The sequence below is a fragment of the Methylophaga sulfidovorans genome (assembly GCF_900114205.1).
GTDB classification, from domain to species: domain Bacteria; phylum Pseudomonadota; class Gammaproteobacteria; order Nitrosococcales; family Methylophagaceae; genus Methylophaga; species Methylophaga sulfidovorans.
Genome location: NZ_FOSH01000007.1, coordinates 1 through 196,021, shown reverse-complemented (window position 1 = coordinate 196,021; position 196,021 = coordinate 1). Strand labels below are relative to the sequence as shown.

Here is a 196,021-nt window from a genome sequence, read left to right as displayed (position 1 = left end):
GCCTTTTCAGGCTCTCTCATCAGCAAGAGGGGCGCATATTACGCGAGGAGATTCATGAAAGCAACACAAAACCGTAATATTTTTGTCATTTTCTTTTCACCTTAAAATCACAAGCATCTGTGGCCATCCATAACCATCTAATAAATAAGAAGGTAATTACTGATACGCATGAAACTAACGCTGTGTTTATTTTTGCTTAGGTCGGCACTATCACTGTGTATAGAACCACTCAGCAAACAAAAATAGGCGCTGCCAAGTCGACAAATAAGTTCATTCAAACTTTTTAAAATCTATTTAGAGCATATTGATCAGGCGCATCTGTGTTCTTTGTCTAAACAAACTATATGTCTAATAAAGTCTGAACTTAAAGGAACCCTGATATGAGACTAGGCAGATAAATATATTAAGAAACACTGCTTGGACTTTTTTGGAAAGGAATCGGAGTGGGTATTAAAAGTTCAACGTGGAACTGAATAATTCATGAGCCAGTATCTGCAAGTTATTGCTTATACCTAAAACGAATCCCCCCTATCACTGGTAGACTTAATTTTTCGTAAAAGCGACCACAAGCGATCAAGCATCACAGAATTGTGCCGTTTTGTGATATGGCTCAAGCAAACCATAAACTACAGGCAATAAAAAAGGGTTATGCTAAAAGCATAACCCTTTAAATTTGTGGTGGGCCGTCTGCGACTCGAACGCAGGACCATCGGATTAAAAGTCCGGTGCTCTACCAACTGAGCTAACGGCCCAAACCAAGCGGCATATAATACCGTTTTCTAAATAAATGACAACCCTTTTGACCTATTTTTTTTAAATTAATTGTGAGGTGTCTATGATCAGTATTGCTAAACCTGACGAAGCGACACTAAAAACCGCTTTAAACAACGCCGAATTAATGACCGAAACAGGGCATGATCATCAACATGTTGCTCAGGCATTATTGTATATGGATGAGAGAAACCATCTGATGAGCAATATTGTGAGCGCCATCGAGAATTATCTTTTATTAGAAAATAGTGAACAGGCCAAAAACGATTTACTAGTAGCACTCAAACGTTTCAAAACATTTGAGAATGAATCCACCGCTCAAGTAGAAGCTGAATTAACGTTAGATCAAACTTGATAAGGTGTTGGATCTGTTATGCCCGCTTGCCTGAAACCTTCTTTGCGGAACCGGCAAGAATCACACTCACCACATGCCCGGCCTTCATTATCTGCTTGATAGCATGACACCGTTAGACTGTAATCCACTCCTAACGACATACCTTTTTCAATAATGGCCTGTTTACTTAAATCAATAAGTGGCGTTTCAATCGTTAATGTATGACCTTCGACACCTGTTTTTGTCGCTAAATTGGCCATCTTTTCAAAAGCAGCGATGTATTCTGGACGACAATCCGGATAGCCAGAATAATCTACCGCATTGACACCCACAAAAATGGCATCAGCTTTCAAAACTTCTGCCCAGCCTAGTGCAATTGATAAAAAGACTGTATTTCTTGCGGGCACATACGTAATGGGTATGCCTTCTTCATGCTGGTGCGGAACGGCGATGGATGAATCGGTCAGTGCAGATCCACCAATACCAGTAAGATCAATATTGATAACTTTATGCTCAGCGACACCCATAGCCTCAGCCAATTTAGCTGAAGCGTGTAATTCAGCTCGATGTCGCTGGCCATAATCAAAGCTCATCGTAAAACATTCATATCCCTGTTGCTTAGCAATCGCCAGCACAGTGGCAGAATCAAGGCCGCCAGATAAAAGAATGACTGCTTTTTTCATCGTCCTTTTTCCTCACCCCACAGATATTTATGCATCTGTATTTGCATTCTCACGGGTAAATTATCTTCAACAACCCACTCAGCAAGCTCCGCTGGTTGTAACTGCCCGTGAATGGGGGAAAATAACACTTCACATCGTTCATTTAACTGATGTTGATGTAGTTTCTCTTTTGCCCAGTCATAATCATCACGGTGACAAACAACAAATTTAAGCTGATCATGAGCATTTAATAATTCGATATTTTCATATCGATTTTTACTTTCTTCCCCTGAGCCAGGTGTTTTCAGATCCATGACTCTGCTGACGCGTTTATCGACCTGACTGATGTCCATCGCACCACTCGTTTCTAATGACACCTCATAGCCACGATCACACAGAGTTGTTAATAGCGGTATGCAATTCGGCTGAGCGAGAGGTTCACCACCTGTCACACACACATATCGAGGATTAAACGCAGCGACTTTGGCCACAATCTCTTCAATATCCATTTTTTGCCCACCATGAAATGCATACTCAGTATCACAGTAACCACAGCGAAGAGGACAGCCTGTCAGCCTGACAAACACAGTCGGCAATCCCACTGTTCGGGATTCGCCTTGTAAAGAATAAAAAATTTCCGTTATGCGACACTGCGCCATAAAATTACCGGCCCAATATCTTAGTTAGATTGTTGATTGATACGTTCTAATCTGGCTTTTGCAAGTCTGGCAGCTGAACTATTTGGATACTTTTCTACCACTTGATTCAACGTTGCTTCAGCTCGTTGGCTATCACCCATTTCCTGTTCGCTAAACCCTCTTTTCAAAAGTGCATCTGCAACTTTTGAGCTAGAAGGATATTCATCAATAACGATTTGGAAAAGCGCAGCCGCGTCAGCAAATTGTCTTAACACATATTTTGCTTCACCTTGCCAATAATAAGCATTAGGTAAATAGACACTGCCTGGGTATTGTTCAGGAAATTTCGCTAAAGCATCAATAGCCTGTTGGTATTGACCACTACGTAATGTTTGCAGTGCGGCTTGATAAGCTGCTTCACCATTTTCAACAGCAACAGGAGCCGTATCGGTAGATGACTGTTCTGCTGTCTCATTGATGCCAGCATTTGCCATAGATGTATCTGTGGTTCCATCCGTACTTGGTGGAGTAGTAGCATTTGCCGTAGTGTTGTTTTCTAATTTTTGCACGCGCTCATCTAAGTCGATGTACATTTCTTTTTGACGTTTTTGCGCTTGCTCTAACTCATGTCTTAATGTTTCGTTATCACCATTAAGACGTTGAATCTCATTTTGTAACTGATCAACACGAGTAATCAGGTTCATCAGCCCCTGGCCTTGAATGATTCGCTCCAGCCTTTCTACTCTCTGCTGAAGTGGCTCTGTCTCTGCCCAACTAATATTGGGCAGAGTAACAGCCAGAATCACGGCACAAATGAATTTTCTTTTGCCGTTAATCTGCATTTTTCTATCGACCTAAATAAACAATTTCTACACGACGGTTTTGCGCCCATGCAGCTTCATCAGAACCTTCGACTGCTGGTCGTTCTTCACCAAAACTTGTTACCTGGAATTGACTGATATCAGCCCCTTGCAACATTAAAATCTGACGAATTGACAAAGCACGACGCTCACCTAATGCAAGGTTATATTCACGTGAACCACGTTCGTCAGTATGACCTTCCAATCTGACAGTCACATTTGGATGTTTCGCTAAATACGCAGCGTGAGCTTGTAAAGTCGCCTGATCTTCCGGACGTACATTAGCACTGTCATATTCGAAATAAACCACACGATTAGATAATGGGTTTGAAGGATCATTCAACTCGTTACCCTGGTAATCATCTTCACCGACGACGACCTGAGTTTCAGAACCATACTCACTACCGTCAGCATTACCCTGTCCATTAACACCTGTTGTTTGTGCGCTTAAATCCTCTACAGCAACATCACCTTCATTCATGCCTTTATTTGGTGTTGAGCTACAAGCGGCTAACCATAATAATGGAACTAAGACCGCAAACAATTTTAATTTTTTCATCTACTTGACTCCTATCACTTTTACTTTTTAAAAGGCGACCATGCCGGTTCACGTACCGCACTACCTGACTCTCCCAGGCGTTGTTTAATTTGGCCATCAACGGACACCGCCGCCAATATACCTCTGCCTTTTTGCTCGGTTGCATATAAAATCATGCGACCGTTTGGCGCAAAGCTCGGGGACTCATCAGCTCGCGTTTCAGTTAACACCTGAACCGCGCCTGTTTCTAAATCCTGCACGGCAATATGAAACCCGCCGTTAACGCCATGCACCATTGTCATCATGCGCCCATCAGGAGAAATATCTGCAGAGGCATTATAGTTACCTTCAAAGGTAACGCGTTCAGCACGTCCACCATCTGCATTTACTTTATATATTTGCGGTCTGCCACCGCGGTCAGAGGTAAATAAAATCTCACGACCATTGGGCATCCATACCGCTTCCGTATCAATCGCTTGTGAGTTGTGAGTCACTCGCGACAATTTTCCAGTACTTAATTCTAAGATATAAATCTCTGGGTTACCGTTTTTTGATAAGGTAACTGCTAATTTTTTGCCATCAGGTGACCAGGCAGGCGCACTGTTTAAACCACGGAACGAAGCCACTGATTGTCTTTTACCGGTGCTAAGTTCTTGCACATAAATCTCAGACTTTGCGTTTTCAAATGTCACATAAGCCAGACGATCACCATCAGGTGACCAGCTTGGCGACATGATTGGCTGTCTTGATTGCAGTACGGTTCTTGGGTTTGCACCATCTGCATCAGAAATTTGTAAGGCATAACGCTTACTACCATCAACATTTTTGATTTCTGTCACGAATGCTAGACGGGTTGAAAAGACGCCTTTTTCACCGGTCAGTGTTTCATAGACAACATCGGCGATTTGATGCGCTAATGTCCGCATACCAGAAGCAGGCACATTATATCGTTTACCTACCAATTGCTGTGATTTGTATACATCATACAGTTGGAACTGTACTTGATAGTTTTCCCCATCCTGACTGCTCACTTTACCAATCAATAAGCCTTCAGAACGTAATAGCCGCCAATCTGCAAAGTTAACCTGTTGACCTTCATGTGGCTGTGAAATCAACTCACTTTGTTTCAATGGTGCAAAGCGACCGCTACTTTTTAAATCATTACTGATAATACTGGAGATATCTTCAGGCGGTGCAAATCCTTCATTGCCAAAAGGCACTATGGCTATAGGCAGTGCAGCTTCCGAACCACCTGTAATTTCGATTGTTAATAACGCATGCGCCGGCCATGGCACAAAAAACATTAATAGCGCGACTATCTTTAACCAACGTGTGAACATCGCATCCATCCTCTATTCGGGTTTAAAAATAAATTGAAAATCACGTAACGCTGCTGCAGCTTTTGGATCTGAAGGCTGCGGTAGCGGTGCCGCTTTATATACAGCTGACTCAGCAGATCGATCAAAGACTGCATTGCCACTACTTTTAACAATTTTCACATTCTTAACATCGCCACCAGGTAACAGTGACACTTGTACTGTACATTGAAGCCCAGACTGAACGTTTGCCGGCCTCAACCAATAACGTTTCACACGTTGTTGAATCATCAGACTGTATTGATCGACAACGCCTTTGACACGGCGTGTTTCACGTTCCTGCTGTTCTTGCTCAAGCTGGCGTTGAAGATCAGACTCGGCTGCTTTTCTGCGAGCTTCCTCTTCAGCCTTACGTTTCGCTTCTTCTGCTTTACGCTTGGCTTCAGCTTCAGCTTTACGTTTTTCTTCTTCTAAACGCTTCTTCTCGGCTTCAGCCTTTTTCTTAGCCTCTTCCGCTTTACGCTTCTCTTCTGCTGCTTTTTGTTTTTCTTCTTCTAGTCGTTTTTTCTCAGCTTCGGCTTTACGCTTTTCTTCCTCTAAGCGTTTCTTCTCGGCTTCGACCTTCTGCTTTTCTAGCTCAGCCTGTTTACGCTCGGCTTCAGCTTTTTGCTTCAGTTCTTCTTCCTGCTTTCTTTGTTTCTCAGCTTCCAGGCGTTTTTGTTCTTCGGCTTCTCTTTGTTTGGCTAGGTCAGCAATACGTTGTTGCTCTTCCTCAGCCGCTTTAGCACGTTGCTCAGCTTCAATACGAGCACGCTCTTCCATATCTTGGTATTCCTGCTCTTTACGAGCCAGTTCTTTTTGTGTCTCTTCCAACTGATCCTGTACTTTTTGCTGACGTTCCTGTTCAGCATTTTTCTTGTCTTGCTCAAGTTTCTCCAAACGAGCAACTTCCTGTTCAACAAGATTTTCATCTAGCACTGTAGCCTGAACAATCTCTTTTTGCGGTTCCTGAGCTAATGGTTTTGGTGTGGACGTCATATCCATACCAATGATGAACATGGCTAATAGGACGACATGTAACACCAGAGATGATGCGCCAGCAAAAAGATTGTCGACGATGTTGTGTTTCATAATATTACTGAGCGTTCTCGGTTGATTCTGGCTGCTTAGTAATCAGGCCGACACTAGGAGCCCCTGCTTTTTGCAATAGTGCCATCGCGGAGACTACTTGCCCATAACTCGCTGCACTATCGCCTTTCACCATCACAGGTGTTTTAGGATTACGGCTCAATACTGCACTGGTTATTGCCATCAATCTTTCTGGCCCAACAGCTTCATCTTGCTTGTCTCCTACAGCAGCATAAAAGTTGCCTTCTGCATCAACAGAAACAACAAAAGGTTCAGTGTTTTCTGGTGGCTCAACCGGATTGGCATCTGCCTGTGGCAACTCAACCTGAACACCCTGAGTCAACATGGGTGCGGTGATCATAAAGATGATTAATAACACCAGCATGACATCAATATAAGGCACGACATTAATGTCGCTCATCGCCTTCCGTCGTTGTCGTCTGTTTGAATGTACAGCCATGACCTAACCTCGGGGCTAACTATGTTGACGCTGTAAAATAGAAGAAAACTCTTCCAGGAAAGTATCGTAGCGATTGATTAAACGCTCAACTTCGTTGGAGTAGCGGTTATATGCAATAACAGCTGGAATAGCAGCAAACAGACCCATTGCGGTAGCGATCAAAGCCTCTGAAATACCGGGCGCGACCATTGATAACGTTGCTTGCTGGACATTCCCCAGTGCACGGAAAGAATTCATAATCCCCCAAACGGTACCAAACAGGCCGATGTATGGACTAGTTGAACCAGCCGTGGCCAGAAATGGCAGTGAGGTTTCTAATTGATCAATTTCCCTGGCCAGCGAAATTCTCATCACACGCTGCGCCCCTTCCAATACATAGTTACTGTCTGTAGAGGATTTCTTAAGACGGACAAATTCTTTAAAACCGACTTCAAAGATACCTTCCATACCTCGGCTGGTATGAGGTCGTGAGGAGATGTCTTCATAGAGTCTATTCAGCTCGTTGCCAGACCAGAATTTATCTTCAAAATTATCCGCATCGCGTTTGGCTTTCGCTAATTCTCCCCGCTTACGAAAGATAATCAGCCACGAATAAAATGAAATCATTAATAACACCAGCATTACCAGTTTAACAATCAAACTAGCTTCAGCTATTAAGGTGATAATCGATAGATCAGCAGTCACTATGCAACTCCGTCAAAATAAAATTAGGTATGGGTTTCGGGCGAAATGTCTCTGCATCAAGACTCGCAACTCTGACCAAAGCATCACACAACAGTTCCTCACCGCGATAGATTCCCTGCTCAAAGACAATACTGGCACCGGCGCTTTTTTGTATGCGGGAAGAGATATGAAGAGCATCATTAAATATCGCAGGACGACGGTAATTTATTTGTATTGAATGTACAGCAAACAACAGACCTTTCTCTTGTCGAAGTACACGTTGATCAATGCCTAACGCTCTAAGCCACTCAGTTCTTGCCCGTTCCATAAAGTTCAAGTACTGCGAATGATACACGACTCCGCCGCTATCGGTATCTTCATAATAAACTTGGACTGGCCAGACGAATTCTTGCATAAATTTACTGACCATCCAACGTCAGATCAGGACTTAATCCCAGGTGTAACCAGGCACGTTTTGTGGCTACCCGTCCTCGTGGTGTTCGCATAATAAAGCCTTCCTGAATCAAATAAGGCTCTATGACATCTTCAATTGTGCCACGCTCTTCACCAATCGCCGCAGCCAGGTTATCCAGACCAACAGGACCACCTTCAAACTTTTCAATAATCGCCAGCAACAATTTCCGGTCTAACATATCGAAACCGTAATTATCGACATCAAGTAAGTCTAGCGCCTGTCTGGCAATTTCTGCAGTGACCTCACCGTTAAAGCGAACCTCAGCATAATCTCTGACACGTCGCAGCAGACGATTGGCTATACGTGGTGTGCCACGTGAGCGTCGGGCCACTTCATTAGCGCCACTGGCATCTAACTTAACATTTAATATACGAGCACTTCGCTCGACAATCGTGCTTAAATCCTGCGTATTGTAGAACTCAAGCCGTTGAACAATGCCAAACCGGTCACGTAAAGGAGAGGTCAGCGAACCTGCTCGCGTTGTCGCACCGACTAAAGTGAAGGGTTCTAAATCCAGTTTAATAGAGCGAGCTGCCGGTCCTTCGCCAATCATAATATCAATTTGATAATCTTCCATCGCCGGATAAAGCACTTCTTCGACGATAGGACTCAGACGATGAATCTCATCAACAAACAGCACATCATTTGGCTCAAGATTAGTCAGTAAGGCAGCGAGATCACCGGGTCTTTCCAACACCGGCCCAGATGTTTGCCGAAGATTAACGCCCATTTCATTGGCAATGATATTCGCTAGTGTTGTTTTACCCAGTCCAGGCGGACCAAATATCAGGGTGTGATCAAGGGCTTCTTTTCGTTGTCTTGCAGCTGAAATGAACAGATCCATTTGCTCACGAACAACAGGTTGACCAATGTAGTCTTCGAGAGTGATGGGTCGTATTGCACGATCGACGCGTTCCTCGTCATTATTGCTCTGTGGCGAAATAAAGCGTTCTTCCATATCAGTTTCTCTGCAAAGCCTGGCGGATGATTTGCTCGGTGGTCATGCCTTCACTGTCAAAGCTACGCAACATTTTATCTGCTTCATTCGCTTTGTAGCCCAAAGCTACCAAGGCTTCAACTGCTTCACTTTTGGCCCTAGCCGCAGTCATCGGCATTTCAGAAACGATAGTATCAATCCCCATAGCAGAACTGACCTCTTTGAGACGGTCACGCATTTCAACAATCAGTCTTTCTGCAGTTTTTTTACCCACACCGGGCAATCTCGTCAGACTAGCGGTATCGCCTTCCTGCACACTGCGGGCAAAGGTATCAACATCACTACCAGACAAAATGGTTAATGCGAGTTTTGCACCGACGCCATTGACTTTTAACAGGCTTCTGAAAAGTAAACGCTCACGTTCGGTAGCAAATGCATATAGAAGCTGGGCATCTTCTCTCACTACCATATGAGTGAAAAGCATTACTTCTTCATTTACAGCAGGTAAATTAAAGAACGTCGACATAGGTGCTGATAACTCATAACCAACACCATGCACATCCAGAACAAGCTCTGGTGGCTGCTTTTCTATAATAATGCCCCGCAAACGTCCGATCATCGACTATATCTTCCTCCGCGCCGAGTGGTGCGCATACCTGCTGGTAATTTACTCTGACTACCACCAATAGCAGAGTGATGTGCATGTGTGAGGGCACAGGCCAGAGCATCGGCCGCATCCTCTTCGGGTGATTCAGATAAATTTAAAATCACCGACATCATATATTGAATTTGTGCTTTATTCGCATGGCCATTGCCGACCACGGCTTTTTTTATTTGTGTCGCCGTATATTCTGACACGGTTAATTGCTGACTGACGGCGGCGCAAATAGCGGCACCTCTAGCCTGTCCAAGCTTTAATGCAGAATCAGCGTTTTTATGTAAAAACACTTTTTCGATGGCCATCATATCCGGTTGATAGCGTTCGATGAGATCAGTCAGACCTTCAAAAATCTGTCTTAATCTATCAGCAAACTCGCCATCACCGACCATTAAACGACCGTTGATGACGTGTTTTATTTTTTTTCCTTCAATTTCGATAATGCCAAAACCGGTTTTTCTTGAACCAGGATCAATCCCCAGGATACGCGGCATACCTTATGACATCAGCTATTTAGCTGAGCCATGACCTCATCGGAAAAATCAGCGTTTGAATACACTTCCTGCACATCATCCAGATCTTCAAATGCTTCGATCATATTGATGGCTTTTTGAGCATCATCCACATCTAAACTAACAGTAGTGTCTGGATGCATGGTGACTTGTGCAGACTCAGCCTCTAAACCGGCAGCATCTAAAGCATCTTTGACTACTGAGTAGTCCTCAGGCGTTGTGAAGACATCAATAGAACCATCGTCATTAGTCACAATATCTTCAGCGCCAGCTTCAAGTGCTACTTCCATTACCGCATCTTCGTCAGTGCCACTGGCCAGCGAAATAATGCCTTTTTTATTAAATAGAAAAGCGACGCAGCCATCTGTTCCCATGTTTCCACCACGCTTGGTGAACACATTACGCACAGCGGCAACCGTACGGTTACGATTATCGGTCATACAGTCGACCATAATCGCTGTACCATTTGGACCATAACCTTCATAGCGTATTTCTTCATAGTTAACGCCTTCCAGCTCACCAGCACCACGTTTGGTTGCACGCTCGATGACATCTTTTGTCATGTTCGCGCCTAATGCTTTATCTATCGCAGCACGTAACCGTGGGTTAGAAGCTGGATCACTGCCGCCCATTTTGGCTGCAACAGTAATTTCACGAATCAGCTTAGTGAAGAGTTTGCCGCGCTTGGCATCCTGCGCACCTTTTCTATGCTGAATATTTGCCCACTTACTATGACCTGCCATGTACTTATTTACCTCTTTTGTTGCCAGCCTGAACGTCACTGCTCAGGCGAATAGTCCTAAATTATCGAACTAATGTGTTCCAGTTTTTGTAAACATCACTGCGACCATAAACCTGATCGAAATACATTGCCTGAAGTTTTTCAGTGATAGGACCACGTGTACCTTCACCAATCGGACGGTTATCCAATTCTCTGATAGGTGTTACTTCAGCTGCTGTACCGGTGAAAAAGGCTTCGTCAGCGATATATACTTCGTCACGGGTGATACGTTTCTCAACCACTTTCAAGCCAATATCACGTGCCAGCGTCATAACTGTTTCACGGGTGATACCTTCCAACGCAGATGTCAGCTCAGGGGTGTACAACACACCATCACGCACCATAAAGAAGTTTTCACCACTACCTTCACAAACAAAGCCTTGTGTATCCAATAACAAAGCTTCGTCATAACCACAGCTGACCGCTTCTTGCAAAGCCATCATCGAATTCATGTAGTTACCATTAGCTTTGGCTTTACACATGGTGATATTGACATGGTGACGTGTGAACGATGATGTTCTGATACGAATACCTTTTGTCATGTTTTCTTCGCCCAGATAAGCACCCCAGTGCCATGCTGCAACCATAACGTGTGTGTTCAGATTATCAGCACGGATACCCATACCTTCTGAACCATAGAAACACATCGGTCTGATATAAGCAGAATCCAGATTGTTTTCACGAACCACTGTACGTTGAGCTTCGTTGATCGTTTCCTTATCAAAAGGCATTCCCATGCCTAAAATTTTGGCGCTGCGGAAAAGACGATCAGTATGCTCCTGCAAACGGAAGATAGCCGTGCCTTGTTCTGATTTATAAGCACGCACCCCTTCGAATACGCCCATGCCGTAATGAAGAGTATGAGTCAGGACGTGGACTTTGGCCTCACGCCACGGTACTAATTCACCGTCGAGCCAGATAACGCCGTCACGATCTGCCATTGTTGCTACTGCCATATGCTTTATTCCAAGTTCATTGATTAATCTGAGTCTGATTCTAGGCGTTTTCACCTAACCAGCACTGCCAAATCTGCACAACCTGCTGCGGAAAGTCTTGTAACTGAGTCACCGACATTAATGTGGGTCTATCCTGTAAAACACAGTGGTTGGCCTCGTTCCGATAATAACGATAGGCGTCTGCCAACATTTGCCCTTCAGCGGGTTTAAGCTTTCCGGAAACTACCAGCGCTTCCAAAATCCTAATATTATCGGTGTAAATGAGTAATTCAGGCAAGTCTCTTGACCATGCAAGTACTGCATATTGCACCATAAATTCGATATCAGTGATACCACCTTTACCCTGTTTCAGATCAAATAGTTGGCTATCACTCTTATCCAGTTGCTGACGCATTTTCGCACGCATATCCCTGACTTGCTCGGCAAGCATAGCTTCGTCTCGTGCTCTAGCCAAGATACCTTGGCGGACATCAGTAACTTTTTGCGCAAGCTGATGGTCTCCAATCACATTGCGCGCACGTACTAGCGCCTGATGCTCCCATGTCCATGCTTCTTTTTGTTGATAATCAGCAAACCCAGAAAAGGGGCTGACTAATAATCCTGATCCGCCGCTGGGCCGCAAACGCATATCCACTTCATAGAGTATGCCGCCGGGAGTCACCGTATTCAGCAGATGGATCATGCGTTGAGCCAAGCGGGTATAAAACACCATCAAATCAACTGGACGTTCACCATTGGTCATGCCTTCCTGTGCATCGTCAAAGATGAAAACCAGATCCAGATCAGAACCATAACCTAATTCCAGTCCACCTAATTTACCGTAGGCCAGAATAGTAAAACCACATTGCTGAGGATCATCATTGTCTGTAATCGGAGGATAACCATGCTTGGCCACCAAGTGTTCCCAGGCGATTCGCCAAACTTGCTCCAGAAGGAGTTCCGCGAGTTCTGATAATTGATCACCCACGCCCATCAGTGGCAATACGCCAGTCACATCAGCGGCAGCAACATGTAACGTCGCAATCTGACGAAATTCACGCAGACGATTCATTAATTGTTCCAGGTCATCAGCATCAACAGATGATAAAAACTGCAGTAACTGTATTTTTAACTCTTGTTTTTCGGGGACTTCGTAGAGTGAGCGAGGATCAAGCAGCTCATCTAATAACACAGGATATTTGGCTAACTGTGTACTAATTAATGGACTAGCTGAACAGAGTTTGACCAGTTGTGATAATGCCATCGGGTTTTCTACCAGCAGTGCCATATAAGCGCTGCGGCGCATAATAGATTCCATCAATGGCATTAAGCGCGGCAAACACGCATCTGCATTATCGACATTGCCAGTCGCTTGTAATAACAAAGGCAATAACTTCTCAAGCCGCTGTCTGCCGGTTTGACTCAGATTTCGGCAGATATGTAAGTCGAGTAGTTTATCGACGACTGCCACTATCTCTGCTGGATCGTCGTAACCACATTGCTCGATAAATGATAACTTTTCTTCATGCTGTGCATTCAGTAAAGAAATCTTCATTCCTGCGCCTTCGTCACCGGCCTGTGGCGCTGTCAGCAGCTGATCAAAGTGCTCTTGTACTTGTTGCCTGTAATCCCTCAGAACGACAAAAAAAGAAGACCAGTCATCAAAGCCCATACTTTGAGCAAGTCTTAATCTTGATTCGTCATCACCAGGCAAAATATGTGTTTGTTGATCAGCCCAGGCCTGAATCCGATGCTCTGTTCTTCGCAGAAAATCGTATGCACGTTTTAACTGGTCCACCGCATAAGCTGACAATAATTTTCTATCGGCTAATAAATCGAGAATGGTCAGAATAGGTCGTTGTTGCAAAGGCCGATCACGCCCACCATAAATCAGCTGAAAAACCTGCCCTATAAACTCAATTTCCCGAATACCGCCGGCTCCAAGCTTAATATTGTCGTCCATGCCTCTATGGTGCATTTGCCCGGCAATCATTGATTTCATTTCACGTAATGAATCAAACATGCCGTAATCTAGATAACGTCGATAAACAAAGGGACGCAACATATCTGACAAGGCTTTTTTATCCGCCTCATTGCCTGTAATAGCACGCGCTTTAATCATCGCGTAGCGTTCCCATTCACGACCTTGGGTCTGGTAATACTCTTCCATGGCATCAAAGCTGGAGACTAAAGCGCCACTTTCGCCGAAGGGTCGCAAACGCATATCTACCCGAAACACAAAACCATCAACCGTTTGGTTATCCAGAGCCTGGACTAACTTTCGTCCTAAACGAATAAAAAACTCACTATTCGTTAATGGTTTTCTGCCTCCTTCGGTCTCCCCTTCCTCTGGATAAGTGAAGATAAGATCGATATCGGATGACAGATTTAATTCGCCTGCACCTAGTTTTCCCATCCCTAAAACGATCATTTTTTGTTCACGACCATCATCGTCACGAGGGATGCCATTTAGCTCAATCTGCCAGTCATAGAGAATGTTTAAGGTCTGCTGAATACAGACATCTGCCATAGCCGATAGATCAGCCATGGTTTCGGCCAAATCAGACCAATTAGCTAAATCCCGCCAGATAATACGCACCATCATCCACTGACGAAAATGGCGTAATTTCTGATGTAATTGTTCCTCGGTAGTGACACCATCGAGCATGGATTTCAACTGCTGACGAATATCATCCAGTGAAAGCTTTTTCTGCAGTTGTTGTGATTCAAGCAACTGCCCCAACATCGATTCCTGTCTTTGCCCCCACTGACTCACGTAATCACTGGCTGATAATACATTTGGTGCAGCTTTCAAAAGATCGGGATAGGTCTTTAAGGCATTTTGCCAAGGCTCTGGCAATACAAATGCTGAGGACATAAACACTCCGGATAACGATGGAAAAGCTATTACTTTACATTAAGCTTGGGTAATACCAAATGTGTAAACGATTAAGCGGTAAGATTTAAAAATAATGAGTGACACATTTAATAGTGTGTAGATCTGGAAGCATTATCAGACTAGGTCGTTACAGCCTTAAATATGAGTAAGGGACAAACAAATCACGCATCGCCTAATAAAGCGTCTTAGGTCATAATTGATACTTCCGCTAAGTTTGGAGTAATAAGTCATGGCGTTGAACCGCATTATCATCCTATTAGGCTTACTCTTTTGTTTCCCTGTTTTTGCTCATACAGAAACAGACTGTGCTTCAGCCTTTACCACTCTGGAAATTAACGATTGTCTCAATGATCAACTGCAGGGCAAAAGAGACATCATGCAGCAATACTTAGTCGCAGCTAAAAAACGCTACAGCGATGAAACAAAGGTGATAAGTGCGATAGATGCCGGGCAATCGGCCTGGGAAGCCTATAAAACATCACACTGTGACAGTATTTACACCCTTTGGATGGGTGGGACTATTCGTGTTGCCATGACGCTGAGTTGTCAGATAAACCTGACCGAAGCCAGAACGCATGAAATCTGGTCGAGCTATCTGACCTATATGGATGATTCTCCAGCAATACTCCCAGAACCTGAAAAACCGGCCGATTAAATTTACTGCCCAATCATGATTAACTTGCCGGTTTTTGGATCACGATAAACTTGACCGACAGATTCATACCCCTCAGCACCACCTTGCATACCTTCCGGTAACTGGGGTAATTCTTTCATCGACTGCAATTCTGTCAAAGCATGATCCGCCTGTTTTGCTTCTGCCTGAAAATGCTCTTGGAGCTGACTACTCATAGAAATTAAAGCTGCAATCAAACCACAAGCAAACACCAGCATTAAGTCTAATAAGTTAGCCATAGGGCCCAGTGGCTCATCGTCATTGCCATCAAATCGACTATGTCGCCAGCGTCTAGCCATGAGCTTGCTCCATAGTCGTTAAAATCTCGTCATACCAACGGCGTCTTAATCGCCCCAGAACAAAACCGATAATGCCAACAAACAGACCCAGGACCGTGGTATCAAAGGCCACACTCATGGCTGTCGTTAAGATACTTAACTCACCATTACCTAGAGCAGATAACCCGGGCCCAAGCGGTATCAATGTACCCATCAAACCGAGCATAGGAGCAATTCTGGCTAAAAAGTCACTACGCTCAATACGTTTAAATGCTAATTTTTCAAAGGCCTCAACCTGACCTGATGCTTGCCACTTTTTCAAACCTGAAAAGCGTTCGGCCAGTGCAATACCAATATCAATAATACTCAAGGCGGCAAATAACATCAGTGCCCATATCACCGGTTCTAATAAAAATCCGACTAAGTGATGCATTACACCGATTGACTGTGAACTCAACATAACTTACTCCTTCACCTTGGCAACTGGTGCCCGCATACCTTTTGCGATACCGGCCAGTACTAATAAAGCCACCAGACCTAATATCAAATATAGCCAGAAGCGTTGCTGCTGCGATTGATCTTGGTGTTGTTCTTCGGATGAATTTGTCTCTTGCTCAGGCTGAGTCGCTGTTTGCTCGGTGATTTCAGCAATATGACTTGGCGCATCAGCGATATCGGTTTCCGGCATTCTTGCCGCATTCAATACCTCAGCTAATTGCTGTTGATGAGATTCATCCAGGTAATCGTTCAACCAGATATACATGGGATGCGATGGTGAGGTATGACCACTTCCCGGCAAACCATTTGCTGAGACTAAATCGGTGAACTGCTGTGCCAGTTGTTGCAAGGTAGCCTCATCGCTCTGCCAAAAACCCTTATGAGCCGCAACCAGCATAATCGCCAGCATATTACTTTTCACATGGACATTATGATCTAGCTCAAGAAAGTCATCTAAGCCCAAGTCTAGGCCATCATCGACATACACGCGTTTGACTTCATCCCATACCCAGCTTTTCACAATGCCGGGATTAGTCACCTGCCAGCCCCATAAATATTCTAAGAACTCACTGCCCATCGTACGTGCACCGGCATAACCTTCAGCCATCAGAGGTTTAAGCCATTGTGGATTGAGATAGCGACCACGCAGCTCACCCAATAATACGGTCTGTAAAGGATCAACCCGTAAATCTGTGGTATCACTGTGCGCCAGAATATAACTATCCGGTGCTTGCCCCCTTGTGGTTTCAATAGCCAGACTTAAACCGCCCAGATAGTCAAAAGCATCATTGTTATCCATCACGCCATACAGATTGCTGGCTCGTCCCAGATAAGTCTGACCAACATGTTGCAGCCGCTGTTGAAATAATGCCTGCTGCGCCTGACCGTCCAGTTCTGCACCATAAGCATGGCCCATACGATGAATATAGGTTTGCGCCACTTCTTCACGATTTTCCCAGGCACCAGAGCGCTCGACCAGGCGATTCACACCGGCACCATAAGCACCGGGAGGTGCACCAAAAATACGGTAACTTGCCATGAGGCCAGCTTGTTTTCCTGATACTCCTGCACGTAATGCCGCACTGGCATCAGCCACCCAACGGGCAGCGACCTGATTCTGTTCCAATAATTCAAATCCAGGTTTTTCATTGACCTGTAAACGGTCTAGAGCTGCATTTAAAGATAAGGTTAATGCCGGATAGTCACGACGTATCAAACCAGAAGAGGCATCCAGTGCCATTAATACAGCTTGCTCTAACCAAATAAGCTGTGAGCCGTACAAATCACGGAATAGACCAGAGGTGGTCAACAACATATCTCGGCGAATTCGGGGATGAGGTGACGCTGATGAAGAAAGATCCAAACGTTCCAATCCGCTAAAAATCCCACGACTATTCCAGGTCGGTTTCACCCCCAGCATATCGTAGGCAAACGCAATCATCGCGCCCTCATCACGCACCACATCGGATGCCCATAACACTAAGGCATCACTGTCCTGAACATTTTTTGCTGAAGTTTCTGCACGGGCTTTTTCTGCTAATGCGATACCGACTTTGTAACCTAAACGTGATGGAATCAAGCTATCATCTAAGGCATAGAAATTACGCCCCGTAGGTAAAGCCGATGGCGTACGAATCGGATCATTACCTTTACCCGGCTCAACAAATTGACCATCCAAAGCTGCCAGTAATGACGACATTTCTGCCGCAGGTGACTCGCGTAGAAGAGGCTCCCAGTCCTCAGTATTTTGTTTACCGTTGTTCATTGAGGTAAGCATGGTTTGAATCGCTTGTTCAGACCAATCGCGACCGAAAACATGTAACCCCAAGGGCATAAAATCTTCCTGTAACGTGGTCAGGTAATGGCCGATTTCATGCACTAATAAATCATCATCTACCTGTTCAAATGAACTCAGGCCACGCACTTCCAGCTCAGCCGCCATATTCGCCGTAAGTTCGTCTTCCAGATTGAGTTTAGCGATTAACCGCTTCATTTCATCAATAGCCCGATCACGCATGGCGCCGGCATTAACAGGTGCAGCTTCATAACTTTCAACGACCTGCCGTAATTCCAGTAATTGATCATACAACTCAGTGCTGGCCAGAGGTGGGGTGAGGTGATCAATCATCACTGCGAGGCCGCGACGTTTCGCTTGAATACCTTCACCCACACCATCAACGATATAAGGGTAGATACTCGGCAAGTCACCTAAAATCGCCTGAGGATAATCATTATCAGCCATACCCACACGATGGCGAGGTAAAAACTCATAGGTTGAATGACGTCCCAGATGCACTAAGGCATCGGCATGGAAGGTATTTCGCAGCCACTGATAAAACGCCAGATATTGGTGTGGCGGCGGGAAGGATAAATTAGCATGTAATAACTCTTCATTTAGCTCCCAGCCTCTTGGAGGCTGTGGACCGACAAAGATATTGCCAAACTGAATACCAGGAATCAGGATTTTATCGTCATAAACCATCACATTTCCCGGCGCTTCGCCCCAGCCTCTGACGCCTTCTATCCATTGCTGGCTGATGGCGGTAATTAATTGCTCAGCCTGTTGCCAATCAATAGTTGCTAAAGGTTGCTGGTAGAGGGTTTGTAGCTGACTGAGTAATTGCAACACACGGTCACGACCAGCATGATCGGCACCATCGACAACATGGCGGATATCTTCCATTACTCGAGCTAATAAATGAGTCGCAATGGTTGGGTCATTCAACGCTTTAGCTTGTTTCAGATTGGCATGTAATAAACCCAGCGGCCCATTGACCATTTCTTGTTGTAATGATTCCGGTAATGTTTGAAACCAGCTTTGATAGGTTTTGCTATCAACAGTATTCACTAGTGATGACATGGCAGCTAAAGCAGCCTGGTCTTCAGGTAGATTCACACCTCGTTGCTGTAATAAGTCAAGTAACTCAGCTGAGGTCGCTGGTAATTCACCGGTGTTATACCCTTGGTTTTTGAGAGAATTCAGAATATCGAACAAGGACTCTACGACGTTTAAATTATCAGCACCGATATTGTGGCGACCAGGTGGATGGTTGTAATAGATAATCGCGACTTTTTTATCCTGATTCGCTTTATTTTGTAATTGTTGCCAGCGTTTTAGTCGCTGAGCTAATAATGTGACTTGTGACTCTACAGGCTCTGAAAAAGCGAGTCTGGCACCAGTGAGTTTATCCACCTCAGCAGGAGTCATCGTAGCAACCACCATTGGCTGAGACAGCCCTTGTAACTCAGGCATGGCGACGCGATAGTGAACAGAATCCCAACTGATACCTGCTTCTGACAGCTCCCATTCAGCCCGGGTACTGTCACTTAAACGCATCGCTTTTATCACCGGTACATTCAGTTTTTTTAATTCGTCGGTTACCATCTGCCGATGCTCCGATCCGCCAATAACAAAGTCTTGCAGAGACACAACTGAACTAATGTGTGATTTATTCTCAGCTAATAACTTGATGGCTGATAAACTAGCATCACCCCAGGCAGTAAGTACTGACACACAGCCGGTATTTTTATCAACGACTTGTTGGCAAACAGCATCCAGTAATGCCTTTTCTCCTGGACGTTCCCCTGTTTCATAGTCCAGTAACACAACCCATGAAGGTTTTGCTGAAAACGCAAACTGATCTGGCAAGATGATTTTGTCTTGATAATAAAGCCTGAGCTGTGCTGCCAACTGAGGACGCTCAGTTGTAGTTTCATTCTGAACAAGATGATGCAGGTGGTTGATCAGACCTTGCATATTCTCACTATTTCTTCCCAGCCAAAAAAATCGCGAAATTAACCAGGATTTCTGTGCAGGATATTGTTCTAATAGCAACGCCATCCATTGTTCTGTCGATAGCGTGGGATCTGGATGCTGCATTAGTTTGTCAGGAGGCCCATTTAAGATGGGATGACTGTTCAAACTAGACGCGCCCATAAGACGCTGATCGCTATGCAATGCGATAAGATTTTTTAGCAGACCTTTTTTGCTATGCTCCACCAGTTGATTGGCTGTTTCGCCAAACACCCCACCAGCAAAAACCAGAGCTGACTGCTTCAATAAGGCTACTTGTTGATTTGAGTTTAAGTCTTGCCACTGCTCAGTAGTGCGTATTTGTACAGAGGTTGATGAGATAGACGGTTGTTTCAAAAACTCATGGGCACCTGATACCACTTCCGGTACATTTCGAGGTGTAACAATAAGCAATAACTGCTCAGCCATAGCTGAGGAAGTAAAGAAAAATAAGAGAAAACTAAGAAAAATTCGGGTTAACACAGCGCTTTCCATCAATAAATAAACACACTGAGTTATCAAACATCGTCACGACAGACTGACCTCATTTAACAACTCAAAGAGGATTCGCCGTTAAACGGTTTCCCGCTCCAATCGCACACCCCGGCCATCGGAAAACAACGTTTTTATGGCAGATATCCTGGCTCACGCTTCAACATTTCCGACTCACCTTCCCAAAATCAGAATAATTTCAGTGGCTTCACATACTCGTTGTCGGAAACTTCACGTATACAGTTGCGGGGACAGCTTCAATTAAGAATTCCCTTTTAACTCTATTGAGAGACCATAAAGCGGCTAATTATACGTATATAGAGCAATGGCCACCAAGACCTTTTACATAAATTCTCGCGTCGTTCAAGAGGTATGCCTCCATATGAATAACATGGATGCTAGACAAAGAATTCATCCTGTGACTACTATCAAACTGAGTCTCACCTATAAACAGAGATTCTTTTCAGTGATAAAACTAAAATAACAAAGAGGAATAGAGGGATGTTAAAAGAATTTAAAGTGTTTGCCATGCGGGGCAATGTCATTGACATGGCTGTAGGGATTATCATTGGTGGTGCTTTTGGCACGATCGTAAAAAGTCTTGTCACAGATGTCATCATGCCCCCTGTTGGTCTATTACTGGGCGGCGTTGATTTTACCGATTTATTTGTGACACTTAAAGAAGGCGCTACGGCGGGTCCATACACCACATTAGCAACAGCACAAGAGGCTGGCGCGGTTGTGATTAGTTACGGCATATTCATCAATGCCGTGATTAGCTTCCTCATCGTTGCTTTTGCCGTGTTCTTACTGATTCGTTCTATTAATAAACTACAACGAGAGCAAGAAGCTGAACCGACTCCCATCACAGAAAAAGAATGTCCAAAATGTTTTTCCTCAATTCCAATTAAAGCAACGCGTTGCCCATGCTGCACATCTGAAATCGCATAAAAAAAGCCCCGGCATTGGCCGGGGCTTTTTTAGCATACAAGGCTATCTGATGGTTACATCATACCGCCCATGCCACCCATTCCACCCATATCAGGCATTGCAGGTGCATCATCTTTTGGCAACTCAGCGATCATCGCTTCTGTTGTCAACATCAGACCAGCAACAGAGCCTGCGTTTTGCAAGGCAGTACGCGTGACTTTAGTGGGGTCAAGAATACCCATGTCGATCATATCGCCATATTCACCTGATGCAGCGTTGTAACCATAGTTACCAGTACCTGCAACCACGTCATTCAAAATAACTGATGCTTCAGCACCGGCGTTTGTAGCGATTTGACGTAAAGGCTCTTCCATTGCACGACGGGCGATTTTGATACCCATATCTTGGTCATGGTTGTCACCACGTAGTTCACCCAGAGAGCTTTCTGCACGAACCAGCGCCACACCACCACCAGCAACAACGCCTTCTTCAACCGCCGCACGAGTCGCATGCAACGCATCTTCAACACGAGCTTTCTTCTCTTTCATTTCCATTTCGGTAGCGGCACCGACACGGATAACAGCAACGCCACCAGCTAACTTAGCTACACGTTCTTGCAATTTTTCTTTGTCGTAGTCAGAAGAAGATTCAGCGATTTGTGTACGAATTTGTTCAACACGTGCCTGGATTTCGTCTGCACGGCCAGCACCATCAACAATAGTGGTGTTTTCTTTGCTAACAGTGATTTTCTTCGCTTGACCTAAGTGATCTAAAGTCACTTTTTCCAGGCTCAGACCGACTTCTTCAGAAATCACAGTACCACCAGTCAGAACAGCGATATCTTCTAACATCGCCTTACGACGGTCACCAAAGCCAGGTGCTTTAACTGCACAGACTTTCACGATGCCGCGCATGTTATTGACAACTAATGTCGCTAATGCTTCACCTTCCACATCTTCAGAAACGATCAATAGCGGACGGCTAGATTTCGCTACTGCTTCTAATGTTGGCAGTAAGTCACGGATGTTTGAGATTTTTTTGTCGAATAACAGCACATAGGGATCTTCCAGTTCTGCTGTCATTGTTTGTTGGTCATTGACGAAATATGGAGATTGGTAACCACGGTCAAACTGCATACCTTCAACAACGTCTAATTCGTTTTCAAAGCCGCTACCGTCTTCAACAGTGATAACGCCTTCTTTACCGACTTTTTGCATCGCTTCAGCAATGATTTTACCGACAGAAACGTCAGAGTTTGCTGAGATAGTACCTACTTGAGCAATCGCTTTATCATCATCACATGGAGATGACATAGTGCGTAATTGTTCAACTGCCGCTTGAACAGCTTTGTCGATACCACGTTTCAGATCCATTGGGTTCATACCGGCAGTAACGGCTTTCATACCTTCACGCAGAATAGCTTGTGCCAACACTGTCGCCGTTGTTGTACCGTCACCTGCAGCATCAGAAGTGTGCGAAGCCACTTCTTTCACCATTTGTGCACCCATGTTTTCGTATTTATTTTCCAGTTCGATTTCTTTTGCGACTGAAACACCGTCTTTAGTGACGGTTGGTGCGCCGAAGCTTTTATCTAAAACAACGTTACGACCTTTAGGGCCCAGTGTCACTTTAACTGCGTTGGCTAGAGTGTTAACACCTTTAACCATTAACTGACGTGCGTCTGCACCAAATTTGACTTCTTTAGCAGCCATTGTAGTTATTCCTCTTATTCTTTAATCAAAGCAAATGAATCCAGGGATTAGGCTTCGATGACAGCAACAATGTCATCTTCACGCATGACTAACAGTTCTTCACCGTCAACCTTAACTTCAGTACCGGCATATTTGCCAAACAGTACTTTGTCACCCACTTTTACCGCCAAAGGGCGAACTTCGCCTGAATCTGTAATTTTGCCATCACCAGCAGCCAGGATTTCACCGCGAGATGGTTTTTCTGCGGCGTTATCAGGGATAACGATACCGCCAGCGCTCATTGTTTCTTCTTCCATGCGACGAACAATCACACGATCATGAAGGGGACGAAGATTCATCTGTATTTCCTCCGAAAAATGTCTATTTAATGACTAACTTAAATTGTAGGGAACTCATACAATGGGGTTGCAAAACCTGCTTTCAAGGGGACTAAGCAAAAAAATTTAAAAAATTTTTATCGAAGATGGTGTTTATCATCCTCATCGACCACTTCGCCATCAATCACCTCACCGTCACGATAATCTGAGCGATAGCGTTGTTGTGAAAAAGCACCACTCTGCCTTTGTGTGTAAAAAACGCGACTGTTCTTCGCCATCTGTTTGATGACCGATCTTCTAATGCCAGGAACTAATAATAAAAAGCCCAACGTATCTGTCACAAAACCCGGCGTTAACAACATCGCACCGGCGATGACCAGACACACACCTTCTAACATCTCAGTAGCAGGGATTTGACCACTAGCCAATGATTGCTGTGCCCTTTGTAGTGTTTGAAAGCCTTGAAGTCGTAGAAGGAATACCCCCAGCACAGCTGTCGCAACCACCAGCAAAACTGTTGGCAATGCACCAATTACATCGCCAACCTGAATCAAAACATAGATTTCAACGATGGGAACAATTAAAAACAGGAGAAATAAAAATCGAAACATAAGACGTCCACCGGAATAGTTATAACTATGGATATTGGTGCGACTTTCCTGATTTCAAGCCCTGATCGCAAATGTCGCTTAAATACAACAAAAATCACGATTTGTATCACTGTCACAAAACTGTAACGTTTTCTTCATCATGCTGAAACATTACGAGCATAAGGTGTGCGGGACTTCGGCTCTTACCGAATTGATAAACCAACCAGAGGATAGTCCCTTGAAATTGAAAACTACATCTTTATTAATTGCCGGTACCTTGTTTGGTGCAGCAATGTTGCCTGCACAGGCAAATAACGAAGCGATGGCTGACTTGTTAAAAGTTCTTCGTGACAAAGGCACCATTAGTGCTGAAGACTACAACATGCTCAAAAATGCTGCAGCTGCCGATAAAGAAAAAACAGATGCCGCTCAAGCTGAAGTAAAAAAACAAGTAGCCGAAGCGACTGCTGATATGCCAAAAATTACCACTGATGGCAAAATCAAAATTGAAAGCCGTGATGGTGCGTGGTCTTTCCAACCAATCGGTCGTGTTATGTGGGACGCAATGTCTACAGATGGTGACGGTGGTGATGAATACCACGGTTCTGAATTACGCCGCGCTCGTTTAGGTTTTGAAGGCAGCATTTACGATTGGGATTATAAATTTGAAGGTGACTTCGCTGAAGGTGATACTTCAATCAAAGACGCGTTTGTTGCATACAACACCAAATTAGGTGGTAACAAAGCCAACCTGAAAATGGGGCAATCACAAATCGCATTTGGTTTTAACACTGCTGCGAGCAGTAAATATATGACGTTCATCGATCGTCCTTTCTATGCTGACAAAATCACTTCACCAGCTCGTCAAAGTGGTTTAGTAGGTAAAATTGATGGTGGTATGTGGTCTTTAGCAACCTCTGTGACTCAAGGCTCAATAGGTGGTGGTGAAGCAGAAGAATCTGCAAACGGTACTACAGTCGCCGTTCGCGGTACAGTTTTGCCATATATGGCTGACAGTGCTCATTTAGTTCAGTTAGGCGCCGGCTACATGACTACTAGCTCGAATGCTGATAAGTTTGATTTCAACAATCACTTAACTGCCCATACTGATCCTCAGAAAATTCAAGCAAGAACACTTAATGCTTCACAGTTCGATGGCAGTGATGCTTATGGTGTAGATGCTGTTGGTATCTTTGGTTCATTCCACGTATTAGCTGAGTATAACGGTTTCACTGCCGACAGCAATGATGCGTTAGGTGACATTGATATTGACTCATATTCAGTTGAAGCTGGTTATTACTTAACTGGCGAATCAATGAAGATGAAACACGGTTTATGGGATGGTGTATCACCTAAGAATTCATATGGTGCATGGCAGATTGCTACACGTTTTGAAACGACTGAGATCGATGACAATGCTGATAATCAGCAAGCAGATATGTGGACTGTTGGTTTGAACTATATCCCAGTTAAAAACATTCGTCTGATGCTGGATTACAGCACAGTAACGAACTTCGAGTCTGACAATGCAGCAAGAGATGGTGTTGAACCATCAGCTATCAAATTCCGCGCTCAAGCGAAATGGTAGTTTAACTACGCATTTATGTTAGTTAGAGATAAGCCCTGCCCTTTGGTGGGGCTTTTTTCTGATTAGGAGATATTAGCAAGACAAGAGAAGACGATGACACAAGAAGAATTACACCACTACCACTCATTGCAGGAAATTCTCAGTCATGGACGTCTGACAGCACTGTTTCAACCTATTGTCTCACTGCATAACCAACAAATTTTTGGTTATGAAGCTTTGATAAGAGGCCCTTCTGATGGACCTCTTCATTCTCCGCTTACATTATTTGATACTGCCGTGAAACATGATTGTCTGGCAGAGCTGGATTTACTGTGTCGGGAAACAGCCATCAAACGTTATGGCCAACTCGGTCTCAAAGAAAAGCTCTTCATCAACACGACACCAGTCGCCATTTTAAACAGTGATTACCCACACGGTTTAACACTGCAATATGTTGAAGAAGCCGGGCTATCAGCCCAGCAGGTCATTATCGAATTAACCGAACAATATCCGATTGATGATTATGAATTGATGCGCACAGCCACCGAACATTACCGGGATATGGGCTTTTCCATTGCTATCGATGATTTGGGTGCAGGTTATTCTGGTTTACGTACATGGTCAGAACTTAAGCCTGACTTTGTCAAACTTGACCGTCATTTTATGCAAAACATTCATGAAGATCGGCAAAAACGTCAGTTCGTGCAATCCATGATTGATATTGCACAAAGTATTGGCTGTCAGGTCATTGGTGAAGGCATTGAAGTTCGTCAGGAATATATCACGGCTCAAAGTCTGGACATGCGCTTTGTACAAGGTTATTACTTTGGCAGACCCAATCGTAATCCACAAAAAGAACTCGACGCCAGCCTGTTTGCACAACGTAAAGAAACAACCCTGCAACGAACTGGCCGCCCCAGGGCCAATACATTAGTCAGTAGTCTGCTTACAGATTTAGACCCTGTCAGACATAACGATACGATTGATCGAATCTCAGATCGCTTCCAAAAGGCGCTCAAACTCAACGCTCTTCCGGTAGTTGATGATAATAATCGGGTTGTTGGCATCGTCTGGCGGGATGATTTTATGACCATGTACGCGAGCCGCTTTGGTCGCGAACTGTATGGCAGAAAACCCATTAAAGATTTTATGGATAAAAATCCCATCGTTGTTGAGACTGAGTTGCCACTGAAAAAGCTCAGTTACCAAATTACCAGTCAGGAAGCACACCACCAGCACAGCGTATTTGTGATTACTGAACAAGGCCGCTATCGCGGTGTCGGCAGCTTAATGGACTTGCTGCGTCAGATTACCGATATGCAAATCACCATGGCTCGTCATGCCAACCCACTAAGTGGCCTGCCAGGTAATGTGCCATTAAGTGAACATACCCGTGAAATTATCGAACAAAATCGTAACGTCACCGTCTGTTATTTCGACCTGGATAATTTCAAGCCATACAATGATATTTATGGTTATGGCAAAGGCGATAAAGTCATTAGTCTGACTGCTAAAACACTAACGGAATTTGTCGATCAGGACATCGATTTTGTCGGCCATGTCGGCGGTGATGATTTTATTATCTTGTTCGAAAGTAAAGACTGGCAGGAACGCTGTCAGCAGATTCTTCATGCGTTTGAAGCACTTTATCCGCAGTTATATAACTTAAGGCATCTTCAGCAACAGGGCATCAATGCGGTTGATCGGCATGGCAATGAAACTTTCTACCCGCTGCTTAGCTTATCCATCGGCGCAGTCAGAATTTTAGACTTTGCCAATATAAAAGCAGAAATTGATCTGACTGAATATGCCAGTAAAGCAAAATCAATGGCAAAACGGCTTACTGGTAACAGTCTGTATCAGCTTAAGCCAAGCAATGAAAATGACGTTGTCCAAAAACCACGTATACGTTTAGTGACTGAACAATAGTCGCTGACTAGACAGCCGTTTCGTAAGCGACCTGCTCCAGCACAAATTCGACACGTTGGCGAACCTTTTCACGTGTCTCGCGGAATAAGGCTATCACCTCTTCTTCTGTGCCTCGCATCTTTGCAGGATCAGGCAGGGGCAGGTGAACCTTTACCGTGTGTGGACTAAGTAATGGACACTGCTCCTCAGCGTTATCACATAATGTCACTAGCAAGTCCGCCCATTCCAACATTTCGCCATTCACACGGATGGATTCCTGCTGAGAAATATCAATCCCAACTTCAGACATGATTTTAATGGCGCGCTGGTTTTGTCCATGCGCCTCTATGCCAGCAGATTTAATCTCGACTTCTTCGCCGGCCAATGCTCTTGCCCAGCCTTCGGCCATTTGTGACCGGCATGAATTGCCTGTACACAAGAACATGACTCTTATCTTTTCCATTTCTAACCCTTTTTTTATAGCAGGCCGACCTTAACAAACCAATATGACAAAGCCGTTACGATGACATAACATTTTGATTTATTGTTAATTCCTAATTCAGACTTGAAGCTAACTGCATCGCTTCTGTTAAAATGCCTGTTTATCAAAGAATGAAGATCTCTATTGTGAAAAAACTCATTGGTCATATCCTTATCTCAGCAGCATTGCTGACGCCTATCTTCGCTCAAGCACAGACCACGCGTTATGTGTCGGATAAACTCGAAATTACCATGCGGAATGGGCAAGGGGTGAAATTCAACATCCGTAAAATGCTGGAGTCTGGTGCACGACTCGAAGTACTAGAAACCGATCCGGCAGGTTATTCAAAAGTCAGAACCACTGATGGTGTTGAAGGTTGGGTGCTAACCCGTTATCTAACCAATACCCCCAGCGCACGTGACCAACTTGAAGCCAGCCAAAAACGCGTTGCTAATCTGGAACTGGAAATTGCTAAATATAAAGAAGAGATATCATCTTTAAGTAACCAGAACTCTGACGTTGATACACAAAATATGTCGTTAAAAGAGAAGTCACAGCGTCTGAGCAAAGAACTTGATGATTTACGTCGAACAGCATCTAACGCTGTGGCGTTAGATAATGAAAACCGTCAGCTTAAAGAAAAGCTGCAGGAAATTGATCACGAAAATCAGTCACTCGTTATCGAAAACAATGCATTGAAAGATAACAGCACCCGTAGCTGGTTTCTAGTTGGCGCCGCAGTATTATTTGCCGGAATTCTATTAGGCATTATTCTGCCGCGCTTGAGAGTACGTAAAAAGGACAGTTGGGGTAGTCTCTAAGAGAGTTCAACTGTTTCATAAAAAAGGACGCTTTATGCGTCCTTTTTTTATTTATCAGCTCATATTCTATGCGCGTTTTTTGTGACCTTCTCTGAGGTGAGAAAGTCCCTCGCCTGCCAGAGAGCCACCGTCAATCTGATACGCCTTACCAAAACCTTTCACATAACGCCCCCCCATCGGCTTTAGTTTAAATAACTTAAAGTCGCTAAGTTGACTCAAACTCTTTATGCGATCGCCATGTCTGCTGCTTAAACAGGCAAGACCGCTATCCCAATCTGCAGAGTCAACAGCTAATAACTCAGCCGTGACACTGTATTGCACCCGTAGACGAGCAAATAGCTCGGCAGCAGAATCCTCATCCTCAATGATTAATACCGAGGCCCGGGCATGATGTTGTAAGTTTTTTGCATGCACAGCAATTTCACTAATCAACACATACAAACAGTCATCACCCACTGCAAATGGCGCATAGGAAGCGTAAGGTTCATTTTCCTCAGTTAAGGAAGACAGCAACAGACTCTTTCTACTGTTTACCATTGCCATAATTTCCTGACTGATTTTTTCTTCTAAGCCTTTATTATTCATAATTTCATTCTCACTGATATTGTTGTTGCATTGCCAGAAAACGTTGTTTTTGTTCTGCTAACAACTCACCTTTGTCATCTCGGCCAAGAAACACCTTAAAAATCACTTCACCCTCGGCATTTTCAAAGACAAAAGCATAGCTTTCCCGTCCACGATGTTGTTTATCCTGAAAACTGATCTGTTTCACTTGCTTAAGATTTAGATGACCGTGTAGCCCAGGAACAGGTCCATTCAAGTTATAGAAACCTTCGGCGACGCTGCCTTTAGGAAACGGCCCCTTAAATTCAAACACGCTGCCGCCATGAATAATGATGGTCACCATTGTGCCCCATTCGGAAAGCGTTTCCAGTAATTCCTGAGCCAGTTCTCCCGGCATTGCTGTGTCAGACATATATGCTCCTAAAAATCATATCGTACACCGAGTCTGATATCTTTACCCGGCATGTATAATTGTTGAAATGCGACGCGATAATATTGATCAGTCAAATTATTTACCGTCAAATCGACCGTGAAGTTTTTAAAGTCTCTTGGGGTCCACCTCGTATATAAATCAACCAATGTATAGTGTTCGTATTCTGTATTTACATCATTTGGTCGATGTTTTTGACTTTCAATACGTGATAATGTCACCCCAGCTTTAACACTATTTTGTAGCCACGAGTTACTCATATCCAATACCCATTTATCTGCTGGAATCGAAGAGATGGCTTCGCCTGTTTTTTTATCTTGACCTCTAGTTTGTCCATAACTCAACACTGCATTGAACGTATCAAACCGATAATTCATAGCCACTTCGAACCCTTGCAACTCCGCTTTATCAATATTTCTGTAATATGTGTTTCCCGGATTGGGTATTGGAGAAAAGATAGGATCATCGACTCTTTGTTCTATGAAATTATCCACATCATTGTGAAAAATATTGGCGTTAAATGTTAAAGCGTCAGATGAGCTCAACACATCAGACATGACATATTCAGTCATCAGCTCCCAATTTTGAGACTCCTCAGGCTTCAAATCAGAATTAGGCAGGAAGGTATTACAAAATCCAGGCCCCATACAAAAATGCGCCCCTGATGTGTACATCTCTTCTGAAGTAGGAGCTCGAAAAGCCTCATCATAACGTAGAGTAAAGTTCAGGTCAGGGCTTGCCTTCCAGATTAATGCTGCTGAAGGTGAAAACGCATTATCACTATGTTCTTCATCTAAATTATCAGCTTCAGTTTTGAAATAATCATAACGTGCACCCAGTTCCATATGCCATTTTTCGGCTATAGAAATATGAATTTCCGAAAAAGCACCTCATACATCTGTAGTTGCAGTTGGTGGTAATGGCCTGTTAGAACCACCGCGATCCGCATTTAATTTATCCTGATATCCATCCAAACCATAGATGAGAGCTATACCGCCAAACTCACTGCGATTATTAATATTCATGCCTAACGTACGAATTTCCGTCTTATCAAAACGTCCGTCAGAAGTCCGACTTTCATCCATTTTTGTTCGATCCCAATACAAGGTCAACTTCGTATTCACTAGAGAATTATCTGGATTAAAGTGATAATCAAATGAAGCTTGATCCGTTTGTGTTTCCCGATCGATCAAGAAATTTGATGTGGATACATCAGCAGCGCCATTGGATGGAATTCCACCGTTATTATAGGAGCGGCGAAAATCAAAAATTGCTACCTGATCATTATCAATAAACCAATCCAGTTTCGCCAATACACCTTTATCACGATCAGCTGAATTTTCGAGCTCATCACCGTTACCCAGTTCTAAATCATTACCATCACGGTAATACCCGGATAACAGTAAATCGACATTGCCAACTCGACTTGCAAGGGCAGCCGTTGTTGTCCAGTTATCACCATTTGATTGATAACCTTGCTTCACAAAACCGCCTAAATTATTGTCATGCAACAAGTCTGCTGCATGAATTGTATTTTGCGAAACCACCCCACCCAAAGCACCTGAGCCCCATAAAGAACTGCTCGGACCTTTAAGTACTTCCACATTTTTTAATAGTGATGGATCAAGAAAATAAGTGGGTCTGTGTCCAGAAACAAAATTTTGTCTGACACCATCGATTAACTGTAAGACACGGTTACCACCTAAGCCGCGTATATTTACCTCTTGTACCTGATTACGTGGTCCACCGGTCAGTGTGACATTAGGTAAATAGTTAACCAGCTGGGGAACAGAGGTGGCTTGCTGTTTTTCAATTTCTTCCTGACTGATCACACTGATATTACGACTACTGTTTTTACTATTCGTATCTCTTGTCGCCGTAATGGTGATTTCTTCAAGGTTACGATCTGCTGCGAAACTCAAACCTCCACTAATACTGAATAAAAATGGGGCCTGCATTAGCAGAACTAATTTTCGTAATTGCATAGTGTTATTTCCTGACATTCAAATATGATGCAGGAAAATTACCACTTAATACAAATGAGATCAATTATCATTTAGATGTAGATTAAAATATAATTCTTGCGTAGAATAAATATTTTCTGTCTTAACATGCCCGTAACAAACGATAAAAACATGGCTTTTATAATGATTAATAAAAAAATAGCTTCTCTTTTGTGCTCATTTCTTGTTCTGTTATTGTCTTTTTCTATCTCATCACTCGCGCTTGCAGAACCAATAAATCATCGTTTAGTCAGCGTTGATGGTAATGCCACAGAGATTCTACTTAGGTTAGGGTTAGGGAAACAGATTGTAGCTGCCGATATAACCAGCCAAGCATTATTACCTGAACAAGTCGAAAATTTAGGATACCACCGAACGTTATCTGCCGAAGGGCTGCTTCAATTACATCCTGATTTAGTTATCGGTAGTAACCATATGGGGCCTGAACCTACAATTTCTGCCCTCAAAAAAGCGAACATTCCTATTCTGCAACTTCATAGCCCAACTTCACTGAAACAACTTGAGATAAACATAGTGAAATTGGCCTCCCGAGTTAATGCTGACTCATCAGCCCAAAAACTCATAAAACAAATTGATAAACGACAAAAGTCATTACTTAAAAAACTGCCAGAAAAAAAACCATCAATGGTATTTCTTCTGGATATTGGTGAGCGCGGCTTATCCCAGGCTGGCACGGATACCACTGGCGATTCCCTAATCCAATTGCTTGGCGGTAAAAATATCAGTCAATTTAGTGGCTACAAATCGATTTCTGTCGAAGCCTTATTGGCAGTAAACCCAGATATTATCCTGGTTGGCAGTCGCTCAGACAGTTTGGATAGCGCCAAAAAATTAGTAGAGCGCCAACCTTTACTTCAACATAGTAAAGCGGGTAAAAATAATAATATTGTCAGCGTGAATGCAGCTACCTTAATTGCCGGGCTCAGCCTTGGGGCTCTGGCTGAAGCTGAACGACTCGCTGATAGGCTGTATTAGCCATCGACTCGTGACAATGCCTTATCAAACGCTATTCCGAAAACTTGCTTGGCCTTTTCTAGGCACTCTGCTTGTTATCGGCATTATTTTGTCTCTAACATCTGGCCCCATGAAATTATCGGGATGGCAGAGTTTATTAACTGTCTGGGATGGTGTTTTTCATACCGAACTTAGTCGCCTGAGTGATTATGAGAAGGTTGTTATCTGGGATCTTCGATGGCCTCGCACGTTATTGGCATTATTTATTGGTGCCTTATTGGCTATATGTGGCGCTGTAACACAAGGCTTATTTCGAAATCCCTTAGCAGATCCAGGCATTATTGGTGTGTCCTCTGGTGCAGGACTCGGAGCGGCACTCGCTATCGTAATATTTCCGGTAAGTTTCTCGGTCTTTGCAACACCTGTAGCGGCCTTCGTCGGTGGCTTAGTCACTAGTTTATTAGTGTACCGACTTGCACAATCCAGCCAGGGAAACACATCGGTGCTTATCTTGTTATTAGCTGGTGTGGCAGTCGCTGCTTTTACCGGTGCCGTTATTGGGTTTATGACATTCATAGCCAATGATCAGGCATTACGTGATTTAACCTTATGGGGTATGGGTTCATTGAATGGCGCCACACCTTTTATGCTCTGGCTTTCCGCGCTTTGTTGCCTGTGTCTGCTGGTTTTTTATCAGTATTGTGCAAAAGCATTGAATGCTTTATTGCTAGGTGAAGCTGAAGCTGCACACTTGGGTATCGATACTGAGCGGCTAAAACGTCAATTAATTATTGCTACAGCGATTGGTATTGGCATTGCTGTCTCCGCCTCAGGCATTATCGGCTTTATCAGCCTTGTTGTACCTCACTTAATCCGTATGACATTAGGCCCTGATCACCAACGCTTATTGCCCTTATCTGCCATAACTGGTGCGGCACTATTATTACTAGCTGATGTAGCTGCCCGTGTCTGGCTTGCTCCAGCCGAACTTCCAGTTGGCTTAGTCACGGCATTGATTGGCGCACCATTTTTTGTTTTTCTTCTCTTACAGCAACGTCAGCGTTTAAGTACATTGTAGAACGATGATGACCAGTTTAACTTTGCAACACCTCAATATTGCTCATGACGGACGCTCTATCCTGAATATAGAGCATGCTGAAGTTGAGCCTGGAGAATTTATTGCTGTTCTGGGTCCCAACGGAGCGGGAAAAACCAGTTTATTTCGTGCGATTACCACAGAATGGAAGCCCAGCTCAGGAAGCATTTTTTTACATGATAAAAATGTCGATAACTGGTCTCGCCGGGAGCGAGCCAAACATCTCGGTATATTACCTCAAGCATCACAATTAACTTTTCCATTTAGTGCCAGTGAGGTCGTTGAAATAGGGGCTACACCGTTATCTTTACCTACAGACGAGCTTGTCAGCCAAACACGTTTTTGGATGGAAAAAACTGATACATGGCAATTTGCTGATCGACTCTTTACCAGTCTCTCAGGTGGTGAACGACAGCGTGTGCAACTAGCACGAATATTACTTCAGGTATCACAAGCCAAAAAACCACCTGTGGTCTTGCTTGATGAGCCGACATCAGCACAGGATTTAGGTCAACAGCATCACTTATTACAATTAGTTCGTCAGCTCAGTCATGAAGCGCATTTCTCAATTGTGGCTATTTTGCATGATCTTAACCAGGCAACACGTTATGCCGATAAGATCTGGTTGTTAAATCAGGGTAAAATGTATGCTCAAGGTTTACCGCAGGAGATATTAACACCTGATACCGTCAGCGCGGTCTGGGGTTATCTTCCTGAAAAACTGGTCACCCAAGCAGGAAATAACGTTCTAATTTAATGACTCTATATGACTGATAAAAGCAGCTATGAGCTGAGTGGCATCCTAAAACAAGCACTCTTGTACAAAAAGCATTTAGTCAAAGCCAATATCATAGCGATACTGGCTACACTTTGTGCCGTGCCTGTGCCGTTATTATTGCCGTTAATGGTCGACGAGGTACTACTCAACAAACCCGCATCAACAGTCGCCTTTATTCAACAATTAACCCCTGATAACTGGCATGGTCCGGTTTTGTATATTTTGGCGGTATTGCTGTTTACTTTGGTGTTACGTGTGGCCTCCGTTATTTTAAATGTCGCTCAATCGCGCTATTTCACGCTTATTGCCAAACGTATTACTTTCCGCATCAGACAAAAGCTCATTAAACGACTGGGCCGAATTGCCATCAGCGAATATGAGACCCGTGGTAGCGCTGGTATCGCATCACATTTTGTCACTGATATTGAAGTGATTGATAACTTTATTGGCAACACCATCAGTCGTTTTATTGTGGCGACACTAAGCATTATCGGCACGGCAGTTATATTGCTATTTTTACACTGGCAACTGGCTTTACTGATTTTATTTATGAATCCCCTGGTGATTTATTTCACCATGGTGGTCGGTAAACATGTCAAAGAACTCAAAAAGAAAGAAAACTCGGCCTTTGAAATTTTCCAGCAAAGCCTGACCGAAACCTTAGATGGAATCCAGCAGATACGCACTGCTAATCGGGAAAAGCATTATCTGCAACGCGTCATTGATAATGCTCGACAGGTCAGAAATCATGCCTCGGAATTTGCCTGGAAAAGTGATGCTGCAAACCGTTTTTCCTTTGTGATATTCCTGTTTGGTTTTGATGTATTTAGAGCTGTCAGCATGTTTATGGTGATTTTCTCTAATCTAAGTATTGGTGAGATGTTCGCGGTATTTGGTTACCTGTGGTTTATGATGGGGCCAGTGCAGGAAATACTGAATATTCAATATTCTTTTTACTCTGCCAGTGCAGCTGTCTCTCGTCTTAATAGTTTATTTAGCATGCACGAAGAAGTCCGTTACAAAAGAGAGATTAATCCTTTTGTAAATGGGCAACCAAGCAGCATCCGCATTGAAAACTTACACTTTAAATATGGGGATAATAATAAAGTCCTCAGTGGGGTATCACTCAATATCAAAGCGGGTGAAAAAGTGGCGCTGGTCGGAGCCAGTGGTGCAGGAAAATCAACCTTAGTGAATGTGTTATTAGGTTTATATCCAGCCGATGAAGGCATGGTATTTTTTAATGATGTACCGGTGAGTAAAATTGGTTTGGATACCGTTCGCGAGCATGTGTCCACTGTCTTGCAAAGCCCTGCTTTGTTTAATGATACGGTTCGTCAAAATATAACGATGGGTCGTGTTTATAAAGATGATGCTATCTGGGAGGCCATTCGAATTGCTCAGATAGAAACGGTCATTCAGGATTTGCCTCAGCGGCTGGATACTATTATTGGTCGTGATGGCGTGAAATTATCAGGTGGTCAGCGTCAACGTTTAGCCATTGCCCGCATGGCATTAGTCAATCCAAGCGTTGTCGTACTGGATGAAGCCACCTCTGCCTTAGATAGCGATACCGAATTTCAGTTACATAATGCTTTAGAACAGTATCTGGAAAATCGGACGACGATTATTATTGCCCACCGTCTGAGTGCCGTGAAACAAGCCGATCGTATTATCGTATTTGATGGTGGAGAAATTATTGCCGAAGGCGACCATGATTCATTGATTAATCAGGATGGTTTGTACCAAAAGCTTTACGCTCAGCAGATATAAAAAAGCCCGGTTAAACCGGGCTTTTTTTGATTTACTATCGACGCTTGAGTTGTTCAATATCCCGAACAGCCCCTTTCGCCGCCGAAGTGGTCAATGCCGCATAGGCTTGCAGCGCTAAACTCACTTCACGTTCGCGACCAACAGGTTTCCATGCATCATCCCCTTTCGCTTCCATGGCTGCACGACGATGAGCCAGCTCTTCATCGCTCAACGCAACATTGATCTTACGGTTAGGGATATCGATATGAATGATATCTCCTTCTTCAACCAGACCAATATTACCGCCTTCTGCCGCTTCAGGAGAGGCATGACCAATGGATAAACCGGATGTACCACCTGAGAAACGGCCATCAGTTAACAAAGCACAGGCTTTACCCAAGCCTTTTGATTTCAGGTAGCTGGTTGGATACAACATTTCCTGCATGCCTGGTCCGCCTTTTGGTCCTTCATAACGGATAAGGACAACATCACCTTCTTTGATGTCGCCTCTTAAGATAGCTGCCACAGAATCATCTTGTGATTCAAAAATACGGGCCGGGCCAGAGAAGGTCAGAATAGACTCATCAACACCCGCTGTTTTCACAATACAACCGTCTTCGGCCAAATTGCCATATAACACCGCGAGACCACCATCCTTACTATAAGCATGTTCAATATCACGAATACAGCCATTTTCACGGTCCAGATCCAACTCAGGCCAGCGACAATTCTGACTAAAGGCCTGTTGGGTTGGAATACCTGCAGGGCCTGCAAGATAACGTGTTAATGCTGGTTCATACTGGCTACGTTTCACATCCCATTGTTTTAAACCTTCACCCATAGTTTTGCTGTGAACGGTCGGTGTATCTGTATGTAACAAACCGCCAGCGGCTAATTCACCCAGAATAGAGATAACACCACCAGCACGGTGAACATCTTCCATATGGTATTTATTGGTAGCAGGCGCGACTTTACATAAGTTCGGAATTTTACGAGACATACGATCAATATCTGCCATCGTGAAATCCACTTTTGCTTCATTCGCTGCGGCTAATAAATGCAGCACGGTATTGGTCGAACCACCCATAGCAATATCTAAGGCAATGGCATTTTCAAATGCAGCTTTTGTCGCAATAGAACGTGGCAATACGTCAACTTCATCATTTTCGTAATAACGTTTTGCTAAATCAACAATGCGGCGGCCCGCTTCCAGAAACAGCTCTTCACGATCTGCATGGGTGGCTAATAAAGATCCATTGCCTGGTAAGGATAGACCTAAGGCTTCTGTCAGGCAGTTCATTGAGTTTGCAGTAAACATACCTGAACATGAACCACATGTCGGACAAGCACTACGCTCAACCTGCTCAACATCCGCATCGCTGACATGTTCATCAGCTGCCTGCACCATGGCATCAACCAGATCCAACTTGACATCTTTGCCAGCTAATTTTGTTTTACCGGCTTCCATCGGACCACCAGAAACAAAAATCACCGGAATATTCAGGCGCATTGCTGCCATTAACATCCCAGGCGTAATTTTGTCGCAGTTGGAGATACAAACGATGGCATCCGCACAATGCGCGTTAACCATATACTCAACAGAGTCAGCGATAATGTCGCGCGATGGCAAACTATAAAGCATACCGCCGTGCCCCATAGCGATACCATCATCAACAGCAATGGTGTTAAATTCTTTCGCAACACCGCCCGCTTTTTCAATTTCGCGCGCAACTAATTGACCCAGATCTTTTAAGTGAACATGTCCTGGCACAAACTGTGTAAACGAGTTAGCAACGGCAATGATAGGTTTATTGAAATCATCATCTTTCATTCCTGTAGCGCGCCATAAGGCGCGTGCGCCAGCCATATTTCTGCCAGCAGTAGATGTTCTTGAACGATATTGAGGCATGCGAAATCTCTCCAGAATCTATTTTTGCTCCATGTAACTCTTAGATCACACGGTTATAATCTGATAAATTTTACACGACACTTGGCAAGTGTGCTGAGTCTGAGATAAAAAGAACATAATGAACGACACTGTAAAGCCGATCACACCACAAAATTTAGCCACAACGACAAGCTGGTTTCGTACAGCCGCGCCTTATATTCATAGTCATCGTGGCGCTACGTTTGTGATTGCTTTTGATGGTGAAACTATTGATAGTCAAGAGTTTGAGCCGTTATTACATGACATCTCGATTCTGAATAGTTTAGGTATCAAACTTGTACTGGTGTATGGCGCCAGACCGCAAATTGAAGCCAGCTGCATTCAACAGAATATTCCTGTTCGTTACCATAGCGGTTTGCGGGTAACCGACGATGTCAGTCTCGTTATCGCCAAAGCCGCGATTGGTAAACTTCGCCTCGATATTGAATCGAAATTATCCTTTGGTTTACCTCACACCCCGATGGCCGATGCCCGCATTCGCTGCATCAGTGGCAATTTAGTTATAGCCAGACCAGCTGGCATTATTGATGGTGTCGATCTGGGTCATACTGGTGAAGTTCGTCGTATCGACAGTGAAGGCATTAATCAGCAGTTAGCTGCAGGAAATATCGTATTGCTACCGCCACTGGGTTACTCCTTAACTGGTGAAAGCTTCAATGTTTCAGCTGAATCTATCGCGACCGAAGTGGCTACCGCTTTGCACGCTGACAAATTGATTTTTATTGGCCATAGTAATAAAGCAATGCCCCGTGAGCTGACAGTCGATGAAGCACAAAAAACATTGTCGTCTCATCCTTCACTACCTGCAGCAGTCAAGGCATGTAAGGCAGGTGTGACTCGGGTTCATATTCTGGACAGAGCCATCAACGGCGTATTGCTACAAGAACTCTTTAGTCGTGATGGTGCTGGCACACTGGTTACAGCCACCTCGTTTGAAACAACAAGAAGCGCTGTGATCGATGATGTGGGTGGGATATTAGAATTACTGCAGCCATTAGAAGAAAAAGGCATTGTTGTAAAACGGTCCAGGGAATTACTCGAACGTGAAATTGATCATTTCACCGTTATGGAGCGTGATGGCAGTGTGGTCGCTTGTGCTGCGCTCTACCCTTATCCGGAAAATGATATGGCAGAACTCGCTTGTCTCGCTGTTTCCAATCATTATCAAAGCCATGGTCGTGGTAAACAGTTATTAGCGGTATTAGAACAATCCGCCCAGGCACAAGGCATTAATAATCTCTGTGTGCTGACCACCCAAACAGCGCATTGGTTTTTGGAACAAGGTTTCAAGCCGGCAGAAATTGCGGATCTCCCCGTAGCCAAGCAAGCACTGTATAACTATCACCGTAATTCACGTGTATTTAGAAAACAGCTGACTTAGCGAATTTTTTTATTACTCAGCTTGCGACGGTACTCAGGGAATAATAATGGCGCGAATTCGTGTAGTGCTTTTTCATAAACACGACGTTTGAAAAACACGATTTCATCGACAGGAGTCCAGTAGTCCACCCAACGCCAGTCATCGAATTCAGGTTTTTCATGTAAGTTAAGTTTGACGTCTTCTTCCTTGCCAGTAAATCGCATTAAAAACCAGCGTTGCTTCTGGCCAATGCAAAGCGGCTTATTACCATATCTCAGGTAGCGTTTTGGCAACCTATACCGCAACCACCCGCGAGTAGAAGCAATTAACTCAACATGTTGTGGCAGTAAACCTACCTCTTCCGTAAGCTCACGATAAGCCGCTTGCTCAGGAGTTTCATGGGATTTAATCCCCCCCTGAGGAAACTGCCACGAATCATGTTGCGCACGTTGCGCCCACAACACCTGATTCTCTTCGTTGCAGAGTATTATCCCTACATTAGGCCTGAAGCCATCTTTATCAATCACGACTTAAGTCTCTGGCTGGCTGAGCGCAATCGCCCCCAGCGGTTTATTCTCAATTAGTGATTAGATTATTAAAAGCACTGTCAGTATGCAATGCATTTTGACATACAATAGTCGTATTTTTTATTCAAACGGAGACTTTCCTTGCATCATGGCGTTGGCAATTTTTGATTTAGACAATACTTTATTGGCTGGTGATAGCGACTATTTATGGGGCCGATACCTGTGTGAAAATAACATTGTAGATGAAGCTTCTTATCGAGTAGCCAATGATCGTTTCTATCAGGAATACGTTAATGGCACACTGGATATCTATGCATTTCTAGAGTTTATATTTACGCCTTACGCAAATCACTCAATGCAGGAACTTGAAAGCTGGCGTGCGGCATATCTGGAAGAAAAAATTAAACCTATCATTCTGCCAGCAGGCATTGAGCTCATCGAAAAACATCGTGATCAGGGTGATACCTTACTGATCATTACTGCCACGAATAGCTTTCTGACCCAACCTATCGCTGAGCAGTTAGGTATTGAACATTTAATCGGGACAGATCCTGAAATGATTAATGGCGCATTTACTGGCAAAGTCTCTGGCACACCGTCGTTTCAGCATGGCAAGGTCGAGCGTTTAAAAATGTGGTTAAACCATCGGGATGAAACAATGGAAAATAGTACTTTCTATAGCGATTCTCACAACGACATTCCTTTATTAGAGCTAGTTGATACTGCTGTAGCTGTTGATCCAGATGACAAGCTTGAAGCTGTCGCCAAGGAAAAAGGCTGGAAAATTCTCAGTTTGCGTTAATAATTGTTACAATTCATCGTTTTTTATCATTCATAATCAGGCCGTCAATATGGAATGGGAAGTTGTTATTGGGTTAGAAATTCATACCCAACTCGCCACCAAGTCTAAAATTTTCTCTGGTGCTGCCACCGCATACGGTGCAGAACCCAACACACAAGCATGTGCTGTGGACTTAGGTTTACCGGGCGTATTACCTGTGCTCAACGCCGAAGCAGTCAGAATGGCTATTAAATTTGGCCTCGCCGTTGATGCTGAAATTTCTGATCGCTCAGTATTTGCACGCAAAAACTACTTCTACCCTGATTTACCAAAAGGCTATCAAATCAGCCAATATGAATTACCTGTTGTCGGTAAAGGCCATATCAATATTGAGTTGGAAGATGGTACAGAAAAAGTCATTGGCATTACCCGTGCTCACCTTGAAGAAGATGCTGGTAAATCGCTGCATGAAGATTTTGATGGCGAGACTGGTATTGATTTAAACCGTGCTGGCACACCTTTACTAGAGATTGTTTCTGAACCCGATATGCGTAGCGCTAAAGAAGCGGTTGCCTATATGAGAAAAATTCACTCTCTGGTTCGCTATCTCGAGATCTGTGATGGCAATATGCAGGAAGGTTCTTTCCGCTGCGATGCTAACGTTTCTATTCGCCCCAAAGGCCAGGAAAAATTTGGTACTCGTGCAGAGCTGAAAAATATCAACTCTTTCCGCAATGTTGAACGCGCAATCAATTATGAAATAGAACGTCAGATTGATGTGCTGGAATCGGGTGGTGAAGTAATTCAGGAAACCCGTCTGTACGATGCAGATAAAAATGAAACACGGGCAATGCGCAGTAAAGAAGAAGCCAATGACTACCGCTACTTCCCAGATCCTGATCTGCTGCCTCTTATCATTGAAGAAGAAACCATAGACGAAATCAGAGCCACATTACCTGAATTACCGAATGAAAAACGTGACCGTTTTGTTAATGAACTAGGCTTATCTTTATATGATGCATCGGTATTAACGAGCAGCCGTGAGTTAGCAACTTACTTTGAGTCATTGTTGAAAGCCACAGGCGGCAAAGATCCTAAACAGTGTGCTAACTGGGTCATTGGTGACGTATCGGGTGCATTAAACAAGGCTAATCTGGATATCTCAGAATCACCTGTCAGTGCAGAGCAGCTGGCTAGCGTATTAAACAGAATTAGTGACAACACTATTTCCGGCAAAATTGCTAAAACGGTATTTGAAGCATTATGGGCTGGCGAAGGCAAAGATGCGGATGAGATCATTGAAAGCAAAGGCCTGAAACAAGTCACAGATACCGGCGCTATTGAAGCGATGGTGGATGAGGTTCTGGCAAATAACCCAGATCAGGTTCAACAATACCGCGATGGCAAGGAACAGCTAATTGGCTTTTTTGTAGGTCAAATTATGAAAGCCTCAAAAGGTAAAGCTAATCCTGCCCAGGTCAATGAATTATTGAAGAAAAAACTCAACGGATAATCAATATCCTGAGCTAAGCGAAACCGAAAAAGCCGCATTGATGCGGCTTTTTTATTTTCAATTTTACGCTCTCATTGTGAGGCAGCTCACAAATTCCTACTCGCCTGATTCCCCTTAACCGCTAAACGATGTAGTATCACTCGATGGATTTGTTACGCTTTTTTGACTACGGCGATAAAAGCCAATGATGGAGCAAAGGTTCACCAACCAATGAAGTTTGTACAGGAGCACCTCCCCGCCAAGACGGGTTTGAATAAATTACCGTCGGCCTCTCCCTTACCTGAAGCCAATTGGGTTCTCGTTTTCGGTTCTGTGAGCCGATTTAATGATAAAGGTTTCGCTAAAACCTTAAAAAAACGCTATCCAAACGCAGAAATCATTGGCTGTACCACATCTGGTGAGATTACAGGTGATGGTGTTTATGACGACAGCATTCATATCACGGCGATGCAATGGGAACGAAGCACCTTAAGGTTTATCAGCAAGGCAGTTAATAGCATGGAACAGTCCCATGCTCTGGGCGCACAAATCGCTGCTGAATTAAAAATGGACGATCTGAAAGGCGTCTTTGTACTGAGTGATGGTTTAAATGTAAATGGCTCAGAATTGGTAGAAGGCCTGCAGGAAGTTTTACCAAACGTTCCTATCACAGGCGGCTTAGCAGGTGACTCTGCTGAATTTAAACAGACCCTATTAATCAATAATGACAAGATTCAGGATCGTGTTGTCATTGCCGTCGGTATTTATGGTGAGGATGCCATTGTTACCAGTGGCGCCTTAGGCGGCTGGCAACCATATGGCCCGCCTAGACAAATTACTCGTTCAAACAAAAATATTGTGTATGAACTGGATAATAAACCTGCATTACCCCTCTATAAGATGTATATCGGTTATTACGCCAATCAACTACCAGCATCAGGACTGAATTTCCCATTCGCGATCATGGATGAGAAAAATATCAATGTAATCAGAACCTTGCTTTCAATTAATGAAAAAGAAAACAGTCTGACCTTCGCCGGTAATATTAAAGAAGGTTCAACTGTACGTTTTCTAAAGTCAGATCATGACCGTTTAGTACTTGGTGCTAGTGAAGCAGCCAGACAAATTCTGCAAAAAGACGTGAATATAAATGATAAAGCGCTGGCTATTTGCGTAAGTTGCGTCGGACGTAAACTGGTAATGGAAACACAAGTCTCTGATGAAATCTTTGCTGTTCAAAGACTACTAGGTATGCAGACAGGTATTACCGGATTTTATTCAAACGGTGAAATCTGTTCTGGGGAAGATGACAGTCATAGTTTATTACATAACCAAACAATGACTATCGCCTATTTAAGTGAGCACATAGCCTGATTAAATCAGGCTATTTCTCTTGCTGCTGCTAACAATGCCAGTCTGGCAATAACGCCATACGCATAAAAACGATTAGGCTCAGCGTCTGGCAGATCGCTCTGATCTGGGTTACTGCAGGACTGAGCAAAAGCTAATGGCTCAAAGTGCATGCCAGGCGCATTTAAATTCTCATTCACGCCGCGTCCGGTGTGCACACGATAAAACCCACCTACCACATAGTGATCCATCATATAGATAACTGGTTCAGCCACCGCCTTTTCTGTCCCTAATGTTTCAAAGGTATATACCCCTTCCTGTACCAAGACATTATCAACAACCAAGCCTTCTTTTGCGGATGACATTTTATTTCGCTGTTTGCGATTGAGATTCTCAATTTCCTCAGCACTTTTAACCGTCATGATTCCCATGCCATAAGTCCCGGAATCAGCTTTTACAACAACAAACGGTTCTTTGTCGATATCGTATTCAGCATATTTGGCACGAATTGAGGCCAACAAATTATTTACATTTCTGGCCAGACAGTCTATTCCCGATTTTTCTTTGAAGTTCACCTCGCCACATTGAAGTGTGAGTGGTGAAACCAACCAAGGATCAATACCAATTTGTTCAGCAAATTCTTTTGCCACACCGTTATATTGCGTGAAATGATCAGATTTTTTTCTGGTAGACCAGCCCGCACGTAATGGTGGAATAACTTCTTGCTCAAGGTTTTCCAGAATTTCAGGACGCCCCGCTGATAAATCATTGTTCAATAAGACAAGGCAAGGTGAGAAATCACCGACAGCAACCCGGTTACCGATTCTAACTAACGGCTCCAGAGTAATTTTTTTACCTGATGGCAAATCAATACTCATAGGTTCTTTAATATCTTCCAACAAGCTACCGATTCGTGCTTCCATACCGGCTTTCTGAAAAATATCCCGTAATGTCTCCAGGCTTTCTAAATAGAATAGATTTCGGGTGTGGTTTTCAGCCACAATTAACACACGCTTGGCAGTAGGACAGGCACGTTCAACTGCCGCTTGGGCCGCATGAATGCACAAAGGGATAAATGAAGGGTTGAGGTTATTAAATCCCGCTGGGAAAAGATTGGTATCTACCGGAGCCAGTTTGAAACCCGCGTTGCGTAAGTCTACCGACGCATAAAAAGGCGCAGGTGTTTTCAACCACTGCTGCCTTAACCATGTTTCGACTTGCGTCTGCTTTTCTAACAATATTGCCTCTAATTTTAAAAGAGGCCCATTGAGTGCTGTAGTTAAATGTGGGACACCTGAAGTCATGGTTGGCTCGCTTGTGATTTTAAAGTGTAGAGATCAGTATAAATATCGATAAGAAGAGACATGGGACACAAATTTGATATTTCAAGTCATTCATACTTTACCATTGTGAAATTGGGGCTCGCTGATATCGTTATTCAACTCAAGTCATCACTAGCCTGTAAAACAAAAATGGGTTATCTTCGTCTGAACTACAATTATAAAATAATTCAGGTATAGCATTGTCGTGAACCAGAGTGATAACGAATTTAACGGCCTAAAGGTGATGGTGATTGATGACAGTAACACCATTCGCCGCACAGCTGAAACACTGTTAAAAAAAGCTGGTTGTGATGTACTGACGGCTGATAATGGATTTGAAGCTTTACCCGTTATCAGCGCTCATCACCCAGATATTTTGTTTATTGACATTATGATGCCACGACTGGATGGATATCAGACCTGTGCATTAGTTAAAAATAACCCTAAATTTAGGGACATACCCGTAGTAATGCTCTCCAGCAAGGATGGTTTATTTGATAGAGCAAAAGGGCGCGTTGTAGGGGCTGAACAATATTTAACCAAGCCTTTTACTCGTGAAGACTTACTCGGTGCCATCCGAACACATTTGCTGGAAAAAACTCAGGACGCAAATTAGCTTATGGCTCGAATTTTAATCGCTGACGACTCTCCTACTGAAGTTTATGTTCTACAAAAACTATTAGAAAAGCATGGTCATCAGATTTTAGTTGCCGAAGATGGTGAACAAGCAGTTAGTATCACACAGACAGAGCAACCCGACTTAGTATTGATGGATGTGGTGATGCCTAATCTAAATGGATTTCAGGCGACACGTATTCTAAGCAGAGATGATGACACGCGTCACATTCCCATCATTATCGTCTCCTCAAAAAATCAGGAAACCGATAAGATGTGGGGACTTCGCCAAGGGGCAAAAGGCTATCTTGGTAAACCCGTCTCAGAGGATGAGATCATTGAGCAGATTCAATCGTTGCTGGATAAATGACTATGATGCAACCACAATCACCTGAAGACATCATTGCCATACTGCAGGACATCGAACGGCGCAGTAGACAGAAAGCCGCAGGTTTAACGCAGCAGGAAACACTTGGGCAAAGTTGGTCGGCTATTGGATTCCGTGTTGCTAATCACCACTTTGTTATTCCGTTAAACGATTCAAGAGAAGTTTTTCCAGTACCAGAACATGTCACCGCTGTTCCTAAAGCTAAGTCATGGGTATTTGGTATTGTGAACCTGCGGGGTGAATTATTGCCGGTGCTGGATCTTAAGCATTATCTTCTCGACAAACCCAGCAGAGTCTCTAAGCGCAGCCGCATCATCGTAATTAATGACGCTGATATCAACAGCGGTTTATTAGTCGATGAAGTTTACGGGCTCAAACATTTTCAACGTGAACCGGATGAAATAAATACACCGTCTCATAAAGATATTTCGCCTTATCTAACCGGCACGGTTTATCAACAAGACACACAATGGGACGTTTTCAGTTTTTCAAAACTTATTGAAGATGAAAGGTTTATTAATGCTGCCGCATAATAATTTGATATCAGGACAAGATATATGAACTCAACCAGCAAGCTTTTATTTTCGTCGCTGAAAAACAGTAAGAACTGGCCAGGATTACTAGCCTTTATCGTGCTGTTTGCTCTGTCATTGGCAGGTTTAGCTCTTATTGCTACCGGGTTTTATACACTTATCTATCCCAACCTGCTCTTTGTTGTCATCGGGGTCGGTGTGTTATTTATTCTCAGTACCCTTGCAGCAATCAATCTCTGCTTCCCCACTATCCAGCAGTTAAAAGTCTCACTGGATAAAATGGAATTACAAAACCGCCATAATCAGGATGCCATTCTTCGTTTACTTGATGAAATGGGCGATCTGGCCGATGGTGATCTCACGGTTAGTGCAACCGTTACTGAAGATATCACCGGCGCTATCGCTGACTCAGTAAACTACACCATTGACGCATTAAGAAGCCTGGTTGAGCAAATTAACTCAACCACCATGCAAGTAGCTTCTGCCGCACAAGAAACTCAGGCAACAGCATTACACCTGACTGATGCCAGTGAGCATCAGGCCCAGCAAATTACCGAAGTAAGTTCATCTATTACTCAAATGGCAGGGTCTATCGAACAGGTATCCCGAAGTGCCAGCCAGTCATCTGACGTGGCAAAACAATCTGTATCTCTGGCAATACAGGGTAACGGTGCGGTGAAAAAAGCAATTCACGGTATGGATACTATCCGTGAACAAATTCAGGAAACATCAAAACGGATTAAACGGTTGGGTGAGAGCTCGCAACAAATCGGCGACATTGTTGAACTGATTAACGATATCGCTGAGCAAACCAATATCTTGTCATTAAACGCCGCTATTCAAGCTGCGATGGCAGGTGAAGCAGGTCGTGGGTTTGCGGTCGTTGCTGACGAGGTTCAGCGTCTGGCGGAACGTTCTAGTAATGCTACCCGACAGATTGATGCGCTGGTTAAGACAATTCAAAGTGACACCAACGAAGCGATCAGCTCTATGGAGCAAAGTACGACTGAAGTAGTTGCTGGAGCTAAGCTATCACAGGATGCCGGTACATCTCTTGAACAGATTGAAAGCGTTTCTCATCAATTGGCCGAGCTTATCAACAACATCTCTGATAATGCCAAACAACAGGCAACAGCCGCTGTGACAACGTCTGAAAACATGAATGTTATTCAGGAAATCACTATGCAGACATCAACTGGTACCAACGAAAGTGCAGCCTCAATTGGTCGACTACTCGAATTAACCAACGAACTGCGTAAGTCTGTTTCTGGCTTCAAACTGCCACGCTAAGCTTATCTGGAGAAAGTCATCTAATGGCACAACTCATCAAAGGCAATTACGATGCATTAGTCTGGCTGCAAGATGAATTGCAGCAGTCGCTTGCTCATGCCTTGGCGGCCATGAATAATTTTCTCGATGGTCAGGCTGACGATAAACTACTCACCGATACCATCGAATCGCTGTATCAGGTAAAAGGCACACTGGACATGATTAATATGTCTGGTGCAGCCATGCTGACAGAAGAAACCCAAAAAGCTGTCCGAGCATTACAGAATAATCAGGTAACAGATATATCTGCAGCACAAGATGCCATTGTAAAATCGCTATTGCTATTACCTAATTATTTAAAACTGCTGAATAACGACTTCCGGGATCACCCTCTGGCACTGCTGGAGTTAATCAATGAACTAAGAAAAGCGTATAAGGCAGAAACAAAAACCGAAATGGAGATGTTCAATCCGAGCTTCTCTGTGGTATTACCAGACAGTATCGCGCCCAACCCCACACGGAAAATTCCTGCCTTAAAAATTGAGCAGCATAAACTGGGTCATGTTTTTCAAGTATTGCTATTACAGTGGTTACGTAAGCAGGATGAGGATAGTTTGAGACAAATGCATGCGATTGTGCATTTCTTACGATTATCCAGCCACCAGGAAAAAGTCTGTTTATTCTGGTGGACGACTGAAGCTTTCATTGAAGCTATTGAACACCAAGGCCTGACCTCTGCCGGCCAGATAAAACCATTAATGGGCAAACTGGTTCAGCCGATCAAGCAACATAGTGAATCGGGTGAAGCGGCATTACAGTTAAATTTCCCTGAAGAACTGGAAAAGCAATTACTCCTCGCTATCGCCAGAGCCAGCAGCCGTGGCCCTAATGTCACACTGTTAAAAGCCACTTTACAGCTCTATTTCTTTGATCAACGCTCACGTATCTATGGCATGAGTGATAATGCATTAGGCGATGCACATCTGGCTTTACTCGAGCAGCTACAGGATATTAAAGATCAGCTTGATCAACATGTGCACGATAATGACATCACTGCTGAAACCATCGAATCGACGACAAAACAGCTACAAAGCATGTCCGACACATTGGCCTTACTTGCAGAGTACGAAGCCAGTAATTTATTACACCATCAGGTAGAACAGCTTAATGCCATTACAAACAGAGGTGATCTTCCTGAGGACGATGACTTAACCCTGCTTGCTGACAGCCTGTTGCAGGCCGAATCATTACTGCAGTCAACCACACAGGCTAACGTTAATGATCAATTACGTCAGTCAGTGATGTCTGAATGTTTACTCGAGTTAGCTAACATCAAAGAAACACTGACTTTGATGGAAAAGTCCGAGCGATATGTGGATGGACTGGGCGATACAGAACAACAGCTCATTCTGATAGCTGGCAGTCTAGATATGCTGAATCAGGGTACCGCAGCAGAAATCATCCAGCTGACATCGGATACGTTGTCTGAATATAACGTAGGTAACAAAGAATTTTCTGCTGCTAAATTACAAGAGCTTGCGGATATCATTGCCTGTTGTGAACTATACATGGAAGGCATTCGTCATCACGGCCATGCTGATGATGAGTATTTATTAACTGCAAAAACAAAGCTGCATGAATTTGATGATGTCAGCGAATCACCTGTTGAACCTGAATTCACAGTCGAAACAGAGATAACGCCGCAAGAGACTGCTGCAGATCCTACTGAAGAGGCTGTTGAGCTTATCATGTTAGATGCTGAGCCAGCCTTATCTTTCACTGATGATGAGACGCCACTCAGTTTACTCGAAGAAGAGCCAAGCAATCCGGTTTCAGATGAGACAACACACAGCAATTTACCTTCTGCTGATCTTTGGCAATTTGCTGGAGGGATAGACAGAGAAGTAGCTGAAATATTTATCGAAGAAGCTACAGAAGTTTTACAAGAGTTAGCACGACAGATCCCCGCCTGGATTAATGAAAACGATCAGATAGCGCTGGCAGAAACCCGCCGTCATTTTCATACGCTTAAAGGCAGTGGCCGAATGGCCAATGCCACCGTCATTGCAGAGCTCTGCTGGGCTGTTGAAGATGTATTAAATCATGTGATTGAAGGCAGTCGTGATGATAATCATCTGGTGAAAAAACTGGTGCAAGAGAGTTACCAGCTATTGCCCGAATTATTAGCACGTTTCACACAAGCTGATATCAGCACACCTGACAACATTAATGCGCTGTATGAATTAAAAGAAACCTGTCTCAACCCTTTATTGAAAGAAGCAAAAGCACAATCTGAACAGGATCGTCTTACTTCTGTTGAACGCTATATCCAAATTCGTAAAGCTAGAGATGACGCAAGACTGGACATTGTTCTAGCGGCTTATCAGACACAACAAGATGCTCAGAAATTCCCAGCAAAACCGCTCTTTGAAATAGATGCCAATATTCCGACTAGCGTTGAGCGTTATATTCGCAATAAATGGGGCACTGAGCAAAACCTAAGCAATACTGCGACAAGCGTTGAAAAATACATTCAGAGACTGGCGTCGAAACAACAATCACCTGAAAAACCTCAACAAACCGGTGTTGAACGTTATATTTCACAACAGAATAGACTGAAAGAAATCGACGCCTTCCGCTCCGAGCAGTCAACGCTGACAACACAAACATCATTAAGCTCTGTTGACCATTACATTATTGAACTTGGACAGAAAAATACCGGTGTTTCTGAATACATAAAAGCAAAAACATTATCAGAAGTAGAAGCCGATGAAATTGTTGACGAAGAAGATAACGAATTATTATCTATCTTTGTTGCTGAAGCTAAACAGCATATCGCCAACCTTAAACAAAGTCTCAACGATATTGCTTTCTCAAGACAAATTACCTCTCCGGTCTTACGTTCGGTTCATTCACTAAAAGGTTGTGCCAATATTGCTGGCATTAAAGCAATGGCGATGATCGCGACAGAAATGGATCAAGCCGTCAAACAGCTTCATATGAATGATGTGGTGTTAGACAATCATCAGATGAAATTAATGAATCATGTGGTAGAAGGCTTTGATCAAGTACTTCACCATATTACCGGAGAAGGTCAACAACCTGATCTTATTGAATTATCATCATACATTTCAGAGCTGATGCCATCAGGTGAAAGTGTGCATGCGCCTGTCATTGATCCTGAATTTTTAATGACCCTGTTAGAAGAAACAGACGAGCTTCTTGAAGATTACACAAAACAGTTAAAACAATGGCAACAGGTTCCATCGGATCAGGAAAATATTACAGCAATAACAGCAACACTCAGCCAGTTGGAACAAACGGCATCGGATGCACAACAAAGATTGATTGCCAATACCTATGCCAGTCTTAGTAAACTTATCAATCACTGCCATCCTCAGGATATGGGTTTAAATGCCTTACTTGAACAGGGATACGAACAGCTTAATCAGTTTATTGAAAGCTTGTTGCAAAATAAGCCGCTATCCACATCCTCCGATTTTCCTGCTCGTGTTGATAGTTATCTAACGCAAAAAGCGCAGCATCAAAATGGTATAGATATAGACGAAACGGACTATGCACTTCCTACCGATGTGGATGATGACTTGTTATCCGCCTTTGCTGCTGAAGCACAAGAGCTGCTTGACTCCAGTCGTCAAATCATCAAAGCCTGGGTAAGTAATACCCATACTGAACAGGACACATTACAGCTTCAACGTGATCTACATACACTAAAAGGTGGCGCCAGATTAACGGGCATTACGCCTATGGCCGATCTGACTCACCAGATCGAAACCTTAGTGCTGGCAGTCAGTGATGGTTTACAAGAAGCAGATGAAGACTTCTTTGATTTATTACAGCGCTGTCAGGATAAATTGGCTGAAATGCAGGAGCAGTTAGCTAATCAACAAGCAGTCAAAACAGCTTTATCACTGATTGCAGAAATCACTGCACGTACACAAGGTCAGGATTTACATATTGAAGACAGGCCGTTGCCTGCACCAGAAAAAGTTAAACAAGCAGATCATGCTGATAGCTCAGCCGATATTTTACCTGTCACGCCACCTCAGACAGATCACCCCGTCACTCCGCAACATGTAGAACAAGTCAGGGTGAGAGCAGATCTTCTGGATTATCTGACGAATTTTGCTGGTGAAGTGAGTATTTCTCGTGACCGTGTAACACAACAACATATTGCGCTTCGTCAGCAGCTTCATGAAATGGAAGAAACCGTTTCTCGCCTGCATGATCAGTTACGTAATTTAGAGATTGAAACTGAAACCCAGATTCTTTTCCGTTACGAAGATGAACGGATCAAAAACGAATCTGACTTTGATCCACTGGAATTAGATCGCTTTTCGATGATTCAACAACTGTCACGTGGTCTGACAGAAAGTGTTATCGACTTGCATGACATCAGTCACTCCATGGACACGCTGGTAAGAGAGACTGATGCCATCTTACTTCAACAGTCTCGCCTTAATACTGACTTACAGCAAGGCTTGATGACGACACGACTACTCCCTTTTAGCGGTATCGTTGGCAGGCTGGAGCGGATTGTCAGACAAACAGCATCAGAGCTGAGCAAAAAAGTGGAATTAAAAATTCGTGGATCAGAACTTGATATAGACAGAACCATTCTTGATCGGCTTGTCGCACCACTGGAGCATATTCTTCGTAACGCTATTGCTCATGGTATTGAGTACAGCGATGAGCGTACGAATAATGGCAAATCTGCCAATGGCCTGTTGTCCTTGGTGATCACACGTGAAGGTTCTGAGATTGTCATCAATATCAGCGATGACGGACAAGGCATCAATCTTGATAAGGTGCGTGAAAAAGCATTGTCGATGAACCTCATCAGCCATGATGATATGCCAACGGACGATGAGCTGACTCAGCTGATTCTCAGCTCTGGTTTCAGCACCGCAGACAATGTTTCTCAACTGGCTGGCCGTGGTGTGGGCATGGATGTCGTCAGTAATGAAATTCGAGGCATGAAAGGTCGTCTGAGCATCAAGTCTGAACAAGGCAAAGGCAGCACTTTTACCATTCGCCTGCCTCTGACTTTATCAGTCATTCAAGCCCTGCTCATTCGTGTTCAGGATGAGCAATATGCATTGCCGCTTAACACAATAAATGCTGGCGAGCGCATTAGCGTACGTGATATCAAACTGATGTTAGGTACACATAAACCGCACTATGATTTCCATGGAGAGAAATATCGGTTTATGCCTCTTAGTTCATTACTGGGCAAACCATTATCGTTATCAGATAACTTAAAGTATCAAATGCCGTTACTGTTGTTCCGTTCTGGTGATTTGCGCATTGCTCTGTTAGTTGATGATATTGTGAGTAACCGTGAGATTGTCATTAAGTCTGTCGGTACTCAGCTTGGTCATATTTCAGCGATTAATGGCGCCACCATTCTGGGTGATGGTCGTGTGGTATTTATTCTGGATATCCCAACATTAATGGATAGCAGTCAACATATCTCACTGGATACTGACGATGCGATTAATCTTGAGCGCGAGTTAGAACAATTACAGGATAGATTACCTACGGCAATGGTGGTTGACGACTCGATTACCATGAGAAAAGCCACAGGCAATTTATTACGTCGAATTGGTTTTGAGGTTATGACAGCCCGTGATGGCGTGGATGCTCTATCGCAATTACATGAACAAAAGCCAGACATTATTCTGTTAGACGTTGAAATGCCTCGTATGGATGGGTTTGAGTTCGCATCCATAGTTCGGAACGATAAAGAATTCAGACATCTTCCCATCATCATGATTACCTCCAGAACAGGCAATAAGCACCGTGAAAGAGCACTGGAAATAGGTGTAAATGCTTACCTGGGGAAACCATATCAAGAAGAAGAGCTGATATGGCAGATGCAAAAACTGCTCGGTAACACCAATTTTCAGGAACCTACACAGTAGATGTCAGATATGGAAAAAACAGCTCAAGCCCAATTTATTCATTGCATGCTGATTCCATTGCAAAAGCATTATCTGCTGCTGCCGAACAGTACGATTACTGAAGTCATTCCTAAAGCCACCATTAACCAATCATCAGCAAAAACAACACCATGGTTGGAATGGGTTGATTGGCAACAAAAATCGCTGGCTGTTGTCGATCTTGAAACTTTGTTAGCACAGGATGTGGAAATGGTTTATCCGGCCAATAAACTATGTATTATCGAAGGCATTAATGCTGAAGCAGATATTGGTTTTTACGCTATTCCATGTACAGGCTCACCACAACTCATCACATTAAATGCGTCAGCGTTAAAAATGACGCATGATCAGCATGCTTCAGAGTTTTTATATTGTCAGATTAAAATCGGTAATAAAGTCGCATTCATCCCCCATCTTGATAGCCTTGAAATGGCCATCAAGAACGTAAGTTAATTAGACTGAAACGATTAAAAACGGTCCTTCGATTAATACCGTCAATCGCACTTCTTTTTTTATTTATTGATGGGCTGATTTTGTTTGTATATATGGTTTAACATAGTAGGTATGAAACTACTCAAAACACTGCCGTTTTTTATTCTTTGTCTGCTGTTAAGTCCTCTGGCTTATAGCGATAATGCTGCACAACTCGCAAAGCAGCGCCAAGTATTCCAGCAGGCCAAAAAAGCATTACAGGATAATCAGCTCTCGCGTTACCAAGCGCTCTATAAACAACTGGATGGCTATCCATTACAAGGTTATCTACAGTACCTTTACCTCAATGGCCGACTCAATCAGGCGAGTAATGCCTCGGTACGTCAATTTCTGACAAAAGAAGATGGCAGCTTTTATGCAGAACGCTTACGTAACTTTTGGTTAAATAAATTAGCTCAGCAAAAAAGATGGACGGATTATCTGAGCTTTTATCAGGCACCGCAAACAGCAGCAAGACAATGTTATTACCTGCAAGCTTTACTGGCCACCGGCCAAAAACAAAAAGCATTCGAACAGACACCGGAGTTATGGCTTGTTCCTCGCTCTCAGGAAAAAGCCTGTGATCCAGTGTTTTCAGCCTGGGAAGCAGCGGGGTTATTAAATAGCGATCTACGTCATCAACGTATGATGCTAGCACTTCGAGATAATCAGTTTTCTATGGCCAGTTACTTAGCCAAATCAACTGCCAATCCCGCACAGAATCAGCTATTAGTAAAACAATGGCAGTCCATTCATGATAATCCTCTTCCTGTATTGAATGGCCTGACAAAAAACAATATGTTAAGCACAGATAATGCGCTTAACCGTGAAATCATTATTCATGGTATACAACGACTGGCCAGACGCTCGCCAGAACAAGCTTTCAACAGTTGGTTGAACATCAAACCTCGTTACCAATTTACCCAACAAGATATCATTGAAGCCAGAAAAGCCATTGGTAAATGGGCAGCACTTAACCGTGATAAAAATGCACTGACTTATTTCGGCAATATCCCTGGCGGTGAATGGCAGGCGCGCGCGGCCTTATGGCAAAAAGACTGGAAAGCTGTTGAGAAAGCCATCAAGCTAATGAATATTGATGAACTGGGCTCAACACGTTGGCAGTATTGGCTAGGTAGAAGTCAGGAAGCACTGGGACAAAAAGCAGCTGCTAATCAGACTTTTTCAGCCATTCTTGGCAAACGTGACTATTATTCGTTTCTTGCTTCTGACCACTTAACCCAGCCTTATAAAATGAATCATCGGCCAATACCGGTCAGTAAAGAAGAAATGGCAGCATTGAGAAAACAACCTGCTATTCAACGTTTACATGAGTTTTTTCTGCAAGATATGCACTTGGAAGCACGCCGGGAAGCCTATCATCTGAAACAAACACGACCAGATCGCGAGCTGCAGATGATCGCTATGATCACCCATGAATGGGGCTGGCACAATCAAACCATCGCCTTATTAGGCAAAGCCCAATATTGGGATGCATTGGACTTACGTTTCCCTGTTGTCTATGACGATGCCATGTTACAAGCTGGAAAAGCTCAGGGGCTGGACCCATCCTGGTTGTTAGCGATTGCCCGTCAGGAAAGTGCATTTAACCCTGAAGCCAGATCACATGCCGGTGCGATGGGACTTATGCAATTAATGCCCGATACCGGCCGATTAATCTCCAAAATTATTAATCGCCCACTTAAACAAATTAGTGAGTTATACCGTCCGGAACGTAATATCGAACTTGGCAGTGCCTATTTACGCCGTATGTATGACGAAAACCAGAAAAACCCGGTGCTGGCAACTGCAGCCTACAATGCCGGACCACATCGCGTGAACAACTGGTTGCCAGACAGTTCGCTTGATGCAGATATATGGGCTGAAAATATTCCCTTTAATGAAACGCGGCATTATGTTCAGACAGTGATGAGCTACGCTGCTATTTTTGATAGCCAGCGTAACCAATCTATTAAACCATTGTCAGAAAGAATGCCTAAAGTAAAATCGGAGTAAGGTCGTTATCGACACCATACAAACTTATCTTGTTGGCGGTTGTGTTCGGGACAAACTGCTGGGAAAACCAGTCAAAGATCGTGACTGGGTTGTGGTCGGCGCCACCACCGACTATATGTTAGAAAAGGGATACAAACCCGTCGGTAAAGATTTTCCTGTTTTCCTTCACCCGAAAACTCAGGAAGAGTATGCACTTGCCCGAACTGAGCGAAAGTCCGGCCACGGTTATCAGGGTTTTACTGTCTATGCATCACCAGAGGTCACGCTGGAAGAAGATCTTGCTCGCAGGGATCTCACTATTAATGCTATTGCGGAATCGGTTGATGGCAATATTATCGATCCCTTTAATGGTATAAAAGACCTAGAAAAGGGGATTCTCCGTCACGTCTCCCCTGCTTTTGTTGAAGATCCTGTCAGAGTTCTGCGTATCGCCCGCTTTGCTGCACGGTTTAATTTTGCCATTGCGGGAGAAACACAACAGCTCATCAGACAAATGGTGAGCAGTGGAGAATTAGAACACCTTGTTGCTGAGCGAGTCTGGCAAGAATTATCAAAAGCATTACAAACTGACCAGCCATCTGTCTTTTTCACCAGCCTGCGACAGGTAGATGCCCTTTCAAGTTTATTCCCTGAAGTGGATCGCCTCTTTGGTGTCCCGCAAATTCCAAAATGGCATCCTGAAGTCGATACCGGTATTCATGTGATGATGGTGATCGATCAGGCCGCAAAATTAACTGATGATCTCGCCGTCAGATTCTCAGCCTTATGTCATGACTTAGGCAAAGGTTTAACGCCAAAAGACATCCTCCCCAGTCATGCCGGTCATGAAGCGAGCAGCATAGCGCTTACTGAAAAGTTATGCCAACGTTTACGAGTACCCAAAGTTATCGCCACACTTGCCGCAAAAGTAGCGGAATACCACACGGATGTTCACTTATTATTTGAACTGGATGCGGCAAGAGTTTTAGATGTAATCGAAGGTCTGGACAGCTTTCGCCGTCCTCAACGCTTTGAACAGTTTTTACTTGCTGGTGAAGCAGATTTTCGTGGTCGCCCCGGTTATGAAACGGCCGATTATCCTGAAAAAAAGGCCTTTTCAGAATGCTTTCAACAAGCGGCACAGGTCGATGTCAAACCATTACTTGAAGAAGGTTTGGCTGGCGAACAAATCAAACAGGCCATACGTCAGCATCGATGTGATGCTATTGAAGGCGTGTTATCAACCTATCGTACAAGGTGATGGCCTTGCATAAGCGAACCATTCATCACGTATAATCTAAGCAACTTTTTTTCGACTCTACCTATAGGACGTTACAATGAGCACAGACATTTCAGCAAAATGGACCAGTGTAAACGCTGCCTGCCAACCTCTTGTGGATGCATTGATTAATAATGCTGAAGCCTTGCAACTTGAAATCAGCACATTAAGCAATGGCACCCGCGTCGTTGATGCCGGTATCAACTGTAAAGGCGGTCTGGAAGCTGGACGTCTTATTGGTGAAATTTGTATGGGTGGTCTTGGTACAGCCACACTTGGGACTAACAGTGGTTTTTCTAACTGGCCGTGGTCGGTTAATGTTCATGCCAAAACACCGGTATTAAGTTGCCTTGGTAGCCAATATGCAGGATGGAGCTTATCTCACAAAAGTGAAGACAGTAAGTTTTTTGCTTTAGGTTCAGGCCCTGGTCGTGCGCTGGCAGCAAGAGAAGAAATTTTCAAAGAATTTGCTTATAAAGACGAAGCAGAATCAACCGTCATCGTTCTCGAAGTGGATAGTTTCCCGCCTGTAGAAGTGGCTGAAAAAGTGGCTGATAATTGTGGTATCAAACCAGAAAATCTAACCTTTATCCTGACACCAACATCCAGTCTGGCAGGTGTAATGCAAATTGCCATTCGTGTACTGGAAGTGGCCATGCATAAAGCACACGAACTACATTTCCCATTAGAAAAAATTGTTGATGGTTATGGCTCAACACCTGTTGCACCACCAGGTGGCGACTTTATGACAGCCATGGGCCGCACAAATGACGCTATTCTGTTTGGTGGTCAGGTACATTTATTCGTTGATGCCAGCGATGAAGAAGCAAAAGATCTGGCTGAAAAAATGCCAAGCAATACATCTTCTGATTATGGTCGACCTTTTGCTGATATCTTTAAGTCATACGAATACGACTTCTTCAAAATTGATGGCATGCTATTCAGCCCCGGTAAAGTCATTGTGACCAGTACCCAAACAGGTAAAAGCTTCACTGCCGGTGAGCTGAATCAGGAATTACTTAACCTTTCTTTCGGACTTTAATTATCTATGGCGACAAATCGCCTTGTTATTTTTAACGACACACATGGCTGGCACAGTGAACAATTAACGCGTTCATTGAGCCAGCTTGGTGTTGATACCGTATTAACAGACCTAGCCGCCTGCCGTATTGATCTTGATTCCCCAACGGGCTTGTATATTCCAGGATTTGATAATGAGCTACCAGCTGCCGCGATGGTTCGTGGAATTGCACCAGGATTTCTGGAACAAATCACCCTTCGCATGGATGTTTTGCACACACTGGCTGAACTGGGTATTCCTGTATTTAATCCGGCAACAGCCATCGAATATACGGTAGATAAAGCCAGAACATCATTACGTTTATATCAGGCAGGACTGAGCACCCCTAGAACCTGGGCATGCGAAGACAGCAGTATGGCAAAGCAGATCATTACCCGCGAATTGAATATGGGTAATAAAATCGTGATGAAACCGCTGTTCGGTTGTCAGGGTAAAGGCATCACCTTAATCGAAGAGTTGGTCCAGTTTGAACAGCTCGCTCCTGTCGGAGACGCTTATTACCTTCAGGAATATATTGCACCAGAGCATGAAGGAATCTGGCAGGACTGGCGTTTATTGGTCATCGATAACGAAGTCTGTGCGGCAATGAGCCGACGTTCAAACAAATGGATCACCAATTTTGCTCAGGGTGCCAGCTGTTTTGCTACAACCGTTACTGACGAGATGAAACAGTTAGCTATAAAAGCCACAGCAGCAGTGAATGCAGATTACGCTGGCGTTGATCTTATTCGTGATAAAGACGGCCAATTTACTGTACTGGAAGTCAATAGTGTTCCAGCATGGAAAGGCCTCTATCAAGCCACTGGCGTTGATGTTGCTCTACACTTAGCACAAGCATTAATCAGACGGATAGAGCAGAAACAAGCAACTCATGCTCTCTGAATCAGATATCAAAGAAGCTGTCTTCTGGGCTTGTCAGCAAGAAGTATTAGCGCCCAAACCTGGTAACGTCAATGTCATCAGTGATGGTCATAATATGGTGGTGGAAGATTTTATTAAAAGTGCTCATGCAATTGCACCCATTATGGCGAAACCTGGCTTGACTGTAGGCGAGCGTATTTTGCAATCGGTGCAGGCAACGCGGCGGGTTGTTAACTGCAATACCAATTTAGGCATCGTTTTGCTCTTTGCGCCGCTTTGTCAGGCTGTTCAATCCTGTCAATCACTTGACGAACTTCCACAACAACTCCAAGTCGTACTCAGTAATCTGACAGTTAACGATGCAATTCATTGCTACGAAGCAATACGTTTGGCTGAAGCGGGAGGGCTAGGTAAAGAAGATGAGCATGATATCAGCGCAGTGCCAACCATTACCTTGCTTGAAGCAATGGATTTAGCAAAAAACCGTGATCAAATTGCCCAGCAATATGTCAATAATTTCAAGACGCTATGGGATCTGAGTTTGCCAGCATTGACAAAAGCGATAAATTCTGGGGAAAGTGTTGAATGGGCAACGGCTTTCGCGTATCTTAAGTTGTTATCGAAGGCGTTGGATAGCTTGATATCCCGTAAGCAATCCACTGCGCTGGCAACCAAAGTCAGTGAGAGAGCAAAGCAGTTTGTGATCCAAATAGAAGAAACGGGTAGATTAGACACCCATTTTGATGCACTCTCTCTCTGGGACAAAGAATTAAAAGAGAAAGCAATTAACCCGGGAACATCGGCAGACCTCATCGCAGCAACATTGTTACTGCACAGGTTTGGTCGACAGCTTTCTTTTAATGAATTTCAGTACCACGAAGCATTTAGCGGACGGCACTGAGCAGGTGATACGTTCCTTTATTACGTATAAACCCTTCCTTTCACAATAAGGAGGGAAAAAAATGAGCCTTTTTGACAATTTTTTTGGAACAGGAAAATATAACATGCCAGTTATCGATCGCGTACTTGTAGGTGAATCATTGGTCATCGAAGATGGTGACTTAGACAACGTAGCTCACATTGACTTAATCATGGGCCCACGTGGCTCAGCAGCAGAAGATGCTTTCTGCCGTACACTCACCGACCAGAAACAAGGGGTTAATGGCTTGTTGGCTGTTGTTGCACCTAACCTAATGGTTAAGCCAGCAACTGTAATGTTCAACAAAGTCACCATCAAAAACATGAAACAAGCCGTTCAAATGTTCGGCCCAGCACAGCGTGGTGTTTCACTTGCTGTTGCTGAATGTGTTGAAGATGGCACAATCCCAGCTGGTGAAGCTGATGATTGCTTCATTTGCGTTGGTGTATTCATCTCTCCAACTGCAGATAGCGATGAAAAAATCCAAGATTGGAACTATCGCGCTACTAAAGAAGCTATTAAACGTGCAATTGCTCGTGAGCCTAAAGCGGCTGACGTTGTTGCACAATACAAATCTAGCGAACACCCATTCGGTGCTAAGTAAGATTTAAGCAATTCATACATCACTCTTCTACGGAAGAGTGATGTCCCTGCTTAATGTCTTGATCGCTGATTTGCTAATTTTACCAGTGTGCAATGCACTGGCAATAAGTGTGCCTGCGACACCCATTTCTATTAGCTGCTCCAAATCATCTTCACCTCGTACACCACCTGCAGCATACCAATTCACTTTTTTATTATTTTGAATTAATGACTTAAGCCACTCAAAATCTGGCCCTTGATTCGCCCCGACATTATCTAGACTCATCGCGATGCATCTATCTGTCCAGTATTCTGATTCACAAATAGCCTTATGACCAAGAACCTGTCCTGACTTTTTATCCAGTGACAAAACGCACTGTTGTCGGATCGTTTTCTCTGTCAACAAATGAATATCCTTCAGAGTTTCACTGCCAAGAACAAGACACAATTGTGGTGATAGGGAATAACTCAAATACTCGGCCATTTCCGCAATACCAGCATCCAACCAGATAGTCAGCCGAGGAAATTTTTCTAGGATCTTTTTATATCGTTGTGGCTCATGCTTTCCCCGTTCAATAGCATCCAGATCAGCAATATAGAGCTGGGTAAACGGATACCAGTCTAATAAATCATGAATGACATCTTCCAAGGTAACGGATTCAGTCAATATAGATGTCAAAGGCTGATAATTAGCCCTGTTCCCCCCTTTGGCATGCACAACAATACCATCACGTATATCAATGACAGGTATAATATCCATAGTTCTCAATATGTCCGCGTAAATGACGATTTTTATATATGAACATCTTACCAGTGGTGCCTTATCAGAAGAGGTATTTTCCGCTGGTCTGATGCATGAAGGCGAGTTAATGCTTGAAAGCATCTGCCGTGATTTACTGGCGTATGGTCATAACATCGCGTTCATGCGCGATAAACGACTGCCAGCCCTGACTTTCCCGACAGATTATTTAACGATATACCCTATAGAGAATCAGGTTCAATTCACTGAAACCTGGCAACAATGCCAACGGCAATATGATTTCTTTCTCATCATTGCACCAGAAACCGATTTAATACTGTTCAATTATGTATCGTCACTGGAACAGCAACATAAACACGTATTTAACTGTAGCGCTGATGCGATTCTGCTTTGTAGTGATAAATATCTCAGTTATCAACACTTAAAAAAGCATCGTATAACGACACCAGAAACGTTTACAGTCGCAGAATGGTTGACCCAAGAACATCCCGTCCATGAGCAATGGATCATAAAACCGATTGATGGTGCAGGTTGTGAAAACACTTATTGCAGCGATAGTGATGGCACAAGGCAAAGGCTGTCTACATTGCCTAAAGATAAATTTATTATCCAGAACTATATTTCTGGTGAGAACCTCAGCCTGAGTTTATTTATCAGTGATGGGAAGCCTCAACTGCTTTCAGTTAATATTCAGCATATAAAACAACATCAGCAGCAGTTACACTTAAGTCACTGTGAAGCCAAGCGGTTTGATATGTTATCCCCTGAACTGGCACTGAGCATAGCCAATCAAGTTATCCATTGTATTGAAGGGCTAAAAGGATTTGTTGGTATCGACATAGTAAAAACACCCCATGCCATATACGTCATAGAGGTGAATCCACGGTTGACCAGTACCTATGCTGAACCAGCTATGCGAGAAAAAACAAATCCCGCCGCAACACTTAATGAACAAATACAAGCATTACTAGCAAAATGACAACAAAAACAAATATAACTTATTGTGGCTGGGATATTGGTGGCGCTCACCTTAAAGTCGCTTATGCTGACAGCACAGGAAAATTGCTCAACGTTTTTCAACTGCCCTGTGTGTTATGGAAAGGTATTGATGCATTAACAGCGACAATACAAACAGCACTGAAACAATTACCAGACACAGCAACATCACACTACATCACCATGACGGGGGAACTGGTTGACGCTTTTAACAATCGAGAAGAAGGTGTCAAAGCCATTGTTAACTGTGTTGATGCTTACCTAAAAGCTGATGACGTGCATTTTTTTGCAGGCCAATCTGGTTGGCTAAATAAAAAACAAGCTATCCTGCAATGGCAAGATGTTGCCTCGATGAACTGGCAAGCCAGTGTTGCTTTGGCAGCAAAAGATATTGAACAAGGTTTATTCATTGATATTGGTAGTACCACTTGCGACATCATTGCTATTGATAACTATAAAATCCAACCAGCTGCTACCACCGATTATGGCCGACAACGTTCAGGGGAACTAGTATATACCGGTGCCATAAGAACACCACTTATGGCCATTACTGATGAAGCGCCATTGCATGGAGACCGTATTTCACTTGCCGCAGAATGGTTTGCCAGTAGTGGTGATATCTGGCTGTTATTAAATCAACTTACTCTTACAGATATTCAGGATGAAAGTGCTGATGGCAAGCCATGGAATACGGCTTTTAGCCAACAGCGTTTAGCCAGAATGCTTGGCTGTGATGCCAGTGATGCTTCTGAATCACAATGGCAAAATGTCGCAGCCTGGTTTGCTGAAAAACAGCTAGAACAAATCATTAGGGGTTGTCATCAAGTATTAAGCCGATTTCCTGACTGGAAACAGTCCAGCCCTGTTATTGGCGCAGGAGTTGGTAAATTTATCGTTGAAAAATGTACAACGCGGCTGAACCGTCCATATATCGATTATGCTCAATTTTGCCAACATCATCCTGAAGCCTCTTCATTCGCCCCGGCGGCAGCTTTAGCACTTCTTGCCGCACATCAGTTGTCGTAGAATACATTGATGAATTCTGATTACCCTTCTTTAACTACTGAGTTGCCGTATATCGAAGACAGCGCTACTCTTTTTAGTCGAATCCGTGATTATCCCTGGCCTGTAATGCTAGATAGTGCCAATACGTCACCAGATATTGGACGTTACGACATCCTTGCAGCAGCGCCATTTATTACCTTAGAAACAACGGCCGGCACTACACAGATAACCCGTCATCACAGCAAGGAATGTGTGACCTCAGATCCTTTTCTACTGCTTAATGACATATTAAGTGACTATAAACAGCGGAAAACTGATTTACCTTTTGCAGGTGGCGCAATCGGTTATTTTGCCTATGACTTAGGCAGGTATTTGGAAGTATTACCTGAAATCGCTAAAGATGCTGAACAGATTCCAGATATGGCCATTGGAATCTATGATTGGGCAGTCATCGTGGATCACAAGTTAAAACGTTGCTGGTTAAGCAGTCATGGTCTGGATCCACAAACCCATAAAATATGGCCAGAGTTGCTTCAGAAATTAAATTTGCCTAAGACAGAACAAACAGCGGAAGCATTTACCATTACCAGTCCGCTCACCAGTAATTTTGATGAATCCACCTATAAAACAGCATTCAGGAAAATCAAAACGTATATTACAGAAGGTGACTGTTATCAGGTGAACCTGGCAAAACGTTTCGAAGTCACGGCTGAAGGCGCCCCCTGGTTTGCATATCAAGCCTTGAGAAAACAAAACTCGGCGCCGTTTTCAGCGTATTTTGATACGGGCAGTGTGACCATTATGAGTTCTTCACCAGAGCGATTATTACGCGTTGATGGTGACAAAGTTGAAACGAAACCCATTAAAGGCACCAGACCTCGAGATCTGAACAATCCTGAAAAAGACCGCCAGCTTGCTGAATCGTTACAAGCCAGTCTGAAAGACCGCGCCGAAAACTTAATGATCGTTGATTTACTCAGAAATGATATCGGTAAAGTGTGTGAGCCTGGAAGTATTCGGGTTCCGCACCCTTTTGCATTGGAAAGCTTTGCTACGGTTCATCATTTAGTCAGCACCATTACTGGCACGCTTGCTAACACAGAGTCTGCTGTTACCTTACTCAGAGCCTGCTTTCCTGGCGGCTCCATCACTGGCGCTCCCAAATTACGGGCAATGGAAATTATTGAAGAACTAGAGCCGCATCGCCGTGGTATCTATTGCGGAAGCATTGGTTATATTGGCTTTGATGGTAATATGGATACTAATATTACTATTCGCACTATGGTCTTCAGCGATAATCGCTTAAGATTCTGGGCTGGTGGTGGCATTGTGGCAGACTCAGATGCAGATGAGGAATATCAGGAAGTGCATGACAAAGCGGCAGCAATGATTAATTTAGTCAAATTTTTACAATAATATGCGAGTTATAAAGCTGGGCGGCAGCCTTTTTCATACTCCAGAGCTGAAACAGTGGCTGACATTGTTAAGCAGAGCCAGTGAATACGAAACGGTCATTATTGTACCGGGCGGTGGCCCTTTCGCCGATGAAGTACGACATGCTCAGCGTTTACATCGATTTAGTGACTCAACAGCTCATCATATGGCAATATTAGCGATGTCACAGTTCGGTTTACTGATACAAGATCTTGCCCCAAATTGTCGGCCTTTTTATTACCCTAGTGATCAGCAGGCCGCCCCCCTGAAAAATGGTCTCTACATCTGGTTACCAGATAAAAAAGTATTATCTGTTCCTGAATTAAGACACAGCTGGAATATCACCTCAGACAGTATGGCTCTGTGGTTAAGCCAATCCTTACAGGCTGACGAGCTGAGCATTATCAAACGTAGCACAGTCATCTCAAGCCAGATAAAATCCCTGATCAATCATAATGTACTGGATAGCGGCTTTCTGCCTTTATTCCATCAACAGCCTGTGATGACACGTTTATTTCATTTTCAACAACAAGCCTTATTCCCTGATAAAGGTCTTGTCCTGCAGTGACAGTCAATGAAAAACTCTGAACACCATATCGTTCATAATTCAGAAGACAATGAACATACCTTTGATAAGCAACAATTACTGACCGCAGACATTTCCTACCAGGACCTAGTTGATGAAGCCAGTTATCATCAGCGCGACGATTGGGCTGCTCATATGACACCGTCATTGGCACCTTATAGCCAATTAGGTATGCAGTTAGCATTACAGCACCATGGCAACCTGTTATCCCCAGATCTTTATCCTAAGCTGAAACAGGCTGAAACCGAGATTAGAGCAACGTTAGCTGACGAGTTTGGCTTTTCTCATGCACGGTTTACGCATGGCGGCTCGTACTCAAACTTAGACGCTTTATGGCAGGCCAGAAATCAGTCTAGTCATAATAAAAAGATGGTATACGCCAGTGAAGCTTCACATTACTCGATAATAAAAGCCTGTGACATTCTCGGCATCGCTTTTGAAGCTATTCCTTGCAATACAGATCAACAAATCGATCTCGCCGCATTAGAAAAGAAATGTGCTCAGGATGCACCTATAGCGATAATTGCTAATATGGGTACTTCTGCGACTGGCGCGATTGATCCCATAGAAGAAATAATGGCTATTTCAGCAAAATATGCTAGTTGGTTGCATATAGATGCAGCATGGGGCGGTGCTAATTTACTCATCGATGAAAACGGTCTGTTTAAAAAGTTTATGCCCAACGTGGATAGCCTCAGTTTTGACCCGCATAAGTCACTATTTCAGCCACGCCCCTGTAGTGTTTTATTTAGCCATTCACAAGCTGAACACACAAATGACATCAACTACCTCTCAGAACCGCCTGAGAAGACCATTAGCGGCTCTTATGGAGCAGAATTATTTCTACCTTTGTGGCTAAACTGGAATTTACTGGGGAAAAACTGGTTTATCGATAAAATCACATATCGACTGAAGCAGGCAGAATATTTTGCATGCAGACTTCGGCAACACACAAATTGGCCTGTCATTAATCATGGTACGGGTATTGTCTGTTTCAAACCGGACCATGACGATCTATTAGCGCCATTAATTAATAATGGTACCGTTTCTGTCATTAAGTTGAACCAGACACGCTATCACAGAGTTATTTTTGCTGGGTTGGATACCAGTGCAGAAAAACTACTTAAGGCTTTACGCCCTTTTCTTTAATTTGTTTCTGTACGCTATCAAAACGGCGTAACCAGGTTGGCAGTTTACTCATTGAACCAGACCAATGGTTACTGGCTTGTAGAGCCGCTTGTTTAGATGCATAAACCCCATAAATTAAAACATGCCAGGGATTGTTATCGCGCAAGCTGGTAAAACGAGCTACATCACCTGTCAGAGCATGTTCCTCAATAAATGCATCCACTTCTTTGTCATCCCAGGAGCCCATTAACTGGAATGTGTAGTGTTTTTCTGGACGTGAAAGAATCCACTTAGTATCGTGAACTTTGTCTAAGATACTTGGTTCAGGCTTTACCTCTTCTTTCGGAACGCTTACGTCACTTTCGTCTTTAACTGTTTGCTTTGCTGGTTTAATAACAGCCGGCTTTTCCGTTTCCACTTTCTCCACAGGTTCCGCTTCGGCAACTACCTGCTCAGAATCAGCTGGAGGCATAAGCTGTTGCTGCTCTTGAGGATTTGATTCTGACTCTGGCGTTGGGATTTCTGCGAGCAAAGCTTCTAGCTTTTCACGCTCAGAAAGCATTTTGGCTTCTTTTTCCTGCTCATCGCCCACGACCACTGTAGTCAGCTGATCATCCTCTGTGGAGATATCCTCAGGTAATTCCAGTGTGTTCTGTGGTGCTGTAGATGCTGATATCCAGTCATTGATTCGGTTCTGGAAAACCAGAATAAGCACAATAACAACAGCAAGTGATATGCCACCGCTCCATCGAAGCAAGTTAATCTGCCCCAAGGAGATTTTAGGCGTAGACTTCCAGGTTTTTGCCTTAATACCCAATAATTGTTGATGAGCCAAAGCATTTAACCGTGCAAGATTACCGGCAGATGCCTTGCTCAAATACTGAATCTCTTTTGGAGAAAAAGGGCTATCCCCCTGATACCCAGCACATTTCAAACGATGTAATAAGTACGCTTCTGTCTCAATAAACTCGAGCGGTGGCAAATCCAACCACTGCGTAGAGACAAGATTGAAACTCTTCTCTGCCGTCATAGCCAAGACAGCCTGCAAAAGGGGTTCCTGCTCATCATTCTGCCAGCTCAGACAGCTTTGTAATAGTTGCTGCTCAGGCTCAGATAAAAGCTGAACATCATCAACTAACAACACTGGTGTGATATTAAGTTTTTTTAGATTAAGCAACCGCTCTTTTAATATATTCGCTAATGATGTTTCATCACTAGTCGACGCTATTTCGGTCGCTAAGGCCTTTAGCATGCTCTGATATTGTTCAAGTGTGGAAACATTTTTACGCCAGCTATAAAAACGTATATCAGACGTCGTTTGGCGCTGTAATTGCTGCAATAACGTTGTTTTACCGGAACCAGAGTCTGCTTGTAATAATATCGGTGTGGAAGTGGACCTCAATAAATGCAGGACAAGTAAACGACGTTGCTTAATATATCTGCCATCAAAAAATTCTTCCGCAGATTTAACTTCGGAAAAAGGTAAGCGGTGCAACGCCAGCTTGGTGATATATGCAGGCTCAGGCGACGTTGCAGCAATATCACTCATCTATCACCTACTGATTTTCCTGAAATGCCATCAGCGTTTCATGCAGTTTTTCTATCGCATAATCATCACTGATGATGGCATTACCGATACCTTTTAATAGCACTAAACGGATAACCCCATCTTGCACTTTTTTATCCACAGACATCAGGGATAAAAATTTCTCAGTAGACATTTCCTGAGGACTTTTTACAGGCAGTCCAGCAGCGAGAAATAAATCAGCAATTCGAGTCACCTCTTCTGCAGACATCCAACCTTGCCGTGCAGACAAATCCGCCGCCATTAACATGCCAGTCGCAATCGCTTCGCCATGTAGCCAAGTACCATATCCCATACCGGTTTCGATGGCATGGCCAAACGTATGACCTAAATTTAATAGGGCACGAACATCCTGTTCTGTCTCATCTTTGGCAACAATATCAGCTTTATCCTGACATGAGCGTTCTATGGCATAGGCTAACGCTTTAGGATCACGTTGTTTTAATGCTGAGATATTTTTTTCTAGCCATTCAAAAAATGCCAGATCATTAATCAAGCCATATTTAATAACTTCTGCCAGGCCCGATGCCAGTTGTCGGTCATCCAGTGTATTGAGTGTATTGGTATCAGCGACCACACACTGAGGCTGATAAAATGCGCCAATCATATTTTTACCTAAAGCATGATTAACTGCGGTTTTCCCGCCCACGGAGGAATCCACTTGTGACAATAATGTAGTCGGTATTTGAATAAATGGTACGCCCCGCTGATAGCAAGCTGCTGCAAACCCTGTCATATCACCAATCACACCACCACCAAGTGCAATCAAGGTCACTTGCCTGGAAAATTGCTCAGACAGTAACTTATCAAAGATCTGATTCATGACTTCCAGGGTTTTGTACGCTTCACCATCCGGAAGCACCACCGAGTCACATTTAAACTCTGCTAATAAAGCACTTACTTTATCAAGATATAAAGGTGCGATTGTTTCATTGGTCACAATCAACACTTCTTGACGTTTAATATGTTTTGTAAGAAGTTCTTTCTGTGACAATAAGTCAGCACCGATGTATATCGGGTAGCTTCGCTCTGCTAATTCAACCTGTAACGTTTTCATGAGTTCTACTTTTCTTGTCTAATTCTTTCAGTCTGCGGATAACTTCATTTACGGTGTGCTGAACGGATTGTTCACCGGTTTTTATTATAATATCAGCCACTTCACGATAAAGTGGGTCACGGATAGTGAGCAGATTTTCGATTTGTTTACGTCTATCCGTATTTTGTAATAATGGCCGCTTTTTGTCTCTGGCCGTGCGCCGATATAATTGTTCAGCTGAGGCAGATAAATAAATAACCTGACCACGAGATTTCAAACATTGTCGATTCTGCTCGGATAAAACAGCACCGCCACCTGTAGCCACTACCACATTTTTTAGTTCTGTCAGTTCATCAATCGCTTTAGATTCACGCTCTCTAAAACCCGACTCCCCTTCCATTTCAAAAATCCAGGAAATAGAGACACCTGTGCGCTTTTCGATGACTTTATCGCTATCATAAAACTTTCTATGCAGAGCTTTAGCAAGTTGTCTACCAATCGTAGATTTACCTGATCCCATCGGCCCAACAAGAAATATATTACCTAAACTCAATGTGGTTTAATCCAAATGCTGATGACAAAAAAGCCGGATCATACAAGACCCGGCTTTTTGATTTTAACTGAAAATGACTGATTTCAGTATTGAAATCCTTCTTTTACAATTTTTGGTGTGACGAAAATTAACAATTCAGACTTTTTATCCGTCTTGGAAGTATTTTTAAAGAGAAAACCAACATAGGGTAAATCCCCAAAAAATGGCACCCTTTCTACCCCTTCCGTTTTTTGTTGTTCATACACACCACCAAGTACAACTGTTTCGCCGTTATCCACTAATACTTGCGTTTTAACATTACGAGTATTAATGCTCGGCACGGAAAACTGTGGATTAAGAATAGGCTCATCTTTACTGACATCCAGATCCATAATGATACGATCATCAGGTGTAATTTGTGGTGTCACCTCAAGCTTCAAAACAGCCTCTTTAAAGGACACATTAGTCGCGCCACTTGAAGTCGCTTCTTGATATGGAATTTCCTGACCTTGTTCAATGGTTGCCGTTTTTTGGTTGGCGGTAATAACTCTAGGGGAAGAAATTACTTCACCCTTACCTTCGGTTTCCATTGCTGATAATTCAAGTTCTAAAATCATGCCTAACGGTAATTTTGTTAAGGCTAGTCCGATCGTTCCTGAGGGGTTATCTACGGGTAAGTTAACATTTAAATCCTGCCCCAATGTTCGTGTACCTGTTGCTGGCGAAACTAAATTAGGGTTACTTTCCCCCCCACTCACTGTTAAACCTCCAAGAGAGCCAGAAGTACCTGCTCCTAGAGTGCGACTACGACCAGAGGCACCAAAACGCACACCCAGTTCATTTTCAAAATCATTATTGGCAATAACGATTCGCGATTCAATCAGTACTTGTCTAACAGGTTTATCCAACTGTTCAATTACTTGCCCAATTTCGGTCAGACTCTTCGCTGTATCACGAATTAACAAAGAGTTTGTTCTGGCATCGATCGTAATATTACCTCTTGTCGATAAGAAACCCGACTTTTTACCATCACCTTGTAATAAGGTCGCCAGCTCATCTGCTTTGGCAAATTTAATTTCTTTGATTTCAGTATAAAGAGGCTCAAGCTCAACTAGTTGTTTTTGTGCTTCCAGCTCTTGTTTTTCTCTTGCCGCAATTTCTGCTGCCGGCGCCACTAACATCACATTGCCATTCTGTCTCATGGCAAGACCTTTTGTTTTTAAGATGATATCTAAGGCCTGATCCCAAGGGACATTTTTCAGACGCAGGGTAAGGTTGCCTGTCACTGTGTCACTGGTGACCAGATTCATCCCAGTAAAGTCAGCTAATAGCTGAAGTACAGCTCTCACCTCAATGTTCTGGAAGTTTAATGAGAGTTTTTCACCGGTATAACCAAACTCATTACGACCACCTTTTTTCTGCTCATCTTCTGCTACTGGTTTAACCTCTACCACCAGTGTATTTTCAGATTGATAAGCAAGATGCTCATATTTGCCTTTAGTTGTCAGCGTTAGCTCAGTCCCGCCATTTTTACTTTCGGTATCTACAAACTGTACTGGCGTGGCAAAATCCATCACATCCAGGCGGCGGCGAAGTTTTTCCGGCAAGGAGACATTATTCAGATCAACAACAATAATATTTCCCCGCTCTTGTTTAACATCCATAGAGGCATTGTCATTAGCGAGTTTTAATATCAAACGGGCCTGCCCCTCATCACCTCTGCGGAAATCAATATCAGTCACACTATTTGCTGCCGATGTTGTTTTTGTTTTATTTTTCGCTACATTGGCGCTATCAATGGTAACTGTCATCTGATGATTATCACGGCTTATCGTGTAGGGCACTTTTTGTAATAAATTAATGACCATTCTGGTGCGGTCTCCTGCTTCCACAGCCGCGATACTTTTAGTCACTCCAACATTTACCTGCTTAACTCTCTGAGGCAAAGCATTTTTCACTCCAGCAAAATCAATGACAATTCTGGCGGGGTCATCCGTCGAAAAACTATGTGGTTCGGGAAAATCACCAGAGAACTGCACCTGTATTTTGGCTTTATCACCAGGCATTGCAGTAAAATCTACAGCTGTCATTTCTGCTGCGTTGACAGTATTTGATGCCAATAGAAAAGCGGTTACCCAGAATAAATGCTGTTTCAATCTAACGCTCCAACTCGGCTTGGTTTGTAATGATTGCTGTATATCCATGACTTTTTCATCTCTAATCATTTTCATTGACTAATTTACCTCTACCGCCGGAACGGAAGTCTCACGTTCGATATAACCACCGCCGCCCTGAGGAACGATTTCCTTGAGAACCAATTTGGAATCACTGATTTCCATGATTTTTCCATTATTCTGGCCCATATAGCTGCCTGTCTGTACACGGTGTATAACTCCATCTGGTGCTCTTACCAAAGCCCACACTTGGTCTTGCTCTAATGTACCGACATACTGTAATTGAGATAAATCAAAGAACTCTAATACTTCTTTCCGTCGATTTTCATCAGGACGAATACCATTATCAATAACTGGCTCAGGGGCAGGCAAGGGAACATCTATCACTGTTGGAACAAATGGATCCCGTAAATTGGATGCTGCATAAGTGAATTTTTCATACGGCTTCATCACCGGTATCGGTTCGATATCAGCTTTCTGTTGGCTTTTCACCTGAGCAATATACGCATTCAAATCGGTTTTATCCTGATCACATGCAGCCAGTAAGCATACAAGAATCAGCGATAAAGCCAATTTAAGTAGTGTGTTTGATGATGGGTGAATTGTCTTCATATCATTGTCACTCTATTTATCATCATCAAAATAACGATAGGTTTTCGCTGTGATATTCATGGTCATCTTGCCTGTCGCTGGATTCATTGGCCCCATACTTATGTCATGCAATGTCACGATTCTGGGCAAGGCTGCCACGCCACTGACAAACTCACCGAACTGATGATAAGTCCCTGTTACTGTCATCTGTATCGGCAATTCAGCATAAAAATCCACTGGCCTTTCACCTTCGGGTTTGAAGAGCTCAAACTCCAGACCATTTATCAAGCCTGTGCGGGTGATATCGACAAGTAAATCCGGCACTTCACTTTTCTTAGGTAACTGCTCAAGCATAGAGGAGAACATCACGCGCATTTCAGCTAGTTGCTCTTTGTATGCTTCAAGATTGACGGCTTTAGCTTGCTTGATTTCAAAAACCTGCTTCAGCTCAACTTCTTTTTGCTCCAGCTTTGTCAGCTCAGCCTGCTTATCTTTAAGAAGAAAATAATAACCACCAGCCCAAACCACAATACAAATCAAAACAGCAGCAATAATTTTTATCGGTGTGGGCCATTCACCACTTTCATTAAAGTCCAATTCATTAATAGAGGAAATATCCATTATTTATCCTCCTTTTTGCTTGGCTCAGACTCATTTACTTCAACAGTAAATTGTCTGATCGCATTGTTGCTGGTCGATGTACGTTTGATGACTTGTAAGCGTGACTCGCCATATTCAGGATTTTCATCTAGTTGGCGCATAAAGACAGATACTCTGGCATTGGATTCTGCCGTTCCACTGAAGGTAATGGTATTACCTGTACGTACCACTTTTTCTAAATGAATTCCTTCAGGGACTATCCGTGCTATAGAGTCAAATACTTTCACTACTTTAGGACGACTTTCCTGTAAATCCTGAATAACTTGCATTCTTGCTAGGAGGCGTTTCTTTTGTGTTTCGAGGTCTTGAATTTCTTTAATTTTGACATCTAATTTAGTGATTTCAGTCTGTAATAAGGTATTGCGCTGATTTTGATCACTAATCAAGCTATTGGCATAACCCATTACAAGATAAAAAATAAGGGCAGCAAACAAAAATGTTGCGCCCATTGCTAAATAAAACTGTTTCTGCCGTTCTTCTCTTCGTTCTTCACGCCATGGCAGTAGATTGATATGTGCCATCAGTCAAAACTCCTCATTGCCAAGCCGCAAGCAATCATCATTGAAGGAGCATCATTACTTAATGCCTGTATTTTCACTCGAGATCCAAGAATCATTTCAGCAAAAGGGTTAGCAATCGATGTCGATGTACCGGTTTCTTCTTCTATCATCGTATCGATACCTTCAATAGAAGCACATCCCCCGGCCAGAATAATATGGTCGATAGACTGATATTGTGTCGACGCGGAAAAGAAAAACTGTAATGCTCTTGTGACTGTCATTGCCATTGAGCGTTTAAAGGGTTCGAGCACTTTCGGGCCATAATCATCTGGTAAGCTGCCATCTTTCTTAGCTCGTCCTGCCTCCTGATATGACATGCCATAGTGGCGTTCGATATCTTCGGTTAACATCCTGCCACCAAACGTTTGTTCTCGGGTAAACACGATTTTGCCATCAACCAGTACATGTAAGGTTGTCAGCGTTGCACCGACATCGGCAACGGCAACGGTTAATCCCTGGCCGTGATGTGGTAATTGCCTGGCGATTAATTCAAAGGCATTTTCCATAGTGTAGGCTTCGACATCCACCAGCCGCGGTTTTAATCCAGCTTTCTCGACTACTTCAGTACGCACATCTACATTTTCACGACGTGAGGCTGCCAGCAGAACATCAACAGCCTCAACATCCGCGGCTGATGAACCTAATATTTCAAAATCCAGCCGTACTTCATCGAGTGGGTATGGGATATAGTTTTCCGCTTCCATTAATACATTCTCTTCAAGCTCACGCTCTGATAAAGAAGCAGGAAAGGAAACAATTTTACTGATGGCAGAACTTGCAGAAACCGCGACAGCAGCTTCTTTGGCTTTTGTGCCTGAACGTTTGACTGCGCGTCTTATTGCACCAGCCACTTCATCTCTATTTTCAATGCGGCTTTCAATGACAGCGTTTACAGGTAAAGGCTCGACGGAATATGACTCGACCGTATATTTCTCACCTTTTTTACTCAGTTCTAATACCTTTACTACCGAAGAACTGATATCTATACCTAGCAAAGGGGATTTTTTCCGTCCGAACATTTATCGCCTCAATTCCCGTTGATTCATTGAATAAGCCCACTTAGCACTATTACTTAAAGTAGTTTATTAAGAATATTGAGCTTGTCAACCTAAATATATCAATAAAACTAGTGATTTGAACCCTCTCACTGTTATTATTTGTGACTCAATATATACTTTCACATCATTTATTACATAGCAGCCAAGTCTACATGTATCGATTTATTCGCTTGACCACAAAGCTTATTTTAATTTTAGCGTTGTTGACCCTTATCGCCGCCGGCGTGGTTTATTTTTTTCTTGCTCCCAAACTGCCTGACACTAACACCCTAAAAGAAACCCAGCTGCAAATACCCTTGCGGATTTTCAGCTCTGAAGGTCTATTAATGGCTGAGTTTGGTGAGAAAAGACGTATTCCAGTGGAATATAACGACATCCCCAAACCATTGGTAGATGCCTTTCTGGCTGCAGAGGATGATCGTTTCTACCAGCACCCGGGCGTGGATTATCAGGGCATTATTCGTGCCGTCTACTCTCTTGTGACTACAGGTGAAAAATCACAGGGTGGTAGTACCATTACCATGCAAGTTGCGCGCAATTTCTTCTTGTCTAATGAAAAAACCTATTTAAGAAAATTGAATGAAATTATTCTCGCCCTTGAAATTGAGAAGGTTTTATCAAAAGAAGAAATCTTATCGCTTTACTTAAATAAAATATATTTAGGTAACCGTGCTTATGGCGTGGGCGCAGCAGCTAACGTCTATTACGGTAAACCACTGGATCAGTTATCACTCTCAGAGATGGCGATGATTGCAGGCTTACCAAAAGCCCCGTCCGCTTATAACCCTATAGCCAATCCTGAACGCGCGACAGTCAGACGTAACTATGTTTTACGCCGTATGTGTGAAGTCGGGTTTATCACAAAAGCAGACTACGATGAGGCTATAAAAGCGCCGGTTACAGCCAGTTACCATGGCCCGGAAATCAAAGTATACGCACCATACGTGTCTGAAATGGTACGAACAGAATTAATTAATAAGTTTGGTGAAGAGGCTTACACCAATGGCTTTAACGTCTACACAACAATTCGGGCAAAGCATCAACAAACAGCTAATAAAGCATTACAGTCTGCTTTATTAGATTACGATCGCAGACATGGCTATCGTGGTCCAATTACCAATATTGCCCTGCCTGAAGATGTCTCTGATCGAGCAGCGCTGGATAGTATCCTTAAAGACTATGACAATATTGGCCCTTTAAAAACCGCTATTGTTATCCAGACAAGCGATGACGATGCTGAGCTCTATATTAGAAACTGGGGCTACGCGCATTTACCAATCAATGCCGTTAAGTGGGCCCAGAAAAAACTCAGCACTAATAGCCGTGGCCCGGTCCCTAAAAAAATCACCGATGTACTTAAAGCAGGTGACATTATCCGCGTAGAGCAACTTACCAGCCCCAACTGGGAACTGGCTGAATTGCCTGAAGCGCAGGGAGCATTAGTGGCTGTAGCACCATATGACGGCGCAGTGACAGCATTAACTGGCGGTTTTGACTTCTTCAATAACAAATTTAACCGTGTAACTCAGTCACGTCGCCAACCTGGCTCTGGCTTTAAGCCCTTTATCTATTCTGCTGCCCTGGAAAAAGGCTACACCGCGGCGACGATTATTAATGATGCTCCGGTTGTGTTTGATGATCCCGGTTTAGAGAATGTCTGGCGTCCACAAAATTACAGCGGTAAGTTCTTTGGCCCGACACGTTTACGCGAAGCTCTCATTCATTCCCGTAATTTGGTATCAATCCGACTTCTGCGTGATATTGGTGCTGATTATGCCGTTGAATATGCAGAGCGTTTTGGATTTAAACCTGGAATGATGCACAAAAATCTCTCATTAGCTTTAGGTAGTGGTAGCGCTGCCCCATGGGATATGGCACGCGCCTATTCATCGCTGGCTAATGGTGGTTATAAAGTGGAACCTTACATCATTCAGCGGGTAGAAGATCCTTCAGGGAAAATCGTGATGCAGGCAAGCCCTGATACCGTTTGTGAAACCTGTCTGATGGATGAATCGCATCTTGATGACAGTGATTTCCATGTAGCTAAACGTATCATGACACCACAAAATAACTACATCATGAATAGCCTGTTACGTGATGTTGTTAAACATGGCACTGGTCGTAAAGCCATGAGTCTTGGTCGTGATGATTTAGCAGGGAAAACAGGGACAACCAATGATCAGGTTGATGCCTGGTTTAATGGTTTTCATCCGGAGTTAGTGGCTATCGCCTGGGTTGGATTTGATAATCCACACTCATTAGGCCGTTATGAAACGGGAGGCCGTGCGGCTTTGCCAATGTGGATAGACTTTATGAAGGTTGCACTGGAAGGCATGCCTGAAGCACCACTGCAGCCGCCTGTTGGCATGGTAACAGTCAGAATCGATCCTGCGACAGGATTACTGGCCAGACCTGAAGCCACAGATGCCATATCCGAAACCTTCAGAGAAGAATATGTACCAAAACAGATGGCACCGCTATCTGGGCAAGGTGATAGCGGCACATCACCAGTCATTGATTTATTCTGATTTAGCGAACCTGTTTGGCGAGCTGCCCGGGCTTTAATTCACCGTTCGGGTAGTCGCCATTGAGTAATCGTAATTGCTCAATCGGACTATTACTAATTCTGCTTTGCTTCGCCCATGAAGCATAATTATCGTTTTTACCCACTCTGAGAATTTGAATTTTTAACTCTTGAGCCAGTTTTATTTCATCTTCTCGTAAGCTATGCAAACTTTTTATCGTATTGAGAAAAGCCTGATCATACTGGCTAAATAATGCGTTGGTCTCAGCGCCGCCAAAGAAGATATAGGCTTTATCTTTTAAGTAGACAACAGCAATCCTGACAGTTTTATCCTGACTAAGCGCGATACCAGTATAGCCATCCAGTCCATGACTTTTAAAGCTTTGGCCAGAGCGAATTGTGGTGATTTTCAAACGCTGCTTGATAAACTGTTCCGGCGTTAACTTACGATTCAGATCAGCAGCCCCCATTTCGACAACCGCTTTGCCATCAGGAGCTACAGCCTGCAGACTATCTGGATTATTGTTAATCTGCCATTTTTCAGGAAAATCAACAGCAAACCCCATGGCAAGGTGATAAAAATGATTACCGGATCGAATACCTTGTTCTTCACTATCACCAAAGGTCATGCCGGCGATATGGTCCAAATATGCCGTTCTATCAATTTTGCCGTCCGTCACTTTATATTTATCAGCAGCCGTAACAACACCTTGCAGGCGTGTATCGTTATCAGGATGACTGGCAAATAAACCATGGTAGCCCTGATAGTCACGACCTTGTTTCTTCGCTTCAGCTGCGGCAAAAATTTCCTGATTTTTCAGCACAGTGATGACATCAATCATGGCATGAGGATCATAACCTGCTCTGGCTAAATACTCGGCACCTAAACGATCCGACTCAAGCTCATGTTCACGACCATAGCCACTCAATAACGCCCCACCAAGCATATTGAAGATATTCTGAGATCCCGCATTACGTAACTCAGGTATTAATATTGAACCTAGGGTATAACCAATATTGGCAGCTTGAGCAGCACTTTGTTGTCTGACACCGTGTCTGGCAGTGACATGACCAATTTCATGCCCTAATACCGCGGCAAGTTCAGCTTCAGAGTTCAAATAAGCCATCAGACCACGGGTGATATAAACATAACCACCGGGCAAAGCGAAGGCATTGATGACTGGAGAGTCCAATACCGTAAACCGATACACTAAGTCTTTACGATGACTGACTGATGCCAGTTTTTCGCCTACTGACTGCACATAACGTTGTAGCTGTTCATCATTATAGCGACCATATTCTGAAATGATTTTGGGGTGATTAGTTCTCCCCATCTCCAGCTCGGTATCTTCACCAAACATAACGAAGTTTTGATCACCGGTTACCGGGTTCGTTGCACATCCACCAAGCCCCAGAAACAACAAAGCCCCTGCGATTAAGCAGAGGCTTCGTATTCTGTCGTGACTTGTACTACCTTGTACTAACACGTCAATCATAGTTCAAACCATTTTTTTTCGACAGCTTATTTACCGTATTTCTGACGGAATTTATCAACACGACCCGCTGTGTCTAACATTTTTTGTTTGCCAGTGTAGAACGGGTGGCATTCTGAACACACATCCAGAGTCAAGTCTGAAGTGCGTGTAGAGCGAGTTTTAAAGGTGTTACCGCAGCTACAGGTAACATTGATCTCGGTGTAATCTGGATGGATATCCGCTTTCATATCTGTACTCGTTATGTGTGTTTGCAAAAATCTTGCTGTAACCATAAGGTTACGAGCTTTAGAACCGCGTTATTTTATAGATCAACATTGAATCAAGCAAGTTTATTTCAAACAAAAACGCCTTAGACTTTCTCAGCCACCAGCATGGCTTGATTTCGCCAACCGGACTCAAGCTGCCCCAAGACTGATTCTTCACGGTAAACCCGAACCTTAAGACAGCTAAACATACGCAGCAACTCATTATCATCTAATAAAAAATCAGGATTGCTTGGCCCAATCTCATGAACTTTATTCCGACAAAAAGTCTGGTAAAACAATACACCTCCAGGCTTTAATGCTTCTGTAATCACATCAGCCATATCTCGTACTAAAAAGTGCGAGACGACAATAACATCATAAGTGTGAGCTTCAGGTGGATTAGCGATGACATCACGCTGTTGTGTCCGAATATTAACAAGCGCTTTTTTATCTAATTGGCTAATAGCGACCGATGAAATATCCCAACTCTCGACATTTAATCCTTTATCAGCCAGAAAAAGACTATTACCACCAAGACCACAAGCCAGATCTAATGCCAAGCCAGTCTTAGGTAATAAATGCTGGTTTTGCTCTAACACTAATGAAACAGTGGGCACCTCGTCATGGCGCTTCGTGTAAATCGCATCCCACTTTTGTTGAGCATCCATCATTAACGGCGCCAAAAAGCCGGCGTCAACAACACCAGTAAGGTAAATATTTCTAAGCGTCCCAATAGCATAGCCATCGCTAACACCCATTTCGATGGGGAATTAATATCGCCGAAATTAGCCCCGACTTCGCCCAGACCAGGTCCTAAATTATTCAAGCACGCCGTTACTGCCGAGAATGAAGTCACCACATCAAGACCGGTCGACATCAAAAATAAGTGCATGATGCTGAAACAGAAAACATACATGGCAAAAAAGCCCCAGACCGCACCAACGACCTTCGCAGGCAAAGCCTTACCATTCACTTTAATGGCAAAGACTGCATTAGGATGAATCAGACGTAGCACTTCACGATAGCCCTGTTTAAACAACAGCATGATACGAATAACTTTAATTCCGCCACCTGTCGAGAAAGCACAGCCACCGATATAACTTACCATCAATAATAAGATAGGTAAGAAACCTGGCCAGAGGTAATAGTCTGTGGTGGTGTAGCCAGCAGTTGTACCAATCGACACTGTCTGGAAAATTCCTTGATGCACAGCGGTCCATACATTATCGAAGGTACCACTGAAATACAGATAACTTGAAGTCACTACCGATATAACACCGAGAATGGCTAGATAGGTACGTAATTCAGAGTCTTTCCAGTAATGTTTAATACTGCGGTGACGCCAGGCAAGAAAATGTAATGAGAAGTTCATCCCGGATATCAGCATGAAGACTACGGTGATCATTTCTATGGTGGCACTGTCGAAAAAACCAATGCTGGCATCGTGTGTAGAGAAACCACCAATGGCCACCGTTGAGAAACTATGACAAATGGCATCAAACCAGGTCATGCCCGCAACGCGAAAAGCGATAGCACAAGCCACCGTTAATGATAAATAAATATACCAGAGCGCTTTGGCTGTTTCGGTAATGCGAGGGGTCAGCTTGGCATCTTTCATCGGTCCTGGCGTTTCTGCACGATAGAGCTGCATGCCCCCCACTCCCAGTAATGGCAGGATGGCTACAGCTAATACGACAATCCCCATACCGCCTAACCATTGCAAAAACTGGCGATAAAACAATACCGCTTTAGGCAGCGTATCTAAGCCTGTGAGAACGGTTGCCCCTGTTGTCGTTAATCCCGACATTGATTCAAATACAGCATCGGTGAAGGACATTTTGGGGACTTCAGTCAAAAAGAAAGGTAATGCCCCCGATAAACCCAACGCAATCCAGAACATCACTACCACGATGAAACCATCGCGTATTTTTAACTCTTTACGGTGATGTCTGACAGGCAACCAAAACAATAAACCAATGATGACCAGTAAGACGAATGCCATTAAAAACGCACTGCTCGCCCCATCTTTGTAATACCATGACACTAAAACAGGTGGCAGCATGGTAATGCTGAACAGCGTCAGTAAAATCCCCAGAATGCGTTGAATCGTTAGTAATTGCATGATGTTTAGCTTAAATCCGTATGTCGACGGAAATAAAACCACGCCCCCAACATAAGTAATATAAGAATAAACACCGGCCAGCGTTTAGCCATCACATACGGTGTTGTACCTTGCCTGGGTTGAACTTCGGCCGTTAGAGTGGCTTGCTCGAACTGAGGCGTTTGTGACTGAATACGCCCTTTATAATCTACAAATGCTGAAATACCATTGGTTGTAGCCCTGACTAGAGGCCTCTCTGTTTCGAGAGCCCGGCTTCGTGAAATTTGTAAATGTTGGTGCGGCGCAAATGAATCCCCATACCAGGCGTTATTGGTAGCGTTAACCAGGATAGAGGCTTGAGGCAAAGCATCTAGCACCTCAAGTGAAAACACATCTTCGTAACAAATAGAAATACCGACTTGTTGTCCCGAGGCTGTCAACAGACTTTGTTTCTCTGGCCCCGGAATAAACCCTGACATGGGCAAGTCAAAAAAAGCAATCAGCCCCCTCAGCCAGGCAAAAGGTACATAGTCACCAAATGGCACCAAATGACGTTTATGATAAAAACCGGCATCAGCGCCGGCGACCATCATACTGTTGTAATAGTCTTGGCCATTTTTATCTTCTACCGGCAACCCCAACAAAATATCCGTACCATGTTGTTGGGCTTCTTTTATTAATGGATCAATATAAAAGTCTTTTAACTGATGATAAAAAGCAGGAATTGCATTCTCAGGCCAAACGACCAACTGACTATCCCAATGCTGCTCAGTTAATGTTTGATATAACCTCAGCGTGCTGACTAGCTGTTCAGAACTCCACTTCACATCCTGTGGTACATTTCCCTGCACAATGGTGGTTTTAATTGCTTCGCCTTCCGTCTGAGTCCAGTCGACAGATTGCAGTCCTTGTCCCCCAACCCAGATGACCATAACAGGAAGTATGAATAACGGTTTTTTGTATTTAAACAAAATAAACAAACAGCTTGCTGTCAGAGCGACCAGGAAAGAGACAGCATTCACCCCCACCACTGGCACCCAACCAGCTAACGGACCTTCGATCTGGCTCACGCCCAGTTCTAACCAGGGAAACCCACTCAAAAACCAGGCTTTGAATAATTCAAAGCCAAACCAGGCAATGGGTAGTAACAGTGCGATATCAAATAAGGTAAACGTGTAGGAAGAGAATTTCTTGACCAGCCAGCCAAATAAGGCCAGGTAGGAAGCCAGGATGGCGACAAACAAAAAGGTCAGCATGCCCGCCAGGAACCAGCCAGAATGCCCAAAGACATGAATCGCTACATAGACCCAGGACACGCCAACACCAAACATGCCGAGTCCAAATAACCATCCGCGCCAAGCGGCTTGATTTGGTGTGGTGTTATTCCAACTGGCAAAGAGCAGAATCAGGCTGATAACAGCAATCGGGTAAAAATTAAAAGGTGAAAATGCCAGCGGTAACAGTGCTCCGCCAAATAATGCAACGATATGTCCTTTCCAGCCCTGCATTGTCAGCCCATTACTTTTTTGCATTATTCGGTATCAGCTTCTGGCTCTTCTTCAGGTGGTAAAATCACCATTTTCATCAGATATAAACGACGATTGTCCGCACGTAGAATAGTGAACTGGAAACGATCAATCGTAATTTCCTCACCACGCTCAGGCAAATGACCAAACTGATTGACCACATAGCCACCGACGGTATCAAAATCCTCATCACTCCAATCCGTTTCAAAAAACTCATTGAAGTCTTCAACCATGGTTAAGGCTTTGATGGTGTATGTATTTTCATTTCTTTGCAGAATCGGTGCATCATCGTCAATATCATGCTCATCTTCAATTTCACCGACGATTTGTTCCAATACATTCTCAATGGTCACAATACCGGCAACACCACCATATTCATCCACCACGATGGCCATATGATTACGACGGGCACGAAATTCGCGTAACAACACATTCAAACGTTTGCTTTCAGGGATGAACACGGCTGGGCGTAATATTTCACGCAGGTCAAAATTAAAGTCACCACTATTTACAACAGCGGTTAGTAAGTCTTTGGCAAGCAGGATACCGATCACATCATCCCGGTCATCATCCATCACCGGAAAGCGAGAATGGGCCGTTTCAGTGACCAGCTTTAAGGTTTCTTCAGGGGCAGCATCACGTGACACCATGACCACTTGCGAGCGTGGAATCATAATATCGCGGGCTTGCATTTGTGACACACTCAACGCACCTTCAACAATGGAAAGTGCCTCTGAATCCAGAATATGACGCTCAGAAGCTGAACGAATTAATTCGATCAGTTGTTCCTGATCCTGAGGTTCCAAAAACAAATTACTCAGTTTTCGTACCCAGGATTGATTTGCTAAGCGACTCGGTCGTCCTTCACTCATGATTCCACTCCCTGCCATTCATAGGGATTAGCTATATCTAATTGATGCAGAATATTTATTTCCAACGTTTCCATCTGTTCCGCTTCATCCGATTCAATATGATCATAACCTAGTAAATGTAAACAGCCATGAATCACCATATGTGCCCAATGATGTAGCTCAGCCTTACCTTGCTCTTGTGCTTCTTTTCTTACCACAGGAACGCAAATCACTAAGTCGCCCAATAAACGTGGCTCTAACTTAATGGGTGCATCAAAAGGAAAAGACAAGACGTTGGTTGGCTTATTTTTGCCACGGTACTGACCATTGAGTTCAGCACTTTCTGATTCATCGACTAAACGAATACTGAGCTCACAGTCTTCATTGACTTCAAATAGTGCAGCTTCAGCCCACTGAGTAAACAGTGCCTCATCCGGTATATCACCGTCATAAGCACACTGAAAATCCACTATCACGCTCATGCTTTTCGGTCAGCCTTATCGTATGCCAAGATGACTTTTTGTACCAGCGAATGTCGAACAACATCTTTTGCCTGGAAGAAAGTAAAGCCGATGCCATCCACATCCTTCAACACTTCAATGGCGTGACGCAAGCCAGAACGTGTTGATCCGGGCAGATCCACCTGGGTGATATCACCGGTAATAACTGCGGTGGAGTTATAGCCCATACGGGTGAGGAACATCTTCATTTGTTCGACAGTGGTATTTTGCGCTTCATCAAGAATAATGAATGATTCATTTAGCGTTCTACCACGCATATAAGCAAGTGGCGCTACTTCAATGACATTACGTTCCATTAATTTAGCAACCCGCTCAAAACCCAGCATTTCATATAAAGCATCAAACAGTGGTCTAAGATAAGGATCGACTTTCTGCGCTAAATCACCTGGCAAGAAACCAAGGCGCTCGCCAGCTTCTACTGCGGGTCTGACCAGTACAATTCGACGGCAAAAATCACGCTCCAAAGCTTCCACGGCGCAAGCCACAGCAAGATAGGTTTTACCGGTACCAGCAGGCCCCACACCAAAGTTAATATCGTGGGTCATTACCCGGCGTAAATACGCTTGCTGATTTTCACCACGGGCTTTAATCAAACCACGCTTGGTTTTAATCACCACTTCTTTATCTGGCTCTGCCGCCGCTGACACAGCTTCACCACCACTTTTGCGGATGGCCATATGAATCTGTTCAGGCGCTAATACCGTTTGTGCTGTCTCAGCATACAAGTCATGAATGACTTCCTGAATTAAAGTCAGTGTGTCTGCCGGACCGATAATCTGGAAATTAACACCTCGGTTATTGATTTCCACACCAAAGCCACGTTCCATCATACGAAGGTGTTCATCCATATGACCACATAGATTAGCAAGACGAGGATTATCGGCTGGGCTTAGCTCGAAGTTAATGCTATCGAGCGCTTGAGAAGTTTGAGTCACTATAAAATTCCGATGAGCTTAAAGTGCAACGCTATCAGCGAGTAATTCGCCGCGCAAGGAGTTTGAGAAGGCCTCTTCAATGCGCACATCCACAAACTGACCGATAAGACTACTGTCACCGGGGAAATTCACTACCCGGTTATTCTCTGTACGACCGGCCATATCACCGCCACCACGATGTGCTTCGCGCTCAACTAAAATACGTTGTGTGGTGCCGATCATGGCTTTGGCATGCTCGTCTTCCAACTCACGCAAACGATCCTGCATGATTTGCAGACGGCGTTTCTTTTCTTCTTCGGAGACTGAGTCCACAAATGCCGCAGCGGGTGTACCAGGGCGAGCGCTATAAACGAAGCTGAATGAATGATCGAATTTAATCTCATTGATCAAATCCATAGTCGCCTGAAAGTCTTCTTCTGTTTCATTGGGGAAACCGACAATAAAATCACTCGACATACTTAAATTCGGTCTGACTTCCAGTAGGCGGCGGATCTTACTTTTATATTCTAAAGTGGTATGACCACGCTTCATCATAGTCAGAATACGATCAGAACCAGACTGAACCGGTAAATGCAGATGATTCACTAACTCCGGCACTTCGGCAAATGCCTCAATCAGGCTGTCAGAAAACTCAACAGGGTGAGAGGTAGTAAAACGAATACGTTCAATACCATCAATTGCTGCCACATAATGAATCAGTAACGCTAAATCGGCCGTTTCATCATCTTCAATCACGCCTTGATAAGCGTTTACATTCTGACCTAACAAGTTAACTTCACGTACGCCTTGTGCGGCCAGCTGACGAATTTCACGCAAAATCGGGCCAACTGGTCGACTGACTTCTTCACCACGGGTGTAAGGCACCACACAGAATGTGCAGTATTTACTGCAACCTTCCATCACCGAAACAAAAGCGGTTGGGCCATCTGCTTTCGGTGCCGGTAGATTATCGAACTTCTCAATCTCAGGGAAAGAAATATCAATGCTGGGTTTGCGGCTGATTTTGACTTCTTCCAACATCGCCGGAAGACGATGTAATGTTTGCGGCCCAAAAATCAGGTCCACATAAGGCGCACGTTTACGAATCGCTTCCCCTTCCTGACTGGCCACACAGCCGCCGACACCAATCACTAAATCGGGACGCGAGTCTTTCCAGCGTTTCCAGCGACCAAGTTGATGAAACACTTTTTCCTGCGCTTTTTCGCGGATAGAACAGGTATTAAGCAGTAATACATCTGCTTCTTCTGGAATATCTGTGGGTTCTAATTGATGAGATGCCGCCAGGACTTCTGCCATTTTTGATGAATCATACTCATTCATCTGACAGCCGAATGTTCTGATATAAAGTTTGCCAGCCATAGTTTCTGCTAAAGTCAAAGGGCGCACAGGATACTATTTTTTAGCTGATTAGTACATACAAGTGATTGTTTTTACTAATAACTGCAAATATAGTGTGGGAAGGAATAACAACAAGGAAGTGAATCATGGCAATCAAGGATTGGCCTGCCGATGATCGCCCTCGAGAAAAGCTTTTATTATCAGGTGCTAAGGCACTTTCTGATGCAGAGCTTCTGGCGATTTTTCTGCGCACGGGTGTAAAAGGATTTTCTGCTGTCGACTTGGCACGCAAACTCATTGATGAATTTGGCTCTTTACGACAATTATTAGAGGCGGACCAACAACAGTTTTGTAAAGGCCATGGATTAGGCCAGGCAAAATACGTTCAGCTTCAGGCGGTTCTGGAAATGGGTCGTCGTCACTTAGAATCCAGTTTAAAACATGGCGATGCATTTACAGATGCCGACAATACCATGCGTTATATCAAGCAACGTTTACGAGCCTATCCTCATGAAGTATTTGCCTGTCTATATCTGGATAACCAGCACCGTTTTTTGCAATTTGATGAATTATTTCGCGGCACGATTGATGGTGCCAGCGTGTATCCGCGTGAGGTAGTCAAAGCAGCACTAAAACATAATGCCGCTGCGGTTATCCTTGCCCATAATCATCCCTCTGGTGTTGCTGAGCCCAGTCAAGCTGATATCCATATAACCAAACGTATCAAGTCTGCGCTCGATCTGGTCGATATCAGAGTACTCGACCATATAATCGTTGGGGATGCAGAGGTCACTTCATTGGCACAGCGAGGTTGTCTTTAACTGAATCAATTGCCATAAACATGAGTGAAATCACCCATTTTTCTGCTGTTTGATATCTCTACTATTGTCCAATTTTATAATTAAAATGATAAGAGAGAGAATCCTATGAAGTCACTGAAGGTATTCAGTCTGGGCTTTTTGCTAACGCAAAGTATGAGTGGCTATGCAGCTGATAATGCGCTGATAGATGATGCCAGCTTAAGCCTGGGTAGTTTAGTTGTATCATCCGATAGCACGGGGCCGCTGACCTCACGTAACCTATCGACATCGGTTGATGTACTTAACCAAGATCGTATTGAAGATCAGAATGTCAGTTATACATGGCAGCTTTTTGACCAAATGCCAGGCGTGATGTTGACCCAGTTCGGTATGGGAAATGAGTCCGGCAAAATTTCCTTTCGTGGTTTTAATGGCGAAGGTGAAGTCAATGCAGTGAAATTGCTGATTGATGGCATTCCGAGCAACCAGAATTCGGGCAATATGCCGTACCTGGAATTGCTCACCCCATTAGAAATTGAGAGTATTGAAGTGGTGCGCGGCACCAATGATCCACGTTACGGCTTGCATAATATAGCGGGTAATGTAGACATTTTTACTCGACAAGGCGGCAACTATAATAAAGCCCGTGTCACTTACGGCAGCTACGCAACACGAAACGTGCAGTTTATCAGTGGCATTGAAAGCAATGGTTTTTCCCAGAACTACGCAATCAGTTATCTCAACTCAAACCGCTATCGTCACCACAGTGATATTGAAAAAAGCACATTCTCTGGTAAGTGGTTTTATACACCCAATGACGGTCGCGCCCAAATCGGCTTTATTGCCAGACACGGTAAGGCAGAAGCACAAGAAGCCGGTTATCTGACACGAGCTGAAGCTCATCATGATCCTGAACAATCACGGCCGCATAATGAGGCTGATGGTGGTGACCGTATGATGAATCAATTCAGTGCTCACCTGGATATAGATATCACCGATAATCTGTTCTGGAGCAGCAAGGCTTATTTAAATGAGTTGGATGAAGACCGTTATGTTACCTATGCTGCTGGGGGCAACCATAATGAACGACTCACAGAAGAAGAACATAAAGGGGTTTTAAGTACCTTAACCTGGCGGCCAGATGTCAGTTGGGCTCATGAATTCAGCCTGATGGGCGGAGTAAGTGCTGAATTTCAGAACAATGAAAGCCGTCGTTATCTGGTGGATATGGATAGAAACAGAACAGTACAAAAACGTAATCAAAAATTCGACTTTGATATTTATGGTGGATTTATTCAGGCCATTTATAAACCTACTGAGAAACTGAAAATTGTTCCCGCTTTCCGTGTAGATACGGTGCGTGGCAGCTTAAATGATAATGGCACCCATCGTGGAATTAACGATTACGGTAATATCAGTCAGCCTAAACTCAGTGCGGTTTATTCTTTTAATAATCAATATGCTTTGTATACCAATTGGGGGAAAACCTTTCAGGTCGCAGATGGCGCATCTAGCTATAAAAAAGTCGGTGTCCCAGAGCTGAGCCCTTCTATTAATGAAGGCTGGGAAGTAGGACTGAAATTTACACCCACAGACTGGTTAAATGGTCGGATCGCTGTATGGCAACAAGTAGCATCAGATGAATATAAAAAACGTTTAGGCGATCCTGATGGCAATAGTGAAAATATAGGAAAGACCCAGCGTCGAGGCATTGATTTCCAATTCAATGCACAAGCCTCTGATAAACTTGGTCTTTGGTTTGCTGCATCCTACCAGGATTCAGAAATACTCAAAGCCGGTGCAGAAACACCTCTTAATAAAGGCAATGAGATCGATCATGTACCACATTATTTAATTGATGCTGGCGCAGACTATCAGGCTACACCAAAGCTTAAGCTATCCTCTTGGATCAGCGCCCAAGATGATGCATATTTAAATCAGGAAAATGATACCAATAAATATGGCCAATACGTTTTAGTGAATGCCTCAGCTAGCTATGCACTGACTCAAAAAGTGACTTTAGATCTTGAACTTAAAAATATATTTGATCGCTATTATGAATATGTCTGGTGGAGTAAAGACTTTAATGAAACGTTACACTCTCCTGGTGATGGTCGCTCAATATACGGCTCTATTCAATATGACTTTTAATCATTCATGAAAAAAGCCCGACAGCTTTGGCTGAAGATTCATACCTATCTTGGACTTAGCATTGGTTTATTGCTGGTCTTATTAGGTCTGACAGGCAGTATTTTAGTGTTTTATCTACAGTTCGATATCTGGTTAAATCCAGATATCGAAGCTGTTTCAACGGCACCTGTCAGTCAACAACAAGCTGTTTTTGATCAATTACATCAACAATTCCCTACCCGAACTGATTCCTGGCGTATTGAACAACCGCTTCATCCGGGCTGGCCAATTATGGCGCGTTATTACACGCCAGTTGAAACTCGCGGCTTAACGTTTGCTCCTTTAATGGTCACCATTGATCCGGTCACCTTAAAGATCACCAGTAAACGTTTCTGGGGTGAGTTTACGATGACCTGGATCTACAACCTTCATTACGTTCTATTGCTGGATAAAACTGGCAAAACCTTTATTGGCATAATTGGCCTTATTAGCCTGATATCACTGATTTCTGGAATGGTTTTATGGTGGCCAGGTTGGCATAAGCTAGGTCGAGCGCTGGCTTGGCGTTTACGTTCCAGCTACGCAAAAAAAGTGTTTGATCTGCATATTCTTTCTGGCAGTTATGGCTTTATTGTGTTGTTAATGCTGAGCTTAACTGGCGCCGCACTGGATTTACCCACGCAAACACATCAGATTATTAATGCTTTTTCACCATTAGCCACCAGCCCTAATCTGGCACGTTCGCAACAGCAGCAAGGTAAACAGCCTGTAATCTCAGCCGATACGGCGGTAAAGTCTGCTTTTAAGTTATTCCCTGATGCTGAGTTACGCTGGGTAGAATCACCGGGTAGCGAAAAAAATAGCTGGCGAGTAGTTTTCTACCAAGAGGGTGAACCGAGCCGTCGCTTTCCTAGAACACAGGTGTGGGTGAATGCTTTTAATGGCAATATTGTCGCTAGTCGGGATGGATTGGCTGATAAAGCCGGAGATAAAGTCATCAACTGGCTACACCCCTTACATAATGGCGAAGCCTTTGGTCTGACAGGCAGGGTTATTGTATTTATCTGTGGTTTTATACCGCTAATTTTGTTTGTTACCGGCTTATTACGCTGGCAACAAAAGCGGCACGCTAAAGTGCGTACCGCTTATCGTCATCATTAATCTTCGTCCCAGTCTACAGGCGTATCTTTAAAGACTTTTTTACCGGTAAACATCGCTGATACAAGACCATTACGTTCCCGAAGCTCGCTATATACGACACCCAGAATATGTAAGATGATAGTCAGGCTCAGTATCCAAAATACGATTTCATGTATTTCTTTAAAGGGTGAACGAAAATCTCGCATTTGCTTGTAGCTGGCTTCATCGACACCTTCTTTGGAATAAGGCTGAATCAATGCTTCTGTTTGTGGACTTTCGGCAATCCAGGCTTTAAAACTATCGCCAAACGGTGGCATATAAACATCGGTGCCACCAATCACCAAGCCAGTCACCGCTTGTGTAGTTAATAAAATAAATAACAAGGTCACCATCAAGCGAGCCAGAGGATTATGCCCGGCAAATCCAACAGGTTTACCCTGCTTTAGACTCTCCAGATAGACCTGACGCTGCTGTTTATACTTTTGCCCCAAAGGCAAAATAGCTGCCCAACGACTAAAACGATTACCAATAAACGTCCAAAACAGTCGGATGGCTAGATTAATTGCAAACACATATCCCACGTAGACATGCCATGTTTTTAGCAGAATCTTGCCTTCTGTCGTTACGCCCAAGGCTTTGCTGTTCATAATAGCCACACCAATTGCAATCAATGCAATAATGGACAATACGTTTATCCAGTGAAACCAGCGAACCGTACGGTCCCATACAGGATATTCAGTTAATGTTCTCGCCATTTGTTTTTTCACTTCTCTCTCCTTATTTATCTACTTATCAGTAGCCATTACCCATTCATAGAAAACCAAGAATTTGGGTGAGCTAATCCTGATATTAAACTTGCTCATATAAAACATTGAGTGACATTGTCTGGCTTATTCTTTTCTCTCTCAGGGTAGTATGTTGAATTCAATATGCCTTCTTCTGTTTTGTAATGAAACACGATGTAACTTATCAAAAGCTTAACCGTGGGTAATAAAGACTCAAATTCCAGTCCCTGCTGGAGAAAATAATGCAGTGAATTTATGGTGGCGAGGATGGCTCTATGCTGTTCATCAATAATAGGGACCTGCTGACTGAACTCATCTTGCCATACTACTAATAATGGTCTATCCATATCACTCACTCCTGCAAGCTATCTCATCAGACTGAAAATGGATATTTAATGGCTTCGTGATAGTGATAATCTTTCACCTCAAAATCATCCAGTGTGACCCAGGTTTCCAGATCCTTTAATGATTTAATCTCCGGGTTAATGTGTAAGCTAGGTGAAGGATAAGGATCACGTTTCAACTGTACATCACGCATTAACTGCAGCTGATCTTCGTAGATATGGGCATTCACAATCTTATGGTAGGCCTTACCCGGCTTCAGTCCAGAAATTTGCGCCATCATTTTGAGTAAAAAGAACACCTGCACCTGATTGAAATTTAAACCTAGTGGCACATCACAAGAACGTTGATAGGAGGTTAAATACAAGGTATCGCCTAATACTGAAAAAGTGTGAGTATGCATGCAGGGTCTCAGACAGCCCATATCAAACTCGCCGGGGTTGTAAAAGGTCAGAATTTCGCCACGATCATCAATGCCGCGTTTCAAATCATCGGCGATTTTTTGTAACTGATCCAATGTTGAACCATCAGGCTTTTGCCAGCGACGGCCCTGAACACCATAAACCCGTCCCATATCATCTTCACCTTTGCGGTGAGGATTATTAAGCCAGTCTTTATTATCATTGGCATTGGCATCCCAGGTACGGCAACCAATGGTGCGGAAATCTGCTGCGTTGTCATACCCTCGCATGTATCCCAGCATTTCGGCAATTGCCGCCTTCCAGTAACTTTTCCGGGTGGTGATAAGTGGAAATTGATTATTAGCAACGTCATATTCCAAATCGGCATTAATAACCGTCAGGCAACGTTTTCCTGTACGTTCATTTTCAACCCATTCACCTTCGTCAATAATACGTTGGCATAAATCCAGATACTGTCTCACTCAGAAGGCTCCAATTCTCACTGCAAAATTGCTGATGATTTTGGCATTGCTAGGTCAGACAGACAAGTTCATTAAGGTGACAGATTATACTTCTGCATACGATATAACAGCGTATCTCGACTAATACCTAACAAACGGGCCGCTTTAGAACGATTTCCAGCCGCCATATCCAGCGCTTGTTCAATCAAGTCCAGTTCCACATTTGCGAGCTCTATACCACTGGGCGGCAGCACAAACTGATGTTGTTCTATGGCAACTTCCGGACGCATCTCTCTCGGTAAATCACCCGGCTGTAATAATTCACCAGCATGTAACAAAGCAAGACGCTGACATAAGTTTTGTAACTCTCTGACATTGCCTGGCCAACGGTAATGTAAAAGACTCTGCTCAGCTTCTTTGGATAACCGCACAACGGCATTATTACCTGCATACTCTTTTAAGTAATGCTTCATCAGTAAAGGAATGTCTTCGACACGATCGCGCAGGGCTGGTAATTCAATTGGTACCACCTGTAAACGATAAAACAAATCTGCTCGGAATCTTCCCGCCTTCACTTCAGCAGGCAAATCAGCACTTGTCGCTGCCAGAATACGAACATCTGCGACGTGCAAACGGTGACTTCCTTGTAACTGACACTCACCCGCTTCTAAAAAGCGTAATACTTTTGCCTGTACAGATAGGGGTAAAGCATCGACTTCATCCAGAAAGACCGTGCCGCCTTCAGCCGCTAATAAACGTCCACGAAACGTTACTTCCCCTTGTTCATTACTTCGACCAAATAAATCCAACTCAACATCTTCTGTTGGTAACGCAGCACAATTAATAGTAACAAGCGTGTTATCACGACGACGACTTTGTCCATGCAGACTTAAAGCGATTAATTCTTTACCTGTACCCGTTTCACCACTGATAAGCACACTGGCATCACTCAAAGCAATCATCGGTAAGGTTCGCAGAATATGGGTTAAATCAGGCGACTGACCTAAGATCCTACTCATGTTACTTACCCCTGCATCGGATGTTGGTGGTCAGGCATGGCATGGTGTTCATGCATACTTTCCATTGGCCAGAATAAGGTTGCCAATGCCATCAGAATAATCAACAAACCAGCCGCTTTACGTAAGCGTGGAGAGCGCCCTAAGGCAGCTAACATACCAGTAAACAATCCTGCCCCCATTACCGCAGGTAATGTGCCGGCACCGAATGACAGCATAACCAAGCCGCCTTTCACCGGATCACCTGCGGTTGCCGCCACAGCTAACGCTGCATAGACAAGTCCACATGGTAACCATCCCCAAACCATGCCAAGAAAAAAGGCCTGACTCACTTTTCTCACTGGTAAAAGCTTTTGTCCAAGGGGTTGTAACCAACGCCACAAAGGGGCGCCCATACGCTCAGCACGGGCAAACTTTGGAAACCAGCCTGCCAGATATAAACCCATGGCAATCATCACAATGACTGACAATATCCTAAGTATCCAATGTGCATTCAGTTGTGTCAGTGGCGTGCTCAACAGACCAACAATAATGCCAGCAAAACTATAGCTCAGAATACGGCCAATATTGTAGTTAAAAACAAATGGCAGCATACGCCGCTGACTCTCCCTCACCTCTTTAGGCAAACTCAGCGTCAATGCGCCGATCACCGAACCACACATAGCAATACAATGCACTGTACTAAATAAACCGAGTAAAAATGCTGTGATATAGGAACTGGTGATAGCCGCCATGCTTAAAGTTTTCTCTTAGGTTTTAATTTAATGAATCAGATTATCACGCCATTTCAGCATGAATTTGTGTCATTTCACACACTAATTTTTGAAAAAACACACTTTTTAACCATAGTAACTTCTTATTATCACTTATTAGATTGCCTGAGAGAGAATGTATAATGAAAAGAACAAGTTTATCACTTAGCATCATGCTAAGTTTATTCCTACCATCGCTTGCGCATGCCGAGCACGATCATGATGTTAAAGAATTAGAAAAGGTTACGGTCTCTGGAGAAGCTATTCAGCCTTTACCCCAGGATGATGCCGATCTTAACCTGCAAGCACTTAAATCAAAACGAGCTGCATCAAGTGATACAGCATCCTTACTGGATGGTATTCCCGGCGTATCACTCTATGGTGCTGGTGGTGTATCCAGTCTTCCAGTTATTAGTGGCTTGGCAGATGACAGGCTGCGTATCAAAGTTGATGGTATGGACTTAATTTCAGCCTGTGCCAATCATATGAATCCACCACTGTCTTATATTTCGCCCACTAATGTGTCTGAATTAAAAGTCTATTCAGGTATCACACCCGTCAGTAGCGGTGGTGACAGTATTGGCGGCACCATCATTGTTAAAAGCAAACAACCAGAGTTTGCCAAAGATGCAAACAGTGTCTTGAAAAAAGGAGAAATCGGCGCATTCTACCGCAGTAACGGTGATGCCCGTGGTGCTAACTTATCAGCCACTCTGGCGACTGAAAATTTCAGTTTGAACTATACCGGTTCAACCAGCAAAGCCAATAATTACGATGCGGCGGATAATTTCAAACCTGCTGGACCAGCAGCTTCTGATCGAGGTTGGTTAGATGGTGATGAAGTCGGCTCAACTGCATATGAAACACGCAACCACGCTCTTAACCTTGGCTTTAAGCTCGATAATCACGTATTGCAATTAAAACTGGCACATCAGGATATTCCTTATCAAGGTTTCCCCAACCAACGTATGGATATGACCGAGAACCGCAGTAATAGTATAAATCTTATCTATAATGGGCTTTTTGATTGGGGCACGGTAGAAGCTTCTGCTTATCATGAAAAAACACATCACAAAATGCAGTTTGGTGATGATAAAAAATTCTTATACGGCGTTGATGCGCTCGGTATGCCAATGGAAACCGAAGGCAGTAATACAGGACTCTCACTAAAAACAGAAGTCATGCTCAACCAACGTGATTTATTACGAGTTGGAACAGAGTTACAAAAATACCGTCTTGACGATTATTGGGAAGCCTCAGGTTCAACCGGGATGATGGCACCCAATACCTTTGAAAATATCAATAACGGTCAACGTGATCGTTATGCTATCTATACAGAATGGGAAGCTGATTGGACCTCAAAATGGACGACATTAGCTGGCATTCGTCATGAAACAGTGAAAATGGATGCTGACAACGTTCAGGGGTATAACACAACCAATTACAATCCTACGGCTTTTAATAACGCAGATAAAAGCAAAACCGATAACAATCTTGATCTAAGCTTATTGGGACGTTTTACCCCATCTGAAAATGCCAGCTATGAATTTGGTTATGCCCAAAAAACACGTTCACCTAATCTTTATGAACGTTATGCCTGGTCAACCAATGGTATGGCCATGCGTATGGTTAATCTGGCCGGTGATGGTAATGGTTATGTCGGTAATGTAGATCTGGATCCTGAAGTTGCACACACCATCAGCTTTACAGCCGACTGGCATGATGCTGATAAGCAGGACTGGAATATCACTTTCACTCCATACATTAGTTATGTGAATGACTTTATCGATGCCAAACGCTGCAGCGGTCAAGCAGGTATGATGGCTGTTTGTACAGCGGCTAATTTAACCACAACCGATAACTTTGTGTATCTGCAATACGATAATGTCTCAGCGAAGTTATACGGGGCTGATTTGTCTGTAGCAAAACATCTCTATCATGATGACAAGATTGGCCATATTAGTGGGCAAGCAGTATTCAATTATGTACGAGGCAAAAATCGGGATACCGGTGACAACCTCTACAATATTATGCCTCTGAATGCGACATTCACACTGCAACATGAAAAAGGTGCTTGGCATAACACTGCCGAATGGCAAGTGGTTGAAGCGAAAGACCGTGTTAATCATGAGCGTAATGAACAGGAAACTGCCGGTTATGGCTTATTAAATCTACGTACCAGCTACGAGTGGAAACAGGCACGTGTTGATTTTGGTATCGACAATGTATTGGATAAAGCATACAGCCAACCATTGTCAGGTGCGTACACTGGTCAAGGAGCGACAATGGGCACATCGGTACCTTGGGGCATCACCGTTCCAGGTATGGGCCGTTCATTCTACACGGCGCTTAGTTACTCTTTTTAATTGATACAAGGCGTCTCTGAACTTATTCAGAGACGCCTTTCTTCATTTAACTTAGGCTACCACGCTCAGCTTTAAATCCACTTTTTTCAATTGCTCAACTTCGTGAGCTAGATCAGCTTCCGTCAGCGGATGCTCTTTCAACCAGCCATCAGGCAAAACCAACATCATCTTTTTACCATCCAGTTTCAGCTTGATATAGGTATCAGCGCGTTCAGAGCGACCACGATTAAAGACCATGGCCAACCTGAGAAGCACTGTTAACCGTTGTGTGGTTAACTGCATTTCGTCTGATAATTTATTGATATGTTTTTTCGGGAATGAGCGACGTTGTCCTCGTACCATCACTGATAAGGCATGCTGTTCTTCACGTGAAAAACCGGGTAAATCTGAATGTTCAACCAGATAAGCCGAATGTTTATGGAATTGGTTATGGGAAATAGATAACCCCACTTCATGTAGTTTGCACGCCCATTGTAGACGATGCAGTAGCTCATCGTGGTCCAACTCCCAGTCATGCGCCACTTGCTCATATAACTGTGTCGCCATCACGGCAACTCGCTCAGCATGCGCCTCATCGACATGGTAGCGACGCATCAGTGCCAACACGGTTCTATCACGCTCATCATCATGCTGAATACGGCCAAGCAGGTCATACAATAAACCTTCTCTTAACGCACCATCAGCGACAATCATCCGCTCTATGCCTAATCGCTCAAACGACGCAGCCAGTACACACAATCCCCCGGCTAAGACATTATTCCGCTCTTCGGACAGCCCTTCGAACTTTGCCTCTTCCACACTGCCAGCTTCGATAAGATGGTTGACCATCTTTTCCAGTGCCTTGGCGGTGATCACGCCATCATCTGCCCAGCCGTGCTCTTTGCAAACATTGGCTACCGTACGAATCGTGCCTGATGCACCAACAGCTTCCTGCCAACCAGCCTGACGATAAGGTCGCTGAATATAACGAATACGTCTTGCCGCAGCCAACATCGCATGTTGCATCTGTGTCGCCGTGGTTTTGCCATCGGCAAAAAACTTTTGTGAAAAACTGACACAGCCCATTTCCAGACTTTCACGCATCAAGCCTTTAAAGCCATCACCAATAATATATTCGGTACTACCGCCACCGATATCCATAACTAAACGACGGCTATCATCAAATCCCAGTGAGTGAGCCACACCCAGATAAATCAGGCGAGCTTCTTCTTCACCAGTGATAATTTCAATCGGATGACCTAAGGCGAGACGCGCCTGACGTAAAAAACGGCGTGAATTATGCGCGATACGTAAGGTATTAGTACCAACCACCCGAACACTGCCGTATGGTAAATCTTTGATACGCTCACCAAAGCGTTCCAAACAGGCTATTGCGCGTTCCTGAGCTTCCAAGGAAAGGTAGTGATGTCTGTCCAGTCCCGCCCGCAGCTGAACCATCTCACGAAGTCGGTCGACCACCTGAAAGTGACCATCACGCATCCGGGCGATGATCATATGAAAGCTATTAGAGCCGAGATCCACCGCCGCTAGCACATCATGATTTGTATCTTGCATAACACCTATCGATTCGTTTTTCGGTTTATTCTGCACTAGCTGATTGCTTGTGGACAATGTTAAATCGTCTTTTCCATAAAAAAAGCCCGGTCTCAAACGTAACCAGGCCCTTTTTACTTGTGACGAAAATCCTCTTTTTTTATTCAATAAGCTGACCTTTAATCACTTGTTCGGCTTTCTCAATACTTAAATGGCGCACATCTTTACCTTCCACCAGATAAATGATGTGTTCACAAATATTATTCGCATGATCACCGATACGTTCCAATGAGCGCGCAGACCACATCATATCAATCACACGAGTGACGGCTCTGGTATCTTCCATCATATAAGTCATTAACTGACGCAGAATCGCTTCATATTCAGCATCGACTTCACGGTCTTCTTTGGCCACACGTAAGGCCATATCCACATCAAAGCGCGCAAAAGCGTCTAATGCATCACGTAACATGCCACGTACATGATTACCCATGGCTTGCAACTCACGGTAATTATGCTTGGGACGATCTTTTTCAGACAAGTTCAGTGCCATACGAGCAATACGCACAGACTCATCACCAATACGTTCCAAATCGGTAATGGTTTTCAATATGCCGGAGACCAGGCGTAAATCCCCTGCCGTTGGCTGACGAAGCGCAATAATTTGAATACATTCTTCATCAATACTGACTTCTAATGAATTCACCTCATCGTCATAAGCAATGACTTCACGGGCGATATCGGGCTCACCTTTAATCAGGGCTTCCATCGCGTTATGAACTTGCTGCTCGACTAAACCGCCCATCGCTAAGACACGAGAACGAACATCCTGTAATTCATTCTCAAATTGTTGCGAAATATGTTGGGAAGTAGTTGTAACCATATGCGTCTCTCCTCAGCCCGGATTAACCGTAACGGCCGGTAATATAATCTTCTGTTTGTTTTTTATTTGGATTGGTAAAGAGTTCATCCGTGGCGCCAAACTCTATTAATTCACCCATATACATAAACGCTGTGTAATCTGAAACCCGCGCCGCTTGTTGCATATTATGGGTCACAATCACAATCGTATACTTTTCTTTCAGTTCGTAAATCAACTCTTCAATTTTTAAGGTCGAGAGAGGATCCAGAGCTGAGGCCGGTTCATCAAGTAGCAAGACTTCCGGTTCGATAGCAATAGCACGAGCGATCACTAAACGTTGCTGCTGACCGCCAGACATCCCCATCGCTGACTCATGCAGACGGTCTTTGACTTCATCCCACAGCGCCGCACCTTTTAATGATTTTTCTACCACTTTATCCAGTGTAGAACGATCATTGACTCCCTGCAGACGCAGACCATACGCCACATTTTCATAGATAGATTTAGGAAATGGATTAGGCTTTTGAAATACCATGCCTACCTGACGGCGTAAATCCGCCACATTCACTGACGGCGAATTAATATCCATATCATCCAGCAATAACTGACCTTCCATCCTGACAGAATCAATCAGATCGTTCATACGGTTAAAACAGCGTAATAAGGTAGATTTACCACAACCACTTGGGCCGATAAACGCCGTTACGCGATTTTTTGGGATCTGCATATTGATATTGTGTAAGGCCTGTTTATCACCATAAAACAGGTTAAAGTCTTTAACTTCCAGGCACAGCGTTTCATTATCCAGGTTCACGCGAGGCCCTCTTTGCATCGATTCAATATCAATACCTCGCGATACATTTTTCTGTTCTTTCACTGCTTCCATCGTTTAACTCTCACTTGCTTTATAAGTTTCTCGCAGGCGGTTGCGAATACCAATCGCTGCCAGGTTCAGCACAACAATAATCAATACCAATAAAAATGCGGTGGCATAGACCAGCGGTCTAGCGGCTTCAACATTAGGGCTTTGGAAACCTACATCATAGATATGGAAGCCCAAATGCATAAACTGACGGTCCAAATGCAGATAAGGGGCAATATTATCAATCGCCAGTGACGGCGCCAGTTTCACCACCCCGACCATCATCAAAGGTGCCACCTCACCCGCCGCTCGCGCTACGGCCAGAATCAATCCTGTCATCATCGCTGGTGCAGCCATAGGCAATACTGTACGCCATAAGGTTTCCGCTTTTGTCGCCCCAAGCGCAAGACTACCTTCACGAATTGCTCTCGGAATACGTGATAAACCTTCTTCGGTGGCGACAATCACCACTGGTACGGTCAAAATCGCTAAGGTCAGCGATGCCCAGAGCAGTCCAGGTGAACCAAAGGTGGGGGATGGTAGTTTGGCCTGAAAGAAAATCTCATCGACACTGCCACCGATAAAATACACAAAGAAACCCAAGCCAAATACACCGTAAACAATCGATGGCACGCCGGCCAGATTATTAACTGCAATTCGAATCAATCTGACCACTGCACCTTGCTTGGCATATTCTTTCAGGTAGACCGCTGCAATTACACCAAACGGTGTGACCAGCACAGACATAATCATCACCATCATGACTGTGCCGAATATAGCCGGGAAAATACCGCCTTCGGTATTCGCTTCACGTGGTTCACCAGACACAAATTCCCAGGCATTATGGAAATATTGTCCCAGCTTCTGCATGGTACTCATCGCATTTGGCTTATACGCCTGTACGATTTTTGCCATGGGGATTTCAGCTTCACGGCCATCAGAAATCTTGACGGTTATCTGATCACGATTCAATTCTGAATATAATTCATCTAACTCTTCACGTAGTTTTGCATAGCGTGTATTGAGTTGCTTACGCTCTTCTTCGATTTCCAGGTACGGTGCCGTGCCTTTTTCAACATTATCGAGCTCTAAACGACGTTCATCAATCCGTAGATCTTCAAGACCATGATTGATTTTACCGATATCCGACTTTTCAATATCTTTTATCTTGTTATACAAGGCATTACTACGGGCGAGGCGCTGCTGAAACGCATCCCAGGCCTGTTCGCCTTGTGCGACAACTTCGCCTTGTTGTTTAACATTGACCAGATAACCATAAAAATTGCCCCACTCGCGCCGCTCTATCGACACCAGCCCAGCTGGCTTTTGCGTGTCTGCAATCCATGGGTCATTTATCCAGCGAAAATCAAGGCCAAAAAAATCACGATTACCAATCTTTAATAAGGTTCGGTTTGCTGTTTCCTGTCCTTCGGGTAAATGCACACCCGAAAGCGCTAACCGAGCAGCAGGCACCGTTTCATGATCAACACGTTCGCCCACCAACATGACTTTTTCTTCGCCAGGCTCAGCATAAGTCAGCTCAACGATATCGGCAGGCCAGAAATGACTTAACCCACGTACAGCGATTAGACCAATCAAGCCGACTACCATCACCAGACTGATACTAACGGCACCGGCATTTAACCAAACCCAGGGCTTACCGCTATCAAACCAGATTTTCATTGAAGAACGTTGTTTCATTCTGTTTCCTAACTACAGCGAGCTGTATTTATTACGTAAGCGCTGGCGCACAATTTCAGCGACGGTATTCAAGATAAAAGTAGCTAAAAACAAGACCAGTGCGGCCAGGAATAATACCCGATAGTGAGAGCTGGCAACTTCAGCCTCTGGCATCTCTACAGCAATATTGGCGGATAAAGCTCTGAAGCCCTCAAAGATGTTGAAGTCCATAATTGGTGTATTGCCCGTGGCCATCAATACAATCATCGTTTCACCGACAGCACGGCCTAAACCAATCATTACTGCCGAGAAAATACCGGGACTCGCCGTCAGCAGTACCACTCGCGTCATGGTTTGCCATGGTGTTGCCCCTAAGGCTAATGAGCCAATCGTCAGATGTTTTGGCACACCAAAAATCGCATCTTCAGTAATAGAGAAAATGGTCGGAATCACTGCAAAGCCCATGACCAGTCCTACCACCAGCGAATTACGTTGGTCATAATTGATACCAACATCATTCAAAAATTGCGGCATATTGCCATCAAATAACCACAGTTCAATCGCTCCACTGCTCGCCATAGAGACATAACCGACTAACAAGACAATCGGAATCAACACTGCTGGCTCCCAACCATCAGGAATACGTTCTCGCCAGGCTTTAGGCAGTTTTGTCCAGCCCCAGGCTGTCAAAATAATCATCACTGGCAGCATAAACAGCAATGTAAAAACACCCGGCAAGTGATCTTCCACTAATGGTGCTAACCATAAACCAGCCAGAAAACCCAAAATAACTGTCGGCAAAGCCTCCATGATTTCAATGGTCGGTTTTACAAAACTACGCATTCTGGGCGACATAAAATAGGCGGTAAAAATCGCGCCCATAATCGCCAAGGGTACGGCAACCAACATCGCGTAGAAGGCCGCTTTAATGGTGCCGAAAGTCAGTGGCGTTAAACTAAACTTGGGTTCAAAGTCATTACTGGCTGATGATGACTGCCAGATATATTCAGGTTTATCACGACTTTCATACCAAACCTTTTCCCATAATGAATGCCAGGAAATGTCTGGATGTTCATTATGAATATCAAGTAACTTCACATCACCTTTATCTGTCATGCTGATAAAACCATTTGCCCTTGGTGACAGGCCAATAACCGCGCTACTGTTCACATAAGGTTCAACCAATAATGTACGGTGGGCTGTGGTGTGATAAATCCCCAAATGGCCGGTTTTATCCAGCGTTAAAAAGCCTTTACGGGCTTGCTCGGGGGCAATGGCAATAATCGGGCTGCTCTGTGCATCGAAACTACGCACATTGTGTAAGGTGTAGTTATTGTCTTTATCTCTGACCGGAAACCATTGATCGATATGACCATCACTACGCCCCACCAGAATAGAAATACCACCTGTCAAAAATTCAAAGCTCGTGATATCCACACCCGTCGGTACCGCTTTAATTTTCTGGATTAAACGTGGTTTATCCAACTGCTGAACATCGTAGTAATAGATAAAGCCTTTATCATCGACCAGATAGAGTTCACGTTGATCAATATCCAGTTTGACCTGCGTCAGAGAGCTGACGTCAGTTAATGAAATCTCGTGTTTTTCTTCTTTAATGGTAAATTGGGTGTCATCAAGGAAATCGACTTCTTTCTCAAAACGTTTGAGTATCAGACGTTTATCTTCGGTATAAGCAACAAACGTCGTTTTATCTTCATAACTTTGTACAGAAAGTAAGCTGATTGACTTGCCCTGGTCATCAATCGCAACATGCTTTTCACCTAATGGATAAGTGACTTCAGGCACAATCACACGTTGTGTTCCGGTTGGATAAGTCACTTTGTATTTTTCTTTAATGACTAAAGCGCTGCCATCATTAAAACCATAACTAAATACACCAGTGGTAGCGGCACCAGCACTCACCGTGCTGATGGTTTTACCATCCAGTGGTAGTGTTGTTTCAGACATGGTTTTGCCGGTTTTGGCATCAAAAAAACGTACTACACCACTGGCTTCTAATGCCATAGCGACTGTGTTGTATTCATTCAAAGATAAAAAGACAGGCTGTTTAAAATCACTGTGATATGTCGCTTCTGTCTTCAGACTTGCTCCTTGAAATAGAGGCATCACCACATAGAGTAAATAAAAGAAAATCAGCACGATAGCCAGGATCACGGAAATACCACCCACCGCCACACCATATTTGGCAATACGGTCTTTCACCTCACGCCATGCACGTCTGCGATTTGCTACCTTGGAGCCTGGTGCAGGTAATACACTATTCTCGACTGTTTGTTCTTGCATCTAGCAATACCACTCACGTTATTTTTAGCTTTATTTATTGCTAAACATACTGGCTTACAGTGTTTTTAGCGATAAATTTAGAAAAAACGCCCCGTAAAAACGAGGCGTCTTCCAGATCATGACAAATGCTGTTTTATTGCAGCTTTTGCAGTTCTTTTTCTACAACTGAATCAGGTAGTGGAATATAGCCATCTTTGACAACCACTTTCTGACCCACTTTAGACAGAATCATTTTAATGAATTCACGGTCAATCGGCGCTAATGGTTTGTTAGGCGCTTTGTTGATGTAAACGTACAGGTAACGTGAAAGCGGGTAAGTACCATTCGCTGCATTTTCTAATGTTGCAGGAATCATTTTACTGCCTTCTTTTTTCGCTAAAGCCAATGCTTTAACACCTGATGTTTTATAACCAATACCTGAGTAGCCGATACCGTTAAGCGATTTTGTCACACCTTGAACTACAGATGCTGAACCAGGTTGCTCATTCACGCTGTTTTTGTAATCACCTTTACATAAAGCGTGATCTTTAAAGTAACCATAGGTACCAGAAACTGAGTTACGTCCGTAGATTTGGATATTACCTAAATCCTGGCCTAACTGTTTCCAGTTAGTAATGTCTTCTGGATAACCACAGGTACGTGTTGCAGAGAAAATCGCATCCACTTGAGGAATGGTCAGACCATCGATTGGGTTATCTTTGTGCACATAAACAGCCAGCGCATCAATGGCAACACGAATCGGTGTTGCTTTGTAACCATATTTCGCTTCAAAAGCCGCGTCTTCTTTATCTTTCATTTTGCGGCTCATTGGACCAAAGTTAGAAGTACCTTCAGTCAATGCAGGAGGTGCAGTTGAAGAACCAGCAGCCTGAATTTGAATACTGACATTTGGGTATTCACGTTTGAACTCTTCAGCCCACATGGTCATCAAGTTAGCTAATGTGTCTGAACCAACACTCGACAAGCTACCTGAGATACCACTCACTTTTTCATAGTCAGGTAATGCAGGATCGATATCGCCAGCGAATGTCAACGGCGAGAAAGCCATTGTCATTGCAGTACCTAGCAGAGCAAGGTTTTTCTTGAACATAGTGTTCAACTCCCAAAAATTAAAAGAAAAAAGCAACGTTATTAACGTAAGCGCTAGGTAGTATGGGTTTAGCGTGTGACAAGGGTATGAAAAATATATGACAAACAGATGACAACGGCGTTATTTCTTTGTTTGGTAGGCATTTATACCGGGATTTTCTCGACAGCAGCGGTCTCAGGGAAGCAACATTTAAAGCTGCTACCTTTGCCTAACTCACTGCTGATAATCAGTCTTGCGCCATGTCTTTGCAAAACATGTTTGACGATTGCTAAACCTAGTCCTGTACCACCCGCATCACTACTTCGTCCTTTATCCACACGGTAGAAACGTTCTGTCAGCCTGTCTAAATGATGAGCGGCAATGCCTTCTCCTTCATCAGTGACTTCAATACAAACGCCGTCTTCCATTTCGCGCCAGTTAAGGGTGACCTTGCAGCCCGCAGGTGTATATTTCACTGCATTAAATACCAGGTTAGAGACTGCACTGCGTACTTCACCCAAATCACAAATCAACCATTTCTCAGTTTCAATATTCAGGTCGAACTGATGTTCATGATAATGCTCCAATGCCTTGGCATCTTCGATAATAGATCGCAACAGCTTATCTACATCGGTTGGTATGCGGCGTAATGATTTTTCCCCGGTCTCCAGCTGGGATAAGACTAATAAGTCTTTAATCATCAAATGCATACGTTCACTTTGCTGACGCATCGCCGGCAGAGCCATCTTCCACTGCTCCGGATCAGTATCTTCAGTAAAGGCTTCCAGATAACCACGCAAAACTGTCAAGGGCGTTTTTAGCTCATGTGAAACATTAGCTACAAAGTCACGACGCATTCGTTGCAGTTTGATCGTCTGCGTAATATCACGGGCAATGAGTAACCTACCTGATCCCATATAATTGACTAACTTTACTTCTAACTGAACCTCTTCATTCATCGGCGATTTGACTGTTGTCGTACCACCCAGATGAACATGATTTTCCAGAAGATGCTGAAATGCGGGTTCACGGATTAAATTATTAATCCTGACATGACTGTCGCGAGGCCAACGTACCCCTAATAGTTCTCTGGCCGCTTGATTTGCCCAGTCCACTTCACCAAATTCACCTAGGACAACAATGCCATCCGGTAATGCGGCAGTGGCCGATTGAAAGCGTTTCAGATAGCCCGTAAGCTTTCTTTTACGATTACTGTTTTGCTGACGCATCTGCTCAATCTGACGACAGACATCATCAATCACCCCTTCCGCACTGGGGGAGCGACGTTTTTTGGGTTTCTGTAACCAATACCAGAGCTTGTACCAGTTGTGCTGAAGCCACAGAGCATAAGCCAATGTAGCAACAAACATAAATGTCATCATTTGGCCAAATAACAAGCCAGCAAAGCCTGCCAGACTGACCAGTGTCAGTAGCCGCCAATTATCCCATTGCATATTTCAGATCGCTTAATCGACTGAAAAACGGTATCCAACACCCCGAACGGTCTGGATAAATTGATCGTGGCCGGTTGGTTCCAGTGCTTTACGTAAACGGCGTATATGAACATCCACCGTGCGCTCTTCGATATACACCGTATCGCCCCATACATAGTCGAGTAATTGTGAGCGACCATAAGCACGTTCAGGATTTTTCATGAAAAAGTGCAGTAAGCGAAACTCCGTAGGCCCTAACTCAACACGCACATCATCAACCGTGACACGGTGACTTTTTGTATCAAGCACTAAATTGGCAAACTGCAGTTTCTGAGCATCTTCATTTTCGGGAGGCTGACAACGACGCAATACAGCTTTGATTCGAGCGATAAGCTCAGGTGGTGAAAAAGGTTTGTTGACATAATCATCGGCGCCCACAGCCAGGCCCTTAACCATATCTTCACTCTCACCTTTGGCGGTGAGCATAATGACTGGGATATTAGCCAGAAACTCATTAGCACGCAGACGGCGAATAAACTCAATGCCATCAATGCCAGGTAACATCCAATCCAGCAAAATCATATCCGGTTGGTTATTTTTTAATACTTCCAAACCCGATTCTGCATCACCAACCGCCTCACAGCTCAGGCCAGCTTGTTTCAGGGTAAACGTCAACATATCCCTGATGGCAACATCATCTTCAACCACTAATACACTTGTAGCCATACATTCATCCCAGTATTTCTTCAGTCATAATGTCAGTATCTTACATCTGAATTATGACAATTTAGTAACAACAGTGATTTTATTGCTATTACAAGGTACTTAAAGGCACTTTGAAACATAAAAGCCACAAATTCCCTCTGGAAGATGTGGCTATATGACAGTTTTATGTCAAAACACAAGCCATTGTTTTAACTCATAATACCTTTAATCATATAAAACAGTGAGGCTGATAATACCGCAGCAGCTGGTACAGTGATTAACCAAGCGGTAATAATCTTTCGAACGATGTCACGTTTGACGTATAAACTCTTCTTTTCTTTCTTCAACACTTTTTTGGCTTTCTTGAGCGTGTCTTTTTCACGATCAATAGAGCTGTATAACTGGGTGATACGCTGGTAATCTGCCGCCGACTTTTGTTTCTTATCGAGTAACATATTCAGTTCACTGCGTAATGCACTCAGTAATCGCTTTTCTTCCTGAATTTCGTGCTTATCACGTTCAATTTCTTGTTTCAGGCTACTGGATTTATCCATCCACTCACGTAAGAAACCCACACCAAAAACACCACCAATTGCAATATGTGTCGAGCTGACCGGCAAACCTAACTGGCTGGCAATAATGACGGTGATCGCGGCTGCCATAGCAATAGAAAATGCACGCATTTGATCCAGTTCGGTGATTTCACCACCCACGGTGCGAATTAAACGGGGACCATAGAGCCCAAGCCCAAGTGCAATACCAAAAGCACCGACAGCCATCACCCAGAAAGGTATGCCCGCTTTAGCATTAATACCGCCCGTCATCACTGCATCATGAATAGCTGCCAGCGGCCCAATCGCATTAGCAACGTCATTTGCCCCATGAGCAAAGCTCAACAAAGCCGCAGCAAAAATTAAGGGGATAGTAAACAGAATATTGATGCTTTCGCGGTCGTTTTTCAGCTTAGGCAAACGACGGCGCAATGAGGATTTTACTAAAACAAATGAAATAACAGCGACAATCAAACCAATAGTCGATGCTTGTAACATGGTGGGTTTATCGACGATATCAACCGAAAACAACCAATCATTGACTAAGGTTAAGAACTTCGGCCAGATATGTTTCAGCCCCTTTAAGACCAGATAAGTCACAAAAGCCCATGCCATAATCGACACATAGACTGGCACCCATTTAAGTGATGCGGCTATTTTGTTTTCCTGAAAGATGATGGTTTTTTTGATGGCAAACAAGAAAGCGGCTGCTACCACACCACCAATCACTGGTGAGATAACCCATGAACTGACAATGGCCCCCATCGTGCTCCAGTTCACTATTTCAAATCCAGCAGCAGCAATACCTGCCCCCATCACACCACCGACAATAGAATGTGTGGTTGATACCGGTGCTCTGGCAAAGGTCGCCATATTTAACCAAAGTGCTGCAGCTAATAATGCAGCCATCATCGCCCAGATGAAAGTATCACTCTCCTGACCAAAGGCATTAATATCAATGATGCCATTTTTAATCGTGGAAACCACATCGCCACCGGCAATGATTGCACCACTGGCCTCAAAAACCATCGCAATGATAATGGCGCCAGTCATTGTCAGCGCTTTAGAGCCAACCGCAGGCCCGACATTATTGGCAACGTCATTGGCACCGATATTCATCGCCATATAGGCGCCAAAAACAGTGGCTATCGCCAGAAAGAGATTATTGGGAACACCACCACTGGTGACGAAGCTATAGCCGAGTACTGCAACCATAAAAAAAAGGGCCATGCCGATTCTGGTTAATTCAGCGTGACTCTTCTTATAGGCTTGCTTTTCAATTTTATGGATGTCTTTTATTTCCACAATGATTCCGTTAATAACTACCCAAAACGGCGCAATTATTACAGCAATGTGACATGAGGCATACCCCAGACAAGACCGATGTAACTATTGCCTGATATGATTGTCTAGTTATACAACCTTCTGACAAGCATTTGAGACTGATGAAAAAATTTTTATTTTTTATATTACTGCTAACCGTTTTTAATGCACATGCGCGCGACAGCCTGTTTGCTGGTTTAGGTCTGGGCAATGATGACGAGGCCCCTCCGCTTGTTGAAGAAGCGTTCCAGTTCAGTGCAGAAGTGAATGATGCCAACAGTATTCTGGCACATTGGAAAATACTCGAGGGTAACTACCTCTACAAAAATGAAATTCAGTTTGAAGTCATCGGTAATGACAAGGTCAAATTAGGTCAGATAACGCTCCCGGCTGGCGAAAATAAGCAGGATGAAAACTTTGGTTTAGTTCAGGTCTATCATCATGATTTTTCTTTGGTTATTCCCTTAGATCGTCCTGATGGTGCAACCACATTTACTCTTAAAGCACGCTTTCAGGGATGTTCAGAAAAATTTGGTATCTGTTATCCGCCATCAGCACAGCAAGTTGATCTGGCTTTACCCGCCATAAGTCAGGCTCCACAACAAAAAGCCGAGAACGCTACCCAGCCTAATACTCAACAACTCACGGAACAAGACCGTATTGCCCAGAAACTTGAGCAGGAAAACCTGGGGCAAATCATTCTTGGTTTTATCGGACTAGGCCTGCTGCTGGCGTTTACTCCCTGTATTTTTCCGATGATTCCAATTTTATCCAGCATCATCGTCGGTGAAGGAGAACATATCACCACCCGTCGAGCCTTTGTCCTTTCACTAGTCTATGTTTTAGCGATGTCAGTGACCTATACCATTGCCGGGGTAATTACAGGTTTACTGGGTGAAAATTTACAGGCCATGTTTCAAAACCCATGGATAATCAGCGCCTTCAGTGCCTTATTCGTCATTCTCGCTTTATCCATGTTCGGATTATACGAACTGCAACTTCCCCAGTCAGTTCAGCACCGCCTTCATCAATTAAGTCACAAACAACGAGGCGGTAAATTGATGGGCGTAGCGATGATGGGCTTGCTGTCTGGCTTGATTGTCGGCCCTTGTCTGGCTCCACCGCTGGCTGGAACCTTAATTTTTATCGGACAACATGCGGATCCGGTGTTAGGTGGACTCGCTTTATTTGCTCTGAGTATCGGCATGGGTATTCCCCTGCTTATCATTGGCACCTCGGCTGGCAAACTGCTCCCTAAAGCCGGGAACTGGATGATGTTTATTAAATCAGTGTTTGGCGTCCTGCTGTTAGGTCTTGCTATCTGGATGTTAGAGCGCATCATTCCCGGTTGGCTGACCTTGATTCTATGGGGCGGCTTATTAATTGTTTCCGCTGTCTACCTTGGTGCATTTAATCATCTTGATATTGATGCAACGGATCTCAATAAACTTAGCAAAGGTACAGGTTTAATACTCTTTATATATGGCGCACTGTTGATGATAGGTGGCGCCAGTGGCAGCAACAATGTATGGCAACCGCTTAAGGCGATGACGATAACATCTGATAAATCATCCGTGTCACAACATCTAGAATTTAGCCGTATAAGTGATCTCGATGAACTTAATAGTCGACTGGCTTCCACCACGCAACCAGTTATGCTCGATTTTTACGCCGACTGGTGTACAGAATGTAAAATCATGGAAAAAACGACGTTTCAGGATCCTGAAGTCATTGCTGCAATGAAAAATTACACCTTGCTGCAACTAGATATGACGGACAATACACAAGTCCATCAGGATATGCTGAAATCACTACGAGTCTTTGGCCCTCCGACCATGCTATTTTTCGATAAGACAGGCAAAGAGCTGCAGCAATATAGGCTGGTCGGTTTAGTAAAAACCGACGCCTTTTTAGATCATCTTAAGCTGCTCCAGAGTCAATAACAGAAAAGTCCAGAAACAAGACTTTTCGGCGAAAATAGCAACAAAAAGCCGCTTTTTATTTCGATAAACTGGACATCATCAGTTTGCTGGTGCACAATTCCGCCTATTATCTCTGACCCGTAATTGAAGGATCGCAATGGCGAATATTGTTGTGCTTAACGGCCCCAATCTCAATCTGCTTGGGACACGCGAGCCTGAACATTATGGTGCTGACACCCTGGCCGATGTTCAACAACGCCTGGATGCCATCGCAAAAAATGCCTCACACCAACTCGATTTTTTCCAAACGAATGCAGAACATGAATTAATCGAAAAAATTCATGCTGCCAGAGATAAGGCTGATTTTATTATTATTAATCCGGCCGCATTCACACATACCAGCGTGGCATTACGAGATGCCTTATCCGCGGTCAAGATTCCATTTATAGAAGTACATATTTCTAATATTCACGCACGCGAGACATTCCGCCATCACTCCTATCTATCAGATATTGCAGTAGGTGTGATTTGCGGACTTGGCACACAAGGCTATGAATTAGCTTTGGCATCTGCCATCAGACAACTCAACCCATAACAACTAAATATAAGGTTTTAGCATGGACATTCGTAAAATTAAAAAACTGATTGATTTGATCCAAGAATCTGACGTATCTGAAATTGAAATTTCAGAAGGTGAAGAGTCAGTACGTATCAGTCGTAATCAGCATTCTGCAGCTGTTTCATACAACGCTCCAGCACCTGCTCACTATGCTGCTCCAGCGCCCGCTCCGGCACCAGCAGCAGCGCCAGTAGCAGAAACAAGCAATACGGTTAATGAAGCCAATGCTGTGCGCTCTCCAATGGTAGGAACGTTTTATCGTTCATCATCGCCTGAAGCTGCACCATTTGTTGAAGTTGGCCAATCGGTGTCTGCTGGTGATGTCATTTGCATCATCGAAGCAATGAAAATGTTCAACCAAATCGAAGCTGATCGTAGTGGTACTGTTAAAGCTATTCTGGTTGAAAACGGTGATCCTGTTGAATTTGACGAGCCACTAGTCATTATCGAATAACAGTCATGCTGGCTATCATCACATAGCCATCGCTCACCCTGAATTGTGGATTAAAACCAAATTATGATCGATAAAATTGTTATTGCTAACCGAGGCGAGATTGCCTTGCGTATCTTGCGGGCTTGTTGGGAACTGGGCATCAAAACGGTTGCTGTCCACTCAACAGTAGACCGTGACTTAAAACACGTTTTGCTTGCTGATGAAACAGTCTGTATCGGCCCTGCGCCATCCAATGAGAGCTATCTGAATATTCCGGCTTTGATCAGTGCCGCCGAAATCACAGATGCCACAGCCATTCACCCGGGCTATGGCTTTTTATCTGAAAATGCTGACTTTGCAGAGCGTGTCGAAGAAAGTGGCTTTATTTTTATCGGCCCACGCGCTGATACCATTCGTCTGATGGGCGATAAAGTGTCAGCTATCAAAGCGATGAAAGAAGCTGGCGTTCCTTGTGTACCGGGCTCTGATGGTCCACTGGGCAATGATGACGAAACCAATTTACGTCTGGCACGTGAGATTGGCTACCCGATTATTATTAAGGCGGCTGGCGGTGGCGGTGGTCGTGGTATGCGTGAAGTTCACAGTGAAGCTCACTTACTGAACGCCATTGCATTAACCCGTAGTGAAGCGAAAGCAGCCTTTGGTAACGGCATGGTTTATATGGAGAAATTCCTCGAAAATCCACGCCATATCGAGTTCCAGGTACTCGCCGATCAGCATGGTAATGCTATTCACTTAGGTGAACGCGACTGCTCAATGCAACGTCGCCACCAAAAAGTGGTCGAGGAAGCGCCTGCACCTGGTATCACTCCAGAAATGCGCGACCGTATGGGTAAAATCTGTGCTGAAGCTTGTGTACGTATTGGTTACCGTGGTGCCGGTACATTTGAGTTTCTCTATCAGGATGGTGAATTCTATTTCATCGAGATGAATACCCGTATTCAGGTAGAACATCCGGTCACTGAACGTGTGACAGATGTTGATCTTCTGGTACAGCAGATTCGTATTGCAGCAGGTGAGCCACTGTCAATCAAGCAAGAAGATATTGTCATGCGTGGCCATGCCATTGAATGTCGTATCAATGCTGAAGATTCCCGTACTTTCATGCCAAGTCCAGGGCAAATCACTTCGTATCATGCACCAGGCGGTGCCGGTATCCGTATGGATTCCCATATTTATAGTGGCTACCGCGTGCCACCAAATTATGATTCTTTGATCGGAAAGCTGATTGCCTATGGTAAAACGCGTGATATCGCGATTGCCCGTATGCAAACAGCGTTAAAAGAAATTGGTATTGAAGGTATTAAAACCAACGTTGAATTACAACGTGACATTATGGATGACACTCACTTTCAAACGGGTGGCACCAATATTCATTATCTTGAAAAGAAACTGGGCATGTAATCAGCGATGGCCTGGATTCAATTTATTTGTAACACCACATCAGACAAGGCAGATGCCTTGTCTGATGCGTTTTCTGAGTGTGGTGCAGCAGCTGTCACCTTTGAAGATGATGCCGATCAGCCTATTTACGAACCTGATCTTGGGACCACACCGCTGTGGACGGCAACTCGGGTTGTCGCCTTATTTGATGCGGAAACCAATCCTGATGACGTCGGCAATATGTTATCAACGCTAGTAGCGGATATACCGCCATATCGCGTTGAAGCAGTTGAAGACAAGGACTGGGAAAGAGAATGGATGGATAATTTTCATCCTATTCAATTTGGCGAACGTTTATGGATATGCCCTAGCTGGCATACACCACCAGCGCCAGATGCAGTCAACATTATGCTGGATCCCGGTTTAGCATTTGGTACCGGTACACATCCCACTACCGCTTTATGCTTGAACTGGTTAGATCAGGCCGATCTTAAAGGTAAATACGTTATTGATTATGGCTGTGGCAGTGGCATTTTAGCGATTGCGGCTGCTCTGCTTGGTGCTGAACGAGTTATTGGTGTCGATACCGATCCACAGGCACTTGAAGCGACACGTGCCAATGCTGAACGTAATGGTGTCGAGATCGAAGCTTATTTACCTGGTGATTGCCCGGATGAGCCTTGTGATTTATTACTAGCGAATATTCTCGCAGGCCCATTACAAACGCTGGCACCACTATTCGCTACTTTGACAAAACCCAATGCTGGGCTCGTGTTATCTGGCATATTACAAGTACAAGCACAGGAAGTATCCGATAGCTATCAATCATGGTTTGATATGCAAGCTCCTGCCGTCAAGGAAGACTGGATTAGATTAAATGGCAGCCGACATGCAAGGTAAAACCATCAGCATCGGGCCCTACCATTTGCCTAATAATTTATTTCTGGCACCGATGGCAGGTGTAACAGATCGTCCATTCCGTCAGTTATGTCGTCGCTTAGGTGCGGGAATGGCTGTATCAGAGATGATCACAGCAAATAAAACCTTGTGGGCCAGTAAAAAGTCGTTATTACGAGCTAATCATACTGGTGAGCCAGAGCCACGTAGTGTACAGATTGCTGGTGCCGATCCCAAAATGATGGCTGAAGCAGCAAAACATAATGTCGATCAAGGTGCCCATATCATTGATATCAATATGGGCTGTCCTGCTAAAAAAGTCTGTAATGTGATGGCTGGCTCTGCCCTGTTGCAAGATGAGTCACTGGTAGCCAGTATTCTTGAATCTGTGGTGAATGCCGTCGATGTGCCTGTGACCCTGAAAATACGTACCGGCTGGGATAGAGATAATCGTAATGGATTAACGATTGCCCGAATTGCCGAACAATCAGGCATACAAGCCTTGGCCATTCATGGCAGAACACGAGCTGATGCCTATAAAGGTGAAGCCGAATACGACACAATTGCAGAAATAAAAGCCTCTATTTCGTCCATGCCAATTATTGCTAATGGTGATATAGATTCCCCTTTAAAAGCTGCTGAAATACTCAATAAAACCGGTGTTGACGGTTTAATGATTGGACGTGCTGCCCAGGGTAACCCATGGATTTTTAGACAAATTATCCATTACCTTGAGCATAACAAACTGTTATCATCTCCTTCTGTTGTTGAAATTCGTCAGATCTTGATTGAACACCTGGAAAACCTGTACGATTTTTATGGTGATTATTCCGGTGTGCGAATGGCAAGAAAACACATTGCCTGGTATAGCAAAGGTCTACGTAATGGTAATGCCTTCCGTCAGGAAATGAATTTGCTCGAATCACCGCAACAGCAGGTAGACTTTACACGTCAGTTTTTTGATCAATTACAAGAACAACAGGATATACAAGCCGCATGACTCAACCGCTAGCCAAAGATTCAACTACTTGCGCAGAGCTAGCTGTCGTGGCTGAGCAAACAGCGGAACCACTCAATGTGTGCGTCACACGTGCATTGGCCGATTATTTCGAACAACTTGAAGGCCATCCTGCTGCCAACCTGTATGAAATGTTAATGACGGAAGTCGAAGTTCCTTTACTCAAAGCAACCCTTGAACATACCAACGGCAACCAAAGCCGTGCAGCTGAAATTCTCGGCATTAACCGTGGAACATTACGTAAAAAACTCAAGCAATACGGCTTATAAATCGAATTTTTTATCTCCTGGAAGTGTTTTTCAATGAATCAAATCAAACGTGCTCTATTGAGCGTATCAGACAAAACTGGTGTGCTTGAATTAGCCCAGCAATTAAACAAGCTAGGTGTAGAACTGTTATCTACTGGCGGTACAGCAAAATTATTAGCTGAAGCCGGCTTACCAGTAAAAGAAGTCTCCTCACATACCGGCTTCCCTGAAATGATGGATGGTCGTATTAAAACATTGCATCCGAAAATTCATGGTGGCTTATTAGGTCGCCGAGGCACGGATGACACCATTATGGCCGAGCACGACATTGCTCCTATTGATCTGGTTGTTGTTAACCTTTATCCGTTTGAAGCCACCATTGCGCGTGATGACTGCACCTTGCCTATGGCCATCGAAAATATCGATATTGGTGGTCCAACCATGTTACGTGCAGCAGCGAAAAACCATGCTGATGTTACCGTATTGATTGATCCTGCTGACTATGCAAACGTTGTGGCACAAATCGAAGCTAACGGCGGTGTGGATGATGCAACCCGTTTTGATTTAGCCGTTAAGACATTTGAACACACAGCACATTATGATGGTGCTATTGCCAACTATCTGGGTAAATTAACAGGTGAAGAGAAAACCACTTTCTCACGTACCTTTAATAGCCAGTTCGTGAAGAAACAAGATATGCGTTACGGTGAAAACCCTCACCAAAATGCCGCTTTCTATACGGAAGCGAATCCTGCCTCAGGCACTATCAGCGCCGCCACGCAATTACAGGGTAAAGAACTGTCATACAACAATATTGCTGATACTGATGCCGCTCTGGAATGTGTCAAAGCCTTCCCCGAAGCACCAGCTTGCGTCATCGTAAAACATGCCAATCCCTGTGGTGTAGCTGTTTCTGATAGCTTACTTAACGCTTATGACTTAGCTTACCAAACTGATCCAACCTCTGCCTTTGGTGGCATCATTGCATTCAATCGTCCATTGGATGCCGATACAGCAAAAGCTATTATTGACCGTCAATTTGTAGAAGTCATTATTGCCCCTTCAATCAGTGATGAAGCTCAGGCGACTGTGGCTAAAAAAGCCAATGTGCGTTTATTAGCTTGTGGTGATTTTGAAAACACTACTGAAACTGGTCTGGATTACAAACGTGTTAACGGTGGTTTATTAGTTCAGGACCGTGATGAAGCGTTGGTACAAAAAGCTGACCTGAAAGTAGTCACAGAACAAGCGCCGACTGAAGAACAAATGGCCGACTTATTATTTGCCTGGCGTGTGGCTAAGTTTGTGAAATCAAATGCGATTGTTTATGTTAAGAACCAACAAACAGTTGGGATTGGCGCCGGTCAGATGAGCCGTGTTGTCAGTAGCCGCATTGCTGGCATTAAAGCAGAAGATGCTGGCCTGACTGTACCTGGTGCGGTGATGGCCTCTGATGCATTTTTCCCGTTCAGAGATGGTCTGGATGCGGCCGCGGCCGCAGGTATTAAAGCAGTTATTCAACCGGGTGGCTCTATGCGTGATGATGAAGTTATTGCTGCAGCAAACGAACATGGTATTGCCATGGTCTTTACTGGCATACGTCATTTTAGACACTAAACAACCGTGGAATTTTTGTGGATCGCGTTGAGGCTTATCGTTTATTCCAATCGCTAAATTATCAGCGCTTTCAGCATCTCATTGAAATGGCGCCTGCTCGGCAGGCGTTAATTTTTCAACTATTACCGCTTTTCTTTCATATCAATGCCAAGCTGTTACCGGGTTATATCAGTGATGATGTCCCGGCAGGCTTGCTTGATTACCGTCCGTCTCAGGACACAGTAAACAAAGCACAACAACTAAACCGCAGCTTTAATCACCGTGTGCGGGCTCTACGCCGATATCCCCTTCGCGGCCTTTATCTTATTAACCCTCACCATCATTACAGCTACACCGATAAAACTGAATTTGAGTTATGGTTGCTGTGCTCTGATTTGCTGGATATCGAACAACGGCATCAGCTGCAATTAAAATTAGATGCCATCACTGAATGGTGTGCTGAAAATGGGCTATTACTGAAAACACAATTAATAGCCGAAAAAGCATTGGTAGAAAATAATGCCTTATCTGAATGGCAAAAAGAACAGTTCTACACACAAGGTATTGTTCTGGCAGGCTGTGAACCCTATTGGTGGTTGTTAACTGACGAAGAAGACAGCGATCATCAATCAATAGTTGATGAATTCAAAACACAGGCTAAATTCAAACAATACAATCTAATTGATTTTGGCCCGGTCAAATCTATTGACCAAAATGCCTTGTTTGAAACGACGTATGCTGAATGCAAAGCTGTCCTGTTAGATGGGCATGTATCACTCGATCTGCTTTACTTACCACTGCTCTTAGAAACAGTCACGTCTGTTCCATTACTGTCAGTTGTTTTAAAACGAGCTATTTATCAAGGTGAGTCACGCTTTCCAGCTCTGGAAAACCAGGCACTAAAACTCTCCCTTATTGAATCACACTCAGAAGAATCATTAATCAATATCGCCAGAGAAGTATTTTATGAGGAAAGTCAGGAAACACTTTCCGTTGAGCTAAAACAAGCGCAGTATCCATGGCGTAGAGAATTTGTAAAACAGCTGATAACACAATGGGCATGGTCAGAAACCCAGCTGCAAACCATGGATAATCGTCACTCACATATCAAACAAAACCAGGCTTGGTTTAGCAGATTAGCCCCGGTTATTCAGTCTTCGTTAGAAAAGCTGCAGGATTATTGCAAACGTCATCAACTGGATACCAGCAATGAGATAACTTATCTCAAGCAGTTATACCGTTTACGCTTTCAACCGCAGGGAAATCAGATTCCCTCTCTACCACGGTCATTACGCCCCGAACATAATGAAAGCCGTTTGTATTTATACCGATTCAAGGATCAACAAGACTGGCTTGTCAGTCAGGTGCCGCTTGCAGACAATGCAAAATCAGGTTTATACCAGCATTCGCAACTTATCGATGTCTTAAGCTGGGTGATAAATCATCAGCTGTTAGCAAAAACGAATTGGCTTAGTGTGACGGATCAGCACCAGAAGTACACGACTTCATCTGTCATAGAACTCAGTAATTACATTATCAACCAGGGGCTTGCCCGGCTTGATATTCCCAAACAGCGTTCAGACATCATAACAACGGAAACCGTCATTCAGGTTATGGTCTTCCCGAATCTGGAGGAGCAGCCCAGCAATAAGCTCTCTCAACAGGGTTTACAGCTCTCCAGCAAACAAAATGATCCGCTCAATTACAGCTCCTTTAAAGAAAGTCTGGTATTAACCATCGATTGCTTGTTTATTTCCAGTCATGGTCAGATTTATAGTACGTTTTATCAGGGGCAGACTGCTGTTCTGGATATGCTCACCAGCCTGTTGCTCTGGCAACCCATTGGTCAACCTAAAGTGAATAGCTGGTGTACTACGCCAGGATTTGAAAAATCAATAAACCAGCGGTTTGAGACGTTAATACCTCAGGTTTGCCAACATTATCAAACTCATCCACAACAAGGAAAGTTTTTGATCAATCTGGCGGATCGTCCATATCAACTTCAATGGCACGATGGGCAAGTTGAATATGTCAGACGCCCAATGTCACAAACTTTCTGGCAACACCTGGCTGACAATACAAAAACGTTTACAGCCCAGGCTCTGGATAGCTACCTTGATAAAGACCAACTTCTGAATACCTTATTGAGTTATCAGGCAGCTGAGCAAGTCAGCATTTTTCTTTATCTCGAGAAAAATACCGTGGTCTATTATCTTGTTGATGAGTACGCCAATATCGTCCGTCATCAGGTTCAGCATCTCAGTGAGTCAACCCTGATGGGACACCTTCAGCTGTTCCTGTCACACATTAAGGCAGACAATCAATTGAGACATATTCGCTTTTATTTGCTCAACCATCACCAGCAAGGCTGGAAAATCAATGCTATTGCCCCACAGAACACAACACAGACTTTTCTTCCAGTTCAGGTAACCATGGAAAGTCCGGCGCTGGATGCAGCCTGCACTATTATGTGTGGAAAAAAATGGTTTGAAGGCCGTGCTGATGATATGGCCTTATTTGCCCAAGTTCACCAGCTTATTAATACCTTGCGACAAAATAACCAGACATATCCGCTTTATATCAATCAACTGCAATTTACTGATCATCAGCGTTATCCAACCGCTATATATATTCAGCAAAAGAACCGTCTGGAACAACTTTTTAACCAACAATAATCGATACAGGCTTTCTCTTTGGCCTGTGCTCTTTTATTATGTTGGTCTTTATTATCAGACGACAGAGTAACTTATGATCAAAGTCGGCATTGTTGGCGGCACTGGATACACCGGTGTCGAACTACTGAGATTACTTGCTAATCACCCTGAGGTCTCACTGGAAGTGATCACTTCCCGAAGTGAAGCAGGTATGCCTGTCAGCGATCTTTTTCCAAACTTACGTGGTCATGTAGATATCGCTTTTTCAGAGCCCGATCCCGACATTCTTGCACAATGTGATGTGGTCTTTTTCGCCACCCCACATACCGTTGCGATGGCGTTAGTACCAGAGCTGATTAAACGTAATACACGAGTTATCGATCTCTCTGCGGACTTCAGGTTAAAAGACCTTGCTGTCTGGGAACAGTGGTACAACACCAAACACACGTGTCCTGAGTTATTTGAACTTGCCGTTTATGGTTTACCAGAACTGAATCGTGACAAGATCAAAGATGCGCAGTTAGTCGCCGTCCCTGGCTGTTATCCAACAGCTACTGAACTGGGCTTTTTGCCATTACTTGAAGCGGGATTAATTGACCCACTGCGCTTAATCGCAGATGCCAAAACAGGCGTCAGCGGTGCTGGCAGAAAAGCCGCCATCCCTATGCTGATGGCAGAAACCAGTGGTAGTTTCAAAGCCTATGGCGTCAATGGTCATCGTCACCTGCCAGAAATCCGTGAAGTCTTATCCCAGCATTGCCAACAAAAAGTGGATTTAACCTTCATTCCACATCTGGCTCCGATGGTGAGGGGCATTCATGCCACTTTATATGGCCAACTAACGTCACAAAATGTGAATCTACAAAAGGTTTTTGAAGACCGTTACGCAAACGAGCCTTTTGTTGATGTGATGCCAGGCGGATCAATGCCGGAAACTAGAAGTGTTCAAGGTAGTAATGTTTGCCGTATTGCAGTACACCAACCACAAAACAGTGATACGGTAGTTGTTCTTTCGGTTATCGATAATTTGGTTAAAGGGGCTTCCGGCCAGGCTATCCATAATATGAATATCATGTTTGGACTCGATGAAAAAACAGGGATTAATGTAATTGCGATGATGCCCTGATGATTGATAAACCGTATGTAATTCAAACCAGACGACCATTTAGAACCTTTTTGATACTGCTGATAACACTGGCAGTTTCAACCTCGGTCGTCTGGTATTGGACAACTCAATGGCAATCTGAACAAAACAAACATCTTGCTGAAGTACAAAAGCAGAACCAAATTCTTCAGGAAGAAAATCAAAAACTCCTCGAACAAAATACACTTCTTAGCTCGCAAGTGAATGATATTTCGCGACTGCAAGCAGTCCAGGATGCCACTGATTCTCAGTTACAATCGAACTTACAAAAACTGCAGGATCAAGTCATTGAATTAAACAAAGAATTATTGTTCTATCAGAATATTACCCAGGGCAATGCCAGTAGCGAACTTCAGGTGCGAGAACTTCATCTCAGAGCCAATCCAGATAACCCTTCTCAGTATTTCTACCGTATTGTTATTACTCAGGGTAAAAAAATCACCAAAGCGATCAAAGGTGATGTACTGGTAACATTGAATTTTGCTGGTGATAAAACCAAACCACGACTCGCTAATAAACATGGTTTGAAATTAAAACACGTACAAGTGCTTGAAGGTGTATTCAGCTTAGAAGAGAATGAACAGCCAAAAAGCATTGAAATCGAATTAAAACAAGACAAGAAAGTCTTAACTAAACGCACTTTTCAATGGGAAGTTTCAACTACCCTGCCATAACGAGGTTCATCATGTTCAAAAAAGATAAACCAAGAAAGAAAAAAACAACGACACGGATAGATACATTAATTGGTCGTGATACTCACTTAAAAGGTGATATCAATTTCAGCGGTGGTTTACGAATCGATGGCAGTATTCAAGGCACCATTATCGCTAATGAGGATGGTTCCTTATTAACCCTGAGTGATCAGGGAAAAATTGATGGCGAAGTTCGAGTACCTAATCTCATCATCAATGGAGAAATAAATGGTAATGTTTTTGCCTCAGAACATGTTGAGCTTGCGCCCAAAGCACGCATCAATGGCAACCTTTATTACCGCATGATAGAGATGGCAATGGGAAGTGAAGTGAACGGTCACTTAATTCGCTCTCAGGATGAAGACGAAGATGTACTGCATGTCGAGCACGAAGTCTTTGACGAAAAAGAATCTTTTCATCTTGAACAAAAAAGCTAAATCTTGACTATTTTAGTCAGAATTGCATAATGGCTATTAATTAACCATTTATTCGGAGTAATGACATGACAAGCGAAATGCCCAGCCCAATTATTTTCACTGAGGCAGCGGCAGCAAAAGTCAGCGATCTTATTGCTGAGGAAGGTAATGATCAGCTCAAGCTACGAGTCTTCATTACCGGCGGCGGTTGCTCAGGTTTCCAATATGGCTTTACCTTCGAAGAAGACGTCAGCGATGGTGATACACAAGTAGAAAAAGCTGGTGTCACTTTACTGATTGATCCAGCAAGTTATCAATACTTGGTTGGTGCAGAGATTGATTACACCGATGGCATTGAAGGTTCCCAATTTGTCATTCGTAACCCAAATGCCACAACAACATGTGGATGTGGTTCATCTTTCTCGCCATAATCAAAAACACATCACCTCAAAAAAACCGGTGTCTCGACATCGGTTTTTTTTTGCCATCATGTATTGTCATTGTTGCCTATTCACAATGGCTTCATTATTCTGAAACGACGCTGATATAGGGGTATAGAATGATCTCAAAATGGCAATGGTTATTAACACAGCTGACTCGTACCTTGTGGTTAAGAGCCTCATTATTCGCTGTATTGGCCATTGTTACAGCATTGATTGCTATACCCGCACAAACATTAATAGAGAGCCCTTTTCCTTTTAAGATTGGTGCAGAGGCAGTTCGGGGGATCCTTAATATCCTTGCCTCAAGCATGCTTGCCGTCACGACTTTTTCTCTCAGTGTCATGGTTTCCGCATATGCAGCAGCAAGCTCAAGTGCAACCCCAAGAGCAACTCAATTAGTCAGACAAGACAGTACAACCCAGAATGTCCTTGCGACTTTCATTGGGTCTTTTTTGTTCAGTCTGGTCGGTATTATCGCCCTGAGCACTGATATCTATGGTGAAAATGGCCGTTTAATCCTCTTTACTGTGACTATCGGCGTCATCATTCTTATTGTTGTCACAATCTTACGTTGGATAGAGCATTTATCATTATTAGGTCGATTGAGTGAGACCACCAATCGTGTGGAAGAAGCCCTCACAGAAGCCATAAAACAACGTGTTGACTACCCTTGCCTTGGGGCGAAACGCTTAGATAAAGAAAATCCACCAAAGAAAGGCAAAAACGCAGTCTATGTCGACCAGATTGGTTACATCAAGCATATTGATTTAGGTGGGCTTAACCGCTGTGCAGAATCGAATGAAACTGAAATCTGTTTGTATATAGAGCCAGGTCATTTCGTTCACCCCGGCGAGGCCATTGCTTATTATGATGGTGATCAATCTGACACAATTGACGACACTATCAATAAAGCACTTACCATCAGTGACCTAAGATCATTTGATCAGGATCCGCGCTTTGGTTTCACTGTACTAGCAGAGATTGCTTCCCGCGCGCTCTCTCCTGCTGTAAATGATCCGGGTACCGCCATTGATATTTTAAGTCGGGCAGTCAGAGTTCTGTCATGCTGGCAAGATCATAAAAGTCTTGATGATACTGACGACAGCATAGCCTACCCAAATGTACGTATGCCTGAAATTAAGCTTGATAACCTTTTTGATGATATTTTTCTGCCTATCAGTCGGGATGGGGCTAGCATGCTTGAGATTCATATAAGACTGCAAAAATCATTATTAGCATTAAAGCAAATTTCTCCTGAATGCTTTTCTGATTGTGTAGAAAAACATTCAGAACTTGCTTATCAACGTGCTTTATTAGCCTTAGATCTGGATGCAGATAAAGAACGCTTGCAGGAATTACGAGACATAATCAAATCTTCATAATGTGATACATCTGTCATAAAAGGTGCTTTACTAAATTTTGTTTTACCCATAAAATGAATGAACGTTCATTCATTTTATGGGTAAAACTCATGTGTGCATCCTCATGTAAGGATAAGCATCAAGCTATTTTAGCTGCGACATTGAAACTACTGGCAGCGAAAGGGTTTCATGGCTTTTCCATCAAACAGCTTGCCGCTGAAGCAGGCGTTGCTGCTGGCACCATATATCTTTACTTCAAAGACAAAGATGAACTCATCATGCATTTACATAGCGACATCATTAAAACAGTCGCCGCAGCCATGTTTGAAAATCACGACACATCCTTACCGATAAAAGCACAGCATCGACAGATGAGTATTAATTTATGGAATTTCTGTCTGGATAATCAATGTATAACCTTGTGTAAGCCACAGTTTGATCACCTACCTCAGAATGTGCTGCGTGATTTACATGCCGACACCTGGTCGCAATTGAAACCAATAAAAGACTTATATGAAAAAGGTCGTCAGCAAGGTATTTTAAAACCCTTACCAAATGATGTTTTAATCAGCTTCAGTTTCGAACCACTTGTTAACCTTGCCGGCCAGCTACTGCTAGAGACCATCGACATTAGTGCTGATGAACTGAACCTTATGCTAGAAGCGTCATGGGATGCTATATCTATATCAACAATTGAGACTCAATAATGGAGTTATTCATGAAAACCTCGCCCTCAATCTCACGTGTTATAGCGCTATCTGCTTTATTGATATTAACCGCATGTCAATCTGATGAGCCTCAACAACAAGGCGGTCAGAAGCCAGAAAAACATGTTGATGTTGTTACTCTTGCCCCACAAAAAGTCACATTACGTAGCTCATTACCGGCTCGTACCACTGCCTTCCGGCAAGCTGAAGTTCGTCCTCAGGTGAATGGCATTATTGAGAAACGTCTTTTTGAAGAAGGCGCTCAAGTAAAAGAAGGCCAACAGTTATATCAGATTGATGCTGCTTTATATCAAGCACAAGTAGCCAATGCCAAAGCACAGCTGATGAGAGCTAAAGCGGCTTTGCAAACAGCTAAAGCCAAAGAAGCCCGCTATAAAAACTTGCTTGCTGATAATGCAATCAGCAAACAGGATTATGATGATGCCCTATCGACTTATGAGCAAACTGAAGCAGATATTAAAGTTCAGGAAGCGACATTAAAAACGGCAGAAACCAACTTAAATTACACACATGTTTATGCGCCCATTTCCGGACAAATAGGTAAATCCAATTTTACCGAAGGCGCACTGGTGACTGCACAGCAAAGCGCTGTCCTGACAACCATCACTCAGCTTGAACCGATCTATGTCGATATATCACAACCATCTAAACGTCTACTTGATTTACGTAAGCGTATTATTGCTCGTCAAATCAACCAGGAAAAAGCGCCAAAAGTGACACTAACACTAGAGGACGGGAGTGCTTATTCTGAAGCAGGCACCTTGCAATTTGCTGAGGTAAATGTGGATCCAACGACGGGTGATGTTGTACTAAGAGCCATCATGCCTAATCCAGAACACCTGTTATTACCCGGCATGTACGTTAAAGCAACTATTGAGGAAGGTGAGCTGGAAAACATTATTCTGGCACCACAAAAAGGGATTACTTTTGATCGTGAAGGAAATGCCACTGCTTTGATCGTAGGTAAAGACAATAAAGTTGAACTTCGTCAACTTAAATTGGATCGCTCGGTAGGGGATAACTGGATTGTGAAATCAGGGCTGAGTGCCGGTGAACAAGTTATTGTTGAAGGCTTACAAAAAGTGGCTCCGGAAGACTCGGTCAAAATTGATAACAATACAATTCAGACAGCAGGTAACGGAGCATAATCATGGCCAGATTTTTTATTGATCGCCCTGTCTTTGCCTGGGTCATCGCCATTATCATCATGATGGCGGGGATAATATCGATTTATCAATTACCTATATCGCAATATCCAACTGTCGCACCACCGTCAGTTGAGATAAGTACTGTCTACCCCGGCGCATCAGCTAAAACAGTGGAAGACACGGTTATTCAGGTTATCGAACAAAATCTAACGGGTATTGATAATGTTCTTTACATGTCGGGTACCAGTGATTCTTCGGGGTCCGGTTCATTAACAGTGACCTTTAACCCCGGTACTGATGCTGATATCGCTCAAGTACAAGTCCAAAATAAACTACAGTCGGCCATGCCTCTGCTTCCCCAAGCCGTTCAGGAGCAAGGTATAGAAGTCACTAAGTCCAGTGCCGCTTTTTTGATGGTGCTTGGCTTTTATTCTGATGATGGCAGCCTCGATAAATATGATATTGCTGACTATGTCTCTGCCAATATTAAAGAACCACTAAGTCGTATCAATGGTGTAGGCCAGATCCAGGTATTTGGTTCGCAATATGCCATGCGTATCTGGCTTAACCCAGATAAATTAGCTCACTACAAACTAACCACAAGTGATGTCACCAATGCCATTCGTGCCCAAAACGTGCAGATTGCAGCTGGTGAGCTCGGTGGTGCGCCAGCAGTCAAAGGGCAGGAGTTTAATGCCAGCATTATCGTACAAACTCAATTGGAAACCCCGGAAGAGTTTGGACAAATAATCTTACGCGTAAATGAAGATGGCTCACGCATCAAACTGTCTGATGTCGCTCGTATTGGATTAGGTGGTGAAAACTACCAATTTGAAACGGAATACAATAAACAACCGGCTGCTGGTATTGGTATTAATCTGGCTTCAGGTGCCAACGCCCTGGAAACAGCCAAAAAAATTCGTGAGCGTATCGATGAATTATCCCCCTATTTTCCAAATAGCCTGAAAGTCGTTTATCCGTACGATACAACACCTTCAGTCAAAATCTCTATTGAAAATGTTGTTCACACATTAATCGAAGCGATCGTTTTAGTCTTCCTGGTTATGTATTTATTCTTACAGAATATCCGGGCGACATTGATTCCAACAATTGCTGTGCCGATTGTTTTGTTAGGGACCTTCGGTGTCCTGTTCGCTTTCGGTTTCAGCATCAATACACTGACAATGTTTGCCATGGTTCTGGCTATTGGTTTGCTGGTTGATGACGCTATCGTAGTGGTTGAAAACGTTGAGCGTGTAATGCATGAAGATGGTCTCTCACCTAAAGAAGCCACCCGAAAATCAATGGACCAGATCACCAGTGCTTTAGTGGGTATTGTTCTGGTACTGTCCGCCGTATTTATTCCGATGGCTTTCTTTGGCGGTTCCACCGGCGTTATTTATCGGCAATTCTCCGTAGCTATAGTCTCTGCCATGGCCTTATCGGTACTGGTAGCTCTGACACTGACACCTGCACTCTGTGCCACGCTACTCAGAGCGGGTGACGATGAACACAATGATAAAAAAGGGTTCTTCGGCTGGTTTAACCGTAACTTCAATCGGGCGACGAATAAATACCAAAGCTCCGTCGGTCATATGATTCACCGTACGGGCAGATACATGATCATTTATGTGCTCATCGTGGGAGTATTAGCTGTTCTATTCACCCGGCTTCCGACATCGTTCTTACCGAATGAAGATCAAGGCATGATGTTTACCTTAATGACATTGCCAGCCAATGCCTCAAAACAACGCTCGTCTGAGGTGATGAATAAAATCGAAGACTATTATCTTGATAAAGAAAAAGACAGTGTTAAATCAGTATTCTCGATTATTGGATTCAGCTTTGCTGGGCGTGGTCAGAATAATGGTATGGCCTTTACAAATATGAAACCCTGGGATGAAAGACCAGGTGAGGAATTGAGTGTGCAAGGCGTTGCCGGGAGAGCATTTCAATATTTTTCATCTATCAAAAATGCAATGATATTCCCGATTGTACCGCCACCAATCACTGAACTAGGTAATGCCAGTGGTTTTGATTTACAGCTGAAGGATGTGGGTGGTCAAGGGCATGCGGCCTTAATGAATGCCAGAAATCAACTATTAGGTATGGCAGCTCAGGATCCACGTTTAACAGGTGTTCGGCCAAATGGTCAGGAAGATACACCTCAGTTTAAAATCGATGTGGATCATACAAAAGCAGCGGCATTTGGTGTCGACCTGACCCAAATAAACCAGACATTTAATACCGCTTGGGCATCTACCTATGTTAATGATTTCATTGATAATGGTCGTGTTAAAAAGGTATATGTACAAGGTGACGCACCTTACAGAATGATGCCCGATGATGTATCAAAATGGTATGTCCGTAACAATAATAACGAGATGGTGTCTTTAGGCTCTCTCTCAGAAGGACGTTGGATTTACGGCTCGCCAAGGCTTGAACGCTATAACGGCGTCTCGTCAGTCAATATTCAAGGTGAAGGAGCACCGGGTGTCAGTTCAGGTGAAGCTATGAAAGCAATGGAAGAGTTAGTAGGAAAGCTTCCTTCCGGCTTTGGTTATGAATGGACAGGGCAATCCTATCAGGAACGCGAGTCTGGGGATCAAGCACCATTACTCTATGCTCTTTCCATTATGGTGGTGTTCTTATGTCTGGCAGCACTTTATGAAAGCTGGTCAGTACCGTTCTCAGTATTAATGGTTATACCACTGGGCATTATCGGTGCTGTACTGTTTACCATGGCACGTGGATTATCCAATGACGTCTATTTCCAGGTAGGTCTGTTAACAACCATCGGGCTGGCTTCCAAAAATGCCATCCTGATTGTTGAGTTTGCAAAATCACTACATGAAGATGGTATGTCACTTATTGATGCCACCATGGAGGCTGTCAGAATGCGTCTTCGCCCTATCATCATGACATCACTTGCCTTTATGTTAGGTGTATTACCGCTGATGATTGCTACGGGTGCTGGTTCTGGCAGTCAGAATGCCATTGGGACTGGCGTTTTTGGTGGTGTCTTCACTGCTACTCTATTAGCGATATTCTTTATACCTGTCTTCTTTGTTGTGGTATTTAGTCTGCGAGAAAGACTTACTAAAAAATCATCACATGATGAAGTTAAAAAGGCCTGATTATGATGAAACCTATTAAATTATCTGTTGCTATCACGGCGCTATTAACGATATCAGCATGTTCGTTGATGCCGGACTATCAAAGACCTGATCCAAGTATTGCCATCGCTAATCAATCAGCCGAAGACTCAATCAATGTGGCTGAACTCGGCTGGAAAGATTTTTATCTTGATCCAAAACTAGAACAATTGATCAGCATCGCTTTAGCCAATAATCAGAACCTCAAAATCTCATCACTGACTGTTGAACAGCTGCGTGAACAATTTCGTATTCAAAAAGCGGCAAAATTACCAACAGTCAATGCAGAAGGTTCGGTTACACGTCAGCGAACACCAGGCTCTTTAAACGCTAGAAGACAAAGTGAAATAACCGATACTTATAGTGTTGGACTTGGTATATCCGCTTGGGAGCTGGATTTTTTTGGCCGCATAGATAGCCTGTCTGAATCAGCGTTACAACAGTTCCTCGCTTCTAAATCGGCAAGGGACAGCATGCAATTAACGTTAATTGCGCAAGTGGCTGATGCCTGGTTTAGCTGGCTGGCAAGTAATGAACAGCAACAATTATCTTCAGAAACCCGCAAAGCACGTGATGAAAGTTATCAACTGATTGAGAAACGTTTTAAAAGCGGCTTAGCTTCTGAACTGGATGTAAGACAAGCCGAAACAGCTCTGCATGAAGCGCGTGTTCTGGAAGTACAATACCAGCAGCAGGCAAATCAGAACTTCACAAACTTACAGCTCCTGGTAGGCCAGACATTAGATAAAGATGAATGGAAAAAAAGCTGGTATGAAATGAAAACACTGCGCGATATTCCTGCCAATCTGACATCTGATGTATTGTTAAAACGTCCTGATGTGATGCAGGCCGAGTACACAATTAAATCAGCTAATGCTGATATTGGTGCGGCCAGAGCAGCGTTCTTTCCACGTATCAGTCTCACAACCTCACTTGGTTTTGGCGGTACAAGCTTTGGCCAATTAGGCGAAGCCTCAAGCCGTCAGTGGGCTATCGCACCGCAGTTCACCCTGCCGTTGCTGGATTGGGGTGTAAATAAGGCCAACCTGAATGTGGCTGAGCTACAAAAAGACATTAACATTGCTAAGTATCAACAAGTCATTCAGGAAGCATTTAAAGAAGTTCGTGACGAAATGGAAGCGCGTTATACGCTGGATGCTCAGTTGGAAGCGCAGAATGATCTAACAGCCTCCACCAAACGTAGTCTGCAGTTAGCCCAATATCGATTTGATGCCGGTATAGATAGTTACCTAGATGTGCTGGATGCACAGCGTAGTTCTATCAATAGTGAATTAAGTCAGATTGATACCCGCTTGCTCAGACTACGCAATCAATTGACTTTGTACAAAGCATTGGGTGGTGGCTTATATGAAGAAACACCCTAAGCTACGCCATCACAGAAATAATTTTGTATCAGCCATCAGCTTAATTTAAGCTACTTATATTTCATAAAATAAGGAGAGGATAATGGATTTACAAGTAGGCGGCATATTAGGTCTGATTTGGCTAATCATTGTTATCTGGGCCATTATTCAGGTAGCCAATAGTCCTGCTGGCGGTGGCGCGAAGATTTTATGGATTCTTATCCTTCTGCTGTTCCCGGTATTGGGTCTGCTTATTTGGTTCTTACTTGGGCCTAAAAGCTAGACTTAGCAACAGCTAAATAAAAAAGGGGCTTAACGCCCCTTTTTTAATGCTTTCAATTAGCCTAAATGATCTTTAAGTAATTCTGGCTGACGCTCAGGTGTAAAGATCTCAATCCAGTAACCATCCGGATCCTGAATAAAGGCAATGCCTTTCATCTTGCCATCATTCGGTTTCTTCACAAACGGCACCCCAAATGATTCAAATCGCTCACATGCGGCATCAATATCCGGTACAGCAAACCCAATATGGCCAAATCCACGAGGATCGCTATTACCATTGTGGTAACTGACCTCATCATTATCCTCATCACCCCAGTTATGAGTCAGTTCCAACATCGCAGGCATGGCAAAGGTTTGCTTAATACGCTCATCATTATCTGTTGAAATAGTTTTGAGTTGCTCTGGTGACATAGCGGCCATGAAGTAAAGCGTGAATTTCATTTCCGGAAAATCAAACCGTTTAACCAAGGTCATCCCCATCACTTCAGTGTAAAACGCCAGAGTACGTTTCGGGTCTTTAATGCGAAACATGGTTTGATTAAATACAAAATCATGAGTGGCGGGATCGTGTATCCCGCTCAGCCCTTCAGCATTGTCAAAATGACGACTCATTGTTCTCTCCTTAATTTAAAACAGATAAGCTTATGACCATTCTTATGATGATGGTTCACTTAGTGTTGAAATAACGCTGGCTTTCTTCTTTCACGACTTTCGACAGCAGTAAGATACCGATAAGGTTTGGAATAGCCATCAAACCATTCATCAAATCGGAAAAGTCCCAGACAAATTTTAACTCACGGGTAGCACCAACGATTACCGCCGCCACAAACACGATACGAAAAACGATGATGGCTTTCTCACCCAGTAGATATTCCAGTGCTTTTTCACCGTAATAGCTCCAGCCAATTAAGGTGGAAAAGGCAAATAGAGCCGTAGCTATCGCGACAATATAAGTCCCGGTTATTCCTAATGTTTCGGCAAAACTGACACTGGTTAAGATATTGGCTTTCACTCCGTCCTGCCAGGCTGTAGCTGTTAAGATTACCAGCGCTGTTGCCGTACACACCACCAGGGTATCAATAAAGGTCTGAGTCATAGAAACCAGCGCCTGTTTCACCGGATCATTAGTCCGTGCCGCTGCTGCAGCAATGGGGGCTGAACCTAAACCTGACTCATTAGAAAAGACACCACGTGCCACACCATAACGAATCGCAGCCGCTACCGCTGCACCGGCAAAACCACCACCAGCCGCAATCGGATTAAAGGCATGCCAGAAAATTAAATGAAAGGCTGCTGGCACTTCATCAATATTGATTCCAATGACAATCAGCGCTGCACCTAAATAGGCCACGATCATAAAAGGCACTAACATCGAAGTGAAGCGTCCAATAGATCGAATTCCACCGATTAATACCAGTCCGGTTAAGATCATCAGCACAAAACCTGTGGTACTGGTTTCAATACCAAACACCTGCTGTACTGCTGCTGCGGCGGAATTTGCCTGGGTCATATTACCAATACCAAACGCAGCACCAATAGTGAAAATAGCAAACAAACTACCTAACCAAGGTAAACCTACGCCTTTTGATATGTAATACATCGGGCCACCGCGCATACCGTTCTCGCCCTCTTCGCGGTATTTTACCGCCAGCATAGCTTCAGCATATTTAGTTGCCATGCCCACCAGACCCGTTATCCACATCCAGAATACGGCTCCAGGCCCGCCTAAAGAAATCGCTGTCGCCACCCCAACAATATTGCCGATACCCACCGTTGCAGCGAGTGCTGTGGTTAAAGCGGCAAAATGACTGATATCACCATCAGCTTTATCTTCTTTATGAAATACAAGCCTGAGTGCATGGCCTAATGCCCGAAATTGAAGTCCCTTTAAAATGATGGTCAGATAAAGTCCAGTACCAACCAGCAAAATGAGCATCGGTGGTCCCCAAACCCAACCTGATAAAACCGACACCCAGTGTGAAAGAAATTCCATATTTAATCCGGCCTGTTATGAATCATGAATGCATTTGAAGTTAAGTGAGAATAAGACCACTGTCAAACACGGTTTTCTAATGAAGTGCAAAAGCACCTTATCAGTTTCTAAGTCACTGCTAACAAAATCTGTTTTCTTAACCATTGATGAGCTGGATCTCGATGAACACGCTCGTGCCAGAGCATCGATATCGTGAAGTCAGGCACTTGAATTGGCACCGATACGATTTGTATTAAATCACTCATCATCGCTATACGTGAGGGAAGCATTGCAACCAGATCGGTTGTTTCCAGAATCGCTTTTAAAAATAAAAAGTGAGGCACTGACAACACCACATTACGCTTAAGCCCCAGTGCTTTTAATACCTCATCGGTCTCTCCCCAAAAGCCGTCACCATCAGGGGAAACCATCACATGCTCTAGCTGACAAAAAATGTCCAGAGACACCGGCCCGTTTAATAAACGATGTCCTTTGCGTGCTGCTAAAACATATTGGTCTGAAAATAATGTTCTGTGATGAAGGTTTAGATGACTATTACTCACCACATTTATAGCTAAATCTATTTCCCCACGCTCGGCTTTTTCATAAATTTGTGTCGGTGGCAGTTGCACGATGGATAGCTCACTAAGTGGAGCCTGGGCACGAAGTGCAGGCAGCAATGGCAGCATGACCGTCGCTTCACCATAGTCATACGCGGCTATTCGCCAACGTTGCTTGGCCCGCTCGGGATCAAATTCAGCAGTCGGCAACACGACTTCATGCAAATGAGCAATAGCCTCCTTCATTGGCTGCCTAAGCTGTTCAGCCTTGAGTGTTGGCGTCATACCACGGGAGTTGGAAACCAGCAATGGGTCATTAAAATAGTCCCGAAGCTTGGCTAGCTGAACACTGACAGAGGGCTGAGACAGGTTTAAGCGTTTTGCTGCTTTGGTCACATTCAGCTCATCTAGCAACACATCTAATGTCACTAATAAATTCAGATCCAGCCTACTGATATTATCCAAAACTATACCTATCATTAAATTAATTCATTTTAACTATACCTGAGAGATGACTATTCTGTACTCATCAACTAAAGGATAAATAAAATGAATGTATTAATTGTTTTTGCCCACCCAGAACCCAAATCATTAAATGGCTCAATCAATAAATTTATTGTTGAATATTTAGAAACATCCGGACATCAGGTCAAGGTTTCTGACTTATACGCCATGAACTGGAAGGCCAGCATAGATTCAAACGATAATGTGGCTGCTTATCAGAACAAGGTATTTCAGCCCACTCATGATTCCCTAGAAGCCTTCAAAAACCATACTCAGTCTGAAGATATCGTTGCTGAACAAGAAAAAATTATTTGGGCAGATATCGTCATTTTTCAGTTTCCGCTTTGGTGGTTTTCTATGCCTGCCATATTAAAAGGCTGGGTAGACCGTGTGTATGCTGCCGGTTTTGCTTATGCTGTGGGTGAACACTCTGAAAACCATTGGGGCAATCGCTATGGGGAAGGCACATTAGCAGGCAAACGCGCCATGTTGGTAGTCACAATGGGTGGCTGGGAGTCGCACTTCAGTGCCCGAGGTGTAAATGGACCCATTGACGATATCCTCTTTCCGATTCAGCACGGTATATTGTTTTATCCAGGATTCGATGTGTTACCACCCTACCTCATTCACAAAACCAACAGCATCGATGAAGAAAGGTTTAGTCAAATTCAGGCAGAGTTAGCGACAAGGCTGGATCAACTTGCATCACAGCCTCCCATTGCTTTTCGTAAACAAAATGCCGGGCAATACGATATCCCAGCTCTAACCTTGAAAGCCGAGATTGCACCAGGTAAAACAGGCTTTTCTGCTCACCTCGAAGATGAATAAATAACTATGCTGCGGGTTTTGACTTCAAAATGGTTGAACCCGCATCTTTAGCTAAAGTGAGTGTATCTGCAATGGAAAACAAGGCTAATGTGGCAATAATCCAAAAGGCTAAATGAAAATCTTCAACACCTGTATCGACCATTGTCGTTCCATGTAAAAACCACATGGCGAATGCCAATACCAGAGCGGCAAAAGCAATACCGATACCGCGGCTCATTTGTTGTAAAACAGAGAATAAGGTACTGGCATCACGCATTTTCTGCTCACCAACATCAGCAAAACCAATGGTATTAAGGGCTGTAAAATGCATTGAACGGTTCAGGCCACTGATAAATAACACCAGCACCATTACCCAATAAGGTGTGTTGACAGTGAACATTGCCATGGCGGCAAACCCTGCCGAGACCATTATTCCATTGGTAATCAACACCCGGCGAAAACCAAAGGTATTCATAATCCAGGTGGTAGCAGGTTTCATACAAAGATTACCGACAAATAACCACAACAACAGCACACCGGCATCCACCGCTGACATGCCAAAACCCAATTGAAACATCAGAGGTAATAAGAACGGTACAGACGCCACAGCAATACGGAAAAATGAGCCTCCCACAGCCGTGATTCTGAAGGTTTTAATCGCTAAGGGTTTCAAACTGAATAAAGGATATTGGCTACCCAGCAAATGCTTAACAGATAAAGCCAACAGCATGATTCCAACAGCAATGAAACTCAGGCTATAAGCCATACCAATTCTGCCTGCACTCAGACATTCCACACCCGCCATAAAAATACCGAAACCGGCTCCGGTCATTAAAAACCCTAGAACATCAAAAGGCTCTCTCTGCATAACAGGGTTTGATCGCGGCTTAATTAAGCAGTGTGTGATCACTAAAATTAGTAATCCAATCGGCACATTAATCAGAAAAATCCATTGCCAGCTCCAGTGTGTGGCAATCCATCCTCCCAAAAAAGGCCCCAATACCGGGCCAAATAATGCCGGCCAGGTCAAAATGGCAACCGCTTTGACTATCTCGTTTTTAGGCGTATCCCGCAGCACCACCAAGCGTCCGACCGGCACCATCATCGCCCCACCAAAACCTTGCAGGACTCTGGCCGCGGTAAAGTTTATTAAGTCTGTACTTAAAGCACATAACACCGACGATCCGATAAATGTCAGCACGGCAAAGGAAAAAATGCGGCGGGCACCAAAACGATCCGCTGCCCAACCACTTAATGGCATAAACACAGTTAATGCCACCAGATAAGCCGATACCCCCACAGATAAATGCGCAGCAGCAATATCAAAATCCTTGGCGATCGCAGGCAAAGCAGTAGCAATTACCGTAGCATCTAACGTTTCCATAAAAAACGCCGCCGCCACTAATAAGGCAATCGCAATTCGTCTGTTTATCTCAATGGGTCCTATATGCATTCTGTGCCTGTTAATTAAACAATATCATCCACTACGCCGCCATCGACTCTCAGTGCAGCACCACTGGTAGCGGATGCTTGTTCTGAGCAGACATACACCACCATATTGGCGACTTCTTCCACTGAAGCAGGTCGTTGTATTACAGAACTTGGTCTGGCTTCCATCACAAAAGTTTTTCCTACTTCTTCATAGGATTGACCTGTTTTTTCTACTTCATCCGCTATCATGGCTTTAAAACCATCCGAAAGCGTCGGTCCTGGCAGCACACTATTCACTGTCACACCACTGCCAGCCACCCGTTTTGCAAGCCCTCGTGACAGCGATAACTGTGCCGTCTTCGACACGCCATAGTGAATCATGTCATCAGGAATATTGCGTGCAGACTCTGACGAGATAAACACCACACGTCCCCATTTTTTATCCTGCATAGCTGGCAGATAGGCACGAGATAACCTCATACCCGACATCACATTAGTTGCCCAATACATATCCCAAGTTTCATCATCGGTCTCAAAAAAATCCGCTGGGCCGAAGATGCCGGCATTGTTAACCAGAATATCCACTTCAGGTACTGCGCTGACTAATTTTTGGCAACCCTCAGCAGTTGATAAGTCAGCCACAGCAGGAATGAGTTTTGCCTCGGGCAGTTGTTCTTTAATACGGGCTATCGCTTTCTCAACAGTTTCCTGACTGCGACCATTGATCACCACCTCTGCACCAGACACAGCTAAACCAGAGGCAATGGCAAAGCCTATGCCTGCCGTTGAGGCTGTCACTAATGCTTTTTTATCTGTGAAATCGATGTTCATCGTGCTCTCCTTAATTAATTATCTGTATCTATTGTAGGTGACAGACAATATTGATTAAATAGAGATAATGTAAATTCACTATTTCCAATTTGTTAACAATGAAACGTATTGATGATTTGCTCGGATTAAGAATCTTTGAACGAGTGGTAACACTCGGTAGCCTGACAGCGGCGGCTCAAGCCTTGGGTATCTCTCTCGCTGCCGCCAGTAAGCGACTGAGTAAACTTGAGCAGTACCTGGATGTACAACTGATTCACCGCAGTACACGACGCTTATCTGTCAGTGATGAGGGGCAAACACTCTATGAATATGCACAGCATATTGTGGCTGAATTAGAGCAGGCTGAAGAGGCCATTTTACAAAAGTCAGAGCAGGTTTCTGGCACATTAACTATTACCTCCCCCAACAGTTTTGGTCGACGCCACCTAGTCAAACTCATCGCAAAGTTTAAACGCCTCCATCCCAACATCAACATTCAACTGCTGCTGAGTGACAGCATTGAGGATATGATTGCAGAAGGCATTGATGTCGCCATCCGTTATGGCGAACTGCCAGATTCAAGACTGATTGCCCATCGCCTACTCAATAATGACCGTATTTTGTGCGCTTCACCGGACTATCTTGCCCGATATGGCAGACCTCAGACCTTGGGCGAGCTACATCAACATCAATGTATTATTATCAGTCGTCATACCGAAATTAACTGGGCATTTCCCAGCCAAACCATACACATTCAGCAAGCAATAAGTTGTAATGATGGTGAAGCCGCACATGTTATGGCACTTCAAGGTATGGGCATCGTACTGAAATCCTACTGGGATGTGGCGGAAGACTTAACCGCTGGCAACTTGATTCAAGTATTACCAGAACAAGCGATTATCAGCGCCCCCATCAATATCATTACCTTAAAAAATCAGCATCAACCAGCAAGAATCCGACTATTTATCGATTTCTTAATCAGTAGCTTGCAGCCAATGCAAATGCGTAAAGAAAAAACCTGACTCTTTTCTTGCCAGCACAAAAATAACAATAATTATCCTTAGCCCACAGAGCCACGACGCCAGGCGTTTAATCGTTCTTGTATCCCGATAACAAATACATAAAAGGCCGGCACAAAAAACACGGCCAATAAAGTGCCGCTGATCATGCCACCAAACACACCAGTGCCAATGGCGTGCTGGGTTTCCGCACTAGCACCACTTGCAAGCATCAATGGAACGACACCAAGCGTAAAGGCCAGCGAAGTCATCAGAATTGGTCGCAGACGCAGACATGCCGCATTCACAGCAGCATCTATTAATGTGCGTCCCTCAGCATGTAACTGACGAGCAAACTCGACAATAAGGATAGCGTTCTTTGCAGACAGGCCTATGATAGTTATCATGCCGACCTTGAAAAACACGTCATTAGGCATATCGCGCAGCATCACGGCCGCCACAGCCCCTAACAAACCCAACGGTACAACCAGCATCACCGATAGCGGAATTGACCAGCTCTCATACAATGCCGCCAATACCAGAAAAACAACCAGACCTGATAACAACATCAGCATCGGTGCCTGCGATGCGGATTGCCGTTCCTGCAGAGATAATCCTGTCCAGGCTATCGCAAAGCCTTTTGGCAACTGCGTAACTAAACGTTCCATCTCTGCCATCGCAGCGCCACTGGAAAAGCCGGACGATGCTTCCCCTGAAATACGTACAGCAGGAAAACCTTGAAAACGTATCATTTGTTGCGGTGACTCACCCCATACAGGAGTCACAACTTCCCGTAGTGGCACCATGCCACCATTAGTATTACGTACACGCAGGCTGAGCACATCATCCAGTTGCATACGAGCATGGGCGTCAGCCTGTATGATAACTTGCTGCATTCGCCCCGCATTGGGGAAGTCATTCACATACAGTGACCCCATCGCCGCCGATAAAGTACTGCTCACTGCAGTGAAGGACAGCCCCATTGCCTCAGCTTTTTGACGATTGATTTCCAGGTGAATGCTTTCACCGGGTGGCAGGCCATCGGGATAGACATTGCTGACCACCTCACTCTTTGCCGCTAATGCCAGCAGTTTTGCCTGCGCATCTAACAATGCCGCTTCACCCTGATGAGACCTGTCTTGTAGAAATAGGCTAAAACCAGAAGAAGTACCCAACTCGTCAATAGCTGGCGGCATCAAGCTCATTACCGTGCCCTCGATATTATCAGCCATAGCTTGCTGTGCCAGAGCAGCTTCCTCGGCTGCAGTCGCGCCATCACGCTGATCCCAATCTTTAAGCATGGTGAAAGCCATGGCCGCGTTCGGGCCAGAACCAGCAAAACTAAAACCTAGCACCACCATATTGGCATCCAGACCCGGTCGTGAAGCGACGTGTGCCTCATAGGCCTTGACCACTTCCAGCGTGCGTTCACTAGTGGCACCAGTAGGCAACTGAATAGAAGTCATGAAATACCCCTGATCTTCCTCTGGCAGGAAGGATGATGGTAACTGCTTGGCAGCGATGATAAGCACCACACAAAGTACGGCAAATAACACCATCATTCGTCCACTGTGAGCAATCATTCTTGCCACCCGTGTGCCATAACTATTCGTTAGACGCTCAAAACGTCGATTAAAAGCACCAAAAAAACCGCGCTTGTGATGATGTTCAGCACTGATCGGACGTAATAATGTAGCGCAAAGAGCAGGCGTCAGGGTCAGGGCAAGAAAAGCTGAGAACAGAATAGACACCGCCATCGACAAGGTGAATTGCTGGTAGATAATCCCTACCGAACCGCTGCCAAAAGCCATAGGAATAAACACGGCCGTCAGCACCAGGGTGATACCTATGACTGCCCCCGTGATCTCCTTCATCGCTATTGAGGTTGCTTCCCTTGGCGACAGTCCTTTGGTCACCATCAGTCGCTCGACATTTTCAACCACAACGATAGCGTCATCGACAATAATACCAATGGCCAGCACCATGCCGAACATGGTAAGTGAGTTGATCGAAAATCCGGCAAGCAGCATCACCGCAAAGGTGCCAAGCAAAGCGATAGGCGCAACGATAGCTGGAATCAATGTGTAACGCAGGTTTTGCAGGAACAAAAGCATCACCAGGAACACCAGCACCATCGCCTCAAATAAGGTGTAGATCACCTTTTCAATAGAGACTTTGACAAAGGGCGCCGTATCAAACGGCACTGAGTAGGCCATACCCACAGGCATACTCGGCGCAAGCTCGGCCAGACGTTCACGTACTGCAGAAGCCGTCTGTACAGCATTTGCGCCTGGTGATAACTGGATGGCGGCACTCGTTGCCGCCACACCATTCTCACGATTAGAAAAGCCGTACGATTGGGCACCTAGCTCGACTCGTGCCACGTCACCCAGTACCAGCTTCGCCCCGTCATCACTGGCACGCAGCACAATAGCAGCAAACTCTTCCGGTGTTGTCAGTTGTCCTTCTACCGTCAATGGCACGGTCAGGCGTTGTCCCGGCAGTGCTGGCTCATCACCAATTCGTCCAGGAGCAATTTGAACATTCTGTTGCTCAATGGCCTGAGCCAGTTCGTTCATGGTCAAACCATAAGCATTAAGTTTATTTGGGTCGACCCAGACGCGCATCGCCTGTTCGGCGCCGAATAACTGCACACGCCCCACCCCTGAAATTCGTCGTAATTCCTCGACAATATTCCGTGCCAGATAGTCGTTAAGCTCGACCTCATCGAACTGGCCATTAGGTGAGGTCATACCGACTATCATCAAAAAACTGGAGGAAGCCGATTCCACCTGCAGGCTGCTCTGGCGTACAGTTCGAGGTAATCTCGGTTCCACAGCTTTAATACGGTTCTGCACATCGACCTGCGCTAGTTCCGCGTTAGTACCCGGTTTAAAAGTAGCGGTTATTTGCGCAGTACCAGAGGTATCGACTGATGACTCGAAGTACAGCAAATTTTTCACGCCTGATAGTTCACGCTCGATCAAACTCACTACCGAGTCATTGAGTGTCTGAGGTGTGGCTCCCGGATAGCTTGCATAAATGCTGACCGAGACTGGTGCTACTGAAGGATAACGAGAAATAGGCAACTGTGGGATGGCAATAACACCAATCAACACAATAAATAAGGCAATTACCCATGCAAAGACTGGGCGCTTGATGAAAAACTGAGGCATGGTGACTTCTCCGAATTCAGCGTACGTTGGCACTAAGCTGCTGACTCACAGCAGCGGGTTGCCAGGGCCGAACAACGACCTGAGTAGCCGAGCTCAAACGCTCAATGCCCTCGATAACTACCGATTGACCTGCACTTAAACCGGATGCTATTCGATAGTCGCGCGCCACCAATTCACCGAGCTCGACAGGCACCAGCTGGGCCTGATCATCTGCATCCACGATCCATACCCCCGTTTGACCCGCCGTGCGTGTGACTGCCTGCTGCGGCACACTGACAGCATCCGTATAAAAAGCTTTGGGGATGCGAGCCTGGACATAAAGGCCGGGCAACAAACGATGCTCAGGATTATCCACCAACACACGTAACAACACATCGCCAGTACCCACATCCACCTCAGTACCAGAAAACAAAATATGTCCCTGTATACCGAGAGGTTTACCATCACTACTTAAAATCTCTACTGCCAGCTCCGATTCTGCCGAGCCAGCCCGTTGACGCATTGCTTCCAACTCTGATGCTGGCAGACGAACATCCACGTAAACCTGGTTTATTTGTTGGATTCTGGCCATAGGTGTGGCATCGGTTGGTGAAACTAATGCCCCCTCGCTGACCAACGTTTGATCAATACGTCCGTCAATCGGCGCCTCAACACTGGCGAATTGCAAATCCAATTTACGTCGTGCCAGCGTAGCTTTAGCTTGAGCGACATTCGCCATAGCTTGGTTTCGCAATGAAATAGCGTCATCATAGGTTTGGCGGCTGACCCCGCCCGCCTTTGTTAGAGAGACCAGACGGTCTACCTCCAAACGAGCTCGGTCCAATACGGCTTCAGCGTGCTGCAAAGCTGCCGCTGCAATATCGACATCGGCTTTAAAAGGCGCTGGATTAATCTGAAACAGCACTGTACCGGCTTTAATTTCGGCTCCCTCATCGAATAACCGCTGTTGCAAGATACCGCCAACCTGAGCGCGGATCTCAGCACGACGAATTGCCGCTACACGACCTGGCAAATCTTCAGTCACCAATAACGGTTTGGCTTCAGGCGTCATCACTGATACCTGTACCGAAGTAGACGTTTCTTCAAGCTGCTGTGTTGAATCACACCCTGGCAATAGCAACACGGCAAGCCCTGCCAAAACAATACTGAGGTGCCATGGTTTGATGAACATAAACTACTCCTCGCTAAGCGTATCTCTCGATGACGCCGCTCAATTAAACGCTAGAAAAACATGGCTGAATTATGACGAGTCGCTATTGCGAATTATTCGAGGCTTTGTGGAGAAAGTATGGAGGGAGTGATACAGTTCAACAATTTAGCGTTGAATCAATCCATGTCTAATCTCAATCCCTCTGGAAACCCAACAAATTCAGCTCTCGTATTGATTGCAGAAGATGAAACAGAGATTGCCGACATTCTTATTGCTTATCTACAACGTAGTGGCCTACGTACTCAACACGCCACTGATGGCCAACAAGCATTGACCATGCATCAAACTTACAAACCTGATCTATTACTGTTAGATGTACAGATGCCACATATGGACGGTTGGAATGTACTCAATGAAATTCGCTCTCACAGTGATACCCCCGTCATCATGCTCACGGCACTTGATCAGGATATTGATAAATTAATGGGATTACGCCTGGGTGCAGACGACTACGTAGTGAAACCATTCAATCCAGCCGAGGTAGTGGCTCGTGTACAGGCGGTATTGCGGCGCGCACAAACCAATACCCCATCACCGACAAAGATACTGCGTGTCGGCAAGTTCCAGATTGACTTAGATAATCATGAGGCCAGCATCGACTGTAACGGTCAACAACAAACACTGGATCTGACTCTGACCTAGTTCAAATTGCTCGCCTGTCTGATGCGTTCTCCGAAACGTGCATTCAGTCGTGAGGAACTGTTGGTCAACTGCCTGCCCGAGGGCGATTCTCAGGAACGTACCGTAGATAGTCATATCAGCAAGCTACGTAAAAAGCTTGAGGCCCTTGATATTCAAGGTGTGCCCGCCAGTGTCTGGGGCGTAGGTTATCGCTTTGGCGGTGAGGCATGAAATCAGCATCGGGCTTACGCCGACAAATCATCAAGTCGCTGGCAGCGATGACGATGGGCATCATTTTTCTGTCGGTGTTCGGCTCCTACGTGTTTTATGCCATTGCAATGGCCTATATGCCTGGCAGCATATCCGAAAGCTGGATGCCCTCGCAGCTAGAGATGATCTGGATCGTTTGCACTATCATCGCGGCATTGGCAATCGCTCTTTTTGTCGCAATCCGCCTGTCACGCCGAATACTCACACCTTTAAATTCCGTGGCCTACAGCTTACGCGAAGTTGCTCAGGGCAAGCTCAACGCCCGGGCCAGAATGGATCAACATGCGATGGGAGAGACAGCACAGCTAGTGCATGACTTCAATGCTATGGCTGAGCGTTTGCAGTATATGACCCGCGAACGGGAGTTCTGGAATGCTGCCATTGCCCACGAACTTCGTACACCGGTCACCATATTCTTCGTGGTCGTTTACAGGGTCTGGCAGAAGGTGTTTTCCCCCCTAATAACGATATTTTTGAAGGATTACTTCGACAGGTCGAAGGACTCAATTACCTGATAGAAGACTTACGAGTGTTAAGTCTCAATGATAGTGGTCACCTGGAATTACAACTGGTGAAAGTCAGCCTGGCTGAGGAACTCAATGCCGTAATAGAGAGCTTCGCTTCCACGCTGAACGCTAGAGGATTTACGCTAAAGCAGGAACTGGATCCAACACTGGAAGTTTGCTGTGATGTAACAAGAATACGTCAGGCGCTGCTGGAAAATGCATATCAACATGCCGATCCTGGCACTTTAACAGTACGTCTTAACAGTTCAGCTGACAGCTGCTATTTGAGCGTGGAAGATCAAGGGCCAGGTATTCCAGCGGAGGCCGCAGCTAATGTGTTTGAGGCATTTCACCGAGTTGAACCGTCTCGCTCACGAAAAAGTGGTGGTAGTGGGCTTGGGCTTGCCGTGGTTAAAGCAATAGTTGAGGCACATGGAGGTCATGCAATTTGCCAATCCACTAAAAGCGGAGGCACGATTTTCACTCTGTCATGGCCTATTCAGCTAGAGGCAAAATGAAAAGTTCTGCTTAAAGATTTTTCTATTTACTTGCCGATACAAAAACTGGAGAAAATATGATCGAGCAAATCTTCAGTAGTAAAGGTACCAGTAATTTCGCCTAATGCCTGTTGAGCAAGACGTAGCTCTTCAGCCAATAACTCACCTGCACCCATTCCTGAAAGGCAGTCATAACCATTGACTATCGACTGTCTGGCTCGTGCCAGAGCATCCAGGTGACGTCGACGGGCAATAAACACCCCTTCTTCTTCCGGATGAAAACCGACGGCTTGATAAAGGTGTTGTTGTAATAACTCGAGCCCATCACCTGATTTTGCTGAAAGATACAAAGTGGGATAACCCTCTTCTTCTGTCAATTCAGTCTGATGACCACTTTTATCAATCTTATTCCGGACAATAGTGAGGGGTTTATTCTCAGGTAACTCAGCCAGGATTTTTCTATCCAGCTCGGTAAGGCCTTTACTATCGTCAATCAGTAACAAAATATGATCGGCCTGAGCCAGTTCATTTTGGGTGCGGCGGATACCTTCCAGCTCAACAATATCATTTGTCGCATCATGCAGACCGGCGGTATCAGAAATACGTAATGGCAAACCACCGAGATGAATTTGCTCGCGTAGCACATCACGTGTAGTACCAGCAACGTCTGTCACGATGGCGGCATCATGACCAGCTAATTGGTTGTGCAGGCTGGATTTACCTGCGTTCGGCTGACCTGCCAACACCACACTGATACCTTCACGTAACAAGCGGCCTTGTTTGGCTGAACCAGCAATTCCGTCAAGGGTTTTTAATAAGCTCTGAAGTTGTTTGTCGACTTGCGCTTCAGCAAGAAAATCAATCTCTTCATCACTGAAATCAATTGACGCTTCGACAAACATTCGCAGGTGAGTGAGTTCTTGCAGGAAATCATTAATACGATTGGAAAAATCACCTTGCAGTGATCGCATGGCGCTTTTAGCTGCTTGTTCAGTGGAGCTTTCAATTAAATCGGCAACCGCTTCAGCTTGGGCTAAGTCCATTTTATTATTAAGGAAAGCCCGCTCTGAAAATTCACCAGGTCTGGCCATTCTGGCCCCCAGATCAACAGCGCGTTGGCAGAGCCTGTCCATAACAAGTGGACTGCCATGCCCCTGTAATTCGACAACATCTTCACCCGTAAATGAAGCCGGACCAGGAAAATAAAGGGCGATGCCTTCATCAATAACGCCATTATCGGCATCACGAAAGTGAGTAAATTTGGCGTAGCGTGGTTTTGGTAACTTGCCGCATATCGCTGTCACAATTTCAGCGCTTTGTTTGCCTGAAATTCTAACGACACCGACACCACCGCGCCCTGGCGCGGTGGCTACTGCAACAATCGTATCCATTAAAGTCGCTTAAAGTGCATTCATCTTACGTGTGATATACCACTGCTGTGCAATCGATAACACGTTATTCACTACCCAGTACAACACCAAACCAGATGGGAAGAAGGCAAAGAATACAGTGAACACCAGCGGGAAGAACTTCATCATCATCGCTTGTGCCGGATCTTGTGGCGCAGGATTTAATGTTTGTTGGAACCACATTGAAATACCAAACAACACTGGCAAGATGAAATACGGATCCATGGCTGTTAAGTCATTAATCCACAGGATAAAGTCGGCTTGGCGTAATTCAATACTTTCTACCAGCACCCAGTAGAAAGACAGGAATACAGGCATCTGCACCAGAATAGGCAAACAACCACCTAATGGATTAATTTTCTCAGTACGATAAAGATCCATCATGGCCTGATTAAACTTCTGTTTATCATCACCATAACGTTCTTTCAGCGTTGCCAACTTAGGTGTCAGCTTACGCATAGCCGCCATTGAACGGTAACTTGCTGCAGACAACTTGAAGAATGCCAACTTAATCAGCACAGTCAGAAGAACGATTGACCAACCCCAGTTTCCAGTCAGTTTATGTAACCACTGCATCACCCAGAATAGCGGCTCAGAAATAATGGTAAAGATGCCGTAATCGACTGTCAGCTGTAAGTTCTTAGCTACTTTTTCCAGACGTTCGGCTTTTTTCGGCCCCAGATACATTTCATAATCAGCATGGCCTTCACTACCGGCATCAACAGAAATAGCTGGCATTCTGACACCGGCGGTGTAATTCGTACCATTAAGCGAACGAGCGTAATAACCTTCTTCTTGATCATTTTGTTCAGGCACGATCGCCGCCACAAAATAATGTTCAATCATCGCGGCCCAGCCATCCTTCGCTTTCTGATCGAATGGTTTTTCATCTAAATCATCATACTTCACTTTCTCGTATTCATTACCTGTATTCGAGAAGACAGGACCATTGTAGGTATAAATGAATCGTGAACTGCTTTTTTGTTTTTTACGATTAAATTGTGCGTATGGGTAAGCAGAAAAAGCGTCCGCAGTATTATTGATAATCTTATAGTCCACATTCACCACATAGCTATTGCGTTTGAATGTATAGGTTTTCACCACTGTCAGACCGTTATCAGCTTGCCAATAAAGTGGGACTTTAATTTCTTCCTGACCGTCTCTTAATTGAAAGTTTTGCTCGTCAGCTTTATAAACAGCATAGTGTGTTGGCACATCCATATTTGAACGTAAACCAGACTGTGCAACGAAATATGTATCGCTCTTATCGCTCAAAAACTGTACAGGCGTATTAGGCTCTTCAGAGCTAACGGCATACTTCAATAACGCCAGGTTTTGAATATCACCACCCTGTGTGCTGATTTCAACATCCATCACATCCGTTTTTACATGGATTTTTTGTTTAGTCGCTGCTGAAGATTGTGCAGATTCAGGTACATCAGGTAGGGCCTCAGCAGAAACCGACGGCATATCTGGTAACGCTGCGTCGTTCGCTGCAACCGAAGAATCATCGATCTGAGTCGATGCTGTATTTTGTTCGGTTTGTTGAGGATGTACGTAATCTTTTTGCCACGCTTGCCATAACAATAATGACACGATGAGCAGACCAAAAATAAATAGGGTTCTGAGATTATCCATTACGATTCTTTGTTTTTAGTTCAGGTACAGGATCAAGTCCACCCTCATGCCAAGGGTGACAGCGGGATATTCGACGCAAACCAAGCCAGGTTCCTTTAATAGAGCCGTGACGTTCGATTGCTTCAATCATGTATTGTGAGCAGGTTGGCTGAAAACGGCAATGCATGCCGATGAAAGGGCTCAATAAGAGTCTATAACCTCGGACGAGGCTGATTAGAATTTTTGCCATTGCGCCACCACTGTTAACCAATGTTGCTCCAATGCTGCCCATATTTGAGTGCTATCTCGTTCTGTCACACCGGGGCGTGACAATACAACAATATCGATGTTTGATAAGGCGGACTGATTCTGTCGAAAGGATTCGCGAATAATCCGCTTTAAGCGGTTGCGTTGATTGGCTAATTTCACGTGTTTTTTAGCTATCGCTAGTCCCAGTCGGGGATGTCCCACTGAGTTCTCAACCGTTAAAACCGTCAGGCCCCCACCACCAGTGCGTTTTCCTTGACGGAACACCCGAGAAAAATCTCCCGGGCGATTCATTTTCATGGCTCGGCCGAATGTTGCCAAGTCATGCCCTCCCTGAAGGATGTCAGAGAAGATTATACTGACAGTCTTGCGCGACCTTTTGCGCGACGTGCGTTAATTACGCGACGACCACCAACTGTTTTCATACGTGCGCGGAAACCGTGTGTACGTTTGCGCTTCAGATTGCTAGGCTGAAAAGTTCTTTTCATTTCACCAACTCCAGAAATAATGATTGTTTTGCTGCCTACGGTGCTAACAACAGCAAAAACCGCCAAGGCAAAAGACACGGGATTATAAAGTTTTAAGGTATAACAAGTCAAACCAGAGTGACTTTATTCTTTCTGTGGTTATTTTACTTGCCAAAAAGCTGGCTTAAGGATAACTTTAGACCTCCTGCGTTACCAGCTATACTATCTAAAAACCTAGCTACCCAACGCACCTCATTTTTTGTTTAAACCGGTATAAATCAAGGAGTTAATGTGTCATCACCCCTTTGGGAAAAATGTCTGTCCCATCTCGAAGGTGATTTGTCGGCACAGCAGCTGAACACTTGGCTTAGGCCGCTGCAAGCGATCGAAACCGAAGAGAGTTTACGCCTACTTGCGCCCAATCCATATGTCAAAGCATGGGTTCAGGAGCAGCTTGAAGCACAGATAAACCAGCTGGTTCATCAATTAACTCAAGGTCTTATCGAACATATTTCGATTGAGGTAGGCACGATTGATCAAGCACCGCAAAGACCAAAACGTGTTGCCAGCGTTTCCGCATCCCCGAAAACAGATAAAGAAGAAAAGCTGGAAACGGTAAAGTCGGAACCCGCACTTGGCAGCCCTATCAATCCACTATTTACTTTTGATAGCTATGTCGAAGGTAAATCCAATCAGATTGCCCGCGCTGCATCACTGCATGTCGCAGAAGCACCGGGAACAAGCGGTTATAACCCTCTCTTTTTATATGGTGGCACTGGGCTTGGCAAAACCCATTTGATGCTGGCAGTGGGTAATAAAATTAAACAAAACAATCCAAAAGCACGGGTGATTTACCTGTCATCAGAGCGTTTTGTTCAGGACATGATTACCGCATTACGCAACAATGCTATCGATCAATTTAAAAATCACTATCGCAGTGCAGACGCATTATTAATTGATGATATTCAGTTTTTTGCTAAAAAAGAGCGCTCGCAGGAAGAGTTCTTCTACACCTTTAATAGTTTGTTGGAAGGTCAGCGCCAAATCATTCTGACCTGTGACCGTTTCCCTAAAGAAGTCGATAATCTGGATGAACGGTTACAATCGCGGCTGGGCTGGGGCTTAACCGTTGCTATTGAACCGCCAGAGCTTGAAACACGTGTGGCGATTCTGATCAAAAAAGCGCAACAAAACCTGATTACACTGCCGGAAGACGTGGCCTTTTTTATTGCCAAACGTATAAAATCGAATGTGCGTGATCTGGAAGGCGCATTGCAGCGCGTTCTGGCTTTTTCTCGCTTTACCAATCAGCCTATGTCGATTGATATGGCACAAGAAGCATTGAAAGATCTATTGGCCCTGCACCAGAAATTGGTGACATTGGAAAGCATCCAGAAAACAGTGGCCGAATATTTCAAAGTGCGTGTGTCTGAATTACTGGCGAAAAAACGTACACGCTCCATTGCACGACCAAGACAAATAGCCATGGCGCTTGCCAAAGAATTAACCAGTCACAGCCTGCCAGAAATTGGTGAATCTTTTGGTGGCCGTGACCATACAACTGTTCTGCATGCCTGCAGAAAAGTTGCTGAATTAAAAGAGTCGGATCCCCGCGTGGCTGAAGACTACCGTAATCTTTTACGAACACTGTCGAGTTAACCCGAGAGAATCATCATGCAATTTACTGTCAGCCAAGATACTTTAGTGCGACCGCTGCAACTGGTGTGCAGTATTGTTGAACGTCGCGCTACGCTACCGATCCTGTCTAACGTTTTATTACGTGTTCAAGGTGACCAACTATCCATGACCAGTACCGATATGGAGCTGGAAATGATTGCTACCCTGCCGGTCGCCGTTGAAGAAGAAGGCAAAACCACCGTCTCAGCTCGTAAGTTGCTGGACATTGTCAGAGCCTTGCCCGGTAATGCCACCATCAGCGTTAATGCCAATGATGGCAAAGCCGTTGTCAAAGCCGGTAAAAGCCGTTTTTCATTAGCCACTTTATCCAGTGATGACTTCCCGGATAGCGAAGGCGCTAATTACATCGATGAAATTTCACTGCCGCAATCGGCACTGAAATCCTTACTCGACGAAACCAGTTTTGCTATGGCCAGCCAGGATGTACGTTATTACCTGAATGGTTTATTACTGGAACGAGACGACACAACATTACGTGCTGTTGCTACCGATGGTCACCGTCTGGCGCTGGGCAGTCTCACTACATCAACACCCGTTAGTGAGAAAAACAGCGTTATTGTGCCACGCAAAGCAATTATTGAACTCGGCCGTCTTCTTAACGACAGTGATGACACCGTCAAGATGGCCTTCAGTAATCAACAAATCAAAGTTGAATTACCCGATATCCACTTCACATCTAAACTGATTGACGGTCAGTTCCCTAATTACGAACGCGTCCTGCCTTTAGGCGGTGATAAAGAAGTCTTAGCTGATCGCGATGAATTGAAACAAGCCTTATCACGTGCGGCTATTTTGTCTAATGATAAACACCGTAGCGTGCGTATCAACTTAGATACCGATCAATTAAAAGCGACCGTCACCAACCAGGAACAAGAATCCGCAGAAGAAGAAATCAGCGTGGATTACAAAGGTGCCCCATTAGAAATCGCCTTTAATAATGCCTATCTGCTGGATTTACTGAACGCGATTCCGGATAACAAAGTGAAACTGCTTTTCACTGATGAAACCAGCAGTGCCCTTGTCACACCTGCTGATGAAAAGTTTGAACGTCAGTATGTTGTGATGCCGATGCGTCTCTGATACGTTCTAGAAAAACATTCTTAACTCGCGTCAGAACCACAGAAGAATACAAGTTTATTTGTATTCAGTAGAAGGATTTGGAGAGAGTAACAGCATGAAACTAACGCCCTTTTACAAAAGGACTTTAGTCGGTCTACTGAGTTTATTTTTTATTGTTTTAGCGAGTTGTGACCAATCACGTGATGTTGAGCTTCCGGAAGACATCAAACAAATAACCAATGGCGATCTTGATGCATGGCTGAAACAAGCCCCCTTTGAAGGTCACTGGGAGCCCAGTGCGGATAAAAAAGAAAACACGATTGTTATTACCAATCTGCATCAAGTATTCCCTTTCATCGGCAAGTTGAAAAATGCTGATGATGACAATAAAAACCGTACAAGCTCGGATGGCGATCTCCATGAAGAAGCCTGGCAGGTCTTCAAAGATCCTAAGTGGGGTGAAGTCGTCACCTACGCACAACTGGCTTACGATCCCAAAGAACTGTTTTTATCACCCTCTTATTCAGAAATGGGAAATCCGGTGTTTTCAGGTAGTCAGGACATCGAACTAAGCTATTCAGGCAGTCTGAAAGCAACCCAAGTCATAGACCATAAGGGCAGTGCTAAAACAGGTATCTACTGGGTAAACAGTAATATGCAGACGTATCTGATGGGCTTCTATCAGAACCAGAATCTGGTCTTTGAGGTGGCTTTCCCCTGCAAAACCGACAACAAAGCAAGCTGTCTTGAAAAACTAAAAGACATCAATAAAAAGCTAAAACTCAATGTTAAAAGTTGGGAGAATGCTACGGTTGATATGCTGGAAACCACCAACAGTAATGATAGCTTCTGGCAAGACCCTTATATTGGTATTTTCCCGGATCAATATGAAATACCTTCCGTAGAAATCAAAATCCGCTATTCTGATTTCACACTGCAAAATCTCAATGTTCCACAACAAAACGCTGCCTATCTATTTAGTTATGAAAACGACTATGGCCTGCATTCTCTTGGTTTTAATAAAGAAAAGTCGGCACAAAGTCGTGCTGAATTTGAGAAGGCTCATGAAGGTCAAGATTTTATTGAGGCTGGTAAACTCGCTGTGAAGTTGTATCTATCAGAAAGCGAGAAAGGCGACATCCATCATATTCAAGCAAGTGCTTATATGAAGGACAAACAAGAGTTAAAAGTTAACGCCAGTTATCCCGTAAAAGATCCAGAAGCCCGTGATGAAATAATGGATATCTTTAATCATCTGAAAATCGCTCAATTCTGATATTTTATAGGTGTAGATAGACAGAAGGGATAGTGAACCATGATGCATAAGATCCAATGTGAATGTGGCAGTCTGCGTGGTCATATTGATGGAGGAGGCATCACCAGCCGGGTGATTTGTTATTGTTCAGATTGTCAGGCTTTTGCAAAGTATCTTGGACGTCCGGAAAAAGTACTTGATGCACATGGCGGCACCGATATAGTTCAATTAGCCCAACCTCGGCTGCATATCAGCGACGGATTAGAACATCTGGCTTTATTACAATTAAGCTCGAAAGGCTTATTTCGCTGGTATGCCTCCTGCTGTAATACGCCTATCGGTAACACGCTTAATAATCCAAAAATATCCTTTATTGGCCTGGTTCACTCTTGTCTTGATAAGACATGGTTAGCCACCGACTTTGGTCAAAACGTAGCCAAAGTAAATACTGAATCAGCAACAGGTGGGCCTAAAGCAAAAACAAGTGGCCTGCTTGGCAATGTATTACGTTTCTTTGGCATAGCACTGTCAATGTTGATTACCAGTAAATATAAAGCTTCTGAGTTATTTTCTGATGATGGCGCGCCAATTGTGTCACCAACTATCCTGACAGAAGAACAACTGGCTCAGTTGAAAAATCAGACATAGTTTTGCAGGGCTAACTGAGAGCAGTCTAAAAAACACAAGGCATTGAAATGGATATCATCAAATGGGCTGAAAAACTGATGGCTATGGATGAGGAAAGTTGGCAACGCCATGCTAATCCCTGGAGTGTGTACTCACGCTTTACGACCCTGCCCTTACTTTCTCTGGCTTTTTATTCACGAGAATGGATTGGAATTTATGCCTTAATACCTATAGTTTTGGCGCTTGCCTGGATTTGGCTTAACCCACGATTATTTAACGCCCCATCATCAACTCATAGCTGGGCGTCCATGGGCACCTTTGGGGAAAGGCTCTATTTAAATCGTAAAAATGTTCCGATTCCCGCTCATCATCAGCGATTTTGTATTCTGCTGCAAACCTTATCAGCACTCGGTTTACCATTTTTCATTTATAGCTTATACAGCTTAAATACTGAGTTACTGATCGCCAGTAATATCTGGATTATGGTATTCAAGGCCTGGTTTGTGGATCGTATGGTTTGGTTATACAAAGAGATGAAAAATAGTGACAGCCAAAACGCTGCCGACATAAACCATGATCAATAATAGCTAATCCCATCAATCATCTACATCCTATATAATCACTGACTCATTTATACAGAGCCAGACAAAATACGATGATAAACAGCACACCCACACATAAGCCTCGTCCGTTTGTAGACCTGATGGTCAGTATTATTTTGCCATCACTTATTTTAATGAAAATGAGTGGACCGGAAGACTTGGGTGCCAGTGGTGCATTAATGGCGGCACTGGCTTTTCCGCTAGGCTGGGGTCTGTTCGAGCTGATTAAATACCGTAAATTTAACTTTATCGCCTTACTGGGTTTAGTGAGTGTATTACTTACCGGCGGCATTGGTTTATTTGAACTTGATACCAAATGGTTAGCGATTAAAGAGGCGGCTATTCCTGCGATTATTGGTATTGCTGTTCTCGGCTCAACATTTACGCCTTATCCACTTATCAGAGCCATTTTATATAACCGAGAAATAATGGATGTCGATAAAATAAAAGATCATCTTGAAGAAAAAAATAGCACAGCATTATTTGAAAAACGCTTACTCAACGCGACCTATTTATTAGCGGGCACCTTTTTATTTTCAGCCATTATGAATTTCATATTGGTGAAATGGTTGGTTACCAGCCCAACAGGCAGCGAGGAGTTTAATGAGCAGCTGGGCTTACTCACACTATATAGCTATCCAGTTATCGCAATCCCTTCCATGCTAATGATGATTGGTATCTTTTATTATTTATGGCGCACCATTCATGATTTAACCGGCCTGAAGCTTGAAGAAGTGATATCACCAAAGGTTGCTAATAAATAATCGCGTGTCATCTGTCAGACTGATTCATCATCCAGACTATATTGCCCTGCTGCCAGCAGAGCGTTGCAAAGTTTTAAGCTCCGCCGTATTAAATGGTGGACTGCAAGAGGCCAACGCTTTACTCAATATGCGGGTGGATAAACATGCTCCGTTGCATTGTCTGGCACCAGAACAAACCTTATTAAAAAAAGTAGAAGAATTATCACTACCAGCCGCCACTATCGGCATGATGACCGCCGCTTCTATGCAGTCATTAGGTCAGCAGATTGAACACAAAGATGATTTAACCGTTGCGTGCTGGGTAACAAGCGGCCTGAGTAATGTCAGACGGGTTGGCGATAAAGCCGATGATAACGCAGTGCCAGGCACCATCAATATCTGTTTATATATTAATCAGGCACTGTCCGATGCTGCACTTGCCGAAGCCTTGATATTACTCACGGAGAGTAAAGTAACCGCCATTCGCGATGCCGAGATTATCAGTCCGGTTTCAGGCCTTCCCGCCAGCGGTACAGGTACTGATAGTCATGCCGTTTTTTGTCCCGACGCTGAACCGCAGCATGCTTATTGCGGCAAGCACACAACGCTCGGTGAGCTAATAGGTCGAGTCGTGCTTCAGGCTTGCTCGATCAGTCTGAACCATTGTTTACGCAGTCTTGCTGAAAACGAATAACACGATTTCCCCTTTTTCGATTCGGGTCAGCTATCATGCTACGAATTTTGTCTGCTGAGTGATGACTGTATGGATATTCTTCAAAGTATTATTTTGGGGTTTGTTGAAGGCCTGACGGAGTTCTTACCCATTTCTTCCACTGGTCATCTGATTGTTGTCAGTGACTGGCTCGGGCTGGCACAAACAGACAGTAATAAAGCCTTTGAAGTGATTATCCAGTTAGCCGCCATTCTGGCAGTAATTGCCAGCTATAAAGAACGGTTTTCACCTAAGTATTTCGGTTTGTGGACAAAGGTTGCCCTATCTTTTGTCCCTGTTGGCCTTGTCGGATTGTTATTCCATCATCAGATAAAAGCGCTGTTTTCTGTTGAAATCGTAGCTATCATGTTTATTGTCGGTGGCATCATATTCTTACTCACGGAAAAATATATCAGCGATAAACCACCGCAAGTCGATGATATCAATGATGTTAGCTACACACAGTCTTTAGTTATCGGCATCGCTCAGGTATTTGCATTAATTCCGGGCACCAGCCGTGCGGGTTCCACTATTATCGGTGCACTGCTTGTGGGATTGAGTCGCAAAGCCAGTGCGGAATTTTCATTTCTGCTTGCCCTGCCCGTGATGGCGGCAGCCTCAGGGCTGGATCTGATATCTCATTATCAGGACTTTGCGAATACCTCCTTTTTGCCGCTGATTGTGGGATTTATTGTCGCTTTTATCACCGCTTATCTGGTGATTAAGTTATTTATCCGTTTTCTGGCCAACTTTACCTTTGTTGCCTTTGGCTGGTATCGCATTGTGTTCGGTGCCTTATTGCTATTGCTCTATTAAACAGCATCGATCTGAACAGACTCATTTCAGCTTGAGTTCATCGTATTTTGTATACTAGCTTTTATGGCCTCTAAACACGCAGCTAAAGCTATCGAGCAATTTTTCTTCAAAGGTGGTGCCACGCAGGCATTATTTCGTTGGCTGGATTTTCGTTTATTTGTCTCCCAGAAAAATACCAAATTAACATCTTCCAATGACATAAATTCAGCATCGCATAGTGCAACCGATTATCTCAAAATCTGGCAACAGCAAACCTCGCTGACCACACCGGCTACTGGCATTTTACGACTGCTTGCGGTTATCGCCGTAGTAATTGGTTTTACGGCCATGGCAGGCGTATTAAATGTCCGTGAGCAGGCATTTATCAATATCTGGGTACCACTCGGCTTATTTGCGTTTCTGCCATTGTTACTCACCTTAAGCAGCTTTTATTTTTCTTTTTTATCACCTGCTAAAAGTAATTTGCATCATCATCCACTGTTGCATTGGCTCATCAATAAACTGCATCTGCAACAATTTATCCCCTACAAAAATCTGTTGTTGCCATGGTTATTCTGGCAATTACAGTCGGCGGCTATTTTATTTTCGGCTTCTGCTTTGCTGTCATTTTTTATTCTGGCGACATTTCAGGATTATCTATTTGGCTGGTCATCAACGCTGATTACTGATAGTGCCACTATGACGCAATTAATGACGACCCTCAGCTGGCCCTGGCATTGGTTGATAGACACGCCCAGCGCTGAGTTAATCCAACAAACACGATTTAGTGCTCAAGCCAGTGATCTAGCTGTTTCGGCAAACAATGTCTGGTGGATGACCTTGGTGATGGCTATTGTGGTTTACGGTATTTTGCCTCGTCTATTGTTAGCATTATTACTGCGCCAGCAATTTATCCGCTATCTGCGTAGTAATATCCAAAACAGTGGCGATGTTGAACAGTTTATTGTGGCGCAACAGCACCAAGTCAGTCGTAATCCTATTCAATCTGATAACAATAATCTGACAAGTAACGTGGTCAGTTTACCCACGGCGAATACTGCACTGATTAGTTGGCAACAAGCCGATCTGGACTTTCCAATAGATAAACAGCTCGGTACAGATGACTGGCTAAAAGATGAACAATGGCTAAATTCGACGGCCAGCCAGTTTGATAAACCCGTCTGGATCATCATTGATCCTATGCAGACACCCACAGGTGAATTGGCAGATTGTATTGAGCTGCTTCAGCAGCATAATGAACCGATTAGTCTAGTGTTATATCCAGTTAATACAGATGATGCCCGTTACCAACAGCAACAAAAATCATGGCAATTCTTTGCTCAACGGCACGCTATTACATTAAAAGAAGGACATGCCCATGTCTGAATCAGCATCACACCCGGTATTTGCTGTTGTCGGACATCCCAATAAGGGCAAGTCGAGCATTGTTGCCACTTTGACCCGTCAGGATGCAATTAAAATATCTGAAATTTCTGGCACAACGACCTCGGCACAAACCTTTGATCTCAATATTGATGGCGAGACACAGTACACATTGGTCGATACCCCTGGTTTTCAACGTCCACGGCAGGTGATGTCCTGGTGTCAGCAACATGCGCCTAATGCTGCCGAACGTAAAAATACCATTCAGGCCTTTGTCAACGAGCAACTTGCCGCAGGCAATCATAAATTCCACGATGAAATAGAGCTGTTGCAGCCCATATTGGATGGTGCTGGCATTATTTATGTGGTGGATGGTTCTATTCCCTACAGCCCGGAATTTGAGGCGGAAATGACCATTTTGCAATGGACCGGACAACCGCGGATGGCATTGATTAACCCGATTGGTGGCGAAGCCTATGTGCAAGAATGGCAGGATGCATTAAGCCAATATTTCAGTGTGGTGCGGGTGTTTAACCCGATGACCGCTGATCATCAAAAACAATTCACCATTTTGTCTGCCTTTGCTGAACTTTATGAGCCCTGGCGTCCTTCTATTGAGGACACCATTGAATTACTCAAACAGTATTTCGAGTCACTGGAACAGCAAGGTGCATTTGTCGTGGCAGAGCACATTCAACGAATGCTCAGTCATATTAGTGAAATCAAAGTACCGGCAGACTTTGTAAAGTCACGTCTACAGGACAAACTAAAACACGACTATCAAAGTTCACTGCGTCATATTGAAACCAGTATGCAACGGCAATTACAAGCGCTGTTTGCTCATCCTGAAATGCAGATGCAAGTGCAACAGCTCACCGCAGATTACCCAGATCTGTTTGATACCAGCCATTGGTATCTTTATGGTTTAGACAGACAAAAAATTGTGGCTTTATCGGCCTCTGCTGGCGCCGCTGCTGGTGCAGTGGTTGATGTCGGTATGGGTGGCACATCATTGATGACCGGTGCCTTTTTTGGTGGCTTAGTGTCTGGCGCCGCCTCGTTATTCGCGACAGCCAAACCAGAAAACCTCAAAATTAATGGCATCCCCTTAGCGGGTGAAACATTAAAAGCCGGACCGATGAAAGAGCTGACTTTTATTTTTGTGGTGTTGGGTCGTGCTGTTGATTTTCTGGAAATGATCTTACGTCGTACCCATGCAGATCGTTCGATTGCCGAACTGCATGAAACCAATCTAACCGAGCGTATGAATCGTTTACCCAAGGTAGACCAGGTTCAACTCACTCGGTTATTACAAAAAGCACATAAAGGTCTTAGTGACTCAGAGTTAATCAAACTCCGTGACTGGATATTAAAACTCTGCCTGCATTAATAGGCAGACCCCACACAAAGGTCGTGGATCACTATCGGAACGAAAAAAAATCGGCTTACCCTCACCAACATATCAGAATGAACTCACATGACTTAATACTGAAATAAACAACAGTTATATTGTCCAGTTTGTGATCGACCAAATATCAATAAGCAGCAACTTCAAGGGCACACTCAGCGATAATCTTGCTAATTAACTTTCGCCAGAAATTATATGACGATAACGATTCAGTTTTATTGATTGCTATGGAAAATGGTGTCAAAACCACTAAAGATTCAATGTGCTCTTAACTAAGAATGACAGCATGCCTCTTTATCTGCCCGAACTGCAATTTCCCTAGTGTTTATAGGTATTAACAGCCGATATCAGCACCGATTGATTAAGTCCTGTACGCACCCAAAACACTATGTTATTAATGACGTAAAGCCTTCGAAGACACATACTAGTATCGCTGCTGATCAAGTCTTCTCAATCCAGGATGGGGAGTGTCTATGAATTTCATCAATGCGTTATTTGATGGCAGTTTTATGCCCCATGGTCATTGTTTGAAATGACAGGGTGATTTACTTTTCATGCACTTTTTTGGTGACTTGCTTACTGCCACTGCTTATTTCCTTATTCCTTTGGCCCTTATCCATCTGTTCAGAAAACGAAATGATCTGGCTTTCAACTGGATATTCATGATGGCCGCAGCATTCATTTTTCTGTGCGGTGTCACGCATTTCATGGCCATTATTAATATATGGCATGGTTATTATTACCTGAGTGGTATTGCTAAATTAGCCACGGGCATTGTCTCCATTATGACCACCATAATGATTTGGTATCTATTACCAAGAATCATAGCTATCCCCAGTAATCAGGAGTTCAAGGTAAAAAATGAGCAACTATTACTCACACAACAAAAATTAATTGAATCCAATCAGTTACTAGAAGAGCGTGTTCGTGCACGTACTGTAGAGCTTGAAAAACTGGCTCACACTGACGCACTGACCGGCATTATGAACAGAGGAGGGTTAATGAATGGCTTAACAAACGAAATGGATCGTGCCACTCGTTATAAACATCCTTTAACAATCATGATGATCGATATTGACCACTTTAAACGGGTGAATGATGAATATGGCCATGTACAAGGTGATAACGTCATCATCGAAGTGGCTGATATTTTATCAAAAGTATCAAGAAGTACTGATTCTGTGGGTCGCTACGGTGGCGAAGAGTTTTTACTGCTGATGCCTGAAACCGAGACTGTAAAAGCCAAAATATTGGCTGAACGTATCAGAGTCGATGTTGCCAATCACCACTTTTGTCATGAAGAAGGACTGGATATTTCGGTTACCTGCAGCATTGGCGTAACAGAGTTTGAATCAAACCAGGACTCATCAAGTTTATTAAAAACCGTCGATGAGATGCTTTATAAAGCCAAAAACTCAGGTCGCAATAAAATCATCGTTAATAACAATATCGCCGCGTAAACACCATAATCACCCACCATTAAAAAAGCCATGCGGAATTGATTCCACATGGCTTTAATAGTCTATCGAATATCGACTTGTAATCTATTAGGACTAAAACTCATAACCATAGCTCACCATATATTCTGCTGGTGCTCCATAACCAATTTGGTTTCGACCTGACGCGCCACCTGTTGCGCCAAGGAAGTATTTTTCATCAAAGATATTGTAAGCATTGAACTGAATTTTATGCTTACCGACCTGATAAGCTGCCATTAAGTCCACTAAGGTATAACTATCTAATTTAACCGCTTCATTGTTTCCAGCATAGCGTTCACCCACATATTTGATGTTGCCACCTACTCGCCAGTGACTATCAATTTGATATGTGGAACCCAGCGAGAACAACTGGTCTGATACATCATTTGGTTTTTTACCTGTATCTTCATCTTCCGCATCTAAATAGGTATAACTGGCTGTAGTACTCCACTGCTCTGTTAACTGCCCACGTAGCTCTAATTCAAAACCATTATGTTTTGAGGTATCTCTATCAATCACATCGCCTGTTGTTGTATCTGTTACAGGTCGCTCTTGTTCAATTTGAAATATAGCCGCATTAAACATCAAAGCATCATCTAATATATAAGCTTTAAAGCCAATTTCTTTTAGATCAGCTGAGTAGAATTCAGCCGCACCATTGCTAACAAAGGTACCGGCATTAGGTAATTGCCACGATCGTGAAAACGTCGCATACGTCGATAAATCTTCAGTCAGACGATAACTAGCCCCAACACGGTAACTCCATTTGTCATCATCCAGATTTTCTTTCGGATTGCCGACACGCTGTTGTTCGAGATCCATCTTGTCGTGACGCACATTTCCAGTCAGCGTTAGATCACCGATGGTGTACATATCCTGCAGATATAAACCGTAGGTTTTGGTGTCGTTTTTTCTAAATGGCTTAAAACCACCGTTAACCACATGCTCCGTGACCGGATCGTAAATGGACTGGCTTGCTTTTGAGACAGTACTTAAATCTAAATCAATTTTGGTTTGTGTGTATTCAGCACCAAACAGTAATTCATGTGAACCGACAGACCATTTCAATTCCGACTGCAGGGCGTTAAAACGACGCGGGTCATAGCCAAAATCATTCACTGTTTGTGTAACGGTGTTACCTGACACACTGCCTTGTCGCGTTCCTTGTTGTTCGAGTTCTAGACGGCTAATCACAGCACGATTATTCCAGACTAAATTAGGCGTAAATTTAAATTCATCATTCAGAGAGAAACGCACACTTTTTGATTCTTGATAATCATTACTACTGCCAAAATAAGTACTGCGTGAGACATTCACAGGTTTACCATTTACTGACGGTACACCACGATAAGGTACTAAATCTTGCTTTGATATTTCCAGGTCCACATCTAAGGTGTGATTATCGCTGGGGGTGAAACGCAGTGTGGGCGCAATAAAATAATCTTTTGAATCAACATAATCGATGAATGAATCAGCTTTACGGACTTCTACATTGATACGGCCATTAACCGTGTCTGAGAATGAGGTCGAGCTATCTACCCGCCCTATCATTTTTCCATGACTACCTAAACTGGCATTCAAACGTGTGAACTCATCACCATTTGCACGTTTAGTCACCAAGTTAATCAAGCCACCTGTCGAACCTCGACCATATAAGGCCCCAGCAGGCCCTTTAACCACCTCGATTTGCTCAATATTCGCCAAGCTACGATAAGACTGTACACCGGTATCATCTCGCATACCGTCACGATAAATATCATTCAATGCATCAAAACCACGAATGACAAACTGATCGCGGCTGCCTTCTCCAAGCGTATTATTGACACCCGCTACACCATTTAGCGCATCAACTAAACGTACTGCTCCACGATCGGTAATTTCAGTATCGGTCACCACAGAAACAGACTGCGGCACATCCAGCCATTCTGCATTTGTCTTACTTCCTGATGTGGGTGAAAACTGTGCATAGCCTTTATATGCCTGACCAGTTACGACTAATGGATTCATTGTTTTTGCTGAGCTATCAGCCTCATCCGCTAATAAAGGCAGCGAATAGATTGAGCAGAGTGTGACTAAAGAAGAAATGAGCCGTTTTTTTGTATTCACCAGGTGCACCAAGTTTATTAAAGAAAATGTGCACAAATACTATTGATAATAATTTACATTTGCAAATACAAAATAAAACACCATCATTGTGATTGTCAGAAATGCTAACAATGAAACAATGCGTTAATGTTTTAATTCGCCCAAAACGACTTTATTATCGGTGACTTTCTTCACTACATTCGAATAATAGTCATCCCTGAATTCATTAATAACCCGAGTAGCAACAGTATCTTCAACGCCACTGCCTAATAAGACTTCTTCGGTCAGTCTCAGACTGGTTTCCAGAGTTTCTGAAACTGTTGTCGTGGCGCCTTGAGTAATCAATTCAGCACAGTGCTTTCTGTCGCGCGCACGGGCGTGAATTGGCATATCCGGATAGTACTGACGCACCTGGGCTACCAATCTGTCTACCTGTGTCGGATTATCCAATGTAACGACGATCATCTTGGCACGATCCGCTCCTGCTGCCTGTAACACTTTGACTTTACTGGCATCACCAAAAAAGACCGGGAAGCCTTGAGCTCTGGCGTCTTTCACCCGGTGCTGGCGCATATCTAAAGCTATGTATGGCACACCAGCTGCACCGAGCAATGTGCCGACACGGGCACCCACCCGACCGAATCCCGCTAAGATAACGTGCTCCTGATCATATTCAACAAATTCCGTGGTGTAGTCTTCCTCATCGTTTTCTGCATCAGGCGTATAGAATTTCAGTAATAAATAATTAGTTGATCTCACAACAAATGGCGTCAACACCATCGTTAAGGCGATAACCAAGGTCAGAATGTCACTGACTTTTGCTTCTAATAAACCCAGCGATGCTGCAAAACTGAACAGTACAAAACCAAATTCACCACTCTGAGATAAAAGTGCCCCAGTTTGTAAGGAAATATCGTGACGAGCACCAGCGATCCGAGCAAGAATGTAGACAACGACCGTTTTAATCGTCATCAGACCCCAGGTCAGCAATAGGATATCGCCGAGGCGGGCCCATAACAGACTGAAATCAATGCCCATGCCTACGGTCATAAAGAACAAACCCAGCAAGATACCGCGGAAAGGCAAAATATCGGCTTCGATCTGATGCCTGTATTGCGATTCAGCTAACATCACACCGGCAAGGAACGCCCCCAGCGCCATCGAAAAACCAACGCTTTGCATAATCCAGGCAACACCCAAGACTAAAAGCACGGCAACGGCAATAAAGACTTCGGGATCCTGACTGGCAACAATTCTGGCTAAGACAGGATTGAGCAGATAACGACCGGCGAACAACAGGGCAATAATCACCAGAATACCGATCAAAGGGTTCACATCAGGACCGACTACTTCAGCACCATTACCGACCGCAAGATAGGATACAAGGGCTAATAAAGGCACCACGGCAATATCCTGCAATAACAGAACAGAAAACGACATACGTCCCATCACAGTGGAGATACCGCCACGTTCAGCCAGCAATTTTAAACAGAAAGCGGTCGACGACAGCGCTAAGCCAAAACCAATGATAATTGAACTGTGGTTATCCAGACCTAGCCAGATAGAAATACCGTATATGGCACCTGCGGTAATCAGCACCTGAGCAAGACCAAGGCCCAGCACCATTTTACGCATTTGCCAGAGTTTATCGGGCTTAAGCTCAATCCCTAAAACAAACAGCAGGAAAATAACACCAAACTCAGCCAGATGCCGAATGTCCTCGACTTCAGTAATAACACCAAAGCCCCAAGGGCCGAGAATCATACCTGCTGTTAAATAACCCAGAATCGCGCCAAGACGAATGGCGTGGAATGTAGGAATAATAATCACTGTGGCCAATAATAAGGCCAGAATTTCTACCAGATAATCGCCACCCGCTTCTTGCACAAATTATCCTTGTCTAATTATATGGCTGCATTAGAACTGAGCATAAAATTCAGTCCTTGTTTATATGTCTCAGCAGCAGCTTCATGTTTGTCCTGCGCCAGTTGAACTTCGGCTAATACCTGATAGGTCTCACCTTTGGCACCAAACCGAATACTTTGTTGTAAATATTCCTCTGCCTTAGTCCATAGTTGATTTGTTTTTGCCAGACGCCCTACAGTTAACAGTAAACAGGCATTATCATGATTAGCTTTAAGCCACTTTTCTGCCGTCGCTAAACGAGCCAGCAAATCTCCTTGTGTTAATACCCCGTAGATATACACCAGCTTATCGCTCCAGTTACCGCGCATGAACTGCTCAATCTGGGCGATGGCCTGCTCTTCCTGATCCTGCTCAATCAAACCTTGTACATAAGGCATCAGCATAGCTTCTGTCTGACGTGCTCTGCTGGATGATTTTTCCCACACTTGCGACATTTTTTGCCAGTCTTTTCTGGCTAATGCGGTTTGTAACTGACCTACAGCCGCTTCCTGATCCAAAGCGGCGACTTCACTACGTTCCAGCACATGGCGTTTGCGTAAATCAGGCAGAACTGACTGCATTTCCTGCCATTGATCCATGTCCTGATACAAAGACTGTAATAACTGCAACACATAAGGATGTTTCGGAGCCACTTCACGTAAATGCTGAAGTGTAGCCAATGCCTGTTCTTTTTGGCCGGCTGACAATTGTAGCTCTGCCTGCACAACACCCACCGCAATATCAGCACCTTCAGTGGTTTCATGAGCCAGACGCAGATAATTATCACGACGCTCTGGCGCCTCTTGTTTTTGTGCAGCACGTGCTGCAGCCAGATAATGCAGTAATGGTGTTTCACTGTGTGTGGCATGGCGCACCAGAATACGTTCAGCCTCTGACCAGCGACCTTCTTCCAGCGTAATAAGACCACGGGTTAGAGCACGATTAGCACGCTTTTGTCTTTGTGTTGTCTTCCAGGCATTAATTTTCCTTGGCGTTTGTTTTAACAACACCAGACTGCGTAATGCTAAATACCCCGCCACAATCAGTAAGATATAAACAGCTGTAAAAACAACCAGCGATGTTTCCAGACTCCATTGTCCGTATTGCAGTAATACAAATCCCGGTTCAAAATCGGCAGCCCAGATCGCTGCCACGCCAAGTGCTAATGCTAAAGCGATGATAATCAGCATTCTCATTGCTGATACTCCTCTAGCCAGTTCAACGATCCAGAAATATCAGGAATCGACACGTCAATTTTCTGTTGTGCCAATGCGTTAAGGTTAGCCAGCATGGCATCACGTTCATCACCGGTAAAATATTGTTCCAGCCAGTTGATCGCTGTTTTTAAGCTATGCTGAAAGCTATTGTTATCGGCATTGAGTAAGGCAAGACGTGCACTTTCCAGTTGTAAACGCAGATTTTGATAGAGGAAATAACGTTGTTCCGGTGCAAGAACGGCTGCATCACCTGTTTGATCATGACGAATCACCACTAAAGAGCGTAATTGTTGCCAAATATCTGAGATAGCTTGTTTCCATGCTGGTGTTTCTGTGGTGGCCATTTCGGCAGTGTCAGGAGACTCAGAAAAGTCGACCTCTGGTCCTTTTTTAACACGCAACTTATCGACATGAGCTGCCAATGTTTGTAACTGAATCGCCATGCCCGGAATATCCAGAGTTGTCAGCGATTGTAATGACATTAATTCTTCTGCAATCTCGGCCCGTAAAGGATGAAGCCGGTAATCAGAAAGCGTTTCTAATTGTTTATCTGCCATGGTCAGAGCCTGGATTGCCCCAGTCACATCATGGGCTAACACAGCACGTTGATTGGCAACATTGAGCAGGTATTTCACCTCCTGCATAGCCCATCTCTTCTGCAACTCAGCATTGGATAATTGTTGTTTATCCATTAGTTGCTGTAGTTTTTCCGCTAACTGTTTCTGGTCACTATCGAGCCGACCTAACTGTTGTCTGTGTTGTTCTAATTTTGATTGCCAGTCGCCGTTTTGGCTTGATAATTCATTCAGCGAAGATTGAATATCCGTTTCTTGCTGTTGGAGCTGCTGATAAAACCAGCCAATGCTGACAACGGAAAGCAGTACCACAACAACAAGAGCAATCCAAATCCAGCGATAGACCTTAGCATCATCCTGTTTATTCTTATCAAGCAGCTCAGCATCCTGCACATTTTTATCTATAGTTTGCTTTGCGTCTTTATCTGCCATGTTAATCGTCCATATTAATCAGAGTATCAACAACTGCATTATCACTGGCATCGGCTGATACATGAATCGTTTTAAAGCCTCGTGCTGAGGCGTGCTGTTTTATCCTATCACTGACCACCGTCAATGGTTTATCTAACAAACCTGGCCATGTATTCATAAAGATACTACAAAGATTATCAACGCCAGCCACGCTGGTACAGATTACTTTATCGGCTAACACGGCTTGCTTTTGCATGGTGACCGTCGGTTTTGCTAAAACACGTTGATAAACTTCAACATAACTAATATTAGCACCTCTGGCTTTTAAGGTATCGGCCATATGCTCTCTGCCGCCATTACCTCGCACAATCAGAATATGTTTACCTCTGACCTTATCCGCCTGCATTAAAGGCATTTGCAAAAGACCTTCACTGCCATTAGATATTTCTGGCTGACAATCAACAGGAATATCATACTCACGCATAGCTTGCGCAGTACCGTCACCTACCGCGGCAAACTGACACGGCTGAGGCAATGCTTGCCCCCAGCCCGCCATAAAACTTTCTACGGCATTGCGGCTAACAAATATCAACCAGTCAAAATGGTCAATATGGCTTGTCTGCCAATCTTTTCGGGCAATATGTTCAATATCAATCACTGGCAGAATCAACGCTTTTCCACCTGCGTTTTCAATCAAATCCGCAAGCGCTTGGCATTGATGCTGAGGGCGAGTCACCAGAATCTGCTGACCTGCCAAAGCTGTTTTACTCACCGTAAACATCTGCCAGAATTTTATCCGCCCCTTTTGCCAGCAGCATTTCGGCAACCTGAATACCTAATTTTTCAGCATCAGCCGCTTTACCACGGACTTCCGCGGTTACTGTATTTGTGCCATTCGGTTGACCGACCAGACCACGTAACCAGACATTGTCATCATCTAGCATCGCATAACCAGCGATAGGTACCTGGCAACCACCAGACAGACGTTTGTTCAATGCTCTTTCTGCACGCAGTACGATGGCTGTTTTATCACAGTGTAATGGTGCGATTAAGGCGTTCAATTCTTCATCATCGACACGAGTTTCAATGCCTAACGCACCTTGTCCAATGGCAGGCAGGCTTTGTTCAGGTGTTAATGCACTACGAATACGGTCATCAAAACCGAGACGTTTTAATCCCGCCATCGCCAGAATAATGGCATCAAACTCACCCTCGTCAAGTTTGCGTAAGCGGGTATTCACATTACCGCGTAAAGGCAGCACGTCCAGATCAGGACGATGAGTACGCACCTGACATTCACGACGCAGGCTGGATGTGCCTAAGCGCGCACCAAATGGTAGTTCATCGATACTTTGATAATGGTTAGATACAAACGCATCATGCGGATCTTCACGCTGGCAGATAACGGGAAGATGCAAACCTTCCGGAAACTCAACTGGCACGTCTTTCATTGAGTGCACTGCAATATCAGCGCGTCCATCCAACATACCTTGTTCCAGCTCTTTGACAAAAAGGCCTTTGCCGCCCACTTTGGCCAGCGGCGTATCAAGAATAATGTCACCCTGAGTTTTCATACCGATGAGTTCTACTTCAATATTCTGATGTAATTCTAGTAGACGTGATTTCACAAATTCAGCCTGCCACATGGCAAGAGGACTGTTGCGAGTGGCAATACGAACGATTCTTTTAGTCATGGAATAAGGTCACTTCAGTTTTGTCATTAATATAATGTCGATAATAGTATAGTGTCGATTCTAGCATTTCACGCATTGACTCTCGACTATCCGCGTTATAATGACGCCCTGTTTTCAACGAGCCTAATCTGATTGATATGACTACAGCCAATAAAAAACTCTCATCTGCCAGACTGACGCAGCCTACCGACAAGTTTGTCGAAGAATTTACTGCTTCCGTACAATTTGATCAGCGTATGTTCCGTCAGGATATTCGCGGCTCAATTGCGCACGCCACCATGCTGGCTGAAGTGAACGTACTGACGGTAGACGAACGCGATCAAATTATTGCTGGCTTACAACAAATCGAACAAGAAATTGAAAGTGGCGACTTTGAGTGGTCGATTGCTCAGGAAGATGTGCATATGAATATCGAAGCACGTCTTATTGCCTTAATTGGCGAGGTTGGTAAAAAACTGCACACTGGTCGTTCACGTAATGATCAGGTGGCCACTGATGTGCGCCTATATCTGCGAGATATGATTAAGCCTATTGCTCAGCAGCTTAATCGTTTGCAAGAAGCCTTATTAAATGTTGCCGAACGTGAAGCCGAGACTATCATGCCTGGCTTTACCCATTTGCAGACAGCCCAACCAGTGACGTTTGGTCATCACATGATGGCCTGGTATGAAATGTTAGTCAGAGATGCTGAGCGTTTGGAAGATTGTGCCAAACGGGTTAATAGCCTGCCATTAGGCGCGGCGGCATTGGCGGGTACCACCTTCCCGATTGACCGTGAAATGACCGCCAGCTTATTAGGCTTTGATCGTATCTGCCTTAACTCGTTGGATGCAGTCAGTGATCGTGACTTTGCGATTGAGTTCAACAGCTTCGCATCGATTCTGATGATGCATTTATCACGTTTCTCAGAAGAGTTAATTATCTGGTCATCGGCGCAATTTGATTTTGTCGATTTAGGCGATGCCTTTTGCACTGGCTCATCCATCATGCCGCAGAAGAAAAACCCGGATGTGCCTGAGTTAATCCGCGGCAAAACCAGTCGCGTTTACGGCAATATGTTCAATTTACTGACCTTGATGAAAAACCAGCCTCTGGCCTACAACAAAGACAATCAGGAAGATAAAGAACCCCTATTCGATACCATCGATACCTTATTAGGCTCATTACGTGTATATGCAGATATGATGTCGGTGATCACCGTGAAAGCTGACAATATGCGTCAGGCAGCGTTACGTGGTTATGCCACAGCCACCGATCTGGCTGATTATCTGGTACGCAAAGGTACGCCATTCCGTGATGCCCATGAAGTGGTTGGCTTATCTGTCGCCTATGGCATCCAACATAAAAAAGATCTGTCTGAACTGACGCTGGAAGAACTGCAGCAGTTTTCTGCCAATATTGAGCAAGACGTATTTGAGGTGCTGACATTGGAAGGTTCTGTCGCAGCGCGTAATCACTTAGGTGGTACGGCCCCAGAACAAGTGAAAGCCGCTATTCAGAAAGCACGCAGTAAACGTTAAACAGATTCAAATCGATCAGTAACGACCTCTCGCGGGTCGTTACTGCATCAACCATAATAAACTGGCTGCCAACATCATAAGAAAAGCAATTCTGACTGCCCATTTAGGCCAATAAGACAAAAGCAATACCAACACGATACTGGTCACAGATAACACCGAGACCCATACCACAAAGCCTGTTCCCGCGCCCCACTCTGACCACATCGGCAAATACGCCAATATCAGAATCAGACTTGCCGTCCAGCGTAATAGACGAATCTGTGTGTTGCTTAATCGTCGGTCGGTGACCTCCATTAAATGCCTTGGCATAGCCAGACTGAAACCACTCATCGCGGCATAACACAGGGCAACGCTCATCATCATTGCCATACTCATGATACTGCCTCCGACCGGGTTTTAAGCTGAGGCTGACGCACTTGCGATACCATTTTACGGCGTAAAAATAACACCAGCCCCAAACTCATCAAACCAAACACCAGCACTGTCAGCTCAAAACCAACGCTGCCCCAATCACCAGCCTGCCAATATGATGCTAGCCAGTGCCCAGTTGTCAGCAGGTTCATCACAGGCAATAACAATGCAAGCAGGGTAAATATGCTCCATTGTTCAAACCAGGCTTTAGTAGCGGGGCGACAGGCTGAATGGAATAGCATCACTAACCATACATAGAAAAAGCCTTTTATTTCCCATGTTGCTCGATCAGTAATATCAAGCGGAATCCATCTGTTTAACCAGAAATAGCTAATACAGGCCACCGCCAGACCACTGATAGCAGCAATATTCAACACCTCTATCACTCGGTAAACCCGAGCAGTTTGTGAGCCAAACTCGTTAAGTGATTTCTGGCGACGTTTCACCATAAACAAGATAGCGCCAGTTGCCATCATCAATGCACCGGCCATCCCCATCACAAAATACAACCAGCGGACACTATAACCACCAAAGTTGGCAAAATGCATGATTCGCATCACGCGCTGGGCTGCCATTGGCGTACCCTTATCGTATTCACCGGGCGGAATAACATTCATCACATCGCCATTGGTCGCATCAAACTGCACACTACCGGTTTCATCTCTCAGTAATTGCCCGTAATAATCTTCTTCATCAAACCAACCAAACACTTTGGTAACAGCACTGCTGTCTCCAGGATGCTCAACTCTCATAAATCGTGCAGATTTACCCAGCATGACTTCTGCTCGCTGGAACAAAACAGATAAATCCACGACATCCGCATGTACACCTGTTTCCGGTCTAGGCATTGGCTCATCTAACAGTTCGGAAAAGAACTGCTGTGGATTACTGTAATTGGCTAAGACACCGGCAGGCATATAAATTGATAAAAAGATCACCAGTCCGGTATAGGCAATCATTAACTGAAACGGCAGCGTCAATACAGCCGAGGCATTATGTCCATCCAGCCAGCTACGCTGACCTTTCTTTTGTCTGAAAGTAAAAAAATCTTTGAAAATACGTTTATGGATAATAATGCCGCTGATAAGGGCCACCAGCATGATCATGGTAAAAAAGCCGACTAGCCAGATACCTGCCATACCTGCATGAAACTCATAATGCATATGTACAAAATGATGACCGCCTTCCGTTTCACGGTTTTCAGCTGCGGACATCGGTTCACCTGTCTTCAGGTTGAGTAAGGTTTCTTGAAACTCATTTTGCTCATCGCGCCAGAACAGGCGTATTCCCGGCTCAGTTTCTGTAGGCATACCAATCGCCCAGGAATGACTGTCAGGTGCATTAACTTCAAGATAGGACTGACCTTTTTTTATCGCATCGACACGTTGCTCGGTCATAGACGCAAGGTCAAAATCTGACACAACGGCTGCCTCAGGGTTCATCCAATGCGTGATGTCTTCGTCAAACACACCAATGGTGCCAGTCAGAAAAATGGTGAAGAGTACCCAACTAGCGACTAGTCCGCCCCATGTATGGAGCCAGCCCATGGCTTGACGAAAAGATTCTTGCTCTTTCACTGGCTTTGTTAACTCACTCATGACGCCATCCTTGAAATAAGTAAGCCTGCACCACCCAATAACAACGTCGGAATCAGCATGCCTAACCAGGCACGCTTGCTGTCTCTGACCACAAATACCCAAATCACCGCAGCGGTGTAGATGGCAAAACTAAATAAACTGCTGGCCACAATGGCATCTGGTTTATCCATAGGTACAATGGCAGATAAGAAAATAATCGCTGCGGAGGTAAATAAATAACCTCCTATCGTGGCAGCGAATACCAAAAAATTTATTCTGAGCGGATAAGGTAATTGCATAGTAGAGGTAACTCTCAAGCTACTGAATTTAATATTAGTATTAACAGCTTATGAATAAAGCATCTGCCCTCAAGACGATGTCTGAGAGCAGGTTTAGGATAAGAGAACGATCGTGCTCTCACTATCTATGTCGTATGAGTCCTAAAAAAAGGGCAATATTTTTCCTTTTTTTATATTTTTGGCTCAATTAATCCTAGATATTACCATCAAATAATAATCATATGCATTTAGATTAAACGAAATAACCGTGTAGCATTATTTTTCCGTCAAATATTTATTCATATTAATCCAGATAAAATCATGTCTACCCTAGACAGGAAATCTCATCACATTTGTTTCAAAACAGATGCGGCTATCAGCCGGTCACGTGGATAAACGCATTACCAGTCTGAATTTAGCTGATTTTTTTATGTTTAATTTCAAATAGCTAAACATATCTTGCATAGGCGCATGAATAAAGCATCTCAACATGTTGTCAACATGCCATAATTTGAATCATAAAAATAAGAGTAAGCCAATCATGTTTAAATCTTTCTTTCCCAACTCTGGCTGGTTTTGGCCATCAGTTATTTTGTGGTTAGCATTTTGCGCCTTTATCTGGGTGGCTTTTGGCACGGACATATCTGCTGCTATTGGGTTACCGGTTGCTGCAGATGCAGATGCAGAACCAATCATCGGTTTGCGGCATTTTGTTACCAATGAGTTTTTAACCTTCTACCTCTTCTATTTTGTGACCGTTGCTATATTTGCAGCATTTTGGTTTATCGCGGCGCCCAGTCGCTGGCAGTGGTGGTCGATTGTAGGTTCCGCGGTCATCTTCTTTTCAACTTATTATTCTGTGCAGGTATCAGTCGCAATAAATAACTGGCGGCGGCCGTTTTTTGATTCGGTACAAAACGCCTTATCACCCGACGGCGGTGTTACTACTGCTCAATTATATGATTTAATTGCTATTTTCGCGGAAATCGCATTTCTAGCGGTATTCATTTATGTGATGACACGTTTTTTAGTCAGCCACTATATTTTCCGGTGGCGAACGGCGATGAATGATTATTACACTGAACAATGGAGCAAGGTGCGTCATATTGAAGGTGCCTCGCAACGGGTTCAGGAAGACACAATGCGTTTCGCAACCATTATGGAAAATTTAGGCGTAGCACTTGTTGAAGCTCTAATGACCTTATTCGCGTTTTTACCGGTGCTTTGGTCCTTATCGCAATACGTGAAAGAATTACCTTTAGTCGGCGAAATCGCCCATCCACTATTTGTGGCCGCCCTTATTTGGTCCATATTCGGTACTGGGTTATTGGCATTGGTCGGCATAAAGTTACCGGGCTTGGAATTCAAAAATCAGCGTGTTGAAGCGGCCTATCGTAAAGAACTGGTTTATGGTGAAGATGATCATCTGCGGGCTCACCCAATGAGCTTAAGAGAACTCTTTGCTAATGTTCGTAAAAACTATTTCACTTTGTACATTCATTATATGTACTTCAATGTGGCGCGAAGTTTATACCTGCAAGCAGATAATATTTTTGCTTATGTAATCTTGGTACCAACTATTGCAGCAGGCGCGATTACCTTTGGTATTTTGCAGCAGATTTTAACGGCATTCAGTCAAGTCAGTTCGTCATTCCAGTATTTAGTAAACTCATGGACAACTATCGTTGAACTATTGTCGGTCTATAAACGTTTAAAATCGTTTGAAGCGTCTATAAACAATGAGCCATTACCCGAAATTGATCAGCACGCGACACAATAAATGACAACCTGGTGGGTTGACGCTATGTAAAACGTCATATCAACATCACGGTTTCAAACAAAAAATAACCCCGATATATGCTCGGGGTTATTTTTTGATATATGACATAGTCATGCTCAGGCCGGGCTTATTTTCCGATTGTGCCTAAACAATTATTTTATCGATATGACTATTGCCACTATTTTTAGTCATATGCCATAACAGTAATGTAAATCACGCACTTTATCTTTTCTCATCCCATGTAGCCTTGCTGCTAATTTTTTGGGAGAGAAATTTTATGCGGAGAAATATAACTTCTCTGTCCGTTATTCTGGCTAGTTTAATGACACCAGCCTATGCAGACAGTGAATCAACAGATGATGTAAAAGAGTTAGCCCCTTTACTTGTGACCGGTGATAAAACAGCACCCACAATGATTAATCTGGACACCCCTACAGAAGCTGGCTCAAGACTTGGACTCACACTCAGAGAAAATCCAGCTTCTGTCGCTATTGCAGATAGAACACTGATGGATCAAATCGGTGCTCGTGATTTTCAAGATGCGGTCAACATCCTTCCCGGCGTCAATGCTTCAGCACCGCCAGGTTGGGGAGGTAATGTGTCTTACCGTGGTTTTAATGGCTCTCAAGTTAACCAATTATATAATGGCATCAGCCTCGCATACAGTTCTGCCAACCGCCCTATCGGTGCCTGGATTTATGATCGTGTTGAACTCATTGGTGGTCCATCGTCCTTTTTATATGGCACCAGTTCTGTAGGGGGTAGTGTTAATTACATCACCAAAATAGCTGAACGCAGCGATCAAGATATCACCAGTCGGCTCAGTTATGGTCGTTATGACACAACAGAATCATCAATTGGTATCAATAAAGCATTAAATGCTAACAACTGGATTCGTTTCGATTATAGTCATACATCAACTAATGGCTATATCGACCGTCAGGAAAATCGTGCTGATAACATGGCTTTTTCATGGTTAACTGACATTAACGACAAGCTATCACACACCTTAGCACTGGAATATCTGGAAGAAAAAGAAGATAGCCCATATTGGGGAGCTCCCACATTACAACCTCAATCTGGCACCCTGAAAATCAACAAACATAATCGCTTTGAAAACTACAACGTAGAAGATGGCCGTTATGAGCAGCGCGTTCGTTGGCTACGTTCGATCACTGACTATCAATTCAATGATAAAACAGCATTACGAAACACCTTCTATCATTATGATGGACAACGTGACTACCGTAACCTAGAGAAATATACATACAACAGTAACAATACTTTAATTGATCGGGCAGGCGCTTATCAGCAACGTCATGATCAGGAAGTCAACGGTAACCGTATCGAGCTCACACATAATGGTGAATTATTTGGTCGTCAAAGTGATTGGGCAATGGGCCTCGATTATAGTGTCAATCAACAAACTATTTACCCAACATCGATCAGTAGTGTCTTTGATACCGTCACCCCAGACAACTTCGCTCCTGATAATTTCTACGATATTTCAGGAATGGGGGCATTGCAGAAAGGCCGTAGCAATAAAGTAAAAAAATTCTCTATTTTTGCTGAAAACAGACAAAAACTCACTGATCGACTCGCTTTGATTTCAGCATTGCGTTTTGATCATATTAATTTTCATCATACCCCAAGCCCCGGTGCTGCGAATGTTACGCGTAACTGGGATACCTTTACTGGTCGCCTAGGCTTAGTTTTTGATGTCACAGAAGATATCAGTGTCTACGCCCAATACAGCACATCAGCTGAACCACCCGGTGGTACATTGACCAGCGCCCGTGAATCACAAGTACAGGACTTTGACATCAGCCGTGGTCGTCAGATTGAGGTAGGGAGCAAGTTCAACTATCTCGATGGACGCGGAACAGCGACTATCGCCGCATATCAAATTGTTCGTAAGGATATTTCGGTATCATCACCAACCAATCCAAATGAAACCGTGCAAGCCGGCCAACAAACCTCAACAGGTCTCGAGTTAGCAACATCATTCCTTATTACTCCAACGTTACGAACTGAAGCCAATGCGGCTTTCGTCAGAGCCAAATTTGATGAATTTTCTAATTCTTCAGGTAATTATGATGGGAAACGGCCACATAATATCCCAAACCGTCTAGCTAATCTGTGGTTTATTTATGAACCAACAACTAACTGGGAAGCAGGTGTAGGAGCACGTTATGTCTCTTCTGTATACCAAAACTATAGCAATACACGCAAAGTACCATCTTATACTTTATATGATGCTTATATTAAGTACGCTATCGATCCACACTTAGATCTGACGCTGCGTGGTCGTAATCTGTCAGATAAGCTCTACGCGACATTTATTCACCAATCTAATGCACAATATTATGTGGGTGAACCACGAAGCGTGGAATTGACCTTAGACTTTAAGTACTAAATATGCGCCAGCTTTTTTTGTGGCACCGCTGGTTAGGCATAGGGCTATGTATCTTCATGGCCCTATGGTTTATCTCTGGCATGGTGATGTTATTTGTCGGATATCCCAAGCTTACCCTGGCTGAACATTTACAATCCTTGCCAGTTTTATCTTCAGACAGAAACTACATCAACATTAATGATGCCTTTAGACAAACGGGTAAAACAGAGCTCCCCACTGATATTAAATTGAGCTCTATTGCCAATAAGCCAGTCTATCTTTTTAATTATCCTGAACAGCCCGTTATTGCTATTAATGCAATAACCGGTGAAAACATTCATCACATTGATGCTGAGCAAGCTATTCAATCAGCTAAGAGTATGTATCCTGATGCCCATGCTGACTATCGAGGTTTAATTGATAAGGATGCCTGGACACAATCATCCGCACTCAATGCAGAGCGACCATTACATGTGGTCAGCCTGGATGATAAGGATCAAACACAACTGTATATCTCATCTCACAGTGGCATGATTGTCAGAGATGCCACCTTTACTGAACGTAGCTGGGGCTGGTTGGGCGCTTGGCTTCACTGGATTTATCCGGTGAGATCCATGCCTTGGTGGGCCGATATGATTATCTACCTGTCATTGGCAGCAACCATTATGTCCTTACTTGGTCAGTATCTTGGTCTGAAACGCTGGCGATTCTCTAAAACCTATCGCAGTGGTTCTCATTCACCCTATCGCAAAGGCTTTGCTCGCTGGCATCATATCGGCGGAATGCTTTTTGGTGTCCTGCTCATTCTGTGGATTTTCAGTGGTTTGATGTCGATGCGGCCATGGAACTTATTTAGTAATGCTTCACAGCTCTCCCTTCAACGCTATTCAGGAGAGAATGCATCCTTACTGTCATCACCCTTTTCTAGCGCACAGTTATTGAAACGTTTTGAGGCTGGAGAGTTTAAACCACGAGAACTCAGCTGGCATCAGGTGAAAGGTCAGGTTTGGGTCAGTGCACAGGATCAGCATGGAAAGCGTTTGGTCACACCTTTAGTTAATACTGACCGGGTGTATAAACAAATTCCATTTATCACGCTAAAACAAGCTATTCAGACTATCTCTACATCTGCTGAGAGTGATCTTATCTGGCTAACTCATTATGACTTTTACTATTACAACCGTGCAGAACAAAGTATGTTTGGCGACCGTGAACGGCCTTTACCCATACTTCGCGTCAAATTTAATGATCATGCTCAAACCTGGTTACATATCAATCCAGCGACCGGTGAAATTCTTGAGTCGATAGACAGTCAGCGACGTATAGCACGTTATTTATTTAATCTTTTACACAGCTGGGATTGGCAACCTCTGCTAGAAAGGCCTGTAGTGAGAGAAAGCTTAATTGTGACATTCAGTCTGGGTGGTTTATTGATTTGTATCAGTGGCATTGTGGTGGGATGGCGTCGTGTAAAACGTCATATTAAAGTCACTGTTTAAAACAAAAAATAACCCCGATACAAGACCGGGGTTATTTGTTGATACATGACTAGGTCATGCTTAGGTCTGGCTTATTTTTCGATTTTCTCAAATGCTTCGTTTTCATGTTTAGCAATTGAGGCAATCAGACCAACAATGATTACAGCAGCACCGAGGGTAAAGAGTCCCAATGCAACTGGATTATCAGCGAAAGTAAAATAAGCGCCAACATTTTCCCATGAACTAATTGATGTTCCCATAATTACACTCCTGGTTCTGAATTAGCCAATTTATTTGGCACATCACTTGATGTCACAGCAGGGACACCATTCACTTCTGGATAAGGCTTAGCAATGATTTCAACTTCATCTAAGCCCAATTCTTCAGCTTCTTTAGGTACACGTAACGCATTGGCTTTTTTCAGAATTAATGAAATACCATATCCTGGAATGAAGCCGACTGCAGCCATGACGATAGCGCCGATTGTTTGACCAACAAAGCTGATTGGCGGTAAATCACCAACATTAGGCATACCAGCGGCAAACACACCAACAAGGAATACTGCCCATACACCAGTGAAGCCATGAACAGCCACCGCACCAACGGCATCATCAATACCGAAGTTTTCGATCAATTTAGCAAATTTAACAGCTAAAACACCGGTTACAACAGCAATGATGAATGCTAACTCAGGGTCATAAAGGTCTAAGCCAGCAGCTACAGAGATAATACCAACCAGACCACCAGACATCGTCCAGAATGGGTCACGGCTAGCGATATAACAACCAATAACACCACCAGCAAAGCCCATCAGCGTATTGAATGCAAATGCAGATAAGTTAGTTGGGTTGTTATAGATAGTTGTCCAACCTGTTTCACCACCGTTGAAGATGATACAACCACCCAGGAATCCGAAGAAACCGAAGATAATCATCATCAGACCGATAAGCGTCATAGGTAAGCTATGTGGAGCAATAGTTTGAGCCACACCATTGATGAATTTACCCACACGTGGACCTAAGTTAATCAGTACACCTAGTGTGAAGAAACCAGCTACAGCATGAACCACACCTGATGCGCCGACATCGTGATAGCCCAACTTAGTCAGTAACCAACCATCTGGATGCCAACCCCAGGCACCAGCTAGAATCCATACCACGCTACCCAGGAATACAGTCAGAATTAAAAACGCACTGACACGAATTCGTTCGATAACGGCACCGGATAAAATTGAACCGGTTGTTGCACCGAACATGGCAAACGCCGCCCAGAAAATACCTGTTCCCATATCAGTGACATCAGGTCCCATACTTGTTGACCATGGCAAGGCACCAGCAGCCTCAATAGGAATAAAGCCGTTCGGGAAAGCGTTATAAATCCACCAGCCAAACAAATAAAACGTTGGAATAATGACCGCTAAAGCGAGAATATTTTTAATACCCGCTGCTAAAGCATTTTTACTACGTGAAGCCCCCATTTCGTAGGCCAAGAAACCAGCATGAATCATGATCATAATGGCGGTACACCACCAATAGAACACTTCGACATTCATAGACTGATGCATTTGAAAAACCGCTTGCTGGGCATCGAGTGCCGCTTGCAAGGATTCTAGCGTTGGCGCATTGTCCATCTTTCTATCCTCTTATTAGTTAACATTAATACACATTCGCCTTATTGGTTGGCGCTACTTATCCAGCAAAAAGCTGGTTTGAACGGCGTTGCTATCAATAATCTTATCGGTAGAGCGATCCTTGATAGCAACGCCAGAACACTGGAGTCTGCGGGCTTCAGTCAGCAGATAAAGGCTTTTCTGAGACGCAGCAAAATAAGAAAGTCCGGCCTTTCTTACATTAGAAATACAGTTACGTTTGTCATCGGTCAGGCCGCGTTTCGCAGCCCATGTGAGATATAAGCCCAAGCTGTCCGGTGAACTTAAGCCCGGACGTTCGCCAATCAGCACTAAAACAGCTTTGGCATTTAAGGCTTCACAAACATCATCACCTACAGCAACACGGCCTTGCTCGACCAGAACGATGGGGGCCAGAGAATAAGAATGTTCACTGCCTTGCATCGCTTGCACTAAGGTTTCAATAAACACCACAGCGTTTTCTTTAATAGCGGTGGCAGATAAACCATCGGCAATCACAATGGCTAAATCATAGGGCTCTATTGCTTTGTGGGGTTCAAGTGCCGCAAGACTGGTTTCATCTAGCTGTCTACCCCAGTCCGGGCGTTGTAAATAGGTCATTCGATCCGTTGCCTGACTGTGCAACATCAGTGGCTTTTCACTGTTTAATGTCGGGTATTTTTCAGCTAACGCGATTAGGTCGTGTTGTAAGCCGGCAAAGTCCAGCTCGGTATGCACGGCATCACGTGCTTGAGCATGAGCTAACTGAAATTCAAGTGATTCCCGGGTTGGCGTACTGACACCAGCTCGGCCCAGGCCAATGCGGGCTGCGGTAAATTCACGCAGACGACGCCATGGGTTATCCGTGACGATAGCCTCATCAGTTTTTTTCCTGAGATGAGTGAGTCGATCGTCCTTAACCATCATGTGTTCCTGTGGCTAAGCCTCTCAAGGTACCGGCAAAGGCTGGCGGTAACTGATTTGATAACTTGGCATGACTGGCATCAGTCATGATCTGCATTTTTTCCAGCCATTGCTCAAACTCGGGGGCAGCACCCAATCCTAAGACTCGGCGAGCATATAAAGCATCGTGGAATGAGGTGGTCTGATAATTGAGCATGATGTCATCCGATCCCGGAATACCCATCACAAAAGAACAACCTGCTGTCGCTAATAAGGTCAGCAGATTATCCATATCATTTTGATCGGCTTCGGCATGATTGGTGTAACAGACATCACAGCCCATCGGCAGACCTAATAACTTGGCACAGAAATGATCTTCAAGGCCTGCACGAGTAATTTCTTTACCATCAAACAGGTATTCCGGACCGATAAAACCGACCACGGTATTGACCAGTAAAGGATTAAATTTTCTGGCAACGGCATAGGCTCTGGCTTCACAGGTTTGTTGGTCCAGACCGTGATGAGCATTGGCCGATAAAGCACTGCCCTGCCCAGTTTCGAAATACATGACGTTCTGGCCGACCGTGCCACGATTAAGTGATAAAGCGGCTTGTTGTGCTTCCGCCAAGGTCGCTAAATCAAAACCAAAACTGCTGTTAGTTTTTTCAGTACCACCAATAGACTGGAACACCAAATCTACTGGCGCACCGTTTTCAATACATTCAATGGTATTGGTGACATGGGTTAATACGCAGGACTGAGTAGGAATTTCATATAAAGAAATTACCTCATCCATTAATTGCATCAGGCGAGTTGCCTGAGCCACATTATCTGTTGCCGGATTAATACCGATAACAGCATCACCGGAGCCATACAACAGACCATCAAGAATACTGGCTGCAATACCATTCACATCATCAGTTGGATGATTGGGCTGCAAGCGTGTTGATAAGCGTTTAGGTAAACCAATCGTGTTTCTGAATGCACTCACGACCCGGCACTTCTGTGCCACCAGAATCAAATCCTGGTTACGCATGATTTTAGAAACAGCAGCGGCCATTTCTGGGGTCACCCCAGCCCTAACCTGACTCAGCATTTCACTGCTGGCTTTATCTGATAATAACCAGTTACGGAAATCACCCACCGTCATATGTGAAATGGGCTCAAACGCATTCACATCATGCTCATCAATAATCAGTCGTGTAACTTCATCTTCTTCATAAGGCACAAGGACTTCATTCAGAAACGTTTTAAGCGACACTTCAGACAACAGCAATTGCGCCACAGCACGTTGCTCGGCACTGTCAGCAATGACACCCGCCAAGCGATCGCCCGAACGCGCAGGCGTGGCTTTTGCCATCAGATCAGCTAAATCAGCGAACTGATAGGTCTTGGTGCCTAATTGGTAACGATATGTCTGTGTCATAAACTTCTTTATTTCCGATTACTTGGAATAAATTTTGCCTTTAAGTAAACAAAGTTTCCTAATGTGAACTTGCGAGATTTATACCGGGTGACTATCGAAAATTGGCAAAAGTTTTTTGGGTTGTTATTCAGCAACTTATTGACATAAATTGAATATTGAAAAATAAATAAGGGGAGCAAATGAAAGAAGAAAATATAAAATTTGCACCAAAACAGAGCAAAACCGCTGCGCGTTGGTGCGTTCTGGAAGCCGAAGATGTGGATGAACAAGCACATAACTTAAAAGCCTGGCAGCAACAATTTGACCAAATCAGTCTGGGGCAATTTTATGGACGTATTGAAGAAGTCATGTTTGAGCATGTTCACGCTTTCCGTGAACACACCAGTCGTGCTGTTCGTCAGCAGTGTAATGTCTGGCCAAATGCCATCTGGATGGGGTTTGCTGCAGATGAGAAGTCATGCCGGATAAATGGGCATCAGGTGGAAAAAAATCAGTTGATGATCCGTCCTGGCAATACCCAGTTTGAACTTATTACACCGGAAGACTTTGATATTTTTGGTGTTGTGGTGAATCAGGATAGTCTGCAACAGATTGCTGAAAAACAGGACATCCTTCTGGATACCCACGTATTCGATTCCCCGCTGAGAGTCTGGGAATCACATAAGCTCAATCAGCTTCGGCAAGTATTAAACGAGGTGATATCACCCGTACAAAGTGATATCGCCAGGCAGATACATGAGGAAAATCTGATGATGGCAATGCTTGAAGTCTTAAAACAAGATGGGCCGATAACAGAAAAGCCCAGTTTTAGTAAACGACGTGCCGTTGTTGCAAAAGTCACGGCTTACCTTGATGCCAATCCAAGCAAACACGTCACTATTACCGAGCTCTGTGATCTGGCTCATGTAAGCCGACGAACACTGCAATACAGTTTTGAAGATGTGCTGGATATCAGTCCGGTGAAATTTATTCGAATGGCACGCTTAAATGCTGTCAGACGCCGCTTGCTTCGAGGCTTGCAGGAAGACGAAACCATCGCCATGGTTGCCCAGCACTGGGGATTTACCCATGCCGGACAATTTACTCATGACTACACCGAACTGTTTGGTGAAAATCCTTCTATCACCATTTCACGTCGACACAATTAATTTGCCAGCCAAGGATGGCATTTCTTATTCTCCAAAAATCCGTTTAATCTCCTGCTGAACTGGCATCCCTTCCACTACCTGAATCTCACCGTCATTATCTCTATACACATTGGTTGGTGTAGCGTGCATATGTAAGTCTTCCATCAAGTGATTATTGGCCAAAACAATATCGTTACCTTTAGATGCTTTGGCATTGTCTATAGCAATACCACCTTTTTCACTCAACTGACGATGTTGCTGAAACGCCTCTTCTGGTGAGTCTGATCCCATAATAGTGGCAGCAGCAGCCAGACTTTTTTGCTGAAGAATACCAACGATAATATGACGAAACTGCACCTTGCCTTCGGCAATATAAGGTTCGGCCATCTCCCGGAATTTATGACAATAAGGACAATAAGGATCGGTAAAAGTATAAATAATGCGCGGCGCATTTTTATCACCATCCTGCACCCAGTCAGCCTCTTCTAACTGTTGCCAGAGTTTTTCATTTTTTGGTTTGGTGACCAGTTGATTGATAGCATCAGCCCCGAGATTTTTGCCATCAGCATCAATTAAGTCACCCACTACGGCATAGCGTTTATCAGGGGTGACATAAATACTCATTGGTTCGTCTTTATAGGTACCAACATAACCCGTTAACTTTGAAGGCGTCTCAAAACTATCAATAATCGTCACGCCCTGTTTTTTGATAAATGACAACACATCACCCTGTTTGTCCACCGTGCTATGTTGAGTAAAAAAGTAAGCGCCACCAGCGATCACCACGATTGCCAGCAACAAACCAATAAGCATTTTTTTCATCAAGACATCCTAATCCACTGTTGAGTATTCATCTGTGTAAGTCAGTTAAAAGGCGAATTAGTTTACTGAGTCGTGTGGTTTTCTGCTGAACATACAAAAAGGCGCTCAATTGAGCGCCTTTAGAAGAGAGACTTTTAGAAGGTGTGGTTATTTACTTAGATTCAGCTTTAAGCACTTTATGAGCAATCATGCCAAGGCCACCATGTATTTTAGTTGCTTTAAGCGTATCCAGATTACTGGGTTTACCAACGATAACGGCACCGCCCATACCTAAACCGATATGAGGATCACATTGGTAAAGATAGATACCTTCTTTTGTGAATTCACGAGACGTGTTCTGACCTATTTCAGACTTAAAGTCTTTTGCCCCATCTGGTTGAAATTTAAAGTCAACATTGTGAATATCCATATTAGTCCAATAGACCGTATCACCTGGCTCCACATTCACAATCAGTGGATCAAACTTAGTGCCTTCTGCCTGAACAGTGACATCTTTAGCAAAGGCTAAACCGCTAGAAAAGACTGTGGCAAGAGTTAATACGGCTAATGATTTTTTCAATGTACTCATTTTTTCTCCTTTTTATTGAGTGTAAATATGTGAAACTCATAGCGTAGGGCATGATAATCACCTATATGGTTCAATAAAATCATGTAAAGTTATGTAAAACACTTTACTGCTTAGTGCTCTGCCTGAGCCATTGTCCGTATTTTGTCGTTTGCTTCTTCCGTACGATACACCAATTTTCGCACTTCATCTGCTACCACGGCAAAGCCGCGTCCAGCCTCACCAGCACGAGCTGCCTCAATAGCGGCATTCAGTGCTAGTAGATTGGTTTGCTGGGTAATTTCCGTGATCACATCTGCCACAGTAAGGATTTCTGTCATACGTGTTTCAGCACGTTGCATCTCTAAATTATGTAGCTCCCGTGCACTATGCTCATGGCTGATATTGCGAATCGCACCTGCCGATTTGATGGCAATACCCTCTTCATTTCTGATAGTTGCGGCACGTTCGCGAAACCAGACATAATCACCGGAAGCCATCTTTAAACGATATTCAGCAACATAAGGGGTGATGCCTGTTTTATCGTTAATATGCTTGGTGAATGCCTCCAAGGTGACATCAAGATCGTCCGGATGAATAGCTTTTAACCAGCTATCCCAGCCGTTTGGAAAGTCTTCCTCATTTTTATGCCCTAATAACTGGCGGAACTGCTCTGACCAGATAATGACACTCTTTTCATCGTCAGGATCACCATTCACCAGGGTTAACATCCAAACCCCCTCGGTCAACGCTGACTTAGCCAGATTGTTGTCATCCAGCTCGCTCGACAAACGCCGGTTTTCACTCTGCAAATGATCCATTTCTGAATATACAGAAGACAGAGTTTGATTCAACGAATCCGATTGCCGGCGAAGTTCGTTCAGCTCATGCTCAAACTCTTCCCGCTGTTGTATCAGCTGTTGTTGATGGGCATGGTTCAGCCGTTCTACTTCAGCCTGATGCTCTTTTTGCAGAGATGACAGATAATCACCAATACGCTTTATCGGGGCTTGCAGATAACCTTGCATCCATAGCGGAACACGGTTAAATGGCGATTCAATTGACTTATCAACAACCGACAAAATTGAATCAGAAACAGACTGTAATCGCCCAGTATTAAACAGCTTCCACCCCATACAACGTTTCCTCTTTTAAGGGTTATGAAGGCTGGATTTATGAAAGCAATCGTGCTCGCTTAGGATCATAAAATGGCAGTTTAACTACCACGCCGCCTAGACGTTTCTGAATACCATCTAGCTTGCCGACTTCCAACCGTGTGTCTTGTTTTGCAAACTCCGGGGCTACACGAATCATCGCAATTTGTTTACCTAACAAAGGCGAGAGAATGGCACTCGTCACAATACCTACTGGAAATCGACCTTGATACACCAAATCACCATGAGCTGCAGATTCTCCACCATCAAGAATCAGGCCAACTAATTTGTGTCGGCTTTCCGGATTCTCCCGAGCCAGTGCTTCACGGCCGACAAAATCCTCTTCTTTTGTACTTAATGGCACACTAAATCCGGTGCCTGCTTCAAAGGGAGTTACATCAGGACCAAACTCATATTCGGCCATACTCAAACCCGCTTCAACACGCAGCATATCCAGTGCATCAAAACCCATGGGGGCAATATTAAATGGCTGTCCAGCTTGCCAAACAGCATCCCATAAGGTTTCAGCTGCATCCGGATGACACCAGACTTCATAACCCAGTTCACCGGTATAACCGGTTCTGGACACCATAACGGGCACACCATCCGGCCCACCTAAGCGGCCAATGGTAAAGTGGAACCATTTCAGCTTTTCTACACTGGTCTGACTCTCTGAAGTCCAGATAATTTGACTAAGTAATTCACGGCTATTTGGGCCTTGCACGGCGAGATTATGAATCTGCTCCGTGGCATTACGAATACTGACTTTAAAGCCTTTTTCTTCGGCTTTTTCTGCCATCCACACCATCGTGTAACTATCGCCACAGAACCAGCGGAAGACCTGATCAGCCATACGGAAAATAGTGCCATCATCAATCATGCCACCGGTTTCCAGACAAATCGCCGAGTGAGCGATTTCACCTACCGCCATACGACGCACATTTTGTGTCAATACATATTGTAAAAAGGCCACGGCATCAGGACCGGTAATATCGATTTTCCGAAGCGGTGTTAAATCCAGCACAGCCACTCGTTCACGACAGGCCAGATATTCCGCGTTGGCTCCCCAACCTTCATATTCAGTAGCCACCCAATAGCCGGCATATTCAATAAATTTCTTGGTTAATGCAGATGTACGGTTATGAAAACCGGATGTTTTGGTCATACGAGGGTGCTCCTCAGCTGTAATTCGGTGGGCAATAGAACGTGGAAAATGGTGTTCAGCACCATAAATGCGGACGTGAATATCTGTCGGGACCCAACCATTAGCCGGATCAATATCATCCGGGCAGGCCGATGAAGCACAGATCAAATCTTTATCAGCTCGCATCAGCACATAATCGCCAGGACGAGACCAGGGCTCATCCATAAATACTGTCCCGCAAGGTTCAATGCCGGTGTTAAAAAATAGATTGATCGCAGGCCAACCTGCACGAGGCTCGATGCTATAAGGCTTAAGCACATTATTGAAGTTTTCAGTACAACTGATATGACCAAAATAACCACTGTCCTCGTAGTATTTGGCTGTGCAGGCGAACAGGAAACTATCATGGCGGCCTACCGTGTCCTGCACGACTTCGACCATCGACATCATATCCGGCCCCAGAAATCGTGAGTGCAAACCAGGCACAGGATTGCTTAATCCCATCACCGTACGTGTTGCGGTGGCATCCAGACCCACTTCTTTACCTTGCTCCAAGGCCTGTTTATCAAACACGATAAAGTCAGAACATTGCTTACCAGACACATCAATGATCTGGATCCACTCGCCTTTTTTCACCTCATAGGTGCGGGCTGATGCACGGGGAATTCGTATTTCTTTTTTGACCTCAGCCAAAGGTTCAGGCAAGACTTCTGCTACTGGTTCAGCATATTTCACCATCACTTGTAATTCAGTAGGCGGTGTATGCTCTTCAATTGACATGCTGGGCCCTGCAGCCACAATAACAACCGTTAAATCAGCATAAGCAACGAATGATGACGATTCATCACCCTCGACTCGTAATACCGTCTGATAATCCTCAGCTTGAATCTGCCAGTTCTCAAACTGCTTAGCTAAGGCCTTGGCTGCTGTGCCTTTTTCCTGCAACTGTTGTTGAATATTGTCAGCTGTCACCGGCGCTCGGCTGTCTAATAACTGTGGTGCTGACTTTCCTTCCATATCCAGCACAATTATCTCGGCAGCTTGTTCGCTATCCACACTGCGTATTTCAAGCACATCACCTGTATGCAAAAGCAGCCTTATCGCCTGCTGGCCCTCAACACGAAATTGCTGACTATCTATGGGGGATTGCAGATTCAAAAATCTGTCTTCTTCCCATTCTTCTTTGATCATCTCTAGCATGATTCACCTTGTTTTCCAGCAAAAAGCCGGCCTAATTTTGTTCATATCTGGTGCAGACCTGAGCGTTTCTGAACCAGAAAAGTGCACCCAGTTTCGCTTTCTGTCCGGCAAAAAAATAAATTTCTCTGGGTTTAACAATATTTACCTTCAGGAAACATAAATCAATCCTCCTGATGGGTTACCTCCTTGGTTATAAACCAGCAAAAGTCGAATGAAATGGCACAAAATCTGCTGTTACAGATCAAAACATATGTAATACAGACCACCTCCTTCCGACGTGGATGTTACAAAGGTAGTAAAGATGCTCAATATCAAACTCAAAAGTTGGATAGATGGACAATCCTGGTTTGGTGAAACAGTCCGTGCTGTTACCAAGAAAAAGGAATTACCATCAGTCGATTTCAACGATTTAGCCTTTAAACTGGCTACCGCTGAAAATATCAGTGAAACCCTGCCTGGCGTACTTAAATCCTTACAGTGGCTAATCAACGATCTGTTTCCACCTGCACAACATGCAGAACTGATCATTTTATTCAGTAACCCATCTACCTCAGAAACGTTTATGCACCACGGCCTGGACAAGGCTCCAGCAGCAAAACTGATGCAATCACTGCATCATTTATTCACGGTTGGTAAAGCCCCTGATGCCAGCGAGATGATGGTGGTTGATGATCTGACTATCGCGCCCAGCCGTTTGTTTGAGCACGATAATCTAACGGTCTGGTCCTTATTTTTATTCCACGGTGCTGCGCCCAGCGCCAAACAACTAAAGTGGAAAACGGCCAGCATTGAAACTACTCTATATAAAGGTCTACAAGCCTGGTATCACAACGAAAGTAAATTAAAAAAGGCGCTGGAATCTGAGCGCGCCATGTATGCTGCTGAACTACATGACTCACTGGCACAGGTATTGGGTTACTTACGACTGAAAAGTCTGAAACTGGATAAACTATGTCAGCAAGCTGAGTTCAGTTCACTGAAACCGATTACTGAAGATCTAGCCTCATACACACAATGTGCTTATCATCAGACGCGTGAACTCATCACCTCATCACGGTTGACCATGCAAAGTGACAATCTGTCACAAGGCGTGATTAATTCCATTAAAGAGTTTGAACATCAATCGGCCATCGTCTTTGAGCTGGATAACCGCCTGCCGCTGAATATGCTGTCACCACAACAGTCGATGCAAATGCTTTACATCGTTCGTGAAAGCCTCAGCAATATCGTCCGTCACTCTCATGCCACACATGCGCGTGTGGTGTTACTGCTCAAAACCAGTTCACTGCTACAAATCCACATAGAAGATAACGGTACCGGTATTAACCCCGAAGCGGCTCGTAGTGACAGCTTTGGTTTACAAATCATGAAAGAACGCGCTGATCGTATCGGCGCAACATTAATGATTAATAATCGTCCGGAAGGAGGAACCCGGGTGGATCTCAGCCTGAATCTGGAGGCGAATGAATGAGTGATACCCCGATTTCTGTAGTGGTGGTCGATGATCACCCATTGTTTCGTCGAGGTGTAGTCGAGCTGCTGAATGACAGCGAGCAGATGACGGTTATTGCCGAATATGACAATGCAGAAGCCTTGCTCGACAATATCGAAAATACCTACCCGGATATTTTACTGCTCGATATGCAAATGCCCGGCAAGTCTGGCCTCGGCGTATTAAAACAGCTACGCGAGCATGATGATCAATTAAAAATCATCATTATCACCGCCTGTAACGAACAGGATAAATTACTCGAAGCCTTACGTTATGGTGCCAATGGTTATCTGCAAAAAGACACACCGCCCGATGAAATTTTGTCGCAATTGATGTCGGTATTACATGGCAATGTGGCGATGAATGCTGGCGCTGTCACTTCATTAGCCAGTCATCTTCGTGAAAATAAAGAAGATGAAAATAGCCCATCCAATGCGATTCTGTCTCATATGACCGAGCGCGAGCGCGAAACCTTGTTCTATATCGCCAAGGGGTTGAATAATAAATTGATCGCCCGAGAACTGGGCATCAGCGACGGTACGGTCAAAGTCTATGTAAAAAGCCTGCTGCGTAAAGTTAACTTGCATTCACGGCTTGAGTTGGCGGCCTGGGCACATCGTAACCTCTCGGCTGAGTTATTGGATAAGGAAGTGTAAACATGACACTGCTGAAGTGGCCTCGCCGTCATTCACAGGCACAGGAAGAAGAGTCACAACTGCTACATCTGTTTAATAGTTTGAATGAGGTCGTGTTATTGTTCGACAAACAGCAGCAGGTGCAATTTGTTAATCAATACTGGGAAGTCATCACCGGTATTCCTGTTGAACAAACACTTGGTCGCATGTTTTCCGATTTTCTGCATCCGGAAGAAATCCCTAGCTGGTCGCAACTATTAAATAAGATCACACCAAGCCAACATGAAAACATCTGGTTTCGTTTGATTAGTGCTAGTGGCGAATTGCGTTGGTGTGAAATGCGTATTCAGTCTGTTAATAAAGATCAGCCCTATCCCCTCTCTGCCACTTTATGCGATATCACACCGCAGGTCCGTAACGAAGAAGTTCGCCATGCCAGCCATCGCAGTTTACAAAGCCTGGTCGATCGCTTGCCTGCCATGCTTTATCGCTCCAGAAATAATGCCAGCTGGAGCATGGAATATGTCAGCGAGGGCTGCGAGTTGCTCACCGGTTACAGTGCAGAAAGCATGTTAAACCAATCGCAAGTTTCGCTTGGTTCCATCATTCATCAGGATGACGCAACGCGCGTCTGGGAGAATGTGCAGCAAGCGCTGGAAACCTTTTCACCATTTGATATTCACTACCGTTTAACCCGAGCAGATGGCACTGAAGTCAGTGTTCAGGATAAAGGCCGTGGCCTGTATTCGAAAAGCGGTATGGTGCTTGGTGTTGAAGGCATTTTGCTATTAACAAATAAACGATAAGAAGCTGATTAAACTTAAGTTTTTCAGGCTAATCTACCCCCATTTTTACCCTTTTGGGTTACCCACTCAAGAGGATTTCTCCCGTTAAGAAAGCGAGCTATTTTGGTTATAAGCGCTGTCGACTTTCACAGCATGATTGACTAAATAAGACTGATGGAGAACAACTATGGCAACTCGTATTGCGATACTTGGTGCAGGCCCAAGTGGTATGGCACAACTAAGAGCATTCCAATCCGCACAGGAAAAAGGAGCTGAGATTCCTGAGCTCGTTTGTTTTGAAAAACAAGCTGATTGGGGCGGTCAATGGAATTACACATGGCGTACGGGTTTAGATGAAAATGGCGAACCTGTTCACAGCAGTATGTATCGCTATTTATGGTCAAACGGCCCGAAAGAATGTTTAGAGTTTGCTGATTACACTTTCGACGAACACTTTGGTAAACCAATTGCTTCTTACCCTCCTCGTGAAGTGCTGTGGGACTACATCAAAGGCCGTGTTGAAAAAGCCGGTGTCAGAAAATATATCCGTTTTAATACTGCTATTCGTCATGTTGAATTCAACGAAGACAGCCAGACTTTCACTGTCACCGTGCAGGATCACGTCACTGACACAATTTACTCAGAAGAGTTTGATTATGTGGTCTGTTGTACCGGTCACTTCTCAACACCTTATGTGCCTGAGTTTGAAGGTTTCGGCAAATTTGGCGGCCGTATTCTGCATGCCCATGATTTCCGCGATGCACTGGAATTTAAAGATAAAACCGTCTTATTGGTCGGCAGCAGTTACTCAGCTGAAGATATCGGCTCGCAATGTTATAAATATGGCGCGAAAAAACTGATCAGTTGTTACCGTACGGCACCGATGGACTATAAATGGCCTGAAAACTGGGACGAAAGACCCAATCTGGTACGTGTTGATACTGAAACCGCCTATTTTGCAGATGGTTCATCAGAAAAAGTCGATGCCATTATTCTGTGTACTGGCTACATTCATCATTTCCCATTCCTCAATGATGATCTGCGTTTAGTCACCAACAACCGTTTATGGCCGCTCGGCCTCTATAAAGGCGTGGTGTGGGAAGACAATCCAAAATTCTTCTACATTGGTATGCAGGATCAATGGTACAGCTTCAATATGTTTGATGCCCAAGCCTGGTATGCCCGTGATGTGATTATGGGTCGTATCCCATTGCCATCAAAAGAAGAAATGAAAGCTGACAGCATGGCCTGGCGTGAAGAAGAACTGAAAATGGTCACAGCCGAAGATATGTACACCTATCAAGGTAATTACATCCAGCAACTTATCGATATGACCGACTATCCTTCATTTGATATTCCGGCCACCAACAAAACCTTCCTTGAATGGAAACATCACAAGAAAGAAAACATTATGACCTTCCGTGACCATTCATATCGTTCACTGATGACAGGCACGATGGCACCCAAACATCACACCCCATGGATAGATGCACTGGATGACTCGCTGGAAGCCTATCTCTCAGATAAGAGCGAAATTCCTGTCGCTAAAGAAGCGTAAATAAAATATTAAACTGGAGAACATCATGACAAGCGTCACCAAGATTATTGATAAAACCGTCGAGCCGATCGAATCGGATCTGGACGGTTGGGTGAAACAGACGGGTAACCCCACCATGAAAACCTGGATTGAATATAAAAGCGAAGATGGCAGCATACTGTCAGGTCGCTGGGAAGCGACTGAAGGCACCTATCATGCAACCTATGGTGGCTGGGAGTTTGTCCATATTATGGCTGGTAAAGCCATTGTGACAGCTGAAGGTGGTGAACCTCTGACACTCAGTGCTGGCGAATCAATGGTATTTGAAAAAACCTTCGTCGGTACTTGGGAAATTATCGAACCAGTGACTAAACACTTTGTGCTAAAACTGTAATCGAATGCTTTTGAACGATCTGTTCCTTGGAGTGGATACTTAGGTATTCACTCCTTTTTTATTTAGGACATAGCTATGATTCATACGATTTTTATTGCTGAAAAAAGTCTTGGAGAACAGCTTCAGGTCGATAAGATTAACCTCATCACAGGTAAAGGCATTGTCGGCGATCGCAACTTTAATAAGGCAAAATGGCCGGGCCAGAATATTACCTTTATTGAAATGGAAGAAATCGAAGCCTTCAACAATAATTATCAGCAACGTATTCAACTGGCCGATACCCGCCGCAATGTCATCACTCAGGGCATTCGTCTCAATGATCTGGTTGGCAAAGAATTTTTGATAGGTGATGTGCGTTTCAAAGGCGTCGAGTTGTGTGAGCCCTGTGCCATCCTCGGTAAATTATTAAGTAATGACACTTTAACCAAAAAAGAAGTAGTAAAAGCCTTTACCCATAAAAGTGGTTTACGTGCCGATGTATTGAGTGATGGTGAAATCCAGTCAGGTATGACATTTAAAGTTACTTAAACAATGAAGTGAGGCCTGAAGCCTCACTACATGACGTGTTTAATCATTCATTTGATGTAATAACGCAAAAATCGCTTCACGGCTTTGTTGCAAATACGGCGCGTCATCAAATAACTCAGCTTCGCTCTGCACATATTCGCCATCGGGTAATGACTTTTCGATAGCATAAAACGCTTCTACCGTACCGTGCTCAGCCTCTAGATGAAACTGTAATGCCCAGACATATTTACCCAGATGGAACCCCTGATACGGCGTAATCAAACTGCTGGCAAATGGAAACGCATTAACAGGTAGTTCAAAACACTCACCATGCCAGCTTAAAGGCTCAAACGAATCCGGCATCCAGGTCGCGGTATCATCGGTCTTCGTGACTGTATGCCAGCCAATTTCCTGCTGCTCATTCTGGTAGACCTTAGCTCCCATCGCACAGGCAATCAATTGTCCACCCAGGCAAATGCCCAACACTTTTTTACCCGTTTCAATCGCATCTTTAATCAGCTTTTTCTCATCAGGCAACCATGGATAAGAGTCTTCATCATTCACACTCATCGGGCCGCCCATGATTAATAACCAATCAAAGGTATCAATCGTGGGTAATGCTTCATTAAAATCCAGGCGGTAGGTCTGTAATTCAAACTCTTTATCGGCAAACCAACCCTGCATTGAGCCAATCCATTCACCCTCTGCATGCTGCAAAATGGCTACTTTCTGCACTATGAATACTCCGTAAACTTTTTCTTTCCGAGATGCTGATTCACTTTACATCTGTCAGCTATCCCACCGACGATCACAATGATCACGCTAAATAATTGTTATCGCTAGAATAGTTGAAGAAAGAAACGAAAGAAACAGCGCTCTATGATCTTTGCCGAAATCCGATATGTTTAGCCAATTATATTCCCTACTATTAACGGTTAAGTACCTGTTGCAACATAATGTCTGCCATCAGCTTAATTTCATCTTCGGTGACCAGTAATGATTGCATAAAGCGTATAACATCGGCTTGTGCAGCATTAATCAATAACCCTGCCTCGAATGCACGTTTCACCAGCGCTTTGGCTATCGGCCGATGAAAACAAATCGCTTGTAATAAACCCTGGCCTCTTACCGATTTTATAAGTCCATATCTATCCTGCTGCTGAAGTGTTTCCAGGGCATGCCTAAGTTGCTGACTTTTTTCATTCACGGCATCCATAAAGCCGGGTCGGGTCAGCTCTGTAAGAACTGCCAGTCCAACGGCGGAAGCTAATGGGTTACCGTTATAGGTGCCTCCTTGGTCACCCAAGTCAAAACAGGCAACTTGATCAGTGACTAAAAGCGCTGAAAGTGGAAAGCCGCCCCCCAATCCTTTCCCCAAGGTCATCACATCTGCTTGTATCCCTGCATGCTGATGAGCAAACAGCTGACCTGTCCGTCCCATCCCTGTTTGCACTTCATCCACAATCAGTAATAGGTCCTGCTTTTTGGTCATTTCTCGTAGTTGTCTGAGAAAAGCCTGATCAGCAGCAATCACGCCAGCTTCCCCCTGAATCGGTTCCAGCATCACTGCCACCGTGTTCTTATTAATGGCGGCTAATACCGCATTGATATCATTGAACGGCACATGCTTAAAGCCCGTTAATTTCGAAGCATACTGGCTGACTTCAGCAGGTAGTAATGGCATGGCTCAGGGCATGCCACGTACAGTGAAATTAGGGGCTCAACTAGACTTTTAACAATAGGTCACATTCAACCCGTTGGAATTTCGGCGGGTTGACTACTTTACTGTGCCACCAGAATATCAGCCCGATAAAACGCACCGGTATTTTCGCCCAAAGCGTTCACCAGTTTGGGCAATAATGCCGTCATGGTTTCCATTAACTGCCAGGGTGGATTGATAATAAACATGCCAGATGAAGTCATACCGCGTGTCGAGGAATCAGCTTCTAAGCCAAGTTCATAGCGTTGTATATTGGTGATGCCACTACTTATCAGCTGTTTATCCAGTCGATTAATACGCGCTCTGTCGACCACTGGATACCAGATCGCATATGTTCCCGTGGCAAACTTTTTATGGGCTTTAACCACCGTCTGAAAGACCTCATCATAATCTGACTTTATCTCATAAGACGGGTCAATCAATACCAGTGCCCGACGTGACTCCGACGGTAATAAACTCAGCAAACCTTTCAGACCATCTTCTCTTCTGACACGAGCCTGCTTAAATGGGCGCAAATTATTTGTCAGAAAGACACTATCTTTCGGGTGCAGCTCAAAACACCAAGCTTGATCCTGAGAGCGTAAATACTGTGTCGCCAACATTGGTGAGCCAGGGTAAAACGTCAAATCATTGCCGGTATTCACAGCTTTTACCGCTGCCTGATAAGCCGCCAGCTCTGACCAGTCGAGATTAAACAACTTAGCAATACCTTGCTGATATTCCTGAAGTTTTTCTGCATGATCTGAGCGTAAGTGATACAGCCCCGCACCTGAGTGGGTATCAATATAACTAAAGGCTTTTTCTTTTTTCACCATATGCTGAAGCAACTCAATCAGCACAATATGTTTCAACACATCCGCGAAATTACCCGCATGGTATGAATGACGATAACTTAACAAAGCAGAGTCCTATGCAGGTAAATGAAATTATTCTGCAAATTATGCCTGTTAGTGACTGGTTTGAGTGGAAAATCTTGTTGGGCTTAAATTTCAGTATTTTGAATAACAGTAAGTTCGTACCGTTAGAAGTAGTCGATTAATTGGATACGGTATTTAGCCTGGACTACATTGCTCGAAAACAAAACACTCTGGCCCTCCTGGTTTTTGGTGTATTAGCTGTGATTTTTAGCATATGCACGATAAGTTACCGCCATTATCAGGCATACAACGGCAGGAAAAAATAACGCCTTAAACTCATATTCGCTGTAAAGCAATGCACCAGATGTTCCGCCTAAAATAAAGCCACAAATGATAAATAAAAATAGCTTTGCTTTTCGATGATCAAGAGCTTTGCCTCTGAAAATAGCACCCAACATAATGCCTAAGTCAGTAAAAATACCGGTAACATGAGTGGTTCTAATAACTGCACCGCTGTATGTTGTCGCCAGTGCATTTTGAAGCCCACAAGCTGCCGAAGCGAAGAAGTGCCCATAAATCGAGCCTGAAAGTAAAAGCCATGCAGAAATACACAATAAAATAAACTCAATAAATAACGCTGTATCGTAATGTCGGCCTAGTTTTAGAGCTGAACCATGAAGTAGAAAACCAGCCAGTGAAGCACCACCCAGAAATGAAAGTAAAATCCCAGTAAGGTGCAATATATTTTGCAATGACAGAATTGGCAGTTCAGTGCCAAGAAGAGTTGCGATCCCTGATAAATGCGATACAGACTGGTGTTCAAAGCCAAGTAGGCCGATAGCATTAACGCAACCTGCAACCAAAGCCAGGATGAAAGCCCCCAGCTCTACCCATTTTGGTAGTTGTGAAATCAATGCTCAAACACTCCTTTACAGCTAATATCCCACTAAATGATGAGCCTCAGCGAAATCAAACACTCTGACCCTGAGCTATCCCCACAAATAATTACTAATAATCAATGGTCTAGTTGATACGTTAGGGAACATTCATGGCATTTGGTGATCAGATCTATCGCCAAACAAATACAACCAGCCGAAAACACCATGAATGTTCATCCTATATTGAAGAAAACAATGTCACTTGTCACGCCTGATATGCATTCACGCCGAAGGTGTGCATTAACCGATGCCATTGACAGTCTATTGAACGGTGCCTCAGCTACCGTCACAGCATTGGGAAGAGGCATTGCTTCTCCAGCAAAAGAAAAACATCGCATAAAGCGAGCAGATAGATTACT

At 44.0% G+C, this 196,021-nt stretch carries 178 protein-coding genes, 1 tRNA gene, 1 pseudogene and 1 riboswitch; of the genes and pseudogenes, 85 read left to right on the top strand and 95 right to left on the bottom strand.

Going from position 1 to position 196,021, the window contains the following annotated elements; genetic code table 11:
• Nucleotides 1-676 precede the first annotated feature (676 nt).
• Nucleotides 677-752: transfer RNA gene (locus tag BM232_RS07930), tRNA-Lys, on the bottom strand.
• 83 nt (nt 753-835) lie between these two features.
• Between BM232_RS07930 and BM232_RS07925 the strand changes: the two genes are divergently transcribed.
• Entirely contained in the window at nt 836-1,126 is a 291-nt protein-coding gene (locus tag BM232_RS07925; RefSeq protein WP_091713216.1) for a hypothetical protein, read from the top strand.
• Here BM232_RS07925 and queC read toward each other — a convergent pair.
• The 15 genes from queC to glnE all read right to left on the bottom strand — a co-directional run bounded on the left by queC (nt 1,117) and on the right by glnE (nt 14,546).
• The gene (gene queC, locus BM232_RS07920) at nt 1,117-1,788 is read right to left on the bottom strand and encodes a 7-cyano-7-deazaguanine synthase QueC (protein ID WP_091713215.1); all 672 of its coding nucleotides are present in this window, start codon (nt 1,786-1,788) and stop codon (nt 1,117-1,119) included. The genes BM232_RS07925 and queC overlap by 10 nt on opposite strands.
• Nucleotides 1,785-2,426: a 7-carboxy-7-deazaguanine synthase QueE gene (gene queE, locus BM232_RS07915; protein WP_091713214.1), complete on the bottom strand. Its 642-nt coding sequence runs from the start codon at nt 2,424-2,426 to the stop codon at nt 1,785-1,787. The genes queC and queE overlap by 4 nt, the downstream gene beginning before the upstream one ends.
• Before the next feature lie 20 nt (nt 2,427-2,446).
• Nucleotides 2,447-3,247 (bottom strand): tol-pal system protein YbgF, encoded by an 801-nt coding sequence (ybgF, locus tag BM232_RS07910; protein ID WP_091713213.1) that lies wholly within the window; start codon nt 3,245-3,247, stop codon nt 2,447-2,449.
• Between the two features lie 4 nt (nt 3,248-3,251).
• Nucleotides 3,252-3,824, bottom strand: a complete 573-nt coding sequence (pal, locus tag BM232_RS07905) for a peptidoglycan-associated lipoprotein Pal (protein ID WP_091713212.1) — start codon at nt 3,822-3,824, stop codon at nt 3,252-3,254.
• A gap of 20 nt (nt 3,825-3,844) precedes the next feature.
• Complete coding sequence (tolB, locus tag BM232_RS07900) at nt 3,845-5,143, bottom strand: Tol-Pal system beta propeller repeat protein TolB (protein WP_091713211.1); 1,299 nt, start codon at nt 5,141-5,143, stop codon at nt 3,845-3,847.
• Nucleotides 5,144-5,155: 12 nt separating this feature from the next.
• Nucleotides 5,156-6,250 carry a cell envelope integrity protein TolA gene (tolA, locus tag BM232_RS07895; protein WP_091713210.1) on the bottom strand — a complete coding sequence of 365 codons (1,095 nt, stop codon included), beginning with the start codon at nt 6,248-6,250 and terminating at the stop codon, nt 5,156-5,158.
• Between the two features lie 4 nt (nt 6,251-6,254).
• Entirely contained in the window at nt 6,255-6,707 is a 453-nt protein-coding gene (gene tolR / locus BM232_RS07890; protein ID WP_091713209.1) for a protein TolR, read from the bottom strand.
• A gap of 15 nt (nt 6,708-6,722) precedes the next feature.
• Nucleotides 6,723-7,391 carry a protein TolQ gene (gene tolQ, locus BM232_RS07885; RefSeq protein WP_091713206.1) on the bottom strand — a complete coding sequence of 223 codons (669 nt, stop codon included), beginning with the start codon at nt 7,389-7,391 and terminating at the stop codon, nt 6,723-6,725.
• Nucleotides 7,381-7,785 (bottom strand): tol-pal system-associated acyl-CoA thioesterase, encoded by a 405-nt coding sequence (gene ybgC, locus BM232_RS07880; RefSeq protein ID WP_091713252.1) that lies wholly within the window; start codon nt 7,783-7,785, stop codon nt 7,381-7,383. The genes tolQ and ybgC overlap by 11 nt, the downstream gene beginning before the upstream one ends.
• A 4-nt stretch (nt 7,786-7,789) precedes the next feature.
• Nucleotides 7,790-8,803 (bottom strand): Holliday junction branch migration DNA helicase RuvB, encoded by a 1,014-nt coding sequence (gene ruvB / locus BM232_RS07875; RefSeq protein WP_091713204.1) that lies wholly within the window; start codon nt 8,801-8,803, stop codon nt 7,790-7,792.
• Nucleotide 8,804: 1 nt separating this feature from the next.
• A complete protein-coding gene (gene ruvA / locus BM232_RS07870) occupies nt 8,805-9,401 on the bottom strand; it encodes a Holliday junction branch migration protein RuvA (RefSeq protein ID WP_091713201.1) in 597 nt (198 codons plus the stop codon).
• Nucleotides 9,398-9,934 carry a crossover junction endodeoxyribonuclease RuvC gene (gene ruvC, locus BM232_RS07865; RefSeq protein ID WP_091713199.1) on the bottom strand — a complete coding sequence of 179 codons (537 nt, stop codon included), beginning with the start codon at nt 9,932-9,934 and terminating at the stop codon, nt 9,398-9,400. Before ruvC ends, ruvA begins: the two co-directional genes overlap by 4 nt.
• Nucleotides 9,935-9,945: 11 nt before the next feature.
• Nucleotides 9,946-10,695 carry a YebC/PmpR family DNA-binding transcriptional regulator gene (locus BM232_RS07860; RefSeq protein ID WP_091713197.1) on the bottom strand — a complete coding sequence of 250 codons (750 nt, stop codon included), beginning with the start codon at nt 10,693-10,695 and terminating at the stop codon, nt 9,946-9,948.
• 61 nt (nt 10,696-10,756) lie between these two features.
• The gene (locus tag BM232_RS07855; RefSeq protein WP_091713195.1) at nt 10,757-11,689 is read right to left on the bottom strand and encodes a branched-chain amino acid transaminase; all 933 of its coding nucleotides are present in this window, start codon (nt 11,687-11,689) and stop codon (nt 10,757-10,759) included.
• 40 nt (nt 11,690-11,729) lie between these two features.
• Nucleotides 11,730-14,546, bottom strand: a complete 2,817-nt coding sequence (gene glnE / locus BM232_RS07850; protein WP_091713192.1) for a bifunctional [glutamate--ammonia ligase]-adenylyl-L-tyrosine phosphorylase/[glutamate--ammonia-ligase] adenylyltransferase — start codon at nt 14,544-14,546, stop codon at nt 11,730-11,732.
• A 250-nt stretch (nt 14,547-14,796) separates the two neighbouring features.
• Here glnE and BM232_RS07845 point away from each other — a divergent pair, with 250 nt between their 5' ends.
• Nucleotides 14,797-15,222 carry a lysozyme inhibitor LprI family protein gene (locus tag BM232_RS07845; protein ID WP_091713190.1) on the top strand — a complete coding sequence of 142 codons (426 nt, stop codon included), beginning with the start codon at nt 14,797-14,799 and terminating at the stop codon, nt 15,220-15,222.
• Nucleotides 15,223-15,224: 2 nt separating this feature from the next.
• Here the strand turns inward: BM232_RS07845 and BM232_RS07840 are convergent, their stop codons facing one another.
• The 3 genes from BM232_RS07840 to BM232_RS07830 are packed head-to-tail and all read right to left on the bottom strand — an operon-like array spanning nt 15,225 to nt 20,292.
• On the bottom strand, nt 15,225-15,539 hold the full coding sequence (locus BM232_RS07840) for a DUF2149 domain-containing protein (protein WP_091713187.1): 315 nt from the start codon (nt 15,537-15,539) through the stop codon (nt 15,225-15,227).
• Nucleotides 15,532-15,978, bottom strand: a complete 447-nt coding sequence (locus tag BM232_RS07835) for a MotA/TolQ/ExbB proton channel family protein (protein WP_091713185.1) — start codon at nt 15,976-15,978, stop codon at nt 15,532-15,534. The genes BM232_RS07840 and BM232_RS07835 overlap by 8 nt, the downstream gene beginning before the upstream one ends.
• Before the next feature lie 3 nt (nt 15,979-15,981).
• Nucleotides 15,982-20,292 carry a cobaltochelatase subunit CobN gene (locus BM232_RS07830; protein ID WP_245752849.1) on the bottom strand — a complete coding sequence of 1,437 codons (4,311 nt, stop codon included), beginning with the start codon at nt 20,290-20,292 and terminating at the stop codon, nt 15,982-15,984.
• A 130-nt stretch (nt 20,293-20,422) separates the two neighbouring features.
• A riboswitch (cobalamin riboswitch) is annotated at nt 20,423-20,613 on the bottom strand.
• A 189-nt stretch (nt 20,614-20,802) separates the two neighbouring features.
• Between BM232_RS07830 and mscL the strand changes: the two genes are divergently transcribed.
• Nucleotides 20,803-21,252: a large conductance mechanosensitive channel protein MscL gene (gene mscL / locus BM232_RS07825; protein ID WP_091713183.1), complete on the top strand. Its 450-nt coding sequence runs from the start codon at nt 20,803-20,805 to the stop codon at nt 21,250-21,252.
• Between the two features lie 53 nt (nt 21,253-21,305).
• Here mscL and groL read toward each other — a convergent pair whose 3' ends face one another.
• From groL to BM232_RS07810, 3 genes are all read right to left on the bottom strand, one after another.
• Nucleotides 21,306-22,943 carry a chaperonin GroEL gene (gene groL / locus BM232_RS07820; protein WP_091713180.1) on the bottom strand — a complete coding sequence of 546 codons (1,638 nt, stop codon included), beginning with the start codon at nt 22,941-22,943 and terminating at the stop codon, nt 21,306-21,308.
• 47 nt (nt 22,944-22,990) lie between these two features.
• A complete protein-coding gene (groES, locus tag BM232_RS07815; RefSeq protein ID WP_091713177.1) occupies nt 22,991-23,281 on the bottom strand; it encodes a co-chaperone GroES in 291 nt (96 codons plus the stop codon).
• 116 nt (nt 23,282-23,397) lie between these two features.
• Nucleotides 23,398-23,871, bottom strand: a complete 474-nt coding sequence (locus tag BM232_RS07810) for an FxsA family protein (RefSeq protein WP_091713175.1) — start codon at nt 23,869-23,871, stop codon at nt 23,398-23,400.
• 217 nt (nt 23,872-24,088) lie between these two features.
• Here BM232_RS07810 and BM232_RS07805 point away from each other — a divergent pair, with 217 nt between their 5' ends.
• On the top strand, nt 24,089-25,438 hold the full coding sequence (locus BM232_RS07805; RefSeq protein WP_091713172.1) for an OprO/OprP family phosphate-selective porin: 1,350 nt from the start codon (nt 24,089-24,091) through the stop codon (nt 25,436-25,438).
• Between the two features lie 93 nt (nt 25,439-25,531).
• Nucleotides 25,532-27,346: a GGDEF domain-containing protein gene (locus BM232_RS07800; RefSeq protein WP_091713170.1), complete on the top strand. Its 1,815-nt coding sequence runs from the start codon at nt 25,532-25,534 to the stop codon at nt 27,344-27,346.
• A 7-nt stretch (nt 27,347-27,353) separates the two neighbouring features.
• Here BM232_RS07800 and BM232_RS07795 read toward each other — a convergent pair whose 3' ends face one another.
• Entirely contained in the window at nt 27,354-27,788 is a 435-nt protein-coding gene (locus BM232_RS07795; RefSeq protein WP_083821519.1) for an arsenate reductase ArsC, read from the bottom strand.
• A gap of 164 nt (nt 27,789-27,952) precedes the next feature.
• Between BM232_RS07795 and BM232_RS07790 the strand changes: the two genes are divergently transcribed.
• On the top strand, nt 27,953-28,627 hold the full coding sequence (locus BM232_RS07790; RefSeq protein ID WP_245752848.1) for a TIGR04211 family SH3 domain-containing protein: 675 nt from the start codon (nt 27,953-27,955) through the stop codon (nt 28,625-28,627).
• Nucleotides 28,628-28,693: 66 nt separating this feature from the next.
• Here the strand turns inward: BM232_RS07790 and BM232_RS07785 are convergent, their stop codons facing one another.
• From BM232_RS07785 to BM232_RS07770, 4 genes are read right to left on the bottom strand one after another with little or no spacing between them, the layout of a single operon-like run.
• Nucleotides 28,694-29,212 (bottom strand): HugZ family pyridoxamine 5'-phosphate oxidase, encoded by a 519-nt coding sequence (locus tag BM232_RS07785; protein ID WP_091713165.1) that lies wholly within the window; start codon nt 29,210-29,212, stop codon nt 28,694-28,696.
• A 10-nt stretch (nt 29,213-29,222) separates the two neighbouring features.
• Entirely contained in the window at nt 29,223-29,603 is a 381-nt protein-coding gene (gene hutX / locus BM232_RS07780) for a heme utilization cystosolic carrier protein HutX (protein WP_091713163.1), read from the bottom strand.
• Nucleotides 29,604-29,611: 8 nt separating this feature from the next.
• Entirely contained in the window at nt 29,612-30,496 is an 885-nt protein-coding gene (locus BM232_RS07775) for a TonB-dependent receptor domain-containing protein (protein ID WP_281248283.1), read from the bottom strand.
• A 15-nt stretch (nt 30,497-30,511) separates the two neighbouring features.
• Nucleotides 30,512-31,606: a TonB-dependent receptor plug domain-containing protein gene (locus BM232_RS07770; protein ID WP_177207287.1), complete on the bottom strand. Its 1,095-nt coding sequence runs from the start codon at nt 31,604-31,606 to the stop codon at nt 30,512-30,514.
• A 162-nt stretch (nt 31,607-31,768) separates the two neighbouring features.
• Here BM232_RS07770 and BM232_RS07765 point away from each other — a divergent pair, with 162 nt between their 5' ends.
• The 4 genes from BM232_RS07765 to BM232_RS07750 are packed head-to-tail and all read left to right on the top strand — an operon-like array spanning nt 31,769 to nt 36,246.
• Nucleotides 31,769-32,620 carry a heme/hemin ABC transporter substrate-binding protein gene (locus BM232_RS07765; protein WP_177207286.1) on the top strand — a complete coding sequence of 284 codons (852 nt, stop codon included), beginning with the start codon at nt 31,769-31,771 and terminating at the stop codon, nt 32,618-32,620.
• A 16-nt stretch (nt 32,621-32,636) separates the two neighbouring features.
• Complete coding sequence (locus tag BM232_RS07760; RefSeq protein WP_091713152.1) at nt 32,637-33,677, top strand: FecCD family ABC transporter permease; 1,041 nt, start codon at nt 32,637-32,639, stop codon at nt 33,675-33,677.
• Between the two features lie 4 nt (nt 33,678-33,681).
• The gene (locus tag BM232_RS07755; RefSeq protein ID WP_245752846.1) at nt 33,682-34,452 is read left to right on the top strand and encodes a heme ABC transporter ATP-binding protein; all 771 of its coding nucleotides are present in this window, start codon (nt 33,682-33,684) and stop codon (nt 34,450-34,452) included.
• A 9-nt stretch (nt 34,453-34,461) separates the two neighbouring features.
• Nucleotides 34,462-36,246, top strand: coding sequence for an ABC transporter ATP-binding protein (locus BM232_RS07750; RefSeq protein ID WP_091713148.1), 1,785 nt, complete (start codon nt 34,462-34,464; stop codon nt 36,244-36,246).
• 34 nt (nt 36,247-36,280) lie between these two features.
• On the opposite strand, the gene ilvD is transcribed toward BM232_RS07750, so the two are convergent.
• Nucleotides 36,281-38,134: a dihydroxy-acid dehydratase gene (ilvD, locus tag BM232_RS07745; RefSeq protein ID WP_091713145.1), complete on the bottom strand. Its 1,854-nt coding sequence runs from the start codon at nt 38,132-38,134 to the stop codon at nt 36,281-36,283.
• A 118-nt stretch (nt 38,135-38,252) separates the two neighbouring features.
• Between ilvD and argA the strand changes: the two genes are divergently transcribed.
• Nucleotides 38,253-39,554: an amino-acid N-acetyltransferase gene (gene argA, locus BM232_RS07740; RefSeq protein ID WP_091713142.1), complete on the top strand. Its 1,302-nt coding sequence runs from the start codon at nt 38,253-38,255 to the stop codon at nt 39,552-39,554.
• Here the strand turns inward: argA and BM232_RS07735 are convergent.
• Nucleotides 39,551-40,060, bottom strand: a complete 510-nt coding sequence (locus BM232_RS07735) for an RNA pyrophosphohydrolase (protein ID WP_091713139.1) — start codon at nt 40,058-40,060, stop codon at nt 39,551-39,553. The genes argA and BM232_RS07735 overlap by 4 nt on opposite strands.
• A gap of 148 nt (nt 40,061-40,208) precedes the next feature.
• Between BM232_RS07735 and BM232_RS07730 the strand changes: the two genes are divergently transcribed.
• The 3 genes from BM232_RS07730 (at nt 40,209) to BM232_RS07720 (ending at nt 43,707) form a co-directional block, all read left to right on the top strand.
• The gene (locus BM232_RS07730; RefSeq protein ID WP_091713137.1) at nt 40,209-40,862 is read left to right on the top strand and encodes a histidinol-phosphatase; all 654 of its coding nucleotides are present in this window, start codon (nt 40,209-40,211) and stop codon (nt 40,860-40,862) included.
• A 49-nt stretch (nt 40,863-40,911) separates the two neighbouring features.
• On the top strand, nt 40,912-42,354 hold the full coding sequence (gene gatB, locus BM232_RS07725; protein ID WP_091713135.1) for an Asp-tRNA(Asn)/Glu-tRNA(Gln) amidotransferase subunit GatB: 1,443 nt from the start codon (nt 40,912-40,914) through the stop codon (nt 42,352-42,354).
• 210 nt (nt 42,355-42,564) lie between these two features.
• On the top strand, nt 42,565-43,707 hold the full coding sequence (locus BM232_RS07720; RefSeq protein ID WP_091713132.1) for an FIST signal transduction protein: 1,143 nt from the start codon (nt 42,565-42,567) through the stop codon (nt 43,705-43,707).
• 5 nt (nt 43,708-43,712) lie between these two features.
• Here BM232_RS07720 and gshA read toward each other — a convergent pair whose 3' ends face one another.
• Nucleotides 43,713-44,987 (bottom strand): glutamate--cysteine ligase, encoded by a 1,275-nt coding sequence (gene gshA / locus BM232_RS07715; protein ID WP_091713130.1) that lies wholly within the window; start codon nt 44,985-44,987, stop codon nt 43,713-43,715.
• A gap of 262 nt (nt 44,988-45,249) precedes the next feature.
• Here gshA and BM232_RS07710 point away from each other — a divergent pair, with 262 nt between their 5' ends.
• The 12 genes from BM232_RS07710 to fae all read left to right on the top strand — a co-directional run bounded on the left by BM232_RS07710 (nt 45,250) and on the right by fae (nt 60,983).
• A complete protein-coding gene (locus BM232_RS07710; RefSeq protein ID WP_040576291.1) occupies nt 45,250-45,621 on the top strand; it encodes a response regulator in 372 nt (123 codons plus the stop codon).
• A 3-nt stretch (nt 45,622-45,624) separates the two neighbouring features.
• Nucleotides 45,625-45,990, top strand: coding sequence for a twitching motility response regulator PilH (pilH, locus tag BM232_RS07705; RefSeq protein WP_091713127.1), 366 nt, complete (start codon nt 45,625-45,627; stop codon nt 45,988-45,990).
• Nucleotides 45,991-45,992: 2 nt separating this feature from the next.
• On the top strand, nt 45,993-46,541 hold the full coding sequence (locus tag BM232_RS07700; RefSeq protein ID WP_091713120.1) for a chemotaxis protein CheW: 549 nt from the start codon (nt 45,993-45,995) through the stop codon (nt 46,539-46,541).
• Between the two features lie 24 nt (nt 46,542-46,565).
• Nucleotides 46,566-47,831 carry a methyl-accepting chemotaxis protein gene (locus BM232_RS07695; RefSeq protein ID WP_091713118.1) on the top strand — a complete coding sequence of 422 codons (1,266 nt, stop codon included), beginning with the start codon at nt 46,566-46,568 and terminating at the stop codon, nt 47,829-47,831.
• Between the two features lie 23 nt (nt 47,832-47,854).
• Nucleotides 47,855-53,755, top strand: coding sequence for a hybrid sensor histidine kinase/response regulator (locus BM232_RS07690; protein WP_091713115.1), 5,901 nt, complete (start codon nt 47,855-47,857; stop codon nt 53,753-53,755).
• Nucleotides 53,756-54,226, top strand: a complete 471-nt coding sequence (locus BM232_RS07685; RefSeq protein ID WP_091713113.1) for a hypothetical protein — start codon at nt 53,756-53,758, stop codon at nt 54,224-54,226.
• Nucleotides 54,227-54,337: 111 nt separating this feature from the next.
• Nucleotides 54,338-56,260, top strand: coding sequence for a transglycosylase SLT domain-containing protein (locus tag BM232_RS07680; RefSeq protein ID WP_091713110.1), 1,923 nt, complete (start codon nt 54,338-54,340; stop codon nt 56,258-56,260).
• A gap of 16 nt (nt 56,261-56,276) precedes the next feature.
• Nucleotides 56,277-57,500 (top strand): multifunctional CCA addition/repair protein, encoded by a 1,224-nt coding sequence (locus tag BM232_RS07675; RefSeq protein ID WP_091713108.1) that lies wholly within the window; start codon nt 56,277-56,279, stop codon nt 57,498-57,500.
• Between the two features lie 76 nt (nt 57,501-57,576).
• Nucleotides 57,577-58,560 (top strand): methenyltetrahydromethanopterin cyclohydrolase, encoded by a 984-nt coding sequence (mch, locus tag BM232_RS07670; protein ID WP_091713105.1) that lies wholly within the window; start codon nt 57,577-57,579, stop codon nt 58,558-58,560.
• A 6-nt stretch (nt 58,561-58,566) separates the two neighbouring features.
• A complete protein-coding gene (locus tag BM232_RS07665; RefSeq protein ID WP_091713103.1) occupies nt 58,567-59,481 on the top strand; it encodes an ATP-grasp domain-containing protein in 915 nt (304 codons plus the stop codon).
• The gene (locus BM232_RS07660) at nt 59,471-60,361 is read left to right on the top strand and encodes a triphosphoribosyl-dephospho-CoA synthase (RefSeq protein WP_091713101.1); all 891 of its coding nucleotides are present in this window, start codon (nt 59,471-59,473) and stop codon (nt 60,359-60,361) included. Before BM232_RS07665 ends, BM232_RS07660 begins: the two co-directional genes overlap by 11 nt.
• Before the next feature lie 61 nt (nt 60,362-60,422).
• A complete protein-coding gene (fae, locus tag BM232_RS07655; RefSeq protein ID WP_281248282.1) occupies nt 60,423-60,983 on the top strand; it encodes a formaldehyde-activating enzyme in 561 nt (186 codons plus the stop codon).
• Nucleotides 60,984-61,010: 27 nt separating this feature from the next.
• On the opposite strand, the gene BM232_RS07650 is transcribed toward fae, so the two are convergent.
• Complete coding sequence (locus BM232_RS07650; protein WP_177207285.1) at nt 61,011-61,721, bottom strand: HisA/HisF-related TIM barrel protein; 711 nt, start codon at nt 61,719-61,721, stop codon at nt 61,011-61,013.
• A gap of 22 nt (nt 61,722-61,743) precedes the next feature.
• Between BM232_RS07650 and BM232_RS07645 the strand changes: the two genes are divergently transcribed.
• The 5 genes from BM232_RS07645 to BM232_RS07625 are packed head-to-tail and all read left to right on the top strand — an operon-like array spanning nt 61,744 to nt 66,891.
• A complete protein-coding gene (locus tag BM232_RS07645) occupies nt 61,744-62,700 on the top strand; it encodes an ATP-grasp domain-containing protein (RefSeq protein WP_091713097.1) in 957 nt (318 codons plus the stop codon).
• Nucleotides 62,697-63,743, top strand: coding sequence for a hydantoinase/oxoprolinase family protein (locus BM232_RS07640; RefSeq protein ID WP_091713095.1), 1,047 nt, complete (start codon nt 62,697-62,699; stop codon nt 63,741-63,743). Before BM232_RS07645 ends, BM232_RS07640 begins: the two co-directional genes overlap by 4 nt.
• Before the next feature lie 9 nt (nt 63,744-63,752).
• A complete protein-coding gene (pabB, locus tag BM232_RS07635) occupies nt 63,753-65,138 on the top strand; it encodes an aminodeoxychorismate synthase component I (RefSeq protein ID WP_091713092.1) in 1,386 nt (461 codons plus the stop codon).
• Nucleotide 65,139: 1 nt separating this feature from the next.
• On the top strand, nt 65,140-65,724 hold the full coding sequence (locus BM232_RS07630) for an amino acid kinase family protein (RefSeq protein WP_091713089.1): 585 nt from the start codon (nt 65,140-65,142) through the stop codon (nt 65,722-65,724).
• Between the two features lie 6 nt (nt 65,725-65,730).
• A complete protein-coding gene (locus BM232_RS07625; protein WP_091713086.1) occupies nt 65,731-66,891 on the top strand; it encodes a pyridoxal phosphate-dependent decarboxylase family protein in 1,161 nt (386 codons plus the stop codon).
• Here BM232_RS07625 and BM232_RS07620 read toward each other — a convergent pair.
• The 8 genes from BM232_RS07620 to BM232_RS07585 all read right to left on the bottom strand — a co-directional run bounded on the left by BM232_RS07620 (nt 66,866) and on the right by BM232_RS07585 (nt 75,027).
• Nucleotides 66,866-68,419, bottom strand: coding sequence for an SPOR domain-containing protein (locus BM232_RS07620; RefSeq protein ID WP_091713084.1), 1,554 nt, complete (start codon nt 68,417-68,419; stop codon nt 66,866-66,868). The genes BM232_RS07625 and BM232_RS07620 overlap by 26 nt on opposite strands.
• 7 nt (nt 68,420-68,426) lie before the next feature.
• Nucleotides 68,427-69,512, bottom strand: coding sequence for a 3-dehydroquinate synthase (aroB, locus tag BM232_RS07615; protein WP_091713082.1), 1,086 nt, complete (start codon nt 69,510-69,512; stop codon nt 68,427-68,429).
• A complete protein-coding gene (gene aroK / locus BM232_RS07610) occupies nt 69,493-70,044 on the bottom strand; it encodes a shikimate kinase AroK (RefSeq protein ID WP_091713080.1) in 552 nt (183 codons plus the stop codon). The genes aroB and aroK overlap by 20 nt, the downstream gene beginning before the upstream one ends.
• A gap of 83 nt (nt 70,045-70,127) precedes the next feature.
• Nucleotides 70,128-72,254, bottom strand: coding sequence for a type IV pilus secretin PilQ (locus BM232_RS07605; protein WP_091713078.1), 2,127 nt, complete (start codon nt 72,252-72,254; stop codon nt 70,128-70,130).
• 3 nt (nt 72,255-72,257) lie between these two features.
• Nucleotides 72,258-72,809: a pilus assembly protein PilP gene (locus tag BM232_RS07600; RefSeq protein WP_091713075.1), complete on the bottom strand. Its 552-nt coding sequence runs from the start codon at nt 72,807-72,809 to the stop codon at nt 72,258-72,260.
• 12 nt (nt 72,810-72,821) lie between these two features.
• Nucleotides 72,822-73,409 carry a type IV pilus inner membrane component PilO gene (locus BM232_RS07595; protein WP_091713073.1) on the bottom strand — a complete coding sequence of 196 codons (588 nt, stop codon included), beginning with the start codon at nt 73,407-73,409 and terminating at the stop codon, nt 72,822-72,824.
• Entirely contained in the window at nt 73,409-73,969 is a 561-nt protein-coding gene (locus tag BM232_RS07590; RefSeq protein WP_091713071.1) for a PilN domain-containing protein, read from the bottom strand. The genes BM232_RS07595 and BM232_RS07590 overlap by 1 nt, the downstream gene beginning before the upstream one ends.
• Nucleotides 73,969-75,027 (bottom strand): pilus assembly protein PilM, encoded by a 1,059-nt coding sequence (locus BM232_RS07585; RefSeq protein WP_091713069.1) that lies wholly within the window; start codon nt 75,025-75,027, stop codon nt 73,969-73,971. Before BM232_RS07585 ends, BM232_RS07590 begins: the two co-directional genes overlap by 1 nt.
• Nucleotides 75,028-75,392: 365 nt before the next feature.
• Between BM232_RS07585 and BM232_RS07580 the strand changes: the two genes are divergently transcribed.
• Nucleotides 75,393-77,594 (top strand): penicillin-binding protein 1A, encoded by a 2,202-nt coding sequence (locus BM232_RS07580; protein ID WP_245752845.1) that lies wholly within the window; start codon nt 75,393-75,395, stop codon nt 77,592-77,594.
• 1 nt (nt 77,595) lies between these two features.
• Here the strand turns inward: BM232_RS07580 and BM232_RS07575 are convergent, their stop codons facing one another.
• The 9 genes from BM232_RS07575 to miaB all read right to left on the bottom strand — a co-directional run bounded on the left by BM232_RS07575 (nt 77,596) and on the right by miaB (nt 86,624).
• The gene (locus BM232_RS07575; RefSeq protein WP_177207284.1) at nt 77,596-79,086 is read right to left on the bottom strand and encodes a M48 family metalloprotease; all 1,491 of its coding nucleotides are present in this window, start codon (nt 79,084-79,086) and stop codon (nt 77,596-77,598) included.
• A 26-nt stretch (nt 79,087-79,112) separates the two neighbouring features.
• Nucleotides 79,113-79,313: a 50S ribosomal protein L31 gene (gene rpmE, locus BM232_RS07570; RefSeq protein WP_007143969.1), complete on the bottom strand. Its 201-nt coding sequence runs from the start codon at nt 79,311-79,313 to the stop codon at nt 79,113-79,115.
• A 122-nt stretch (nt 79,314-79,435) separates the two neighbouring features.
• Entirely contained in the window at nt 79,436-80,002 is a 567-nt protein-coding gene (locus BM232_RS07565; protein ID WP_091713064.1) for a class I SAM-dependent methyltransferase, read from the bottom strand.
• The gene (locus BM232_RS07560) at nt 80,002-81,453 is read right to left on the bottom strand and encodes a TrkH family potassium uptake protein (RefSeq protein ID WP_091713061.1); all 1,452 of its coding nucleotides are present in this window, start codon (nt 81,451-81,453) and stop codon (nt 80,002-80,004) included. The genes BM232_RS07565 and BM232_RS07560 overlap by 1 nt, the downstream gene beginning before the upstream one ends.
• A 5-nt stretch (nt 81,454-81,458) precedes the next feature.
• Nucleotides 81,459-82,964 (bottom strand): apolipoprotein N-acyltransferase, encoded by a 1,506-nt coding sequence (gene lnt / locus BM232_RS07555; protein ID WP_091713058.1) that lies wholly within the window; start codon nt 82,962-82,964, stop codon nt 81,459-81,461.
• Nucleotides 82,964-83,830, bottom strand: a complete 867-nt coding sequence (locus BM232_RS07550; protein ID WP_091713056.1) for a CorC family transporter — start codon at nt 83,828-83,830, stop codon at nt 82,964-82,966. Before BM232_RS07550 ends, lnt begins: the two co-directional genes overlap by 1 nt.
• Nucleotides 83,827-84,291 (bottom strand): rRNA maturation RNase YbeY, encoded by a 465-nt coding sequence (ybeY, locus tag BM232_RS07545; RefSeq protein ID WP_091713054.1) that lies wholly within the window; start codon nt 84,289-84,291, stop codon nt 83,827-83,829. Before ybeY ends, BM232_RS07550 begins: the two co-directional genes overlap by 4 nt.
• Complete coding sequence (locus tag BM232_RS07540) at nt 84,288-85,265, bottom strand: PhoH family protein (protein ID WP_091713052.1); 978 nt, start codon at nt 85,263-85,265, stop codon at nt 84,288-84,290. Before BM232_RS07540 ends, ybeY begins: the two co-directional genes overlap by 4 nt.
• 18 nt (nt 85,266-85,283) lie before the next feature.
• Nucleotides 85,284-86,624: a tRNA (N6-isopentenyl adenosine(37)-C2)-methylthiotransferase MiaB gene (miaB, locus tag BM232_RS07535; protein WP_091713049.1), complete on the bottom strand. Its 1,341-nt coding sequence runs from the start codon at nt 86,622-86,624 to the stop codon at nt 85,284-85,286.
• 125 nt (nt 86,625-86,749) lie between these two features.
• Between miaB and radC the strand changes: the two genes are divergently transcribed.
• From radC to BM232_RS07520, 3 genes are all read left to right on the top strand, one after another.
• Nucleotides 86,750-87,424: a RadC family protein gene (gene radC, locus BM232_RS07530; protein ID WP_091713046.1), complete on the top strand. Its 675-nt coding sequence runs from the start codon at nt 86,750-86,752 to the stop codon at nt 87,422-87,424.
• 105 nt (nt 87,425-87,529) lie between these two features.
• Nucleotides 87,530-89,554 carry a TonB-dependent receptor gene (locus tag BM232_RS07525; protein ID WP_245752844.1) on the top strand — a complete coding sequence of 675 codons (2,025 nt, stop codon included), beginning with the start codon at nt 87,530-87,532 and terminating at the stop codon, nt 89,552-89,554.
• Nucleotides 89,555-89,560: 6 nt separating this feature from the next.
• A complete protein-coding gene (locus BM232_RS07520) occupies nt 89,561-90,694 on the top strand; it encodes a PepSY-associated TM helix domain-containing protein (protein ID WP_091713044.1) in 1,134 nt (377 codons plus the stop codon).
• Here the strand turns inward: BM232_RS07520 and BM232_RS07515 are convergent.
• From BM232_RS07515 to BM232_RS07495, 5 genes are all read right to left on the bottom strand, one after another.
• Nucleotides 90,691-91,440, bottom strand: coding sequence for a cytochrome b/b6 domain-containing protein (locus BM232_RS07515; RefSeq protein ID WP_091713042.1), 750 nt, complete (start codon nt 91,438-91,440; stop codon nt 90,691-90,693). The two genes, BM232_RS07520 and BM232_RS07515, sit on opposite strands and share 4 nt — an antisense overlap.
• A gap of 92 nt (nt 91,441-91,532) precedes the next feature.
• On the bottom strand, nt 91,533-91,805 hold the full coding sequence (locus BM232_RS07510; protein ID WP_245752843.1) for a hemerythrin domain-containing protein: 273 nt from the start codon (nt 91,803-91,805) through the stop codon (nt 91,533-91,535).
• A gap of 26 nt (nt 91,806-91,831) precedes the next feature.
• Complete coding sequence (locus BM232_RS07505; protein WP_091713040.1) at nt 91,832-92,683, bottom strand: thymidylate synthase; 852 nt, start codon at nt 92,681-92,683, stop codon at nt 91,832-91,834.
• 71 nt (nt 92,684-92,754) lie between these two features.
• Nucleotides 92,755-93,681, bottom strand: coding sequence for a sigma 54-interacting transcriptional regulator (locus BM232_RS07500; protein WP_091713038.1), 927 nt, complete (start codon nt 93,679-93,681; stop codon nt 92,755-92,757).
• Between the two features lie 5 nt (nt 93,682-93,686).
• Nucleotides 93,687-94,412 carry a sulfite exporter TauE/SafE family protein gene (locus tag BM232_RS07495; RefSeq protein WP_091713036.1) on the bottom strand — a complete coding sequence of 242 codons (726 nt, stop codon included), beginning with the start codon at nt 94,410-94,412 and terminating at the stop codon, nt 93,687-93,689.
• A 161-nt stretch (nt 94,413-94,573) separates the two neighbouring features.
• On the opposite strand from BM232_RS07495, the gene BM232_RS07490 reads away from it, so the two are divergent.
• Entirely contained in the window at nt 94,574-96,796 is a 2,223-nt protein-coding gene (locus BM232_RS07490) for a TonB-dependent receptor (protein ID WP_091713033.1), read from the top strand.
• Between the two features lie 51 nt (nt 96,797-96,847).
• Here the strand turns inward: BM232_RS07490 and ppx are convergent, their stop codons facing one another.
• The 9 genes from ppx to BM232_RS07445 form a co-directional block, all read right to left on the bottom strand.
• A complete protein-coding gene (gene ppx / locus BM232_RS07485) occupies nt 96,848-98,350 on the bottom strand; it encodes an exopolyphosphatase (protein WP_091713241.1) in 1,503 nt (500 codons plus the stop codon).
• Nucleotides 98,351-98,489: 139 nt separating this feature from the next.
• Nucleotides 98,490-99,212: a phosphate signaling complex protein PhoU gene (gene phoU, locus BM232_RS07480; protein WP_091713031.1), complete on the bottom strand. Its 723-nt coding sequence runs from the start codon at nt 99,210-99,212 to the stop codon at nt 98,490-98,492.
• A 22-nt stretch (nt 99,213-99,234) separates the two neighbouring features.
• Nucleotides 99,235-100,077 (bottom strand): phosphate ABC transporter ATP-binding protein PstB, encoded by an 843-nt coding sequence (gene pstB / locus BM232_RS07475; protein ID WP_091713029.1) that lies wholly within the window; start codon nt 100,075-100,077, stop codon nt 99,235-99,237.
• A gap of 3 nt (nt 100,078-100,080) precedes the next feature.
• Nucleotides 100,081-101,754: a phosphate ABC transporter permease PstA gene (gene pstA, locus BM232_RS07470; RefSeq protein ID WP_177207283.1), complete on the bottom strand. Its 1,674-nt coding sequence runs from the start codon at nt 101,752-101,754 to the stop codon at nt 100,081-100,083.
• Between the two features lie 12 nt (nt 101,755-101,766).
• Nucleotides 101,767-104,037, bottom strand: coding sequence for an ABC transporter permease subunit (locus tag BM232_RS07465; protein WP_091713027.1), 2,271 nt, complete (start codon nt 104,035-104,037; stop codon nt 101,767-101,769).
• Between the two features lie 133 nt (nt 104,038-104,170).
• Complete coding sequence (locus BM232_RS07460; protein ID WP_091713025.1) at nt 104,171-105,127, bottom strand: PstS family phosphate ABC transporter substrate-binding protein; 957 nt, start codon at nt 105,125-105,127, stop codon at nt 104,171-104,173.
• 143 nt (nt 105,128-105,270) lie between these two features.
• Nucleotides 105,271-106,560: a phosphate regulon sensor histidine kinase PhoR gene (gene phoR, locus BM232_RS07455; RefSeq protein WP_091713023.1), complete on the bottom strand. Its 1,290-nt coding sequence runs from the start codon at nt 106,558-106,560 to the stop codon at nt 105,271-105,273.
• 12 nt (nt 106,561-106,572) lie between these two features.
• Nucleotides 106,573-107,265, bottom strand: coding sequence for a phosphate regulon transcriptional regulator PhoB (gene phoB / locus BM232_RS07450; protein ID WP_091713021.1), 693 nt, complete (start codon nt 107,263-107,265; stop codon nt 106,573-106,575).
• Between the two features lie 188 nt (nt 107,266-107,453).
• Nucleotides 107,454-109,100, bottom strand: coding sequence for an inorganic phosphate transporter (locus tag BM232_RS07445; RefSeq protein ID WP_091713018.1), 1,647 nt, complete (start codon nt 109,098-109,100; stop codon nt 107,454-107,456).
• 140 nt (nt 109,101-109,240) lie between these two features.
• Here BM232_RS07445 and dsbD point away from each other — a divergent pair, with 140 nt between their 5' ends.
• The 19 genes from dsbD to BM232_RS07350 all read left to right on the top strand — a co-directional run bounded on the left by dsbD (nt 109,241) and on the right by BM232_RS07350 (nt 130,643).
• A complete protein-coding gene (gene dsbD / locus BM232_RS07440; RefSeq protein ID WP_091713016.1) occupies nt 109,241-111,061 on the top strand; it encodes a protein-disulfide reductase DsbD in 1,821 nt (606 codons plus the stop codon).
• 136 nt (nt 111,062-111,197) lie between these two features.
• Nucleotides 111,198-111,635: a type II 3-dehydroquinate dehydratase gene (gene aroQ / locus BM232_RS07435; protein ID WP_091713014.1), complete on the top strand. Its 438-nt coding sequence runs from the start codon at nt 111,198-111,200 to the stop codon at nt 111,633-111,635.
• Nucleotides 111,636-111,657: 22 nt separating this feature from the next.
• Nucleotides 111,658-112,113, top strand: a complete 456-nt coding sequence (accB, locus tag BM232_RS07430) for an acetyl-CoA carboxylase biotin carboxyl carrier protein (RefSeq protein ID WP_091713012.1) — start codon at nt 111,658-111,660, stop codon at nt 112,111-112,113.
• A gap of 63 nt (nt 112,114-112,176) precedes the next feature.
• Nucleotides 112,177-113,517 (top strand): acetyl-CoA carboxylase biotin carboxylase subunit, encoded by a 1,341-nt coding sequence (gene accC, locus BM232_RS07425; RefSeq protein WP_091713010.1) that lies wholly within the window; start codon nt 112,177-112,179, stop codon nt 113,515-113,517.
• Between the two features lie 6 nt (nt 113,518-113,523).
• Nucleotides 113,524-114,396, top strand: coding sequence for a 50S ribosomal protein L11 methyltransferase (prmA, locus tag BM232_RS07420; protein WP_091713007.1), 873 nt, complete (start codon nt 113,524-113,526; stop codon nt 114,394-114,396).
• Complete coding sequence (gene dusB, locus BM232_RS07415; RefSeq protein WP_177207289.1) at nt 114,386-115,393, top strand: tRNA dihydrouridine synthase DusB; 1,008 nt, start codon at nt 114,386-114,388, stop codon at nt 115,391-115,393. The genes prmA and dusB overlap by 11 nt, the downstream gene beginning before the upstream one ends.
• Complete coding sequence (gene fis / locus BM232_RS07410) at nt 115,390-115,680, top strand: DNA-binding transcriptional regulator Fis (protein WP_091713005.1); 291 nt, start codon at nt 115,390-115,392, stop codon at nt 115,678-115,680. The genes dusB and fis overlap by 4 nt, the downstream gene beginning before the upstream one ends.
• Before the next feature lie 33 nt (nt 115,681-115,713).
• Nucleotides 115,714-117,276 carry a bifunctional phosphoribosylaminoimidazolecarboxamide formyltransferase/IMP cyclohydrolase gene (gene purH / locus BM232_RS07405; RefSeq protein WP_091713004.1) on the top strand — a complete coding sequence of 521 codons (1,563 nt, stop codon included), beginning with the start codon at nt 115,714-115,716 and terminating at the stop codon, nt 117,274-117,276.
• Between the two features lie 17 nt (nt 117,277-117,293).
• A complete protein-coding gene (locus tag BM232_RS07400) occupies nt 117,294-119,930 on the top strand; it encodes a class I adenylate cyclase (protein ID WP_091713003.1) in 2,637 nt (878 codons plus the stop codon).
• Nucleotides 119,931-120,003: 73 nt separating this feature from the next.
• Nucleotides 120,004-121,035: an N-acetyl-gamma-glutamyl-phosphate reductase gene (gene argC, locus BM232_RS07395; RefSeq protein ID WP_091713002.1), complete on the top strand. Its 1,032-nt coding sequence runs from the start codon at nt 120,004-120,006 to the stop codon at nt 121,033-121,035.
• Complete coding sequence (locus tag BM232_RS07390; protein ID WP_091713001.1) at nt 121,035-121,727, top strand: DUF6776 family protein; 693 nt, start codon at nt 121,035-121,037, stop codon at nt 121,725-121,727. Before argC ends, BM232_RS07390 begins: the two co-directional genes overlap by 1 nt.
• Nucleotides 121,728-121,738: 11 nt before the next feature.
• On the top strand, nt 121,739-122,182 hold the full coding sequence (locus tag BM232_RS07385) for a bactofilin family protein (protein WP_091712993.1): 444 nt from the start codon (nt 121,739-121,741) through the stop codon (nt 122,180-122,182).
• Between the two features lie 65 nt (nt 122,183-122,247).
• Nucleotides 122,248-122,592, top strand: coding sequence for an iron-sulfur cluster insertion protein ErpA (gene erpA / locus BM232_RS07380; RefSeq protein WP_091712990.1), 345 nt, complete (start codon nt 122,248-122,250; stop codon nt 122,590-122,592).
• Nucleotides 122,593-122,720: 128 nt separating this feature from the next.
• Nucleotides 122,721-123,986, top strand: coding sequence for a DUF2254 domain-containing protein (locus BM232_RS07375; RefSeq protein WP_091712988.1), 1,266 nt, complete (start codon nt 122,721-122,723; stop codon nt 123,984-123,986).
• Between the two features lie 89 nt (nt 123,987-124,075).
• Nucleotides 124,076-124,672: a TetR/AcrR family transcriptional regulator gene (locus BM232_RS07370; RefSeq protein ID WP_091713235.1), complete on the top strand. Its 597-nt coding sequence runs from the start codon at nt 124,076-124,078 to the stop codon at nt 124,670-124,672.
• A gap of 11 nt (nt 124,673-124,683) precedes the next feature.
• Entirely contained in the window at nt 124,684-125,841 is a 1,158-nt protein-coding gene (locus BM232_RS07365; RefSeq protein WP_091713232.1) for an efflux RND transporter periplasmic adaptor subunit, read from the top strand.
• A 2-nt stretch (nt 125,842-125,843) separates the two neighbouring features.
• Nucleotides 125,844-128,978 carry an efflux RND transporter permease subunit gene (locus BM232_RS07360; protein ID WP_091712986.1) on the top strand — a complete coding sequence of 1,045 codons (3,135 nt, stop codon included), beginning with the start codon at nt 125,844-125,846 and terminating at the stop codon, nt 128,976-128,978.
• A 2-nt stretch (nt 128,979-128,980) separates the two neighbouring features.
• Entirely contained in the window at nt 128,981-130,381 is a 1,401-nt protein-coding gene (locus BM232_RS07355) for an efflux transporter outer membrane subunit (protein WP_245752842.1), read from the top strand.
• A gap of 82 nt (nt 130,382-130,463) precedes the next feature.
• Complete coding sequence (locus tag BM232_RS07350; RefSeq protein WP_091712983.1) at nt 130,464-130,643, top strand: PLDc N-terminal domain-containing protein; 180 nt, start codon at nt 130,464-130,466, stop codon at nt 130,641-130,643.
• 56 nt (nt 130,644-130,699) lie between these two features.
• On the opposite strand, the gene gloA is transcribed toward BM232_RS07350, so the two are convergent.
• The 3 genes from gloA to BM232_RS07335 form a co-directional block, all read right to left on the bottom strand.
• Nucleotides 130,700-131,254: a lactoylglutathione lyase gene (gloA, locus tag BM232_RS07345; RefSeq protein WP_091712980.1), complete on the bottom strand. Its 555-nt coding sequence runs from the start codon at nt 131,252-131,254 to the stop codon at nt 130,700-130,702.
• Nucleotides 131,255-131,309: 55 nt separating this feature from the next.
• Complete coding sequence (locus BM232_RS07340; RefSeq protein ID WP_091712978.1) at nt 131,310-132,635, bottom strand: alanine/glycine:cation symporter family protein; 1,326 nt, start codon at nt 132,633-132,635, stop codon at nt 131,310-131,312.
• A 107-nt stretch (nt 132,636-132,742) separates the two neighbouring features.
• The gene (locus BM232_RS07335; protein ID WP_218153315.1) at nt 132,743-133,639 is read right to left on the bottom strand and encodes a LysR family transcriptional regulator; all 897 of its coding nucleotides are present in this window, start codon (nt 133,637-133,639) and stop codon (nt 132,743-132,745) included.
• Between the two features lie 84 nt (nt 133,640-133,723).
• Between BM232_RS07335 and BM232_RS07330 the strand changes: the two genes are divergently transcribed.
• A complete protein-coding gene (locus BM232_RS07330; protein ID WP_091712973.1) occupies nt 133,724-134,506 on the top strand; it encodes an NAD(P)H-dependent oxidoreductase in 783 nt (260 codons plus the stop codon).
• A 4-nt stretch (nt 134,507-134,510) separates the two neighbouring features.
• Here BM232_RS07330 and BM232_RS07325 read toward each other — a convergent pair whose 3' ends face one another.
• Nucleotides 134,511-135,938 carry an MFS transporter gene (locus tag BM232_RS07325; protein WP_091712970.1) on the bottom strand — a complete coding sequence of 476 codons (1,428 nt, stop codon included), beginning with the start codon at nt 135,936-135,938 and terminating at the stop codon, nt 134,511-134,513.
• A 14-nt stretch (nt 135,939-135,952) separates the two neighbouring features.
• Entirely contained in the window at nt 135,953-136,747 is a 795-nt protein-coding gene (locus BM232_RS07320; protein WP_091712967.1) for an SDR family NAD(P)-dependent oxidoreductase, read from the bottom strand.
• A gap of 98 nt (nt 136,748-136,845) precedes the next feature.
• Between BM232_RS07320 and BM232_RS07315 the strand changes: the two genes are divergently transcribed.
• Nucleotides 136,846-137,748: a LysR family transcriptional regulator gene (locus BM232_RS07315; protein WP_091712965.1), complete on the top strand. Its 903-nt coding sequence runs from the start codon at nt 136,846-136,848 to the stop codon at nt 137,746-137,748.
• Between the two features lie 38 nt (nt 137,749-137,786).
• Here the strand turns inward: BM232_RS07315 and BM232_RS07310 are convergent, their stop codons facing one another.
• Nucleotides 137,787-140,900, bottom strand: a complete 3,114-nt coding sequence (locus BM232_RS07310; RefSeq protein WP_091712963.1) for a multidrug efflux RND transporter permease subunit — start codon at nt 140,898-140,900, stop codon at nt 137,787-137,789.
• Nucleotides 140,901-140,916: 16 nt separating this feature from the next.
• Entirely contained in the window at nt 140,917-142,071 is a 1,155-nt protein-coding gene (locus BM232_RS07305; protein ID WP_091712961.1) for an efflux RND transporter periplasmic adaptor subunit, read from the bottom strand.
• A 117-nt stretch (nt 142,072-142,188) separates the two neighbouring features.
• Between BM232_RS07305 and BM232_RS07300 the strand changes: the two genes are divergently transcribed.
• Genes BM232_RS07300 through BM232_RS14935 form a run of 4 tightly spaced genes read left to right on the top strand, consistent with a single transcriptional unit; the run spans nt 142,189 to nt 144,025 of the window.
• Nucleotides 142,189-142,752, top strand: a complete 564-nt coding sequence (locus BM232_RS07300; RefSeq protein ID WP_218153314.1) for a response regulator transcription factor — start codon at nt 142,189-142,191, stop codon at nt 142,750-142,752.
• A 6-nt stretch (nt 142,753-142,758) separates the two neighbouring features.
• Nucleotides 142,759-142,962 carry a winged helix-turn-helix domain-containing protein gene (locus BM232_RS14945; RefSeq protein ID WP_281248280.1) on the top strand — a complete coding sequence of 68 codons (204 nt, stop codon included), beginning with the start codon at nt 142,759-142,761 and terminating at the stop codon, nt 142,960-142,962.
• On the top strand, nt 142,959-143,516 hold the full coding sequence (locus tag BM232_RS14940) for a HAMP domain-containing protein (protein WP_218153312.1): 558 nt from the start codon (nt 142,959-142,961) through the stop codon (nt 143,514-143,516). Before BM232_RS14945 ends, BM232_RS14940 begins: the two co-directional genes overlap by 4 nt.
• A gap of 14 nt (nt 143,517-143,530) precedes the next feature.
• Entirely contained in the window at nt 143,531-144,025 is a 495-nt protein-coding gene (locus BM232_RS14935; protein ID WP_218153311.1) for a sensor histidine kinase, read from the top strand.
• Nucleotides 144,026-144,051: 26 nt separating this feature from the next.
• On the opposite strand, the gene mnmE is transcribed toward BM232_RS14935, so the two are convergent.
• Genes mnmE through rpmH form a run of 5 tightly spaced genes read right to left on the bottom strand, consistent with a single transcriptional unit; the run spans nt 144,052 to nt 147,785 of the window.
• A complete protein-coding gene (mnmE, locus tag BM232_RS07290; RefSeq protein ID WP_091712959.1) occupies nt 144,052-145,395 on the bottom strand; it encodes a tRNA uridine-5-carboxymethylaminomethyl(34) synthesis GTPase MnmE in 1,344 nt (447 codons plus the stop codon).
• 9 nt (nt 145,396-145,404) lie between these two features.
• Nucleotides 145,405-147,051, bottom strand: coding sequence for a membrane protein insertase YidC (gene yidC / locus BM232_RS07285; RefSeq protein WP_091712957.1), 1,647 nt, complete (start codon nt 147,049-147,051; stop codon nt 145,405-145,407).
• The gene (gene yidD, locus BM232_RS07280) at nt 147,044-147,280 is read right to left on the bottom strand and encodes a membrane protein insertion efficiency factor YidD (RefSeq protein WP_091712954.1); all 237 of its coding nucleotides are present in this window, start codon (nt 147,278-147,280) and stop codon (nt 147,044-147,046) included. Before yidD ends, yidC begins: the two co-directional genes overlap by 8 nt.
• Nucleotides 147,265-147,618, bottom strand: a complete 354-nt coding sequence (rnpA, locus tag BM232_RS07275; protein ID WP_245752841.1) for a ribonuclease P protein component — start codon at nt 147,616-147,618, stop codon at nt 147,265-147,267. The genes yidD and rnpA overlap by 16 nt, the downstream gene beginning before the upstream one ends.
• 32 nt (nt 147,619-147,650) lie before the next feature.
• On the bottom strand, nt 147,651-147,785 hold the full coding sequence (gene rpmH, locus BM232_RS07270; RefSeq protein ID WP_040576298.1) for a 50S ribosomal protein L34: 135 nt from the start codon (nt 147,783-147,785) through the stop codon (nt 147,651-147,653).
• Between the two features lie 270 nt (nt 147,786-148,055).
• Between rpmH and dnaA the strand changes: the two genes are divergently transcribed.
• From dnaA to BM232_RS07215, 11 genes are all read left to right on the top strand, one after another.
• Complete coding sequence (gene dnaA, locus BM232_RS07265) at nt 148,056-149,423, top strand: chromosomal replication initiator protein DnaA (protein WP_091712952.1); 1,368 nt, start codon at nt 148,056-148,058, stop codon at nt 149,421-149,423.
• Between the two features lie 15 nt (nt 149,424-149,438).
• Nucleotides 149,439-150,542, top strand: coding sequence for a DNA polymerase III subunit beta (gene dnaN / locus BM232_RS07260; RefSeq protein WP_091712949.1), 1,104 nt, complete (start codon nt 149,439-149,441; stop codon nt 150,540-150,542).
• A gap of 94 nt (nt 150,543-150,636) precedes the next feature.
• Nucleotides 150,637-151,797: a hypothetical protein gene (locus BM232_RS07255; RefSeq protein WP_091712947.1), complete on the top strand. Its 1,161-nt coding sequence runs from the start codon at nt 150,637-150,639 to the stop codon at nt 151,795-151,797.
• Nucleotides 151,798-151,836: 39 nt separating this feature from the next.
• Nucleotides 151,837-152,424: a DUF6151 family protein gene (locus BM232_RS07250; protein ID WP_091712945.1), complete on the top strand. Its 588-nt coding sequence runs from the start codon at nt 151,837-151,839 to the stop codon at nt 152,422-152,424.
• A 47-nt stretch (nt 152,425-152,471) separates the two neighbouring features.
• Nucleotides 152,472-152,987, top strand: a complete 516-nt coding sequence (locus tag BM232_RS07245) for a DUF6653 family protein (protein ID WP_091712942.1) — start codon at nt 152,472-152,474, stop codon at nt 152,985-152,987.
• A gap of 71 nt (nt 152,988-153,058) precedes the next feature.
• Nucleotides 153,059-153,769 (top strand): VC0807 family protein, encoded by a 711-nt coding sequence (locus BM232_RS07240; protein ID WP_245752840.1) that lies wholly within the window; start codon nt 153,059-153,061, stop codon nt 153,767-153,769.
• 4 nt (nt 153,770-153,773) lie between these two features.
• Nucleotides 153,774-154,442: an adenosylcobinamide amidohydrolase gene (locus BM232_RS07235; RefSeq protein ID WP_177207282.1), complete on the top strand. Its 669-nt coding sequence runs from the start codon at nt 153,774-153,776 to the stop codon at nt 154,440-154,442.
• A 69-nt stretch (nt 154,443-154,511) separates the two neighbouring features.
• A complete protein-coding gene (locus BM232_RS07230; RefSeq protein WP_091712937.1) occupies nt 154,512-155,276 on the top strand; it encodes an undecaprenyl-diphosphate phosphatase in 765 nt (254 codons plus the stop codon).
• A gap of 63 nt (nt 155,277-155,339) precedes the next feature.
• Nucleotides 155,340-156,641 (top strand): DUF2868 domain-containing protein, encoded by a 1,302-nt coding sequence (locus BM232_RS07225; protein ID WP_091712934.1) that lies wholly within the window; start codon nt 155,340-155,342, stop codon nt 156,639-156,641.
• Entirely contained in the window at nt 156,634-158,028 is a 1,395-nt protein-coding gene (locus tag BM232_RS07220) for a DUF3482 domain-containing protein (RefSeq protein WP_091712932.1), read from the top strand. Before BM232_RS07225 ends, BM232_RS07220 begins: the two co-directional genes overlap by 8 nt.
• Nucleotides 158,029-158,600: 572 nt before the next feature.
• A complete protein-coding gene (locus BM232_RS07215) occupies nt 158,601-159,506 on the top strand; it encodes a GGDEF domain-containing protein (RefSeq protein WP_245752839.1) in 906 nt (301 codons plus the stop codon).
• 93 nt (nt 159,507-159,599) lie between these two features.
• Here BM232_RS07215 and BM232_RS07210 read toward each other — a convergent pair whose 3' ends face one another.
• The 6 genes from BM232_RS07210 to hemC form a co-directional block, all read right to left on the bottom strand.
• The gene (locus BM232_RS07210; RefSeq protein WP_245752838.1) at nt 159,600-161,630 is read right to left on the bottom strand and encodes a TonB-dependent receptor; all 2,031 of its coding nucleotides are present in this window, start codon (nt 161,628-161,630) and stop codon (nt 159,600-159,602) included.
• 123 nt (nt 161,631-161,753) lie between these two features.
• Nucleotides 161,754-163,496 (bottom strand): monovalent cation:proton antiporter-2 (CPA2) family protein, encoded by a 1,743-nt coding sequence (locus tag BM232_RS07205; RefSeq protein WP_091712930.1) that lies wholly within the window; start codon nt 163,494-163,496, stop codon nt 161,754-161,756.
• 17 nt (nt 163,497-163,513) lie between these two features.
• Nucleotides 163,514-164,710: a heme biosynthesis HemY N-terminal domain-containing protein gene (locus BM232_RS07200; protein WP_091712928.1), complete on the bottom strand. Its 1,197-nt coding sequence runs from the start codon at nt 164,708-164,710 to the stop codon at nt 163,514-163,516.
• Nucleotides 164,707-165,738, bottom strand: coding sequence for a uroporphyrinogen-III C-methyltransferase (locus BM232_RS07195; RefSeq protein WP_091712926.1), 1,032 nt, complete (start codon nt 165,736-165,738; stop codon nt 164,707-164,709). The genes BM232_RS07200 and BM232_RS07195 overlap by 4 nt, the downstream gene beginning before the upstream one ends.
• Nucleotide 165,739: 1 nt before the next feature.
• The gene (locus BM232_RS07190) at nt 165,740-166,498 is read right to left on the bottom strand and encodes a uroporphyrinogen-III synthase (protein WP_091712923.1); all 759 of its coding nucleotides are present in this window, start codon (nt 166,496-166,498) and stop codon (nt 165,740-165,742) included.
• Nucleotides 166,482-167,411, bottom strand: a complete 930-nt coding sequence (gene hemC / locus BM232_RS07185) for a hydroxymethylbilane synthase (protein ID WP_091712920.1) — start codon at nt 167,409-167,411, stop codon at nt 166,482-166,484. The genes BM232_RS07190 and hemC overlap by 17 nt, the downstream gene beginning before the upstream one ends.
• 137 nt (nt 167,412-167,548) lie before the next feature.
• Here hemC and argH point away from each other — a divergent pair, with 137 nt between their 5' ends.
• Entirely contained in the window at nt 167,549-168,931 is a 1,383-nt protein-coding gene (gene argH, locus BM232_RS07180) for an argininosuccinate lyase (RefSeq protein ID WP_091712917.1), read from the top strand.
• 39 nt (nt 168,932-168,970) lie between these two features.
• Here the strand turns inward: argH and BM232_RS07175 are convergent, their stop codons facing one another.
• From BM232_RS07175 to BM232_RS07165, 3 genes are read right to left on the bottom strand one after another with little or no spacing between them, the layout of a single operon-like run.
• Nucleotides 168,971-169,306 (bottom strand): DUF3325 domain-containing protein, encoded by a 336-nt coding sequence (locus BM232_RS07175; RefSeq protein ID WP_091712914.1) that lies wholly within the window; start codon nt 169,304-169,306, stop codon nt 168,971-168,973.
• Entirely contained in the window at nt 169,303-170,940 is a 1,638-nt protein-coding gene (locus tag BM232_RS07170; RefSeq protein WP_091712911.1) for a PepSY-associated TM helix domain-containing protein, read from the bottom strand. The genes BM232_RS07175 and BM232_RS07170 overlap by 4 nt, the downstream gene beginning before the upstream one ends.
• Entirely contained in the window at nt 170,937-171,218 is a 282-nt protein-coding gene (locus tag BM232_RS07165; protein WP_091712909.1) for a DUF3649 domain-containing protein, read from the bottom strand. Before BM232_RS07165 ends, BM232_RS07170 begins: the two co-directional genes overlap by 4 nt.
• Before the next feature lie 520 nt (nt 171,219-171,738).
• Here BM232_RS07165 and sbmA point away from each other — a divergent pair.
• The 3 genes from sbmA (at nt 171,739) to BM232_RS07150 (ending at nt 176,871) form a co-directional block, all read left to right on the top strand.
• Nucleotides 171,739-172,977, top strand: a complete 1,239-nt coding sequence (gene sbmA, locus BM232_RS07160) for a peptide antibiotic transporter SbmA (protein WP_091712907.1) — start codon at nt 171,739-171,741, stop codon at nt 172,975-172,977.
• 277 nt (nt 172,978-173,254) lie between these two features.
• A complete protein-coding gene (locus BM232_RS07155) occupies nt 173,255-175,393 on the top strand; it encodes a TonB-dependent receptor (protein WP_091712904.1) in 2,139 nt (712 codons plus the stop codon).
• Between the two features lie 2 nt (nt 175,394-175,395).
• Nucleotides 175,396-176,871 (top strand): PepSY domain-containing protein, encoded by a 1,476-nt coding sequence (locus BM232_RS07150; protein WP_091712902.1) that lies wholly within the window; start codon nt 175,396-175,398, stop codon nt 176,869-176,871.
• 71 nt (nt 176,872-176,942) lie between these two features.
• Here the strand turns inward: BM232_RS07150 and BM232_RS14895 are convergent, their stop codons facing one another.
• From BM232_RS14895 to BM232_RS07135, 4 genes are read right to left on the bottom strand one after another with little or no spacing between them, the layout of a single operon-like run.
• The gene (locus tag BM232_RS14895; protein WP_177207281.1) at nt 176,943-177,110 is read right to left on the bottom strand and encodes a hypothetical protein; all 168 of its coding nucleotides are present in this window, start codon (nt 177,108-177,110) and stop codon (nt 176,943-176,945) included.
• 2 nt (nt 177,111-177,112) lie between these two features.
• Complete coding sequence (locus BM232_RS07145; RefSeq protein ID WP_177207280.1) at nt 177,113-178,480, bottom strand: ammonium transporter; 1,368 nt, start codon at nt 178,478-178,480, stop codon at nt 177,113-177,115.
• Between the two features lie 54 nt (nt 178,481-178,534).
• Nucleotides 178,535-179,404 (bottom strand): ethanolamine ammonia-lyase subunit EutC, encoded by an 870-nt coding sequence (gene eutC / locus BM232_RS07140; RefSeq protein WP_245752837.1) that lies wholly within the window; start codon nt 179,402-179,404, stop codon nt 178,535-178,537.
• Nucleotides 179,394-180,806 (bottom strand): ethanolamine ammonia-lyase subunit EutB, encoded by a 1,413-nt coding sequence (locus BM232_RS07135; protein ID WP_091712897.1) that lies wholly within the window; start codon nt 180,804-180,806, stop codon nt 179,394-179,396. The genes eutC and BM232_RS07135 overlap by 11 nt, the downstream gene beginning before the upstream one ends.
• Nucleotides 180,807-180,985: 179 nt before the next feature.
• Here BM232_RS07135 and BM232_RS07130 point away from each other — a divergent pair, with 179 nt between their 5' ends.
• Nucleotides 180,986-181,954, top strand: coding sequence for a helix-turn-helix domain-containing protein (locus BM232_RS07130; RefSeq protein ID WP_091712895.1), 969 nt, complete (start codon nt 180,986-180,988; stop codon nt 181,952-181,954).
• 24 nt (nt 181,955-181,978) lie between these two features.
• Here BM232_RS07130 and dsbG read toward each other — a convergent pair whose 3' ends face one another.
• The 4 genes from dsbG to BM232_RS07110 form a co-directional block, all read right to left on the bottom strand.
• Nucleotides 181,979-182,755: a thiol:disulfide interchange protein DsbG gene (dsbG, locus tag BM232_RS07125; RefSeq protein WP_091712892.1), complete on the bottom strand. Its 777-nt coding sequence runs from the start codon at nt 182,753-182,755 to the stop codon at nt 181,979-181,981.
• A 151-nt stretch (nt 182,756-182,906) separates the two neighbouring features.
• Nucleotides 182,907-183,323: a plastocyanin/azurin family copper-binding protein gene (locus tag BM232_RS07120; RefSeq protein WP_091712889.1), complete on the bottom strand. Its 417-nt coding sequence runs from the start codon at nt 183,321-183,323 to the stop codon at nt 182,907-182,909.
• Nucleotides 183,324-183,433: 110 nt separating this feature from the next.
• Entirely contained in the window at nt 183,434-184,435 is a 1,002-nt protein-coding gene (locus BM232_RS15255; protein ID WP_091712886.1) for a methyl-accepting chemotaxis protein, read from the bottom strand.
• A 37-nt stretch (nt 184,436-184,472) separates the two neighbouring features.
• Entirely contained in the window at nt 184,473-186,797 is a 2,325-nt protein-coding gene (locus BM232_RS07110) for a DUF1989 domain-containing protein (protein ID WP_091712883.1), read from the bottom strand.
• A gap of 301 nt (nt 186,798-187,098) precedes the next feature.
• Here BM232_RS07110 and BM232_RS07105 point away from each other — a divergent pair, with 301 nt between their 5' ends.
• The 6 genes from BM232_RS07105 to BM232_RS07080 all read left to right on the top strand — a co-directional run bounded on the left by BM232_RS07105 (nt 187,099) and on the right by BM232_RS07080 (nt 192,168).
• Nucleotides 187,099-188,268: an ATP-binding protein gene (locus BM232_RS07105; protein WP_091712880.1), complete on the top strand. Its 1,170-nt coding sequence runs from the start codon at nt 187,099-187,101 to the stop codon at nt 188,266-188,268.
• Nucleotides 188,265-188,945, top strand: a complete 681-nt coding sequence (locus BM232_RS07100) for a response regulator (RefSeq protein WP_091712877.1) — start codon at nt 188,265-188,267, stop codon at nt 188,943-188,945. Before BM232_RS07105 ends, BM232_RS07100 begins: the two co-directional genes overlap by 4 nt.
• Nucleotides 188,946-188,947: 2 nt before the next feature.
• Nucleotides 188,948-189,730 (top strand): PAS domain-containing protein, encoded by a 783-nt coding sequence (locus BM232_RS07095; protein ID WP_091712874.1) that lies wholly within the window; start codon nt 188,948-188,950, stop codon nt 189,728-189,730.
• Nucleotides 189,731-189,896: 166 nt separating this feature from the next.
• Complete coding sequence (locus tag BM232_RS07090; protein ID WP_091712872.1) at nt 189,897-191,267, top strand: NAD(P)-binding domain-containing protein; 1,371 nt, start codon at nt 189,897-189,899, stop codon at nt 191,265-191,267.
• A gap of 25 nt (nt 191,268-191,292) precedes the next feature.
• Nucleotides 191,293-191,640 carry a cupin domain-containing protein gene (locus BM232_RS07085; protein ID WP_091712869.1) on the top strand — a complete coding sequence of 116 codons (348 nt, stop codon included), beginning with the start codon at nt 191,293-191,295 and terminating at the stop codon, nt 191,638-191,640.
• A gap of 75 nt (nt 191,641-191,715) precedes the next feature.
• The gene (locus tag BM232_RS07080) at nt 191,716-192,168 is read left to right on the top strand and encodes an MOSC domain-containing protein (RefSeq protein ID WP_091712867.1); all 453 of its coding nucleotides are present in this window, start codon (nt 191,716-191,718) and stop codon (nt 192,166-192,168) included.
• Nucleotides 192,169-192,207: 39 nt separating this feature from the next.
• Here the strand turns inward: BM232_RS07080 and BM232_RS07075 are convergent, their stop codons facing one another.
• The 3 genes from BM232_RS07075 to BM232_RS07065 all read right to left on the bottom strand — a co-directional run bounded on the left by BM232_RS07075 (nt 192,208) and on the right by BM232_RS07065 (nt 194,766).
• Nucleotides 192,208-192,882, bottom strand: coding sequence for a type 1 glutamine amidotransferase (locus tag BM232_RS07075; protein WP_091712864.1), 675 nt, complete (start codon nt 192,880-192,882; stop codon nt 192,208-192,210).
• 193 nt (nt 192,883-193,075) lie between these two features.
• On the bottom strand, nt 193,076-193,831 hold the full coding sequence (locus BM232_RS07070; protein WP_245752836.1) for an aminotransferase class III-fold pyridoxal phosphate-dependent enzyme: 756 nt from the start codon (nt 193,829-193,831) through the stop codon (nt 193,076-193,078).
• A gap of 98 nt (nt 193,832-193,929) precedes the next feature.
• Nucleotides 193,930-194,766, bottom strand: a complete 837-nt coding sequence (locus tag BM232_RS07065) for a 23S rRNA (adenine(2030)-N(6))-methyltransferase RlmJ (protein WP_091712861.1) — start codon at nt 194,764-194,766, stop codon at nt 193,930-193,932.
• An 11-nt stretch (nt 194,767-194,777) separates the two neighbouring features.
• Here BM232_RS07065 and BM232_RS15210 point away from each other — a divergent pair, with 11 nt between their 5' ends.
• Nucleotides 194,778-194,906, top strand: a complete 129-nt coding sequence (locus BM232_RS15210) for a hypothetical protein (protein ID WP_281248277.1) — start codon at nt 194,778-194,780, stop codon at nt 194,904-194,906.
• A gap of 72 nt (nt 194,907-194,978) precedes the next feature.
• Here BM232_RS15210 and BM232_RS07060 read toward each other — a convergent pair whose 3' ends face one another.
• Nucleotides 194,979-195,638 carry a YoaK family protein gene (locus tag BM232_RS07060; protein WP_091712859.1) on the bottom strand — a complete coding sequence of 220 codons (660 nt, stop codon included), beginning with the start codon at nt 195,636-195,638 and terminating at the stop codon, nt 194,979-194,981.
• 144 nt (nt 195,639-195,782) lie between these two features.
• Between BM232_RS07060 and BM232_RS14800 the strand changes: the two are divergent.
• Nucleotides 195,783-196,021: pseudogene (locus BM232_RS14800) on the top strand (hypothetical protein); the annotation flags it as partial.

Excerpts from the sequence above, each read along its gene's own strand:
- BM232_RS07625 (WP_091713086.1), top strand. The coding sequence starts at position 65,731 with ATGAAAAACTCTGAACACCATATCGTTCATAATTCAGAAGACAATGAA.
- mnmE (WP_091712959.1), bottom strand. The coding sequence starts at position 145,395 with ATGGATACGATTGTTGCAGTAGCCACCGCGCCAGGGCGCGGTGGTGTC.
- BM232_RS07110 (WP_091712883.1), bottom strand. The coding sequence starts at position 186,797 with ATGCTAGAGATGATCAAAGAAGAATGGGAAGAAGACAGATTTTTGAAT.
- BM232_RS07155 (WP_091712904.1), top strand. The coding sequence starts at position 173,255 with ATGCGGAGAAATATAACTTCTCTGTCCGTTATTCTGGCTAGTTTAATG.
- BM232_RS07680 (WP_091713110.1), top strand. The coding sequence starts at position 54,338 with ATGAAACTACTCAAAACACTGCCGTTTTTTATTCTTTGTCTGCTGTTA.
- BM232_RS07925 (WP_091713216.1), top strand. The coding sequence starts at position 836 with ATGATCAGTATTGCTAAACCTGACGAAGCGACACTAAAAACCGCTTTA.
- BM232_RS07250 (WP_091712945.1), top strand. The coding sequence starts at position 151,837 with ATGATGCATAAGATCCAATGTGAATGTGGCAGTCTGCGTGGTCATATT.
- BM232_RS07195 (WP_091712926.1), bottom strand. The coding sequence starts at position 165,738 with ATGGCAGATAAAGACGCAAAGCAAACTATAGATAAAAATGTGCAGGAT.
- BM232_RS07215 (WP_245752839.1), top strand. The coding sequence starts at position 158,601 with ATGCACTTTTTTGGTGACTTGCTTACTGCCACTGCTTATTTCCTTATT.
- BM232_RS07340 (WP_091712978.1), bottom strand. The coding sequence starts at position 132,635 with ATGGAATTTCTTTCACACTGGGTGTCGGTTTTATCAGGTTGGGTTTGG.
- prmA (WP_091713007.1), top strand. The coding sequence starts at position 113,524 with ATGGCCTGGATTCAATTTATTTGTAACACCACATCAGACAAGGCAGAT.
- BM232_RS07810 (WP_091713175.1), bottom strand. The coding sequence starts at position 23,871 with ATGTTTCGATTTTTATTTCTCCTGTTTTTAATTGTTCCCATCGTTGAA.
- BM232_RS07580 (WP_245752845.1), top strand. The coding sequence starts at position 75,393 with ATGGCTGAGTTTGGTGAGAAAAGACGTATTCCAGTGGAATATAACGAC.
- BM232_RS07835 (WP_091713185.1), bottom strand. The coding sequence starts at position 15,978 with ATGTTGAGTTCACAGTCAATCGGTGTAATGCATCACTTAGTCGGATTT.
- groES (WP_091713177.1), bottom strand. The coding sequence starts at position 23,281 with ATGAATCTTCGTCCCCTTCATGATCGTGTGATTGTTCGTCGCATGGAA.
- miaB (WP_091713049.1), bottom strand. The coding sequence starts at position 86,624 with ATGGCTGGCAAACTTTATATCAGAACATTCGGCTGTCAGATGAATGAG.
- BM232_RS07150 (WP_091712902.1), top strand. The coding sequence starts at position 175,396 with ATGCGCCAGCTTTTTTTGTGGCACCGCTGGTTAGGCATAGGGCTATGT.
- BM232_RS07755 (WP_245752846.1), top strand. The coding sequence starts at position 33,682 with ATGATGACCAGTTTAACTTTGCAACACCTCAATATTGCTCATGACGGA.
- BM232_RS07090 (WP_091712872.1), top strand. The coding sequence starts at position 189,897 with ATGGCAACTCGTATTGCGATACTTGGTGCAGGCCCAAGTGGTATGGCA.
- fis (WP_091713005.1), top strand. The coding sequence starts at position 115,390 with ATGACTCAACCGCTAGCCAAAGATTCAACTACTTGCGCAGAGCTAGCT.
- BM232_RS07785 (WP_091713165.1), bottom strand. The coding sequence starts at position 29,212 with ATGAATAATAAAGGCTTAGAAGAAAAAATCAGTCAGGAAATTATGGCA.
- phoU (WP_091713031.1), bottom strand. The coding sequence starts at position 99,212 with ATGGTTACAACTACTTCCCAACATATTTCGCAACAATTTGAGAATGAA.
- sbmA (WP_091712907.1), top strand. The coding sequence starts at position 171,739 with ATGTTTAAATCTTTCTTTCCCAACTCTGGCTGGTTTTGGCCATCAGTT.
- BM232_RS07500 (WP_091713038.1), bottom strand. The coding sequence starts at position 93,681 with ATGAGTAGGATCTTAGGTCAGTCGCCTGATTTAACCCATATTCTGCGA.
- BM232_RS07525 (WP_245752844.1), top strand. The coding sequence starts at position 87,530 with ATGAAGTCACTGAAGGTATTCAGTCTGGGCTTTTTGCTAACGCAAAGT.
- BM232_RS07630 (WP_091713089.1), top strand. The coding sequence starts at position 65,140 with ATGCGAGTTATAAAGCTGGGCGGCAGCCTTTTTCATACTCCAGAGCTG.
- BM232_RS07120 (WP_091712889.1), bottom strand. The coding sequence starts at position 183,323 with ATGAGTACATTGAAAAAATCATTAGCCGTATTAACTCTTGCCACAGTC.
- argA (WP_091713142.1), top strand. The coding sequence starts at position 38,253 with ATGAACGACACTGTAAAGCCGATCACACCACAAAATTTAGCCACAACG.
- BM232_RS07320 (WP_091712967.1), bottom strand. The coding sequence starts at position 136,747 with ATGAACATCGATTTCACAGATAAAAAAGCATTAGTGACAGCCTCAACG.
- BM232_RS15255 (WP_091712886.1), bottom strand. The coding sequence starts at position 184,435 with ATGGGGTGGAAGCTGTTTAATACTGGGCGATTACAGTCTGTTTCTGAT.
- gatB (WP_091713135.1), top strand. The coding sequence starts at position 40,912 with ATGGAATGGGAAGTTGTTATTGGGTTAGAAATTCATACCCAACTCGCC.
- rpmH (WP_040576298.1), bottom strand. The coding sequence starts at position 147,785 with ATGAAAAGAACTTTTCAGCCTAGCAATCTGAAGCGCAAACGTACACAC.
- BM232_RS07085 (WP_091712869.1), top strand. The coding sequence starts at position 191,293 with ATGACAAGCGTCACCAAGATTATTGATAAAACCGTCGAGCCGATCGAA.
- yidD (WP_091712954.1), bottom strand. The coding sequence starts at position 147,280 with ATGGCAAAAATTCTAATCAGCCTCGTCCGAGGTTATAGACTCTTATTG.
- BM232_RS07130 (WP_091712895.1), top strand. The coding sequence starts at position 180,986 with ATGAAAGAAGAAAATATAAAATTTGCACCAAAACAGAGCAAAACCGCT.
- BM232_RS15210 (WP_281248277.1), top strand. The coding sequence starts at position 194,778 with ATGCAGGTAAATGAAATTATTCTGCAAATTATGCCTGTTAGTGACTGG.
- dnaN (WP_091712949.1), top strand. The coding sequence starts at position 149,439 with ATGCAATTTACTGTCAGCCAAGATACTTTAGTGCGACCGCTGCAACTG.
- queE (WP_091713214.1), bottom strand. The coding sequence starts at position 2,426 with ATGGCGCAGTGTCGCATAACGGAAATTTTTTATTCTTTACAAGGCGAA.
- ppx (WP_091713241.1), bottom strand. The coding sequence starts at position 98,350 with ATGCAAGATACAAATCATGATGTGCTAGCGGCGGTGGATCTCGGCTCT.
- mch (WP_091713105.1), top strand. The coding sequence starts at position 57,577 with ATGAGCACAGACATTTCAGCAAAATGGACCAGTGTAAACGCTGCCTGC.
- argC (WP_091713002.1), top strand. The coding sequence starts at position 120,004 with ATGATCAAAGTCGGCATTGTTGGCGGCACTGGATACACCGGTGTCGAA.
- BM232_RS07200 (WP_091712928.1), bottom strand. The coding sequence starts at position 164,710 with ATGAGAATGCTGATTATCATCGCTTTAGCATTAGCACTTGGCGTGGCA.
- ybgC (WP_091713252.1), bottom strand. The coding sequence starts at position 7,785 with ATGCAAGAATTCGTCTGGCCAGTCCAAGTTTATTATGAAGATACCGAT.
- BM232_RS07520 (WP_091713044.1), top strand. The coding sequence starts at position 89,561 with ATGAAAAAAGCCCGACAGCTTTGGCTGAAGATTCATACCTATCTTGGA.
- BM232_RS07590 (WP_091713071.1), bottom strand. The coding sequence starts at position 73,969 with ATGGCACATATCAATCTACTGCCATGGCGTGAAGAACGAAGAGAAGAA.
- BM232_RS07620 (WP_091713084.1), bottom strand. The coding sequence starts at position 68,419 with ATGAGTGATATTGCTGCAACGTCGCCTGAGCCTGCATATATCACCAAG.
- BM232_RS07370 (WP_091713235.1), top strand. The coding sequence starts at position 124,076 with ATGTGTGCATCCTCATGTAAGGATAAGCATCAAGCTATTTTAGCTGCG.
- BM232_RS07105 (WP_091712880.1), top strand. The coding sequence starts at position 187,099 with ATGCTCAATATCAAACTCAAAAGTTGGATAGATGGACAATCCTGGTTT.
- BM232_RS07575 (WP_177207284.1), bottom strand. The coding sequence starts at position 79,086 with ATGATTGACGTGTTAGTACAAGGTAGTACAAGTCACGACAGAATACGA.
- BM232_RS07750 (WP_091713148.1), top strand. The coding sequence starts at position 34,462 with ATGACTGATAAAAGCAGCTATGAGCTGAGTGGCATCCTAAAACAAGCA.
- BM232_RS07730 (WP_091713137.1), top strand. The coding sequence starts at position 40,209 with ATGGCGTTGGCAATTTTTGATTTAGACAATACTTTATTGGCTGGTGAT.
- BM232_RS07305 (WP_091712961.1), bottom strand. The coding sequence starts at position 142,071 with ATGTTCATCAAACCATGGCACCTCAGTATTGTTTTGGCAGGGCTTGCC.
- BM232_RS07770 (WP_177207287.1), bottom strand. The coding sequence starts at position 31,606 with ATGCAATTACGAAAATTAGTTCTGCTAATGCAGGCCCCATTTTTATTC.
- BM232_RS07650 (WP_177207285.1), bottom strand. The coding sequence starts at position 61,721 with ATGGATATTATACCTGTCATTGATATACGTGATGGTATTGTTGTGCAT.
- glnE (WP_091713192.1), bottom strand. The coding sequence starts at position 14,546 with ATGTCCTCAGCATTTGTATTGCCAGAGCCTTGGCAAAATGCCTTAAAG.
- ruvC (WP_091713199.1), bottom strand. The coding sequence starts at position 9,934 with ATGCCGCGTATCCTGGGGATTGATCCTGGTTCAAGAAAAACCGGTTTT.
- BM232_RS07240 (WP_245752840.1), top strand. The coding sequence starts at position 153,059 with ATGATAAACAGCACACCCACACATAAGCCTCGTCCGTTTGTAGACCTG.
- BM232_RS07350 (WP_091712983.1), top strand. The coding sequence starts at position 130,464 with ATGGATTTACAAGTAGGCGGCATATTAGGTCTGATTTGGCTAATCATT.
- BM232_RS07765 (WP_177207286.1), top strand. The coding sequence starts at position 31,769 with ATGATTAATAAAAAAATAGCTTCTCTTTTGTGCTCATTTCTTGTTCTG.
- BM232_RS07465 (WP_091713027.1), bottom strand. The coding sequence starts at position 104,037 with ATGCAAGAACAAACAGTCGAGAATAGTGTATTACCTGCACCAGGCTCC.
- BM232_RS07720 (WP_091713132.1), top strand. The coding sequence starts at position 42,565 with ATGAAGTTTGTACAGGAGCACCTCCCCGCCAAGACGGGTTTGAATAAA.
- erpA (WP_091712990.1), top strand. The coding sequence starts at position 122,248 with ATGACAAGCGAAATGCCCAGCCCAATTATTTTCACTGAGGCAGCGGCA.
- BM232_RS07385 (WP_091712993.1), top strand. The coding sequence starts at position 121,739 with ATGTTCAAAAAAGATAAACCAAGAAAGAAAAAAACAACGACACGGATA.
- BM232_RS07700 (WP_091713120.1), top strand. The coding sequence starts at position 45,993 with ATGATGCAACCACAATCACCTGAAGACATCATTGCCATACTGCAGGAC.
- accB (WP_091713012.1), top strand. The coding sequence starts at position 111,658 with ATGGACATTCGTAAAATTAAAAAACTGATTGATTTGATCCAAGAATCT.
- mscL (WP_091713183.1), top strand. The coding sequence starts at position 20,803 with ATGTTAAAAGAATTTAAAGTGTTTGCCATGCGGGGCAATGTCATTGAC.
- BM232_RS07855 (WP_091713195.1), bottom strand. The coding sequence starts at position 11,689 with ATGGCAGTAGCAACAATGGCAGATCGTGACGGCGTTATCTGGCTCGAC.
- BM232_RS07800 (WP_091713170.1), top strand. The coding sequence starts at position 25,532 with ATGACACAAGAAGAATTACACCACTACCACTCATTGCAGGAAATTCTC.
- BM232_RS07315 (WP_091712965.1), top strand. The coding sequence starts at position 136,846 with ATGAAACGTATTGATGATTTGCTCGGATTAAGAATCTTTGAACGAGTG.
- hemC (WP_091712920.1), bottom strand. The coding sequence starts at position 167,411 with ATGACTAAAAGAATCGTTCGTATTGCCACTCGCAACAGTCCTCTTGCC.
- BM232_RS07510 (WP_245752843.1), bottom strand. The coding sequence starts at position 91,805 with ATGGATAGACCATTATTAGTAGTATGGCAAGATGAGTTCAGTCAGCAG.
- BM232_RS07325 (WP_091712970.1), bottom strand. The coding sequence starts at position 135,938 with ATGCATATAGGACCCATTGAGATAAACAGACGAATTGCGATTGCCTTA.
- tolB (WP_091713211.1), bottom strand. The coding sequence starts at position 5,143 with ATGTTCACACGTTGGTTAAAGATAGTCGCGCTATTAATGTTTTTTGTG.
- BM232_RS07310 (WP_091712963.1), bottom strand. The coding sequence starts at position 140,900 with ATGCCTCAGTTTTTCATCAAGCGCCCAGTCTTTGCATGGGTAATTGCC.
- BM232_RS14940 (WP_218153312.1), top strand. The coding sequence starts at position 142,959 with ATGAAATCAGCATCGGGCTTACGCCGACAAATCATCAAGTCGCTGGCA.
- hutX (WP_091713163.1), bottom strand. The coding sequence starts at position 29,603 with ATGTCTGACACAGCAATGCCGGGAGAACTGGCTCAGGAATTACTGGAA.
- pal (WP_091713212.1), bottom strand. The coding sequence starts at position 3,824 with ATGAAAAAATTAAAATTGTTTGCGGTCTTAGTTCCATTATTATGGTTA.
- dsbG (WP_091712892.1), bottom strand. The coding sequence starts at position 182,755 with ATGAAAAAAATGCTTATTGGTTTGTTGCTGGCAATCGTGGTGATCGCT.
- BM232_RS07165 (WP_091712909.1), bottom strand. The coding sequence starts at position 171,218 with ATGCAATTACCTTATCCGCTCAGAATAAATTTTTTGGTATTCGCTGCC.
- ruvA (WP_091713201.1), bottom strand. The coding sequence starts at position 9,401 with ATGATCGGACGTTTGCGGGGCATTATTATAGAAAAGCAGCCACCAGAG.
- aroB (WP_091713082.1), bottom strand. The coding sequence starts at position 69,512 with ATGAAAACGTTACAGGTTGAATTAGCAGAGCGAAGCTACCCGATATAC.
- fae (WP_281248282.1), top strand. The coding sequence starts at position 60,423 with ATGAGCCTTTTTGACAATTTTTTTGGAACAGGAAAATATAACATGCCA.
- BM232_RS07685 (WP_091713113.1), top strand. The coding sequence starts at position 53,756 with ATGTCAGATATGGAAAAAACAGCTCAAGCCCAATTTATTCATTGCATG.
- BM232_RS07860 (WP_091713197.1), bottom strand. The coding sequence starts at position 10,695 with ATGGCAGGTCATAGTAAGTGGGCAAATATTCAGCATAGAAAAGGTGCG.
- lnt (WP_091713058.1), bottom strand. The coding sequence starts at position 82,964 with ATGCAAAAAAGTAATGGGCTGACAATGCAGGGCTGGAAAGGACATATC.
- pstA (WP_177207283.1), bottom strand. The coding sequence starts at position 101,754 with ATGAAACAACGTTCTTCAATGAAAATCTGGTTTGATAGCGGTAAGCCC.
- ybeY (WP_091713054.1), bottom strand. The coding sequence starts at position 84,291 with ATGAGCGTGATAGTGGATTTTCAGTGTGCTTATGACGGTGATATACCG.
- BM232_RS07175 (WP_091712914.1), bottom strand. The coding sequence starts at position 169,306 with ATGAGTATGGCAATGATGATGAGCGTTGCCCTGTGTTATGCCGCGATG.
- BM232_RS07695 (WP_091713118.1), top strand. The coding sequence starts at position 46,566 with ATGAACTCAACCAGCAAGCTTTTATTTTCGTCGCTGAAAAACAGTAAG.
- gshA (WP_091713130.1), bottom strand. The coding sequence starts at position 44,987 with ATGACTTCAGGTGTCCCACATTTAACTACAGCACTCAATGGGCCTCTT.
- pilH (WP_091713127.1), top strand. The coding sequence starts at position 45,625 with ATGGCTCGAATTTTAATCGCTGACGACTCTCCTACTGAAGTTTATGTT.
- accC (WP_091713010.1), top strand. The coding sequence starts at position 112,177 with ATGATCGATAAAATTGTTATTGCTAACCGAGGCGAGATTGCCTTGCGT.
- BM232_RS07095 (WP_091712874.1), top strand. The coding sequence starts at position 188,948 with ATGACACTGCTGAAGTGGCCTCGCCGTCATTCACAGGCACAGGAAGAA.
- BM232_RS07640 (WP_091713095.1), top strand. The coding sequence starts at position 62,697 with ATGACAACAAAAACAAATATAACTTATTGTGGCTGGGATATTGGTGGC.
- BM232_RS07490 (WP_091713033.1), top strand. The coding sequence starts at position 94,574 with ATGAAAAGAACAAGTTTATCACTTAGCATCATGCTAAGTTTATTCCTA.
- pstB (WP_091713029.1), bottom strand. The coding sequence starts at position 100,077 with ATGGAAGCAGTGAAAGAACAGAAAAATGTATCGCGAGGTATTGATATT.
- groL (WP_091713180.1), bottom strand. The coding sequence starts at position 22,943 with ATGGCTGCTAAAGAAGTCAAATTTGGTGCAGACGCACGTCAGTTAATG.
- BM232_RS14895 (WP_177207281.1), bottom strand. The coding sequence starts at position 177,110 with ATGGGAACATCAATTAGTTCATGGGAAAATGTTGGCGCTTATTTTACT.
- BM232_RS07375 (WP_091712988.1), top strand. The coding sequence starts at position 122,721 with ATGATCTCAAAATGGCAATGGTTATTAACACAGCTGACTCGTACCTTG.
- argH (WP_091712917.1), top strand. The coding sequence starts at position 167,549 with ATGACTACAGCCAATAAAAAACTCTCATCTGCCAGACTGACGCAGCCT.
- BM232_RS07365 (WP_091713232.1), top strand. The coding sequence starts at position 124,684 with ATGAAAACCTCGCCCTCAATCTCACGTGTTATAGCGCTATCTGCTTTA.
- BM232_RS07495 (WP_091713036.1), bottom strand. The coding sequence starts at position 94,412 with ATGGCGGCTATCACCAGTTCCTATATCACAGCATTTTTACTCGGTTTA.
- BM232_RS07565 (WP_091713064.1), bottom strand. The coding sequence starts at position 80,002 with ATGATGGATGCTCAACAAAAGTGGGATGCGATTTACACGAAGCGCCAT.
- yidC (WP_091712957.1), bottom strand. The coding sequence starts at position 147,051 with ATGGATAATCTCAGAACCCTATTTATTTTTGGTCTGCTCATCGTGTCA.
- BM232_RS07595 (WP_091713073.1), bottom strand. The coding sequence starts at position 73,409 with ATGGATATTTCCTCTATTAATGAATTGGACTTTAATGAAAGTGGTGAA.
- purH (WP_091713004.1), top strand. The coding sequence starts at position 115,714 with ATGAATCAAATCAAACGTGCTCTATTGAGCGTATCAGACAAAACTGGT.
- BM232_RS07100 (WP_091712877.1), top strand. The coding sequence starts at position 188,265 with ATGAGTGATACCCCGATTTCTGTAGTGGTGGTCGATGATCACCCATTG.
- phoR (WP_091713023.1), bottom strand. The coding sequence starts at position 106,560 with ATGCAATGGGATAATTGGCGGCTACTGACACTGGTCAGTCTGGCAGGC.
- BM232_RS07645 (WP_091713097.1), top strand. The coding sequence starts at position 61,744 with ATGACGATTTTTATATATGAACATCTTACCAGTGGTGCCTTATCAGAA.
- BM232_RS07690 (WP_091713115.1), top strand. The coding sequence starts at position 47,855 with ATGGCACAACTCATCAAAGGCAATTACGATGCATTAGTCTGGCTGCAA.
- tolA (WP_091713210.1), bottom strand. The coding sequence starts at position 6,250 with ATGAAACACAACATCGTCGACAATCTTTTTGCTGGCGCATCATCTCTG.
- BM232_RS07840 (WP_091713187.1), bottom strand. The coding sequence starts at position 15,539 with ATGGCTAGACGCTGGCGACATAGTCGATTTGATGGCAATGACGATGAG.
- BM232_RS07600 (WP_091713075.1), bottom strand. The coding sequence starts at position 72,809 with ATGAAGACAATTCACCCATCATCAAACACACTACTTAAATTGGCTTTA.
- dusB (WP_177207289.1), top strand. The coding sequence starts at position 114,386 with ATGCAAGGTAAAACCATCAGCATCGGGCCCTACCATTTGCCTAATAAT.
- aroQ (WP_091713014.1), top strand. The coding sequence starts at position 111,198 with ATGGCGAATATTGTTGTGCTTAACGGCCCCAATCTCAATCTGCTTGGG.
- BM232_RS07145 (WP_177207280.1), bottom strand. The coding sequence starts at position 178,480 with ATGGACAATGCGCCAACGCTAGAATCCTTGCAAGCGGCACTCGATGCC.
- BM232_RS07390 (WP_091713001.1), top strand. The coding sequence starts at position 121,035 with ATGATTGATAAACCGTATGTAATTCAAACCAGACGACCATTTAGAACC.
- BM232_RS07225 (WP_091712934.1), top strand. The coding sequence starts at position 155,340 with ATGGCCTCTAAACACGCAGCTAAAGCTATCGAGCAATTTTTCTTCAAA.
- BM232_RS07560 (WP_091713061.1), bottom strand. The coding sequence starts at position 81,453 with ATGCAATTACTAACGATTCAACGCATTCTGGGGATTTTACTGACGCTG.
- BM232_RS07550 (WP_091713056.1), bottom strand. The coding sequence starts at position 83,830 with ATGAGTGAAGGACGACCGAGTCGCTTAGCAAATCAATCCTGGGTACGA.
- BM232_RS07665 (WP_091713103.1), top strand. The coding sequence starts at position 58,567 with ATGGCGACAAATCGCCTTGTTATTTTTAACGACACACATGGCTGGCAC.
- BM232_RS07245 (WP_091712942.1), top strand. The coding sequence starts at position 152,472 with ATGGATATCATCAAATGGGCTGAAAAACTGATGGCTATGGATGAGGAA.
- BM232_RS07460 (WP_091713025.1), bottom strand. The coding sequence starts at position 105,127 with ATGTTCAAGAAAAACCTTGCTCTGCTAGGTACTGCAATGACAATGGCT.
- BM232_RS07845 (WP_091713190.1), top strand. The coding sequence starts at position 14,797 with ATGGCGTTGAACCGCATTATCATCCTATTAGGCTTACTCTTTTGTTTC.
- phoB (WP_091713021.1), bottom strand. The coding sequence starts at position 107,265 with ATGGCTACAAGTGTATTAGTGGTTGAAGATGATGTTGCCATCAGGGAT.
- BM232_RS07585 (WP_091713069.1), bottom strand. The coding sequence starts at position 75,027 with ATGTTCGGACGGAAAAAATCCCCTTTGCTAGGTATAGATATCAGTTCT.
- eutC (WP_245752837.1), bottom strand. The coding sequence starts at position 179,404 with ATGATGGTTAAGGACGATCGACTCACTCATCTCAGGAAAAAAACTGAT.
- BM232_RS07300 (WP_218153314.1), top strand. The coding sequence starts at position 142,189 with ATGGAGGGAGTGATACAGTTCAACAATTTAGCGTTGAATCAATCCATG.
- rpmE (WP_007143969.1), bottom strand. The coding sequence starts at position 79,313 with ATGAAAGCGGATATCCATCCAGATTACACCGAGATCAATGTTACCTGT.
- BM232_RS07330 (WP_091712973.1), top strand. The coding sequence starts at position 133,724 with ATGAATGTATTAATTGTTTTTGCCCACCCAGAACCCAAATCATTAAAT.
- BM232_RS07170 (WP_091712911.1), bottom strand. The coding sequence starts at position 170,940 with ATGAGTGAGTTAACAAAGCCAGTGAAAGAGCAAGAATCTTTTCGTCAA.
- radC (WP_091713046.1), top strand. The coding sequence starts at position 86,750 with ATGGCAATCAAGGATTGGCCTGCCGATGATCGCCCTCGAGAAAAGCTT.
- ruvB (WP_091713204.1), bottom strand. The coding sequence starts at position 8,803 with ATGGAAGAACGCTTTATTTCGCCACAGAGCAATAATGACGAGGAACGC.
- BM232_RS07070 (WP_245752836.1), bottom strand. The coding sequence starts at position 193,831 with ATGCCATTACTACCTGCTGAAGTCAGCCAGTATGCTTCGAAATTAACG.
- BM232_RS07710 (WP_040576291.1), top strand. The coding sequence starts at position 45,250 with ATGGTGATTGATGACAGTAACACCATTCGCCGCACAGCTGAAACACTG.
- BM232_RS07355 (WP_245752842.1), top strand. The coding sequence starts at position 128,981 with ATGATGAAACCTATTAAATTATCTGTTGCTATCACGGCGCTATTAACG.
- queC (WP_091713215.1), bottom strand. The coding sequence starts at position 1,788 with ATGAAAAAAGCAGTCATTCTTTTATCTGGCGGCCTTGATTCTGCCACT.
- BM232_RS07360 (WP_091712986.1), top strand. The coding sequence starts at position 125,844 with ATGGCCAGATTTTTTATTGATCGCCCTGTCTTTGCCTGGGTCATCGCC.
- BM232_RS07230 (WP_091712937.1), top strand. The coding sequence starts at position 154,512 with ATGGATATTCTTCAAAGTATTATTTTGGGGTTTGTTGAAGGCCTGACG.
- BM232_RS07795 (WP_083821519.1), bottom strand. The coding sequence starts at position 27,788 with ATGGAAAAGATAAGAGTCATGTTCTTGTGTACAGGCAATTCATGCCGG.
- BM232_RS07605 (WP_091713078.1), bottom strand. The coding sequence starts at position 72,254 with ATGAAAATGATTAGAGATGAAAAAGTCATGGATATACAGCAATCATTA.
- BM232_RS07660 (WP_091713101.1), top strand. The coding sequence starts at position 59,471 with ATGCTCTCTGAATCAGATATCAAAGAAGCTGTCTTCTGGGCTTGTCAG.
- pabB (WP_091713092.1), top strand. The coding sequence starts at position 63,753 with ATGAATTCTGATTACCCTTCTTTAACTACTGAGTTGCCGTATATCGAA.
- gloA (WP_091712980.1), bottom strand. The coding sequence starts at position 131,254 with ATGAGTCGTCATTTTGACAATGCTGAAGGGCTGAGCGGGATACACGAT.
- dsbD (WP_091713016.1), top strand. The coding sequence starts at position 109,241 with ATGAAAAAATTTTTATTTTTTATATTACTGCTAACCGTTTTTAATGCA.
- BM232_RS07135 (WP_091712897.1), bottom strand. The coding sequence starts at position 180,806 with ATGACACAGACATATCGTTACCAATTAGGCACCAAGACCTATCAGTTC.
- BM232_RS07255 (WP_091712947.1), top strand. The coding sequence starts at position 150,637 with ATGAAACTAACGCCCTTTTACAAAAGGACTTTAGTCGGTCTACTGAGT.
- tolR (WP_091713209.1), bottom strand. The coding sequence starts at position 6,707 with ATGGCTGTACATTCAAACAGACGACAACGACGGAAGGCGATGAGCGAC.
- BM232_RS07190 (WP_091712923.1), bottom strand. The coding sequence starts at position 166,498 with ATGTTTACGGTGAGTAAAACAGCTTTGGCAGGTCAGCAGATTCTGGTG.
- ilvD (WP_091713145.1), bottom strand. The coding sequence starts at position 38,134 with ATGCCTCAATATCGTTCAAGAACATCTACTGCTGGCAGAAATATGGCT.
- BM232_RS07080 (WP_091712867.1), top strand. The coding sequence starts at position 191,716 with ATGATTCATACGATTTTTATTGCTGAAAAAAGTCTTGGAGAACAGCTT.
- ybgF (WP_091713213.1), bottom strand. The coding sequence starts at position 3,247 with ATGCAGATTAACGGCAAAAGAAAATTCATTTGTGCCGTGATTCTGGCT.
- BM232_RS07220 (WP_091712932.1), top strand. The coding sequence starts at position 156,634 with ATGTCTGAATCAGCATCACACCCGGTATTTGCTGTTGTCGGACATCCC.
- BM232_RS07760 (WP_091713152.1), top strand. The coding sequence starts at position 32,637 with ATGCCTTATCAAACGCTATTCCGAAAACTTGCTTGGCCTTTTCTAGGC.